This window comes from Pseudomonas imperatae, assembly GCF_057128625.1.
Map to the genome: position 1 here is coordinate 1 of NZ_JBSKHP010000008.1, position 217,836 is coordinate 217,836.

Below are 217,836 nucleotides of genomic sequence, written 5' to 3' on the forward strand. Positions count from 1 at the left end.
CGCTGTGAGGCGTTGAGCTAACCAATACTAATTGCCCGTGAGGCTTGACCATATAACACCCAAGCAATTTGCGTCGAACGACCAGATTGCGGTGTTGTGAAGATGATACGAACCGAAAGTTTGCATTTCACAAATACCATCACATACCCGATTCGCTGGAATGCTTCCCAAAGGGCATCCTGGCTACAGAATTTCTTGACGACCATAGAGCATTGGAACCACCTGATCCCATCCCGAACTCAGCAGTGAAACGATGCATCGCCGATGGTAGTGTGGGGTTTCCCCATGTGAGAGTAGGTCATCGTCAAGATTAAATTCCGAAACCCCCATCTGCGCAGGCAGGTGGGGGTTTTGTCTTTCTGGCGTGTGCAAAAAATCCCGGACGCGGCCTGCGGCCGCTGCTACGGGTGGGTTGTTATTGTGGGCCAATCGCGCAGCACTTCCCCGCGCGCTCGCAATCCTGCTGAAACACCCCCGGCCTGCTCGTCCTGCACCAGCCGTACGAACACCACCGTGCGCCCAGCCTTCATACCCCAGCCCACAAACCATCCATAGCCATGGGCTTCATCGCTCACCCCATTGGCATCGCGTGGGTACGCCATGCCCGTCTTGCCATGTATTTCCCAACCGTCAGGGCGTTCATCAATCAGCGCCAGCCGTGCAGTCATGTCCATGGCATGGCGGCTCACCGGCAACGTGCGGTTCACCAGCCGTTGCAGGAACGCGGCTTGTTCCACCGGCGAGATTTTAAGCGAGGAGCCGATCCAGGCGCGGTCCAGGCCGTTGGCTTTGCCCGGGTCGCCAGACAGGTCGGCGTTGCCGTAGCGGAACGCGCGGGTGTAGTGGCCGACCTTGGCGGCCCCCAGGGCATGAGTGATGCGCTGGGAGTACCAGACCACCGAGTATTTGATCCAGCGCGCCGGGTCGGTGGGTTGCAGCCAGTTGGCACCACCCCAGTCGGGGTCGCCGGGTTGGTAGTTGAGCAGCGGGGTGTGGGCGTCGTGCAGGTAACCGGCATCAAAGCCCATCAGGCTGATGGCGAGCTTGAAGGTGGAGGCGGGGGTGACGCGGGTGGTGCAGTCGCCGGTTTGCTCAAGGACGGCGGAGGTTTTCGCGTCGGTGACCAGGTTGCACAGGGTGCCGGCCTGGGCGGGAAGCGTGGTAAGGGCGGTGAGGATCGCCAAGGTCCGTCTGAACATGGAATTTCCGTTTCTGCTGTAGGGCGGATAAAGCAACTCTAGACTCACGTAGCCGCTGCCGCAGGCTGCGTCTAGGCCCGCCACTCCTGCTAAGGTAGGCTTTTGATCTTCACTTTCAGAGACTTTGCCGCGACGCTGCGCGAGCAGCGTACCTACCTGCTGCGCATGATCGACCTGTTCACCACCGTGCAGGCCGTGCCCTTGAGCCGTTGGTACACGTAGGCTGTCAGCGCCCGCCGTGCGGGTGCGGGGCGTCCACCAGCAATGTGGCGCCAAGCAGCCGGATACGGCTTTCGGAGTGGTAGGCGCCATCGTCGTTGTAGCGCAGGTAGGCCCGCCCGCATGCGCTGCACTGCCACACCCCGCATTGGTTGTAGGGGTAATACAGCGGCGCGATGGGCGCTTGCGCTGACCAGTAACTGGTGCCTGTGGGGTGGTATTCGTCAAGCGTGGCCTGGTCGGCGTCGAACTGCGCAAGGGTGCCTACCTGGGTGAACTGGGCTTCGCGCAAGGTCACCGGCCAGCCCTCCCACCCCACCAGGGGTTTGGCGATACAGCTACAGGGAATGGTAACGGCGGCGGTTTTCTCGGCGAGGGCGAGCAGGGCGGCGTAATCCATTACAGTCGGCATAGGCATCCTTGGCAGGGAAGAAGATTGACCGTTGTGCGCCTCTACACTGCTTGGCGCGGTGCTCGAGTGTCAAGCAAGATGCAAGTGCTGGCCTCAGCGCCCGAACCGCCGCACCCCGGCCACACAGCCAATCACGCCCACCGTCACCCCCAGCATTCCCCAGCTCACTTGCTCCCCGAGCACCGTCGCTGCCAACGCCAGGCCGAAGAACGGTTGCAGCAACTGCAGTTGCCCCACTGTCGCGATGCCACCCTGGGCCAGGCCGCGGTACCAGAACACAAAGCCGATGAACATGCTGAACAACGCCACGTAGCCCAGGCTCAGCCAGCCGGCCAGGTGCACGTTGGCGAAGCTGGGCGGCATCAGCAGCGCAGTGGCCACGGCCATGAAGGGCAGGGCCAGCACCAGCGCCCAGGAGATCACCTGCCAGCCGCCCAGGCTGCGCGACAGGGCAGCGCCCTCGGCGTAGCCCAGGCCGCAGACCAGCACCGCGCAGAGCATCAGGAGGTCGCCCAGGGGCGCGGCTGACACTCCCTGCGCCATGGCGTAGCCGACCACCAGCAGGGCACCGATCACCGAGAACAGCCAGAACGCCGGCCGCGGCCGCTCGCCGCCGCGCAGCACGGCAAACATTGCCGTGGCCATGGGCAGCAGGCCGAGGAAGACGATGGAATGGGCAGAGGTGACATGGCGCAGCGCCAGGGCCGTCAGCAGCGGGAAGCCGACCACCACGCCCAGCGCCACGATGCCCAACGAGAACAGCTGTCCACGCCCCGGGCGCCGCTCCTTGAACCACAGTAACACGGCCAGGGCCAGCAACCCCGCCAGCGTGGCGCGGGCAACGGTGAGGAACAGCGGGTCGAAATCCAGCACCGCCAGGCGCGTGGCGGGCAGCGAGCCGCTGAAGATCAGCACGCCGATGAAACCGTTGAGCCAGCCGCTGGAGGGCTTGGCGAAGGGGGCGGTGGTGCTGGTGCGTTCCATGGCGTTTCCTGAAGGGAGTGGGGATTGCAAGCGATCCATCCTAGGAGCGAAAATCAGCACAATCAAATGATTGTCATGGATACATCTGCCTATGGCCCGCGCTCGTTACAAGCAACTGGTCGACAGTTTTGCTGCTGACATTCATGCCGGCCGCCTGCTGCCGGGCACGCGCTTGCCTACCCATCGCGAGTTGGCCGGCGAGCATGGCCTGGCGCTGGTGACGGCGACGCGGGTGTACGCCGAGCTGGCGAGCATGGGCCTGGTCAGTGGCGAGACCGGCCGCGGCACCTTCGTGCGCGACACCCAGTTGCCCGCCGGCCACGGCGTGGATCAGGCGCCCGTGGCCGCCGGCATGCTCGACCTCAATTTCAATTACCCCTCCATGCCCGGCCAGGCCGACAGGCTGCGCACTGCGCTGCGCAACCTCGCCACCGCCGGCGACCTGGAGGCGCTGCTGCGTTACCAGCCCCACGCCGGCCGGCCGTTGGAGCGCGCAGCGATGGCGGGGTACCTGCAGGCCCAGGGGCTGGAGGTGAGCGCCGAACAGACGCTGATTGTCACGGGCGCCCAGCACGGCCTGGCCGTGACGGTGATGGGGCTGCTGCAGCCCGGTGACGTGGTGGCAGTGGATGCCTTGACCTACCCGGGGTTCAAGATTGTCGCCGAGGCCCATCGGGTGGAACTGGTGCCGATCCCGGTGAAAGGGCAAGGGCCTGACCTCGAGGCGCTGGATGCGTTGTGCCAGCGCCGTCGCGTGCGGGCGCTGTACTGCATGCCGACCCTGCAGAACCCGCTGGGATGGGTGATGGAAGGCGCGCAGCGTGAACAGCTGGCGGCAGTGGCGCGTCGGCATGATCTGATCGTCATCGAGGACGCTGCCTACGCCTTTCTGGTAGTGGATGCACCGCCCCCCTTGGCCACCTTCGCGCCGGAACGCACGGTCTATGTCTCGGGATTTTCCAAGAGCGTGGCCACCGGCCTGCGGGTGGGCTTCGTGGCGGCGCCGCTGCCGTGGGTGGCGGCCATCGAGCGGATGATCCGCGCCACCCACTGGAACACCCCGGGGGTGATGACGGCCATCGCCTGCCAGTGGCTGAAGGACGGCACGGTCAGCCAGTGCGAGGCCTACAAGCGCCAGGACGCACGGGGCCGGCAAGTCCTGGCAGGGCAGGTGCTCAAGGGCATGCCGCTGGTGCGCCACCCTGCGTCTTACTTCATCTGGCTGCCGCTGCCCGAGGAACTGCGCGCCGACCAGGTGGCCGTGGCGCTGTTGCGCGAGCAGGTGGCGGTGTCGACCGCCGAGCCGTTCGCCACCTCGGCGCACGTGCCCCACGCCATCCGGTTGGCGCTGGGCTCGGTGGACATGGGCGCGCTGCGCCATGCCCTGGAGCGCGTACGCCACGTGGTGGGCACTTACTAACCCCGTAGCAGCGGCCCCAGGCCGCGTCCTTGGCACCGCCTTGCCCCGGACGCGGCCTGGCGCGTATGTAGGAAGCGCACTTCAAGGGCTTCGGAAATTTCACGCTTTTGCTTGGGACTCGTCCGGCTTCCTCGCCACGGCGGGGGCTCTACAGTGGTGGCACTGTAAAAGCCACCCGAGACCAGCCCCATGACCGAACACCCAGGCCTGTATATCGAGTACCTGGACGCCGACCCCGAGACACGTGCCCTGTGCCTGCGCTACTGGCGCCTGGACGCCGACAGCGGGCGGTTCGCCGAGACCGTGGCGCGCATCTACCGCGACGAAGGCCTGAGCCAGTCCGAGCTGACGGCCGTGGTGCGGCGCCATTCCCGGGCCTGGTCCACGGTGATGAAATGCGCACGCTGCGCCGAGCCGCTGCTGTTCGCCACCCGTACCGATTTCATTTCCCGCAGCGAGGGGCGGCCGTTTCGCTGCGACGCATGCCAGGCCAGCGAACAGGAACAACTGGCCATCGCCAAGCGCCTGCGCATCGTGCAGGCGTTCGAGCAGGCCATGGCCGAGGGGCGGCCACTGTCGGCGCTGGCGCCACGCCACTGCCTGTACCTGCTGGCCTTGCTGAAGTACGCCGGCAGCGAGGACCTGTCGCACATCCGCCCCTACTGCCAGGTGCGCCAGGAACGGTTGACGCCCCAGCGCGACATGGACCGGGAGCTGATCAATGACCTGTGGCGCGCGGGGGTGATCGCCGTGGACCCGGCCTCGGACCCGGCCGCCATCGATCTGGACAAGGACCAGAACGCCCGCGTGCACTTCAATGAAGTGCGCTGGCTGCCCATCGTGCCGGGCCTTGCCGGGCCTGCGCTATACGAGGTGCTGGAGCATCACGTCCTGCACCCTGATTTCCTCCTCGCCGGGGCAACGGAGCTGCGCGCCTGCTGCGACGAACTGGCGTTGCTCGAATGCCTGGCGTTCCTGGAGATGGCCCTGGAGGAGTACCGCCTGGGCTACCGCGCCGGCGACAAGACCCGAGCCATGATCGTCACGGCGTTGCGCAGCTATACCGTGGCCCAGGTGTGCAACGTGCTGTACCGGGCAGCTCGGGATGCCGCGGCGTTCTACCAGCGTGGCGGGGTCAGCCGCGACCATGCGGCCAAGACCGTGGTGGGCAGTTTCGAGCGGCTGATGGAGAAAACCATGGCCAATGAATGGGTCGTCACGCCGTTCCGGCGCAACTTCAACCTGCCGCAGTCGGTGCTCAGCCGCCTGATCTACAACCGCATGCTGGGCACCGACGACGGCGGCTTCAGCCATAGCACCGAGGCGTTGCTGGGGCCTGCCGCCGTGGCGTCGTGATGGCCTTCAGCGCTGGCGGCTGAACAGCTTGCGCAAGAACGCCGCGACGGCCACCACGCCGATGATCACGAATTTCTTCAGCGCCAGCAGCATCAGCCCCAGCTTGGCGAACAAGCCGGCCTTGCTGGCGACGCCGCCCGCCACCAGCGAGGCCAGGCCGTAGGCGGCCAGCTTGTCGGTGGCAGGGCTGTAGTCGGCGTAGCGGTTGCCGTCGGTGAAATCGGCGAAGCCCATCACCTGGGGCAGCTCGCGCTTGATGGTCGGCAGGTCGCTCATGGCGGCCACGGCGTTGAGCTCCAGCACGCCTTTGCGCCCCAGCACGCGAATGCTGTAGTTCAGGCTGTTGACGTCGGCGTGCTCGGCCTTGAGTTCCTTGGCCCAGTAGATCTTGTGGCTCTGTTGGTCGTAGTGCGGCGGTTCGGCCCAGCCCACCAGGGTAATGCCGTCGTAGCCTTGCTCGTGGCGCGCCTTGTTGTCGTCCTCGTCCTCGGCCTGCATGTCCTTGAGCAACTGGTTGTAGTCGATCTTGGCCGCGTCATCGTCGGCGATGTGGCCGTCCTCGGTGTAGCTGACAATCACGCCCCAGCCGCCCTCGGACAGCAGGTTGGTGGCCTTCGGCACGATCATGCCCAGGGTCTTGATGCCGGGCGGGTTGCCCCAGCCGATGTTCAGCACGCGCTCGGTGTCGGCGGGGGACAGGTAATAGAAGTCGTCGTTGAGCGTCAGGGTGGCGATGTCGCCCGGCAGCTGGACGGTGCCGTGCTGGGGCTTGAGCGAAGCCAGCAATTGTTCGGCAGTCATGGCCGGGCGGGTTTGCGCGGCGGCGGGCGGCGCATCGGCGTAGGCGGGAAGTTGCACGGCGCACAGCAACGCCGCGGCCAGGAGGGGGCGCAGGTATTTCATTGTATTCCCTTACATTTTGAATCAATTTGTCGAGGATGATACAACAATCCGTAGCAGCTGCCGAAGGCTGCGTCCCGGGGACCGAGCGTGGAACTGACGCAGCCTTCGGCAGCTGCTACGGGGGGCCGGTGTAGTGCTGCACCAGTTGGTCGATCTCGCCGGACATCTTCATGCGCAGCAGGGTGCGCAATATCCGTTGCACCGGCACCGCCGGGTCGTTGCGCACGTAGCAGCCCAGCGCCTGCTCCTCGACGAAGGCCACCGGCTTGAGCTGCTGGGCCGGCGGCAATTGCCGGTTGAACCAGTCCAGGGACAGCTTGTTGGTCATGGCGTAGCGGTAGCGGCGCGCCAGCAGCTTCTGCAGGACCTGGTCCTGGCCGCGGGCGTCGTCGCGGACCAGTTGGCCGCTGGCCAGGCGCGCCTGCAGGGCGTCATAGGTGTAGCCCAGCACGGTGCCGATGGGCTGGGCGGGCAGGGTGTCGAGGTTCACGGGCTGGCTATCGTCGGCGCGGGCCACCAGGTAGTCGCGCTGGGTGATCAGCGGCAGGCTCCATATATAGTCGCCCGACAGCCCCGGCAGCCACGACTGGGCGGCGTAGCAGCGCACGTCCACGTCGCCATGCTCCATGGCAGCCTGCAGGCGCAGGCGGGCGATGACGTGGAATTCGGCGGGCGCCCCCACCTGGCGCGCCAGGCTCTGCATCATGTCGTACAGGATGCCCTGGGTGGGTGCGCCATTGGTCACTTGCACCAGGGGCATGGTCCAGCTTTCGGCGATGGAAAAGCGCAGCGGCGCGGGCGCCCCCAGGCATTGGCCGGCAATCAGCAGCAGCGCGGTCAAGGTCAGGCGCATCGGCGTCTCCATGCCGTAAAAACGCGTACAAGCCATCAGCTTAGCCACTATCTGGCCTTCGTCATGCCCGGTGACGCTTGATCGGCAAGCATTGGATGCATTTTTGCCCCTGCTCCGCTACGATTAGCGGTCTTTGGCATTCTAGTTGCGACGGTTTTCGATGAGTTATCAGGTTCTTGCCCGTAAATGGCGTCCGCGCTCCTTCCGCGAAATGGTTGGCCAGACCCATGTGCTCAAGGCTCTGATCAATGCGCTGGACAACCAGCGCCTGCACCACGCCTACCTGTTCACCGGTACCCGCGGCGTGGGCAAGACCACCATCGCCCGTATCATCGCCAAGTGCGTGAACTGCGAGACTGGCATTACCTCCACGCCATGCGGCGAATGTTCGGTGTGCCGCGAGATCGACGAGGGCCGCTTCGTCGACCTGATCGAGATCGACGCCGCCAGCCGCACCAAGGTCGAGGACACCCGCGAGCTGCTCGACAACGTGCAGTACGCCCCGAGCCGCGGGCGCTTCAAGGTCTACCTGATCGACGAAGTGCACATGCTTTCCAGCCACTCGTTCAACGCCTTGCTGAAAACGCTGGAAGAGCCGCCGCCCTACGTCAAGTTCATCCTCGCCACCACCGACCCGCAGAAGCTGCCCGCCACCATCCTGTCGCGCTGCCTGCAGTTCTCCCTGAAGAACATGACCCCGGAGCGGGTGGTCGAGCACCTCAGCCACGTACTGGGCGCCGAACAGGTGCCGTTCGAGGACGACGCCCTGTGGCTGCTGGGCCGCGCCGCCGATGGCTCCATGCGCGACGCCATGAGCCTCACCGACCAGGCCATTGCCTTCGGTGAAGGCAAGGTGCTGGCCGCTGACGTGCGTGCCATGCTCGGCACCCTGGACCACGGCCAGGTGTACGGCGTGCTGCAGGCGTTGCTCGAAGGCGACGCCCGTGCACTGCTGGAAGCCGTGCGCCACCTGGCCGAACAGGGCCCGGACTGGAACGGCGTGCTGGCGGAAATGCTCAACGTGCTGCACCGCGTGGCCGTGGCCCAGGCGTTGCCGGAGGCCGTGGACAACGGCCACGGCGACCGTGACCGCGTATTGGCGGTGGCCCAGGCGCTGCCGGCCGAGGACGTACAGTTTTATTACCAGATGGGCCTGATCGGCCGTCGTGACCTGCCGCTGGCACCGGACCCGCGCAGCGGCTTCGAGATGGTGCTGCTGCGCATGCTGGCCTTCCGCCCGGCGGATACCGGCGATGCTCCCAGGCCGGTGCTAAAGCCGGTGGGGACCAGCCAAGCCACGGCTGAGTCCCCGCAAGCCCCGGCTGCCGCGCCCACCGTGGCGGCCATTGCCGCCCCCGCACCGGCCCCTGTCGCGCCACCGCCCGCACCGGTGGTGGCGCCGCCCGCGCCTGCACCCATCGCTGAGCCACCGGCCCAGCCAGCGCCGGCCGTGGCCGATGGCGACCTGCCGTGGAACGAGCCGGCGCCCATCGAGCCGCCGCCCGCCGCCCAAGTGGAGCCGGACCCGTTGCCGGTGCCCCTGGAAGAACCCCTGCTGGACGTGGTCGCCGAACAACCGGCGCTCACGCCCATGCCGACGCCCGTGCCCGCCAGCGTGGTGCCGCCGGCTCCGGAAATGGACGTGCCGCCCATCGAGTACATGCCTGCCGGCATGGACCGCGACGACGAACCGCCGATGGACGAGGACTACTACGCGCCGGATATGGACGCCGGGGGCTACAGCTACCTGGACGAACTGGCCAGCGAGAGCGCACCCGAACCGGTGGCCGCCCCCGAGCCGCTGCCAGCCTCCAAGCCGGCCACCGGCCTGGCCCTGCAATGGCTGGAACTGTTCCCGAAACTGCCGATTTCCGGCATGACCGGCAGCATCGCCGCCAACTGCACCCTGATTGCCGTGGACGGCGATCACTGGCTGCTGCACCTGGACCCGGCCCACAGCGCGCTGTTCAACGCCACCCAGCAGCGCCGCCTGAACGAGGCGCTGAACCAGTACCACGGCCGCACCCTGACGCTGACCATGGAGCTGATCCGCCCCGAGCAGGAAACCCCGGCCCAGGCGGCGTCGCGTCGCCGCGCCGAGCGCCAGGGCGAAGCCGAGGCTTCGATCCATGGCGATCCGTTCATCCAGCAGATGATTCGCCAGTTCGGCGCGGTGGTGCGTGAGGATACTATTGAACCTGTCGACGCTTTGGTCAGCCAAAGCCAGTAACCCGTTAACCACGCGCGGTGCCTCCTGAGCGAGGCGCCGCGCGGCCAACCAAACAACCGATGAGGTGATCCCCATGATGAAAGGTGGCATGGCCGGCTTGATGAAGCAGGCGCAGCAGATGCAGGAAAAAATGGCCAAGATGCAGGAAGAACTGGCCAACGCCGAAGTGACCGGTCAATCCGGCGCCGGCCTGGTGAGCGTGGTGATGACCGGTCGTCACGACGTCAAGCGCATCAGCCTGGATGACAGCCTGATGCAGGAAGACAAGGAAGTGCTGGAAGACCTGATCGCCGCCGCCGTCAACGACGCCGTGCGCAAGATCGAAGCCAACAGCCAGGAAAAAATGGGCGGCATGACCGCTGGCATGCAACTGCCTCCAGGTTTCAAGATGCCGTTCTAAGGCACCTTGCGCTGCACCCCAATGCCAGGCCCCCGCCTGGCATTGTCATTTCAGCCCCGTAGCAGCGGCCGCCAGGCCGCGTCAGGGGGTAACGCGGTGCCCGGGACGCGGCCTTCGGCCGCTGCTACGGGGAACGTCGGGGGGCGTGGTAGGGTCTGCATCTGTATTGCCCTCTACCAAGGAGCCCTTCGATGTCACAGGACCTCACCCTCAACCAGCGCATCGTGCTGGTTTCGCGCCCCAAGGGCGCCCCCACCCCGGAAAACTTCCGCTTGGAGCGCGTGGCGCTGCCGGACCTTGAAGACGGCCAGGTGCTGCTGCGCACCCTCTATCTGTCGCTGGACCCCTACATGCGTGGGCGCATGAGCGACGCGCCGTCCTACGCCGCGCCGGTGCAGATCGACGAGGTGATGACCGGCGGCGCCGTGAGTGTGGTCGAGCAGTCGCGCCACCCCAAATACCATGTGGGCGACCAGGTGGTGGGCATGACCGGCTGGCAGAGCCACAGCATCTCCAACGGCGACGACCTCATCGTGCTGCCCGCCGGCATCCCCAACCCGTCCCTGGCCCTGGGCGTGCTGGGCATGCCCGGCATGACTGCCTACATGGGGCTGATGCACATCGGCGAGCCCAAGGCCGGTGAAACCCTGGTGGTGGCCGCAGCGTCCGGCGCCGTAGGTTCGGTGGTGGGGCAGGTGGCCAAGCTCAAGGGCTTGAAAGTGGTGGGTGTGGCCGGCGGTGCCGACAAGTGCCGCTACGTGGTGGACGAACTGGGCTTCGATGCCTGCCTGGACCACAAGTCGCCAACCTTCGCCCAGGACCTGGCCGCCACTTGCGACCAGGGCATCGACATCTATTTCGAGAACGTCGGCGGCGCGGTGTTCGACGCGGTGATGCCGCTGCTCAACCCCTGCGCGCGCATTCCGGTGTGTGGGCTGATCGCCCAGTACAACGCCACGGAACTGCCGGCTGGCCCCGACCGCCTGTCGCTGCTGCCACGGCTGCTGCTGACCAAGCGCATCCGCATGCAGGGCTTTATCGTCTTCGACGACTTCGGCGACCGCCAGGCCGAATTCACCGCAGCCATGCTGCCCTGGGTGCGCGACGGCAAGGTGCGCTTCCGCGAGGACGTGGTGGACGGCTTGGAGAATGCCCCCGAGGCATTCATCGGGCTGCTGCAAGGGCGCAACTTCGGCAAGCTGGTGGTCAAAGTGTCAGAGGCGTGAGCATTTGACGCCACCCGGAGGCGCGGGTATAAACCGCGTCTCGTTGTTTTTGTCAGGCGTTTACCCCATGAGCTTCAGCCCACTGATCCGCCAACTGATCGACGCCCTGCGCACCTTGCCAGGCGTGGGTCAGAAATCCGCCCAACGCATGGCGCTGCAACTGCTGGAGCGTGACCGCAGCGGTGGCACCCGGCTGGCCCAGGCCTTGAGCCAGGCCATGGAAGGCGTGGGCCACTGCCGCCTGTGCCGCACGCTGACAGAGCAGGACCTGTGCCCGCAATGCGCCGACCACCGCCGTGACGACACCCTGCTGTGCGTGGTGGAAGGCCCGGTGGACGTGTATGCGGTGGAGCAGACCGGCTACCGTGGCCGCTACTTCGTGCTCAAGGGCCACCTGTCACCGCTGGACGGCCTGGGCCCGGAGGCCATCGGCATTCCGCAACTGATGGCGCGCATCGAAGCGCAGGGCACCTTCACCGAGGTGATCCTGGCCACCAACCCTACGGTTGAAGGCGAGGCCACGGCCCATTACATCGCCCAGCTGCTGGCCAGCAAGGGCCTGGTGGCCTCGCGCATTGCCCACGGCGTGCCGCTGGGCGGCGAGCTGGAGATGGTCGACGGCGGCACGCTGGCGCATTCGTTTGCCGGGCGCAAGCCGATCAGTCTTTGAATTGGCGGTGCGGCGGACGCGGCCTGCGGCCGCTGCTACACAACCCGTAGCAGCGGCCGCAGGCCGCGTCTGGCATTACATGTCGGTCAACGCAAAGTTGGTCAGGCAGAACGTCGGAATACCCATGTCTTCCAGGCGCTGGGAACCCAGCAGCTCCGGCAGGTCGATGATCGCGCTGGCTTCATGCACGCGCGCGCCCATGCGGCGCACCAGGTTGGCGGCGGCGATCAGGGTGCCGCCGGTGGCGATCAGGTCGTCGAACAGAATCACCGAGTCGCCTTCGCACAGGCTGTCGGCGTGCACTTCCAGGAACGCTTCGCCGTATTCGGTCTTGTAGCCCTCGGCCAGCACGTCGGCGGGCAGCTTGCCCTGCTTGCGGAACAGGATCAGCGGCTTGTTCAGCTCGTGGGCGACGATGGAGCCGATCAGGAAGCCGCGGGCGTCCATGGCGCCGATGTGGGTGAAGTCGGCGTCGATGTAGCGGTGCACGAAGCTGTCGATCACCATGCGCAGCGCCTTGGGCGACTGGAACAGTGGGGTGATGTCACGGAAGATGACACCGGGCTTGGGGAAGTCCACGACGGGGCGGATCAGGGATTTGAAGCTGAAGGTATCGATAACCATCGTGGGAAGGTCCTGGCAGGCAAAATATGCCCGCCAGTATACCTGTTCGATCGGTCAGGTCGAAATCAGGCTTCCAGGGTGCCGCCGGCCAGGGCGCACAACTGGATGGGGTCGAGGATGTGGATCTCCTTGCCCTCGGCGGCAATCAGCTCGCTTTGCTGGAAGCGTGTGAACACCCGCGACACCGTCTCCACGGCCAGGCCCAGGTAATTGCCGATCTCGTTGCGCGACATGCTCAGGCGGAACTGGTTGGCCGAGAAGCCGCGGGCGCGGAACCGCGCCGAGAGGTTGACCAGGAACGTGGCGATCCGTTCGTCGGCGGATTTCTTCGACAGCAGCAACATCATCTGCTGGTCGTCGCGAATCTCCCGGCTCATGACGCGCATCAGCTGGCGCCGCAGCTGCGGCAATTGCACGCTCAGTTCGTCCAGGCGTTCGAAGGGTATTTCACACACCGAGGTGGTTTCCTGGGCCTGGGCGGTGACCGGGTAGGCCTCCGCGTCCATGCCCGACAGGCCCACCAGTTCGCTGGGCAGGTGGAAGCCGGTGATCTGCTCTTCGCCACCGTCGCTGAGGCTGAAGGTTTTCAGCGCGCCGGAGCGTACGGCGTACACGGAACCGAAGCGGTCGCCCTGGCGGAACAGGTATTCGCCTTTCTTCAGCGGGCGGCCACGCTTGACGATCTCGTCCAGGGCGTCCATGTCTTCCAGGTTCAACGACAGGGGCAGGCACAGGGGTGCCAGGCTGCAATCCTTGCAGTGGGCCTGAGTGACAGTACGTACTTTTACTGGCTCGGACATCAGTTCAAATCCTTTGGAAAAACACACAATGACTGTAAGGGTACGCCTTTGAAACGTATGAGACCAGCCGCGGTTTAGTCATGGAAAGCGCCTCATGTTATTTATTTCATTGTCGATACAAATGACATCACGCTATCCGCATGGAGCCTTGCGATGCTCACTTTCGACCCGCGCAACACGCCGACCACCAGTCAATGGCAGATTCATGACAGTAATCCGCAGCCCGCGGCCAGCAATGATGGCACCGAGCCTGCAGCCACGCCGGCGGTGTCCGTGACCCTGTCTGCGGTAGGGGTGAGCAAGGCCGCGAGCCAAAGTAACAATAAGGACATAGAGGAAAGCGGGTTGCCGCCGACCATCCAGCAAACCCTGAAAATGATCCGCGAATTGAAGAAGCAGTTGGCCGAGAAAATCGCCGAGCTGCAGGCCCTGGTCAACGACAAGGACTTGCCCGCACAGCAGCGCCAGGCGCGTATGGCCGCGCTGCAAAGCGCGATCAACGCCATCAACGCGGCGTTGCTGGTGGCCACCAACAGCCTGGGGCAAGCCATGAAGGACCAGAACCTGTCGCCCGAGCAGGTGATCCAGGCCGGGGCGCTGGCGGCGAGGTAAGCCGGCGGGCTCAGATGACACGGGAGAAACGCTGGCGGTTGTGCGGTTCAAGGTGTGCGTCGAACAGCATGCACAATGAGCGCACCAGCAGGCGGCCCACCGGGCGTACGGTCATGCCCGCGTCGTTCAATTCAATCAGGCCATCGGCGGCCATGGCCTGCAGTTGCGGCCAGATGTCGGCGAAGTAGCCGCGAAAATCCACGTTGAAGCGTTGTTCGATGTCGGCAAACGCCAGCTCGAAGTGGCAGATCAGCTGCTGGATCACCGCCCGCCGCAGGCGGTCATCGGCGCTGCAGCCCAGGCCGCGGGCGGTGGCCAGTTGGGCATCGGCCAGGGCCGCCTGGTATTCGTTGAGGTCGCTGCTGTTCTGGCTGTAGAGGTCGCCCACTTGGCTGATGGCTGACACGCCGAGGCCGATCAGGTCGCAATGGCCGTGGGTGGTGTAGCCCTGGAAGTTGCGCTGCAGCTGGCCTTCTTCCTGGGCGATGGCCAGGTCGTCATCGGGCAGGGCGAAATGGTCCATGCCGATGTAGCGGTAGCCGGCGCCGGTCAGCTGCTCGATGGTGCGCTGCAGCATCTGCAGTTTTACCCCCGGCGGTGGCAGCTCGACGTGGTCGATGCGCCGCTGGGGCATGAAGCGCTCGGGCAGGTGCGCGTAATTGAACACCGAGAGGCGGTCAGGCTGCAGCTGGATCACCTCGTCGACGGTGCGCCCGAAGCTCTCGACGCTCTGGCGCGGCAGGCCGTATATCAGGTCCAGGTTCACCGAGCGGTACTGCAGGGTGCGCGCGGCCTCGATGATGGCGCGGGTCTCCTCCAGGCTCTGCAGGCGGTTCACCGCGCGCTGCACCTGCGGGTCGAAGTCCTGCACGCCGATGCTGACGCGGTTGAAACCCAGCTCGCGCAGCAGGCCCATGGTCGACCAGTCGGCCTCGCGCGGGTCGATCTCGATGCCGTAGTCGCCACTATCGTCCAGGCGCAGGTTGAAGTGGCTGCGCAGGGTGGCCATCAGTTGGCGCAGTTCGTCATGGCTGAGAAAGGTCGGCGTGCCGCCGCCCAGGTGCAACTGCTGCACGGGCTGGCGCGGATCGAGGTGGCAGGCGATCAGCTGGATTTCCTGTTCCAGGCGTTGCAGGTAGGGCTGGGCGCGACCGCGGTCCTTGGTGATGACCTTGTTGCAGGCGCAGTAGTAGCAAATGTGCGCGCAGAACGGCAGGTGCACGTACAGCGACAACGGGCGCATGGCCTTGCGGCTGTCGCGCAGGGCATGCAGCAGGTCGAATGAGCCAACCTGGTTGTTGAATTGAACCGCGGTTGGGTAGGACGTGTAGCGCGGGCCTGGCTGATCGTGACGGCGGATCAGGTCAGCGTCCCAGACAAGGGTGTCGAGCATGCGGGTTCCCCGGGTTTGCGTGCATGCTCGCTAGTCTAGGGACGCCCGTGCCAACCGGTATTGACGTGCATCAAGCGCCGCTCAATGGCCCATCAGCCAGTGCTGGTGCGGGCCGGGCAGGGTCCACAGGCCAAACGCGATCACCAGCAGGCCACCGGCCGCACGCACTCCGCGCCGGCGCAGCAGCTGGCGAGTGCGCTCGGCGGCCAGGCCGGTGGCCAGCAGGACCGGCCAGGTGCCCAGGCCGAAGGCCAGCATCAACAGCGCGCTGCGGCCGGCGTTGCCCTGGCTGGCGGCCCATAGCAGGGTGCTGTACACCAGCCCGCAGGGCAGCCAACCCCATAGCCCGCCCAGCAGCAACGCCCGCGGCAGGCTGCTGACGGGCAGCAGGCGCCCGGCCACGGGCTGGATCAACCGCCACAGGCCACGGCCCAGGCGTTCGATGTGCACCAGGCCGCTCCACCAGCCGCCCAGGTACAGGCCCATGGCAACCAGCAGCAGCGCCGCCACCACCCGCAAGGCCATGGCTGCGGGGCTGGTGGCCAGCGCCCAGCCGGCCAGGCCCAGCAGCAGCCCGGCGCAGGCGTAGCTGCCGATGCGCCCCAGGTTGTAGGCCAGTAACAGGCGCAGGCGGCGGCCGCGCTGCTCGGGCGGGATGGCCAGGGTCAGGGCGCCCATCAGGCCGCCGCACATGCCCAGGCAATGGCCGCCGCCCAACAGCCCGAGGATCAGCGCCGACACCAGTTGCGGGGCCAGCTCAAGCATGGGGCGGCGCCTTGTCCTTGAGGGCGTTGTCCTTGGCGGTGTTGGCCTCGTCGACGGCGGCCTGGTGGCGTGGGTCCTGGTCGTCGAACAGGATGCTGTGGGCCGGGCCGTCGAGGTCGTCGTACTGGCCGCTGTCCACCGCCCAGAAGAACACGTAGATGGCGATGGCGACCACCACCAGTGCGGCGGGAATCATGATGTAGAGGGCGGGCATGCAAGCTCCGGTGTCGCAAGGGTGGTGGGCGTCGCCGCCGGGCGTCGGGGCGCGGGCATCCGGGCCAGGCGCAGGGCGTTGAGCACCACGGTCAGGGAGCTGGCCGACATGCCCAGTGCCGCCCAGATCGGCGTGATCAGCCCGGCGGCGGCGAAGGGCAGCATCAGGCCATTGTACAGCGCCGCCCACACCAGGTTCTGGATAATCACCCGGCGGGTGCGACGGGCCATGTGCAGGGCCTGCACCAGGGTGGCCAGGCGGTTGTTGAGCAGCACGGCGTCGGCGCAGGTGCGGGCCAGGTCCGTGGCGCTGCCCATGGCCACGCTGACATCGGCGGCGGCCAGCAGCGGCACGTCGTTGACGCCGTCGCCCACCACCAGCACCTTGCGGCCCTGGCCGCGCAGGCGCTGCAGCACGGCCAGCTTGGCGTCCGGCGCCAGGCTGCCCTGGGCCTGGTCGATGCCCAGGGCGGCGGCGACGCCGTGGACCATGGGCGAGCTGTCGCCGGACAGCAGCCAGGTCTGCCAGCCGCGGGCACGGCAGGCGTCCAGCAAGGCCTTGGCATCCTCGCGCAGGCGGTCATCGAGGCCGAACCAGGCCAGCGGCTGGCGGTCGTCGGCCAGCAGCAGCCACTGGCCGTGGTCGTCGGGTGGCATGGGGGCCGGGCTGGCGCTGAGGGCGCAGGCCCAGGCCGGGTTGCCGATGCGCAGCGGTTGACCCTCGACGCAACCCTGCAGGCCCAGGCCCGGCTCGCTGCGCACTTGCTCGGCCACCAGTCGCGCGTGACCGAAGGCACGGGCGATGGGGTGTTCTGAGCGGCTTTCCAGCGCGGCAGCCAGGGCCAGGCTATGGTCACCGTCCAGGTGCGCCAAGGGCTTGATGCTGGTGAGTTGCAGGCGGCCCTCGGTGAGCGTGCCGGTCTTGTCGAAGATTACCGTGTCGACCTGGTTCAGGCCTTCCAGCACATGCCCGCGGGTCAGCAGCAGGCCCAGGCGGTGCAGGCTGCCGGTGGCGGCGGTGAGGGCGGTGGGGGTGGCCAGCGACAGCGCGCAGGGGCAGTTGGCGACCAGCATGGCCAGCACCACCCAGAACGCGCGGTCGGCATCCAGGTGCCACCACAACAGGCCGATGGCCGCCGCGCAGCCCAGGGAAAACAACAGGAACCACTGCGCCGCGCGGTCGGCCAGCTGCGCCAGGCGCGGTTTCTGCGCCTGGGCGCGTTCCAGCAGGCGGACGATGGCCGACAGCCGGGTGTCGCTGCCCAGCGCCGTGACTTCGACGGTCAGGCTACTCTCGACGTTGAGGGTGCCGGCGGTAACGCTGTCGCCGGGCTGGCGCGGCAGCGGCAGGTATTCGCCGGTCAGCAGCGACTCGTCGACGCTGGACTGGCCGTGGAGGATGCGGCCGTCGGCAGGAATCACCGCGCCGGGCAGCACCTGCACGCGGTCGTGCAGGGCCAGTTCAGCCAGCAGGATGCGCTCGGCATGGCCTTGGCCATCCAGGCGCAGGCACGAGGGTGGCAGCAGGTTGACCAACTGCGCGGTGGCCGCCGCCGTGCGTTCGCGGGCGCGGCGCTCCAGGTAGCGGCCGGCCAGCAGGAACAGGGCGAACATGCCCACGGCGTCGAAGTACAAATCGCCGCTGCCGCTGATGGCGGTCCAGATACCCGCCAGGTAGGCGCCGCCGATGGCCAGCGACACCGACACGTCCATGGTCAGGTGGCGGGTGCGCAAGTCGCGCAGGGCGCCCTGGAAGAATGGCGCGCAGCTGTAGAAGACGATGGGCGTGGTGAGGAACATCGCCACCCAGCGCAGGATGGTGTGCAGCTGCGGGCTGAGGTCGATGTTGAATTCCGGCCAGGTGGCCATGGTCGCCATCATCGCCTGGAACCACAGCAGGCCGGCCACCCCCAGCTGGCGCAGGGCGCGGCGGTTGTCGGCGGCCAATTGCTCGGCGGCGCGGTCGGCCTGCCACGGGTGGGCGGCGTAGCCGATGTGGCGCAGCTCGGCGAGCAGTTGGCTCAAGGTGTGCTGGTCGTCCGCCCATTGCACGAACAGGCGGTGGTTGGACAGGTTCAGCCGCGCCTCGACCACGCCTGCCAGGCTGCGCAGGTGTTTTTCGATCAGCCAGCCACAGGCCGCGCAGGTGATGCCTTCGACCATCAGGGTGGTGTCGCGCAGCGGGCCCTGGGCGTGGACGAAGCCCTGCTGCACATCGGCGCGGTCGTACAGCGCCAGTTCGTCGGGCAATTGGCGGGGCAGTGCCTGGGGGTTGGCCGAGGCCTGGTCGCGGTGCTGGTAATAGCTGGCCAGGCCACCGTCGACGATGGCCTGGGCCACAGCCTGGCAGCCCGGGCAGCAGAAGTCGCGCGGCTGGCCCAGCACCGTGGCCGTGAACGGGCGGCCGGGTGGCACGGGGAGGGCGCAGTGGTAGCAGGCGGTAATCATGGTTGCATCAACGCTGCGGTGCTTCGGCGGCCTGCAGGGGCTCGTCGCCCAGGGTCAGGGGCTTGTCCGGGGTGACTTGCTCTTCCTCGAACAGGCGCCAGGTCTTGCCGCCCTGTACGCCTAGCAGCTCGACGAAACGCCGGCCCTGTACCTGGTCCACCACATGGCCCACGTAGCGGCCGTTGCCGGCGGCGTTCAGGTCGATGCGACGGTCTTTCTCCGGCTGCGTCGGCGACACCAGGTTCAGGGTGATTTGCGCTGGCTGGCTGGCGCCGCTGAGCTGCACGTCGACCTCGCCGGTGAGGCTGTCCAGGGTCACGTCGGCGCGCTGCTTGAGGTCCACCGCCAGCTGCTCGCGCTCCAGCGAGCGGGCGATGCCCTTGCCGGCCTCGTAGTAGTTGTCGGTAACCAGGTTGTCGGGGTGCTCCACGGCGATGGTCACCATGGACAGGGTGAGGGCTACCGAGCAGGCCAGCATGGCAATGAGTATCCACGGCCAGAGGTGCTTGTACCAAGGGGTGGCGGCGTCAGCCGTGGCGTTGAACATGGGGGTTCCTTAGCGTACTTGGGGGCCGATGAAACGGCTTTTGGCCTGCACATGCACCGCGCCGTCGTCGGCGTCCTTGAGGCTGAAGTACACCTCGTTGGTGCTGGAAGGCAGTTGTTCGGGGGCTACCGACAGCTCGGCGGGCAGGCTGACGATGTCGCCGGCCGCCACGCGGATTTCGTTGCGGCCCTGCAGGCGCAGGTCGGGCAGGCCGCTGGCCTCGATCACGTAGGTATGCTCGCGCTGGTCCTTGTTCATGATCTTCAGGCTGTAGACGTTCTCGATGCGCCCTTCGGCGTTCTCGCGGTACAGCACGCGGTCCTTGCTCACGTCGAAACCCACCAGCGAGCGTGTCAGGAACGCCCCGGCCAGCACGCCCATCATCACCAGCAGCACCACGGCGTAGCCGATCAGCCGTGGCCGCCACTTGTGCGTCTGCTGGCCGGACAGGTTGTGCTCGGTGGTGTAGCTGATCAGCCCGCGCGGGTAGTCCATCTTGTCCATGATGCTGTCGCAGGCGTCGATGCAGGCGGCGCAGCCGATGCACTCGATCTGCAGGCCGTCGCGAATGTCGATGCCGGTGGGGCACACCTGCACGCACATCGTGCAGTCGATGCAGTCGCCCAGGCCCTGGGCCTTGTAGTCCGCGTCCTTCTTGCGCGGGCCGCGTTTCTCGCCGCGGCGCGGGTCGTAGGAGACGATGAGGGTGTCCTTGTCGAACATCACGCTCTGGAAGCGCGCGTAGGGGCACATGTAGATGCACACCTGCTCGCGCAGCCAGCCGGCGTTGCCGTAGGTGGCCAGGGTAAAGAAGCCGACCCAGAAGTACGACCAGCCGTCGGCGTGGCCGCTGAAGAAGTCCCCGGCCAGCTCGCGGATGGGCGAGAAGTAGCCGACGAAGGTCATGCCGGTGACGAAGCCGATCAGCAGCCACAGGCCGTGCTTGGCGGCCTTGCGCCCGAACTTGCTGGCGCTCAGGGGCGCCTTGTCGAGCTTGATGCGCTGGTTGCGGTCGCCTTCAGTGACCTTCTCGCACCACATGAAGATCCACGTCCACACGCTTTGCGGGCAGGTGTAGCCGCACCACACGCGGCCGGCGAACACGGTGATGAAGAACAGCCCGAAGGCGCTGACGATGAGGATGCCCGACAACAGGATGAAGTCCTGCGGCCAGAAGGTGGCGCCGAAGATGTAGAACTTGCGCTCCGGCAGGTTCCACCACACCGCCTGGTGGCCGCCCCAGTTCAGCCACACGGTGCCGAAATACAACAGGAACAGGAACGCCCCACCCACCCGCCGCAGGTTGCGGAACACCCCGGTGAAGGCCCGGGTGTAGATCTTCTCCCGCGACGCATACAGGTCGACGCTGTCGCCTTTCGCGGCCGGCGGGGTGACATCATGTACCGGAATCTGCTTGCTCATCAGTGAGCCTCACGGTGGGGCGCGGTCTTAGATCCTGTAGCAGCGGCCGTTAGGCCGCGTCACAGGCGCCGCATAGTGCCAGGCACGGCCAGTGTGTTGCCGGACGCCACCTGACGGCAGCTGCTATGGGTTACTCCTGGGGCTTTTCGTCTCCGTGGGAAAGGCTGTACACATACGCCGCCAGCAAATGCACCTTGTCCTTGCCTTGCAGCAGTTCCTGCGCCGGCATCTGGCCCTGGCGGCCATAGCGGATGGTCTGTTGCAGCTGGGCGAAGCTTGAGCCGTAGATGAACGCCTGCGGGTGGGTGAGGTTGGGGGCGCCCATGGCCGGCGTGCCCTTGCCTTCGGGGCCGTGGCAGGCCACGCAGTTGGCGGCGAAGATTTTCTGGCCGTTGGCGGCGTCGGCCTTGGCGTCGTCGGGCAGCTTGCGGCCGTCGAGCTGGCTGATGACAAAGGCAGCGACGTCGGCCACGCCCTGTTCGCCAATCACCTCGGCCCAGGCCGGCATCACCGCGTGGCGGCCGCCCAGGATGGTGGTCTCGATGGTGGCGGGCTCGCCGCCCCAGCGCCAGTCCTCGTCCGTCAGGTTGGGGAAGCCGTAGGCGCCCTTGGCGTCGGAACCGTGGCACACCGAGCAGTTGCTGGCGAACAGGCGGCTGCCCATTTTCAGCGCCTGCGGGTCCTTGGCCACCTCTTCGATGGGCATGGCCGCGAACTTGGCGTAGATCGGCCCGAAGCGGGCGTCGGCGCGGGCCATTTCCTTTTCCCACTCGTGCACGCCGGTCCAGCCGGTCTTGCCGTCGGAAAACTGCTTCTTGGTGTCGTTGTCCAGGTACTGGTAGCCGGGCAGCAGGCCGGTCCAGCTGCCCAGGCCGGGGTACAGGCTCAGGTAGCCGAGGGCGAAGATGATGGTGCCCACGAACAGCATGAACCACCACTTGGGCAGCGGGTTGTCGTATTCCTCGATGCCGTCGAACGAGTGGCCCACGGTTTCCTCGGTGGCCTCGCTGCGCTGCCCGCGGCGGGTGGAGAACAGCAGCCAGGTCAGGGACACGATGGTGCCCAGGGTGAGGACGGTTACGTACAGACTCCAAAACGTTGTCATTGCTTGTCACTCCTGGACGCGCGCGCTTGCGCCTGGGCTTGTTCCACCTTGGCGATGGCGTCGGGATCATCGGCGAACGGCAGCAAGGTGGCTTCGTCGAAGTCCTTCTTGCGCCGCCCGCTGAACACCCACAACGCCAGGCCGATAAAGGCCACCATCACCACGACGGTGCCCAGGCCTCGGATGGTTCCGATATCCATGTGCGTCACCGTTTGCTCTTGATGAGGGTGCCAAGGCCTTGCAGGTAGGCCACCAGTGCGTCCATTTCGGTCTTGCCCTTGACGGCCGCCTCGGCGCCGGCGATGTCGGCGTCGGTGTAGGGCACGCCCAGTTCACGCAGCACTTGCATCTTCTTCGCGGTCAGGCTGGCGTCCACCTTGTGCTCCACCAGGAACGGGTAGGCCGGCATCACCGACTCGGGCACCACGTTGCGCGGGTTGTACAGGTGCGCGCGGTGCCAGTCGTCCGAGTAGCGCCCGCCCACGCGGGCCAGGTCCGGCCCGGTGCGCTTGGAGCCCCACAGGAAGGGGTGGTCCCACACGCTTTCGCCGGCCACCGAGTAGTGGCCATAGCGTTCGGTCTCGGCGCGAAACGGCCGGATCATCTGCGAATGGCAACCCACGCAGCCGTTGGCGATGAACACGTCGCGGCCTTCCAGCTCCAGGGCCGGGCGCGGCTTCATGCCTTCGATGGGCTTGTTGGTGACGTCCTGGAAAAACAGCGGGACGATCTGGGTCAGGCCGCCGATGGCCACGGCGATGACCATGAAGAAGGCCAGCAGGCCGATGTTCTTCTCGAGCACTTCATGTTTCATCAGTGAGCCCCCACGACGGCGATCTGGGTGGCCGCCTCAGCTTCTTCAGGCGTGGAGGCGCGCACGGTGCGCCACACGTTCCAGGCCATCAGCAGCATGCCGCTGGCGAAGAACGAGCCGCCCAGTGCCCGCACGATGTAGCCAGGGTGGCTGGCCTGCAGGGCCTCGACGAAGGAGTAGGTGAGCGTGCCGTCGTCGTTGATGGCGCGCCACATCAGGCCCTGGGTGATGCCGTTCACCCACATGGAGGCGATGTACAGCACGGTGCCGATGGTGGCCAGCCAGAAGTGCGCGTTGATCAGGCCGATGCTGTGCATCTGCGCGCGGCCGAACAGTTTCGGGATCATGTGGTAGACGGCGCCGATGGAGATCATCGCCACCCAGCCCAGGGCCCCGGCGTGCACGTGGCCGATGGTCCAGTCGGTGTAGTGAGACAGCGAGTTGACCGTCTTGATGGCCATCATCGGGCCTTCGAAGGTGGACATGCCGTAGAACGCCAGGGACACCACCAAAAAACGCAGGATCGGGTCGGTGCGCAGCTTATGCCAGGCGCCCGAGAGGGTCATCATGCCGTTGATCATGCCGCCCCAGCTGGGCGCCAGCAGGATGATCGACATCACCATGCCCAGCGACTGCGCCCAGTCGGGCAGGGCGGTGTAGTGCAGGTGGTGCGGGCCGGCCCAGATGTACAGGGTGATCAGCGCCCAGAAGTGCACGATGGACAGGCGGTAGGAGTAGATCGGCCGCTCGGCCTGCTTGGGCACGAAGTAATACATCATGCCCAGGAAACCGGTGGTGAGGAAAAAGCCCACGGCGTTGTGGCCGTACCACCACTGGATCATGGCGTCGGTGGCGCCGGCGTAGGCCGAGTAGGACTTGAACAGGCTGACCGGCAGCGAGATGTGGTTGACGATGTGCAGCATCGCCGTCACCAGGATGAACGCGCCGTAGAACCAGTTGCCCACGTAGATGTGCTTGGTGTTGCGCTTGACGATGGTGCCAAAGAAGGTGATCGCGTAGCAGATCCACACGATCGCCAGCAGGATGGCGATGGGCCATTCCAGCTCGGCGTATTCCTTGGTGGTGGTGTAGCCCAGTGGCAGGGTGATGATGGCGCTGACGATCACCGCCTGCCAGCCCCAGAACGTGAACGCCGCCAGGCCGTCGGAAATCAGCCGCGTCTGGCACGTGCGCTGCACCACGTAGTAGGACGTGGAAAACAGTGCGCAGCCGCCGAAGGCGAAGATCACCAGGTTAGTGTGCAGGGGGCGCAGGCGGCCGAAGGTGGTGTAGGGCAGGTCGAAGTTGAGCTGCGGCCAGACCAGTTGCGAGGCGATGAACACCCCCAGGCCCATGCCGACGATTCCCCAGACCACCGTCATGATGGCGAACTGCCGGACCACCTTGTAGTTGTACGCAGTCGGAGCGATTACTGTGCTCATAGCGGGTTATCCACGGTTCAGGTGTTGTTATTGAATTTATAAACCGGCCGCAGTATGGAGAATGCAAAGGGGTGATGCAAGAGTTGCTAGCAATCATGGCTAGCAATTCTTGTCGGTCGCTCCGACGTCCACGTGGCGGGCCTTCCAGCGTAGCTGGGGGCTTTGCCGGGGTCGCTGGCGGAGGGGTTTCTGAACATCCGGAAACATATCCGTCCAGCCCAGTTTTCAACGCTATGAGCTTAGTCGCTGTGTGGACATACCGCACGCGGGCGCTGCCGCGTGGCGGCACCGACGTGGCATCATGGCGGCCGTTATTTTTTCACGGTGGAACCAGCATGAAAGAGCCGCAGCCTTGCTGCATTGACCAGGATCAATTGGCCGCGTTGGCCCAGGCCCGGGGCTGGCTGTGGAACGCGCCACAGGGCGCGCCTGTGGCCTGCCTGATACTGGCCCACGGCGCCGGCGCGCCCATGGACAGCGGCTTCATGGCCAGCATCAGCGAGCAGCTGGCGGCCAGGGGCGTCGGCGTGTTGCGCTTCGAGTTCCCCTACATGGCCCAGCGCCGCCTGGACGGCGGCAAGCGCCCGCCCAACCCCAAGCCCAAGCTGCTGGAGTGCTGGCGCGAGGTGTACACCGAGGTGCGGCCGCTGGTGACCGGCACCCTGGCGATCGGCGGCAAGTCCATGGGTGGGCGCATGGCCAGCTTGTTGGCGGACGAGTTGGGCGCTGCGGCGCTGGTGTGCCTGGGGTATCCGTTCTATGCCGCGGGCAAACCGGAGAAACCAAGGGTTGAGCATCTGGCGGCGCTGGCGACGCAGACCCTTATCGTGCAAGGCGAACGCGACGCGCTGGGCAACCGGGCGGCCGTGGAGGGGTATGTGTTGTCAGGAAAAATCGAGCTGTGCTGGCTGGTGGCGGGGGATCATGACCTCAAGCCATTGAAGGCGTCGGGGTTCAGCCATGAGCAGCATATCGAGGCAGCGGCGCAGGCGGTCGCGCAGTTTCTACGCTGACCCGTGGCAGCGATTGTCTTGAAACGGCGTCGTCTGCATCGCGACTAAAGTCGGCTCCTACGCCGTACGTGGTAGGAGCCGGCCTTGGCCGCGATACAGGCGACGCGATCTACGAGGTACACGGGGCCCCGTAGCAGCGGCCCGAAGGCCGCGTCACAGGCACCGCGTGATTCCTGACGCGGCCTTTGGCCGCGGCTACGAGAGTTTTAGCGGTTGAAGCGTTCTACCAGCGAGTACTGGCTGTGCGCGGTGCGAGTCAGTTCTTCGCTCAGCAGGGCGGAGTTCTGCGCCTGCTCGCTGGTCTGGTCGGCCAGGTTGGCGATGGTGCTGATGTTGCGGCTGATCTCCTCGGCCACCGCGCTCTGCTCCTCGGTGGCAGCGGCGATCTGGGTGGTCATGTCAGTGATGTGCGCCACTGCCTCGCTGATACCCACCAGCGCCTGGTCGGCCTCCAGCACCCGTGTCACGCCTTCTTCGGCCTGGCGGTGGCCGGCTTCCATGGTCTGTACGGCGTTGCCGGCGGTCTGCTGCAGCTTGGCGATCAGCGCGTGGATCTGACCGGTAGACTCGCTGGTGCGCTGCGCCAGTTGGCGCACTTCGTCGGCGACCACGGCGAAGCCACGGCCCATCTCGCCGGCACGGGCGGCCTCGATGGCGGCGTTTAGCGCCAGCAGGTTGGTCTGGTCGGCGATGCCCTTGATCACGTCCACCACGCCGCCGATCTCGTCGCTGTCCTTGGCGAGCTGGGTCACGGTCTGGCCGGTCTCGCCCACCACCACCGACAGGCGCTGGATGGCTTCGCGGGTTTCGCCGGCAATGCCACGGCCCTGGCTGGTCAGCAGGTTGGCCTGCTGGGTGGCGTCGGCGGTGCGCTGCACGTGGCTGGCCACTTCCTGGGTGGTGGCGGCCATCTGGTTGACCGCGGCGGCCACCTGTTCGGTCTCCACGCGCTGGCGCTCCAGGCCCTCGGAGCTCTGGTGGGCCAGGCCGTCGGACTGCCGGGCCTGGTCGTTGAGGTGCTCGGCGGTGTCCTGCAGGCGGGTGAGGCAGGTCTTCAGGCGGGCGTCCTGGCTGAGGATGGACAGCTCCAGGCGCGCCTGGGCGCCGCGGCTGTCGGTGTACATCTGCGCGATCAGCGGGTCGGAGGTGGTCTGTTCGGCCAGGCGCAGCAGGCGCTTGATGCCCCGTTGCTGCCAGCTCAGGCCCACCAGGCCCAGCGGCACCGAGAGCAGGGCGGCCACGGCGAAGCCCCACCAGCTGCCCAGCCAGCTGCCGATCAGGAAGCCGACCTGGCTGACCAGAATGAACGGTAGCCAGTCCTGCACCACCGGCAACCAGCGGTCGCGGCGCGGCACGGCGGACTTGCCGCTGTTCAGGCGTTCGTAGAGTGATTGGGCGCGACGAATCATCTCGGCGCTGGGCTTGACCCGCACCGACTCGTAGCCCACCACCTGGTTGTTGTCGAAGATCGGTGTGACGTAGGCGTTCACCCAGTAGAAGTCGCCGTTCTTGCAGCGATTCTTGACGATGCCCATCCACGGCTGGCCCTGGCGAAGGGTGGCCCACATGTGCTCGAACACTGCCGCTGGCACGTCCGGGTGGCGCACGGTGTTGTGCGGCGCACGGATCAACTCGTCACGGGAAAAGCCACTGATCTCGACGAACGCGTCATTGCAGTAGGTGATCATTCCTTTGGCATCGGTGGTGGAAATCAGGCGCTGCTGGGCAGGAAACGTCCTTTCGCGCTGGGTGACGGGCTGGTTGTTACGCATGGCTGTGGGGTTCCGCAAGGCTTTCACAGGTTGTCGGCCGCGGCGCCACAAAATTGAAATTAAATTTCCCTGGTAGTCGCCACGGAACGTGCGACGCGCCCAATCCGTAGCAGCGGCCGCAGGCCGCGTCAGGCAGCCAGACGCCGCCTGCGGCAGCTGCTACGGGATCAAGGGGTCATGAGGCGATCAGCTGGCGCAGCACGTAGTGCAGGATGCCGCCGGCCTTGAAGTACTCCACCTCGTTGAGGGTGTCGATGCGGCACAGCACCGTCACGTTTTCCTGCTTGCCGTCCTCATGGCTGATGCGCAGGGTCAGGTCCATGTGCGGGCGCAGGTCGGCGCCGCTAAGGCCAGTGATGTCGAGGGTTTCGCGCCCGCTCAGCTTCAGGGTCTTGCGGCTCTGGCCATCCTTGAACTGCAGCGGCAACACGCCCATGCCCACCAGGTTGGAGCGGTGGATGCGCTCGAAGCTCTCGGCGATCACCGCCTTCACGCCCAGCAGGTTAGTGCCCTTGGCCGCCCAGTCGCGGCTGGAGCCGGTGCCATATTCCTGCCCGGCGATGACCACCAGCGGCGTGCCGTCGGCCTGGTAGCGCATGGCCGCGTCATAGATGGCCAGGCGCTCGCCCGTGGGGATGTAGTAGGTGTTGCCGCCTTCCTCGCCGTTGAGCATTTCGTTGCGGATGCGAATGTTGGCGAAGGTGCCGCGCATCATCACTTCATGGTTGCCGCGGCGTGAGCCGTAGGAATTGAAGTCGCGCGGCTCCACGCCTTTCTCCCGCAGGTAGCGGCCGGCGGGGCTGTCGGCCTTGATGTTGCCGGCGGGGGAGATGTGGTCGGTGGTCACCGAGTCGCCCAGCAGCGCCAGCACGCGGGCGCCCTGCACGTCGACCACCGGCTTGAGCGCACCGGTGATGTCGTCGAAGAACGGCGGGTGCTGGATGTAGGTGGAGTCGTCCTGCCACACATAGGTGGCGGCCTGGGGCACCTCGATGGCCTGCCACTGGGCGTCGCCGGCGAACACCTCGGCGTACTCCTTGTGGAACATCGCGGTGTCGACGCTGCGCACCGCGTCAGCGATTTCCTGCTGGCTGGGCCAGATGTCGCGCAGGTACACCGGCTTGCCGTCCTTGCCGGTGCCCAGGGGTTCGCTGCTGATGTCGATGCGCACGCTGCCGGCCAGGGCGTAGGCCACCACCAGCGGCGGCGAGGCCAGCCAGTTGGTCTTGACCAGTGGATGTACGCGGCCCTCGAAGTTGCGGTTGCCCGAGAGCACCGAGGCCACGGTCAGGTCGGCCTGCTGGATTGCTTTCTCGATGGGCTCGTCCAGCGGCCCGGAGTTGCCGATGCAGGTGGTGCAGCCGTAGCCCACCAGGTCGAAGCCCAGGGCGTCGAGGTACTGGGTGAGGCCGGCGGCCTTGTAGTAATCGGTCACCACTTTCGAACCAGGGGCCAGCGAGCTCTTCACCCAGGGCTTGCGCTGCAGGCCTTTTTCCACGGCCTTCTTCGCCACCAGCCCGGCGGCCATCATCACGCTGGGGTTGGAGGTGTTGGTACACGAGGTGATGGCGGCGATCACCACGGCACCGTCCTTGAGGTGGTGGGTCTGGCCCTGCCAGCTGTACTGCGCCTCGCCGGCCTGGGCAGCGTTGCCCACGGCCACGCCACCGCCGCCTTCGCTTTCCAGGCGGCCCTCGTCCTTGCTGGAAGGCTTGAGCTGCAGGCCGATGAAGTCCGAGAACGCCTGGGCCACCTTGGGCAGCGCCACCCGGTCCTGGGGCCGCTTGGGGCCGGCCAGGCTGGCTTCCACGCTGCCCATGTCCAGCGCAAGGCTGTCGGTGAACAGCGGCTCCTGGCCCGGCAGGCGCCACAGGCCCTGGGCCTTGGTGTAGGCCTCCACCAGTTTTACCGTGGCCTCGGGGCGGCCGGACAGGCGCAGGTAGTCCAGCGTGACCTCATCCACCGGGAAGAAGCCGCAGGTGGCGCCGTATTCCGGGGCCATGTTGGCGATGGTGGCGCGGTCCGCCAGGGGCAGGTCGGCCAGGCCGTCGCCGTAGAATTCGACGAATTTGCCCACTACGCCTTTCTTGCGCAGCATCTGGGTGACGGTGAGCACCAGGTCGGTGGCGGTAATGCCTTCCTTGAGCTTGCCGGTGAGCTTGAAGCCGATCACCTCGGGAATCAGCATCGACACCGGCTGGCCGAGCATGGCCGCCTCGGCCTCGATGCCGCCCACGCCCCAGCCCAGCACGCCCAGGCCGTTGATCATGGTGGTGTGCGAGTCGGTGCCTACCAGGGTATCGGGGAAGGCGTAGGTGCGGCCGTCCTCTTCCTTGGTCCACACGGTGCGGCCCAGGTACTCCAGGTTCACCTGGTGGCAGATGCCGGTGCCCGGCGGCACCACGCTGAAATTGTCGAAGGCGCTCTGGCCCCAGCGCAGGAAGGCGTAACGCTCGCCGTTGCGCTGCATTTCGATGTCGACGTTTTCGCCGAAGGCCTGGTTGTCGCCGTATTTGTCGACCATCACCGAGTGGTCGATTACCAGGTCCACCGGCGACAGCGGGTTGATGCGCTGTGGGTCGCTGCCGGCCTTGGCCACGGCGGCGCGCATGGCGGCCAGGTCGACCACCGCCGGCACGCCGGTGAAGTCCTGCATCAGCACGCGGGCAGGGCGGTACTGGATCTCGCGGTCGCTGCGGCGGTCCTTGAGCCAGGCGGCCAGGGCCTTGAGGTCGTCGCCGGTGACGGTCTTGGCGTCCTCCCAGCGCAGCAGGTTTTCCAGCAGCACTTTCAGGGACATGGGCAGTTGTTGCAGGGCACCCAGGCTCCTGGCGGCTTCGGGCAGGCTGAAATAGTGGTACTGACGGTCGTCGACCTGCAGGGTCTTGAGGGTCTTCAGGCTATCAAGCGAGGGCATGAAATCACTCCTTGGCGGCTGCCGCGAAGGTCCGCACGGCACGGACCCAGGGCATAAAGCGTAGCTAGCTATCATTACACCTGACTGTCCAGGCGTGTCGCCGGTTCCGAACTTCCTTTAGAATGCGCCGATTTCGGCAGCGCGCCAGTGGTGCGCTCGCCATGGCGGCGGCCTACTGTCGGGGCGCCGGTCCAGGAGTGGTTGATGAATACCCTGTTTATGCACTGCCGGCCGGGCTTCGAAGGCGAAGTCTGTTCCGAAATTTCCGAACTGGCCGCGTATTTCGACGTGGCTGGCTACGCCAAGGCCAAGCCGGCCAGCGCTTTCGCCGAGTTCGTCTGCCATGAACCGGCGGACCTTGAGCGGCTGATGGACGAGGTCAACTTCAGTGACCTGATCTTCCCGCGCCAGTGGGCGCGTGGCGCGTTCGTGGAACTGCCGGAAACCGACCGCATCAGCGTGCTGCTCGGTGCCTTGGGCGCGTATCCGACCTGCGGCAGCCTGTGGCTGGAAGTGCTGGATACCAACGACGGCAAGGAATTGTCGACCTTCTGTCGCAAATTCGAAGGTCCGCTGCGCAAGGCCCTGCTCAAGGCCGGCAAGCTGGTGGAAGACGACGACCTGCCGCGCCTGCTGCTGACCTTCCGCAGCGGCCGCGAGGTGTTCCTGGGCCTGGCCCCGGCGCACAATTCGGCCATGTGGCCCATGGGTATCCCGCGCCTGAAGTTCCCCCGCGAGGCGCCCAGCCGCTCGACGCTGAAGCTGGAAGAGGCCTGGCACCACTTCATCCCGCGCGACGAGTGGGACGAGCGTCTGTCGGAAGACATGACCGGGGTCGACCTGGGCGCTGCCCCCGGCGGCTGGACCTACCAGTTGGTGCGCCGCGGCATGCTGGTGACGGCCATCGACAACGGCCCCATGGCCCAGAGCCTGATGGACACCGGCCTGGTCACCCACCTGATGGCCGACGGTTTCACCTACAAGCCGCGCCCCACCGTGGACTGGATGGTGTGTGACATCGTCGAGAAGCCGGCCCGCAGCGCTTCCCTGCTGGAAACCTGGCTGGGCGAGGGCCTGTGCCGCGAGGCGGTGGTCAACCTGAAGTTGCCGATGAAGCAGCGCTACGCCGAGGTGCGCCGCTTGCTGGAGCGCATCGCCGACGGCTTCAAGGCCCGCGGTATCGAAGTGGAAATCGGCTGCAAGCAGCTGTATCACGACCGCGAGGAAGTGACCTGCCACCTGCGCCGTATCGACACCCCGACCAAGAAGGCCCCGCGCAAGGGGTGACCTGCGCCCGGGCATTGGCTGACAATGCCCGCACGTTTCTGGAGATTTGTATGTCTGAACCTGCTGAACTGGCCGTGGATGGCGTGCTCGACGCCACCGGCCTCAACTGCCCGGAACCGGTGATGATGCTGCACCAGCACGTGCGCGACCTGCCGGCCGGTGGCTTGCTGAAGGTGATCGCCACCGACCCCTCCACCCAGCGCGACATTCCCAAGTTCTGCGTGTTCCTGGGGCATGAACTGGTGGAGCGGCGTGAAGGCGAGGGCACCTACCTTTATTGGATCCGTAAGAAGCTCGATTGATGAGTGTGGGAGCTGGCTTGCCAGCGAGCTGTTGAAGCCCGAAAAGCTCGCCGGCAAGCCGGCTCCCACAATAATCACAACCGATAGAAATCCCGCGCATTGCCCCACAGCACCATCTGCGCACCATCGTCCCCCAGCATGTCCTCCACCAGCCCCAGGTCCTCGACCTGGAACGGCCGCGGCGCCCGCGTGGACGGCAGGTCGGTGCCGAACATCAGTGCGTGGGGATTGGCCGCGTAAATGGCCTGCAACGCCGGTCCCACGGGGAAATCCACCCGGCCGAAGCCGCAGGCCTTCACCCGCACGCCGCGTTCGGCCAGGCGCAACAGCGTGGGCAGGCCGTCACGGCTCAGGCCCAGGTGGTCGATGCTGACTTCCGGCAGGCGCAGCAGGCGCGCCTCCAGCGCGTGCAAATCACGGGAATCGACGTACAGCTCGGCGTGCCAGCCCAGCAGTTCATGCACGCGCTTGGCGAAGGGCTCCAGCTTGTCCAGCTGTTCGGAACCACCGCGCTTGAGGTTGAAGCGCAGGGCGCGCACGCCGTGGCGGTCAAGGTGCTGCAGCTCGGCGTCGGTGGCTGAAGCCGGCAGCTGGGTCACCCCGACATAGCCGGGCCCCAGCCGCGCGAGGGCGTCCAGCAGGTACTGCTGGTCGAACACCTGGAACGAGCCCGACACCACCGCGCCGCCACATACGCCCAGCGGCGCGACCTGGGCCTGGTAGTCGTCCACCGTGTAGGTGGGGGGCAGGTAGCCGTCATTGGCGACCAGCGGGAAGCGCGGGTCAATGATGTGGCAGTGAGCGTCGAATACCGGGCGGGTCATGGCGCGCTCCAGGGCGTGATCAGCGGGCGATGTGGCTCACGTAGGTGCCGGTGCCGTCGAGAATGTTGCGCAGGGTTTCCTCGACTTCAGCCAGGTCTACCTGGCCCTTGTCATAGTGGATCACCAGTTCGGCGTCGCCGTTCAATACGTCGGCGTCATCGGCGGCCAGTTCGAACTTCAGGGTGTGCTCGTCCAGGGTGACCTTGAAGTCGCGCACGTAGCACGGCTCTTCTTCGCCCAGGGTGAATTCCACGTCGTTGTCATCGGCCATGCGGGTGATGAGGATCATGCCGCCTTTTTCATCGTGGCAGCACACCAGCGCCATGTTGTCTTCTTCGTCGTCACAAGGGTTGACCATCAACTGGCTGGCTTGAAATTGCATGATTGTTTCCACGGTAAGAGGGCAGGCAGGGATTCTGACACTGTTTGCGTCGAATCTGAAACCTGTGTGTGCAACGCCCTGTGTAGCTCGTACGACAACTCCGGATTGACCGAATATGTCGCAGCCCTGCAAGTATCGAAGCTGTTGCACTGGGTAAGCTGGGGAGTCGGCAAGCGGTCCATTTTGGTGCAACGTCCAAGGCACCGGTTCGGCCCCTTGCCCTCGGTGCCGGCAACCTCCGGTATCGGGTTTTTCCTCCCCTCTTGCGGCGGGTTGGCTATGGTTGATCCCAGAGGGGAACACACGCGACGCTTCATTCAAAAACAAGCCCAAGCGGAGTACCACAGATGGCGTTCTTCACCGCAGCCAGCAAAGCCGACTTCCAGCAACAACTGAAAGCGGCCCTGGCGCAGCACGTTAGCGAGCAGGCCCTGCCACAAGTAGCGCTGTTCGCTGATCAGTTCTTCGGCATCATCTCATTGGACGAACTCACCCAGCGCCGCCTGAGCGACCTGGCCGGCTGTACCCTTTCGGCCTGGCGCCTGCTGGAGCGGTTCGACCACGCCCAGCCCCAGGTAAGGGTGTACAACCCCGATTACGAACGCCACGGCTGGCAATCCACCCACACCGCGGTCGAGGTGCTGCACCACGACCTGCCGTTCCTGGTGGACTCGGTGCGCACCGAGCTCAACCGTCGCGGCTACAGCATCCACACCCTGCAAACCACCGTGCTCAGCGTACGCCGCGGCGCCGATGGCAGCCTGCAGGAGCTGTTGCCCAAGGGCACCCAGGGCGAGGGCGTGCTGCAGGAATCGCTGATGTACCTGGAGATCGACCGCTGCGCCAACGCCGCCGAGCTCAAGCTGCTGGCCAAGGAGCTGGAGCAGGTGCTGGTGGAAGTGCGCGTGGCCGTGGCCGATTTCGAGCCGATGAAGGCCAAGGTCCGCGAAGTGCTGCAACTGGTGGACCAGAGCCCTTATGGGGTGGATGAAGAGGAAAAGGCCGAGGTCAAGACCTTCCTGGAATGGCTGGTGGCCAACCATTTCACCTTCCTGGGCTATGAAGAATTCGTGGTGGCCAACGACGCCGACGGCGGCCACCTGGTGTACGACGAAAGCTCGTTCCTGGGCCTGACCCGCCTGCTGCGCGCCGGCCTCAGCGCCGATGACCTGCGCATCGAAGACTACGCCGTCAACTACCTGAACGAACCGCTGCTGCTGTCCTTCGCCAAGGCCGCGCACCCCAGCCGCGTGCACCGCCCGGCTTACCCGGACTATGTCTCGGTGCGCCAGCTGGACGCCAACGGCCGGGTGATCAAGGAATGCCGCTTCATGGGCCTGTACACCTCCACGGTGTACGGTGAAAGTGTCCGGCAGATCCCGTACATTCGCCGCAAGGTCGCCGAAATCGAGCGCCGTTCGGGCTTCGATCCCAAGGCGCACCTGGGCAAGGAACTGGCCCAGGTGGTGGAAGTGCTGCCGCGCGACGACTTGTTCCAGACCCCGGTGGACGAGCTGTTCACTACGGTGATGTCCATCGTGCAGATCCAGGAGCGCAACAAGATCCGCGTGTTCCTGCGCAAGGACCCGTACGGGCGCTTCTGCTACTGCCTGGCCTACGTGCCGCGTGACGTCTACTCCACCGAGGTGCGGCAGAAGATCCAGCAGGTGCTGATGGACCGCCTCAAGGCCAGCGACTGCGAGTTCTGGACCTTCTTCTCGGAATCGGTGCTGGCGCGGGTGCAGTTGATCCTGCGCGTGGACCCGAAGAACCGCATCGACATCGACCCGCTGCAGCTGGAAAACGAAGTGGTGCAGGCCTGCCGTTCCTGGCAGGACGACTACGCCAGCCTGACCGTCGAGGCGTTCGGCGAAGCCCACGGCACCAACGTGCTGGCCGACTTCCCGAAAGGCTTCCCCGCCGGCTACCGCGAGCGCTTCGCCGCGCATTCGGCGGTGGTCGACATGCAGCACTTGCTGGCCCTGAACGACAAGCGCCCGCTGGTGATGAGCTTCTACCAGCCGCTGGCGCAGACCGGCAAGCAGCAGCTGCACTGCAAGCTGTACCACGCCGACACGCCGCTGGCGCTATCCGACGTGCTGCCGATCCTGGAAAACCTTGGCCTACGCGTGCTGGGCGAGTTCCCGTACCGCTTGCGCCACACCAACGGCCGCGAGTTCTGGATTCATGACTTCGCCTTCACCGCCGCCGAAGGCCTGGACCTGGACATCCAGCAGCTCAACGACACCCTGCAGGATGCCTTCGTGCACATCGTGCAAGGCGACGCCGAGAACGACGCCTTCAACCGCCTGGTGCTGACCGCCGGCCTGCCGTGGCGTGACGTGGCGCTGCTGCGTGCCTACGCCCGCTACCTCAAGCAGATCCGCCTGGGTTTCGACCTGGGCTACATCGCCAGCACCCTGAACAACCACACCGACATCGCCCGCGAGCTGACCCGGCTGTTCAAGACCCGCTTCTACCTGGCGCGCAAGCTCACCGGCGAAGACCTCGACGACAAGCAGCAACGCCTGGAACAAGCCATCCTCACGGCGCTGGACGACGTGCAGGTGCTCAACGAGGACCGCATCCTGCGGCGCTACCTGGACCTGATCAAGGCCACCCTGCGCACCAACTTCTACCAGCCCGACGCCAACGGCCACGCCAAGTCGTACTTCAGCTTCAAGTTCAACCCCAAGCTGATTCCCGAGCTGCCCAAGCCGGTGCCCAAGTTCGAGATCTTCGTCTACAGCCCACGCGTCGAAGGCGTGCACCTGCGTTTCGGCAACGTCGCCCGTGGCGGCCTGCGCTGGTCGGACCGCGAGGAAGACTTCCGCACCGAGGTGCTGGGCCTGGTAAAAGCCCAGCAGGTGAAGAACTCGGTGATCGTGCCCGTGGGCGCCAAGGGCGGCTTCCTGCCGCGGCGCCTGCCCCTGGGCGGCAGCCGTGACGATATCCAGGCCGAGGGCATTGCCTGCTACCGCCTGTTCATCTCGGGCCTGCTGGACATCACCGACAACCTCAAGGACGGCGGCGTGGTGCCGCCAGCCAACGTGGTGCGCCACGACGACGATGACCCCTACCTGGTGGTGGCCGCCGACAAGGGCACCGCGACCTTCTCCGACATCGCCAACGGCATCGCCATCGACTACGGCTTCTGGCTGGGCGACGCCTTCGCCTCGGGTGGTTCGGCCGGCTACGACCACAAGAAAATGGGCATCACCGCCAAGGGTGCGTGGGTGGGCGTGCAGCGCCACTTCCGCGAGCGCGGCATCAACGTGCAGCAGGACGTGACCACGGTGATCGGCATCGGCGACATGGCCGGCGACGTGTTCGGCAACGGCCTGCTGATGTCCGACAGACTGCAGCTGGTGGCCGCCTTCAACCACCTGCACATCTTCATCGACCCCAACCCGGACCCGGCCAGCAGCTTCGCCGAGCGCCAGCGCCTGTTCGACCTGCCGCGCTCGGCCTGGAGTGACTACAACACGGCGATCATGTCCGAGGGCGGCGGTATCTTCCCGCGCAGCGCCAAGAGCATCGCCATCAGCCCGCAGATGAAGCAACGCTTCGACATCCAGGCCGACAAACTGACGCCTACCGAACTGCTGAACGCCCTGCTGAAGGCTCCGGTAGACCTGCTGTGGAACGGCGGCATCGGCACCTACGTCAAGGCCAGCAGCGAGTCCCATGCCGACGTGGGCGACAAGGCCAACGACGCCCTGCGTGTGAACGGCAATGAACTGCGCTGCAAGGTGGTGGGCGAGGGCGGCAACCTGGGCATGACCCAGCTGGGCCGCGTGGAGTTCGGCCTGCTGGGCGGCGCCACCAACACCGACTTCATCGACAACGCCGGTGGCGTGGACTGCTCCGACCACGAGGTCAACATCAAGATCCTGCTCAATGAAGCGGTGCAGGCCGGCGACATGACCGAGAAGCAGCGTAACCTGCTGCTGGGCAGCATGACCGACGAGGTTGGCCACCTGGTGCTGGGCAACAACTACAAGCAGACCCAGGCCCTGTCCCTGGCCGCGCGCCGTGCCTACGAGCGCCTGGCCGAGTACAAGCGCCTGATGGCTGACCTGGAGAGCCGTGGCAAGCTGGACCGTGCCATCGAGTTCCTGCCGTCCGAGGAACAGCTGGTGGAGCGCGTGGCGAACAACCAGGGCCTGACCCGGGCCGAGCTGTCGGTGCTGATTTCCTACAGCAAGATCGACCTCAAGGAAGCCCTGCTCAAGTCCCAGGTGCCGGACGACGACTACCTGACCCGCGACATGGAAACCGCGTTCCCGCCGTCGCTGGTCAGCAAGTACGCCGAGTCCATGCGCCGCCACCGCCTGAAACGCGAGATTGTCAGCACCCAGATCGCCAACGACCTGGTCAACAACATGGGCATCACCTTCGTGCAGCGGCTGAAGGAGTCCACCGGCATGAGCCCGGCCAACGTGGCTGGTGCCTACGTGATTGTGCGCGACATCTTCCACCTGCCGCACTGGTTCCGCCAGATCGAGGCGCTGGACTACCAGGTGGCCGCCGAGGTGCAGTTGGCGCTGATGGACGAGCTGATGCGCCTGGGCCGCCGTGCCACGCGCTGGTTCCTGCGCAGCCGCCGCAACGAGCAGGACGCCGGTCGCGACGTGGCGCACTTCGGACCGCATATCGCCGCGCTGGGCCTGAAGCTGGACGAGCTGCTGGAAGGCCCTACCCGCGAGGTGTGGCAGACCCGCTACCAGGGTTACGTCGAAGCCGGCGTGCCGGAATTGCTGGCGCGGATGGTCGCAGGCACCAGCCACCTGTACACGCTGCTGCCGATCATCGAGGCCTCGGACGTCACCGGTCACAACGCCGCGGAAGTGGCCCGGGCGTTCTTCGCCGTGGGCAGTTCCCTGGACCTGAACTGGTACCTGCAGCAGATCAGCAGCCTGCCGGTGGAAAACAACTGGCAAGCCCTGGCCCGCGAGGCGTTCCGCGACGACATCGACTTCCAGCAGCGGGCGATCACCATCTCCGTGCTGCAGATGGCCGATGGCCCTGCGGACATGGACGCCCGCGTGGGGCTGTGGGCCGAGCAGCACAAGGGCATGGTGGTGCGCTGGCGCGCCATGCTTGAAGAGCTGAAGGCCGCCACCGGCACCGATTACGCCATGTATGCGGTGGCGAACCGGGAGTTGATGGATTTGGCGTTGAGCGGTACGTCCAACCCGTAAGCTTGCCTGCCTCATGAAAAAACCCGTCGCTTGCGACGGGTTTTTTTTGGCTGCACGCCCTGGGTGTGGCCAGCTGGCGGCCGCGGTGTTCCTGGACGAACGGGTTTGGGTCCAGACGCAGCCTGGCGGCAGCTGCTACGCAGATCACTTGTAGCCGCTGGCGAAGCCTGCGCTGGCCCTGGACCATAAAAAAACCCCGTCACCAGGACGGGGTTTTTCTATTGCTGGTCGGGCTTAGGCCTGAACTACCGGAATGTTCGCGCTGGCAGCAGCCTCGCGGAATTCGGCGATCTGGTCGAAGCTCAGGTAGCGGTAAACGTCGGCAGCCATGCTGTCGATGTTTTTCGCGTACTCCATGTACTCCTCGACGGTTGGCAGCTTGCCCAGGATCGAGGCAACGGCGGCCAGTTCGGCGGAGGCCAGGAACACGTTGGCGCCATCGCCCAGACGGTTCGGGAAGTTACGAGTCGAGGTCGACACCACGGTGCTGTTCGGCTCAACACGTGCCTGGTTACCCATGCACAGCGAGCAGCCCGGCATTTCCATGCGCGCGCCAGCCTTGCCGTAGATGCCGTAGTAGCCTTCCTCGGTCAGCTGGTGGGCATCCATCTTGGTCGGCGGCGACAGCCACAGGCGGGTCGGCAGTTGGCCTTTCACCTGGTCCAGCAGCTTGCCGGCAGCGCGGAAGTGACCGATGTTGGTCATGCACGAACCGATGAACACTTCGTCGATCTTCTGGCCTTGAACGGTGGACAGCAGGCGAGCGTCGTCCGGGTCGTTAGGGGCGCAGAGCACTGGCTCTTTGACGTCGGCCAGGTCGATTTCGATGATTTCGGCGTATTCGGCGTCGGCATCGGCGGCCAGCAGTTCAGGGTTGGCCAGCCAGGCTTCCATTGCCTGGGCACGACGTTCCATGGTGCGCGCATCGCCGTAGCCTTCGCTGATCATCCAGCGCAGCAGGGTGATGTTCGACTTCAGGTACTCGGCGATAGCCTTTTCCGGCAGCTTGATGGTGCAACCGGCGGCGGAACGCTCGGCCGAGGCGTCGGACAGTTCGAATGCCTGTTCAACAGTCAGCTCGTCCAGGCCTTCGATTTCCAGGATGCGACCCGAGAAGGCGTTGATCTTGCCTTTCTTCTCGACGGTCAGCAGGCCTTTCTGGATGCCGTAGTAAGGGATGGCATGTACCAGGTCACGCAGGGTGATGCCTGGTTGCAGTTTGCCCTTGAAGCGCACCAGTACCGACTCCGGCATGTCCAGCGGCATGACGCCGGTGGCAGCGGCGAAGGCGACCAGGCCCGAACCTGCAGGGAACGAGATGCCGATCGGGAAGCGGGTGTGCGAGTCACCACCGGTACCGACGGTGTCCGGCAGCAGCATGCGGTTCAGCCAGCTGTGGATGATGCCGTCGCCTGGGCGCAGGGAAACGCCGCCGCGGGTGCGGATGAAGTCCGGCAGGGTGTGGTGGGTGACCACGTCGATCGGCTTCGGATAGGCAGCGGTGTGGCAGAACGACTGCATGACCAGGTCAGCGGAGAAGCCCAGGCAGGCCAGGTCTTTCAGCTCGTCACGGGTCATCGGGCCGGTGGTGTCTTGCGAACCCACGGTGGTCATTTTCGGTTCGCAGTAGGTGCCAGGGCGCACGCCCTTGCCTACTGGCAGGCCGCAAGCCTTGCCGACCATTTTCTGTGCCAGGGTGAAGCCCTTGCCAGTGTCGACCGGCGCTTCCGGCAGCTTGAACAGGTCGGTTGGGCCCAGGCCCAGCTCGGCGCGCGCTTTTTCGGTCAGGCCACGGCCGACGATCAGCGGGATACGGCCGCCGGCGCGGACTTCGTCCAACAGCACCGGGGTTTTCATTTCGAAGGTGGTGATGACTTCGTCGGTACCGTGCTTGCAAACCTTGCCAGCGTGCGGGTACAGGTCGATCACGTCGCCCATGTTGATGTTCGAGACATCGAATTCGATCGGCAAGGCGCCGGCGTCTTCCATGGTGTTGTAGAAGATCGGGGCGATTTTCGAGCCGAAGCAGAAGCCACCAGCGCGCTTGTTCGGCACGTACGGGATGTCGTCGCCGAAGAACCACAGCACCGAGTTGGTCGCCGATTTACGCGACGAACCGGTACCCACCACGTCACCGACGTAGGCGATAGGGAAGCCTTCGCCACGCATCTGCTCGATTTGCTTCATCGGGCCGATGGAGCCTTGCACGTCCGGCACGATACCGTCGCGGGCCATTTTCAGCATGGCCAGGGCGTGCAGCGGGATGTCAGGGCGCGACCAGGCGTCGGGGGCGGGGGACAGGTCGTCGGTGTTGGTTTCGCCGGTGACCTTGAACACGCGCAGGCTGATCTTGTCGGCCAGCACCGGGCGCTTCTTGAACCACTCGCCGTCGGCCCAGGATTGCAGCACGGCCTTGGCGTGCTCGTTGCCGTTCTTGGCCTTTTCAGCCACGTCGTGGAAGGCGTCGAACATCAGCAGGGTGTGCTTGAGCTGTTCGGCGGCAACAGCGGCCAGCTCGGCGCTGTCCAGCAGCTCAACCATGGTGGCGATGTTGTAGCCGCCCTGCATGGTGCCCAGCAGCTCGACGGCACGTTTCTTGTCGACCAGCGGGGAGGTGGCTTCGCCCTTGGCGATGGCGGAGAGGAAGCCGGCCTTCACGTAGGCCGCTTCGTCCACGCCTGGTGGAACGCGGTTGGTGATCAGGTCGACAAGGACGGCTTCTTCGCCAGCCGGAGGATTCTTCAACAGCTCGACCAGGCCGGCTGTTTGTTCGGCGTTAAGCGGCTGGGGCACGATACCCTGGGCGGCACGCTCTTCGATGTGTTTGCGGTAGGCTTCAAGCACAGTTATTACCCTCATCAGTGGTCCCTGTCCGGGACGCTCATCCAGTCACTTCTGCGCCCATGCACCGCACGGCTTCTCGAGCCGATGAGCCGGGGCTGCAGAAATTCCTTGTAGAAGCTGCTTTCAAAGTTTTACGCCTCCAGAACGGGGAGCTGATGAGGGCTGGCGCCAGGTACTTGTGCCTGCAAATACCTGCGCCAACGCCGTTCTGTCGGATAACTGTGCTCGTGACGCTTTGAAAACAGCTTCTAGCGGACATTGGTGCCTAAAAAGGCAGCGTGATTCTACGGCAAAAAAACAAGAAAGGTAAGTTAAGCCCTACCACTTCAGGGGTGATCATCCTTAGACAAAGGGCTAACATGGCCGCCTGTCTTCTTTGTCAAAGCGTTGCCGGCCCATGTCCAATCAGTCCATCAAGACCCCCTGTGTAGGCCTCTGCTCCACGGTTTACGGGGATCTTGTGTGCCGCGGCTGCAAGCGTTTCCACCACGAAGTGATCCACTGGAACGGTTACGACGACGACGCCAAGCGCGCCGTGTGGCTGCGCCTGGAGCAACTGCTGGTGCAGGTGATGGTGGCCAAGCTCGAAGTCTTCGACAAGGACAAGCTGCGCCTTCAGCTGGAGCAACGCAAGATCCGTTTTGTGCCGAACCAGTCCGAATACTGCTGGGCCTACCAGTTGATCGCCCGTGGCGCGCGGGTGATCAACCAGCTGGAGGCCTACGGCATGGTCCTGCTGCCCGAATTCCGCGACTGGGAGCTGCCGGAATTGCGCGATGCCATTGATCGGGAATTCTTCCTGCTGTCGGAGGCGCATTACGAGCGCTACATAGCGCCCGGTTTTTTGCAGGACGCGTTTCCCGAGGCGTGAGGGCCTGTGGGAGCTGGCTTGCCAGCGAGCTTTGAGGGCCTCAAAAACTCGCTGGCAAGCCAGCTCCCACACAAACTAGCCGCGGGCCAATTCTTCCAGGTGCGCGATGATCTCGTCGGTCTTGAGCACCAGCACGTCACTCTCCAGCGCATCCAGCACCACCTCCGCGGTATTGCCGATCAGCGCCCCTGACACGCCGGTGCGGGCCACGGTGCCGATCACCGTCACGGCGGCGTTGAGCTTCTGCGCGGTGAAGGGAATCAGCACGTCCGCAGGCCCCTCGGCGATGTGCAGGTGGGCGTCGTCGATGTCGAATTCGGCCTGGAACGCCGCGCACTGTTCGCGGTAGCGCGCCTCGATGGTTTCCTTGAGCTGGAACGCCGGGTCCTTGGCCGACAGCATCGGCGAAGGATGAGCGGCAATCACGTGCAGGTCGCCCTTGGCCAGGCGGGCAATGTCGAAGCCATGTTCGACGATGTTCGCGTGAAGATGCCGGTGTTCGCCGTCGGCATTGCCCACGTCCACCGCCGCCAGAATCACGCCGTGGGTCCAGGGCCGCTCGCTTTTCACCATCAGCACCGCGCAGGGGCAGTGGCGCAGCAGCTTCCAGTCGCTGGGCGTCAGCAGGAAGCGCTTCAGTGCGCTTTCGTGGCGGTGCTGCTTGATCACCAGGCCGCAGCCTTCGGTCTGTTGCACCTTGATGATGGTCTTCTCCAGGTTGCCCTCCCAGGCCTGCTCGGCCGTGGCGCTGAAGCCGTCGTCGTGCAACTGGCTCTTGAGCAGGGTCAGCAGGGCGCTGTGGTCCTGGTGGTGGTCGCACATCAACAGGTGCAGGTGCGCCTGGGTGACGCCGGCGATCAGCTTGGCGCGGGTCAGCGCCTGGCTGTGGGCGTGTTCAGGGTCCAGCACCACCAACAGGCTGCGGATGGTTTGCATGACGGTTCTCCCGGGCGGGTAGGGGCAGGTAGGGTTCTACTATAGACAGCCGCCAGTCCGGCCCATTGACCTCTCTCAAGCATAGCGGCTGGCGATCTGCCGTGGGGTCCGTATAATCGCCGGCTTTTGCCCCGCCCCAGGAGTCGAGCATGCTGTCTGAAATCCATGAGTTCCTCGGTTGCAGGACGCCGCAGGCGTGGGTCGACGCAGCCCTGGTGAACCAGGAAACCATGCTGGTGGACCACAAGAACTGCGAGTTCAAGGCCGCCAGCACCGCGCTGAGCCTGATCGCCAAGTACTGCACCCACGCCGACCTGATCAACTTCATGTCGCGCCTGGCCCGTGAAGAGCTGGTGCACCATGAACAGGTGATCCGCCTGATGAAGCGCCGCAACGTCGAACTGCGGCCGCTGAACGCCGGGCGCTATGCCTCGGGCCTGCGCAAGGTGGTGCGCAGCCACGAGCCGGTGAAGCTGGTGGATACCCTGGTGGTAGGCGCGTTCATCGAGGCGCGCAGCTGCGAACGTTTCGAGGCGCTGGTGCCGCACCTGGACGAAGAGCTGGGCACCTTCTACCACGGCTTGCTGAAGAGCGAGGCGCGGCACTACCAGGGTTACCTGAAGCTGGCGCATCACTACGGTGAGGCCAAGGACATTGCCAAGACCATCGACAAGGTGCGCGAAGTCGAGGCCGACCTGATCCTCAGCCCCGACCCCGAGTTCCGCTTCCACAGCGGCGTGCCTGCCTTCGCTTGACCTTTCTGTAGCCGCTGCCGCCAGGCTGCGCTGGCCCTGATGTTCGCTGCAGTTTTTCAGTGGACTCGAAGACCAGCGCAGCCTGCGGCAGCGGCTACGCGTTTGCGCCTAAACTTTTCCTTCCGTCTGTCGTCCGAATACTAAGCAAGCTAATAAATTTATTTGACATTAGCTGCCTAGGCAGTAACATCTTGTATAAATTACTGCCTAGGCAGGCTTCTTGATGAGACATTTCACCCCGGAAAATTTCCAGCGCTGCACCATCGGCCTGCTGCTGGGCCGTGCGTCGCAGGTCAAGGATCGCATCCTGGACACCCACCTGGTGCCCGAAGGTGTGACCTCGGCGCAGTTCAAGGTGTTGATTTTCATTGACATGTACAAGGTCGATACGCCAGCGGAGCTGTGCCGCTACCTGTCTTTGGACAGTGGTTCCATGACCCGCATGCTCGACCGCCTGGAACAGAAAAACCTGATCACGCGCAAGCGCTGCGCCACGGACCGTCGGCAGATTCGCCTGGCACTGACCGCCGAGGGGCATTCCCTGGCGGAGCGCATGCCACACATTGGCGCCGATGCCATGAACGATTTGGTAGGGGTGCTGGAGCCGACCGAACTGGCGGACCTGGAACGAATCTTAACCAAAGTATTGCTGGCGGCCGGGGACACCCTCACCGCCTTGCGGGTAGGTGAAAAATGAGCGGCAAGTCCTTACGCAACCGGTTCAGCCTGGTGTTCCTGGCCATGAGCCTGGCCGGCTGTGCCAATTTCCATGGCCTGAACACCTCGGGCGTGGCCACCGATGCGAAAACCCTGCAGGCCGATGGCACGCTGAAAGGCGTGACCCTGTCGCCTGCCGCCTGGCCGAAAGCCGACTGGTGGAAGAGCCTGGGCGACGAGCAGCTGGACGGCTTGATTCGCGAAGCCCTGCGCGACAGCCCCGACATGCAGGTGGCCGCGGCCCGCGCCCACCAGGCCACGGCGGCCGCCCTGGCGGCGGACGCTGCGCGCATGCCGACGTTGGATGCCTCGGCGGGCGTGGTGCGCGAGCGCCTGCCCAAGGTGCAGGATCCGCAGGGCGTGGGTGGCCTGTACGCCACCGTGCGCGAGGCGCAACTGTCGTTCAACTACAGCTTCGACCTGTGGGGCGGCCAGCGTGACGCCTGGGAAGCCGCGCTGGGCCAGGCCCGCGCCGCCGAAGTCGACCGCCAGGCAGCCGGGCTTACCCTGGCTGCCGATGTCGCCCGCGCCTACAGTGACCTGGGCCAGGCCTACATCATGGACGACCTGGCCCAGGACGACCTCAAGCGCACCCAGCAGATGCTGAACCTGGGCCAGCGCCGCCTCAAGGCCGGCATCGACAGCGACTACCAGTTCCAGCAGACCGAGAGCCTGGCTGCCAGCTCCCAGGCTTCGGCCGAAGACGCCAAGAAGCGCCTGCAAAGCGCGCGCATCGCCCTGGCGGTGTTGCTGGGCAAGGGCCCGGACCGGGCCAACGAGATCGCCCGGCCGAAAGTGTTGCAGGCCAGCGCCGTGGCGCTGCCATCGGTGCTGCCCGCCGAACTGCTGGGCCGCCGCCCGGACCTGGTGGCCGCGCGCTGGCGCGTGGAGGCTGCGAGCAAGGACGTGGCCGCTGGCAAGACCCGCTTCTACCCCAATCTGAACCTCAGCGCCGCGGCCGGCACCCAGTCGCTGCTGGGTGATTCGCTGTTCGGCGGCGCCAGCCGCCTGTTGAGCATTTCGCCGACGGTGTCGTTGCCGATCTTCGACGGCGGCCGCCTGCGCGCCGACCTCGATGCCCGCGACGCCGACTACGACCTGGCGGTGGCGCAGTACAACAAGAGCCTGGTCAAGGCCCTTGGCGATGTCAGCGACACCATCAACCAGTTGCACGCCATCGACCTGCAGATCAAGGCCCAGGAACGCGCGGCCAGCATCGCCAAGCAGTCCTATGACACCGGCACCCTGCGTTATGGCTCCGGTATCGGCAACTACGTGGACGTGCTGACCATCGAGCAGCAACTGCTGCAGGCACAACGACAACTGGCCAGCCTCAACGCCGAACAGATCGACCTGTCGATCCAGTTGATGCAGGCCCTGGGCGGCGGCTTCTCGGGCGACAGCGTCGCCCAGGCCGCCACTCCTTCCGCACACGCAACGCAGACTGAATAAGCAAGGTATCTGTCATGGCTACTGCCTCCGCTACAAACTCGCCGGACAAGGCTCCGGCAACGGAACAACCCAACGCTGGCAACCCGCGCAAGCGTAAGGTGATGCTGTTCATTCTGCTGTTGCTGGTGATCCTCGGCGGCCTGGCTACCTGGGGCTGGTACGAGGTTTACGGCCGCTGGAACGAAAGCACCGACGACGCCTACGTAAACGGCAACGTGGTGGAAATCACCCCGCTGGTCACCGGCACCGTCACCAGCATCGGCGCCGACGACGGCGACCTGGTGCACGCCGGCCAGGTGCTGCTGGAGTTCGACCCGGCTGACGCCAAGGTCAACCTGCAAAGCGCCCAGGCTAACCTGGCCAAGGCCGTGCGCCAGGTGCGCGGGCTGTACAGCAACGTCGATGGCGCCAAGGCGCAGTTGCTGTCGCGCCAGACCGACCTGAAGAAGGCCCAGGACAACTATGACCGTCGCCGTACCCTGGCCGCCGGCGGGGCTATCTCGCAGGAAGAGCTGAGCCACGCCCGTGATGACCTCAATGCTGCCCAGGCCGCTGTCGTCAACGCCCAGCAGGGCCTGAAAAGCAACACCGCGCTGGTGGATGACACCACCGTGGCCACCCACCCTGACGTGATGGCGGCCGCCGCGCAGCTGCGCCAGGCGTACCTGGCCAACGCCCGTACCACGCTGATCGCGCCGGTCACCGGCTACGTCGCCAAGCGCACCGTGCAGCTGGGCCAACGCATCCAACCGGGCACCGCGACCATGGCCGTGATCCCGCTGGACCAGATCTGGATCGACGCCAACTTCAAGGAAACCCAGCTGAGCAAGATGCGCATCGGCCAGCCGGTGGACATCACCGCCGACCTGTACGGCAGCGACGTCAAGTTCACCGGCACCGTCGACAGCCTGGGCGCCGGCACCGGCAGCGCCTTCGCCCTGCTGCCGGCGCAGAACGCCACCGGCAACTGGATCAAGATCGTTCAGCGCGTGCCCGTGCGTATCCACCTGAACCCGGATGAGCTGAAGGACCACCCGCTGCGCATCGGCCTGTCCACCGTGGTCGACGTCAACCTGCACGACCAGAGCGGCCCGGTGCTGGCCCAGCAGCCGCCGCAGAAAGCCTCGTTCAGCACCCAGGTGTATGACCGTCAGCTGGGTGAGGCCGATGACATGATCACCCGCCTGATCCACGACAACAGCGTCGGCGCCGGCAACACCGCCCAACGCTGATTCGCCGATCCGCAGGCCCCGTGCGCTCGCGCGGGGCCTGTACGCCTCCAACTTCCAGGGATTTGCGATGAGTAACGCTTCCTTCAAGCCGCCCAGCCTGCTGCTCAGCACCATCGGCCTGTCGCTGGCGACCTTCATGCAGGTGCTCGACACCACCATCGCCAACGTGGCGCTGCCGACCATTTCCGGCAACCTGGGGGTCAGCTCCGAGCAGGGCACCTGGGTGATCACCTCGTTCGCCGTGAGCAACGCCATCGCCTTGCCGCTGACCGGCTGGCTGAGCCGTCGCTTTGGCGAGGTCAAGCTGTTCCTGTGGGCCACCATCCTGTTCGTGCTGGCCTCGTTCCTCTGTGGTATTTCCACGTCGATGCCTGAACTGGTCGGCTTCCGCGTGCTGCAAGGCGTGGTAGCGGGGCCGCTGTACCCCATGACCCAGACGCTGCTGATTGCCGTGTACCCACCGGCGAAAAGGGGGATGGCACTGGCACTGCTGGCCATGGTCACGGTGGTGGCGCCCATTGCCGGGCCGATCCTGGGCGGCTGGATTACCGACAGCTACAGCTGGCCGTGGATCTTCTTCATCAACGTGCCGATCGGTATCTTCGCCTGCCTGGTGGTGCGCCAACAGCTGGCCGCACGGCCGGTGGTCACCAGCCGCCAGCCCATGGACTACGTGGGCCTGATTGCCTTGATCATTGGGGTTGGCGCCCTGCAGATCGTGCTCGACAAGGGCAACGACGCTGACTGGTTCGAGTCCAACTTCATCATCATCGGTGCGGTGATCTCGGCCATTGCCCTGGCGTTCTTCGTTATCTGGGAGCTGACCGACGAGCACCCGGTGGTCAACCTGAAGCTGTTCAAGTACCGCAACTTCCGCTTCGGCACCATTGTGCTGATCCTGGGGTATGCGGGCTTCTTCGGCATCAACCTGATCCTGCCGCAGTGGCTGCAGACGCAGCTGGGCTACACGGCGACCTGGGCGGGGCTGGCGGTGGCACCGCTGGGTATCCTGCCGGTGCTGATGTCACCGTTCGTGGGCAAGTACGCCACCAAGTTCGACCTGCGGATCCTGGCAGGGCTGGCGTTCCTGGCCATTGGTACCAGTTGCTTCATGCGGGCCGGCTTCACCAACGAGGTGGACTTCAACCACGTGGCGCTGGTGCAGATGTTCATGGGGATCGGCGTGGCGCTGTTCTTCATGCCGACCCTGACCATTCTGCTGTCGGACCTGCCACCCAACCAGATCGCCGACGGCTCGGGCCTGGCCACCTTCCTGCGGACCCTGGGCGGCAGCTTCGCGGCCTCGCTGACCACCTGGATCTGGATTCGCCGGGCGGACCAGCACCATGCCTACCTGACGGAAAGCGTGACCGCCTACGACCCGGCCACCCAGCACACCATCCAACAGATGGGCGGCGCAGGGCTCAAGACCTACCAGCAGCTGGACGGTATCGTCGAGGCGCAGGCGTACATGCTCTCCACCGTGGATTATTTCACGCTGCTGGGCTGGATGTTCATGGGCCTGATCCTGATCGTGTGGCTGGCCAAGCCGCCGTTCGCCGCCAAGGCAGGGCCGGAGGCGGCAGGGCACTGATATCGGCGCCGGCCTTCCCGACCTTCAGGCTCTGTATGAAATGTGTGGAGCTTGCGTGAAATACTGTGGGAGCTGGCTTGCCAGCGAGCTTTTGAGGCCCGAAAAGCTCGCTGGCAAGCCAGCTCCCACACCGTTCATACAGAACCTAGAAAGGGAATGCCGCCAGCGACATGCCCTGTTCATCCACCTGCAACGCCCAGCCATCCTTGTCCCAATCCCCCAGCACAATCCGCCGCGCGGGCGCATCGCCCACGTGCAGCTTGTGGATGGCCGGGCGGTGGGTGTGGCCGTGGATCAGGGTGTTGACCTTGTACTGCGCCATGATCCGTGGCACCTCTTCAGGCGTCACGTCGACGATGTCGTTGGCCTTCATGCGCGTCTGCGCGCGACTTTCGCTGCGCAGCTTGCGCGCCAGCTTGTGGCGGGTGCGCAGGGGCAGGTGGCGCAGGATGAACAGCGTCAGCGGGTTGCGCAGGATACGGCGCATTTTCATGTAGGCTTCGTCGCGGGTGCACAGGCTGTCGCCGTGCATCAGCAGTACCGGCTCACCGTAGAAATCGACCACGCTGGGGTCTGTCAGCAGCGTGGCGCCGGCCGCCTTGCAGAAGCGCTTGCCGATCAGGAAGTCGCGGTTGCCGTGCATCAGGAAGATCTTCGTGCCGCTGTCGCTGAGTGCGCGCAGGGCCTCGCCGATCGAATGCTGGTAGGGGCTCATGCCATCGTCGCCGATCCAGGCTTCGAAAAAGTCCCCCAAGATATAAAGAGCGCTCGCCGAGCGCGCGCGCCCGGCGAGAAACTCCAGGAACGCCCGGGTAATGTCCGGGCGTTCTTCCTGCAGGTGCAGATCGGAGATCAGCAGAATCACTCAATGATCTCGGCTTTCTCGATGACCACGTCTTCTACCGGTACGTCCTGGTGGCCCGACTTGGAGCCAGTGGCCACGCCCTTGATCTTGTCGACCACGTCGTTGCCTTCGATCACTTCACCGAACACGGCGTAGCCCCAGCCTTGCACGGTCGGTGCGCTGTGGTTCAGGAAGGTGTTGTCGGCGACGTTGATGAAGAACTGCGCCGAAGCCGAATGCGGCTCCATGGTGCGGGCCATGGCAACGGTGTACTTGGTGTTGGAGAGGCCGTTGTTGGCTTCGTTCTGGATGCTTGGGCGCTTGTCTTTCTTTTCCTTCATGCCTGGCTCGAAACCGCCGCCCTGGATCATGAAGTTGCTGATGACACGGTGGAATACGGTGTTGGCGTAGTGGCCAGCGTTGACGTACTCGATGAAGTTGGCCACGGTTTTCGGGGCTTTTTCAGCGTTCAGCTGCAGCACGATGTCGCCGAAGTTGGTAGTCAGTTTTACTTTGGACATTTCAGGATTCGCTCTTCTTTAGAGAATTTGGCGGGTCGTTTATAACCCTGACGCGCAGTTTACAGGTCGCGATACGCATTTCGAGGCTGTTTTTTCGCAGACGGCCGGCGAAACCCGGCAGACTGGCCTGTCAGCGACTTGACAGCTTCGGCTATGATAAGCGCTTTGATTTAGTCGGCCTACCCATGGCCACAGGTACGTTTTCAAGGATCCTATGAGCAAGCCCACCGCCGATAACGCTCCCAATGCCGCAAACGCCAAAGGCGCGCCGGTAGTTCCCACCAATTTCCTGCGGCCGATCCTGCAGGCCGACCTGGACTCGGGCAAGCACGCCAGCATCGTCACCCGCTTCCCGCCGGAGCCCAACGGCTACCTGCACATTGGCCACGCCAAGTCGATCTGCGTGAACTTTGGCCTGGCCAAGGAGCTGGGCGGCGTCTGCCACCTGCGCTTCGACGACACCAACCCGGCCAAGGAAGACCAGGAATACATCGACGCCATCGAGCGCGACGTGAAATGGCTGGGCTTCGACTGGGCCGGCGAAGTGCGCTACGCCTCGCAATATTTCGACCAGCTGCATGACTGGGCCGTCGAGCTGATCAAGGCCGGCAAGGCCTACGTCTGCGACCTGACCCCCGAGCAGGCCCGCGAATACCGCGGCAGCCTGACCGAGCCAGGCAAGAACAGCCCGTTCCGCGAGCGTGCGGTGGAAGAGAACCTGGACCTGTTCGCGCGCATGAAGGCCGGCGAGTTCAAGGACGGCGAGCGCGTGCTGCGCGCCAAGATCGACATGGCCTCGCCGAACATGAACCTGCGCGACCCGATCCTGTACCGCATCCGTCATGCCCACCACCACCAGACCGGTGACAAATGGTGCATCTACCCCAACTATGACTTCACCCATGGCCAGTCCGACGCCATCGAAGGCATCACCCACTCCATCTGCACCCTGGAGTTCGAAGGCCATCGCCCGCTGTACGACTGGTTCCTGGACAACCTGCCGGTGCCCAGCCACCCGCGCCAGTACGAGTTCAGCCGCCTGAACCTGAGCTACACCGTGACCAGCAAGCGCAAGCTCAAGCAACTGGTCGACGAGCAGCACGTGCATGGCTGGGACGACCCGCGCATGTCCACCCTGTCGGGCTTCCGCCGTCGTGGCTACACCGCGGCATCGATTCGCAACTTCTGCGAAATGATCGGCACCAACCGTTCCGACGGCGTGGTGGACATGAACATGCTGGAATTCAGCATCCGTGACGACCTGGACCGCAACGCCCCGCGCGCCATGTGCGTGCTGCGCCCGCTGAAGGTCACCATCACCAACTACCCGGAAGGCCAGGAAGAAACCCTGGAGCTGCCACGCCACCCGAAAGAAGACATGGGCATGCGCGTGCTGCCGTTCGCCCGCGAGATCTACATCGACCGCGACGACTTCATGGAAGAGCCGCCCAAGGGCTACAAGCGCCTGGAGCCAGCCGGTGAAGTGCGCCTGCGCGGCAGCTACGTGATCCGCGCCGACGAAGCCATCAAGGACGCCGACGGCAACATCGTCGAGCTGCTGTGCAGCTACGACCCCGACACCCTGGGCAAGAACCCCGAGGGCCGCAAGGTCAAGGGCGTGATCCACTGGGTGCCGGCCGCCGCCAGCGTCGAATGCGAAGTGCGCCTGTACGATCGCCTGTTCCGCTCCCCGAGCCCGGAAAAGGCCGAGGAGGGCGCAAGCTTCCTGGACAACATCAACCCTGATTCGCTGCAAGTGCTGACTGGTTGCCGCGCGGAGCCATCGCTGGCCCACGCACAGCCGGAAGACCGCTTCCAGTTCGAGCGCGAAGGCTACTTCTGCGCCGACCTGAAAGACACCCAGCCTGGTCGTCCGGTATTCAACCGTACTGTCACCCTGCGCGACTCGTGGGGCAGCTAAGGAATCATCGTGCTATCGATCTACAACACGCTCACCAAGAGCAAGGAAGTCTTCAAGCCGCTGGACGGCAACAAGGTGCGGATGTACGTGTGCGGCATGACCGTGTACGACTTCTGCCACATTGGCCATGGCCGCAGCATGATCGCCTTCGACCTGGTGACCCGCTGGCTGCGCCATAGCGGCTACGACCTGACGTACGTGCGCAACATCACCGACATCGACGACAAGATCATCAACCGCGCGCGGGAAAACGGCGAAAGCTTCGACGCCCTCACCGAACGCATGATCGCCGCGATGCACGAGGACGAGGCGCGCCTGAACATCCTCAAGCCGGACCTGGAGCCGCGTGCCACCGACCATATCGCCGGCATGCACGCCATGATCCAGACCCTGATCGACAAGGGCTTCGCCTACGCCCCGGGCAACGGCGACGTGTACTACCGCGTCGGCAAGTTCGTGGGTTACGGCAAGCTGTCGCGCAAGAAGATCGAAGACTTGCGCATCGGTGCCCGCATCGAAGTGGACGAGGCCAAGCAGGACCCGCTGGACTTCGTGCTGTGGAAAGGCGTGAAGCCGGGCGAGCCAAGCTGGGAGTCGCCATGGGGCCCGGGCCGTCCGGGCTGGCACATCGAGTGCTCGGTGATGTCGACCTGCTGCCTGGGCGACACCTTCGACATCCACGGCGGTGGCAACGACCTGGAGTTCCCGCACCACGAGAACGAGATTGCCCAGAGCGAGGCCGCCACCGGCCAGCAGTACGCCAACGCCTGGATGCACTGCGGCATGATCCGCATCAATGGCGAGAAGATGTCCAAGTCCCTGGGCAACTACTTCACCATTCGCGATGTGCTGGCCAAGTACCACCCGGAGGTGGTGCGCTACCTGCTGGTGTCCAGCCACTACCGCAGCTCCATCAACTACTCGGAAGAGAGCCTGAAGGAGTCCAAGGGCGCGCTGGAGCGCTTCTACCATGCGCTCAAGGGCCTGCCGAGCGTGGCCGCCGCCGGTGGCGAAGAGTACGTGACGCGTTTCACCGACGCCATGAACGACGACTTCGCCACCCCGGAAGCCTGCGCGGTCCTGTTCGACCTGGTGCGCGAGATCAACCGCCTGCGCGACAGCGACCTCGACGCCGCCGCCGGCCTGGCCGCGCGCCTGCGCGAGCTGGGCAGCCTGCTGGGCGTGCTGCAGCTGGAAGCCGATGACTTCCTGCGTGCTGGTGCCGAAGGCAAGGTTGACGCCGCTGAAGTCGACGCGCTGATCGCCGCGCGCCTGGCGGCGCGTGCCGGCAAGGACTGGGCCGAGTCGGACCGCATCCGCGACCAACTGACCGCCATGGGCGTGGTGCTGGAAGACGGCAAGGGCGGCACCACCTGGCGCCTGGCCGACTAAGCGGCATGCTGTAGAAAAAAACCGGCCAATTGGCCGGTTTTTTTGTGTTCAGGTCATGGCTTGTCCTGCTGGTTGGTGAGCTGCATGACCAGCTTGCGTTCGTTGGCCAGCAGCCGCTGGTCGAGCTTCTTGATGCGCTCGCCGATCTGCTCCATGGTCTCGTCCGGGTAGCGGTCGGTGAGCGCCAGCACCTGCGCCTCGTAGTCGTTGCGCAAGCCCTGGAAGCGCTCGGCTTGGGTTTCGCGCAGGTAGTCAGTCCAGAACGATTGGTCGGCGGCAAAGTCCAGGAACGGCTGGCCCTGCTCGCCACGGCCCACTTCACTGCGGGCCAGGTTCAATTCGCCCGGGCGCAGGTCGGCCGAGCCTTCATACAGCATGCGCGACGGCGGAATCGGCAGGTCCATTTCCTGGGCGAGGTGCAAGCGGTAGGCCAGGCGCACCTCGGCTTCGTCGCGGGCGCCGGCGTTGCGCACCGCCAGGTCATCGAGGGCGTTCAGGCGGAAAAGCCGTCGCACCAGGTTTTGCAACTGCGGGCCGCGGCCCTCGCCGGTGATGGTGCGTGTGGCCTGGCGGGTGAACACCTGCACCTCCATCTGGTTGAACGCCAGGCGAATGCCGTCCGGGCAAGTGCCATGGACGGCCAGCAGTTGCAGGGGCTCTTCGGCCATGCCGTTGAGCAGCAGGCGCAGTTCATGGTCTTCGGCCGCCTGCTCCAGCACGGTCCACACGCGCCGCACCAGTTCGGGCCGGGTCCTGGTGCTACGGTAGTCGGCGGTCTGGCGCAGGCGGTTGATCAGGTTCAGCAGGTCGGTCGCAGCGGAATCGCCCTGCACGCCGTCCCAGATCTGGCGCAGTGACGCCTCCTGGTCGAGCGCGTCGTGCAGCCAGGGTTCGGCGGAGGGCGCGTCGACTTCGGTGGACAGGCCCGGGCTGTGCAGCGAATGTTGCGAAGCGCTGGACGTGGGGCCGTCCGAGCTGTGGGACTCGCTCTGAGTCAGCTCGGCGATGTCGTCGGGCAGGTCCATGTCGAAGGCGAAGGGGCGATAGTACGACTCCGACACATGGGCGCGACGCATGGTCTCGTGGCCCAGGGGGTTGCCACGTAGCTCGATGGTGGCGTGGCCGGTGTCGCGGCGATGGTTTTCCAACAGGTACTCGGGCAGTTCGATCAAGCCGTTGTCGCACAGGTTGACGCGCCCCAGATAGTCCGGGATGAGGCTGTCCAACCAGTGCGGCCAGGCGGTGATGCCCATGCGTTCCAGGCTCAGCAGGTCGAGATTGCGGTTGCGTAGCGCCGACACCTCGCTGATGGTGCCCAGAGTGTTGCCGTCGAGGCTCAGGTGCTGTAGCTCGGAAATGCCGGCGAAGAAGTCCATGGCGGCCTGGTCTATCACCAGGCCCTGGTCGACCAGGTGCAGGCTGCGCAGGGACGGCAGCTCCAGCAGTGCCGCCGGCAAGCCGGGCAGGGGGGTGGGCGCGCCATCGATGCTCAGCCGCTCCAGTTGCGGGAAGGCCCGCAGTAGCCGGTTCAGCTCGGTGGGGCTGGTCGTAGGCTCGTTAAGCTGCAGGTCCAGCACTTCTCGGTAGAAAAAGTCTGGCAGCGTGTGGGGGAATTGCGCCGCGGCCGCGCCGTTCAATTCCAGCACCGGCGCGGCATTTTCGGCGATGAGGATGCGCCAGAACTGGGTAATGGCGTGGCCCACCGAGCGGCGCGTGGCCAGGGTCGCCTCGCTGGGCGGCGCAGATGAGCTGGAGGCGTCGCGCCAGTCGGTAACAGCGCGCTGCAAAGCCCGTTGCTGGCTGATGCTGGCCTCGACGCTGGCGCGCGGTAGGTCGGTTTCAAACGTATATCGACCGTCGGGCTGTTCGCTTTCGATGGCCGTGCGCATGGTTTCGCGGTTCAGGCGGTTGTCGGTCAGCACCAGGCGGGTGCTGCGGCCAGTGCCGGTAGGGTTCTCCAGCAGGTGGTCGGGCAGGGCCAGCAAGCGGTTGCCGCGCAGGGACACCTCGCTGGCGTGATCGAGCAGCGCCGGGCTGAACAGGTCGGGCTGGAACTCGCTCCATTCATCGCTCAGGGAGTCCAGGCCGAGGTAGTCCAGGTTCAGGTTGGAAAAATCCAGTGGCTCGTAGAAGCGGTTGCCGCTCAGGTCCAGGTGCCGTAGCTGGGCAAGGCTGCGTATCTCCCGCAGGCGCGTGCTGCCAATCGGCAGGCGCAGGTTCACCAGGCGCAGTTCGGTCAGTCGCGGGTAGCGTGAGGCGATCAGCGTCGTCCAGTCGCTGAACAGGCTGTAGGGGCCCAGGGCGCCGCCTTCGTTGATGCTCACGGCGGTAACATGCTCGAACTGGGCGAAAAATCCTTCTACGGTGTCGCGGTCGCGCTGGATCGCGTCCAGCAGGGCCAGGGACGGGCGCCGTTCAACCGGGCGGACGCTAAGCAGATCGAGGTGTTGCACGCGGTCGCGGACGAAGGTTGGCAGGTCAGGGGGAAAATCGTCGAGGTACACCGCCTCAAGACGCAGGGCGTGGCCCGCCGGGGTGGCGTGCGGCAGGCTGCTGGCGCGCCAGAATTGCTGCAGCGCCTCACCGATGCGCTGGCGGCTGAGCTGGCGTGCCGGGGAAAGGTGCTGGCTGGCGGAATCCAGTGTCCATTGGTCGAGGTGCGCCTGCAGCTGGCGTTGCTCGTCGAACAGTTGGTTGAGCCGCTGGTCGATGGCTGCCCGGTCCAGCCCCTGGGCGTAGAGCCGGTCAAGGATGCCCTGGGCGTCGGTATCCAGCGCGGCTTCCAGTTCCAGCAGGCGTAGTTTGTCCAGCAGCGATTCTTCAAGCATGATGCGCGGCGTTTCGCTCACGGGCATGCCGGCGCGGCCATCGGCCAGTTCCATGGGCGACTTGGCGCCGGGCTTGTCGGGGGCCATCTGCAGCAGCTCCTGCACCTTGCGCCTTGGTGGCAAGGACGCCTCACGCACCACGCCGATGGGCGCCGGCTGGGTGGCCGACCAGCCCGGCAGCGAGGCTGCGGTGTGCTGTTGCAGCAGGGTGCTGTCCGCAGTGTTGATCGAGTCCAGGTATACCCCTTCATACGCCCTGTTCACTCGCAGCTTGGCCTGGTAGGCGCGGGCCTCGTCGGCCAGGCGTGGTGGCACGCTGGCATCGCGCATCAGCGCTTGCTCGGCCGGGTTGGCATGGGTGGCCAGTTCTTCGGCGACGGAGACCGGCAGGTCGGGGAACCGGGCCCTTATCAGCGCGGCCAGTGGGTCGGTCGTGGCCTGGGTGGCCTGGTAGCGGCGGTTGAACAGTTCGGTGCGCCGCGTTGTGGCGTTTTCCAGCAGCTGCTGGCGCAGGATGAGCCTGGCGTAGGGGCCAGGCTCAGTGCCCAGCAGTGCATGGACCTCGTCGGGGTGCAAGCTGTCGAGCACCACCTGCAGCGCGTCGAGCTCATTGTCGTGAACAAGGATGGTGGTGTCGCGGGCAGCTGTGAACTGGCGGATTACCCTGCCATCCGGGCTTTCCAGGCGCAAGGCCTTGTCTGTTGGCCAGCGAGGATGTTCAGCCAGCAGCTGCAGCAGCAACTGCGGATCGGCCGGTGGCCGCTGGGCTTCGAGCTGGGTGATGACGGTGTCCAGGTCCTGGTCGAGCTTGAAGCGTTGCAGGGTGTCCTCCAGCAGCGCTGGCGGCTGTTCAGCCTCGGCCAGGCACAGGCGCAGCGTCGCTTCGTGGGTGTCGCTGACGCGCATGATGCGCCCGGCCGTGGTGTCGGAAATGCCGTCGGTTACGGGCCCCAGCTTGCGGAACAGGTCCGGCCCCTGCCAGGTGTGTGGCGTGTCGGCCTCGCTGATCCAGCTGCCCTTGCCGTTGGTGCGCAGCGGCGGCTCATAGCCGCCTGCCTTGCCAGGGTGCGCCAGCCGGTAGGGCAGGCCATCCTCCGGGGCCTTGACGCAATAGACGCCGTCGTCGCGCTTGAGCCATTGCTTGCCCTCGTAGTTGTACAGGCCCTGGTTGTCAGGCCTTGCCGAGGCTGGCAGTTCGACCTCGTGCTGGTAAGGTGCGATGTCAGGCTTCCACAGCCGTGTGACGCCGTTGGGCAGGGGGATCTGCTTTAGCGTGCCGATGATTTTGGGCAACACGTATTGGCTGGCGATGTAGCCCGCGCCGGCGAAGGCGGCCAACATGGCGACGTTTTCCGCCACGCCCAGGAAGTGGCCAATGGCGGCTTCCTTGTCGCCTTCCAGCAGGCTCTCGAAGCCTTCAATGGTGTTCCAGCACAGCTCAACGGCGGTCATCACCAGTAGCGCTTCGCCAAGGCCGGGTACGAAGAACGCGGCCACGTTCAGGGCCATGAAGAATCTGCCCTTGAGGTAGTCGGCGTGCTCTTGCTGGCTCTTGCGGTCCTCGGCTTCGGTGGTGACCAGGTGAAACAGGGCGTCATCCTTGAGGGCGTTGACCTTGTGCCGCACCAGTTCCTCTAGCAGGAAGTCCTCGAACGCCGTGGCCCTGGCCTTGATGTCGGCATCAGGGTCGCTGCCCGCGACCCAGCGTTGGTTGGCGTTGTCCCAGGCCTTGGGGTGCAGCGCCGTGTCCAGTTGGTGAAACAGCGTGGCGCGCTCGCGGGCCGGTACGAAGCGGGCGAGAAACTGCAGGTAGCCAGGCTTGAACAGGTTGGCGCGCAGGGCGCTGACGAACGCCGGGACCGAGGGGTAGGTTTTCAGCGGGGTGAACGGGTCGTCCGGTAGGTAGGCGGTCACGCGCACCGGCTGGTCTGGCAGGGTGCTGCGCTCCCGGACCAGGATGATGCCCTTGAGCACGGTCTTGAACAGCCGCAGGGAATGGCAGCGGCTGGAACTCTTGTTGTGCGCGACCTTGATCATGTCCTCGTGGGTGGCCGGGTCGATGTCCCCCTTCATGTAGGCGATGTGGGTCTGCAGCAGCAGCGATGAGCGCTCGAACAGCTTCATCTGCGCCGTGCTGTTGGCCAGTGCACTGTCGGGGGCGTCGCCCGGACGATAGGTCCAGTTCAGCGCCACCTGGATGCGCTCCTGGTAGCGCTGGCCCAGGTCCAGTTCGCGGCACAGCTGGGCGAAGGCGTGGGCGGGAATGCCCACCGGCGTGCCGCTGATGGTGAGGTTGTCGATGCTGAAAGCCATGTAGATGTCGGCCTTGAGGTCGCCGTTGTCCATGCCGTGGCGCTCGGCGTCCTTGGCTTCGAAGTTCTGCATGGCGGCCTGCAACAGCGTGGAGGTCGCCGCGTGCATGGCCTGTTCGCGACGTGCCTTGCGGTCGGCGTTGAAGGTCGCGAGGTCGACGTCGGCTTCGTGGCCGAACTCGTAGGTCGGCGGCACGACCACGCGTTGGGCGTTGAACAGGAAGGTCTGGGTGCTATCGATGTCTTCATCGAAGCGTCGCTTGATCGCCTGCTCCAGCAGGGGGCGGGCGAAGGCCTCGGGGGATGGAATGCGCGCCATGATGGCGTTGACCTGCTCGCTGTCGTGGCGGTGCAGCCTGTGCGCCTGCTGGAATTGCGCCACAACGTCCGGCATCTCCCGCAGGGCCTTTTCGTACCAGGTCATGGGCGGCAGGGGCTTGCTCTTGATGGCGGCGTGGAGGTCCGGATGGACCTTCTCCATCCAGCCTGGCAATTGCCGCTTGAGCAGTTCGTAGTGAGGGGTGGTGCGGATATCGAACGTCGATGGGGTGTCGCGCAGCATGGTCATGGCCCTTTGGCTGGTTCAAAGGGCGGCATTGTGTTTTTCCTTGCCGGGGCAAGGGTGCTCAATAGTTATGGGTGGCGCAGGTATAAAAAAACGCCGCACCCGGTGACGGCGTGCGGCGTTTTTTCATGGCAGGGCAATCACTCAGGCATGCAGCGTTTCGCAGGCATACAGGGTGTTTTCCAGCAGGCAGGCGCGGGTCATGGGGCCCACGCCGCCCGGCACCGGGGTGATCCAGCCGGCGCGGGGCAGGGCGGTGTCGTACACCACGTCGCCGACCAGCTTGCCGTCTTCCTGGCGGTTGATGCCAACGTCGATGACGATGGCGCCTTCCTTGATCCACTCACCCTTGACCAGGCCAGGCTTGCCGGCGGCCACCACCACCAGGTCGGCACGGCCGACGTGGCCGGCCAGGTCCTTGGTGAAGCGGTGGGTGACGGTGACGGTGCAGCCGGCCAGCAGCAGCTCCATGGCCATGGGGCGGCCAACGATGTTGGACGCGCCAACCACGACCGCGTTCATGCCGTACAGGTCCTGGCCGGTGCTTTCCAGCAGGGTCATGATGCCTTTCGGGGTGCACGGGCGCAGCAGCGGAATGCGCTGGGCCAGGCGGCCGACGTTGTAGGGGTGGAAACCGTCCACGTCCTTGTCGGGGCGAATGCGCTCCAGCAGCTTGGACGCGTCCAGGTGCTCGGGCAGCGGCAGTTGCAACAGGATGCCGTCGATGTCGGCATCGTCGTTGAGGCGGTCGATCAGGCTTTCCAGTTCCAGCTGGGTGGTCTGTGCAGGCAGGTCGAACGCCTGGGACAGGAAGCCGACCTCTTCACAGTCTTTACGCTTGTGCGAGACATATACCTGGGAGGCAGGATCGCTGCCGACCAGGATCACGGCCAGGCCCGGGGTGCGCAGGCCTTGCTGGCGGCGCTCGGTGACCCGTTGGGCGATCTGCTGGCGCAGGCTGGCGGCGATCGCCTTGCCGTCGATTAGTTGTGCAGTCATGTCGCGTGGTTAACCATCGAGAGGGAAGAAAATGTGCGCGCATTCTCGCACGCCGTGCGCGATGGGCAAAGGCGCTTGGTCCGACGATTCCGCTAAGCCCTTAAATAAAATGAATTTTTTGCAGAAAAAGATTGACGACCCTACCGACCGTCTATAACATTCGTCGCACTTGTCGGGCAGAGCCTAGCACTGGTGAAGAAGGTCAGGCAGAGTTGAGTATTTAACTCCGCAGGACTGAAGCTTAAAATTTGTAGTCGTCACAGAATGCAGATTAAATAAGCGCCCGTAGCTCAGCTGGATAGAGCATCCGCCTTCTAAGCGGATGGTCGCAGGTTCGAGTCCTGCCGGGTGCGCCATTAGGCAGCTTTGGCACAAGTAGCGCAATATGGTGGGCGTAGCTCAGTTGGTAGAGCACAGGATTGTGACTCCTGTTGTCGTGGGTTCGATCCCCATCGTCCACCCCATATTTCGAAAGGCGCCTGATGAAAGTCTGGCGCCTTTGCTTTAAAAGCTTCACATGCGGACGTGGTGAAATTGGTAGACACACTGGATTTAGGTTCCAGCGGCGCAAGCTGTAAGAGTTCGAGTCTCTTCGTCCGCACCATTCAAGCTGTATCGCCCCGTTTGTAGTGGGGCACTGCAACACCGTTTTATGGTGGGCGTAGCTCAGTTGGTAGAGCACAGGATTGTGACTCCTGTTGTCGTGGGTTCGATCCCCATCGTCCACCCCATATTTCGTGAAAAAGGCGCCTGATGCGAATCAGGCGCCTTTTTTGTTTTCTGGATTTTGATTTCTTGGGCGGGTGTCTTGGCTCGGAGACATATCCGGACACGGAGATCTGCTATGCTTGGGTGTGTCAGTGGCGTACCTTTGCTGCATGATATTTATTGAAACCCCTGTTTTTACAAGGCGTGCCATTGAGCTGCTGGATCATGACGGCTACCTGCATTTGCAACTCCAACTGGTCGCCGACCCTCGCGCGGGTGATGTGATCGAAGGTGCTGGCGGGGTGCGAAAAATCCGTGTGGCAGCAAAAGGGCATGGTAAGCGCGGTGGTGGTCGGGTGATTTACTATCACTTCGTATCTGCGTCCCGAATCGCGATGCTAATGATCTACGCGAAGGGCGAGAAATCGGATTTAAGTGTGCAAGAGCGCAAGATCCTCAAGGCTGCGATCGAGCACTGGAGTCATCTATGAGCAAATTCTTTGAAGAGTTGATGGAAAGCGTCGGGCAGATGGACGAGATTCTGCGTGGCGAGCGTGATCCCGCGCGTGAATTCCAGGTGGATGCCCTTCGGGTCAGGGAAATCCGCAAGGCAACCGGTCTTTCCCAGGTAAAGTTTGCAGCGATGATAGATGTCCAGCTTGGGACGTTGCGAAACTGGGAGCAGGGGCGTCGGCAGCCAACAGGCCCGGCGAAGGCGCTGCTAAAGGCGATCTATCGTGATCCCGTGCATGTATTGAGTGCCTTGTCGGCATAGCACCGGGGCGCTCCTCCTAGTACCCCATGCTAGTGCGCTACCGGGCAGTATCCCAATAAAAAGCCCGCCTTCCATCGAAGGGCGGGCTTTTTCATTCATTCAGCGATCAACGATACCAGCCGCGGTGATAGCCGCCACCGCCATGGCCGTGGTCCGGGAAGATGATGCACCCGGAAGTGCTGAGGATGGCGACGGCTGCCAGGGCTGCCACGGTAAGTTTGGTGAGTTTGTTGAACACGGTTGTCTCCTGATGTCGGGGGTAATGCGCCCGTTCTGATGTATCAGACATCGAAATTTTGTAACTGTTTGTCTACGAACGTAAATATTTTGCAAAGATCCGCGTGCGCGATATCAGTGCGCGGTGTTTGTGGAAATGCCGTCGGTCGCATGGGCGAGGGCGCTGAAAACACCGTCCATGGCCCTGCCAGGCCCTTTGTAGACGGGCTTTTGCCGTGGTTTTGCCGTTCCTTGTTTCAAGCTGTCTTGCACAGGGTGACTTCTTGTGTTCGACCCTCTAGAATGCATGCCCTTGATTGGGGTCGGAAATGGCCGGCTAACGTCTGTGCAACGAGGAAAATCCATGCAAGTTTCTGTTGAAAACACTTCCGCTCTCGAGCGCCGCATGACCATCGGCGTGCCTGCCGAGCGCATCGAGACCGAAGTCAACAAGCGTCTGCAACAGACTGCCCGTCGCGCTAAGGTTCCAGGCTTCCGTCCTGGCAAAGTGCCGATGAGCGTGATTCGTCAGCGCTACGAAGATTCCGCACGTCAGGAAGCCCTGGGCGACCTGATCCAGGCGACTTTCTACGAAGCCGTGGTTGAGCAGAAGCTGAATCCAGCCGGTGCCCCGGCTGTAGAACCTAAAGTGTTCGAAAAGGGCAAGGACCTGGAATACATCGCTACTTTCGAAGTATTCCCAGAGTTCGCTGTCGCAGGTTTCGAGTCCATCAACGTCGAGCGCCTGAGCGCCGAAGTGGCTGATGCCGACCTGGACAAAATGCTGGAAGTGCTGCGCAAGCAGAACGTTCGCTTTGAAGCTGCCGACCGTGCCGCTGCAAACGAAGACCAGCTGAACATCGATTTCGTCGGCAAGATCGACGGCGAAGCCTTCGCCGGTGGTTCGGCCCAGGGCACCCAGCTGGTGCTGGGTTCCGGCCGCATGATCCCAGGCTTCGAAGAAGGCCTGGTGGGCGCCAAGGCGGGTGAAGAGCGCGTGCTGACCCTGACCTTCCCAGAGGACTACCAGAACCTGGACCTGGCCGGCAAGGCCGCCGAGTTCACCGTGACCGTCAACAGCGTTGCCGCACCGACCCTGCCTGAACTGAACGAAGCCTTCTTCAATCAGTTCGGCATCAAGGAAACCGGTCTGGAAGGCTTCCGCACCGAAGTTCGCAAGAACATGGAGCGCGAGCTGCGCCAGGCGATCAAGACCAAGGTGAAGAACCAGGTCATGGACGGCCTGCTGGCTGCCAACCCGATCGAGGTGCCAAAGGCCCTGCTGGAAAACGAAGTGAACCGCCTGCGCGTTCAAGCCGTTCAGCAGTTCGGTGGCAACATCAAGCCTGATCAACTGCCGGCCGAGCTGTTCGAAGAACAAGCCAAGCGCCGCGTGGTACTGGGCCTGATCGTCGCCGAAGTGGTCAAGGCCAACGAGCTGAAGCCGGACGAAGCCCGCGTACGTGAAATGATCCAGGAAATGGCCTCGGCCTACCAGGAGCCAGAGCAGGTCGTGGCGTGGTACTACAAGAACGACCAGCAACTGAACGAAGTCCGTTCGGTTGTGCTGGAAGAGCAAGTTGTGGATACTGTTCTGCAGAAAGCTAGTGTGACCGACAAAGCGGTCTCCTACGAAGAAGCAGTCAAGCCGGCCGAAGCACCACAAGCCGACTGATTCCTTCCAGCGTTGGAACACCACCATAAGCCAGCCTTCGCGCTGGCTTATGCGTATTCAAGACTTGACTATTTGGGAGTGAGTGCGAGACATGTCCCGCAATTCTTATATTCAGCACAGTTCTGACATCCAGGCCGCTGGCGGCCTGGTCCCGATGGTTGTCGAGCAATCGGCTCGTGGCGAACGCGCCTACGATATCTACTCGCGCCTGTTGAAAGAGCGAGTGATCTTCCTGATTGGCCCGGTAGAAGACTACATGGCCAACCTGGTGTGCGCGCAATTGCTGTTCCTCGAAGCCGAGAACCCGGACAAGGATATCCATCTCTACATCAACAGCCCTGGCGGCTCGGTCACTGCAGGCATGTCGATCTACGACACCATGCAGTTCATCAAGCCGGACGTGTCCACCACCTGCATCGGCCAGGCCTGCAGCATGGGCGCCTTCCTGCTGGCCGGTGGTGCCAAGGGCAAGCGTTACTGCCTGCCGAACTCGCGTGTGATGATTCACCAGCCACTGGGCGGCTTCCAGGGCCAGGCGTCGGACATCGACATTCACGCCCGCGAAATCCTCTCGATCCGTCACCGCCTGAACGAGCTGCTGGCGTTCCACACCGGCCAGACTCTCGAGCAGATCGAGCAGGACACCAATCGTGACAACTTCATGAGCGCCGACCGCGCGGCCGAGTACGGCCTGGTCGACTCCGTGATCAACAAGCGTCAGATGCCTGCCTAAGCGGAGCAAATGCCAGGTGGTTGGCACAACCAGCCACCTGTGGACTTGAAAAACCCCGCGATTGCCTTCATCTTGTGTTGCAAGCCTATCGGATTTGGATCGATCGAATGACTGACACCCGCAACGGCGAGGACAACGGCAAATTGCTCTATTGCTCCTTCTGTGGCAAAAGCCAGCATGAAGTGCGCAAATTGATTGCCGGCCCCTCGGTCTTTATCTGCGACGAGTGCGTCGACCTGTGCAACGACATCATCCGCGAGGAGGTGCAAGAAGCCCAGGCCGAGAGCAACGCGCATAAATTGCCTTCGCCCAAAGAAATCAGCGGCATCCTTGATCAGTACGTGATTGGTCAGGAACGCGCTAAAAAGGTTTTGGCGGTAGCGGTGTACAACCACTACAAGCGCCTCAATCAACGTGACAAGAAGGGTGACGACGTCGAGCTGGGCAAGAGCAACATCCTGCTCATCGGCCCGACCGGTTCGGGCAAGACGCTGCTGGCTGAAACCCTGGCGCGCCTGCTCAACGTACCCTTCACCATCGCCGACGCCACCACGCTGACCGAAGCGGGTTATGTCGGTGAAGACGTTGAGAACATTATTCAAAAGCTGTTGCAGAAATGCGACTACGATGTCGAGAAGGCCCAGATGGGCATTGTCTACATCGACGAAATCGACAAGATCTCGCGCAAATCCGACAACCCGTCCATCACCCGCGACGTGTCGGGCGAGGGCGTGCAGCAGGCACTGTTGAAGCTGATCGAGGGCACCGTTGCCTCGGTACCGCCACAAGGCGGTCGCAAGCACCCTCAGCAGGAGTTCCTGCAGGTAGACACCCGTAACATCCTGTTCATCTGCGGTGGTGCGTTCTCGGGCCTGGAAAAGGTCATCCAGAACCGTTCCACGGCTGGCGGCATCGGCTTCAACGCCGAAGTGCGCAGCAAGCAGGAAGGCAAGAAGGTGGGCGAGTCCCTGCGTGAAGTCGAGCCTGACGACCTGGTCAAGTTCGGCCTGATCCCGGAATTCGTGGGTCGTCTGCCGGTGCTGGCCACCTTGGACGAGCTCGATGAGGCTGCCCTGGTGCAGATCCTGACCGAGCCCAAGAACGCCCTCACCAAGCAATACGCCAAGCTGTTCGAGATGGAAGGCGTGGACCTGGAGTTCCGTGCCGACGCGCTGAAGTCCGTGGCCCATCGTGCGCTCGAGCGCAAGACCGGTGCCCGTGGCCTGCGTTCCATCCTGGAAGGCGTGCTGCTGGACACCATGTACGAGATCCCTTCGCAGACAGACGTCAGCAAAGTGGTGATCGACGAAAGCGTCATCGAAGGAAAGTCCAAGCCACTGTTAATCTACGAAAACAGTGAGACGCCGGCCAAGGCTGCGCCAGACGCATAAGTCGTACTGCGGCTTGAAACAGGAAGGGGCCTTCGGGCCCCTTTGCTTTTCCTGCCCCGCAGCGCTTGTTTTTTTTGGGGGCTGCCCCCACATTGACTACAAGCTCAATTCCACTGTCTACGGCCCTAGGGCCGCTGTAGAGGCGAAATCATGAAGACCACCATCGAATTGCCTCTCCTGCCATTGCGTGATGTCGTCGTGTATCCGCACATGGTGATCCCGCTGTTCGTGGGGCGCGAGAAATCCATCGAAGCCCTCGAGGCCGCGATGACGGGTGAAAAGCAGATCCTGCTGCTGGCCCAGAAGAATCCTGCCGACGATGATCCAGGCGAAGACGCCCTGTATCGCGTGGGTACCGTTGCTACCGTGCTGCAACTGCTCAAGCTGCCTGATGGCACCGTCAAGGTGCTGGTCGAGGGCGAGCAGCGCGGCACCGTCGAAAGTTTCATGGAAGTTGACGGCCATTGCCGCGCCGAAGTGCAGCTGATCGACGAAGTCGATGCCCCGGACCGCGAGTCCGAAGTGTTCGTGCGCAGCCTGCTGGCCCAGTTCGAGCAATACGTGCAGTTGGGCAAGAAAGTCCCTGCCGAAGTCCTGTCCTCGCTGAACAGTATCGATGAGCCTGGCCGCCTGGTAGACACCATGGCCGCGCACATGGCGCTGAAGATCGAGCAGAAGCAGGAAATCCTCGAGATCATCGACCTGTCCGCCCGGGTCGAACACGTGCTGGCCCTGCTGGACGCCGAAATCGACCTGCTGCAGGTCGAGAAGCGCATTCGCGGCCGCGTGAAGAAACAAATGGAGCGCAGCCAGCGCGAGTACTACCTGAATGAGCAGATGAAGGCCATTCAGAAAGAGCTCGGCGACAGCGACGAAGGCCACAACGAAGTCGAAGAGCTGAAAAAGCGCATCGACGCCGCCGGCCTGCCCAAGGATGCCCTGGCCAAGGCCACTGCCGAGCTGAACAAGCTCAAGCAGATGTCGCCGATGTCGGCCGAGGCCACCGTGGTGCGTTCCTACATCGACTGGCTGGTGCAAGTGCCGTGGAAGGCCCAGAGCAAGGTGCGCCTGGACCTGGCGCGCGCCGAGGACATTCTCGACGCCGACCACTACGGCCTGGAAGAGGTCAAGGAGCGCATCCTTGAGTACCTCGCCGTGCAGAAGCGCGTGAAGAAGATTCGTGGCCCGGTGCTGTGCCTGGTAGGCCCGCCTGGCGTGGGCAAGACCTCGCTGGCCGAGTCCATCGCCCATGCCACCAACCGCAAGTTCGTGCGCATGGCCCTGGGTGGCGTGCGTGACGAAGCCGAGATTCGTGGCCACCGCCGCACCTACATCGGCTCCATGCCTGGCCGCCTGATCCAGAAGATGACCAAGGTAGGGGTGCGCAACCCGCTGTTCCTGCTGGACGAAATCGACAAGATGGGCAGCGACATGCGTGGCGACCCGGCGTCGGCGCTGCTGGAAGTGCTCGACCCCGAGCAGAACCACAACTTCAACGACCACTACCTGGAAGTCGACTACGACCTCTCGGACGTGATGTTCCTCTGCACCTCGAACTCCATGAACATCCCGCCAGCGCTGCTGGACCGGATGGAAGTGATCCGCCTGCCGGGTTACACCGAGGACGAGAAGATCAACATCGCCACCAAGTACCTGTCGCCCAAGCAGATCACCGCCAACGGCCTGAAGAAGGGTGAGCTGGAGCTGGAAGTGGCGGCCATCCGCGACATCATCCGCTACTACACCCGCGAAGCCGGTGTGCGTGGCCTGGAGCGCCAGATCGCCAAGGTCTGCCGCAAGGTGGTCAAGGAACACGCCCGCGACAAGCATTTCTCGGTGAAAGTGACCTCCGACTCGCTCGAGCACTTCCTGGGCGTGCGCAAGTTCCGCTACGGCCTGGCCGAGCAGCAGGACCAGATCGGCCAGGTGACTGGCCTGGCGTGGACCCAGGTGGGCGGCGAACTGCTGACCATCGAAGCCGCCGTGGTACCGGGCAAGGGCCAGCTGATCAAGACCGGTTCGCTGGGTGACGTGATGGTCGAATCCATCACTGCCGCGCTGACCGTGGTGCGCAGCCGTGCCAAGAGCCTGGGCATTCCCCTGGACTTCCACGAGAAGCGCGACACCCACATCCACATGCCTGAAGGTGCCACGCCCAAGGATGGTCCAAGTGCCGGTGTCGGTATGTGCACCGCCCTGGTCTCGGCCCTGACGCAGATTCCAGTGCGTGCCGACGTGGCCATGACCGGCGAGATCACCCTGCGTGGCCAAGTGCTCGCAATCGGTGGCTTGAAGGAGAAATTGCTGGCTGCCCACCGTGGTGGGATCAAGACTGTGATCATTCCCGAAGAGAACGTGCGTGATTTGAAGGAAATTCCTGACAATATTAAGCAGGATCTTCAGATTAAACCGGTTAAATGGATTGACGAAGTGCTCCAGATTGCGCTGCAATACGCCCCGGAGCCCTTGCCCGATGTGGCTCCGGAGATAGTCGCGAAGGACGAGAAACGCGACACGGATTCCAAGGAAAGAATCAGCACGCACTAGCACGTATTTCGGCCGGGGGGCCTTCCTTGACAGCTTTTTCAGGCCCTTGTTATAAAGCGGCACTTACCGGTGTCAGCAGCCTCCCGGCACAGTTTTAGCTTTACCACATACTTAGAAACAAACTCATATAGATATAAGGGGACTTAAGAGTGAACAAGTCGGAACTGATTGATGCTATCGCCGCATCTGCTGATATCCCGAAAGCTGTAGCTGGCCGCGCGCTGGACGCAGTTATCGAATCCGTCACTGGCGCTCTGAAGGCTGGCGACTCCGTGGTACTGGTAGGTTTCGGTACTTTCTCTGTGACTGACCGCCCAGCTCGCGTTGGCCGTAACCCACAGACTGGCAAGACCCTGGAAATCGCTGCTGCCAAGAAGCCTGGCTTCAAAGCCGGCAAAGCACTGAAAGAAGCGGTAAACTAAGCCTTTCACGCCTTTGCCCGACCGGGGCGGGAAAAATTTCCGACCTGGAAGCGGAGCAGCCATTGAGCTGGTCTCAAGCCGACGCACGGCGCCGGCGCTTGCTCCGCCTGTTACGAGAAGGCGCATCCTCGGATGCGCCTTTCTTCTATCCGGATTCTACCCACTCTCCGCGGTTGCTTAATCAGTACAACCGTTTCTGGGGGACGCATGCTGCAGAATATCAGGGACAATTCACAAGGCTGGATTGCCAAGACCATCATCGGTGTCATCGTTGCCTTGATGGCACTGACCGGCTTCGATGCCATTTTCAAAGCCACCAGCCACACCGCCGACGCGGCCAAGGTCAATGGCGACGCCATCACCCAGAGCGAGCTGGCCCAGGCGGTCGAGTTGCAACGCCGCCAGCTGATGCAACAGCTGGGCAAGGATTTCGACGCCTCCATGCTCGACGAGAAGATGCTGCGTGAAGCGGCCCTCAAGGGCCTGATCGACCGCAAGCTGCTGATCCAGGGCGCTACCGATGCCAAGTTCAGCTTCTCGGAAGCCGAGCTGGACCAACTGATCCTGCAAACGCCTGAATTCCAGGTGGACGGCAAGTTCAGCGCCGATCGCTTCGATGCCGTGATCCGCCAGATGGGCTACTCGCGCCTGCAATTCCGCCAGATGATGGCCCAGGAAATGCTGGTCGGCCAACTGCGCGCCGGTGTTGCCGGCAGCAGCTTCGTCACCGACGCCCAGGTGCAGGCCTTCGCCCGCCTGGAAAAGCAGACGCGCGATTTCGCCTCGCTGACCTTCAAGGCTGACCCGTCGGCCATCAAGGTCACCGACGATGAAGTGAAGAAGCACTACGACGAGCACGCCAAGGAGTTCATGAGCCCCGACCAGGTGGTGATTGACTACATCGAGCTGAAGAAGTCGTCGTTCTTCGACAAGGTCACCGTCAAGGACGAAGACCTGCAGGCCGCCTACAAGGCCCAGACCGCCGCGCTCACCGAGCAGCGTCGTGCCGCGCACATCCTGATCGAGGTCAACGCCAAGACCACCGACGCCCAGGCCAAGGCCAAGATCGAAGAGATCCAGGCGCGCCTGGCCAAGGGTGAAGACTTCGCCAAGCTGGCCAAGGAGTTCTCCCAGGACCCGGGTTCGGCCAACAATGGCGGTGACCTGGGCTACGCCGGCAAGGGCGTCTATGACCCGGCCTTCGAGACGGCGCTGTACGCGTTGAACAAGGACCAGGTATCGGCGCCGGTGCGCAGCCAGTTCGGCTGGCACCTGATCAAGCTGTTGGGTGTGGAGGCTCCTCAGGCGCCTACCTTCGCCAGCCTGAAAGACAAGCTGACCCGTGACGCCAAGACCGCCCAGGTCGAGCAGATGTACGTGGACGCTGCGAAGAAACTGGAAGACTCCTCGTACGAAGCCTCCGACCTGGTGCAGCCAGCCGCTGACCTGGGCCTGAAGGTGCAGACCTCGGCGCCGTTTGGCCGCGAAGGTGGCAGCGAAGGCGTGACCGCCAACCGTGCCGTGGTGCAAGCCGCGTTCAGCCCGGAAGTGATGGACGAAGGCGCCAACAGCTCGGCCATCGAGCTGGACCCGGAGACCACCGTGGTGGTGCACGTGCGTGAACACCGCAAGCCGGCGCAACTGCCGCTGGAAGCCGTGTCTGACGCGATCCGCAAGCACCTGGCGCAGGTCAAGGCCAGCGAGCAGGTCAAGGCCAAGGTCGATGCCCTGGTGGCCGGCCTGCGCGACGGCAAGGTCCCGTTGGCTGCAACGCAGGAAGGCCAGGCCTGGAAAACCCAGGAAGCCGTGTCGCGTAGCCAGGAAGGTATCGATCCGACCGTGCTGCAGGACGTATTCCGCATGACCAAGCCTGTGGGCAAGGACAAGCCGGTCTACGACAGCGTCAGCCTGTCCGATGGCAGCTACGTGCTGGTCCGCCTGAACGGTGTCAACGAAGCCGCTGCCGCCACCGATGCAGAGAAAGCGCAATACCGCCGCTTCCTGGCCTCGCGTGCTGGCCAGCAGGACTTCGCGGCCTACCGCAAGGCGCTGGAAACCAAGGCGGATATCACGCGCTACTAAGCCGTGATCCCCACCTGAAAAAGGCCGCGCAAGCGGCCTTTTTCATTTCCCGGCCGCAACACCGCCTCGCCTGTACCGCCCCGTAGCAGCGGCCGCAGGCCGCGTCCCCCAGCGCCACGGTCTTCCTGGAATACCGCACAGCCCTGGACGCCGCCTGCGGCAGCTGCTACGGGAGGGTGCGCTTCAACAGGTAGGTGTCCATGATCCAGCCGTGGCGCAGCCGTGCCTGTTCGCGCGCGTGCGCGATCTGGTCGGCCACCTGGTCCAGTGGCCCAGCAATCAGGATCTCATCGGCGCTGCCCACGTAGGCGCCCCACCAGATGTACAACCCCTGGCCACGCAGGCGGTTGAACGCCTGATGGGCGTCCAGCATCACCACCTGGCTGTCACCGGCACCCAGCGCATCCCCCAGCTGCCGCCCCGGGCTGATGCGCACCGAACCACCGATCTCGTTCAGCGGCACCCGATGGGCTGCGGCCAGCGCCTGCACGGCGGTGATGCCGGGTATCACCTGGTACTCGAACACCTCGCGGCCGGCGGCCAGGATCGCCTGCAAAATCCGCAGGGTGCTGTCGTACAGGGCCGGGTCGCCCCACACCAGGATGCCCGCGCACTGGCCATCGGCGACTTCATCGGCGATCAGTTGCTCGATCAGCCGCTGCTTGTCGTCGTTCAGGCGCTGTACCGCACCCGCGTAGCTGTCGCCGTCAGGCCCGCGCGGCGGGTGGTCGGCTTCCACCATGCGCCAGGGCCGCTCGGTGGCCAGGCGCGTGCACAGGTCGCGGCGCAGGTCGTTGAGCCCGTGCTTGGCCGGGCCCTTGTCGAACAGCAGGAACACGTCGACGCGGTTCAGCGCCTTCAGCGCCTGCAAGGTCAGGTGGTCAGGGTTGCCGGCACCGATGCCGATGACCAGGACGGTTTTCATGGGCCATGCCTCAGGGCAGGTATTGAATGTGCGGGCGGCCATGGTGGGCGGAGGGGCTGACTATGCAGCGTACGCCGTAGACCTGGGCGACCCGCCCGGCGGTGAGGACCTGTTCCGGGCTGCCGCTGGCCACCACCCGGCCCTGTTGCAGCAGCACCAGGCGGTCGCAGAACATCGCGGCCAGGTTCAGGTCATGCAGGGCCATCACGCAGGTCACCGGCAGGCCCTGAATCAGTTGTAGCAGCTGCAGCTGGTGTTGGATATCCAGGTGATTGGTGGGCTCGTCCAGCAGCAGTTCGCTGGGGCCCTGGGCCAGGGCACGGGCGATCTGCGTGCGCTGGCGTTCGCCCCCCGACAGGCTGTGCCAGCTGCGCAGCCGCAGGGCGCCCAGGCCGGTGCGCGCCAGGGCCTGCTCGACGATGGCCTGGTCTTCCTGGGTCCAGGCCGACAGCGCGCCACGGTGCGGGGTGCGGCCCAGGCGCACGATGTCCTGCACGCGAATGTCCACCTCGGTGCCGGCGTGCTGTTCCACCAGCGCCACGCGCCGGGCCACGGCCTTGCGCGGCCATTGCGCCAGTGGGCGGCCGTCGAGGCTGACGCTGCCCTGGCTGGGCGTGCGCAGGCCGGCCAGCAGGCGCAGCAGGGTCGATTTGCCGGAGCCGTTGGGGCCAATCAGGCCCAGGGTGCCCTGGGCGGGCAGGTCCAGGCTGATGCCGTCGATGATCACCTGGCCGTCGACGCTCCAGCCGACGTTGTCGGCGCGCAGGCTCATGGCGCCGCCCGGTTGCGGTAGAGCAGGGCGGCGAACACCGGCGCGCCGACCAGGGCGGTGACCACGCCAATGGGCAGCACCTGGCCGGGCACGATCAACCGTGAGGCGATGTCGGCCAGCACCATGAAGTTGGCGCCGATCAGCACGCAGGCCAGCAGCAGCCGCACGTGCCGCGGGCCTACCAGCAGGCGGGCGATGTGCGGCACCACCAGGCCGACGAAACCCACGGCGCCGACGATGCTCACCAGGGTGGCGGTGATCAGCGCCGTCACTCCGAACAGCAACCAGCGCAGGCCCGCCACCGGCACGCCGAGGCTGGCGGCGGCGTCGTCGCCGAAAACGAAGGCATCCAGGGTGCGCGCGCAGTACAGGCACACCAGCAGGCCGGCGCCCACCACCGCAGCGGCCAAGCCGACGTCCGCCCAGCGCACGCCGCCCAGGCTGCCCAGCAGCCAGAACATCACGCTGCGCGCCTGTTCGGCGTTGGCCGAGGTGGAGACGATCCAGGCGGTCAGGGCGTTGAACAGCTGCGCGCCGGCCACGCCGGCCAGTATCACCTGGGCCGGGCCGCCGCGGATGCCGGTGGCCAGCAGCACCACCAGGCCGAACGCCAGCGCGGCGCCGAGGAAGGCCCCCAGGGAGATGCCAATCAAGCCGCCGCCCAGGCCCAGCAGCATCACCAGCACCGCGCCGGTGGAGGCGCCGGCGCTGATGCCCAGCACGTACGGATCGGCCAAGGCGTTGCGCAGCAGCGCCTGCAACACCGCGCCGCACAGCGACAGGCCAGCGCCGCAGCAGGCGGCCACCAGCGCGCGGCTCAGGCGGTATTCCCAGATGATGCCCTGCTGGATCCGCGGCACCTCATAGGCACCCAGCCCCAGGCCGTTGAGCAGCGCCTTGAGGGTCACGGCCAGGGGAATGTCCAGCTCACCCAGGGACACCGCCAGGGCAATCGACAGGCCCAGGCTGAACAGCGCCAGCAGGGCCAGGGCCCAGCGGCCCAGGCGGCTGCGCTCCACTGGCATCAAGGCGCCTTGCCCGTGTCGGCCAGGCCCTTGGCGATCTGCTCGATGGCGTCGACCACGCCCATGGACGGGTTCAGGGTGTTGGCGTCGACCACGATCAGGCGACCGTTGCGCACCGCCTTGAGTTCGCGGGTCACCGGGTCGTTGCGCAGGAAGGCCAGCTTCTTCTCGACGTCGTCGGCGGGGTAGAGGCGGCGCTGCATGCGCGCCAGCACGATCACGTCGGGGTCACGGGCGGCAATGCTCTCCCAGCTCACGCCGGGCCATTCCTCATCGCTGTCGATGACGTTGCGCAGGCCCAGCACCTGGGAGATATAGCCCGGCGCGCCGTGCTTGCCGGCCACCCACGGGTCGCCTTCCAGGCGCGTGCTGGAGAACCAGTACAGCACCGACAGCGGTGGGTGCGCGGTGGCGTTGGCCAGTTTCACGGCGGCCGCCACGCGCTCATGCAGGCGTGCGCTGAGGGCCTGGCCGGCAGCGGGCACGTCGAAGATGGTCGCCAGTTCGCTGATTTCCTTGTCCACCAGGGCCAGGGAATACAGCTGGCTGCGGCTGCCATCGGCGTTGGAGGTGGCGGTCACGCCCTTGCCGTCGCAGTCGCTGGGCGACACGTAGGAGGGGATACCCAGCTTCAGCAACTGCTCGGGCGTCGCCACCTCGCCTTGGGGGCCGATGTGGTAGGTGTACTGCGCCACGACGATGTCCGGCGCGGTCTTGGCCACGGCCTCGAAGCTGGGGGCGTTGTCGGCCAGGCGCGGCACCTTGGCGCCGGCGGCGGCCAGCGCCTGCGGCAGCGGCCCGAACCACACGCCGGTGCCGACCATGCGCGGGCCCAGGCCCAGGGACAGCAGAAATTCAGTGCTGGCTTGGCCGAGGCTGACCGCCCGTTGTGGTGGGGCGTCGATGCGCACGCTGTGGCCGCAGTTCTGCACGGTCAGCGGGTAGTGGCTGGCCGGCGCGGCGGCTACGGCTGAGGCGGCGGATAAACACAGGCAGGCAAAAGCAAGGCGGCGTAACAGCATGCAGCGGCTCCCGGGATGGCGCGTCCGTTGGGCGAAAGAAATGGCGTGCAGCAAGGTCTGGCTTTCGGGAGGCCCGAACACAGTGGCGCGACCGCGCCGGAGTTGCACCGGCTTCCTGCTGCACGCATTAAAAAGCCCGCAGAGGGTAAGTGGCATTGCCCAAGAGAGCAACCTGCCGTTCACCTTCCCTGGATCAAACGCTGTAGCCGCTGCCGCCAGGCTGCGCTGGCCCTGGCGTACGCTGGAGATTTTCAGCGTGGACAAGGGCCAGCGCAGCCTGCGGCAGCGGCTACGCAGTCATGCGAGGTTCAGGCGCTGGTAAACACCAGCGCCTTGAGGCCGCCTTCGGCCTCGGCGTCGGGGAATTCCGGCGGGTTTTCCAGGCGGTGCTGGAAGGTCAGCTGCGGCGCTTCCTCGGCCATGCTCTGGATCAGGAAGTCGGAGCCGATGGCCGGGTCATTGACGCAGGCCAGCACCACGCCCTGTTCGGTCAGCAGCTCGGGCAGCTTGCGCAGCACCTTGCGGTAGTCCTGGGTGAGCACGAAGCTGCCACGCTGGAACGACGGCGGGTCGATGATCACCAGGTCATAGGGGCCGCCACGCTTGACCTTGCCCCACGACTTGAACAGCTCGTGGCCCAGGAAACTCACGCGGTCCAGGTCGTGGCCGTTCAGGCGGTGGTTGTCACGGCCGCGGCTCAGGGCGGCGCGGGCCATGTCCAGGTTCACCACGTGCTCGGCGCCGCCGGCGATGGCCGTCAGCGAGAAGCCACAGGTGTAGGCGAACAGGTTCAGCACGCGCTTGCCGGCGGCCTGCTCGCGCACCCATTGGCGCCCGTAGCGCATGTCCAGGAACAGCCCGATGTTCTGCTTGCGGCCCAGGTCCAGCTGGTAGCGCAGGCCGTCCTCGTCGATGAACCATTGCTCCACCGGCTCGCCCAGCAGCCATTCGGCGGCGCTGTCGGGCAGGTAGCGGTGCTGCAGGATCAGGCTGTGCACCTGTGGGGTGGCCTGGGCCAGTGCCAGCAGCAGCGGCTTCAGCGCGGCCAGCTCGTCGGCGGCCGGTTCGCGGAACAGCGACACCAGCAGCACCCCCTGCAGCCAGTCCACGGTGATCTGCTCCAGGCCCGGCCAGCAGCGGCCGCGGCCGTGGAACAGGCGGCGGGTTTCGGCAGGCGGGTGTTGCAGGGCGGTGCTGAGGTGTTGCTGCAATAAAGCGAGGGCGTCGGCGTTCATGAAAGACTTTTGGCAGGGCATAAAGCGCCCATGGTAAACGCTGGCGCAGGGCCGTGGGAAATCCACGGCCGTGCGCGCCAGGATCACTGATGCTTGGCTTGCAGTTCCTTGGCCATTTTCAGGTGCTCCTGCAGCTTGGGCAGGGTCTGTTTGGCGAAGTCCTTGAGCTCGGCCTTGTCGGAGGATTCGACCTCTTTCTGGAACAGCTCGATGGTGTCTTCGTGGGCCTTCACCTGATTGGCGGCGTAGGCCTTGTCGAAGGACTCGTCGCGCATTTCGAGGATTTTCTTCTTCGCCTGGTCCATCAACGTGGCGTCGTCGGGCACCACCAGGTCCAGCTTGTGCGCCAGCGCCGCCAGCTTCTGGTTGGCCGCGCCGTGGTCCTTGATCATCATCTGGGCGAAGCTCTTCACGTCCGCCGAGCTGCTTTTCTGCAGCGCCAGCTTGCCAGCCTCGACTTCGGTGATGCCGCCTGCGGTGGCATCGGCGACAAAGGCGCTGGTGGCAGCGGCGAATGCGGGGCTTGCCAGCGCGCCGGTCAGGGCCAGCACAAGCGTGCCTGCTTTGAATGCGTCCATGGGAAATCTCCGTCGTTATTGTTCGGGAAGCGAGAGGGTGACGCCTCGCTCCCTACAATGGATTGCCCGGCCACCGCGTTGGTGCTTGGGCGGCGACGAACGGTCTTTCGACTATGGTCCAGCATCAATCCTGGCCATTCATGCATTAAGCTGATCGGATAAATAAAATTCGGCATGAGTGACCGGGATGAGCATCAATTTCGACCTGAACGACCTGCAGGCCTTTCGCGCAGTGGTGGAGAAGGGCAGTTTTCGCAAGGCCGCCGAGGCCATCAGCATCTCCCAGCCGGCGTTGAGCCGGCGCATCGAAAAGCTGGAAAGCGCGCTCAACGTGCGGCTGTTCGACCGCACCACCCGCCGCGTCAACCTGACCATGGTCGGCCGCGCCTTCGCCCCCAGCGCCGAACGCCTGCTCAATGACCTGGACATCGCCCTGCTGGGCATCAGCGAAGTGGCCTCCACGCGCCTGGGCAACGTCACCGTGGCCTGCGTGCCGTCGGCCGCTTATTACTTCATGCCCAAGGTGGTGGCCCGCTACCACAAGCTCTACCCGCGCATTCGCGTGAAGGTGCTCGATGCCAGCGCCAACGACGTGCAGCAGGCCGTGCTCAGCGGCGAGGCCGACCTGGGCCTGAGCTTTACCGGCAACCTGCCGCCGGAGCTGGAATTCGAACTGCTGGTGCAGGAGCACTACGTGGCCGCCTGCCGCCGCGACCACCCCCTGGCCGGGCGCAAGCAGCTGAGCTGGGAAGAGTATTTCCAGCACGACTACATCTCGGTGGACAAGACCTCCGGCAACCGCTTCGTGCTGGACCAGGCGTTGCTGCACATCCGCCCGGCGCGGCCGAGCATCTGCGAGACCCGCCATGTGACGACCATGCTCGGGCTGGTTGAGGCGGGCTTGGGGATTGCGGCGGTGCCGTCCATGGCCTTGCCGTTGGGCGAGCACCAGTGGATGACCAGCATCCCGCTGGTGGAGCCCGAGGTGTTGCGCAGCGTGGGGTTGATCCGTCGCCGGGGCCGGCTGTTGACCCCGGCGGCGCTGGAACTGGAGCAGTTGATCAGGGAGTTCAAGAAACCCCTGGAAGATCAGTGAGGCACTGAGTCCAGGCCGGTGCCGGTAACCACCGACTGCGCCTGGGCCGAAGCCATGTAGTCGAGCAGGGCCTTGGCCTCGGCCGGGTGCGCGGCGCCCACCGGGATGCCGGCGGCGAAGCGCGTCACCGACTGCAACGGCTCGGGGATCTTGCCCACGTAGGTCACGCCGGCGATGGGCAACAGCTCGCTGACCTGTTGCAGGCCCAGCTGCGGCTCGCCCTTGGCCACTTCACCGGCCACCGGAATGCGCTCGATCATCTTCGCCTTGGGCTTGAGCTGGGCTTCGATGCCCAGGCGCTTGAACAGCTGGTCCTGTACGTAGACGCCGCTGGCGCTGTCGGAATAACCCACGGACCTGGCCTGCAGCAACGCCTGCTTGAAGGCAGCGACGCTGCTGATGTCCGGCTTCGGCTCGCCGGCTTTCACCACCAGGCCAATGCGTGAGTCGGCCAGTTCCACCCGCGAGGCGGGCAGCACCTTGCCTTGCTTGATCAGGTCGTCCAGGGCGTAGCCGACCATGATCACCACGTCGGCCTGCTCACCGCGTGCCAGGCGGTTGGGGATCGCCTCGGCGGCCTTGCCCATGGACGGGCCCAGCACGGTGTTCAGCTGGTCGCCATGGGCCGCGGCGAACTGCGGGCCGAGGATCTTGTAGGCGGCAGTGAAGCCGCCGGAGGTCATCACGGTCAGGTCCTGGGCCTGGGCCAGGCCCGCGGCGGCCAGCCCCAGGGTCAGGGCGGCCAGGCTGTTGAGCAATTTCTTCATGGCCACGCCCCTCACACGGCGGCGCGCAGCTGGGCGCTGCCGCGGCGGTACAGGTACAGGGTGGCGCACAGGGCGCACAGGGCGGCGAAGCTCATCCAGTAGCCGGGTGCGGCCTTGTCGCCGCTGCTGTGGATCAGCGCGGTGGAGATGGCCGGGGTAAAGCCGCCGAACACCGCGGTGGCCAGGCTGTAGGCCAGGGAGAAACCGGCCACGCGCACTTCCACCGGCATGATTTCGGTCAGCGCCGGGATCATCGCGCCGTTGTACATGCCGTACATGAACGACAGCCACAGCAGGGTTTCCAGCATGTGTGCGAAGCTTGGTGCCTGGGCCAGGAACGACAGCGCCGGGTACGAGGTGGCAATGGCCAACACGGTCATGGCGATCAGCATCGGCTTGCGGCCGATACGGTCAGACAGCGCGCCGCCGATAGGCAGCCAGATGAAGTTCGACACACCCACCAGCAGGGTCACCATCAGCGCGTCGGCGGTGCTCAGGTTGAGCACGCTCTTGCCGAAGGTGGGCGCGTACACGGTGATCAGGTAGAAGGCGGTGGTGGTCATGGCCACCATCAGCATGCCGGCCACCACGATGGTCCAGTTGGCCACCAGGGTGTTGTACACCTCGCGCATGGCCGGGCGGTGACGGCGGGCGCTGAACTCTTCGGTCTCTTCCAGCTTGCGACGCAGCAGGAAGATGAACGGCACGATCATGCAGCCCACGGCGAACGGAATGCGCCAGCCCCAGGCGGCGATGTCGTCACCGCTCATCCACTGGTTCAGGCCGTAGCCCAGCGCGGCAGCCACGACGATGGCGACCTGCTGGCTGGCCGACTGCCAGCTGGTGTAGAAGCCTTTCTTGCCGGGGGTGGCCATTTCCGCCAGGTACACCGACACGCCGCCAAGCTCGGCGCCGGCCGAGAAGCCCTGCAGCAGGCGGCCCAGCAACACCAGGGCGGGGGCCAGCAGGCCGATGGTCTCGTAGCCGGGCACCAGCACGATCAATATCGTGCCGCTGGCCATGATCGACAGGGTCACGATCAGGCCCTTGCGGCGGCCGACGTCGTCGATATAGGCGCCAAGGATCACTGCGCCCAGCGGCCGCATCAGGAAGCCTGCGCCGAACACGGCGAAGGTCATCATCAGCGAAGCGAATTCACTGCTGGCGGGGAAGAAGGCGGCGGCGATGTGGGTGGCGTAGAACCCGAACAGGAAGAAATCGAACTGTTCGAGGAAGTTGCCCGAGGTGACACGGAATACCGCGCCGGCTTTGGCGCGAGCGGACGCGGACGCGCCCTGGGGTGAGGACTGCATGTGCATCTCCCATCATTTTTATGACACGTGCAACGGGGCACATGGGTTTTTTGTAGGGGGACGATGGTCGCGGAAATATTTTGAAATGATAACTGCATATTTCTGATGTATTGATGCGCGGATGTTATCACTCAGCGCATCAGTCGCCCGCGGCGCAGCCGTATAGGGCCGCTGCCGATGCGGTCCGGGGCCAAAGTGGCTTCGCCTTGAGTGATGCGCAAAACGTCAGCTTGGGCCAGGCACGAGGCCACCCGGCGGATGTCCGGCATCAACGCGCGCCACAGCGCCTCGTCGGCGCTGAGCACGCGGGCGACGTCGCTGGGGCAGATGGAGTCTTCGGGGGCGCGTTGGGAGAGCAGGGCGAAGATCGCCCGGGTGATCATGCTGTCGTCGATGTTCATGGGGGATGCGCGGCAGTAACGAAAACGTCTTTGTAACACCTCAGCCAACGCCGATCCATCAGGCCATGGCACGTTGCAACAAATGTAGCTGCTGCCGCAAGGCTGCGGCCCGCCGTGTGGACGGCGGGTGGTGGCCGTTGCGCGATTCCCCCCAGGCGCGCGTCCTGCCTCAGCGGTGGGCTTCGGCCACCGGGGTAGCGGCGGCCTCGGCCTGCTTGCCAAAGGCCACGAAGTAGGCCAGGCCCACGAACACCGCGCCACCCACGGCGTTGCCGAGGAACACCGCCACCAGGTTGTTGGCGCACTGGCTCCAGTCCAGGGCACCGGCGAAGATGGCCGCCGGGATCACGAACATGTTCGCCACCACGTGCTGGAAGCCGATGGCCACGAAGCCCATCACCGGGAACCACATGCCCAGGATCTTGCCGGTGACTTCCTTGCTTGCGTACGACAGCCACACCGCCAGGCACACCATCCAGTTGCAGCCGATGCCCGAGACGAATGCGTGGGTGAAGTCGGCGCTGGCCTTGGCGTTGGCAATCGCCAGGGTCTTGGCCAGGAACGGGCCTTCGGTCAGGCCCAGCACGTGGCCGAAGCAGTAGGCCACGAACAGCGCGCCCAGCAGGTTGGCCACGGTCACCAGCAGCCAGTTGCGCAGCAGCGCGGCCAGGCTGATCTTGCCGCTGAACAGGGCCATGGGCAGGGTCATCATGTTGCCGGTCAGCAGTTCGCCGCCGCCCAGGATCACCAAAATCAGGCCCAGCGGGAACACGGCGGCGCCCAGCAGGTTGCCCAGGGACGACCAGGCGCCGGGGATCATGGTGCTGACGTGGATGTCGAGCAAAAAGCCCAGGGCGATGAAGGCGCCGGCCAGGAAGCCCAGCACCAGGATCGCGGGCAGCGAGGCCTGGGCTTTCTTGGTGCCGGTTTCGATGGCCATCTCGGCGATCTGCTGGGGGGTGTTCAAGGACATGGAAGGTACTCGCGAGCCAGGTGGAAAAAGGGTGCGCTGTCTTACGCTGCGCCATCCTGGCCCTGCGACGATTTGCGACATTGATTGCCGCGAAAGCTAATGGCTCAACGCCTGCACGTCTAATCGCTTGTTTCGATAGCGCGATTGACCCTGTCGATGGGTCACGAATCCCTGTGGGAGCTGGCTTGCCAGCGAGCTGTTTGCCGCCAAAAAAACTCGCTGGCAAGCCAGCTCCCACAAGGCAGGTCAATAAACTTGTGAGCATTCGCGCCAAGCGGTATAGAATTCCTTATCCATCAAGAGATTAAACGTTCCGTACACGGGGCAGTCTATCTCGGCGATTATTCATGAAAGGCAGGCCGGATCTTGGAACAGCTAAAACGCCTTGAAAGCGGTATTGAAGGGCTCGACCTTCTGTTGAAGGGCGGGCTGGTCGCAGGTTCGTCCTACATCGTCCAGGGGCGACCGGGGTCGGGCAAGACCATCCTGGCCAACCAGCTGGGCTTCAACCACGTGCGCAATGGCGGGCGAGTATTGGTGGCCACGCTTTTGGCCGAGTCCCACGAGCGACTCTTCCAGTACCTGTCGACCCTGCGGTTCTTCGACGCCGGCCGCATCGGCAACGAGATCCAGTTCGTCAGCGCCTTCGACACCCTGGAAAACGAAGGCCTGGACGAGGTGGTCAAGCTGCTGCGCCGCGAGATCAGCCGGCAGAAGGCCACGGTGCTGATCGTCGACGGCCTGCTCAATGCGCGCTCCAAGGCCGAGTCGCAGATCGACACGAAGAAATTCATCTCCGAGCTGCAGGGCCACGCCGCCTTCGCCGGCTGCACCGTGCTGTTCCTCACCAGCTCGCGGCTGGACGATGGCAGTCCCGAGCACACCATGGTCGACGGCGTCATCGAACTGGGCGAAGAGCTGTTCGGCACCCGCTCGGTGCGCCGCATCCAGCTGCGCAAGACCCGCGGCAGCGGCGCCCTGTCGGGCCTGCACGAATGCGAGATCACCGACGACGGCCTGGTGGTGTACCCGCGCCTGGAAAGCCTCTACAGCCACCCGTCGCGCCCCGACAGCGCCGACCTGACGCGCCTTCCAAGCGGCGTGCCGGCGCTGGACAAGCTGATCGGCGGCGGCCTGCCGCGCTCGTCGGTGACCCTGGCCATGGGCCCCTCGGGCATCGGCAAGACCTCCCTGGGCATTCACTTCCTGGGCGCCGGCAGTCACGTCGAGCCGGCGTTGCATTTCGGCTTCTACGAGTCGCCGCAACGCCTGGCCATCAAGGCCAAGGCCCTGGGCTACGACTTCCAGGCCATGCAGGACGCCGGCGCGCTGTTCGTGTCCTGGCAGCCCACCACCGAAGGCCTGGTCGACGGCCTGGGCGCACGCCTGCTCAAGCAGGTGGACGAGCACCGCATCAAACGCGTGCTGATCGACAGCCTGGGCGGCATGACCCGTTGCGCCACCAACCAGGCGCGCCTCACCGAGTTTTTCAGCGCCCTGATGGGCGAGCTGCGCGCCCGCGGCGTGACGGTGTTCGTGACCTGGGAGATCCGCGGCCTGTTCGGCCCCGAGATCACGTCGCCGACGCCGGACCTGTCGAGCATCGTCGACAACATCCTGCTGCTGCGGTTCGTGGAATATGAAGCTGAACTAAAACGCTTGCTGTCCATCCTTAAAGTAAGGGACAGCGTTTATGACCCGTCGCTGTTGGAGCTGGTCATCGACGAAAGCGGCATCGATCTGAAGAAGGCGTTCAAGCATGCAGAGGCAGTGTTATCCGGAAGCGCCTCGGCGGTCAGCAAGCCTTGAAGACGCCCCGGTCGAGCTGACATGAGCACTATCCTGATCGTCGACGACGAATTCATGATTGCCAACATCCTTGAACTGGCGTTCGAGGATGAGGGCTATGAGGTCGTCAAGGCAGCCAATGGCCGCAAGGGCCTGGAAGTGCTGGAGCGCGAGCGCCCGGCGCTGGTGATCACCGACTTCATGATGCCGGTGATGGACGGTCTGGAAATGGCCCGCAAGATTCGCGAGCACGCGCTGTACAAAGACATGCCCATCCTGCTGATGAGCGGTGCCCAGGGCAGCATTGGTCGTGCTACCCCGCAACTGTTCGCCGCCGTGTTCGACAAGCCGTTCAAGATCGATGACGTGGTGGCCAAGGTCCGCGAACTGATCGGCCCGCCGGGGCATTCACCGCACTGATTCCAGCAACCCCAGCAGCCGCGCGACCATGGCCTGGCGAGTGGCGTCGTCCAGGGTCAGGGGTGGCAGCAGGCGGATGGTCTGGCCGCGGGCGATGTTGATCAGCACGCCGTGCTCACGCGCGGCCAGCTCCGCCAGGTGGCGCGCCGGGAACGCCAGGTCGATACCGATCATCAAGCCGTGGCCGCGCACCGCCAGCACCTGGGGGTGGCCCTTCAACGCCATGCGCAGTTCGTCCAGCATCAGCCGGCCCTGGCGCTCGGCGTTCGCCACCAGCCCTTCTTCCTCCATGATCTCCAGCACCGTGCACGCCACCCGGCAGGCCAGCGGGTTGCCGCCGAAGGTGCTGCCGTGGCTACCGGGGCCGAACAGCTCGGCCGCGGCGCCGGCGGCCAGGCAGGCGCCGATGGGCACGCCGTTGCCCAGGGCCTTGGCCAGGGTCATCACGTCGGGCACCACGCCTTCATGCTGGCCGGCGAACCAGCGGCCGGTGCGGCCCAGGCCGGTCTGGATCTCGTCGAGCATCAGCAGCCATTGCTGTTCATCGCACAAGGTGCGTAGGGCCGCCAGGTAGCCACCGGGCGCCACCTGCACGCCGCTTTCGCCCTGCACCGGTTCCACCAGCACGGCGGCAATGCGTTGGCCGTGGCTCTGCGCCAGGGCCTGGATGGCCAGCACGTCGCCGAACGGCACCTTGATGAAACCGTCCATCAGCGGCGCGAAGCCGGCCTGGCAGCTGGGGCTGTCGCTGGCCGACAGGGTGGCGAAGGTGCGGCCATGGAAACTGTTCTCCATCACCACCACCAGCGGCTGGCGGATGCCCTTGCGCTGGGCATGCAGCCTCGCCAGCTTCAGCGCGGTTTCGTTGGCCTCGGCGCCGGAGTTGCAGAAGAACGCCCGCTGCATGCCGGCCAGCGCCGTCAGCTGCTGCGCCAGCTGCACCTGCCAGTCGATGCGGTACAGGTTGGAGGTGTGCAGCAGCAGGCCGGCCTGCTCGCGAATCGCTTCGACGATGCGCGGGTGGCTGTGGCCCACCGAGGTGACCGCCACGCCGGCCAGGGCGTCGAGGTACTCGCGGCCCTCGCTGTCCCACAACCGGCAGCCTTCACCGCGGGTGAAACTGATGGGCAGCGGCTGGTAGTTGTTCATCAGGCTGGGGTGGTTGCCGGGCAGGGCTTGGGGGGCATTCATGGGGGCCGTCTCCTTGTAGTGGGCCAGCTCAGTATGTTTATCCAGCAAGGCGGGATAAACGGCTCTACACTGAAAGGACTTTAAAGCAGGAGTGGCTAATGGACCTGTTTCAGGCCATGGGCGTATTCGTCCAGGTGGTGGAGGGCGGCAGCATGACCGCCGCCGCCGAAGCGTGCGGCATGTCCACCACCATGGTGGGCAACCATTTGCGCGCGCTGGAGCAGCGCCTGGGCGTCAGCCTGCTGCGCCGCACCACCCGGCGCCAGAGCCTCACCGAGTTTGGCAGCGCTTACTACCAGCGTTGCCTGGACATACTCGGCCAGGTCAGCGCCGCCGAGCAGTTGGCCGAGGAGGTGCAGGCCGTGCCCCACGGCACCTTGCGGGTCAGCGCGCCGCCGACCTTCGGCGCCGAATGCCTGATGCCCTGCCTGGCGGGCTACCTGGCGGCCAACCCGGCGGTGAACCTCGACGTGGTGCTGACGGACCGGCTGGTGGACCTGGTGGAGGAGGGCTTCGACGCCGCCATTCGCCTGGGCACCCTGGAGAACTCCAGCCTGGTGGCGCGGCCGCTGCACGACTACGGCCTGACGTTGTGCGCAGCCCCAACGTACCTGGCCCGGCGCGGCGTGCCGACGACGGTGCAGGCGCTGGCCGCGCACGATTGCCTGGCGTTCGCCTACCCGGCCGGCACCGAATGGCGCTGGACGCAGAAGCACTGGCGGTTGACCGGGCCGGATGGCGAGGTGACGGTGGATGTCAGCGGGCGAATCGCCGTCAACAGCGCCCCGGCGTTGAAGCGCGCGGCGTTGTCGGGGCTGGGCATCGTGATGCTGCCCGATGCGCTGGTGCGCGAGGAACTGGACGATGGCCGGCTGCTGCCGTTGCTGGCGGACTGGCACCTGCCGGTGCGGCCGATGCACCTGGTCTACCCCCAGGAGCGCTACCGGTCGCCGAAGCTGCGCAGCTTCGTCGACTATATCGTGCAGCACATGGGGCGCGGTTAACCCTACGACGCTGAAATGCGTAGCCGCTGCCGCAGGCTGCGCTGGCCATCACCTACACTGGACATCTCCAGTGTACGTCAGGGCCAGCGCAGCCTGTCGGCAGCGGCTACGCAAGCGGTGTGGGGGTCAGACCTCCAGGCGTTTCACTTCACCCAGCAGGAACAGGTACGCCAGCGCACCCGCCAACGCCACGCCACCAATGAACCACAGCGCGCCGGTGAACGAACCGCTGCTGGAGACGATGAAGCCGATCACCAGCGGGGTGCTGATGCCCGCGATGCCAGTCACCAGGTTGAACACCCCGGCGCTCAGGCCGATGAGTTTTTTCGGGGCGATGTCGGAGATCACCGTCCAGCCCAGGCCGACCATGCCCTGGCCGAAGAAAGCGATGGACAGGATGGCGATCACCGCCTGGTCGCTTTGCACGAAGTTGGCCAACACGATGCTGCTGGCCATCAGCAGGCCGGCGATGATCGGCAGTTTGCGGCCCAGGCTGGCGTTGCCGGTACGCTGGATCAGGCGGTCGGAGAACCAGCCGCCCAGCATCACCCCGCAGCCGGCGGCAATGAACGGCAGCACGGCGAAGAAGCCCATCTTCATCCAGCCCATGTGACGCTCGGTGGACAGGTAGGTGGGGAACCAGGTCAGGAAGAACACCAGGGTGGAGTTACCGGCAAACTGGCCCAGGCAGGCGCCCCAGATCTGCCGGTAACCCAGCAGCTTGCGCAGGCTGGCCCACGAGAACGGGGTTTTCTTCTGCTCTTTCGGCGCCAGGCCACCACCGGCCTCGATGTAGTCCAGTTCCGCCTGGTTGACGCTGGTGCACTCGTGCGGCTCGCGGTAGCGCACCTTCCACACCAGGGCGAACACCAGGCCGATGATGCCGGTCAGCACGAACAGCGAGCGCCAGCCGTAGTGGGCCAGCAGCATGAACAGCAGCGGGCTGAGGAACGCCAGGCCGATGTACTCGCCCACGGTGTAGATGCTGGTGGCGCGCGCCCGTTCCTGCTGCGGGAACCAGGTGGCGACCACGCGGCTGTTGGTGGGGAAGCAGGTAGCTTCACTCACGCCCAGCAGCAGGCGCAGGCCGATCAGCGAGGCGAAGCCGCTCACCAGGCCATGCAGTAGGGTAGTCAGCGACCAGGCGCTGGCGGCGACGAAATAGGTCTTGCCGCTGCCGAAGCGGTCGAGCAGGGCGCCGCCGGGCACTTGGGCCAGCACGTAGCTCCAGGCGAAGGCGGAGAACATCACGCCCATCAGCGCCGGGTCGATGCCCAGTTCGCCGGTCATGGTCGGGGCGGCAATCCCGAGGATGCTGCGGTCCAGGTAGTTGATGATGGTACCGACCGCCAGCAAGGTCAAAATTACAAAGCGGGCACGGCTGGGGCGCACGGCAGAGGCAGCAGCGGAACGAGTCGCGGCGGCGATCGTCACTGCGCCCGAGTTGTTATCAGGCATGGGGTGATTCTCGTCTTTGTAGTTGTTGCCCGGCAGGCTATTGAAGCCGCTACCCAGGGTCAAGCCAAAATGTACGAACCGGTTCGATGATCGGCCAGTCAGCCGCTCTGCGGCGGGCTGTCGCACTATCTACCTGGAAAGGTTAAGAATTTTTCATCTGCGAAGCTACCCGCCGAAGGGCTACTGGCCGCCGTCGGGGCGGTTGGTTACCCTAGGTGCCTTGTCTTCTTGCGTCAGCACTGCCATGGCCATCGCCACCCCGCCCGACCTCAGCAACACCGAAATTCCCGTGCAGCCGCTGGCGCGCACTTACCCGCGCGGGCTGTTCGTGGAGCCTCACGAACATGTGTGGGGGCAGTTGCTGTACGCGGTCAGCGGGGTGATGTGGGTGGAAACCCCAACCGAGGCGCTGGTCGTGCCGCCGCAGCGCGCGGTGTGGCTGCCGCCCGGGGTGCCCCACGGCATTCGCGTGGTCACCGACCTGCAGATGCGCAATATCTACTTGCGCCCGGCCATTGCCGCCACCCTCGACCGCCATGTGCAGGTGCTGGAGGTGGGCAGCCTGTTGCGCGAGCTGATCCTGACCCTGGTGGGCCATGAAGCGGAGCGCCAGGGCGAGTATTACCAGGCGCTGGCGCAACTGGCGGTGCTGGAGCTGCACAAGGCCCGCCGCAGCGCCATGCGCGTGCCGCTGCCCGATTCCTCCGACCGGCGGCTGATGAACCTGTGCCAGGCGGTGATGGCCCAGCCGTCGCTGGAGGTTTCCTTCGAGCAGCACGCCGCCAGCGCCGGCGCCAGCGTGCGCACCCTGGCGCGGCTGTTCCAGGCCAGCCTGGGCATGGGCTTCGCCGAATGGCGCCGGCAGGTGCAGTTGGCCACGGCGGCAGCCGAGCTGATCCAGGGCGTGCCAGTGAGCACCATCGCCCGCACCATGGGCTATTCGCCCAGCAGCTTCAGCGACATGTTCAAACGCGCGTTAGGCGTGGCGCCTTCCCAGTTCACTTCCGGCGCCCCGTAACAGGGACTGACTTGTGGGAGCTGGCTTGCCAGCGAGCTTTTATGGCCCCAACAGCTCACTGGCAAGCCAGCTCCCACAGGTTGTAGCAGTTACCGCGGGCTGCTACGCGGGATTCGGGAGACGTTATGGCCGACAGGATGAAGCGCTTGACCGACACCCTGGCCCCGTCGGCCATAGACTGCCGGGCATCAACCCCAGGGAGTTCCACATGAAAGCGCTGCAATTCAACCGCACCGGTGATCTGGCCAACCTGAACCTCGTCGAACTGCCCACCCCGGTGCCCGTCCAGGGCCAGGTGCTGGTGCAGGTCAAGGCCGCCGGCCTGAACCCCAGCGACGTCAAGAACGTGCTCGGGCGTTTCCCCTACACCACGCTGCCCCGGGTGCCGGGCCGCGATTTCGCCGGCGTGGTCATCGAAGGCCCGCAGCACCTGCTGGGGCAGGACGTGTGGGGCACCGGCAGCGACCTGGGCTTCAAGCACGACGGCAGCCACGCCCAGTACCTCACCGTGCCCGCCGACGGCGTGGCGCTGAAACCCAAGGCCTTGAGCTTCAGCCAGGCCGCCAGCCTGGGCGTGCCCTACACCACGGCGTGGGATGCGGTGGAACGCAGCCAGGTGACCCAGGGCACGCGCTTCCTGGTGCTGGGCGCCAACGGCGCGGTCGGCACGGCGGCCATGGCCCTGGCCCGGGTGCGCGGCGCCCAGGTGCTGGCCGCCGTGCGTCGCCCGGAGCAGGCCAAGGCGCTGCAGGCCCAGGGCTATGAAGTGATTCTGCTGGACCAGGCCGAGACCCTGGCGGCCCAGGTGGAGGCGGTGTTCCCCGGAGGCGCCGAGGTGATCTTCGACACCACCGGCTTCTGGCTGCCGGCCGCGGTCGGCGCCCTGGCCACCTTCGGCCGTATCGCCATCATTGCCGCGCCGGTCAACGGCCTGGTGGAGTTCTCGGCGCTGGGCCTGTACCGCAAGGGCGGCGTGCTGGTGGGCGTCAACAGCCTGCTGTACAACTGCGCCGCCTGTGCGCGCATGCTCGAACAGTTCGGCCAGCACTTCGACAACGGCACCCTGCCGTTGCCCGTGGACCTACTGGAGGTGCCGCTGGCCGACGGCCTGGCCGCCTACGCCGACGTCAACGGCGGCAGCAGCCAGAAGGTCATTTTGCTGCCTTGAGCCGGCTGTTCCACAGGAAGGCCACCAGGCCCACCAGTGGAATCGCACACCCCACCTTGACGATCAATCCCCAGCCGCCGGCCTCGTACAGGCTGCTGGCGATCGCCGAGCCCACCGCGCCGCCGACGAAGATGCTAGTCACGTACAGTGCATTCAGGCGGGCGCGGCTGCTGGCGTCCAGGCTGTAGATGATGCGTTGGCCCAGCACCATGTTCATCTGCACGGCGAAGTCCAGCAGCACCCCGGTCAGGGCCAGGGCCACCACGGCATGGCCGGGCAGCAGCAGGGCGGTGGTGAAGCTCAGCGGTGCCAGCACCATGGCCACTAGCGAGGCGCGGCGGGTGTGGCCGGCGTCGGCCAGGCGCCCGGCGATGGGCGCGGCAATGGCGCCGATAGCCCCCACCAGGGCGAAAATGGCGATCTGGCTCTGGCTCAGGCCGTGCACCCGCGAAAGCTCCAGGGGCACTGCAGTCCAGAACAGGCTGAAGGTGGCGAACATCATGCCCTGGTACAGCGAGCGCTGGCGCAGCAGCCGATGGCGGCGCACCAGGGTGCCCAGCGAGGCCAGCAACTGGCCGTAGCTGGCGCTGTGGTCGGGTTGGCGGTGGGGGATGGTGCGCGCCATCACCAGGGTAATTGCCACCATTACCACGGCGGCGACGTAGAACACCGCGCGCCAGCCGAAGTGGTCGGCGATCACGCTGGACAGCGGCCGCGCCAGCAGGATACCCACCAGCAGGCCACCCATGATGCTGCCCACCACGCGGCCGCGCGAGCTTTCGTCGGCCATGTGCGCGGCCAGCGGAATCAGCATCTGCACCGACACCGAACTGAAGCCGATCAGCAGCGACACCACCAGGAATACACTGGGCTGCTGGCTCAGCGCCGCGCCGATCAGGCTGAGCGTGGCGAGCAGGGTGGTGGCGAGCATCAGCTTGCGGTTTTCCAGCAGGTCGGCCAGCGGCACCAGGAAGAAGATGCCGGCCGCGTAGCCGATCTGCGTCAGCGACACGATCAGGCTGGCGCCGTGGGCCGACAGGCCGATGTCCGGGGCGATCAGCTCGATGATCGGCTGCGCGTAGTAGATGTTGGCGACGATGGCGCCGCAGCAGAAGGCGAACAGCGCCACCATGGCGCGGGTCATGGTGGGGTGCTTCATGTGCACGGGCTCGGTGAGGCTGGTCATGGGGCGGGGCTCTGTCAGATGGCGTAGACGCTGCTGTTCGTGGGAGCTGGCTTGCCAGCGAGTTGTTGGGGCCATAAAAGCTCGCTGGCAAGCCAGCTCCCACAAAACGAATTTGCGTGCCAAGGCTAAGCCTATGGGAAGCCGCAGGCCAGAGCGTTTGCGTTAATAGTCACCATGCGCCAGGGCGATAAACAAAAACGACCCCTCTATAACCATTACACAGACGACGCTGGCCAGGGCCTGGGTTAGCCTGCCTCATCACAAGAATTTCATTTCCAGCGAGCAGAGGTTTGCATGGCGCGCATCATTGGCGGTCTCGCCGTTTCCCACACGCCTACCATCGGTTTTGCCGTAGACAACAACAAGCAGGAAGAAGCGGCGTGGGCGCCGATTTTCAAGGATTTCGAGCCGATCAAGGCCTGGCTCGAAGAGAAACAGCCCGATGTGTTGTTCTACATCTTCAACGACCATGTGACCTCGTTCTTCTTCGACCACTACTCGGCCTTCTGCCTGGGCGTGGACGAGCGCTACGAAGTGGCCGACGAAGGCGGTGGCAAGCGCGCCATCCCGGCCATCGGCGGCCATGCCGAGCTGTCGCGGCACATCGGCCGCAGCCTGATGGCTGATGAATTCGACATGTCGTTCTTCCGCGACAAACCCGTGGACCACGGCCTGTTCTCGCCCATGTCGGCGCTGCTGCCGTTCGACACCGAGTGGCCGGTGAAAGTAGTGCCGCTGCACGTGGGCGTGCTGCAGTTCCCCATCCCCAGCGCCAAGCGCTGCTACAAGCTGGGCCAGGCCCTGCGCCGCGCCATCGAAAGCTTCCCCGAGGACATCAAGGTCGCCGTAGTGGCCACCGGCGGCGTGTCGCACCAGGTGCACGGCGAGCGCTGCGGCTTCAACAACCCGGAATGGGACGCGCAATTCCTCGACCTGCTGGTGAACGACCCGCAGCGCCTCACCGACATCACCCTGGCCGAATACGCCGAGCTGGGCGGCATGGAAGGCTCGGAGGTGATCACCTGGCTGATCATGCGCGGCGCGCTGTCGTCCAACGTCATCAAGCGCCACGAGGGCTACTACCTGCCATCGATGACCGGCATCGCCACCCTGGTCCTGGAAAACCAGGCCCGCGAGGTGCCGGTGGACGTGCTGGCGCGCCACCGCGAGCACATCGATTATCAGCTCAAGGGCGTGGAAAACCTGCCTGGCACCTACCCCTTCACCCTCGAGCGTAGCCACAAGGGCTACCGCTTAAACCGCTTCCTGCACGGCTTGATCGTGCCGGCGTTCCGCGAGCGTTTCCTCGCCGACCCCGAGGCGCTGTTCGAGGAGGCCCGGTTGAGCGAGGAAGAGCGCGAGCTGGTGCGCCGCCGTGACTGGCTGGGGCTGCTGCAGTACGGCGTGATCTTCTTCCTGCTGGAGAAGCTGGGCGCGGTGGTGGGGGTGTCCAACCTGCACATCTACGCAGCCTTCCGTGGCCTGTCCCTGGAAGACTTCCAGAAGACCCGCAACCAGCAGGTCCTTTACTCGGTGGCCGGCAAGCGCTGAGCCACCTCGGCGCGAATCTGCTCCATCAACGCCTGGGCCGCCGGCGCGTGCAGGCCGGCGCTGCGGTAGGTGAGGCCGATGGGGCGGGCGGTGAGCGGCAGCGCCAGGTCCAGAGGCTGCAGCTCGCCGCTGTCGATCTCGTGGCCCAACTGGTGGGCTGACACCGCGGCGATCATGTCCGAGCCCAGCAGCAGGCCGCGGATGATTGCCAGGTCAGCGCTTTCCACCACCGGCAACGGCGCGGCAAAGCCCCAGGCGGCGAACTGGTTGTTCAGCAGGCCGCGGGCCGGGCTGCCGGCGCGCGGCAGCACCCAGCGCATGCTCTGCAGGTGGGCCGGGCCGATGGCCTGGCCTTGCAGCGGGTGATCGCGGCGGGCCAGCAGCACCATGGCCTCGGTCAGCAGCGCCTCGCCGTGCAGGTCGCTGGCGAAGTCCGCCGGGCGCAGGGCGCCGAAGACAAAATCCACATCCCCCGCCCGCAACTCCGACGCCAGCAGCTCGAACGGGCTTTCATTGGTGGCCACCCGCACGCCCGGGTGCTGGGCGGTCAGCGCGACGATGGCGGCTGGCAGCAGGCGGTTGCGGCCCAAGGGCAGGGCACCGACGTTGACCGTGCCCTGCAGCGAACCGCGCAGGGCGGCCAGGTCGGCGTCGATGTGGCGCAGCTCGTTCAGGGCGCGGCGCAGCGGCGCGAGGATCTCGCTGGCGGCGCGGGTGGGTTGCAGGCCGCGGGACGAGCGTTCGAACAGCAGGCAGCCGCTGCCGCCCTCCAGCACCTTCAGCGCCGCGCTCACCGCCGGCTGCGTCAGGCCGTAGAGGCTGGCCACGGTCTGCATGTGGCGGGTCTGGCACAGGGCGATGAACAGCTCCAGGCGCCGGGCGTTGAGCAGGTACAGCGGCTCGGCGGCATGGCCGGCGACGTTGCCCAGCAGCGCCGGCACGCTCTCCAGCTCCGCCAGGGTGCGCCGCGCCCGGGCCAGCACGCGCTTGCCCTGGTCGGTCAGCAGCATGCCGCTGGCGTGGCGCTCGAACAGCGGCACGTCCAGGCGCACCTCTAGGTCGCGAATGGCCCGGGTGACCACCGATTGGGCGCGAAACATCAGGGTCGAGGCGCGGGAGATACTGCCGTGTTCGGCCACGCGCACAAAGGCGCGGACCTGCAGCAGGTTGGGCAGTTCGTCGACCATGGCGCAGGTCCCGATAAATAAAAAGTATACCTAGCGTAACCGAAGGCAATATTCCCCGCCAAGGCCGGGTGACAGGATGAAGCCATTCCCAACACAGGAGCCCACCATGTCTGCCAACACCAACAAGACCGCCCTGGTGGTCAGCGCCCACTCCGCCGACTTCGTCTGGCGCGCCGGCGGTGCCATCGCCCTGCACGCCAAGCAAGGCTACGACGTGCACATCGTCTGCCTGTCGTTCGGCGAGCGTGGCGAGTCGGCGAAAATGTGGCGCAAGGGCCCGGGCATGACCGAGGAAATCGTCAAGGCCGGCCGTCGCCAGGAAGCCGAGGCCGCCGCCGAGGTGCTGGGCGCCACCGTCGAGTTCTTCGACATCGGCGACTACCCGATGCGCGCCGACACCGACACCCTGTTCCGCCTGGCGGACGTGTTCCGCCGCGTGCAGCCGGAGTTCGTGCTCAGCCACTCGCTCAAGGACCCCTACAACTACGACCACCCGCTGGCCACCCACCTGGCCCAGGAAGCGCGCATCATCGCCCAGGCCGAAGGCTACAAGCCGGGCGAGAAGATCGTCGGCGCACCGCCCGTGTACAGCTTCGAGCCGCACCAGCCCGAGCAGTGCGAGTGGAAGCCCGACGTGCTGCTGGACATCACCGAGGTGTGGGACCAGAAGTACGCCGCCATCCAGTGCATGGCCGGCCAGGAACACCTGTGGGAGTACTACACCCGCGTTGCCCTGCAACGTGGCGTGCAGGCCAAGCGCAACATCGGCATCACCGCGAAGAAAGACATCATCTACGGCGAGGGCTACCAGAGCATCTTCCCTCGCGTGACGGAGAACCTGGGATGAGCCTCGTAGGAAAGACCGGCGTCGTAGTCCGCAATATCCAGCGCGCCGACAGCGCCCTGATCGACGAGCTGCGCCAGTACGGCGTGGCCACCGTGCACGAAGCCCAGGGCCGCAAGGGCCTGCTCGCGCCGTTCATGCGCCCCATCCAGCAAGGCGTGGCCATCAGCGGCTCGGCGGTCACCGTGCTGGTGGCCCCTGGCGACAACTGGATGTTCCACGTCGCCGTGGAGCAGTGCCAGGCCGGTGACGTCCTGGTGGTGGCGCCCAGCTCGCCCTGCACCGACGGTTACTTTGGCGACCTGCTGGCCACTTCCTTGCAAGCCCGCGGTGTGCGCGGCCTGATTCTGGAAGCCGGCGTGCGCGACACCCACACCCTGCGCGACATGGGCTTCCACGTGTGGTCCAAGGCCGTGCATGCCCAGGGCACCATCAAGGAAACCCTGGGTTCGGTGAACATCCCGGTGATCTGCGCCGGCCAGCTGGTAGAGCCAGGCGACGTGGTGCTGGCCGACGACGACGGCGTGGTGGTGGTGCGTCGTGACGAGCTGCACACCGTGGTGGAAGCCGCCCGCAAGCGCGCTGACCTGGAAGAAAGCAAGCGCCTGCGCCTGGCCAGCGGCGAGCTGGGCCTGGACATCTACAACATGCGCCCACGCCTGGCCGAGAAGGGCCTGCGCTACGTGGACGACGCCAGCGAACTGGAGGACTGACACCGTGGCCCAGCGTCGAATTCCTTGCCTGATGATCCGTGGCGGCACCTCCAAGGGGGCCTACTTCCTGGCCAGCGACCTGCCTGACGACAGCGCCGCCCGCGACCGCCTGCTGCTGGCCGCCATGGGTTCGCCCGATGCCCGGCAGATCGATGGCATTGGCGGCGGCGACTCGCTGACCAGCAAGGTAGCGATCATCAAGCCTTCGACGCGGCCCGGCGTTGACGTCGACTACCTGTTTGCCCAGGTGGTGGTGGATGAACCGCGGGTGGACTACGGCCAGAACTGCGGCAACATCCTCGCCGGCGTCGGCCCCTTTGCCCTGGAGCGCGGTCTGGTCAAGGCCACTGGCGACGTCACCGCCGTGCGCATCTTCATGGAGAACACCGGCCAGACCGCCACCGCCCAGGTGCAGACCCCGGGCGGCGAAGTGGCCTACGCCGGTGACACCCGTATCGACGGCGTGCCGGGCACCTCCGCGGCCATTGTCATCGACTTCGACGACATTGCCGGCTCCAGCTGTGGCGAGCTGTTTCCCACCGGCAACGTCGTCGATACCTTCGACGGCGTGGCGGTGACCTGCATCGACAACGGCATGCCGGTGGTGCTGATCCGCGCCGCCGACCTGGGCCGCACGGGCTACGAAAGCCGCGCCGAGCTGGACGCCGACACGCCATTGAAGGCGCGCATCGAGGCCATCCGCCTGCAGGCGGGCCCAGCCATGAACCTGGGCGACGTCAGCGCGCGCACCGTGCCGAAAATGTGCCTGGTGGCGGCGCCGCAACAGGGCGGGGCCATCAGCAGCCGCAGCTTCATCCCCCACAAGTGCCATGCATCCATCGGCGTGTTTGGCGCAGTCAGCGTCGCCACGGCGTGCCTGTACCCCGGCTCAGTGGCCGATGGCCTTGGCGTGGTGCCCGAAGGCGCCCACAAGCGCCTGGCGGTGGAACATCCCACCGGCGAGTTCACCGTGGCGGTGCACACCGATAACGGCCAGGTGATCAGCTGTGGCCTGGTTCGCACGGCGCGGTTGCTGTTCGATGGCCAGGTGTGTATCGGCTGACCCCGTAGCCGCTGCCTGACGGCAGCGGCTACGGATTTGCATGATAGGCCTGCGAACTGGCGCAACCCGTTGCAGTCGGATTTACTGGTACCCTCATAGGGTCAACGTTTTTCCGACTCCAACAGGTGCCAATGGACCGCTACGCCCCCCACCAATGGCTGCCCCACGAAAAGCCGACGCTGCCCGGTTCACCGTCGACGCCGCTGCATTCCACGCCCAAGCGCCTGGCCTTCGGCGCGGTCGGGCTGCTGGTGGCCATCACCGGCGGCCTGGGCAACGCGCTGGTCACCGCCAACCTGCAATTTTTGCAGGGCGCCCTGGGCGCCACCCAGGCGGAAATGGCCTGGCTGCCGGCCGCCTACGTCATGACCAACATCTCCATGAACCTGGTGCTGGTGAAGTTCCGCCAGCAGTTTGGCCTGCGCGCGTTCACCGAAGGCTTCCTGGTGCTGTACGCCCTGGTGACCTTCGCCCACCTGTTCGTCAACGACCTCGACTCGGCCATTGCCGTGCGCGCGGCCCACGGCATGGTGGGGGCGGCGCTCAGCTCCCTGGGCCTGTATTACATGACCCAGGCCTTCCCGGCGAAATGGCGGCTCAAGGCCCTGGTGCTGGGGCTGGGCTCATCGCAGCTGGCCTTGCCCCTGGCCCGGGTGTTCTCCGAAGACCTGCTGCAGATCGCCGAATGGCGCGGGCTCTACCTGTTCGAACTGGGCCTGGCGCTGACCGCCCTGGGCTGCGTGTTCATGCTCAAGCTGCCGCCCGGCGACCGCTTCAAGACCTTCGAACCGCTGGACTTCCTCACCTTCGGCATCCTCGCCACCGGCTTTGCCCTGCTGTGCGCGGTGCTGTCCCTGGGGCGCATCGACTGGTGGCTGGCGGCGCCGTGGATCGGCTGGGCCTCGGCGGCGGCCATCGTGCTGATCTTCACCGGCCTTGCCATCGAGCATAACCGCAGCAACCCCATGCTCATGACCCGCTGGCTGGGCAGCGGCGTGGCCATCCGCCTGGCGCTGGGGGTGATCCTGATCCGCATGGTGGCTTCGGAACAATCCACCGGCGCGGTGGGCTTCCTGCAGGCGCTGAACATGAGCCAGGAGCAGATGCGCAGCCTGTATTTCGTGATGCTGGTGGGCGCGGTGGCGGGGCTGGCGGTCAGCGCCTGGACCATCCGCCCCGAGCACCTGTTCATGCCGCTGATCGTGTCCCTGGCGCTGATGGCCACCGGGTCCTACATGGATTCGTTCTCCAACAACCTCACGCGGCCCTGGAACATGTACTTCAGCCAGTTCCTGCTGGCCTTCGGCGGCACCTTCTTCGTCGGCCCGACCATGGCGCTGGGCACCCGCAACGTCATCACCAACCCGCGCAACCTGATCAGTTTCTCGGTGCTGTTCGGTATCTGCAATAACCTGGGCAGCCTGATCGGCGCGGCGCTGCTGGGTACCTACCAGATCGTGCGGGAGAAATTCCATTCCAGCGTCATCGTCGAGCAGCTCACCTTGATGGACCCGTTGGTGGTGGCCCGCGTGCAGAGCAGCGCGGCCAGCTATGCTTCCACCGTGGCCGACCCCTCGGCGCGCACCAACCTGGGCTACCGCGCGCTGTCCACCGTGGCCACCCGCGAGGCCAACATCCTCGCCTACAACGACGTGTTCATGTTCATCGCCGGCGTCGCGGTGCTGACCATGCTCTGGATCTTCATCCGCAGCCTGTGGCTGCTGACTACCACCACCCAGGCGGCCCCACCGGCGCCGCCTTCCGTACCTGCCAGCGGCGCGCCCCCTTCATGACCGAACCGACCACCACGACCACCAACGCCATCGCCTCCACCCCCGAGGGCGTGGCCCCGCCTGCCACGGCGCCACGCTCGCTGCGGGTGCGGGTGATTTCCTCGCTGATGTTCGCCAGCGTCGCCATCGTCGGCGTGCTGATCGTGCTGTACGCCTGGGAACTGCCGCCGTTCAGCAGCAAGATCGAGAGCACCGAGGATGCCCTGGTGCGCGGCCAGACCACCATCATCGGCCCGCAGCTGAGCGGCTACGTGTTCGAGGTGCCGGTGCAGGACTTCCAGTTCGTCAAGACCGGCGACCTGCTGGTGCGCCTCGACGACCGCATCTACAAGCAGAAGGTCGACCAGTCCCTGGCGCAGCTGGACCAGGCCAAGGCCTCCCTGGCCAACAACCTGCAGCAGCGGCGCAGCGCCGAAGCCACCATCGACCAGCGCCAGGCCGCCATCGGCGACAGCGACGCCCAGGCGCGCAAGAGCGCCGCCGACCTGCGCCGCAACGAAGACCTGATCAGCGACGGCTCGGTGTCGCGCAGCCAGCTCGACGTGACCCGCGCCGCCAACGCCGCGGCCATCGCCTCCCTGGCCCAGGCCAAGGCCGCGCTGGAAATCTCGAAACAGGACCTGCAGACCGTCATCGTCAACCGCGCCTCCCTCGAAGCCGCCGTCAGCAGCGCCGAAGCTGCCGTGGAACTGGCGCGTATCGACTACGCCAACACCCGCATCACCGCCCCGCGCGACGGCCAGCTGGGGCAGATCAGCGTGCGCCTGGGCGCCTACGTCAACTCCGGCGCCCAGCTCATGGCCCTGGTGCCGGACAACCTCTGGGTCATCGCCAACATGAAGGAAACCCAAATGGCCAACGTGCGCGTCGGCCAGCCCGCCACCTTCACCGTCGACGCCCTCAACCACCTGCGCCTGCGCGGCCACGTGCAACGCATCTCGCCAGCCACCGGCTCGGAATTCAGCCTGCTGCAGGCCGACAACGCCACCGGCAACTTCGTCAAGATCGCCCAGCGCATCCCGGTGCGCATCACCGTCGACAAGGACCAGCCGGAGGCGCAACGCCTGCGGCCGGGGATGTCGGTAGTGGTGAGTATTGATACCGGGTATGTGGTGGAGGGGGAGCGTGGGGTGCCGGAGGAGGGGGTTGAGGATTAAGGGCTGTCACTCTCGGCTTAAGTGTAGAAGGGGGGCTAGTGGTCGTCAGAGATCTTTCCGAATGATGGTCTTGCCAATATTTTTCAATGCGCAGCGGTACTGCTTTCGCCAGTTCGTCTGCCAGTCTGACGACGTCATGCTCGGAAGGCCGAAGGCCTCGGCGATATCGCTGTATGACATTTCCTCCGGTTGTTGCTGGCATAGCATCGGGAACGAGCAGTAGCCCCGGAATAACCTGGAAAACAGCTTGTCGATGGCGATACCTTCGTATGACTGGGCCGCCAGCTTTTCGCACCCCGCTTTATTCAAGATATAGGCGTGTGTTCCGCGGACTCGACAGCGGGCGATGCCCAGGTTCCACGTCAACCACAGTGTGCCCAGCGTGGTTCCTAGATAAAAAAGCTCAGGGTCGTTGAGTGTCAGAAAACGGTTTATACGGCTTATCTGCTTGCGGCTTACTTGTTCCAGAGTGGCGTCGTCTTCCAACAGCAACACACGATCATAGCCTCTGGCCAAGGCTATCCTGGCGCAAGCCTGGTGTGATTCGAAACAACCTCGTTCAGGGTCGGCGTCGCGCTGGGCCAGGTAGAATTCAATGGCCAGGTCGGTCCCCTCGAATTCGCTCGCCAGCAGCGTTCTTCGATCGTCCCTGTTCTCCAGGCTTATGCAAAGTACGCCATCGACGCTCAAGGATTGTAATGCTGTTTTATCGTTGTTCACTGTTGCGGACCGGACGATGACAAAAACCGAATGTTAAAAGGCTGGCCTGTTCCTTGATGCCAGCCACGTCCGATCGGGGTGTAAGGTATTTCTTGAAAATGGGTTGAAAGTGTTCTCTTTTTTTAACGTACTTGAAGGGTGATGGTTTTCAGTGTGTTGGCGAGGGGCAGGTTGGACTGTGTATCAACGGCAACCAACCTGCCCACGTTGTGGGCGGCAGGGCCGATGAAGAGGAAGAAGCGTTCGATCTCGGTGACCGGGCCTTGGCCCAGGTTGAGATTGTTCACGCTGACGTTACCTTGAGCCATGGTGTGGCCTCGCAAGTCGGTTATGGGGGAGATGAGTCAAAGGGAGCGACCGCGGTCGAGGACGGCGGCCTGTTCGGCTGTCCACAAGTCGTACGGTAAGAAGCCCCAGCGTTTGCCGAACGCTTCGAATTCGCCTTCGGGTTCCTCGCTGAGCCAGACGGCTTCGTTGAAAACCAGCAGCAGCTGCAGGTGGTGGCGCTGGTCCACCTGGGGGGAAACGGTGCAGCCGGGGATGTCCAGCTTGCGCAGTTCGGTGTCGTTGTCGTGGCGTTGCAACCAGGCGGCGACCAGGGCCATCAGGCGCAGGGGAGCGATGTCCGTGCGGTAACACTCAAGCACGGCGCGGTAGTTCAACTGGCCCATGCACATGCCTTGGCTGGAGGGCTTCCAGTTCATTTGCAGGTTGATGTGTTCCGCCCGGCTGGAGAGTTGATCAGGGGCCAGTAGCCCGCTTTCGAGCAGGTAGTTGGACAGCGCACGTAACTTTTCCATGGTGCAGCTCCGGATGGGTTCGGGTGCTGACCACGTTAGAAAAGAGCGCCGCTGGGTGACAAACACTTGGGTTTCGATGGCTTCCGATAACGCGAAAATCGAATGCCATCGGAAAAACGCCGGTGTACAAATACGCGTTCAGATGGCCGGGTCAGACCAGCCCATTCCAATGAATGGGGCGGTTGCTTTCAGTCACAGTTTGGTGAGGGGCGAGCGCGGCAAATAGCGGAAATCTGGTGAATACTGGGGGCGTGTTTTCATCGGCAATGACCAGGAGTTAAGGCAATGCAGATCCGCTGCCGCGAGTGCGAAGGACGCGCCATCATCACTACCACCAACCGTTTGAGCAATGAGTTCACACGCCTGTATTGCGCCTGCCGCACGGCCGAGTGTGGCCATAACTTCGTGATGCAGTTGAGCTACTCCCACCCGCTGCGATTGCCGTCGAGCAAGTTGGACCAGCAACTGGTGAATCAGCTTCGCGAGCTGCCGCCGGAGCGGCTGGAAGCCTTGCTGGATGCCCTACGGCAGGCGCGGTAGGGCCGTGGACGCGGCCTTCGGCAGCTGCTACGGGGAACGCGTTTCCCGCGTTATCCGGCCATGTAGCAGCGGCCAAAGGCCGCGTCCGGAACGCTGCGCTATCAACGCACCATGCACGGCTTCTTGTTATCGAACTTCCAGCCCGGAATCAGGAACTGCATGGCCACGCTGTCGTCCCGTGCGCCCAGGCCCATGCCTTTGTAGAGTTCGTGGGCCTTGGCCACGGCGTCCATGTCGATGTCCACGCCCAGGCCCGGCTTGGCCGGGACCTTGACGAAGCCGCCTTCGATCTGCAGCGGCGCCTTGGTCAGGCGCTGGCCGTCCTGCCAGATCCAGTGGGTGTCGATGGCGGTGATGTCGCCGGGGGCGGCGGCGGCCACCTGGGTGAACATGGCCAGGGAAATGTCGAAGTGGTTGTTGGAGTGCGAGCCCCAGGTCAGGCCCCATTCGTGGCACATCTGCGCCACGCGCACCGAGCCCTGCATGGTCCAGAAGTGCGGGTCGGCGAGGGGGATGTCCACCGATTGCAGCTGGATGGCGTGGCCCATTTCGCGCCAGTCGGTGGCGATCATGTTGGTGGCGGTGGGCAGGCCGGTGGCGCGGCGGAACTCGGCCATCACTTCGCGGCCCGAGTAGCCGTTTTCAGCGCCGCAGGGGTCTTCGGCGTAGGCCAGCACCTTGTGCTGGTCGCGGCACAGGGCGATGGCTTCCTTCAGCGACCAGGCGCCGTTGGGGTCCAGGGTGATGCGCGCGTCGGGGAAGCGTTCGGCCAGGGCGGTGACGGCTTCGATTTCCTCTTCGCCGCGCAGCACGCCGCCCTTGAGCTTGAAGTCGTTGAAACCGTACTTGGCCTTGGCGGCTTCGGCCAGGCGCACCACGGCTTCGGGGGTCATGGCTTTTTCGTGACGCAGGCGGCTCCACTCGTCGCTGGCGTCGGGCTCGCTGCGGTAGGCCAGGCTGGTGGCGTTGCGGTCGCCGACGTAGAACAGGTAGCCGAGCATTTTCACCGCGTCGCGCTGCTGGCCTTCACCCAACAGGGCGGCCACCGGCACTTCCAGGAATTGGCCCAGCAGGTCGAGCAGGGCGGCCTCCATGGCGGTGACGGCGTGGATGGTGATGCGCAGGTCGAAGGTCTGCAGGCCACGGCCGGCGGCGTCGCGGGCGGCGAAGGTGGTGCGCATCTGGTTGAGCACGCGCTGGTACTGGCCGATGGGCTGGCCCACCACCAGGCTGCGGGCGTCTTCCAGGGTTTCGCGGATGCGTTCGCCGCCCGGTACTTCGCCCACGCCAACGTTGCCGCTGCTGTCGGTGAGAATCACGATGTTGCGGGTGAAGTACGGGCCGTGGGCGCCGCTGAGGTTCATCAGCATGCTGTCGTGGCCGGCCACGGGGATCACTTGCAGTTGAGTGACGACGGGGGTTCGTTGAGTGCTCATGTCGGGTTCCTGTGTGCTCGGGAAATCAGTGGGCCTTGCCCAGCGCGGTGCCGTGCAGCGGCGCGCTTGGGGTGGCGGTCGGGGCTTTGGGCTGGGTGCGGGCGAAGAACACCAGCACCGCGGCCAGGATCGAGGTGGCGGTCAGGCCGTACAGGCCGCCCTGGATCGAGCCGGTGCTCTGCTCCAGCAGGCCGAAGGTGGCCGGGGCGACGAAACCGCCCAGGTTGCCCAGGGAGTTGATCAGCGCGATGACGGCGGCGGCGATGCGCACGTCCAGGTACGCCTGGGGGATGGGCCAGAACAGCGACGAGGCGGATTTGAAGCCGATGGCCGCGAAGCACACGGCGACGAAGGCAAACACCGGCCCGCCGGTGGTGGACAGGAACATGCCGGCGGCGGCGATCAGCAGCGCGGTGGCCACCCAGGCCTGCTGGAAGCGGAACTTGCCCGACAGCGCGGCGAAGCCGTACATGGCAATGATCGAGATCAGCCAGGGGATGGAGTTGAAGAAGCCCACCTGCAGGTCGCTGAGGTCACCCATTTTCTTGATGATGCTGGGCAGCCAGAAGGTGGCGGCGTAGATGGTCAGCTGGATGCAGAAGTACAGCACGCAGAAGATCAGGATCTGGCCGTCCTTGAGCAGCTTGCCGAGGGTGGGCTTGACCGCTTGCAGCGCCTCGCGGTCCTTCTGTTCCTGGTCGATGGCGGCCACCAGGCTGTCCTGCTCCTCGCGGCTCAGCCACTTGGCGTCGTGGGGCTTGGAGTCCAGCCAGAACCACACGAAAAAGCCCAGCAGCACCGAGACCATGCCTTCGATGGCGAACATCCACTGCCAGCCGTGCAGGCCCAGGCCGTCCAGTTGCAGCAGTGCGCCGGACAGCGGGCCGGAGATCAGCGAGGCCGCGGCCGAACCACTGAGGAAGATGGCGATGGCCTTGCCGCGTTCGGCGCCGGGCAGCCAGCGGGTGAAGTAGTACAGCACGCCGGGGAAGAAACCGGCTTCGGCCACGCCCAGCAACACCCGCAGGATGTAGAACTGGGTCTCGTTCTGCACGAACGCCATCATCGTGGCGACGATGCCCCAGGTGAACATGATGCGCGTCAGCCACACGCGGGCGCCGACTTTCTGCAGCAGGATGTTGGACGGTACTTCGAACAGCGCGTAGCCGATGAAGAACAGCCCGGCGCCCAGGCCATAGGCCGCGGCACCGATGCCCAGGTCGTGCTCCATGTGTGTGCGCACGAAGCCGATGTTGACCCGGTCGATGTAGTTGACGATGAACATCAGGACGAAGAGTGGGAGCACATGGCTCTTCACTTTGGCGACGGCGCGCGCCAGGAGCGGATCGCCGTCGACGACGGCAGAGGACTGCGTTGAATTGCTCACAATTCAAAATCTCCCACTGATTATTTTTATGCGGGTAGGTGACAGGGTGGCCCCTGTTGACAGTCATCGTACAAGTGCTGACGAATTGAAGCAATTGGTTTCGTGGATTGAGTTGATCTAACCAGCGCGGTCGCGGCAACGAAACCGATCTAAAACCCGCTACGCCGTAGCCGTTGCCGTCAGGCTGCGCTGGCCATTCCAGCCACTGGATATTTGCAGCGACCGACAGGGCCAGCGCAGCCTGACGGCAGCGGCTACAGCGCGTGCTTGTATGATGAGTTGATGACAGGCGGTGTGGCGCTTTGCCACACAGTGATGGCCATTTGAAATTGATCTGGATCAATTTCACCAACAAGCCCCGCTACAAGAATGGCGCACCTCCACCGAGTAGCCGCCATGACCGCTCATTTCGCCTTTCTGAACAAGCCGCTGGCCCGGGAAATAACCCTGGTGCTGGTGCTCAAGCTGGTGCTGCTGGTGGGGATCCGCCTGGTGTGGTTTGGCCCGGCGGCTGACGTCAAGGACGACGGCACGAACCTTGGCCGACACCTGTTCGGCACCCCCTCCGCCCCCCTTGAGAAGAGTCCGAAATGATTTCCGAATCAGTCGTCGACCTATCCCGGCTGCAGTTCGCGATGACCGCGCTGTATCACTTCCTGTTCGTGCCCCTGACCATCGGCATGACCTTCCTGCTGGCCATCATGGAGTCCGTCTACGTGATGACGGGCAAGCAGGTGTACAAGGACATGACCCGTTTCTGGGGCAAGCTGTTCGGCATCAACTTCGCCCTGGGTGTCACCACCGGGCTGACCATGGAGTTCCAGTTCGGCACCAACTGGGCCTATTACAGCCACTACGTGGGCGACATCTTCGGCGCGCCGCTGGCCATCGAAGGCATGATGGCGTTCTTCCTGGAGTCGACTTTCATCGGCCTGTTCTTCTTCGGCTGGGACCGCCTGAGCCGGGTGCAGCACCTGGGCGTGACCTGGCTGGTGGCGATCGGCTCGAACCTGTCGGCGCTGTGGATTCTGATCGCCAACGGCTGGATGCAGAACCCGGTGGGTGCCGAGTTCAACTTCGTCACCATGCGCATGGAGCTGGCCAGCTTCAGCCAGCTGCTGCTCAACCCGGTGGCGCAGGTGAAGTTCGTGCACACCGTGGCTTCGGGCTACGTCACCGGCTCGATCTTCGTGCTGGCGATTTCCAGCTGGTACCTGCTCAAGGGCCGCGACATCGGCTTCGCCCGGCGCTCGTTCGCCATTGCCGCGGCGTTCGGCATGGCCTCGATCCTGTCGGTGATCGTGCTGGGTGACGAGTCCGGCTACGAAATCGGCGACGTGCAGAAGACCAAGCTGGCCGCCATCGAGGCCGAGTGGGACACCGAGCCCGCGCCCGCCGCCTTCACCCTGTTCGGCCTGCCCAACCAGGCCGAGCAGCGCACCGACTACGCGGTGAAAATCCCTTACGTGATGGGCATCATCGCCACCCGTTCGGTGGACAAGCAGGTCACTGGCATCAAGGACCTGGTGGCCGAGCACGAAGGCCGCATCCGCAACGGCATGCTTGCCTACGAGGCGCTGGGACGGCTGCGCGGCGGCGACCACAGCGACCAGGCCCTGGCCGCCTTCAACGCGGTGAAAAAAGACCTGGGCTACGGCCTGCTGCTGAAGAAATACACCGACCAGGTGGTGGACGCCAGCGAGGCGCAGATCAAGCAGGCGGCCCTGGATTCCATCCCCGGTGTGGCCTCGATCTTCTGGACCTTCCGGCTGATGGTGCTCAGCGGTTTCCTGATGCTGTTGCTGTTCGTGTGTGCGTTCTGGGCCTCGGCGCGCAAGAACGAAACCCGCAAGCGCTGGCTGCTGCGCTGGGCGCTGCTGAGCCTGCCGCTGCCGTGGGTGGGCACGCAGACCGGTTGGTACGTGGCCGAGCACGGTCGCCAGCCGTGGTCGATCGGCGAGGTGCTGCCGGTGCACCTGTCGGCCTCGAGCCTGTCGGCAAGCGACGTGTGGGGTTCGCTGCTGGCGCTGGTGGCGTTCTACAGCGTGCTGCTGGTGATCGAGATGTACCTGATGATCAAGTTCGCCCGCCTGGGCCCGAGCAGCCTGCACACCGGCCGGTATCACTTTGAAAACGGCGCCGCCGCTGCACCTGCCGCCGCCCATTCGCCCGTGCTGCAAGGAGCCGTGTGATGTTCGACTATGAAAACCTCAAGCTGATCTGGTGGGTGCTGGTGGGCGTGTTGCTGATCGGCTTCGCCCTGACCGACGGCTTCGACCTGGGCGCCGCGGCGCTGATGCCCTTGGTAGGCCGCAACGACCAGGAGCGGCGGGTGGTGATCAACACCATCGCGCCGCACTGGGACGGCAACCAGGTGTGGCTGATCACCGCCGGTGGCGCGCTGTTCGCCGCCTGGCCGCTGGTGTATTCGGCGGCGTTCTCCGGGCTGTACTGGGCGCTGCTGCTGGTGCTGTTCGCGCTGTTCGTGCGGCCGGTGGGCTTCGACTACCGCAGCAAACTTGAAAACACCCGCTGGCGCCGGGGCTGGGACTGGGCGCTGTGCATTGGCGCGCTGGTGCCGTCGCTGGTGTTTGGCGTGGCGTTCGGCAACCTGTTGCTCGGCCTGCCGTTCCAGTTCGATGACAGCCTGCGCAGCAGCTACCACGGTTCGTTCTGGCAACTGCTGAGCCCCTTCGCGCTGCTGGCGGGGGTGGTCAGCCTGAGCATGCTGTGCCTGCACGGCGGCACCTGGCTGATGATGCGCACCGAGGGCGTCATGGCCCAGCGGGCGCGCAAGGTTTCGCAAGGGCTGGCCTTCGTCTACCTGGCGGCGTTCCTGGGCGCCGGTGCCTGGCTTGCGGCCGGCAATATCAACGGCCTGGTAATCAGCTCCAGCTTCGACCCCAACGTGGCGCTGAATCCCTTGGCCAAGACCGTGGCAGCGGGCAACCCCGGCTGGCTGGGCAATTACGTGACCTACCCGATCACGGCCATCACGCCGCTGCTGGGGGTGTTTGGCGGCCTGCTGGCGCTGATCGCGGCGCTGGGCGAGCGGCCGCGCATCGCCTTCCTGGGCAGCAGCCTGGCCATCGTCGGCACCCTGTGCACGGCCGGTTTCGCCCTGTTCCCGTTCGTGATGCCGTCCAGCCTGGACCCGGCGTCCAGCCTGACCGTGTGGGACGCGGTGTCGAGCCATACCACGCTGGTCATCATGCTGGTGGCGGCGTCGATCTTTGTGCCGCTGATCCTGTGCTACACGCTGTGGTGCTACGCGAAAATGTGGGGCACCGTCACCACCGCGCACATCAATGACAACCCCCACGGCCTTTACTGAGGACTGAACACATGTGGTATTTCGCCTGGATTCTGGGAGTGCTGCTGGCGTGCAGCTTCGGCATCATCAATGCGTTGTGGCTGGAGGCGTCCGGTGCGCTGGACGAGGAGGGCAGCGGTGCACGCTGAAACCCTGGGGCCGCTGCGCCGGCCCGCCAGCCGCTGGCTGTCGCTGGCACTGGTGCTGCCGTTGAGCCTGACCCTGCTGCTGCACCCGGTGCTGCTGCTCGACAGCCGCGGGCAGTACAGCCACGGCGTGCTGATGCTGATGTTGTGGGGCATTGCCGCCGGCTACGTGCACGGGGTGGGCTTCGACCCGCAGGCGCGGGCGTGGCGGCTGGTGTTCCACCCGCTGCTGGCCTGGTCACTGATGGCCCTGGCCTACGCGGCGCTACTAACCCCGTAGCAGCGGCCGCAGGCCGCGTCCCGTCCGCCATGGCCTATGGCTGATTCACCGCGTGGGGCGGACGCAGCCTGCGGCAGCTGCTACGGGGGTTCGGTGGTAAGCTTGGGGCTGACTATTTCGCGGAATGTGTTGGCATGCACGACCCAAGCAACGCCCCCACGCGCAAGCGCGCCACCAGCCTGGCCCACGACCTGGTCGAGGTGCTGAGCCAGCAGATCCTGCTGGGGCAATTCCGCCCCGGCGACAAGCTGCCGTCCGAACCGACCATCGTGCGCGAGCACGGGGTCAGCCGCACGGTGGTGCGCGAGGCTATCTCCAAGCTGCAGGCCTCGGGGCTGGTGGAAACCCGCCACGGCATCGGCACCTTCGTGCTGGAGCGCGAATCGCAACTAGGGCTGCGCCTGAGCCTGGACACCGCCGCCAGCGTGCGCGGCATTCTTGAGCTGCGCATGGGCCTGGAGGTGCAGGCCGTGGCCCTGGCGGCCGTGCGCCGCAGTGATGAACAGCTGCGGCGCATGCGCCAGGCGCTGGACGACTACCAGGCCTCGCTGGCCAACAACGACAGCTGCGTGGAAGAGGACAAGCGCTTCCACCAGATGATCGCCGAGGCCACCGGCAACACCTATTTCACCGAGATCATGCAGCACCTGGGCGACACCATGATCCCGCGCACGCGGGTCAAGGGCGATGAGCGCGGCGACGCCGACTTCGCGCGCCTGGGCTACCTGGCCAACCAGGAGCACGAGGCCATCCTCAACGCCATCCGCAAGCAGGACCCGGACGCCGCGCGGGCGGCGATGGTACTGCACCTCACCAACAGCCGCGACCGTTTTTCCGGTAACTGAGAGTCTGTGGGAGCTGGCTTGCCAGCGAGCTGTTGGAGGGCCTCAAAAGCTCGCTGGCAAGCCAGCTCCCACGCCTATTTCATTGCCAGCCGAAGCGGCGGATATAGAACCGCTTCATGGCCTGGGTCAGCGCCACGTACGCCACCAGAATCACCGGCAGGAAGGCGAAGTACAGCGGCGGCAGCGCCTGCAGCTTGAAGTAGTGCGCCAGCGGGCCCATGGGCAGGAAGATGCCGATGGCCATGATCACCCCGGTCATCACCATCAACGGCATGGCCGCGCGGCTCTGCAGGAACGGCACTTTCGGCGTGCGGATCATGTGCACCACCAGGGTCTGGGTCAGCAGGCCGACGATGAACCAGCCGGATTGGAACAGGGTCTGGTGCTCCGGGCTGTTGGCGCCGAACACGTACCACATCAGCGCAAAGGTGGTGATGTCGAACACCGAGCTGATCGGCCCGAAGAACAGCATGAAGCGGCCTACCTCGCCCGGCTGCCAGCGCTGCGGCTTCATCAGCATCTCGTCGTCGACGTTGTCGAACGGCACGGCGATCTGCGAAATGTCGTACAGCAGGTTTTGCACCAGCAGGTGCATCGGCAGCATCGGCAGGAAGGGGATGAACGCACTGGCCACCAGCACCGAGAAGACGTTGCCGAAGTTGGAGCTGGCGGTCATCTTGATGTACTTGAGCATGTTGGCGAAGGTGCGACGGCCTTCCAGCACGCCTTCTTCCAGCACCATCAGGCTCTTTTCCAGCAGGATGATGTCGGCCGCTTCCTTGGCGATGTCCACGGCGCTGTCCACCGAAATGCCGATGTCGGCAGTGCGCAGCGCCGGCGCGTCATTGATGCCGTCGCCCATGAAGCCGACCACGTGGCCGTTGGCCTTGAGCAGGCGCACGATGCGTTCCTTGTGCGCAGGCGTCAGCTTGGCGAAGACGTTGGTGGTTTCCACGGCCACCGCCAGTTGCGCGTCGGTCATGTCCTCGATGTCGTTGCCCATCAACAGGCCTTGCTGGGCCAGGCCCACCTCGCGGCAGATCTTGGCGGTGACCAGCTCGTTGTCGCCGGTCAGCACTTTCACCGCCACGCCGTGGGCGGCCAGGGCCTTGAGCGCGGGCGCGGTGCTCTCCTTGGGCGGGTCGAGGAAGGCCACGTAGCCGATCAGGGTCAGCTCGCGTTCGTCATGGATGCCATAGTTTTCCTGGGTAGGCGGGCGCTCGCTGGCGGCCACGGCCACCACGCGCAGGCCTTCGGCGTTGAGCTCGGCGGTGACCTGGCGGATGCGCGCCAGCAGGCTGTCGGACAGCGGCTCGACCTGGTCGCCGTGGCGCACCTGGTGGCACACCGAGAGAATCTCTTCCACCGCGCCCTTGCAGATCAGCACGTGGTGCTGGTCGTGCTCGGCCACCACCACCGACATGCGCCGGCGGTTGAAGTCGAACGGAATCTCGTCGACCTTGCGGAAAGCCGTGGCAACCTGCAGGTCGCGCTGCACGTCCACGTGTTCCAGCACGGCCACGTCCAGCAGGTTCTTCAGGCCGGTCTGGTAGTAGCTGTTGAGGTAGGCCATCTCCAGCACTTCATCGGACTCCTGGCCCCACACGTCGACGTGGCGGGCGAGGAAGATCTTGTCCTGGGTCAGGGTGCCGGTCTTGTCGGTGCACAGCACGTCCATGGCGCCGAAGTTCTGGATGGCGTCCAGGCGCTTGACGATGACCTTCTTGCGCGACAGGAACACCGCGCCCTTGGCCAGGGTCGAGGTGACGATCATGGGCAGCATTTCCGGGGTCAGGCCCACGGCGATGGACAGCGCGAACAGCACCGCTTCCATCCAGTCACCCTTGGTGAAGCCGTTGATGAACAGCACCAGCGGCGCCATCACCAGCATGAAGCGGATCAGCAGCCAGCTGATCTTGTTGACGCCGGTCTGGAACGCCGTTGGCGCACGGTCGGTGGCGCCGACCCGTTGCGCCAGGGCACCGAAGTAGGTGCCGTTGCCGGTGGCAACCACCACCGCGCTGGCGGCGCCGGACACCACGTTGGTGCCCATGAACAGGATGTTGTCCAGCTCCAGGGGGTTGCGCGTGGCCGGGTCGCGCAGCTGCACGAACTTCTCCACGGGCATGGATTCGCCGGTCATGGCAGCCTGGCTGACGAACAGGTCCTTGGCGCTGAGCAGGCGGCAGTCGGCGGGGATCATGTCGCCGGCGCTGAAGATCACCACGTCGCCGGGCACCAGCTGCTTGATCGGCAGTTCCACGCGCATGTGCCCGTCGGCGTTGCGGCGGCGCACGGTGGCGGTGTTGCTGACCATGGCCTTGAGCGCATCGGCGGCCTTGTTCGAGCGGGCTTCCTGCCAGAAGCGCAGCAGGGTCGAGAGCACCACCATGCTGCCGATCACCAGGGTGGCCTTCATGTCTTCGGTGATGAACGAGACGATGGCCAGCAGGGTCAGCAGCAGGTTGAAGGGGTTCTTGTAGCACTGCCACAGGTGCACGTGCCAGGCCAGCGGCTGCTCGTGCTCCACCTCGTTGAGGCCCACGCGGGCGCAGGTGTCCTGGGCCTGGGCTTCGCTGAGGCCATCGGCGTGGCTGCCCAGGCGTTCCAGCAGGGCCTGGCTGTCACCGCCCGCGGCCGCCACCAGGCTGTGGGCCAGGGTGGGGGGTATCTCGCGGCTGACGTTGGTGTCATTCAGGCTTTCGAACAACGCCAGGCGGCGGAAGTGCCGGGCGATGTGGCGAGTCCGCAGGAAGCCTGCGAAAAATTCTTTGAGCAGGGTGAAATTCATGGCGCTGCTTTCCCCAGTTGGCAGTGGGGAGACCATCGCGCAGGCACGTGCGCTGTCCTGGCTGCAACGTTGCAGGCCGGGGCAGGGGAGTCTGTGGAGAAGGGAAGGCTGCGGCGCCCCGCATGGGGGGCGCCGGCAGGATTGCCGTCTCTCGCGTCAAGGCGAGACACGGCAGGGAAGCTGCGCGTTATCTCGCCGAGAAAATGCCGGTATCGATGACCGGCCGACTACTGTCGCTCGAACAAGTGCCCACGTGGGGTCTCCGCGGTGATTGAAAACGCGCGCAGCATACGCTTGGGGTTTGCTCCCGACAATAGTGGGTGGCGATCATGAGGGAAGTTTCATATTGGCTGGCCAAACGCGCCGTACCCGCATAATTGCGTCGTCTGCATCGCGACTAAAGTCGGCTCCTACGCTGCCCGTGGTAGGAGCCGACTTTAGTCGCGATGCAGGCGACGCGGTTTTCTGTCAGGAAGACGTGTTACGCACCAAGTTCAAGTGCGAACAATTCCTGCAGCGTCTGGCGGCGGCGAATCAGCTGTACCTTGTCACCGTCCAGCAGCACCTCGGGAATCAGCGGGCGGCTGTTGTAGTTCGACGACATCGACGCGCCATAAGCGCCGGTGGTGTGGATCACCAGCAGGTCGCCGACCTCGGCGCGCGGCAGCGGGCGCGGGGCCACCAGGCCGCCTTCGTGCTGGGTGAAGACGTCGCCGGACTCGCACAGCGGGCCGGCCACCACGGTGGGGCGCAGCTCGCCGGTGCGCGGCTGGCCGTCTCGGTCCAGCAGGGTGAAGCCGTGGTAGCTGCCGTACATGGACGGGCGCATCAGGTCGTTGAAACCGGCGTCCACCAGCGCGAAATGCTGGCTGCCCATGTCCTTGATGGCGCGCACTTCGGTCACCAGGGTGCCGGACTCGGCCACCAGGAAACGCCCCGGCTCGATTTCCAGGCGCACCGGGTGGCCCAGGTGGGCGGCCACGCGCTGGCGGGCGGCGTCCCAGATGGCGGCGTAGCGCTCGGTGTCCACCGGCTGCTGGTCATCCTTGTAGGGCACCGACAGGCCGCCGCCGGCCGAAATGGCCTCCAGGTCGTGGCCCATGCCGATCACTGCGTCGGCCATGGCCGTGCACACTTCTTCCAGGTGCGCGTAGTCCACGCCCGAGCCGATGTGCATGTGCAGGCCCACCAGTTGCAGGTCGTACTGGCGCACCACGGCCAGGGCTTCGCCCAGCTGGCTGTGCCACACGCCGTGCTTGCTGTTCTCGCCGCCGGTGTTGGTCTTCTGGCTGTGGCCGTGGCCGAAGCCGGGGTTCAGGCGGATCCACACGCGGTGGCCGGGGCGCTGCTGGCCCAGTTGGCGCAGCATGTCGATGGAGCCGCAGTTGACCTCCACGTCCAGCTCGATGATGCGCGCCAGGGTGGCGCGGTCCAGCAGGTCGCAGGTGAACACCACGCCCGCCGGCTCGCCCTGGGGGCTGTAGCCGGCCAGCAGCGCACGCTCGATCTCGCCCAGCGACACCGCGTCCACCTGCACGCCCTGTTCGCGCATCAGCTTGAGGATGTGCACGTTGGAGCAGGCCTTCTGGGCGAAGCGGATCACGTCGAAGCCCTGCAGCTGGCTGATGCGCTGGCGGATGATGGCGGCGTCGTAGGTCCAGAAAGGCGTGGCGTGTTGCTGAACGAGGGGCAGGATGCGATCGAACATGGTGGTGTGGCCGTGAAGGGGAAAGGTGGCCATCATGCGCAATTATCTCTATTCAATAAAATATCTGTTTTTTCTCTGTCCATTCAGTTCTGATATGGCTTGGGTTTGATTTCGAGTCTTTGCAATGGACATATCCCTGCGTCATATCGAAGTGTTCCGCGCGGTGATGAACGCCGGCAGCGTCACCGGCGCCGCGCAGCTGCTGTTCAGCTCCCAGCCCACCGTCAGCCGCGAGCTGGCGCGGCTGGAAAGCCTGCTGGGCATGCCGTTGTTCGTGCGCGAGCGCGGCCGGCTGACGCCCACGGCCCAGGGCCTGATGCTGTTCGAGGAGGTGCAGCGCGCCTACGTCGGGCTGGAGCAGATCGCCAGCGTCGCCGAGTCGATCCGCCGGTTCGACCAGGGCCAGTTGAACATCACCTGCCTGCCGATGTTCGCCCAGGTGCTGCTGCCGGCGGCGTGCCTGGCGTTCAGCCGGCAGTACCCCGGCGTGGCGGTGAGCATCACCGCCCAGGAATCACCGGCGCTGGAAGAGTCGCTCAGCGGCCAGCGCTACGACCTGGGCCTGATCGAAAGCCGCCACCCGCCACGTGGCACCCGGGGCTTCGAACTGTTTTGCGCGGAAATGGTGGCGGTGCTGCCGGCCGGCCATGGGCTGGCGGCGAAGGCGCGCCTGGAACTGAGCGATTTCGACGGCCAAGCGTTCATCAACCTGTCCGGGCTGGACCTGTACCGCAAGATGCTCGACGAACAGTTCCGCCGCGCCAACGTGCAGCGCCACGGGGTGATCGAGACCAGCACCGCCGCCTCGGTGTGCGCCATGGTGCGCCAGGGGCTGGGGGTGGCCATCGTCAACCCGCTGACTGCCCTGGACGAGGCGGCCCGCGGCCTGGTGCTGCGGCCGCTGGCGGTGGCGGCGCCGTTCAGCGTCAGCCTGATCCAGCCCCAATACCGCCCTGCGTCAGTGCTGGTGGAGGCATTTACCGCCTGCCTGCAGACCGAGGCGGCGCGCCTGGCCGCCCTCCCGTAGCAGCAACTGTCTTGTGGGAGCTGGCTTGCCAGCGAGCTTTTATGGCCCCAACAGCTCGCTGGCAAGCCAGCTCCCACAGGATGTAGCAGCTGCCGCAGGCTGCGTCAGGCGGGCTTTACCGCGGTGCCTGTGACGCGGCCTTGCGGCCGCTGCTACGGTTCAGAGGTCGGCCAGTGCTTCACGTAGGTTCACATCCGGCGCGCTCTGTTCATCCAGGTCCAGCTGGCCTTCCAGGTCGACCAGGTGGTCCAGCGTGGCGCGGATGGCGTTGTCGCTGTTGCCCGACTGCAGGGCATCGAGGATGGCCTGGTGGTCGTCGCAGCGGCAGGAGGAGGTTTCCAGGCGTTGGTACAGCGAGACGATCAGCGAGCTGCGCACGATCAGGTTGCCGAGCATTTCACGCAGCAAACGATTGCCGCACAGGTCGGCCAGCATCAGGTGGAATTCGCTGCGCACGCGCACGGTCTCGCGGCGGTCGCCGCTGGCCGAGGCCTGGTGTTCGGCTTGCATTTGCGCGGCGATGGTGTCGGCGTTGGCGGCCAGGGCGTCGGGGGTGATGGCCTCGACGATGGCGCGCTCGATGGCGCGACGGGCGGCGAACACTTCCCGCGCTTCCTGGGCCGAAGGCTGCGAGACGATGGCGCCGCGGTTGGTCTCGATGGTGACGATGTGCTGCATGGCCAGGCGCTGCAAGGCCACCTGCACGTGGTTGCGGTTGGCCTGCAGGGTCTCGACGATCTGCGCCTCTACCAGCCGCGTGCCGGGGCGCAGGCGTTGCTGGGCGATGGCGCGCGACAGCACGTCGACGATGCGGGTGACTTCCAGCTGTTTGGCGGTGACGGTGACAGAAACCATATTTCCTCGAACGGTGAGCCCATGCAGAGCCTGCGACTGGGTGCAATGGGGGCGCATTATCCGCCAGCGGGCCGGCCTTTGAAAAGCGCGCTGGCCGACCGCCAGCAGGGAAATTTCGCCGTCAAACCATTGCAAGATGCTGCTTGCGCTTGGGGGGTGGGCAGGCCAGATCCAGCTGTTTGAGGTCTTCATCATCCAGTTGGATAGCGGCTGCCGCTGCATTCTGCCGCACATGGTCGGCATGCACGGCCTTGGGAATGGCAAGCACCCCGTCCTCGCGCAGCACCCACGCCAGGCAGGCCTGGGCCGCGGTGATGCCATGTTTGTCGGCGATGGCCTGCAACGCCGCATGGCGCAGCAGCTTGCCGCCCTGGGCGATGGGGCAGTAGGCCATGGTCGGTAGGCTGCGGGCCTGGCTCCAGGGCAGCAGGTCGAATTCGATGCCGCGGGCCTCGGGGTTGTACAGCACCTGGTTGGTGGCGCAGCGCTCGTCGTCCAGCTCTTCCAGGTCGTCGACGTCGAAATTGGACACGCCCCAGCGGCCGATCTTGCCCTGTTCGCGCAGGCGTTCGAAGGCTTCCACGGTTTCCGCCAGCGGGTACTGGCCGCGCCAGTGCAGCAGGTACAGGTCGATGTGCTCGGTGCCCAGGCGCTTGAGGCTGCGCTCGCAGGCAGCCGCCACGCCGCTGCGGCTGGCGTTGTGCGGGTACACCTTGCTGACCAGGAACACCTGCTCGCGGCGCCCGGCGATGGCTTGGCCCACGACCTGTTCGGCGCCGCCTTCGCCGTACATCTCGGCAGTGTCGATCAGGCTCATGCCCAGGTCGATGCCCAGTTGCAGGGCAGCGACCTCCTGGCGCCTGGCGCCGGGGTCTTCGCCCATGCGCCAGGTGCCCTGGCCGATGATGGAAACCGAGGTGTCTGCGAGTCGATGATGGCGCATGGCTACTCCCTGAAACATGGATGGCTTATAGTCTGACGACGCTAGCGAAATAACATTCAACACAAGGAAACGGCATGGGTCGACAGCTCGTGGTCTGCCTGGACGGCACCAACAACCGCTTCAGCCTGCAACCTACCAATATACTGCGGATGATCCGCTGCCTGTCCGATGATCCCGCCCGGGTCATGTCCTATTACGACCAGGGCGTGGGTACCTTCGGCCTGCGCGAGACGCTGTTCGAGTGGCAGAAACTGCCCTCGCGGCTGTGCGGCCTGGCGTTCGGCTGGGGGTTGAAGGAGACGGTGGGTGGCGCCTATCGCTTTCTCGCCCGGCATTATCGCGACGGCGACCAGCTCTACCTGTTCGGCTTTTCCCGGGGCGCCTACGCCGTGCGCGCGCTGGCGGCGCTGATCGACGCCGTGGGCCTGGTGCGCGGCCACGAGGCACATCTGTTCGACTATGCCTGGGCCATGTTGCAGGCGCGCAACAGCGACAAGCAGCCGGACTTCAAGCTGCAGGACGCGTTCAAGGCCACCTTTGGCCGGCCGGTGAAGGTGCACCTGCTGGGGTTGTTCGACACGGTCAAGTCCGAGGGCTGGATCTACGACCCACTGGTGCTGCCGTACACCGCCAGCAACGCCATGGTGGAGAACGTCCGTCATGCGCTGTCCATCGACGAGCGCCGTTGTTTCTTCCGCCCCAACCTGTGGCAGAAGCGCCCGGGGCAGGGCACCGACGTGCGCCAGGTGTGGTTCGCCGGGGTACACAGCGACGTGGGCGGTGGCTACGCCGTGGACGAATCGGGCCCGGCGTTGCTGGCCTTGCGCTGGATGCTCGGCGAGGCGCGGGCCCTGGGCCTGGCGCTGGACCCCGACGGCTGCGCCCGCGAGCTGCAACTGCTGGACGCCGGCGGCCCCGGGCAGTTGCACGACTCCATGACCTGGCCATGGCCGCTGGCCGAGTGGTTGCCACGCCGGGCCTGGAGCTACACGCTGCACAAGCACGTGTTCACCATCGGCAGCATGCCGCCGTTCGGCCAGCCGCGGCCGCGCTACATCGCCGAGGGCGCGGTGCTGCACCGCTCAGTCCTGCAGCGCCTGGAAAGCGGCGACTACCACCCCGTCAACCTGCCCCGCCAGTACAGCGTCGCAGAAGACCTGCCCCTGATCCCTCAAACCACCCCCACCCCGTAGCAGCAACAGTCTTGTGGGAGCTGGCTTGCCAGCGAGTTTTTCGGGCCCCAACAGCTCGCTGGCAAGCCTGCTCCCACAAATCGTTCGTCGTCATGGCGTGGGTTGGTGCTGGGCGGAAGTCTCAATCAGCACCTCCTGCAACGCCTGCGCCGCCGCCGACAGCTTGTGGTCGGCCAGGCGCATCAGGCCGATGCGCCGCTCGATGCGCGGCTCATCCAGGGCCACGCAACGCGCGCCCAGTTCCTCCATCTGTTCGATGCACAGCGACGGCACCGCGCTCACCCCCAGGCCGCTGGCAACCATGCGGCCGACGGTGCTCAGTTGGTGGCTTTCGAAGGCTACAGACAGCTTGCCATGGGTATCGGCCAGGTCCTGCTCCAGCATCAGGCGCACCGCCGAAGGGCGCTGCAGGGTCACGAAGTCCTCCTGCAACAGCTCGCTCCAGCTGAGCTTGTCACGCTGGGCCAGGGGCGAATCGGCCGCCACCACCGCGACGAAGCGGTCCAGGTAGAACGGCGTGAACACCAGCGAGCTGGTGGACTCGGGCTCGAAGCCGATGCCCAGCTCCACGCGGCGGTGGCGCACCATTTCCAGCACCTGCTCGTTGATCACGTCGTGCACGGCCACGTTCACCCGCGGGTGGCGGTCGCGGAAGGTCTTCAGCGCCGCAGGCAGGCGGTTGCCGGCGAAGGAGGGCATGGCGGCGATCGAGACCTTGCCGGTCTGCAGGGTGAAGTGCTGGCGCAGCAGTTCCTCGGCGTTGTCCCAGTCGGCCAGCAGCTGTCGTGCCAGGGGCAGCAGGGTCTCGCCCTCGGGGGTCAGGGCTACGCTGCGCGTGGTGCGGATCAACAGCGCACCGCCCAGGTCTTCCTCCAGGCCCTTGATGGTCAGGCTCAGGGCCGGCTGCGACAGGTGCAGCCGCTCGCCGGCCTGGGCGAAGCTCAAGGCCTGGGCCACGGCCAGGAACGCACGAAGCTGCTTGATGTTCATTGTTTTGCAAACTCAATCAATCCATCAGAAAAACAAAATTAACAAATAACTCCGTTGGCGAGAAGATGGGCCGAACACGCTCCTGGGCTAAGCTGGCGTTAGTCCAATAATTAAAACAAGGCGGATCGATATGGCTGGGCTCGACAAGCGAGTAGCAACCTGGGAAGAGGCCCTCGCCGGCCTCACCGACAACATGACGGTATTGTCCGGCGGCTTCGGCCTGTGCGGCATTCCCGAGAACCTGATTGCGCAGATCAAGCGCATGGGCGTGCGCGGACTGACCGTGGTGTCCAACAACTGCGGCGTCGATGGCTTTGGCCTGGGCGTGCTGCTGGAAGACCGGCAGATCCGCAAGATGATCGCCTCGTACGTGGGCGAGAACGCCCTGTTCGAACGCCAGCTGCTGGACGGCGAGCTGGAAGTGGAACTCACCCCCCAAGGCACCCTGGCGGAAAAAATGCGCGCCGGCGGTGCTGGCATCCCGGCGTTCTACACCGCCACCGGCTACGGCACCCCGGTGGCCGATGGCAAGGAAGTGCGCGAGTTCAACGGCCGCAAGTACATTCTTGAAGAGGCCATCACCGGCGACTTCGCCATCGTCAAGGGCTGGAAGGCCGACCACTTCGGCAACGTCATCTACCGCCACACCGCGCAGAACTTCAACCCGCTGGCCGCTGCCGCCGGCAAGATCACCGTGGTCGAGGTCGAGGAAATCGTCGCCCCTGGCGAGTTGCCACCCAGCCAGATCCACACCCCCGGCATCTATGTCGACCGGGTGATTCTCGGCACCTTCGAAAAACGCATCGAAAAGCGCACCGTCAAGGCCTGAGGCCCGGCCCAGAACAACAAGAGGTTTTGCACATGGCACTGACCCGCGAACAAATGGCCCAGCGTGTGGCCCGCGAACTCAAGGATGGCTACTACGTGAACCTGGGCATCGGCATTCCGACCCTGGTGGCCAACTACGTCCCCGACGACATCGACGTGATGCTGCAATCGGAGAACGGCCTGCTGGGCATGGGCGAGTTTCCTACCGAGCAAACCATAGACGCCGACATGATCAACGCCGGCAAGCAGACCGTCACCGCCCGGGCGGGTGCGTCCATTTTCAATTCGGCCGAATCCTTCGCCATGATTCGTGGCGGCCACGTCGACCTTACCGTGCTGGGCGCCTTCGAGGTGGACGTGCAGGGCAACATCGCCTCGTGGATGATCCCCGGCAAGCTGGTGAAAGGCATGGGCGGCGCCATGGACCTGGTGGCCGGCGCCGACAACATCATCGTCACCATGACCCACGCCTCCAAGGACGGCGAGTCCAAGCTGCTGCCCCAGTGCAGCTTGCCGCTGACCGGCGCGGGCTGCATTCGCAAAGTGCTGACCGACCTTGCGTACCTGGAGATCGAGAACGGCGCGTTCATCCTGCGCGAGCGCGCGCCGGGCATCAGCGTCGAGGAAATTGTCGCCAAGACTGCCGGCAAGCTGATCGTGCCGGATGATGTGATCGAGATGACGTTCTAAGCCACACCGCGCTCCCGTAGCCGCTGCCGCAGGCTGCGCTGGCCCTTGAGTTCACTGAAGACATTCAGCGAACTCAGGGGCCAGCGCAGCCTGCGGCAGCGGCTACAGTGCTTTGCAGCATCCAAAAATAAAGACAATAAAAGGTAGTACCCCATGTCCGTAGACATTGAAGAGAGCCGCTACGCGCGGTTTGCCCTGCGTTGCTCCAACTGGGCCGAGCGCTGGTTCCCCGATTCCTGGGTGTTCGCCGCCGTGGCGGTAATCGTCGTGGCCTTGGCGGCCATGGCCATGGGCGCCAAGCCCAACGACACCGCCACCGCCTTTGGCGACGGCTTCTGGAGCCTGATCCCCTTCACCATGCAGATGGCCTTCGTGGTCATCGGCGGCTACGTGGTCGCCAGTTCGCCGCCCGCAGTGAAGCTCATCGACCGCCTGGCGCGCCTGCCGAGCAATGGCCGCTCGGCGGTGGCCTGGGTGGCGCTGATTTCCATGGTCGCCTCGCTACTCAACTGGGGCCTGTCGCTGGTGTTCGGTGGGCTGCTGGTGCGCGCCCTGGCGCGCCGCACCGACCTGAAAATGGACTACCGCGCCGCCGGTGCCGCCGCCTACCTGGGCCTGGGCGCCGTGTGGGCGTTGGGGCTGTCGTCGTCGGCTGCGCAATTGCAGGCCAACCCCGCCAGCCTGCCGCCGTCGATTTTGGCCATCACCGGCGTCATTCCCTTCACCCAGACCATCTTCCTCTGGCAGTCCGGGCTGATGCTGGCCGTGCTGGTGCTGGTGTCGCTGGTCATCGCCTACGCCACCGCGCCGGGCCCCAACAGCGCCCGCGACGCCAAGGCCTGCGGCATCGACCCCAGCTTCAACCTGCCGCCCCAGGCCCAGCGCACCCGCCCCGGCGAGTGGCTGGAGCACAGCCCGGTGCTGACCTTGCTGCTGGTAGCGCTGGCGGCCGGCTGGCTGTACCACGAGTTCTCGACCAAGCCGGCGATCACCGCCATTTCCGGGATAAACACCTACAACTTCCTGTTCATCATGCTCGGCGCGCTGCTGCACTGGCGCCCGCGCAGCTTCCTCGACGCCGTGGCCCGCGCGGTGCCCACCACCACCGGCGTGCTGATCCAGTTCCCGCTGTACGGCTCTATCGCCGCCATCCTCACCACGGTAAAGGGCGGCGAAGGCCAGTCCCTGGCCCAGCACATCTCCACCTTCTTCGTGCAGATCGCCTCCCACGACACCTACGCGCTGCTGATGGGCGTGTACTCGGCGGTGCTGGGCTTCTTCATCCCCTCGGGCGGTGGCAAGTGGATCATCGAGGCGCCGTACGTGATGCAGGTGGCCAACGACCTCAAATACCACCTGGGCTGGGCCGTGCAGATCTACAACGCCGCCGAGGCGCTGCCCAACCTCATCAACCCCTTCTACATGCTGCCACTGCTGGGCGTGCTGGGCCTGAAGGCGCGCGACCTGATCGGCTTCAGCTTCGTGCAGCTGCTGGTGCATGTGCCGCTGGTGCTGGTGCTGTTGTGGGCGTTGGGGACGACGTTGCAGTATGTGCCACCGGTAATGCCCTGACAGGAGTACAGCATGCTGCCGTGCACTTCCCGATTCTGGCGTGACCCCGCGCTGCCGTTCATCGAGGCACGCGACGTGGTGGATGGCCGTGCCATCAGTCATGGCCTGCACGCCCACGACACTTTTTCCGTCGGTGCGATCACCGGCGGCACCAGCACCTACGTGAACGGCACCCATGTGCGACGGGTAGGACGGGGTGACCTGGTGCTGATGAACCCGGGCGAGGTGCATGCCTGTAACCCGGTGGATGACCGGCCATGGGCCTACCGCATGGTGTTCGTCGACGTCGTGTGGCTGGCTGCCTTGCAGGGGGCAGGTGGACTGGGGGATGGGGTGGTGTTGCAGCCTTTGGCGCAGCAGCATAGTCACGATCCACGACTGTTCGAAGGGCTCGATGGCTTGTGCGAGTCGCTGTTGAACGCCACTGTCAGTGCGCAGGCCAAGGAGGCGGCGGCGCGTGAGTGGTTTCTTGAGCTTATGCGGGTTGTTGGCACGCGCCCGCTGCAGCCCTGCGTCGCAGACCCGCTGGCGAGAGCCGCGGCATTCATCCGCGACGAGTGCGCGCGGCCGTTGAAGCTCGAAGAGATCTGCGCGACTGTGCAGCTGTCACCGTCCTACCTGATTCGGGCGTTCAAGCAACGCTACAGCATGACGCCCCACGCCTGGTTGATGGACTGCCGGTTGCAGGCGGCCCGTGCCTGCCTGCGCCAAGGTGGCGACATCGCCGAGGCCGCGCAACTGGCAGGCTTTGCCGACCAGGCCCACCTGCAGCGCTTGTTCAAGCGCCAACTGGCGGCCACCCCCGGCCATTACCGTGGTCAGCCCGCCACCAGGTAAGCGGCGCAGCCGATCAGTAAAGCCGCCAACACCCGGTTGAACAAACGCACCCCTGCCGCGTGCTGCAAGTGCCCGCGCACCAGGCTACCGGCCCAGGCCCAGCAGCCGATGGACAAAAAGCACACCACAAAATAGATCGCCGCAAACAGCCATATCTGGCCACTGTCGCCATTGGCGGCAAACGCGCCCATGCCCGCCACGCAGGCCAGCCACGCTTTGGGGTTCAGCCATTGCATCGCCGCGCCGCCCAGCAGTGACGGTGGGCGCCCCCGGCCCGCATTGCCCAGCTGGCCGTTGTCCACGGCCAGGCGCCACGCCAGGTAGAGCAGGAACAACACCCCGGCCCACTGGATGGCCCGCGTCAGGCGAGGATACCAGGCCAGCATTTCATGCAGGCCGAAGCCGCATAGCAGCAACAACAGGATGAACCCCAGGGTCGCGCCGGCGACGTGTGCCAGGCTGGCGGGCAGGCCATGCCTGGCGCCCGCATTGAGGGCAACGATATTCACCGGGCCGGGGCTGATGGATGCCGCCAGCGCGAAGCCGGCCATGGACAGGGCGAGTTGCATGGGCAGTACCTGATTGCGAGTGGATTCACCCACACCTTATGGCGCTGGCCGGGCACAGGTATTGAATGAAATTACCCTTCGCGATCAAACGCGTACGCCCGCTGCACATGGGCCACCCGCGTGATGAAGTGCTGGTACCACTGCGCCCGCCCGGTAGCGCGGGCGTCGGTGTGTTCGGCGTGCTGCTTCCACGCAAGGATGGCGGCTTCACTCTGCCAATACGACACGGTGATGCCCAGGCCGTCCTCGCCGCGCGCCGATTCCACGCCGAGGAAGCCAGGCTGGTCGCTGGCGAGGTCGACCATGCGCTGGGCTGCTTCGCCGTAGCCGGCGTCGACGTCGGTGCGGGTGGAGGTGAAAATCACCGCGTAGTAGGGCGGTTTAGGGGTGTTGGCGAACATGCTCAGGCGCTCCGGTTGGCGGCGTGCAGTAGGGCGGTCAGCAGCGGCGGCACGCGGCCTTCCAGGGCGGCGCGCTCGGGTTGGAACAGGGTGGCGACGAAGAACGGGTGGCCTTCCAGCTGCACCGCGCGCGCATCGCCGGCGGCGTCATGGGCGCAAGGGCGCAGGGGGCCTGCGAACAGCGCGTCGGCAAAGGCGGGGTTGAGGCCATAGTTGCAGTGGTAGCCTTCTTCGATGTCCAACTGCTCGTATGCCTGGGCGATCAGGCTGCCGGGCGTCAGGTGCAGGCCACCGCGTTTTTCCACCAACGAGCAGCTGAGCGGGCTGATGATGGCGCGGGCGGCGTCGGGGAAGCTTTCGCCGTGCTCGGCGTCGGCCCAGCCCAGCACGTTGCGGGCGTACTCCAGCAGCGCGTGCTGAAAGCCGGCGCAGGTGCCCAGGAAGGGGATGCGCTGTTCGCGGGCGTGGCGGATGGCGGTGAGTGCGCCTTCCAGCGAGCGGTAGGGGCTGCCGGGCATGCACCAGATGGCGTCGAAGGGCTGGTCGAGGCCGGCAGCGGTGACCTGGTCGGTGGCCAGGCAGCGCGCTTCCACGCTGATGCCCAGGGCACGGCCCGCCAGTGGCAGGGCGGCCTGGATGGCGCGGTGGGCGGTGATCGAGGCGTCGAAGTCGCCGACCAGGGCGATGTGCAGCGGGCGCGAGCGGGGCATGAGGCTGTTCCTTCAGTGGGTCCTTGCCGGTGCAAGTAGGGCCACTATAAGCTGGCACCCGCGCAATCAATATTGGCATTTCGGCAAAGTATCCGTGCATTCATGCAATATCGCCTCAGTCATCACGACCTTGACCTGATCCTTGCCCTGGTGCGTGGCCGTTCGCTGGCGCGGGCCTCACGCCTGCTGGGCGTGGACGTGTCGACGGTGTTCCGCTCGACCCGCCGGCTGGAGTCGGCGCTGGGCCAGTCGCTGTTCGAGAAAAGCCGCGGCGGCTACCTGCCCACGGCGCTGGCGGTGAGCCTCGCGGCCCAGGCCGAGCAGGCTGAACAGGCGCTGCAGGTGGCCCAAGTCAGCGTGGAGCAGGGCGGCGAGGTGGTCAGTGGCACGGTGCGCCTGACCTGCACCGACGCGGTGCTGCAGCACCTGCTGTTGCCGGCCTTGGCGACCTTCATGCCGCGCTACCCGGCGCTGGCACTGGAGCTGACCACCAGCAATGACTTCGCCAACTTGAGCCGCCGCGACGCCGACATCGCCCTGCGCCTGACCCAGGCGCCGCCCGAACACCTGGTGGGCAGCCGTCTGGGCACGGTGCAGTACCAGGTGTGTGCCAGCGCCGCCTACCTGGCCGGGCTGGCCACCCGTGACCTGGCGTTGATGAACTGGGTGGCCGCCGATGACTTCATTCCCGACCACCCCGGGGTGGCCTGGCGCCGCGAACACCTGCCCGGGGTGACGCCGCTGTACCGGGCCAGCTCCATGCTGGCGGTGGCGCAGATGGTGCGGGCGGGGATGGGGGTGGCGGTGTTGCCGCAGTTCCTCATCGGTGACCTGACGGTGCTGGGTGCACCGTTGGCGGGGCATGACAGCGCGCTGTGGATGCTGACGCGGCCTGATTGCCGGGCGTTGCGGTCGGTGGTGACGTTGTTTGGTGAACTGCGTTCGGCGATCGTTTTGGGGTGACCCCGGACGCGGCCTGCGGCCGCTGCTACGGGGGGCGTGATTACGGCATGCCGTTGGCGCCGTACAGGCGGAAGCCTTCGCGTTCCTGCAGGCGCAGGTAATAGGCTTCTACTGCTGGCAAGGCGGCCTGCTCGATGGGCGTCATTTTCCAGCGGTTTACCGACAGTCCCAGCACCACGTCCGCCAGGCTGAAATGCTCGCCGGTGACAAACGCGCCGGTGCGCGCCAATTGCGCGTCGAGAATGGCCATCACCCGGTTCCACTCGGCTGTGCCGTCAGCCAATTTTTGCGGGTCCTGATAAGCCGGATCCTGGCGAACCAGTGCGGTGAACGGGTAGCGCCAGGCCGGGTTCAGCTCCGTGGCCTGCCAGTCCATCCACTGTTCCACCCGCGCCCGCGCGCGGCGCTCCACGGGTAGCAACGGCGCGCCCTGCTTGCCGGCCAGGTAGCGGCAGATGCTGTTGGATTCCCACAGCACGAAATCGTCTTCCACCAGCACCGGCACCTGGGCGTTGGGGTTCAGCCGCAGGTAGTCGGGCGTGTGGGTGGAGGCAAAGCCGTTGCCGTAGTCTTCGCGAATGAAGCCGATACCCAGCTCGTGGCAGGTCCACAGGACCTTGCGTACGTTGATCGAGGTGTCGCGTCCCAGAATGCGAACGGGCATGTCCATGCGAAAGTCCTGTGCGGGCCGAAGGGGAATGCGGAATCTAACCCGCCGGCCCGCCGCAAGTCACGGCTTGCTGGTAGTGCCTGAAGGGCTGTCGGGCTTGGTGTTGCTGTTGCCCATGGAGCTGCCCTCGGGGTTACCGCCGATAGGTTTGATCGGCTGGCTGCCGGCGGGCATGTCGGGGCCGGCCGAGCCGTCGGTGTTGCCGTTCTGCATGCGCGTGCCGGTGCCGCTGGGCACGCCGATTTCCGCCGGCGTGGTGCCGATGGCGCCGTTGGGGTTGGCAGGGTTCACGGGGCCGGTGCTGTCATCGGCGAAGGCGCCGGCGCTGAGCAGGGTGGTCAGGGCCAGGACGGCCCAGCGTGCAGTAGTCATGAACAGTCTCCTTTTCATGAGCGGTACAGGCTTTGGGCCATTGCCGGATGAACAAGGTGCCCCACTGCCGACGGGCGGTTGACGGCGCCGGGCCAGGCGGCGTATGTTCTGGGCATGAACACCTTCCTGTCGCTGTCAGCCATGAGCATTATTATTACCGCCATTCCTCATCTGGCGGGCTAGCAGCTGCACCCAACCCGCCCTCGTGGCGGGTTTCAAGTGAACGTCACCAGGGCTCCGAGTACTGCACCGGAGACGCCCCATGAGTGACACCGATACCGCCCAGCTCGCCTACTACGCCCGCAAGACCCTGGAAGCCAAGGTCTACGACCTGGCCATCGTCACCCCGTTGCAGGTGGCGCCGGCGCTGTCCCTGCGCCTGGGCAACCAGGTCCTGCTCAAGCGTGAAGACCTGCAGCCCACCTATTCCTTCAAGATCCGCGGCGCCAGCAACAAGCTGGCGCAGCTGAGCCCGGCCGAGCGTGCCGCCGGCGTGGTCACCGCCTCGGCCGGCAACCATGCCCAGGGCGTGGCGTTGGCGGCGCGGGAGCTGGGCATCGCCGCGACCATCGTGATGCCGCAGACCACGCCGCAGCTGAAGATCGATGGCGTGCTGTCGCGCGGTGGCCACGCCGTGCTGCACGGCGCTGCGTTCCCCGAGGCCCTGGCCCATGCGCTGGAACTGGCCAAGGGCGGCATGACCTTCGTCGCGCCCTTCGACGACCCCGACGTGATCGCCGGCCAGGGCACCGTGGCCATGGAGATCCTGCGCCAGCACCCCGAGGGCCTGGACGCCATTTTCGTGCCGGTGGGCGGTGGCGGGCTGCTGGCCGGCATCGCCGCCTACGTCAAATACCTGCGGCCGCAGATCCGCGTCATCGGCGTCGAGTCAGAGGGCTCGAACTGCTTGCAGGCAGCGCTGGCGGCGGGGGAGCGGGTGGTGCTGGGCCAGGTCGATACCTTTGCCGACGGCGTGGCGGTGGCGCAGGTGGGGGCCCATTGCTACGACATCTGCCGGCGTTGGGTGGACGAGGTGATCACGGTGAGCAATGACGAACTGGGCGCGGCGATCAAGGATATCTATGACGACACGCGGTCCATCACCGAGCCATCGGGGGCGTTGGCGGTGGCGGGCATCAAGCGCTACGTGGCCACGCGCGGGGTGCGCGGGCAGGTGCTGGTGGCGATCGATTCGGGGGCGAACGTGAATTTCGATCGGCTGGGGGACTTTGCCCAGCGGGCGCTGCGTTTTGCTGAAGCCCTATAGCCGCTGCCCCAGGCAGCGGCTACAGGGTCGGGTTTACACCACCAGCGACAGCAACATGATAAAGATCAGGGCAACCACCGAGAGGATGGTTTCCATCATGCTCCAGGTCTTGAAGGTTTCAGCCACGGTCATGTTGAAGTACTGCTTCACCAGCCAGAAACCGGCGTCGTTGACGTGCGACAGGATCACCGAACCGGCACCGGCGGCCAGCACCAGCAGCTCGCGCGGCACGCCCGGGATCAGGTCCACCACCGGGGCGACGATGCCGGCGCCGGTGATGGTGGCCACGGTGGCGGAACCGGTGGCGATACGAATCACCGCCGCTACCAGCCAGGCCAGCAGGATCGGCGAGACGTGGGCCTGCACGGCCATTTCACCAATCACGTTGCCCACGCCGGTGTCCACCAGCATCTGCTTGAAGCCACCACCGGCGCCCACGATCAGGATGATCGCGGCGGTCGGTGCCAGGCTCTGGTCCAGCAGCTTCATGATCTTGGCGCGGTCGAAGCCACGGGCAAAACCGAAGGTGTAGAAGGCCAGCAGCAGGGCGGCCAGCAGGGCGGTGATCGGGTGGCCGATCAGGTCCATCCACTGGCGGAAGATGTGGTCAGCCGGCACGAACACGTCGGCGAAGGTCTTCAGCAGCATCAGGAACACCGGCAGCAGCACGGTGATCAGGGTCACGCTGAAGCTGGGCAGGTTCTCGTGCTGGGATTCCTTGGCGATCTGGTCCATCAGCTCGGTCGACGGGTTGCCCGGCACGTACTTGGAGATGAAGCTGCCGAACAGCGGGCCGGCGATGATGGCGGTCGGCAGGCCGACGATCAGGCCGTAGAAGATGGTCTTGCCGATGTCAGCCTTGAACACCCCGATGGCCAGCAGCGGGCCCGGGTGCGGCGGCACCAGGCCGTGGACCACGGACAGGCCGGCCAGCAGCGGAATGCCGATTTTCACCAGCGACACGCCGGAACGGCGGGCGACGATGAACACCAGCGGAATCAGCAGCACGAAGCCGATCTCGAAGAACAGCGGGATGCCCACCAGGAACGCCGAGCACATCATGGCCCAGTGCACGTTGCGCTTGCCGAAGGCACGGATCAACGTTTGCGCGATCTGGTCGGCGCCGCCCGAGTCGGCCATCAGCTTGCCGAGCATGGTGCCCAACGCCAGCACGATGCCGACGAAGCCAAGCACGCCGCCGAAGCCGTCCTGGAAGGATTTCATCACCTTGGCCACCGGCATGCCGGAGGTCAGGCCAAGGAAACCGGCGGCGATGGTCAGCGCCACGAACGGGTGAACCTTGAACTTGGTGATCAGCAGCACCAGGCCGATGATCGTGATCAGGGCGTCGAGCAGCAAGTAGGTGTTAGTCGGTAGACCCAGCATCGGGGTATGCCTCTTCTTGTTGTGGTCGGTGCAATTCTAGTTGGGATAGCGCTGTCTTGTGCGGGCTCATGAATCAGGCCGATTGCGACAGCGATGCGTCTTGGTTGTGCAGCCAGGCGTCGACCTTCTCTGCCAGGGTGGCGATGGGCAGCGTCGCGTCCAGGGGCAGGGTCAGCACTTCGCCCTTGGGCGATTCCAGGGTGGCGAACTGGCTGTCGATCAGGCTGGCAGGCATGAAATGGCCCGGGCGGTGGGAAACGCGGTCAGCTGCTTCCTCGCGGGTCAGTTCCAGGAACACGAAGCCCAGGTTGGGCACGGCAGCGCGCAACTTGTCACGGTAGGCCAGCTTGAGCGCCGAACAGGTCAGGATGGCGCGTTCGCCACTGGCCACGCACGCACTCATTTCCTCGCCGAGGCGGGTCAGCCAGCCGGCGCGGTCGTCGTCGTTGAGGGGGATACCAGCGGACATTTTTTCGATATTGGCGGCAGGGTGGAACACGTCACCTTCAATCAGGCGACCTCCGCTACGGTGACAGATAGCATCGCCGACGCTGCTCTTGCCGCAGCCCGCAACACCCATCACCACGATTGCGGAAAGAGGGAAAACCATCGGTATCTCCTGCAGGAACAGCGCGTGCAGGGGATCCTTGTAAGGCTACCCCGGCGGCTACTGCACCCTGATCTTATTGATATGTTTTGAGCAGCCCTTGCTCGGGGAGTTGCACACGATGAAATAATTTCATCATTGCCCTGTGCTAAAGACAGCGCTACCTTAGCCGCCACCCCTATTAATGGCAAGTCGAAAACAATAAGACCCATGACCCGCACCGGCTCTCGTACTACCGGTCGCCCGACGCTTTCCGAAGTCGCACGGCTGTCCGGCGTTTCCCCGATTACCGCTTCCCGCGCGTTGCGGGGGGTGCCCACCGTCGCCCCGGAACTGGCCATCAAGGTCCACGAAGCCGCCCTGCAACTGGGCTACGTGGCCAACCCTGCGGCCCGCGCGCTGGCGTCGGCGCAGAGCCAGTCCATCGTGGTGCTCATTCCGTCGCTGTCCAACCAGCTGTTCATCGACACCCTGGAAGCCATCCACGACGTGATGCGCCCCCGGGGCCTGGAAGTGCTGATCGGCAACTCCCACTACGACATCCATGAAGAAGAAAACCTGATCCGCAACTACCTGGCCTACCAGCCACGGGGCCTGTTGCTGACCGGTTTCGAGCGCACCGAGGCCGCGCGGCGCATGCTCGCCACCAGCGGCGTGCCCTGCGTGCACATGATGGAGCTGGACGCCACGCCCGGCATCACCTCGGTGGGCTTTTCCCAGGAGCAGGCGGGCGCCGTGGCCGCGCGCCACCTGCTCAGCCGTGGGCGCAGGCGCCTGGCCTACGTGGCCGCGCAGCTCGACCCGCGGGTGCTGCAGCGCGGCGACGGCTTCCGCCAGACCCTGCAGGCCGCCGGCTGTTTCGACCCGGCGCTGCAACTGATGGCGCCGGCGCCGTCGTCCATCGGCCTGGGCGGCGAGCTGTTCAATGACCTGCTGCGCCGCCACCCGGACGTCGACGGCATCTTCTTCTGCAACGACGACCTGGCCCAGGGCGCCATCCTCGAAGCCTCGCGCCAGGGCCTGAAGATTCCCGAGCAGGTGGCCATGGTCGGCTTCAACGACCTGCCGGCCTCGGCGCACCTGGTGCCGCGCCTTACCTCCATCCGCACCCCGCGCGCCGCCATCGGCCGCCAGGCGGCGCACCTGCTGCTGGGGCTGCTGGATGGCAAGCCGATGACCCTGCCTACCCAGGACCTGGGGTTTGAACTGGTGGTGCGCGAAAGCTGACCGTAGCAGCGGCCGCGAGGCCGCGTCCGGGGGGCGCGCACCGCTAATGGCGCTTTGCTTGCAACCCCACACTTGCTGGCTATGCTCAGCAGGTGAACCGGGAGTTGCCTTGTCAGGGAAGAAAGCACAGGGAATGTCGCGCCAGCCTTGCTTCACGCCCCCATTCCATTCGTCGTGCCCCGAAGTGCGTTGCTTCTGCATTTAACCATTGGGTTTTCAAAAGTAACCGGACGCTTGAGGTCTTCGAACCATGTTTGACTCCCACCGCAAGGCCGATGTGGCGGAAATCGCGCGCCTGACCGCCGAACTGGAGCATGCCAACGCGCGCCTGGCTGCCATCAGCCGGTCCATGGCCATGATCGAGTTCACCCCCGAGGGCCTGATCCTCGATGCCAACAGCAACTTCTGCAAGACCATGGGCTACAGCGTCGAAGAGATTCGCGGCAAGCACCACCGGCTGTTCTGCGCCGACGGCTTCCACAAGAGCGAGGAATACCAGCGCATGTGGCAGACCCTGCAGCGCGGCGAGCCCCTGAGTGGCACTTTCGAGCGGCTGGACAAGAGCGGCCGCGAGGTGTGGCTGGAGGCCAGCTACATGCCAGTGCTGGGCCCCAACCGTGAGGTGCGCAGCGTGATCAAGGTGGCGGCCGACATTTCCGACCGCGCGCACCTGGAACATGAAAGCGAAAGCAAGCTCAAGGCGATTGGCCGCTCCATGGCGGTGATCGAATTCAGCCCCGACGGCCGCGTGCTCACCGCCAACGACAATTTCCTCCAGGCCTTGCACTATTCGCTGAGCGAGGTGATCGGCCAGCACCACAGCATGTTCTGCACCCGCACCGAAGCCGAATCGCCGAACTACAAGGCGTTCTGGGCCTCGCTCAACCGCGGCGAGTATCATTCGCACCGCTTCGAACGGGTCGACAAGCACGGCCGCGTGGTCTTCCTCGAAGCGTCCTACAACCCGATCTTCGATCCCCACGGCCGCCTGTATAAAGTGGTGAAGTTCGCCAGCGACATCACCGCACAGATCAACACCCAGCAATCCGCCGCCGAAGCCGCCCACGCCACGTCGGTGCAGAACGACGCCTGCGCGCAGAAGGGCTCGAGCGTGGTACGCCAGACGGTGGACGTGATCAAGGAAATCTCCAACGACCTCAACGAGGCAGCGCGCAGCATTGATGCGGTGAACCGCCAGTCAGAGAACATCGGCAAGATCGTGCAGACTATCCGTGGCATCGCCGACCAGACCAACCTGCTGGCGCTCAACGCCGCCATCGAGGCGGCGCGCGCCGGTGAGCATGGCCGCGGCTTTGCGGTGGTGGCCGATGAAGTGCGCAGCCTGGCGGCGCGCACCAGCCAGGCCACGGTGGAGATCGTCGACGTGGTGCGGCAGAACCATGACCTGTCCCTGAGCGCGGTGGCCAGCATGCAGTCGAGCCTGAGCCGCACCGGCCTGGGCGTGGAGCTGGCCAACGAGGCGGGCGAGGTGATCCTGGAAATCCAGGAAGGCTCGCGCCACGTGGTGGACGCGATCAGCCAGATCAACTCCACCCTGCAGCTGCACTGACACCACACATTCCGTAGCCGCTGCCGCAGGCTGCGCTGGCCCTCAATGACGCTGGGGATCTCCAGTGTACTCAGGGGCCAGCGCAGCCTGGCGGCAGCGGCTACGGAGGCAGGGTGTTCAGGCGTGGGGAGGTGTCGGCCAGGCCGGCATCTCGCCGCGCACGCCTTCGTACCACTTGCCCATCTGCAGCAGCCATTCATCGGCGAAGCGTGGCCCTACCAGCTGCAGGCCCACGGGCATGCCGTGCTCGGTAAAGCCGCAGTTGATCGACAGCGCCGGCTGCTCGCCCATGTTCCACGGCAGGGTAAACACGATGTGCTCGAACGGCTGCTGCGGGTCGTTGCCCGGTGACGGCCAGTCGGCGGGGAAGGCCTCGACCTGGTTGGTGGGGCACAGCAGCAGGTCCACCTCGTCGAACACCGCAGCGGCGCGGCGGCGCATCTCGAAGGTCTGGTTGAAGCCCTGCACCGCCTGCACGGCAGTGAAGTCGGCGGCGGGGGCGGCCCACTCGCGTATATAAGGCAGCACCTTTTCGAACTGCGCGCTGCCCATGGCGCTCAGCTCGGCCCATTGCCGTGCGCGCCAGAAACGGTCCATGCCGTCCAGCAACGTACGGTCCATCAGTGGCGCCACGGTTTGCAGGCGTGCGCCGTGGGCCTGGAAGTGCTTGGCGGCGGCCTCCACCAGCGCGCAGGTGCGCGCCGACGGCGTGAAGCCCACGCCAGGGTCGAGCAGCACCCCCACGCGCAGGCCGCGCATCGACGGCGGCGCCAGTTTCCAGTCCAGCGCCTGGGGTGCCAGGCTGGTGGCGTCGCGGCTGTCGGGCAGCGACAGGTAGCGCATCAGCAGGGCGCAGTCGTCCAGGCTGCGGGTCATGGGCCCGGCGCAGCGGCCGGTGTAGTAAGGGTCGATGGGGACGCGCCCCAGGGTCGGCTTGAACCCCACCAGCCCGCACCAGCCGGCCGGCAGGCGGATCGAGCCGCCTATGTCGGTGCCCACGTGCAACGGGCCATAGCCGGCGGCCGCCGCAGCGGCGGCGCCGGAGCTGGAACCACCGGTGTTGTTGGCCAGGTTCCAGGGGTTGCGGGTGACGCCATGGAAGCTCGACAGCCCGGACGACAGCATGCCGAAGTCCGGCACCGTGGTCTTGCCCAGCACGATCGCCCCGGCTTCGCGCAGCCGCGCTGCGGGGGGCGCATCCTGGGCGGCGGGTTGCAGCACGGTGGCGGCGCTGCCCAGGGGAATGGGCTGGCCTTGGGTGGCGATCAATTCCTTGAGGGTCACCGGCACACCGTCCAGCGGCCCGCGCGGCAACCCCCGGGCCCAGCGCTCGGTGGCGCCGCGGGCCTGTTCCATCACGCCCTGCGGGTCGAAATTCCACAGCGCGTTGATGTGTGGTTCCCAGCGACCGATGTGATCCACCAGATGCTGGTAATACTCCAGCGGCGACAGCGTCTTGCTGGCGAACATGGTCAGCAGCTGCGCTGCCGGCAGATCATGCAGATCGGTCATCACCCTCACTCCCTGAACGTGGCTTTGCAGGAAGCGTAGCAGCAACTGTCTTTGTGGGAGCTGGCTTGCCAGCGAGCTTTTTGGGCCTGAACAGCTCGCTGGCAAGCCAGCTCCCACGGGCGTCGTTAGTGAGCGATGTTCTCCAGCGCCAGGTTGCGGGTCCTGGGCCCAAAGCCGCCGATGGTCAGCGTCACGATCAGCATGCTGCTGACAATGAACGCCAGCACCCCCGGCGTGCCGAAATGCTCCAGGAAAAAGCCGATCATCAGGCTGCTGAACACCGTGGACAGGCGGCTGAACGAGTAGCAGAAGCCCACGGCGCGCGCGCGAATGTGGGTGGGGAACATCTCGCTCTGGTACGAGTGGTAGCTGAAGGTCAGCCAGGCGTTGCAGAAGGTGATCATCACCCCGCAGACGATCAGCCCCACGGCGCTGGTCTGGAACGCGAACAAGGTGCCGAACAGCATGGTGCCCAGCGCCGACCCGACGATCTGCCATTTGTTCTCGAAACGGTTGGCGATGCGCACGAACAGCAGCGGCCCCAGCGGGTAGGCCAGGGTGATGACGAAGGCATAGCCCAGGCTGTGGGTGACGCTGACGCCCTGGCCCGACAGCAGCGCCGGCAGCCAGTTGCCGAAGCCGAAGAAACCGATGGCCTGGAAGATGTTGAAGACGATCAGCATCAGCGCCCGGCGGCGGTAGGGTGGCTGCCAGATGTCACGGAAATGGCCCTGGGCTTCCACCGGCACCGCTTCCAGCTGCGGCGTGGGCAGTGCCTGGCCGTGGTCGCGCTGGCAGCGCGCCTCGATAGGCGCCAGGATCGCCTCGGCCTCGTCGAAGCGCCCGTGCTGGGCCAGCCAGCGCGGCGACTCGGGCAGGCGCGAGCGCAGCCACCAGATGATCAGCGCGAACAGCGCGCTGGCCAGCACCACCCAGCGCCAGCCCGAAACCCCCAGCGGCGCCTGGGGCACCAGCCACCAGGACATCAGCGCCACGGCCGGCACCGACAGGAACTGCACGAAAAAGGCAAAGGCGAACGCCGAGCTGCGCATGCGCTTGGGCACCAGTTCGGACAGGTAGGCGTCGATGGTCACCAGCTCGATGCCCAGGCCGATGCCGACGAAGAAGCGGCAGACGATCAAGCCCAGCGCGCTGCTCTGCAGGCCCATGACCACGGTGGCCAGGGTGTACCAGACCAGCGCGAAGGTGAAGATGGCCCGGCGGCCGAAGCGGTCGGCGATGGGGCTGAGCAGGCTGGCGCCGAAGAACAGGCCGAGGAAGGTCGCGGAGGCGAACGCCGCCTGGTCGGACAGGCCGAACACGCCCTGGTTGCCGGCGGCGAAGATGCCGTCGCGGATCAGGCCGGGGCTGATGTAGGCGGTCTGGAACAGGTCATACAGCTCAAAGAACCCGCCAATCGATAGCAGCGCCACCAGCTTCCACAACGTCGCCACGGCGGGCAGGCGGTCGATGCGCGCCGAAATCAGCGCGGCGCGGTCGGGGGAGGCGTGGGTGGACATGGGCGTGAATCCAGGCGGGTGGAGCGAGGATGATACTGATTGTTGCGCGGCGATAGATTGCTAAATATGAGTCAATATGGCGAATTTATTGCGATCCCGTAGCAGCTGCCGCAGGCTGCGTCCCCTGCCCACGCATAATTTCAAGATTTGTTGCGTGGCTGGGGGGGACGCAGCCTTCGGCAGCTGCTACCTCCTGTGGGAGCTGGCTTGCCAGCGAGCTGTTGGGGCCATAAAAGCTCGCTGGCAAGCCAGCTCCCACAAGACAGTTGCTGCTACGGGTTAATCGTCGTTGTCGGCCATTTGGTTGAGGTACTTGCCGCGGTCCGGCGTGAAGGTCACCATCATGCCCGTGCGGCTGCAGGTCAGGGTGGTCTCGCGATCGGCCTGCACCTGCAGGTCCTCGCCACGCAGGCCCTGCCACTGGGCCAGGTATTTCAGCGCGCCGTATTTCTCCTTCTTCTTCAGCGCGCGGGCCACGCCGCCTTTCCAGCCCAGCACCGGCAGTTCGCCGGCGCGGCATTGCTCGGCCAGCTCGGGCATCTTCTGCGCGCGCTCACGGCCGATTTCCCAGCAGCGGATCAGTCCTTGATCGGGGCCCTGCCAGGTTTCTTCCCACGTCAACTTGGGGCGCACGGGGACGGTGATTTCACGGGAGACCAGCATTGTCGGGGCTTATCCTTGAGCACGTGGGTGTGTGGATCCAAAATATCCCAAACGATAGTCTCAGTGCCAGCCTGGATATGTATCAAATGTGATGCGAATCACCCAGCAGGGGCTGGCCGGCGAAGTTGCGCCCGCGCGCGCCCTGGGCCGAGCGTTGCACCAAGGCGGCCCAGCCGCTGTCGTCCAGGCCATAGTCGGCCAGCTCGCGGCTCACGCCCAGGCGGTCGAGCAACGCTTCCAGCTGCGTGGCGCCAGCTTCGGCCACCTGGCTGGCGTCGACGCCGAACACCCGTGCCAGGCTTTCGTCGATGTCTGCGCCGTGGCCCACCGCCCAGCGCAGCACCCGGGGCAGGCTGAACGAGCAGGCGATGCCATGGGCCGTGCCCTGTTCCAGGGTGATGGCGTAGGAAATGTTGTGCGCCAGCGCCGTGCGCGTGTTGGAAAACGCCAGGCCCGCCCAGGTCGCGGCCTGCAGCATGCGGCTGCGCAGGTGCAGGTTGTCGAGGTCGTCGGCCAGGCGCGGCAGCACCTCGATAATGGTTTTCGCCGCCGTTTCGGCGTAGTGCAGCGACAGCGGGTTGCGCTGGGTATTCCAGATGCTTTCCAGGGCGTGGGACAAGGCGTCCAGGCCCGTGGCGACGGTCAGCCCGCGCGGCAGGCTGCGGCCCAGTTGCGGGTCGCACAGGGCCACTTCCGGGTACAGCCGCTCATGGGCCAGCGACAGCTTGCGCTGGTTGGCCGGGTCCCACACGGTGGCCCAGCAGGTCACTTCGCTGCCGGTGCCGGCCGTGGTGGGGATGGCGATGATGGGCAGGGCGCTGAAGGATTGCGCACGGCCTTCCAGGTAGTCGAGGGTGCGGGCGAAGTCGCCTTCGAACGCGGCCAGGCACTTGGCGCTGTCGATCACCGAGCCACCGCCCAGGGCCACCAGCACCGGTGGTTGCTCGGCGGCGCAGCTGGCCGGGTACAGGCGCGCGGCGGCGTCGCGCAGGAAGTCGATGTCGGGGTTCTCGCGCACGTCGTCGATCACCAGCAGCGGCGCGCCGGCCTGCTGTGCCAGGCGCTGGGCCAGGCCGGCGAACAGCGGGTGGGCGTAGGTCAGCAGCACGTAGGGGCGGCCGTTGATGAACTCGGCGGTGCGCTCGAAGGCGTCGACGCCAAATTGCAGGTGCACGGGGTTACGGTAGGACCACATCGAAGGGCTCCTTGAAATAGATGAAGGTTCAGGCCAGGCGTTGGCGCGCCCAGCCGGACAGGGCGTCGATGGCGACGATGGTCACCAGCAGGATCAGAATCAGCATTGCCGAGCGCCCGTACTGGAACAGTCGCAGGGCGTCGTACAGCGCCTGGCCGATGCCGCCGGCGCCCACCAGGCCGAGCACCGAGCTCATGCGCACGTTGCGGTCGAAGATGTACAGCACGTAGCCCACGGTCTCGCGGCCAATCGACGGCCAGCCGGCGAAGAACAGCGTCTGGATGCGCCCGGCGCCGGTGGCGCGCACGCCTTCGTAGGTGCCTTCGGGCACGCGTTCCAGGCTTTCGGCGATGAATTTGGCCAGGAAGCCCAGGGTGTGCACCCCCAGCGCCAAGGTGCCGGGCAGCGGGCCGAGGCCGATGGCGGCGACGAAGAACAGCGCCAGCACCAGGTCGGGGGTGGCCCGCGACACGCTGAGCGCTTCGCGCACCAGGGTGAAACACACCCGGTTGGGCGCAAGGTTGCGGGCGGCCAGCGGCGCCAGGATGAACGCGCCGACACAGGCAATGGCCGTGCCCCACAGGGCGGTGGCCAGGGTTTGCAACAGCAGGAACAGCGAGTGCGGCAGGTCGCTGAAGTCGGGGCGGGTGTAGCGCGAGAAATACTCGGCGATGTCCTGCAGCGCGTAGCCCAGGCCGTCCACCGACAGGTCCAGGTGCATCACGCACAGCCCGGCCACCGCGAACACCGCGGCAATCAGCAGCGGCGCCGGGTTGAACGGGCGCTTGGGCAGGGCAGGCAATGGGGTCGCGTGCATGTCAGATGATCCTCTTGCGCAGGGCAGCGCTGATACGGTCCAGGGTCGATACCACCAGCAGCACGGCCAGCATGATCAGCAGCAGGCGCGGGAAGTCATACAAGCGCATGGACATCACCAGGTCGTAGCCGATGCCGCCGGCGCCGACGATGCCCAGGATGGTGGCGGCGCGGAAGTTGTGGTCGAGGATGTACATCAGCGCGCCCAGCAGGTCCGGCAGCGCCTGGGGCAGGTGGGCGAAGCTGCGCACCTGCAGCCAGCTGGCATTGTGGGCGACCAGGCCTTCCACGGCCTTGTCGTCCACCACCTCGATAGCTTCGGCGAAGAACTTGGCCATGAAGCCCACGGTCACCACCGCCAGCGCCATCACCCCCGGCAGCGGGCCCAGGCCCAGCGCGGCGACGAACACCAGCGCCCAGATCAGGTCGGGCAGGGCGCGGGTGAACGACAGCAACAGGCGCGCGGCGCGGCCCAGCCACGGCCGAGGCGTGGTGTTGCGCGCGGCGATGATTGCCAGCGGCAGGCTGACGAAGGCGGCGAGCAAGGTCGCCAGGAAGGCGATCTCGAAGGTTTCCAGCAGCTTGATGCCCAGCTGCGGCAGGTAGCTCCACTCCGGCACGGTCACCAGTTTGCCGGCGAACTCGGCGAGGTTGCCCAGCGAGTGCAGCAGCTTGAGCGGGTCCATCTCCACCAGCGGCGCGCTGGCCAGCAGCAACACCAGCAGCATTGCCACCAGGCCGATCAGGCGCCAGGGCGCGCGGCCGTCAGGCGTAGGCCAGCAGAGCCGGGACGGGCTGCGCATGGGCGTCTCCTTCACGTTGATAGATGTGCGCCAGGGCGTTGCGGTCCAGCTGCGCGGGCGGGCCGTCGAAGACGATGCTGCCTGCGTTGACGCCGATCACCCGGTCGGCGAAGCGCTTGGCCAGGTCCACCTGGTGCAGGTTGAGGATCACGGTGATGCCGTCCTCGCGGTTGATGGCGGCGAGCATGGCCATGACTTCCTCGGTGGCCAGCGGGTCGAGGCTGGCCACCGGCTCGTCGGCGAGGATGACCTTGGGCTGCTGCGCCAGGGCGCGGGCGATGCCCACCCGTTGCTGCTGGCCGCCGGACAGTTTGTCGGCGCGCTGCCAGGCGCGCTCGGTCAGGCCGACCCGGGCCAGCAGGCGCGTGGCCAGTTCCACGTCGTCGCGGCGGAACAGGTGCAGCAGGCTGCCCAGCCACGAGCGCCGGGCCAGGCGGCCGGTCAGCACGTTGGTCATCACCGACAGCCGGCCCACCAGGTTGAACTGCTGGAACACCATGGCCACGCCGCTGCGCACGTGGCGCAGGTTGCGCGGCACCACCTGCACGCCATCGAACAGAATCTCGCCGCCCTGGATGCTTTCCAGGCCATTGAGCGAGCGCAGCAGCGTCGACTTGCCGGCGCCGGACGGGCCGAGAATCACCACGAAACTGCCAGCTTCGATGTCCAGGCTGATGTCTTTCAGGGCCTGGTGGCCGTTGTCGTAGTGCTTGCACACGTGGGTCAAGCGGAAGGCCGGCATGGCGCGCTCCTGTGGCTGCATCACTTGAGCAGGGCGTCGCGGCCCAGCCCCAGCGAGGTGATCATGTCGCGGATCGGTTGGTAGTCGGCCGGCTTGGCCTCGGTGTAGCGGATGTACTTGCCGTAGCCGGTCACCTGCATGTCCTTGTGGGCGTTGTAGAAGGCCTCGCGGATCTTGGCCTTCAGCTCTGGGTCAAGGTCCTTGCGGTAGGTCAGCGGCGAGTCGGGGATGTCCATCGAGGTTTCGATGATGCGGTTGCTTTGCGGGGTGATCAGGCCTTTTTCCAGCAAGATCTTGTAGGAAATGTCATTCGCCGCGGCGGCGTCCACCGCGTGGTTCTTCACCGCCAGCTGGGCGGCGTCGTGGGAGCCGGCGTAGGTAAACTTGCCGAAGAACTGCGCCGGGGTCTGGCCGGTGCGCTGCTTGAGGATGTAGCTGGGCACCAGGTTGCCGCTGGTGGACGCAGGCTCGACGAAGGCGACGTTCTTGCCTTTGAGGTCTTCGAGCTTCTGCACCGGCGAGTCGCCCGGCACCACGAAAATGCTCTTGTAGATCGAGCGGCCATCGGGGCTCACGCCCACGGCAAAGGCCTCGGCGCCGGCTTCCTGCTCGGCGAGGATGTACGACAGCGGGCCCAGCCAGGCGATGTCCAGGCGCTTCTTGCGCATGGCTTCGATGACGCCGGCGTAGTCGGTGGCGGTGTACATCTTCACGTGCACGCCCAGCTTCTTCTCCAGGTAGGCGCGCATGGGTTCGAAGTGCTGGATCATCTCCTCGTTGTTCTCGGCCGGAATCAGGCCCATCACCAGGTCACGGGCCTGGGCCACGCTGGCGGCGCAGGTGAGGCAGGCCACGGCGGCGATTTTCTTCAGCAACGGCTTCATCGGTGCGTCTCTTTCGGTGACTGATGAGCGAATGTTGCAGAGGCGATATGACAATTGATGCATGAATTTGATAGCTATGTACGACCTAAACCATAGCCTCAGGGAATGCACTGATGATCTACGCCCAACTGCGCGCCTTCCTGGCGGCGGCGCGAACCGGCAGTTTTACCGAGGGCGCGCGGCTGCTGAAGATCACCCAGCCGTCGATTTCCAAGCAGATTCGCGAGCTGGAGGAGCGCTGCGGCGAACCGCTGTTCGACCGCACCGGCCGTCAGGTGCGCCTCACGCCGCTGGGCGTGCAGGTGATGGCCAGCGCCCGGCGCATGATGGATGCCGAGGTGGACGCGCTGCAGTTGCTCAGCGACGTGCGCGCGCTGGGTTCGGGGCATCTGCGCATTGCCGCCGTGGGGCCCTATCACCTGGTGGAAATCCTCCACGAATTCCACCGGCGCTACCCGCGGGTGCAGGTCAGCGTCGAGTTCGGCCATTCGCAGTACGTGCACGACGCCGTGGAGAACTTCGACGCCGACCTGGGCGTGCTGGCCAGCCAGCAGCCCGGCAACGGCCTGGCGCGCCTGCGCTACCGGCAGTGCCCGCTGATGCTGGCGGTGCCGGCGGACCATGTCCTGGCCAGCCGCGCCAGCGTGGCGTTGACCGAGCTTGAGGGTGAGCCGGTGATCCACCGCGAGGCGGGCTCCTCCAGCCGGCAGATCTTCGAGGCGGCGTGCCAGGCCGCGGGCGTGCAGCCGGCCAGCGTGCTGGAAATCGGCAGCCGCGAGGCCATCCGCATTGCCATCGCCAAGGGCATGGGCATCGGTTACGTGTCCCAGGACGAGGTGGTGCCCCATGAGCGCATCGTCATCGTGCCCTTTGCCGAGCAGCAGGGGCTGCTGACCAACGCCACGCTGGTGTGGCGCAAGGAGCGGGGCGCCAACACCATCATCAGCGCGTTCCTGGAGATTGCGCGGGCGATGTAACCGCCGCGGCTTTTGTGGGAGCTGGCTTGCCAGCGAGCTGTTGGCGGGCAAAAACTCGCTGGCAAGCCAGCTCCCACAAAGGCATCCACAATTTCCAGTGATATCGTTATGCATTAACGATATTTAAATTTCGGTTCTTATGCCTATAGAGTTTGGTCATCACCTACTCGTACTCAATAGCCAGAGCCGGAGCCCAGCATGTCCGCCTTATCTTTCGCCCCCCTGCCGTCCCAGACCTTCGAAGTCCGCCCCCTGCAAGGCCTGGTGGGCGCCGAGATCGTTGGCCTGGACCTGAGCCGGCCGCTCAATGACGAAGACTTCGCCCGCGTGCACCGCGCGCACCTGGACTACCACTTGGTGGTGTTCCGCGACCAGCACATCACCCCGCAGCAGCAGATCGACTTCAGCCGCCGCTTTGGCGTGTTGCAGATCCACGTGCTCAAGCAGTTCCTGCTGGCCAACCACCCGGAAATCCTCATCGTCTCCAACATCGTCGAGCACGGCCAGCCGGTCGGCCTGGGCGATGCTGGCAAGTACTGGCACTCGGACCTGTCCTACAAGGAACTGCCAAGCCTGGGCTCGATGCTGTACGCCCAGGAACTGCCCAGCGAGGGCGGCGACACCCTGTTCGCCGACATGCACCGCGCCTGGGACAGCCTGCCGCAACACCTGCAGGACGCGGTGGAAGGCAAGCAGGCGGTGCACTCGTACACCGCCCGCTATAGCGAGGGCAAGAACGCCGCCAACTGGCGCCCGACCCTGACCGCCGAGCAGCTGGCACAGGTGGTCACCGTCAGCCACCCGGTGGTGCGTACCCACCCGGAGAATGGCCGCAAGGCGCTGTTCGTCAGCGAAGGTTTCACCACCCACATCGTCGGCCTGCCCGAAGACGAAAGCCGCGACATCCTCAACCAGCTCTATGCCCACAGCGTGCGCCCGGAAAACGTCTACCGCCACCAGTGGCAACCCAACGACATGGTGTTCTGGGACAACCGTTCGCTGATCCACCTGGCTGCCGGCACCCCCGAGCACCTGCGCCGCAAGCTGCACCGCACCACTATCCAGGGCGATGCGCCGTTCTGATCCGGGAGTCACCATGAACGCTGTACTGCAAGGCCACACGGCCAGCGATGTGTTACCTGCGCAGGCAGGCCATCAGGCGACCCCTGAAGTCCTGCTGCAAGTGAGCAACGTCAGTCTCGAATACCGCACCCCCGAACGCGTGGTGCGGGCCACTCACCAAGTCAGTTTCGAAGTCGATCGCAGCGACCGCTTCGTGCTGCTCGGCCCTTCGGGCTGCGGCAAGTCGACCCTGCTCAAGGCCGTGGCCGGCTTCATCAAGCCCAGCGAGGGCGAGATTCGCCTGGGTGGCGCCACCGTCACCGAGCCGGGCCCGGACCGTATCGTGGTGTTCCAGGAGTTCGACCAGCTGCCCGCCTGGAAGACCGTGCTGGAAAACGTCATGTTCCCGCTGCTGGCCTCGCGCACCCTCAAGCGCAAGGAGGCCGAGGAGCGTGCGCGCCATTACCTGGAAAAGGTCGGCCTCAGCGCCTTCGCCAACGCCTACCCGCATACCCTGTCCGGCGGCATGAAGGCCCGCGTGGCCATCGCCCGCGCGCTGGCCATGCAGCCCAAGATCCTGCTGATGGACGAGCCCTTCGCCGCCCTCGACGCCCTGACCCGGCGCAAGATGCAGGAAGAGCTGCTGGAACTGTGGGACGAGGTGCGCTTCACGCTGCTGTTCGTCACCCACTCCATCGAGGAGGCGCTGGTGGTGGGCAACCGCATCCTGTTGCTGTCGCCGCACCCGGGCCGGGTGCGCGCCGAAATCAACAGCCATGAATACGATCTGCAGAGCCTCGGCGGCGTGGCCTTCCAGGCCAGTGCCCAGCGGATTCACCGGCTGCTGTTCGACGAGGCCCAAGGGCCGGTCGAGCAGGACCTGGGTTTCCACGACATCCGCATCGCCTACTGACACCGGAGCCTTGCCATGAGCCTGCAACCGCCTGTGCGCGCCGAATACGAAATCGAGCTGGAACCCTTCACCCAGGCCGCGCTGACCCGCGACATTTCCCTGGCCCAGCGCATCTGGCAACAGGGCTGGGTGCGCAAAACGGTGATCATGATCGCCCTGGCGCTGATCTGGGAAATTGCCGCGCGCATCCAGAACAACGACCTGCTGCTGCCCAGCTTCCTGCAGACCGCCCACGCCTTCATCGACGGCATCGCCACCGGCGAGCTGCTGGGCAAGGTGTGGATCTCCCTGACCGTGCTGATCAAGGGCTACCTGATCGGCATCGTCCTGGCGTTCGGCCTGACCACCCTGGCGGTGTCGACCCAGCTGGGCCGCGACCTGCTCAGCACCCTGACTGCCATGTTCAACCCGCTGCCGGCCATCGCGCTGCTGCCGCTGTCGCTGCTGTGGTTTGGCCTGGGTGACAACAGCCTGATCTTCGTGCTGGTGCACTCGGTGCTGTGGGCGCTGGCGCTCAACACCTATTCGGGCTTCCTGGCCGTGTCGGAAACCCAGCGCATGGCCGGCCGCAACTATGGCCTGCGTGGCCTGCGTTTCGTCTGGTACATCCTGATCCCGGCCGCGCTGCCGTCGATCCTGGCAGGCCTGAAGATTGGCTGGGCGTTCGCCTGGCGCACCCTGATCGCCGCCGAGCTGGTGTTCGGCGCCTCGTCGGGCAAGGGCGGGCTGGGCTGGTACATCTTCCAGAACCGCAACGAGCTGTACACCGACAAGGTCTTCGCCGGCCTTGCGGCGGTGATCATCATCGGCCTGCTGGTGGAAAACCTGCTGTTCAACACCTTCGAGCGCCTGACCATCAAGAAATGGGGCATGCAGCGCTGATACGCCACTCTCTCCACTAAATACGTGAGCATTCAAATGGCCAAGTTATCCCGCCTTTCCATCGCCCTGGGCCTCGTCGGTGCCGTGCTCGGCACCAGCGCCCACGCCGAAGGCAAGATCAGCATCGCCCAGCAGTTCGGCATTGGTTACCTGATTCTCGACGTGGTGCGCGACCAGCACCTGATCGAAAAGCACGGCAAGGCCGAAGGCATCGACATCACCGTGGACTGGAACAGCATCTCCGGCGCCACCGCCATGAACGAAGCGCTGCTGGCCGGCGCCCTGGACGTGGTGTCGGCCGGCGTGCCGCCGATGCTGACCATCTGGGACCGCACCAAGGGCCGCCAGAACGTCAAGGCCATCGCCTCGCTGGGCTCGATGCCCAACTACCTGCTGACCAACAACCCCAACATCAAGACCCTGAAAGACTTCACCGACAAGGACCGCATCGCCGTGCCGGCCGCAGGCGTCGGCTTCCAGTCGCGCACTCTGCAGATCGAAACCGCCAAGGTCTTCGGCGACGCCGACTTCAAGCGCTTCGACAACTACTCGGTGAGCATCCCGCACCCCGACGCCACCTCGGCGCTGATCGCCGGCAGCTCGGAAATCACCGCGCACTTCTCCAGCCCGCCGTTCCAGTACCAGGAACTGGAAAACCCGAACGTGCACAAGGTGCTCAGCTCCTACGACGTGCTGGGTGGCCAGGCGACGTTCAACGTGCTGTACACCACGCAGAAATTCCACGACGAAAACCCCAAGACCTACAAGGCGTTCTACGACGCGCTGGCTGAAGCGTCGCAGTACATCAAGGCGAACAAGGCCGAGGCGGCCAAGACCTACATCCGTGTGGAGCAGTCGAAGTTGCCGTTGGCGTTGGTGGAGAAAATCGTCAACGACCCGGAGATCGACTTCACCATCGTGCCGCAGCGTACTGGCGTGTATGCCGATAAGTTGAATGAGCTGGGGGTGTTGAAGAACAAGGCTGCCAGCTGGAAGGATTTCTTCTTTGAAGAGGCGCAGGGTGGGGCGGGTAGCTGACCCGTCAGCCACCCTGTAGCCGCTGCCGCCAGGCTGCGCTGGCTTTTGCCAACACTGGAGATCTCCGGTGAGGCATGGGGCCAGCGCAGCCTGCGGCAGCGGCTACGCTCACCGCACCAAGCGTTGCCACCAAGGCTTAACCCGCAAGCGCGGCATCGTCGGCGCAATCACCGGCATGTCCCTCAACCGTATCCACGGCTCATCCTGCCAGTGCAGCACGCTCAGGGCTTTGTTGGCCTGCGGCCATTCCAGAATGCTCAGGCTTGGTTTTTCGGCGTTGATCTCGACTTCGGCATGCAGCAATGCCGGCACCACCTGCAAGGTGATCCAGCGCCGCAGTCGGCGGTTTTCCGGGTAGTAGTGGTAAACCAGCAGGGCATAGAGCCCGGATTCGCTGACCAGCAATGTGTCTCGTTCTTCGCCGTGGCAGCGCAGGAACAAGGTGCGGTATTGGTCGGTGTCGAGTTTGCGCAGGGTGCGTTCGGTGAGGGGGTAGCCGATGAGGCGACCGATATCCTGGGCGCAGAACCAGGCTTTGGATTCGTGGATCAGGGCGTGGAGGGGGAGGTTGTTGCGGGTGAAGAGGGTAGGTTGCATCGTGCAGTTCCTCGATAGTCATTATCAGACTCCCGTCGCCAAACGGGGTGGGCAGAGCCGAGCGGGTTGGCGAACCGGCGAGGACCGGCAGACCCGAAGGTCTCCCACACGACCCTGCCCATAACGGGCGCAGCCATGCATCGGGCACAAAAAAACCGCTTTCGCGGCGTGCCCGCCTCGGTCAGGTCGCCAAACCTGAGTCGCTGAATTTGCAGCGACGAGGGGGAAGGGTAACGAGGTGAGGGGTGGGGTGCAAGGGTGAGGGTGCTGGGTGCCTGTCTTTTTGTCGAGGTGAGGCTAACGGCGCTCTTGAGATCGCGCGCCGCCCGCGCGGCGCTCGATCTCAAGGGCGCTGCAAAATCATCGCCATGCACCTGTCAGCCCTGACGCGCCCTCCGGCCAACCCCGTAGCCGCTGCCGCAGGCTGCGCTGGCCCTTGGTTACGCTGGAGATTTCCAGTGAGGCATAGGGCCAGCGCAGCCTAGCGGCAGCGGCTACGCGGTTGTATGTATCAGCACATGAATCAGGACTTGGCGGGCTGCCAACCACCCCCCAACGCAACCATCAACCCCACGCTAGCCTGCAACCTGCGCGTCTGCACATCCTGCAACTTGCGCTGCGCATCCAGCGCCGCCGTCTGCGCCGTGACCACGTCCAGGTAGTTCACCGCACCGGCTTCATAGCTGTTCATGGCCAAGGTCTGCGACTGGGTCGCCGCATCCACTGCCGCCTGCTGGTCGGCCGCTTCCTGCTTCAAGTCACGCAGTTGCGAGAGGTTGTCTTCCACCTCGCGCAGGGCTTTCAACACGCTGCCGCGGTAGTGGGCGCTGGCTTCGGCGAACTCGGCCTTGGCCTGGTTCTCGGCGCCGGTCAGGCGGCCGCCGGTGAAGATCGGCAGGTTGACCACCGGGCCAATCGCCCAGAAGCGGTTGGTGGCGCTGAGCACGTTGCCCACGCCCATGTCCTGGCCACCGAAATAGCCGCTCAGGCTGAAGTCGGGGTAGAACGCAGCCTTGGCCACGCCAATGTTGGCGTTGGCAGCGAACACCCGGCGTTCGGCGGCGGCGATGTCAGGGCGGCGTTGCAGCAAGGTGCTGGGCAGCTCGGCGGGCACGTCGGGCAGGGCCGGGAATTTGCTGATGGCCGCCAGCTGGAAGGTGGTCGCCGGCTGGCCCACCAGCTCGCCGATGGCGTGCTCGGTGAGGTTGCGCTGGTTGACCACGTCGTCCAGTTGCGCCTGGGCCTGGGCCAGTTCGCTTTGTGCGCGGGTCATGTCCAGTTCGCTGGCGATCTGGCCTTCGTAGCGGTCGCGGGTCAGGTTCAGGGCCTGGGTGTAGTCGTCCAGCGAGGCCTTGAGGATGGCCTGCTGGGCGTCCAGCCCGGCCAGGGTCAGGTACAGGTTGCTGAGCTGGCGCTGCAGGCTCTGGCGCGCCACTTCCAGGTCGTCGGCCGAGGCCTGGGCCTGGGCGTCGCCGGCGGCCACGCGGTTGCGTACCTTGCCCCAGAAGTCGAGGTCCCAGTTCAGGGTGAAGGCCGCGGTGTTGGTGTTGTACACGTTGGGCTGGTCGCTGCCGCGCAGCGGTTTGTTCTCGGACTGGCGCTGGCGCACGCTGGAGCCGGTGGCGCCGATTTCCGGGAACAGGCCGCCGTGCAACTGGCTGGCGTAGGCCTGGGCCGCATCGAAATGCGCCAGGGCCGCGGCCAGGTCAGGGTTGGCGGTGATCAGCTTGCCCTGCAGGTCGTTGAGCTGCGGGTCGTTGTACAGCGTCCACCATTGCTGCGGCACGTGGTCGGCCGGCTTGGCAGCCTGCCACGGGCCGCTGTAATGCAGCGGGATCGGTGCGTCCGGCACCTTGTAGGTCGGCGCCAGCGAGCAGCCCTGGAGCACCAGGGCCATCGCCGCTACCAGGCGGTTAAGCTTTAGGGGCATGGGTGTCTCCTGCGTCGGCCAGTTTCACCGGGTCGTTCTCGCGCAGGGAGTCCGGCGGGTTGTCGATGACCTGGTCGGTGGGGGCCAGGCCCTGGTCGATGAACAGGGTGGCGCCCAGGTCCATGCCGATGTGCACGTTGCGCAGGTGCACATGCTTCTGCGCATCGACCACGGCCACCTGGGTGCCGGCGGCGCGGAAGATCAGCGCGCTGCCGGGAATGCTCACGCCCTGGCTGCCCGCAGGCACCTTGAGGGTGACCTCGGTGTAGTCACCGGCCAGCAATTCGCCCTTGGGGTTGTCGGCGACGAACTGGGCCAGCATGGTGCCGGACTTGGCGTCCACGGCGTTGGAGTTGCCCACCAGCTGTGCATCGAACTGCTCGCCCGGGTGCTCCGGCACGGTCAGGCTCACGTGCATGCCGGTGCGCACGGCCGCGGCGTAGTTCTGCGGCACCGGCACGTAGAGGCGCAGGCGGTGGGTGTCAGCCACTTCGAAGAGGTCCGGGCCGGTGTCGGCGTCGGCCTTGATCAGCTGGCCGACGTCGGTGTTACGCGCGGTCACGGTGCCGTCGAACGGCGCACGCAGGGTCTTGTAGTTGGACAGGTCGGTGAGGCGCGCGTAGTCGGCGCGGGCCGCCTCGACGTTGGCCTTGGCGGCGTCGGCGTTGGCGACTTTCTCGTCCACTTCCTGTTGCGAGACCGAATGCGTGCTCAGCAGGTGTTGCCAGCGCGCGGCGCTGGTCTGTGCCAGTTTCTCGTCGGCCTGTTGCTGCAGCAGGTGCGCGTGGGCCTGGGCCAGTTGTTGGTCCAGGTCCGGGCTGTCGATTTCGGCCAGCACCTGGCCGGCCTTCACCGGCGTGCCGATGTCGGCTTTCCAGTCCTTCAGGTAGCCGCTGACCCGGGCGTGGATCATCGCCTGGCTCCAGGCTTCCAGGTGCGCCGGCAGCACCAGGGTGTCGCCGGTGGTGTTGTGGATCGGCTGGAACACGCTGACGATCGGCATCGACTGGGCTTCGGTCCAGCTCGCCACATTGTCATCGTGACGGGTCCGGGCGGCCAGGCCGCCGGCCACCAGCACGGCGGCCAAGGTCAGGCCGCCGACGCCGAGCACCATCAGGCGCTTGCGCGAAGGCTTCTTTGCGATGGTCGGTAGGGAATCAGACGACATGGGACGTTTCTCCAACGGGAAGCTTGGCGGTGCGGCGTCCATGCACGAGGCTGAACACCACCGGAACGAAGAGCAGGGTGGCCGTGGTGGCCAGGATCAGGCCGCCGATGACGGCGCGACCCAGTGGGGCGTTTTGTTCCTGGGAGATGGCCAGCGGCAGCATGCCGATGATCATCGCCAGGGCGGTCATGCACACCGGACGGAAGCGGGTGAAACCGGCCTCCATGGCGGCCAGCAGGGCGTCGCCGTGCACCTCCAGGCGTTCTCGACAGAAACTCACCACCAGGATGGAGTTGGCGGTGGCCACACCCATGCACAAGATGGCCCCTGTCAACGCCGGTACCGATAGCGAGGTGCCGGACAGGAACAGCATCCAGACGATGCCTGCCAGGGCAGCCGGCAGCGCGGTGATGATCACGAACGGGTCGAGCCAGGACTGGAAGTTGACCACGATCAGCAGGTAGATCAGCACCACCGCGCCGAGCAGGCCCAGGGACAGGCCGCTGAAGGCTTCATGCAGGGCGTCGATCTGGCCGTGCAGGGTGATGGTGGCGCCCTTCGGACGGTGCGGGGCGGCCAGGTCGATGGCCTTCTGGATGTCGCTGGCGACGCCGCCCAGGTCACGGCCTTGTACGTTGGCGTAGATGTCCAGGGTCGGCTGGATGTTGTAGTGGGTGACCACCGCCGGGGTGTCGACGCGGTGGATGGTGGCCAGGCCGCCGAGGATCTGCGATTGGCCGTTGGCGCCGGTCACCGGCAGGGCTTCAAGCTCTGGCATGCTGTCCAGGCGGTACTGCGGCGTTGCCGCCACGATGGAGTAGCTGATGCCGTTTTTCGGATTCAGCCAGTACAGCGGCGATACCTGCGAGCTGCCGGCCAGCGAGGCGACCATGGAGTTGGTCACGTCGCGTTCGGTGATGCCCAGGCCGTTGGCGCGTTCACGGTTCACGTCCACTTGCAGTGTCGGGTAGCCGTTGGACTGCTGGATGCGCAGGTCGGCGATGCCACGGATGTGCTTCAGCGCGCGCTGCAGTTCCAGGGCGTAGGCATGGTTGGCGTCGTTGTCCGGGCCGGAGATTTTCACGTCCAGCGGCGCCGGGGCACCGAAGTTGAGGATCTCGCTGCTGATGTCAGCCGGCAGGAACGAGAAGGTGCTGCCCGGGAAGCTTTCCGGCAATACTTCACGCAGTTTCTTCACGTAGTCGGCGGTTGGCTTGTGGCCTTCCTTCAGGGTCACGGAGATGTCGCCGTCCTGCGGGCCGGTGGTGCCGCTGGCGCTGTAGGCCATGTCGATACCGCTGAGCGGGATACCGATGTTGTCGATCACGGTGTCCAGCTCGTTGGCCGGCACCACTTGACGAATGCGCGCTTCGATACGGTCGAAGGCGGCGGCGCTTTCCTCGATACGGGTACCCACCGGCAGGCTGACGTGCAGCGACATGGCGCCGGCGTCGGTGGCCGGGAAGAAGTCTTCACCCAGGGTTGGCAGCAGCGCGAAGGACGCCAGCACGCAGACCATGAAGCCGATCAGGAAGCGCTTGCGGTTTTCCAGGGCCAGGGTGAGGACACCGTGGTAGCTGTCACGCACGTTGCTGAAGCGCTTCTCGAAGCCTTGCTGGAAGTTCAGCAGGCTTTGCACGAACGCGCCGTGCTTGGGTTTGTGCTGGTCGCCTTCGTGGTGGTTGAGCAGGGCGTTGTCCGGGTGACGGCCTTCGCCGGCCTCGACCACGTGGGGCTTGAGCAGGAACATCGCCAGGGTCGGCACCAGGGTACGCGACAGGATGAACGACGACGCCATGGCGAAGATCACCGCCAGCGCCATCGGGCGGAACAGGTAGCCGGCAATGCCTTGCAGCATGAACATCGGCACGAACACGATGCAGATACACAGCAGGGAGACGAAGGCCGGGCCGACGATCTGCTTGGCGCCGTCGAGGATGGCATCCTTCACCTGCTTGCCTTGCTCAAGGTGCCAGTTGGTGTTCTCGATGGTCACCGTGGCATCGTCCACCAGGATACCGACGGCCAGCGCCAGCCCCCCGAGCGTCATCACGTTGAGGGTCTGGCCGCTGACCGCCAGCAGGGCAATCGCCGACAGTACTGCCAGGGGAATCGAGGCGGCGATGATGATGGTCGAGCGCCAGCTGCCCAGGAACAGCAGGATCATGGCGCTGGTCAGCAGGGCGGCGATGATGCCTTCGCGGGCCACGCTGCCCACCGATTCCTTCACGAACACCGAGGCGTCGCCCAGCATCGAGGTTTTCAGCGACGGCGGCAGGGTCTCGTTGATCAACGGGAACATGTCGCGAATGCTTTGCACGATCGACAGGGTCGAGATGTTGCCGTTTTTCAGGGCCGGCATCAGCACCGCGCGACGGCCGTCCACCCGCACGATGTTGGTCTGTGGCGGCGAGCCGTCACGCACGTGGGCCACCTGGCCAACGGTGATCACGGCGCCGTCGACGGTCTTGATCGGCAGGTCGTTGAGCTGCTCGATGGCGTCCGGGCTGTTGTTCAGCAGCACGGTGTATTCATCGCTGCCCAGCTTGGCGGTACCCACCGGCACGATCTGGTTCTGCGCGGCCAGGGCGTTGCTCACGTCCTGCGCCGACAGGCCCTTGGCGGCCAGCGCCTGGGGGTCCAGGTCGAGGGTGATCTGGCGCTGCTTGCCGCCCATGGGGGTCGGCATGGCCAGGCCCGGCACGGCGGAAAGCGGCAGGCGGATGGAGTTCTGCACCAGGTCACGAATACGCGCTTCGGACAGGGTGGGGCTGGAGAACGCCATCTGCAGGATCGGCACCGTGGAGGCGCTGTAGTTGAGGATCAGCGGCGGCGTGATGCCCGGGGGCATCTGCTTGAGCACGGTTTGCGACACCGCGGTCACCTGGGCGTTGGCGGTACGGATGTCCACGCCCGGCTGGAAGAAGATCTTGACGATGCCCATGCCCGGCAGCGATTGCGACTCGATGTGCTCGATGTCGTTCACCGTGGTACTGAGCGAGCGCTCGTAGGTATAGATCACCCGGCCGGCCATGGCGTCCGGCGACAGGCCGGTGTAGGACCAGACCACGGCAATCACGGGGATGCCGATGTCGGGGAATACGTCGGTAGGGGTCCGCATCGCGGACAGGGGCCCGATGATGCAGATGAATATCGCCAACACGATAAACGTGTACGGCTTGAGCAATGCGGTCTTTACCAGCCCTAGCATGCCAGGAACCTCCAAAGGGTTTGCGTATGCTGGCAAGTCTTGCTGGAACCACCTAACACAAGCCTTTCATGAAGGTGAAAGATGTTTTAAGGCGCAACTGAAATTCGTTTCACGGTGATTCATTGGTGTTGAAAGAGGGCGGTCATCACACTTGGCATCGATCGAAAACGACCTGCCAGGGCAGGCCACTTCCAACACATTTGAGGAATACCCCATGAATGCGAAAACGCTAATGCTGGTGCCCATGCTTGGGCTGGTCGGTCTGCTCTCGGCCTGCGCCGGGCCCATGCCTGCGCCTAACCCGAACGACGCCTGGGTGGGTTTGAAAGAAGAAACCCAGAACTCGATGCTGGCCGAACAGGTTGACGGCAAGAACCTGAAAGATGGCCGTTACTTCCAGGTAAAACCGGGCGAGCACAAACTTGAAGTGCTGCTGTACGAAGAAAGCACTGCGCAACAGGACGACCAGACCTGCCGCGCCACTATTGATTACAAGGGCTTCAAGCAGGGCAAGCACTACACCTTGGTGGAGAGCAGCCTGGGTGACACCAACCTGCGGGCTGATTTGAAGAATGACCAGGGCAAGACTGTTGCTTCGACTGACAACTTCGATTGCATGTCGGGCTGAGGCTTGCGCGGTAACCAAAGGCCCTGGCGCTTAGCGTGATGGGCCTTTTTTTGTGTCCAGCCCAGACTGTCTTGTGGGAGCTGGCTTGCCAGCGAGCTTTTATGGCCCCAACAGCTCGCTGGCAAGCCAGCTCCCACAGGATGTAGCAGTCTCTGTAGCAGCGGCCGCAGGCCGCGTCATGGGCGTACAAAAAAGCCCCGGGCCAGTGGCGCGGGGCTTTTGGGTATTGCCAATCCGTTGATCTCAATCAGTACGCACATGCACCGTTTCGCGCAAGCTGTAACCGAACCCGCGCAAGGTCTGCAGGGCGTTGGGTGCGTCCAGGCGGGCCAGCTTGCGGCGCAGGTTGCAGATGTGTCGCTCGATCAGCGCGCTGCGCGAGTCATGGGCCGCGCCCCACAGCTGTTCCTCGATCAGCTCGCGGCTCACCGCGCCGGGACGCTTTGCGAGGATGGCCAGCAGCCGCTGTTCGCTCACGGTCAACGGCTGCTGGTGGGCGCCGCGGCCCAGCAGCAGGCGCGTGGTGGACAGCCACAGGCCGGCCTCGGCGTCCACCGCGGGGCTGAGGTGGTCGCGCAGCAGGGCGTGCATGCGCGCCTGCAGCTCGATGAACAGCACCGGCTTGGTCAGGCACAACTCGGCGCCGGCGCGCAGGGCCGCCACCCGTGCCGGGCCATCGTCCTCGGCCAGCAGCACCAGCACGCGTGATTTGCGCTTGCGCGTCAGGCAGCGCGCCAGCAGATCCGGCTGGGCCTGCTGCAGATCCAGCAGGATAAAACCGTAGTTGCTGTCCGCCAGGGCCCAGTCGGCTTCGTGGGGCTTGGCCTCGACGACGCGTTGGCCGCTGTCAGCAAAGCCGCGCAGCAGCTGTTCGTCTCGGGTATCGGCGATATAGAGCAGATTCATGTGGATCACACTCGCGCTTTGCTTTGACGGCAATGCAGTGCCAGGCTGGCACCGCCCTGTTGGCTGTTGCCCACTTCCAGGGTGAACCCGTGCAGGTTGACGATGGCCGCCACGATCGACAGCCCCAGGCCGAAGCCGGGTTGGGTGTTGTCGTCGTCGCAGCGGTAGAACCGTTGGAACACCGCCTCGCGTTCTTCCTTGGGAATACCGGGGCCCGAGTCCTGCACTTCAATGCAGGTGCTATCGAGTTCGTTGCGCGCGCGCAGCACCACCACGCCACCGGGCGGGGTGAACTTGATCGAGTTGCTCAGCAGGTTGCCGATGGCTTCGAACAGCAGCGCGCGGTCGCCATTGAGGCTGGGCAGTACCTGGGGCGAATCCAGCTCCAGGCGCAGCTCGCCTTCCTCTGCCAGCGGCAGGTAGAAGTCGTGCAGTTCATGCAGCAGCGGCAGCGGGTCGAACTCCACGAAGCCGGAGCGACGCTGATGGTCCTCCAGTTCGGAAATGCGCAGCAGGCCGCGGAAACGCGCCATCAGGGTGTCGGTCTCGGCGATCACGCCGTCCAGTTGCAGGGCGTGGTCGGAATCCACCCCGGCCTGCTGCTGGATGCGATACAGCTGGGCGCGCAGCCGGGTCAGCGGCGTGCGCAGGTCGTGGGCGATGTTGTCGCACACGCCCTTGACCTCCATCATCAGCCGCTCGATGCGGTCGAGCATGGCGTTGACGATGGCCGCCAGCATGTCCAGCTCGTCGCGGCGGTTGGACAGCGGCAGGCGCTGGGTCAGGTCGCCGGCGACAATGGCGTCGGCGCTGTCCTGGATCGCGCGGATACGCCGTATCGGCCGCCTGCGCAGCAGGTGCCAGCCCGCAGCGCCGGGGATGATGGTCAGCGAGATGCCCCACAACAGGGCGTGGAGAATGATCCGCGTCACCGCGAACAACGAGCCGTTGTCACGCACCAGCACCAGCCAGCGACCGTCCTGGGTGGCCATGGCCACGGCGTCGCAGCCCTGCTGGGGCAGCTTGGGGTCGTCGGAGTCGATGCAGTCATCCAGCTCGTAAATGTTGCCGTCCAGGGCCACGCCCTTGGGAATTTCCCGCAGGTCGCCGCCAACCGGGCGCAGTTGTGCGTCGAACAGCCCGTAGGCGTCGTAGGCGCGGTTGTCGAAGGTCTCGCTGGCCGACAGCGCGTCGTCCAGGGCCTGGCCGCTGAAACGCGAGAACAGGTGCTGGCGCTGCATGAGCGAATGGCGCGCCAGGCTGTTGAGGTAGTCCGACACTTCGTAATAGAGCACACCCATGAGGATGCAGCTCCAGGCCACGAAGAGAAAGCTGTACAGCGCCAGCAGGCGGCTGCTGGACGAGCGCCAGCCCTTAGAGGGGTTCGGCAATGACATAGCCGGAGCCCCGAACGGTCTTGATCAGCGCAATGGCGCCAGGCGGATCGATCTTCTTGCGCAGGCGGCCGATGTGCACGTCGATCAGGTTGGTGCCCGGGTCGAAGTGGTAGCCCCAGACTTCCTCGAAGATCATCATGCGGGTCAGGATCTGCCCAGCGTTGCGCATCAGGAATTCCAGCAGCTTGTACTCGGTGGGCAGCAGGTTCAGGGCCTGTTCGCCACGGCGCGCTTCACGGGTGATCAGGTCCAGCTCAAGGTCGGCGACCTTCAGCGTGGTGTCGACGTCGGCGACGGTGCTCTTGCGGCGCAGCAACACTTCGACGCGCGCGGCCATTTCGTCCGAGGCGAAGGGCTTGGTCAGGTAGTCGTCGCCACCGGCACGCAGGCCACGCACGCGCTCGTCCACGTCGGACAGGGCGCTGATCATCAGGATCGGCGTGGACACGCCAATGGTGCGCAAGGTGGTGACAATGGCCAGGCCATCCAGCTCGGGGAGCATGCGGTCCAGGGTGATAACGTCATAGTTGCCGCTGACGGCCTTGACCAGGCCCTCGCGGCCGTTATCGACCCAATCAACTTCAAGGCCGTGGCTGCTCAGTTCGGCCACGATTTCCTTGGCTGTCACGGCATCGTCTTCGATGGTCAAAACGCGTGTCATGGTGTTGTACCTGGGATTTCGGCTATTGAGTGGCCATTGTGCCGATTTTTACCTGTCGCCTTGCTGAAGTTTATTTCATCTGGAAGTCGGGCGGCCTGATGGCTCTAAATCAAGGGTTCCAGCGGGTGTGGGGTTTGTATCGCCGGGGTATCCCATGTGTTACACGATATTTCTAAAGCTGGGTCGGGGCCAGTCGATGACACATGAACCATCTTCCGTTAAAGGAATTTTTCCCTATGACCAGCATCAGCAGCAACATCGCGTCGGGCCTCGTGGTCACGACCACCACGAGCAAGACCGCCGCCGCCAGCACCACCAGCACCGACGATAGCACCACCACGACCAGCACCGACGGCAGCAGCACCTCGGGCACTTCCTCCACCAGTTCCACCAGCGCTGCTGGCGGCGCCTCGGGTGCGGGCGGCGGCGGTGGCAGCGGCAGCAGCAGTAGCAGCGACAGCAGCTCCAGCAGCGCTTCGGAAACCGTGACCGAGCTGCAGAAGGAAATCGCCCAGCTGCAGAAGACCCTGCAAGCCCAGGAACAGGCCGTGCAAGCAGCCCAGCAGGTCAAGGACGAAAGTGCCAAGAGCACCGCCGTGGCCAGCGCCCAGGCAGAGGTCTCGTCGACCAGCGCACAAATCGCCGCGCTGACCTCCGAGCTGGCCCAGGCCCTGACGGACGAAGGCAGCAGCACTACCGGCTCCACCGTCAACACCACCGCATGATGTTTTGGGGCCAGGACTCGTGCAGCCGCACATATGGGCTAGGCTTAGCAGAATCTGCAAAGCCTGGACTCTGGAGTGTTTCGATGCTGGCCCCAGCCAAACCGGTGAACGAAGCCGAGCGCGTGAGCACCTTGCGCGCGATGAACATCCTCGATACCGCACCCGAAGAGCGGTTCGATCGCTTGACGCGCCTGGCCCGCAGGCTGTTCGACGTGCCAATCGCGTTGGTCAGCCTGGTGGACGTCAACCGCCAATGGTTCAAGTCCTGCCAGGGCCTGAGCGCCAGCGAAACGCCGCGTGATATTTCGTTCTGCGGCCATGCGATCCTCGGCGACCAGGTGCTGATGATTCCTGACGCCACCAACGACGAACGTTTTCATGACAACCCGCTCGTGGTGGGCGATCCGCATATCCGTTTTTATGCTGGTTGCCCGCTGCGGGTGGGCAATGGCGCCAAGATCGGCACGCTGTGCCTGATTGACTCGCGCCCGCGCATCCTCGATGCCGAGGAGCGCGAGCTGTTGCGCGATTTGGCGAGCATGGCCGAGCAGGAAATCGAGGCGCTGCAGTTGGCGACCATCGATGACCTGACCCAGGTGTCCAACCGCCGTGGTTTCGAGGCCCTGGCCGAGCACGCGCTGAGCATCTGCAAGCGCATGAACACGCCAGCGTCGCTGCTGTTTTTCGATTTGAACGATTTCAAGAAGATCAACGACACCTGGGGCCACGCCGAGGGCGACCGGGCGCTGGTGGCGTTCGCCGAGACCTTGCGCGAGGTGTTGCGCGAGATGGACCTGGTGGGGCGCCTGGGCGGGGATGAGTTCGTGGCCCTGCTGATGGGCTCCAATGCCCAGGATGGCGACCTGATTGCCGAGCGGCTGAAGGAAGCGCTGGCGCGCAAGAACGCCGAGGCCCAGCGTGGCTACGACATTCGCTACAGCATCGGGCGGATCGAGTACGACCCGGCCAGGCACGATTCGATCAAGCGCTTGCTGGCCGAGGCGGATGCGGCCATGTACGCCCACAAGCAGGCCAGCCGCCGGCATTGACCCTGCACGGCAGGGTCAATGCGGCGTGGCAGGGCAGGTCAGTCGACCTGGCGGCCGTGCTTGTCGGTCTTGTAGCGCAGGGCCACGGCAGGGGCTGCGGTGCCACGGCCGGTCTCGACCCAGTTGCGCAGGCGGGTGGCGTCGGCGAAGGTGGTGAATTTACCGAAGGCATCGAGGATGACCATGGCCACCGGGCGGTTGCCCATGGTGGTCAGCAGCACCAGGCAGTGCCCGGCCTGGTTGGTGAAGCCGGTCTTGGTCAGGCGGATGTCCCAGTTGTTCTTGTTCACCAGGTGGTCGGTGTTGTGGAAGCCCAGGCTGTAGCTGGGTTTCTTGAAGAACACGGTCTTCTCGCGGGTGGTGCTCAGCTCGCGCAGGGTAGGGTAGTGCTGGGCGGCGATCAGCAACTTGCTCAGGTCGCGCGCGGTGGACGTGTTGTTGATGGACAGGCCAGTGGGCTCGGCGTAGTGGGTGTGGCTCATGCCCAGGCTGCGCGCCTTGGCGTTCATGGCGTTGATGAAGGCGCCATAGCCGCCTGGGTAGTGCTCGGCCAGGGTGGTGGCGGCACGGTTTTCCGAGGACATGAGGGCGATCAGCATCATGTCGTGACGGGTCAGCTCGCTACCCAGCTTGACGCGCGAGAACACGCCGCGCATCTCCGGGTTGTGGCTGATGTCCACGTCGATCATCTCGTTCATGTCCTGCTTGGCGTCCAGCACCACCATGGCGGTCATGAGCTTGGACACCGAGGCAATCGGCACGACGTTGTCGGCGCGGTTTTCGTAGATCACCTTGTTGGTGTCCAGGTCGATCAGCAGCGCGCTGCCCGAGGCCAGGTGCAACTGTGCGGGATCTCGTTGGGAAACAGGTTTTTCGGCAGCAACAGCGTTCGACGTGACGGCAGCAGTACCTGTCAGAACAAGCAACAGGCTGAGGATAGAAAGGGAGGTTTTCACGTGTAGCGCTCGCTAAAAAGTAGATAAGCCGTTTGTGACGGGTTGTTCTTGAAAAAACGCAGTAGTTTATGAGTATGGCTCAGCAACTGTCGATTGCCTGGCGGGCTTAAACCCCTGTAATAAAAAAATAAAAGTGATATTTCATCTTCGCTCGCCGTCCAAGGGCGGTCCGGCGGATATCTGCTTCCAAAAACGCTAAAAAACGACTCGGGAGTCGCGCAATGCTTAAGGGTTTCTTCAGCAAGGATTACAGGGCACTGCTGCTGTGGAGCAGCGTCATCGCGGTGGTCCTGCTGTTGTGTGCGTTCATTCAAAAACCGCTGGACGCCCTGGCCTGGGTGCAGGCGGTGGCGGTGGTCATCGCGCTGATGCTGGCCATCGCCGTGCCGGCGTTGCAGCGCAAGCAGGAAGCGGCCGCGCAGCACAAGCAGTGGCGCGAAGGGCAGGTGGGTTATGCCCGGCGCCTGCAGTACCTGGTGCTGGAGTTCCAGGAACTGCTCAACCAGGTGGGCGTGAGCATGGCGCACTGGCGTGCCACCGACCGGCACCGGGTGCAGGCGGTGCTGCAGGATTACCTGCACCGGCTGTTCGAGTCGCACAAGCATGACAACAACGACGACCGCATTGTCATCGCCCATGAGCTGCGCCAGGTGGTGAATGCCTTGATCGACGAGCTGGAAAGCGGCCGCTCTGATCGCGCGGTGCTGCAGGGCCTGGAAAAGCGCCTGCAGAAACTGGCCCAGCGGGCGCAGGCGAACGTGCTGATGGCTGAGCGCGCCTGAGTCCCCGGCAGGCCGCGTCCCGGCCCGATGGGGTGCCTGGGACGCGGCCTGTGGCCGCTGCTACAGGCGCCCAATTAAAAAGCCCCGCGACGCAGGCGGGGCAAGGGGGTGCGAGAGCAACGCACGGGATAAATTCGCGGTGCAGGGTCAGTGGGTCACCGCCGGGGTGGCCGGTTGCTGACCCTTGAAGCTCAAGGACAGGGCCTTGGCCTGGTCCAGCGACAACAGGGGGCCGCTGAGCGGTTCGCCGTCCTTGACCACATACCAGCAGGCCAGCAACCCCAGGTCGCGAAGGTTGGCGGGAACGGCGCTGCCGATGACTGACATGATGCTGACGGTGTTCATGGCTGACTCCTGCGAAACATGTGCCCAGCTTAGGGCGATGCAGGAGCGCTGAGAAATCACCGCTTTCAATAGTGATCATTGACTCGACACATCAGCTCACCGCAAGCGCCCCAGGGGCGAATGCGGTGGCGATGCGTGTTACCAGCCCGGACGACCGTAGTAGTAGCGTGGCGGCGGTGGCGGCGCGTAGACAGGCTGCGCGTACACGACCGGCTGCGGCGCGTAGTACACCGGTGGCGGTGGTGGAGCGACGTAGACCGGTGGCGGTGGCGCGGCGTAGACCGGCTGTTGCACCACGACTTCGCGTGGCGCCAGGGCGGAGGTCACCACGGCGCCGACTACAGCACCACCTAGAACGGCACCCAACACACCTGGACCACCGTGGCCGTAGGCCGACGCTTGGCCCGTTACGGCCAGGGCGCCGACCAGCAAGGCAATCTTGGGAAGCTGACGAATCATGACTTGTTCCTCATATTACGATTCCAGTACCCGGGACCGGATGGTTGGTCCAAGGACTGTCGCACTACTATGACAGCGAATTTGTAAGAATCTGCGACGGTGTTTGGTAAATTTTGTGTAAGGTCTGGAACCACAGTGTCCTTACATTTCAGTTACATGCCAGTGATGGAGCCTTGCAATGCCCATGATTCCCACACGCGACACCGTACTTTGCATGTCCCTGGCCGGGCGCCCGGGTACGTTCGGCGTGCGTTTCCACAACCACCTGTATGAACAGCTGGGTCTCGATTATTACTACAAGGCTTGCAGCACCAACGATCTGCCGGCAGCGGTTGGCGGTATCCGCGCCCTGGGGATCCGGGGCTGCGGGGTGTCGATGCCGTTCAAGGAGGCCGTCATCGCGCTGGTCGATGAGCTGGATGCGTCGGCGGCAGCCATTCAGTCGATCAATACCGTGGTCAATGATAACGGTCATTTGAAAGCGTACAACACTGATTACATCGCCATTCGTCAATTGATTGACCGTCATGGCCTGTCGGCCGACACCACGTTGGCCCTGCGCGGCAGCGGCGGCATGGGCAAGGCCGTGGCCTCGGCGTTCCGTGATGCCGGTTTCACCCAGGGCACCCTGGTGGCGCGCAACCCCGAAAGCGGCCCGGCGTTGGCGCGGCAGCTGGGCTACGAATGGCGCCCGGAGCTGGGCGACCTGCGCCCGCAGTTGCTGGTGAACGTGACGCCGATTGGCATGAGCGGCGGCCCGGAGGCCAACGACCTGGCGTTCCCCGCAGAAGCGGTGGAGGCGGCCAGCATCGTCTTCGACGTGGTGGCGCTGCCAGCGTTGACGCCGTTCGTGCAGCTGGGCCAGGCGCTGGGCAAACAGGTCATCACCGGCCTGGAGGTAATTGCCCTGCAGGCCCTGGAGCAGTTCGTGCTGTACACCGGCGTGCGGCCTACCGACGAGCAGGTACGCCTGGCCACCGAATACGCCCGCGGCTGATCACTCCAGCCGCGCGAGCCGCTCTTCCAGGGCGGCGATGCGCGCCTCCAGGGCTTCCATGCGTTCCAGCGTGACGCCGCTGTCATGGCTGGCGCGCTCGCTGCCGGCGCTGTGCCGCGTGGCCAGCAGCGCGTCCATGTCCACCGGGCCGCCCAGGGCGTGGGTGTAGCGGTCTTCGCGCTGGCCGGCCTGGCGTGGCAGGTGCAGGGCGTAGCCGCGCGCTACCAGACGGTCGAGCTGGTGCAGCACCTGCTCGTTGTCCTCGAAGTCGTGCATGCGGCTGCTGCGGGTCAGCAGTTCGTTGACCGTCTGCGGACCGCGCAGGAACATCAGGCCCATCAGGATCACCTGCGCCGGCACCAGCTCCAGGGCCTTGTCCAGGCGCTGTTCCCAGCGGTCGGCGCGGCTGCCCATCACCAGTCGGGTCAGGCCCTGGCCTTCCAGCTGGCGCAGGCTGTTGCCGACCTCGCCCTGGGTGAGGTTCATCACCGGCTCGCGGCTGGTTTTCTGGTTGCAGGCCAGCACCAGCGCGTTCAGCGTCAGCGGGTAGGTCTCGGGGTTGGTGGCCTGTTTCTCGATCAGCGCGCCCAGGATGCGGATTTCGCCGGCGCTCAGGGTCAGGTGTTCGGTGGGGGACGCGTTTTCGGCTGACATGGGGCGCTCCGTGGGCATGAAGGTCGGCGGAAACGCCAGTATGCAATAAAACACCGGACGCCGCGCCGGCACAGGTCTATCATTGCCGGCTCACTGCCTTTTCAAACGTTATCAGGAGCTCCCATGAGCATTTCTCTGTACGCTGCCTCCGTTCCCGTCTTCAAGCAACTGCTGCTGGCCCTGGGCGATGTGCTCAAGAAGGCCGAGGACCACGCCGCGGCCCGCAACATCGAGCCGTCGGTGCTGCTGCAGTCGCGCCTGTACCCGGACATGTTCCCGCTGGTGCGCCAGGTGCAGATCGCCGTCGATTTCGCCAAGGGCGTGTCGGCGCGCCTGGCCGGTGTCGAAGTGCCGTCGTTCCCCGACACCGAGCAGAGCTTCGCTGACCTGCAGGCGCTGCTGGCCAAGGTGCTGGGCTTCATCGACGGCCTGGCCGCCGCGCAGATCGACGGCCAGGAAGGTCGCGAGATCGTGCTGCGCCAGGGCACCCCGAAAGAGAAGAAACTGAACGGCCAGACCTACCTGCTGCACTACGGCCTGCCGCAGTTCTTCTTCCACGTCACCACTGCCTACGACATCCTGCGCCACAACGGCGTGGAAGTGGGCAAGCGCGATTTCATGGGCGCCTACTGATCGCCCAAGGCTTCACCCCCTTGCCGTAGCCGCTGCCGCCAGGCTGCGCTGGCCCCTGAGTACGCCGAAAATATGCAGCGTGTTTCAGGGCCAGCGCAGCCTCCGGCAGCGGCTACGGTGGGCTGCGTCTGTTGTTCTATATTTTGCTTCTCCGAGGTTGCAATGCTGTTCCCCATTTTGCTGTTGTCGGCTGCCGGTTTCACCGTGCTGACCACAGAGTTCGTCATCGTCGGCCTGTTGCCGGCGATCGCCCGCGACCTGCACGTCAGCGTGTCCCAGGCCGGGTTGCTGGTCACCCTGTTCGCCTTTACCGTCGCCGCCCTCGGGCCGTTCCTGACTGCGTACTGCGCACGCTTCGAGCGCAAGCGCCTGTTCGTCACCATCCTGCTGCTGTTCGCCGTGGCCAACGTCATTGCCGCCCTGGCGCCGAATATCATCGTGATGGGCATCGCCCGGCTGATCCCGGCCCTCGGGCTGCCGGTGTTCTGGGCCCTGGCCAGCGAAACCGCCGTGGACATCGTCGGCCCCGACCATGCTGGCCGCGCCATCGCCAAGATCGGTTTCGGCATCGTCTGCGCCACCGTGTTCGGCATTCCCGTGGGCACCCTGATCGGTGACGCCCTGGGTTGGCGCGCGGCGTTCTGGATCATCGCCGGCGTGGCCCTGGCCAAGGCGTTGCTGCTCACGGTGTTCCTGCCTGTCAGCGCGCCACGGGGCGAGGAGCGCTCGCTGCGCTCGCAGTTCGCCATCCTGCGCAACCCGCTGATGCAGGGCCATGTGCTGCTGTCCATCGTGGTGTTCTGCGGCATGTTCACCGCCTATACCTACCTGGCCGATATCCTCGAACGCCTGGCCGGTTTCGATGGCGCGGTGGTGGGCTGGTGCCTGATGGCGTTCGGCGCCGTGGGCCTGATCGGCAACTCCCTGGGCGGCCGCCTGGTGGACCGCCACCCGCTGATTGCCTCGATGCTGTTCTCGGCCTTCATGGTCGGTGGCCTGGTGGCTGTGGTGCCGACCATTCATTCCACCTTCGGCCTGGCCGTGGCCCTGGCCATCTGGGGCGTGACCCAGGCGGCGCTGTTCCTGGTCAGCCAGGTGCGGCTGATCAAGGCCGCGCCCCAGGCGCCGGCGTTCGCGGCATCGCTGAACATTGCCGGTGCCAACCTGGGCATTGGCCTGGGCGCCATTGTCGGTGGCCGGGTGATCGACACCCTGGGCCTGGGCAGCGTCGGTTTCGCCGCCGCCGGCTTCATGCTGCTGTCCATTGCCCTGGCGTGGCTGATGATGAGCTCGCGCCTGGCCGCACCGGCCCCTGCCGCCTGACCTCAGCCGAACAGCTCCCGGCGCGCGCCCTCGGTGATGGCGACGATGCCGGGATGGCTGACCTTGCGCTCCACTGAAATCGCATAGAACGACTCGCGCACCGCCTCGGTCTGGCCCACCAGGGTCACCCGGTGCTGCGCCTGGATTTCCTCGGCGATCACGCTGGGGCCGATGAACAGGCCGCTGCCGGATTGGCCGAAGGCCTGCATCAGGGCGCTGTCGTCGAATTCGCCGACGATGCGCGGCTGGATCAACTGTTCGCCGAACCAGCGCAGCAGGCGGCTGCGCACCATGGTCTCCTGGCCGGGAATCAACAACGGCGCGCCTTCCAGGCTGGCCGGGAAGCCGGGGCCATACTGCGCCGCCAGGGCCGGGGTGGCGAAGAAACTGATGCCCGACTCCCCCAGTTTCTGGCTGTAGCCCTTGATGTCCAGGTGCGCGGGCATGGGGCTGTCGGAGATCACCAGGTCCAGGCGCTGCACGGCCAGGTCGGCCAGCAGGCGCTCCAGCTTGTCCTCGCGGCAGGTGATGTGCACGGCCTCGGGCAGGTGCATGCTCGGTGCAATCAACCGATACACAATCGACTTGGGTACCACGTCGGCCACGCCCACGCGCAGGGGCAACACCTGCTGGCCGGCCTGGCCGCGCAGCAGGGTCTGCAATTCGTTGCCTAGCTGGAACATTTGTTCGGCGTAGGGCAGGGCTTGGCGCCCGGCGTCGGTCAGTTCGAGCTGGCGGCCCACGCGCTGGAACAATTCGATGCCGAAGGTCTGTTCCAGCAGAGTAATCTGGCCGCTGATGGTCTGCGGCGTCAGGTTCAACTGCTCGGCGGCGCGGGTGATGCTGCCGGTCTTGGCCACGGTCCAGAAATAGTGCAGTTGGCGGTAATTGAGCATGACAGTGCCGATTCGTAAAAACCGAAGTATACCGGGCGAAAATACGAATTTTTCTGAGGTGTCAAAGTTTCTAGACTGCACGCTATCCACTCAACCGCATGAGCAGCGCCCCCATGGACTATCTTCTGCAACTCGCTTCCAGCCCCACCGCCTGGATCGCCCTGGCCACCCTGGTGGTGATGGAAATCGTGCTGGGCATCGACAACCTGATCTTCATCTCGATTCTTACCAACAAGCTGCCCAAGCAGTTCCAGGCGCGGGCGCGGCGCATAGGTATCGGCATGGCGCTGGTGCTGCGCCTGGGCCTGCTGAGCACCGTGGCGTATATCGTGCAGTTGACGGAGCCGGTAATTGACCTGTTCGGCCAGGCGTTCTCGTGGAAGGACATCATCCTGATCGCCGGTGGCCTGTTCCTGCTGTGGAAGGCGACGCGCGAGATTCACCACAGCGTCGACCCCCGCGCCCAGCAGGAGGCCAGCGTGGGTGGCAAGGTGGCCATGGGCTTCGTGGGGGCGATCTGCCAGATCCTGATGCTGGACCTGGTGTTCTCCATCGACAGCATCATTACCGCTGTGGGCATGACCGAGCACTTGCCGATCATGATCATCGCCGTGATCAGCGCCGTGCTGGTGATGCTGCTGGCCGCCGAGCCCCTGGCGCGGTTCATCAACGACAATCCGACGGTGGTGATGCTGGCCCTGGGCTTCCTGATCATGATCGGCATGACGCTGATCGCCGAAGGCTTCGGCGCCCATGTGCCCAAGGGCTACGTGTACACCGCCATGACGTTCTCGGCGCTGATCGAAGGCTTGAACATGCTGGGCCGCCGCGCCCGGCAGAAGCGTGAAGCCACGGTCGTGTCATAAAGGGGCCGTAGCCGCTGCCGCCAGGCTGCGCTGGCCCTCGAATACACGAGAGATCTGCAGGGTGGATCGGGGCCAGCGCAGCCTTCGGCAGCGGCTACAGGTGTGCAGCGTCAGCGGTTGCGTGGGGTGTGGTGTCGCGTGCAGGCTTGGTTGGGGCAGGGTGCTGGTGGCGGCGCGCAATGCGCATCACACCCCATAGCATGGCGGCGGCCACCAGGATCCAGGCGCCGATCATCATGACAATGGCCATGGTCAGGCTCATGGGTGCCTCCTTGTGTGTTCGGGGTACTACAGGTGACAGTCTAGTCGGTGGCGTGTTTCAGACTATTGACCAAAGGTCGCAGCCTTGGGTTGATTGGCTCTATGGCCAGGGTGAAACCGCACGCAAACGCTATACCCCGGCCGGGCTGCGGCCTATGATCAGGGCCCCGGCCGCCCGATGGGCGGCCTTCCACCGACAGTGAGGCTAAATTTTGCAGGGACTTGCCCGATTCCACACCCCCTTGGTCAAACGCTTCGCTCCGGTGCTTTTGGCTCTGGCCATGGCCGGTTGCGCCGGCCACAAGCCGGCACCGCCCATCAAGGGCCTGCCGGATCGGGTCGAGCTGAGCAGCGTGCCGTTCTTCCGCGGCGATGCCGAGCAGGGCGCCTCCATGGCCCTGGCCAGCGCGCTGTCGCAGCAGGGCGTGATCATTACCCCTGGCCTGCTGGACAAGTCCCTGCACCTGCCGGGCGGCGAGGACAAGCTGCAGGCCTCCCTGCAGGCCACGGCCCAGGAATACGGCATGGTGGTCTACCCCCTGGCCGACGACTTGCCGGCGTTGTTTGCCCAGGTGGCGGCCGGCTACCCGGTGCTGGTGCGCTACATGGAGGGCAAGGTCTGGACCAGCCCGCGCTACGCGTTGCTGGTGGGCTATGACCGCTACAAGCAGCATGTGCTGCTGCGTTCGGGCAACGATCGGCGCAAGTTGATGGATTTCGCCCGCTTCGATTCGGCCTGGAAGAGCGCCGGGCACTGGGCGGTGCTGGTGCAGAAGCCAGGGCAGTTGCCCGCCAACGTCGATCGCCAGCGCTGGCTCAAGGCTGCCCATGACCTGGGCCAGGCCGGCCAGGAACAGGCCGCGGCCCAGGCCACGCGTACCCTCGGCGCGCAGTAACGAAAACGGCACCCCAGGGTGCCGTTTTTTCATTGCCGAGCTTACACGCCCAAGCGGTCACGCAGGCTGTAGTACCAGGCGCCCAGCGCGGTCAGCGGGGTGCGCAGCAGTTGGCCGCCGGGGAAGGGGTAGTGCGGCAGGTCGGCGAACGCGTCGAAGCGCTCGGCCTGGCCACGCAGCGCCTCGGCCAGCACCTTGCCGGCCAGGTGCGTGTAGGTCACGCCGTGGCCGCTGCAGCCCTGGGAGTAATAGATGTTGTCGCCCAGGCGGCCCACTTGCGGCAGGCGCGACAGGGTCAGCAGGAAGTTGCCAGTCCAGGCGTAGTCGATCTTCACGTCCTTGAGCTGCGGGAAGGCCTTGAGCATCTTCGGCCGGATGATGGCCTCGATGTTCGCCGGGTCACGGGCGCCGTACACCACGCCGCCGCCGAAAATCAGGCGCTTGTCGGCGGTCAGGCGGTAGTAGTCCAGCAGGTAGTTGCAGTCCTCGACGCAATAGTCCTGGGGCAGCAGGGTCTTGGCCAGTTCGTCGCTCAGCGGTTCGGTGGTGATCACCTGGGTGCCGCACGGCATCGACTTGGACGCCAGCTCCGGCACCAGGTTGCCCAGGTAGGCGTTGCCGGCGACGATGACGAACTTGGCGCGCACGCGGCCGTTGGGGGTGTGCACCACCGGGTTGGCGCCGCGCTCGATTTTCACCGCCGGCGACTGTTCATAGATGGTACCGCCCAGGGATTCCACGGCCGCAGCCTCGCCCAGCGCCAGGTTCAGCGGGTGAATGTGGCCGCCGCTCATGTCCAGCATGCCGCCAATGTATTGGTCGCACGCCACCACTTCACGGATGCGGCGCTGGTCCATCAGTTCCAACTGGGTGTGGCCGAAGCGCTCCCACAGGCGCTTCTGCGATTCCAGGTGGCCCATCTGCTTGCTAGTGAGGGCGGCGAACACGCCACCGTCCTTCAGGTCGCACTGGATGTTGTACTTGGCCACGCGCTCGCGGATGATGCGCCCGCCCTCGAAGGCCATCTGGCCCAGCAGTTGCGCCTGCTTGGGGCCCACGGTGCGTTCGATGACGTCGATGTCGCGGCTGTAGCTGTTGACGATCTGCCCGCCGTTGCGGCCCGACGCGCCAAAACCGACGCGGGCGGCCTCCAGCACGGTGACCTTGAAGCCGTTCTCTAAAAGAAACAGTGCGCTGGACAGGCCGGTGTAGCCAGCGCCGATGATGCACACGTCAGTTTGCACTTCATCCTGCAAGGACGGGCGTGAAGGCGCGGCATTGGCTGATGCGGCGTAGTAGGACTGTGGATAGGGGGTGTTCGCCATTGCTGCAACCTCTGTTTTATATTTTTGACGTGTTGGCGAATCGTACCTGAGATGAAATCCGGATTCCAGCGCTAACTTGCAAGCGTGTTTTGAGCAAAAATTTCGGTTATTCAGTAAGTTAGCTCAAAAAGGCGTTGACAGCCCCCGGCAAATCCGTAGAATACCGCCTCACAGCAGGCACGTAGCTCAGTTGGTTAGAGCACCACCTTGACATGGTGGGGGTCGTTGGTTCGAGTCCAATCGCGCCTACCAAACAAAATCCGCTCTGCTGGGCGGTGTGAAAAAGGCGATCCGAAAGGGTCGCCTTTTTTGTTGCGCGCAGAAAATGTTGCGGCTGCCAATGGGTCGCCTGAGCATCCGCGCCGTCGTGATGGTAGAGTCCCGCCCCAGACCAATCATGAGGGAACACTATGCGTAAGCTGTTGAGCGCGATGCTGCTGGTTTCATTGGGCGGCTGCATGTCGGCGAACATGGACCAGGTGCGCAGCGAAGGCGCCTACCGCGCGTTCACGTCGCAGAAGCCGGCAAAGGACGTGGCCCAGTGCATCGAATATTCCTGGCAGGACGAAGTGTTGTCCGGCGCCGCCGCCGACTCCCACACCGAGCCTGCCAAGGATGGCAGCCTGACCGTGATGGTGGATTCGAAGAACTTCGCCGACGTGCGCCAGGCGGGCGCCGGCAGCTCGGTGACCTACTTCGCCGAACGCGGCGTGCCCTTGTCGCAGCAGCGGTTGGCGGCGTTGAGTACCTGCCTGTAACGCCTGTATGCACGTCCGTACGCACGCCTTCCATGGGTGATGTAGGACGCTTCTGATTTGGATTCCTTGGGTTGTTGTGCTCGCAGCGGGTACTCATACTCGCTGTACCGGCATCAACGGGTGCCGGCTCGCCCAAGGGTTTTCCAAGGAGTGCAATCATGCCAGGCAAGAAGCCTTCTCTATTTTCGATTGCCGTGGCGCCAGCGCGTCTAAGCAGTGTAACGCTCGTCGCCGCCGTGGCCGGGAGCGCAACCATTGCCAATGCGCTGGTCCCGGGCACTGCCAGCATGCTGGTAGGGGCGCTGGTGGGGCTGCTGTTTGGCTTGTTCGCGGTCCGAGCGGGCTGAGTGGCGGCGATGGCTACCGAGTTCGATTGATCCCCTGCGCCGCTTTCATGAAATCGCTCCCTTCGCCCCCTCGACCGCTTGTCGGCTATCGCCGCCCCGGCCTATAGTCAGGCAAGGTCTGGCATGGAATGCGCTGCCCTGTGCTGCGGCGCTGCTAGAATCATGGGTGTAGTCCCCTCGTGGAGGTCTCATCATGCGCACGCTTTCTGTTGTGATGGTCGCCCTGGCGCTGGCCGGTTGTGGCGACAGCGCCGTACAGGACGCCCACAAGGCCGTGGCCTATAAATTGATGGACCCGGGGTCGGCGCAGTTTCGTGAAGACCGCGAGCTGGCAGATGGCAGCGTCTGCGGCGAGGTCAATGGCAAGAATAGCTACGGCGCCTACTCGGGCTACGGGCATTACCTGGCGCGCAAGGGCGCGGGTGGCTTTGAGGTAGTGCTGGACCCACAGGCCACCAACGCCGACGCCGCCCAGGTGTGCGGTTACCCGTTGGCTGCGCTGCCAGCGCCGGCACCCGCACCTGCCCAGGCGCCAGCCGCGCCCGTGGCGGCTGCCAAGGGGCCGAATGAAATAGCCGGGGTGAAGTGGTCGGTGAAGGTGGCTTCCACCAGCGCCGAATCCGCTGCGGCCATGAGCAAAAAGCTGGCGGGCTACGGCTATGCACCGTACGTGGCGCGGGAGGACAACGTCAGTCGCGTCTACGTGGGGCCGTTCGACAGCAAGTCCGATGCCACCCGCAAACTCGACCAATTGCGCCGTGACCACAAGCTGCGCGGCGTGCTGGTGCGCTACCGCGGGGTAGGCGACCTGCCCGCGCCCGCCGTGGTGCACGGCTAGGGTCTGTATGAAATGTGTTCCAGCGAAGGCCAGGCAAGGCGAAAATAGGCGAGGAAGCGGAGTTTACGGGTTGTAAATGAGCATTCCGAGCCTGTTTTCAACGCAGCATGGGCGAGCTGGGATGCATTTCGTACAGAGCCTAGTCGACGCTGTTGATGCCCTCATCGACATAGCTGTCGGACTCGTCCGGCAGCACCTCGCTGGTGTCCACCTCTTCCTCGCCCTCGTCCAGGTCGTTCAGCGGTGCTTCGTCGCCGTGGTCGAATTCAGGTTCGTTGTCCATTTGGGGCCTCCAGCTGCTTCGGGGGTTCAGGGCTCGATGTCGTTGAACGAGCAGTACTCTTCCCAGCTCATGCCCAAGGCTTCGGCCACTTCCCGGTGCACTTCCAGGCGCATGGCCTTTAGCTCCTCCGGGCTTTGCGCGATCAGTTCCAGGGTCAGCTCCCAAGGCTCGATGCCCTGTTCCTCGGCCTGGTCGTCGAACGCCCATTGCAGCTGCTGCTGTTGTTCCTCGGGGCTCAGGGCCTTGGTTTCTTCCAGCAGGTGCGGGTTGGCAGCGGCGAATTTGTCCAGGGCAAGCTGGGTGCGGTCTTTGGCAATCATGGTGGTCTCTGTAAGGCGGTAAAGGCTTGTCTTGGGCAGCAAAAGGGGTTCAAGGGGCGGCGGCGTTCAGCGCGGCCGCCAGCAGTATCAGGGCGAACACCAGCAGCAGTAGCAGCATTACTAACTTCATCGCTTGTCCTGCGCGCGGCGCTTCGAAAGAATCACGTTCATATTACAGCGTAACGTCATGGCACGGTTCCGCGCGGCTGGGCGGGCCTCTGCGCGACGATCGGTGGTAAAATCGGCCGATCATATTCGGGAGGTGGGCGTGTGCGCAAATTGATCGTGGTAGGTGCGGTGCTGATGCTGGCCGGTTGTGGCAGCGCGGTGGAAGAGTCGGCCAAGGCCGTGCTGCTGCACCTGGACAATCCCAAGACGGCGCGTTTCACCAACGTGCGCACCACCGCCAAGGGCGATGTCTGCGGCCAGGTGCGGCAGAAGAACGCCGCCGGCCAGTTCGAAGGCTATCGCAACTACGCGGCCATCAAGACTGAAGATGGCTTTACCGCCATCATCGACGAAGACGGCAACAACCCCAAGGTGCGCGAAGTGTGCGGTGAAGCCCAGGAAGTGACGGCCAATGCCGAGCCTGGCGCCGCTGCCGCCCAGGCCGCCCACGGCTGGGAAGTGCAGGTCGTCGATGGCGCCAACATGGGCGCCCTCAGCGACATGACCGCGCGCCTGATCGAGAACGGCTTCATCGCCAGCGTCACCCAGCGTGACGGCAAGCAACTGGTGTACCTGGGGCCGTTCCAGACCAAGGAAGAGGCCGAGCAGAAGCGTGCGCAACTGCTGGCGTCCCAAGGTATCAAGTCAGTGGTGGTGGAGCACCAGGCGAACTGACTGGTCGCGGTGGCCGAGGGTCCCGTACACTCGGGCGTCAAAGACAAGGAGTGCAGCCCGTGAACGGATCGCCTGACGATATAAGCCTGGAAGCAGCCACCCAGCAGCACGCCCAGGGCCTGGCCCACCTGTACGGTGACCCGGCCGTGGCCCGGCAGGTGCTGCAATTGCCTTGGTCTACTGCTGAAATGTGGAGCAAGCGCCTGGCGGCCGGAGCCGACAATGAGCGCCGCGTGGCGCTGGTGGCGGTCGACCAGGGCCAGGTGGTGGGGCATTGCGGCCTGTGGCAGAACGAACGGGTGCGCCTTGCCCATGGCGGCTCACTGGCGATCGGCGTGGCGCCGCGCTGGCAGGGCAGGGGCGTAGGCAGCCGGTTGCTGGCGGCCACGCTGGAAGTGGCGGACAACTGGATGGCGCTGCGCCGGGTGGAATTGACGGTGTACATCGACAACGCGCCGGCGCTGGCGCTGTATCGCAAGTTCGGTTTCGAGGTGGAGGGCGAGTTGCGCGACTATGCGGTGCGTGATGGCCGCCTGGTCAACGTCTACACCATGGCGCGCCTGCGTGGATAACACTCATTTTCCCTGTGGGAGCGGGTTCTACCCGCGAAGAATGCGCCGCAGTGAGTCAGGCATACAGCGCTGTGCTTTTCGCGGGTAGAACCCGCTCCCACAAAGATTGTGTAGCGGGTGCTGGGGTCAGCGGTGCGGGCGGGCCATTTCGTGGCGTACGCAGCCCTGGTAGTAGGTCTGCTTCACCGCGGTGGGCCGTAGGCGCGAACGGCTGTGGTAGGTCTGCTCGGTGATGCCAAGGGCCATCTTGCGCATCCAGGGCTGGCTGTAGCGATGCTGCTGCACCTTGCGCCGCGCGCTGTACAGGGTCACCCCCGACAGCTTCCACTGCTGCGCCTGGCGCGCAGCCTCTGCACCCCACTGGCACATACTGCGGTCATGGCGGCTCAGGTCGCGGGCCATCGCGCTGCCTGCGGCAGTCGTCAGCACCACGGCCAACATGGCTAGAATCACACGTCTCATCAATAACCTCGTCTGAATGTCAAAGCGGCGCCCGCATCAGCGGCAGTTGCCGGCGATGTGGTAATGGGCGGCCAGGGCTGCGGCCTCGCTGTCGAATTCCACCCGGTTCTTGGCGGCGATCGAGCCGTATGACGGGCAGTCCGGGCGGTGGTAGGTCATGGATGTGCGGTTGCCACGCACGGCGCCGGCGGCAGTGCTGGCGGCACTGGCCACCTGCTGGGTCGCAGCCGGAGCCGCAGGCTTGGCAGCGGCGAACGGCGCGGCCTTGCCCGCTGCCTTGCCGCCCATCACCACGTCCATGAAGATTGGCGCGTGGTCGGACACGCTGGAACGGCCCTTGGCGTTGGTCATCTTCAGGTAGGCCGGGTAGTCGAACACCTTCACGCTCTTGACGTTGATGGTGCTTTCGTTGGCCACGAAAATGTTGTCATACAGGTTGGAGAACTGGCCGTCGGTGGTCGCCAGGGTGCTGGCGCCCTGCAGCATCAACGGGCGCGCGCTGGTGCGCAGGCCGGCCCAGGCGGTGGAGGTGGGCGGGGTATTGAAGTCGCCCATCAGCATGATGTTGGTGTTGCCGTCATACACGCTCTTCAGCCAGTCCCAGTAGTCGCCCAGCACGGCGATTTCCTTGGTGCGGTCGGCCACGGTCTTGCCGTAGTGGATGTGCACGGTGGCGGCGACGAAGGTGGTGTTGTCCTTCAGGTTGCGGAAGCGCGCCGAGTAGGGCTCGCGCTCGAAGTGGTCGCCCTTGTCGAGGTAGGTCACGGCGCCGTCTTCGTAGGAGACAGCGTCGTCACGCCAGACGAAGCCGTACATCTCCTTGTAGGAGCTGCGCCCGGTAAGGTGGGAGGCCATGGCCGACCATTTCTTCCCGGTGGCCTGTTCCAGGGCTTTCTGCAGGGCGGTCAAGCCGTCCTCGTTCATCAATTCCTGTACCGCGAGAAAGTCGACGTTCTGTGCCACTTTGGCAATGCTGGTGAAGTCCTTGCCGGGGCGCACGCTGAGGTGCTCCAGGTTCCAGGTGCCGATGCGCACATCGGCAAAGGCCTGCCCGCAGACAAGCATCAACGCCAGCAGCGCCGTGGTTAATTTCCTGAACATGCATGATTCCAATCAAAAACGAGGGGAGGGGCAGGCCATGGGGGCGGCCCGCCACTGTAAGAAGCGAGGCGAAGCGGGCTCAGTCTTCCTTGGGCACGACCCAGAAAATCTGTACGCCGCCGTCGTCACGCCAGGCGAGGGTGACGTTGTCGTTCTCGCCGATCTCCTCCAGCAGCTGCGCCCAGTCCTCGGGCGATTCGTGGTCCAGCTTGAAAATCAGCGCCGACTTGGCCTTTTGCGCGGTAGGCGCGTTGATGATTTTCGAGATGCGCAGACCCAGCTGTTGGTAGCTGTCGAGCGGGGAAGGGGCTGAAGATGAGTTGGCCACGAAGCATTCCTTATTTTGCTGTACGTGCATACAGTATTTCACTGTGGGCAATTTCGCAACGGGTCTACTGAAGAAGCGCGCTTCTGACCGCGAATTTCATGATTTGCTGCGCGGCCAGGAAATTTTTCTGTTTATTCGCGGCTCTCATGCAGTAGGAAGCGCCCCTTCATGCCCCAGGAGACGTCAGATGAATACCCGGAACCTGATCTTCGCCAGCGTGCTGGTGGCCACTGCCAGCCTCGCCGGTTGCTCCACGCGGACGGTAGTCACCTTGCAGAACGGCACCCAGTACATCACCCGCGCCAAGCCGGACACCAAGAGCGCCGACGGTTTCTACGAGTTCACCGACGTCTCCGGCAAGCACGTGCGCGTACGCGCCGATGAGGTGGCCACGGTCAAGCCCGAAGACTGATGGCCCTACCTGCGCTATGCTGTGACTCCGGGTGGTTTAGCCGCCCGTAGGACCTTCCCCACGCCTGTGACCCACCTCGCAGGCGCCGCAAAATTAGCCGCGCGACCCGTTGACAAAGTGGCGCGGCGTTCGCATAGTTCACTCACGCAAACGTTTGCGTTGAGGGATCCTGGCTTTATCCTTTCAGCACGATCTCTGCGCATATCCGCTGCAAACAATAATCATAAGATCGGAGTGACCCATGAAATTGCCATTCGCTGGACGTTTCCTCGCCGTCTCCCTCCTGGCCGCCGTCTGCGCTGCCGCGCCCCTGTCCCAGGCCATTGCCGACACCACCAAGCCGAAAGTGGCGCTGGTGATGAAGTCCCTTGCCAACGAATTCTTCCTGACCATGGAAGACGGCGCCAAGGACTACCAGAAGGCCCATGCCGCCGACTTCGACCTGATCTCCAACGGCATCAAGGACGAATCCGACACCGCCAACCAGATCCGTATCGTCGAGCAGATGATCGTTTCCAAGGTCGACGCGCTGGTCATCGCCCCGGCTGACTCGAAGGCCCTGGTGCCGGTGATCAAGAAGGCCATGGACGCCGGCATCACGGTGATCAACATCGACAACCAGCTGGACCCTGCCGTGCTCAAGAGCAAGGACATCAGCGTGCCGTTCGTGGGCCCCGACAACCGCAAGGGCGCGCGCCTGGTGGGTGAGTACCTGGCCAAGCAGCTGAAGGCCGGCGACCAGGTGGGCATCATCGAAGGCGTGCCGACCACCACCAACGCCCAGCAGCGCACCGCCGGCTTCAAGGACGCCATGGACGCCGCGCAGATGAAGATCGTCTCGGTGCAGTCGGGCAACTGGGAAATCGACAAGGCCAACGCCGTGGCGTCGGCCATGCTCAGCGAATACCCGGACCTCAAGGCCCTGCTGGCCGGCAACGACAGCATGGCCCTGGGCGCGGTGTCTGCCGTGCGCGCCGCCGGCAAGGCCGGCAAGGTGCAGGTGGTGGGCTACGACAACATCAACGCCATCAAGCCAATGCTCAAGGACGGTCGCGTGCTGGCCACGGCCGACCAGTTCGCCGCCAAGCAGGCGGTGTTCGGCATCCAGGCCGCGTTGAAGATGATCAAGCACGAGCCCGTGGATGGCGCCGCCAATGGCGTGATCGAAACCCCGGTAGAGCTGGTCACCAAGCCCTGATTCCCTGCACTGCCGCGCCCGCGCTTCCGGTAACGGGAGGCGGGCGCCTGGAGAATTCCTATGTCAGCTGCTGCCCCGAACGTCGTACTCTCGGTCAGTGGTATCGGTAAGACCTACGCCCAGCCCGTGCTCTCTGGCATCGACCTGAGCCTGGTGCGTGGCGAGGTACTGGCGCTGACCGGCGAGAACGGCGCCGGCAAAAGTACCTTGTCGAAGATCATTGGTGGCCTGGAAGTGGCCACCGTGGGTGAAATGCAGTACCAGGGCCAGCCCTATCAGCCCGGCAGCCGCGCGGCCGCCGAGGCGTTGGGCGTGCGCATGGTGATGCAGGAGCTGAACCTGCTGCCGACGCTGTCGGTGGCGGAGAACCTGTTCCTCGACAACCTGCCCAGCCGTGCCGGCTGGATCAGCCGCAAGCGCTTGCGCGAAGCGGCGCTGGCAGCCATGGCCCAAGTGGGCCTGGAGGCCATCGACCCGGACACCCTGGTGGGCGAGTTGGGCATTGGCCACCAGCAGATGGTGGAAATTGCCCGCAACCTGATCGGCGATTGCCACGTGCTGATCCTCGATGAACCGACCGCCATGCTCACCTCGCGCGAAGTGGAAATGCTCTTCGAGCAGATCACCCGCCTGCAGGCCCGCGGCGTGGCCATCGTCTACATCTCCCACCGCCTGGAAGAGCTGGCGCGGGTGGCCCAGCGCATCGCCGTGCTGCGCGACGGCCAGCTGGTGTGCGTGGACGAGATGAGCCAGTACAACAGTGAGCAACTGGTCAACCTGATGGTCGGCCGCGAGCTGGGCGAGCACATCGACCTGGGCGCGCGCAGCATCGGCGAGCCGGTGCTGGCGGTGAAAAACCTCAGCCGCGCGGACAAGGTCAAGGACGTGTCCTTCGAGGTACGCCGCGGGGAGATCTTCGGCATTTCCGGCTTGATTGGCGCCGGCCGCACCGAGCTGCTGCGGCTGATTTTCGGCGCCGACGCCGCCGACAGCGGCCACGTCGAGGTGGGCGCGCCGCTGCGCAAGGCCGCCATCGGCTCGCCAGCCGACGCGGTGGCCCACGGCATTGCGTTGATCACCGAGGACCGCAAGGGCGAAGGCCTGCTGCTGCCGCAGTCGATCAGCGCCAACATCGCCCTGGGCAACATGCCGGCGATTTCCGCCGGCGGCGTGGTCAACGGCGGCGCCGAGCGCGAACTGGCCCAGCGCCAGATCGCCGCCATGCGCATTCGCAGTTCCAGCCCGGACCAACTGGTGTCGCAGCTGTCGGGCGGCAACCAGCAGAAGGTGGTGATCGGCCGCTGGCTGGAGCGCGACTGCTCGGTGCTGCTGTTCGACGAGCCTACCCGTGGCATCGACGTGGGCGCCAAGTTCGACATCTACGCGCTGCTGGGCGAACTGACGCGCCAGGGCAAGGCGCTGGTGGTGGTGTCCAGCGACCTGCGCGAGCTGATGCTGATCTGCGACCGCATCGGCGTGCTCTCGGCTGGGCGCCTGATCGACACCTTCGAGCGCGACCACTGGACCCAGGACCAACTGCTGGCGGCAGCCTTTGCCGGCTATCAAAAACGAGACGCGCTGGTCAGCGATACAGCGCCCAGGAACCTTGCATGAAAACTCCCGTACTGCCCCAGGCCTCGCCTGCGGCCAAGCGCAGCGGCACCTACTTCGGCCTGGGCACCTACCTGGGCCTGGCCGGCGCGCTGCTGGCCATGATCGTGCTGTTCTCGCTGCTCAGCGATCACTTCCTGTCCTACAACACCTTCAGCACCCTGGCCAACCAGATCCCCGACCTGATGGTGCTGGCCGTGGGCATGACCTTCGTGCTGATCATCGGCGGCATCGACCTGTCGGTGGGCTCGGTGCTGGCGCTGGCGGCCTCGGCGGTCAGCGTGGCCATTCTCGGCTGGGGCTGGAGCGTGCTGCCGGCCGCCGTGCTGGGCATGGGCTGCGCGGCGCTGGCCGGCACCATCACCGGCTCCATCACCGTGGCCTGGCGCATTCCCTCGTTCATCGTGTCCCTGGGCGTGCTGGAGATGGCCCGCGGCGTGGCCTACCAGATGACCGACTCGCGCACCGCCTACATCGGTGATGCCTTCGCCTGGTTATCCGACCCCGTCGCGCTGGGCATCTCGCCGTCGTTCATCATCGCCCTGCTGGTGATCGTCCTCGCCCAGGCGGTGCTGACCCGCACGGTGTTTGGCCGCTACCTGATCGGCATCGGCACCAACGAGGAGGCCGTGCGCCTGGCGGGCATCAACCCCAAGCCGTACAAAATCCTGGTGTTCTCGCTGATGGGCCTGCTGGCCGGCCTGGCCGCGCTGTTCCAGATCTCGCGCCTGGAGGCGGCCGATCCCAACGCCGGTTCCGGCCTGGAGCTGCAGGTGATCGCCGCCGTGGTGATCGGCGGCACCAGCCTGATGGGCGGCCGCGGCTCGGTCATCAGCACCTTTTTCGGCGTGCTGATTATTTCAGTGTTGGCCGCGGGCCTGGCGCAGATCGGCGCCACCGAGCCGACCAAGCGCATCATTACCGGTGCTGTCATCGTGGTGGCGGTGGTGCTCGACACCTACCGTAGCCAGCGTGCCCGGAAGCGGAGTTGAGTCATGGCAACCATTAAAGACGTGGCCGCATTGGCGGGCATTTCCTACACCACCGTGTCCCATGTGCTGAACAAGACGCGGCCGGTCAGCGAGCCGGTGCGGCTCAAGGTCGAGGCCGCCATCGCCCAGCTGGACTACGTGCCCAGCGCCGTGGCGCGTTCGCTGAAGGCGCGCAGCACGGCCACCATCGGCCTGCTGGTGCCTAACAGCATCAACCCGTACTTCGCCGAGCTAGCGCGCGGTATCGAGGACTTCTGCGAGCGCAACGGCTACTGCGTGATCCTGTGCAACTCCGACGACGACCCGAAGAAGCAGCGCAGTTATTTGCGCGTGTTGCTGGAGAAGCGCGTCGACGGCTTGATCGTCGCCTCGGTGGGCGAGGACAGCGACCTGCTCAGCAGCCTTGCCACGGTGCGCACGCCCATGGTGATCGTCGACCGCAGCCTGGATGGCGTGGCCGCAGACCTGGTGCGCATCGACCACGAGCTGGGCGGCTACCTGGCCACCCGGCACCTGCTGGAGCTGGGGCACCGCGACATCGCCTGCATCAATGGCCCGGCGGACACCAGCGTGGCGCAGATGCGCCTGGCGGGCTTCCGGCGGGCGCTGGCCGAGTTCAGCGTCGACAGCCAGCCGCTACGGGTGCTGGAGAGCGACTTCAGCGGCCCCGGTGGCTACCAGGCGGCCGGCCAGCTGCTGGATGGCCCGCAGCGGCCGACGGCGATTTTCGCCGCCAACGACATGATCGGCATGGGCGTGCTGCGTGCGGCCGCCGAGCGCAATATCCGCGTGCCGGGCGAGCTGTCGGTGATTGGCTTCGATGACATCCAATTGTGCCGTTACGTGTACCCGGCGCTGACCACCGTGGGCCAGTCGATTCGCCAGCTCGGCGAGCAGGCGGCCGAGCGCCTGTTGCTGCGCGTGGCCGGCAAGGCCGGGGAGGGCGTGAGCCAGCAGATCGTCGCGCCGAGCATCGTGTTGCGCGAATCCACCGCGCCGCGTTCGGACCTTTTCAATGAATACCGCTGAAACAGAGTGCAGGCACATGCAAGCGAAAGTTGTGGTAGTAGGCAGTTTGAACATGGACCTGGTGACCCGCGCCCCGCGGTTGCCGCAGCCGGGTGAAACCGTGGTGGGCAGCGGCTTCGCCACGGTGCCGGGCGGCAAGGGCGCCAACCAGGCAGTGGCTGCGGCGCGCCTGGGGGCGCCCACGGCGATGGTCGGCTGCGTGGGCGACGATGCCTACGGCGTGCAGCTGCGCCAGGCGTTGCTGGACGAGGGCATCGACTGCCAGGCAGTGGATGCGGTGCCTGACGTCAGCAGTGGCGTGGCGCTGATCGTGGTGGATGACGCCAGCCAGAACGCCATCGTCATCGTCGCCGGCGGCAATGGCGAGGTCACCCCGCAACGGGTGTCGGCCGCCGATGCGCTGTTGCAGCAGGCCGAGGTGATCGTCTGCCAGCTGGAGGTGCCGGCACCGACCGTAGCGTTCGCGCTCAAGCGCGGTCGCGAGCTGGGCAAGACCGTGATCCTCAACCCGGCGCCGGTCAGCGCGCCGCTGCCGGCCGACTGGTTCGCGCACATCGACTACCTGATCCCCAACGAAAGCGAGGCGCTGGCGCTGACCGGTATTACGGTGGATTCCGTTGCCAGTGCGCAGCAGGCGGCCACCTGGCTGCTGGCCCGAGGTGCGCGCAAGGTAATCATTACCCTGGGTGCCCAGGGTTCGCTGTTCGCCGATGGCAGCGGCTTCGAGCATTTCGCCGCGCCCACGGTGCAGGCGGTGGACACCACGGCGGCGGGCGATACCTTCGTCGGCGCCTTTGCCGCAGCGCTGTCGCGCGGTGAAAGCGAGCGTGCGGCCATTGCCTTTGGCCAGGTGGCCGCCGCTTTGTCCGTCACCCGAGCGGGCGCACAGCCGTCGATTCCGACCCAGGCAGACGTGGCGGGGTTCGCGCGCCCATGAAGAAGACACCTTTGCTCAACATCGCCCTGTCGCGGCTGATCGCCTCACTGGGGCACGGTGACCTGGTGGTGATCGGTGACGCCGGCTTGCCGGTGCCCGCGGGCGTGGAGCTGATCGACCTGGCGCTGACGCCCGGCGTGCCGGACTTCGTCTCGACCCTGAAGGTGATCCTCAGCGAAATGCAGGTGGAAAGCCACGTGCTGGCGCGCGAGGTTCTGGGCGCGCAGCCACCGGCGCTAGGGGTGTTGCAGCAGTTGGACGGGGAGGGCGCCCTGGGTGAACGGCAGTTGCTAAGCCATGAAGAGTTCAAGCAACTGACCCGCCAGGCCCGCGCGGTGGTGCGTACCGGTGAGTGCCAGCCGTACAGCAACATCATTCTGGTAGCGGGCGTTACCTTTTAACTCCGGCGGGGCGCGGGACGCGGCCTGCGGCCGCTGCTACACCGATCACCGTAGCAGCTGCCGCAGGCTGCGTCCGGCTGCTGCGCGGTATGCCGGGGGATGCGCGGTGTGTTCGGACGCGGCCTACGGCCGCTGCTACGAACGATGCAGACGACGCCGCTTCAAGACAGTTGCTACTACAGGGCTGCTAGGGCGATGTGTTTGCTGAACACCTGCTCGATGAACGACTGCGCCGCCGACGTGCCCAGTTCCTTGACCAGCAGGTCGATGGCAATGATCGCCAGTTCCTCCGGGGTGCCCGGGCTGTAGGAGCATTGGCCCTGGGGCCACCTGGCTTTGATGTCGGCGTCTAGGGTTACGTTGGCCATGGTGCGTGAATTACCTGAGCAGGGGGAATGGCATCAGCGGGGCCGTTTCCCTGGCCGCTGAGCCCCGTTGCGGCAAATGGCCTGCACGGGGAGCCCAAGTAAACCATCTGCGGCAGTGTTTGGCACTCCTACTTAGGCATAAAGCGCGGATCGTGCCAAAATCAGGCTTATTTGCCTGGCTGGATACCCCTGTGCACATCGATTTGAATGACCCGAACGCCTTCACCCTCGACGCCGTGCGCCAGCTGATCGCCGCGGGCGACGACCATGTCCACAACCAGTTGCGGGTTCGCCGTGACGGTCGCGCCTGGCTGTCCACCGTGGTCGGTGGCCAGGACATCGAGGGCCTGTGTTTTCGCCTGGAAACCTGGGCGGCCGGCTCCGGCTACGTGGGCGAGGTAGCGGCCTGTGACGACGTGTGGGTGCAGCAGATCTTCAATGCCTTGAAACAGAATTGGCCTAACCCGCCCTTCGACTACATCGACGTCTATTAACATTTAGACACGATTGCGCTGCGCCAGCCCCGGACGGCTGGGGCAGACTGCGTGTCATGCAACCCTTGCGCGCGCGCGTTGTCGCACAGGGGCTGTTCTATTTTCTCAAAGGAGGCTTCATGTCCTGCATGCGTGCATCATGGTTGACCCTGCTGGCGGCAATGGCCCTGGCGGGCTGTGCATCGTCCGGCGGTGGTTCGGGCGACAGTGGTTCGGCGAGTGGCTCGCCGGCGGTAGCAAACGACGGCCGCTGCAACGCCGAAGGCGCACAGTTCGCCGTGGGCAAGCCGGCTACCCCGCAATTGCTGGAGCAGGCGCGCACCCGCTCGGGCTCGCAGATCGCCCGTATCCTCAAGCCCAATGACGTGATGACCCTGGAATACCGCTCCGACCGCCTGAACCTCAACGCCGATGGCAGCGGCACCGTGACCCGCGTCAACTGCGGCTGACCGCCTGGCGGCAAATCGCAGGCACAAAAAAACCCGTCACCAGGACGGGTTTTTTTTAGCTCGGGAGATTACTCGCCGCGAACTTGAGCAGCTTGCATGCCCTTTTGGCCTTTCTCAGCCACGAACGAAACGGTCTGGCCTTCTTTCAGGCTTTTGAAACCGTCGGATTCGATAGCTTTGAAGTGTACGAACAGGTCGTCACCGCCACCTTGAGGAGTGATGAAGCCGAAGCCTTTCTCATCGTTGAACCATTTTACGGTGCCGGTTTGGCGATTAGACATGGTGTATCTCCAAGAAACATATTAAGTAGTGCTGTGCTGCTCAGGCCAACTGGGCACACCGGGCTATCATAGTCTAATTGTTCGACCGAATAGCTCTTTAGATGCGCATTTGTCTCAGCTATTTTTTCGTCCCTGACCCGCAAAACCCGCCATACCCTTGAATTCATTGGGTTTGGCGGAAAAAAGCGGGCTAAAAAAAAGCCGAAAAAAAACACAGATTTCACCCATGCAGGGCCCATTTTCGGGCCCTGTGGGTCATGCAGCAGCACGCAAGGCGGAAAAACGGGTCATTTTTTGCTGCGGCAGCTGGCAGCGGCGTCCATCATTTTCTTCTGCAGCTGGGCGTCCACGCCGTTGTCCGAGTTGGCAACCTGCTTGAGTTCATCGGTGCTCAGCTTGCTGGTGATGGCCTTGTCGCTGCACGCGCAGGCGGCCTTGGCCTTGTCGGCCGTGGTGTGCTCGCCGGCGGATTTCTCGCACTGCGACACGAACTGGCTCTCCGCCCCCGCAGGCCACTCGCCGGCGCTGGCCAGCTGGGGCAGGGTGATCGCGGCGCAGGCGGCCAGGGAAAGGAAAAGCGATTGAAGACGCATACCGTAATGCTCCTTGGGTTCAGGTTGACTCGAAGTATGGCTTGCCCTGCATCAGAGTGAAGGCGAGCGATCAAGTTCCTGCAAGCCTGCCGGTTTCGACCACTCATCGGTAGTTTTATATGCTAGAGTGATCGGCCTCGACAGGTGCGGGTTGCTCCTTTGGCAACCGCAATGCCGAGTTACCATTTTTACTATTCCAGTCACTCTGGTTCGGTCCTGGTTGGCCTAGCGGCTCCTGCCACTGTGAGGCAGGCATACCGCCGAATCTTGTACTGGCTCATCCCAACCCACGTGACCTTTGGTAGGGGTCACCACTAGGAGAGGAGGCGCCATGCCCATCATTACTCTTCCCGACGGCAGTCAACGTTCGTTCGATCACGCGGTTTCGGTCGCCGAAGTCGCCGCATCCATCGGTGCGGGCCTTGCCAAGGCCACCGTCGCCGGCAAGGTCGACGGCAACCTGGTCGACGCCTGCGACCTGATCGAACACGACGCCACCCTGCAGATCATCACCCCCAAGGATGCAGAGGGGCTGGAAATCATTCGCCACTCGTGCGCGCACCTGGTGGGCCACGCGGTCAAGCAGCTGTACCCGACCGCCAAGATGGTCATCGGCCCGGTCATCGACGAAGGCTTCTACTACGACATCGCCTACGAGCGTCCTTTCACGCCTGACGACATGGCTGCCATCGAGCAGCGCATGCAGCAGCTGATCGACACCGAGTACGACGTCATCAAGAAAGTCACGCCGCGTGCCGAAGTCATCGACGTGTTCACCGCCCGTGGCGAAGACTACAAGCTGCGCCTGGTCGAGGACATGCCCGACACCCAGAGCATGGGCCTGTACTACCACGAAGAATACGTCGACATGTGCCGCGGCCCGCACGTGCCGAACACCCGTTTCCTCAAGTCGTTCAAACTGACCAAGCTGTCGGGCGCCTACTGGCGTGGCGATGCCAAGAACGAACAGCTGCAGCGCGTGTACGGTACCGCCTGGGCTGACAAGAAGCAGCTGGCCGCCTACATCCAGCGCATCGAGGAAGCGGAAAAGCGCGACCACCGCAAGATCGGCAAGCGCCTGAACCTGTTCCACCTCCAGGAAGAAGCGCCGGGCATGGTGTTCTGGCACCCGAACGGCTGGACCCTGTACCAGGTGCTCGAGCAGTACATGCGCAAGGTGCAGCGTGACAACGGCTACCTGGAGATCAAGACTCCACAGGTCGTTGACCGCAGCCTGTGGGAAAAGTCTGGCCACTGGGCCAACTACGCCGAAAACATGTTCACCACCGAGTCGGAAAACCGCGACTACGCCATCAAGCCGATGAACTGCCCATGCCACGTGCAGGTGTTCAACCAGGGCCTGAAGAGCTACCGCGAGCTGCCGATGCGCCTGGCCGAGTTCGGTGCCTGCCACCGCAACGAGCCTTCGGGCGCCCTGCACGGCATCATGCGCGTGCGCGGCTTCGTCCAGGACGATGCGCACATCTTCTGCACCGAAGAGCAGATGCAGTCCGAATCGGCCGCGTTCATCAAGCTGACCATGGACGTGTACAGCGACTTCGGCTTCAAGGATATCCAGCTCAAGCTCTCCACTCGTCCAGAAAAGCGTGTAGGCAGCGACGAATTGTGGGATCGTGCTGAGTCCGCCCTGGCCGCCGCGCTGGACGCTGCTGGCCTGCCGTACGACCTGCAGCCGGGCGAGGGTGCGTTCTACGGTCCGAAAATCGAGTTCTCCCTGAAGGATTGCCTGGGTCGCGTCTGGCAGTGCGGTACGCTGCAGCTGGACTTCAACCTGCCAATCCGCCTGGGCGCCGAGTACGTGTCCGAGGACAACGGTCGCAAGCATCCGGTCATGCTGCACCGTGCAATCCTGGGTTCGTTCGAGCGTTTCGTCGGTATCCTGATCGAGCACTACGAAGGTGCGTTCCCGGCCTGGCTGGCGCCAACCCAGGCAGTGATCATGAACATCACTGATAAACAAGCCGATTTTGTGCAATCCGTGGAAAAAAATCTGACGGAAAGCGGGTTCCGTGCCAAGTCTGACTTGAGAAATGAAAAGATCGGCTTTAAAATCCGCGAGCATACGTTGCTCAAGGTTCCTTATCTCCTGGTTATCGGGGACAAGGAAGTCGAAACGCAAACTGTCGCTGTGCGTACCCGTGAAGGTGCAGACCTGGGCTCCATGCCCGTCGCCCAGTTCACCGAGTTCCTCGCACAAGCGGTTTCCCGGCGTGGTCGCCAAGATTCGGAGTAATTATTATTAAGCGTGAAATGAGACAAGATAAACGAGCTGCACCGAAAGCCCCGATCAACGAGAATATCTCGGCACGCGAGGTTCGGTTAATTGGCGCTGACGGCGAGCAGGTTGGCATCGTCTCGATTGATGAAGCGCTTCGTATCGCTGAAGAAGCGAAGCTGGATCTGGTAGAAATTTCTGCCGACGCAGTGCCTCCGGTTTGCCGAGTCATGGACTACGGCAAATCGATCTTCGAGAAGAAGAAGCAGATTGCTGCGGCGAAGAAGAACCAGAAGCAGATCCAGGTAAAAGAAATCAAGTTTCGTCCAGGGACGGAGGAAGGGGATTACCAGGTAAAACTACGCAACCTGGTACGTTTCCTTAGTGATGGGGACAGGGCCAAGATTTCGTTGAGATTTCGCGGCCGTGAGATGGCACACCAGGAGCTGGGGATGGAGCTGCTCAAGCGCGTCGAACAAGACCTGCTGGAGTACGGTTCCGTCGAGCAGCATCCTAAGATGGAAGGACGCCAGCTGATCATGGTCATCGCCCCCAAGAAAAAGAAATAACCACCAGGGCACGGCAGGCCTTGCGGTTATGTTTATCAACTGAATGCGGAGTATCCGAACATGCCAAAGATGAAAACCAAGAGTGGTGCAGCTAAGCGGTTCCTGAAAACCGCTAACGGCATCAAGCACAAGCACGCTTTCAAGAGCCACATCCTGACCAAAATGTCGACTAAGCGTAAGCGTCAACTGCGCGGCAGCAGCCTGCTGCACGCATCGGACGTTGCAAAAGTCGAGCGCATGCTGCGCCTTCGTTAATTTTCGGTCAAAGATAGAGGAAGTTACTCATGGCTCGTGTAAAGCGTGGCGTCATTGCCCGTAAGCGTCACAAAAAGATTCTGAAACTGGCTAAAGGCTACTACGGCGCGCGTTCGCGCGTATTCCGTGTTGCCAAGCAAGCGGTCATCAAGGCAGGCCAATACGCCTACCGCGACCGTCGTCAGAAGAAGCGTCAGTTCCGCGCTCTGTGGATCGCCCGTATCAACGCTGGTGCTCGTGTAAACGGTCTGTCCTACAGCCGTTTCATCGCTGGCCTGAAAAAAGCGTCCATCGAGATCGACCGTAAGGTTCTGGCTGATCTGGCAGTGAACGAAAAAGCGGCGTTTGCTGCGATTGTCGAGAAAGCTAAAGCCACTCTGGCCTAAGTACCCACGACAATCACCCGGGGCCGTTTTCCACGGCTTCGGGTGTTAAACGTCATAAACAGGGGAAGAGCCTTTAAGCTCTTCCCCTGTTTTGTATCTGGAGTCTGTACATGGAAAACCTGGATGCGCTGGTCTCTCAAGCTCTGGAGGCCGTGCAAAACGCTGAAGATATCAATGCCCTGGAGCAGATCCGGGTTCACTTCCTTGGCAAGAAGGGCGAACTGACTCAGGTGATGAAGACCCTGGGCAACCTGCCTGCCGATGAGCGCCCGAAAGTCGGCGCGCTGATCAACGTCGCCAAGGAGCGTGTTACAGAAGTCCTCAACGCACGCAAGGCCGGTTTCGAAGAAGCCGAGCTGAGTGCCAAGCTCGCTGCCGAGCAGATCGACGTGACCCTGCCGGGCCGCGGCCAGGCCTCTGGCGGCCTGCACCCGATCACTCGCACCCTTGAGCGGATCGAGCAGTTCTTCACCCACATCGGCTACGGCATCGCCGAAGGCCCTGAGGTGGAAGACGACTACCACAACTTCGAGGCGCTCAACATCCCAGGCCACCACCCGGCCCGGTCGATGCACGACACCTTCTATTTCAATGCGAACATGCTGCTGCGCACCCACACCTCGCCGGTGCAGGTCCGCTCCATGGAATCTTCGCAGCCTCCGATTCGCATCGTCTGCCCAGGCCGGGTATACCGCAGCGACTCGGATATCACCCACTCGCCGATGTTCCATCAGGTCGAGGGCTTGCTGATCGACCGCGACATCAACTTCGCGGACCTGAAAGGCACCATCGAGGAATTCCTGCGGGTGTTCTTCGAGAAAGAATTGGCCGTGCGCTTCCGTCCGTCCTACTTCCCGTTCACCGAGCCTTCGGCTGAAGTCGACATCCAGTGCGTGATGTGCAGCGGCAAAGGCTGCCGTGTGTGCAAGCAGACTGGCTGGCTGGAAGTGATGGGCTGCGGCATGGTGCACCCGAACGTGCTGCGCATGTCTGGCATCGACCCTGAAGAATTCCAGGGCTTCGCCTTCGGCATGGGCGCCGAGCGCCTCGCCATGCTGCGTTATGGCGTCAATGACTTGCGCCTGTTCTTCGACAACGACTTGCGCTTCCTCGCGCAATTTCGCTAAACGAATTATTAGGAGAGCAGGATGAAATTCAGTGAACAATGGCTGCGTGGCTGGGTAAGCCCGCAGGTCGGCCGCGATGAGCTGGTGGCCCGTCTGTCCATGGCCGGTCTGGAAGTGGACAGCGTCACCCCCGCGGCTGGCGAATTCACCGGCGTGATCGTCGGCGAAGTGCTGAGCACCGAGCAACACCCCGATGCCGACAAGCTGCGCGTCTGCCAGGTCAGCAACGGCACCGAGACCTTCCAGGTCGTCTGCGGCGCGCCGAACGTGCGCCCGGGCCTGAAGATCCCGTTCGCCACCCTGGGCGCCCAGCTGCCTGGCGACTTCAAGATCAAGAAGGCCAAGCTGCGTGGCGTCGAGTCCAACGGCATGCTCTGCTCGCAGTCCGAACTGCAAGTGGGCGAGGGCAACGACGGCCTGATGGAACTGCCGGCCGACGCGCCGGTGGGTGAAGACTTCCGCGTATACCTGGGCCTGGACGACGCCAGCATCGAGGTCGACCTGACCCCGAACCGCGGCGACTGCCTGTCCCTGGCCGGCCTGGCCCGTGAAGTGGGCGCGCTGTACGCCGCTCCTGTCGCACGTCCGGTGGTGCCTGCCGTGGCCGCGGTCAACGACGAAGTGCGCCCGGTGGAAGTGCTGGCGCCTGCCGCCTGCCCACGCTACCTGGGCCGCGTCATCCGCAACGTCGACCTGTCCAAGCCGACCCCGCTGTGGATGGTGGAACGCCTGCGCCGCAGCGACGTGCGCAGCATCGACGCTGCCGTCGACATCACCAACTACGTGATGATCGAGCTGGGCCAGCCGCTGCACGCCTTCGACCTGGCTGAAATCAACGGCGGCATTCGCGTGCGCATGGCCGAGGAGGGCGAGAAGCTCGTCCTGCTGGACGGCCAGGAAGTCACCCTGCGCGCCGACACCCTGGTCATTGCCGACCATAGCCGTGCCCTGGCCATCGCCGGTGTCATGGGTGGCGAGCACAGCGGTGTGACCGCCAAGACTCGCGACATCTTCCTGGAAAGCGCGTTCTTCGACCAGATCGCCGTCGCTGGCAAGGCCCGTTCCTACGGCCTGCACACCGATGCCTCGCACCGCTACGAGCGTGGCGTGGACTTCAACCTGGCCCGCGAAGCCATGGAGCGCGCCACTGGCCTGCTGCTGGAAATCACCGGTGGCGAGCCTGGCCCGATCATCGAGACCGTCAGCCAGCAACACCTGCCGAACATCGCGCCGATCACCCTGCGTGCCGAGCGCGTCAGCCAGATGCTGGGCATGGACATGCCGGCCGCGCAGATCGAAAGCCTGATCGCCGCCCTGGGCCTGGGCATCGTTGCCGAAGGTGAAGGCCAATGGCGCGTAGAAGTGCCAAGCCATCGCTTCGACATCAGCCTGGAAGTGGACCTGATCGAAGAACTGGCGCGCCTGTACGGCTACAACCACCTGCCGGTTCGCTACCCGCAAGCCCGCCTGGCCCCGCAAGCCAAGGCCGAAGCCCGTGGCGAGCTGCCGGAGCTGCGTCGCCTGCTGGTTGCCCGTGGCTACCAGGAAGCGATCACCTACAGCTTCATCGATCCGAAGTGGTTCGAGCTGTTCAACCCAGGCGTCGAGCCGCTGCTGCTGGCCAACCCGATCTCCAACGACATGGCTGCCATGCGCAGTTCGTTGCTGCCGGGCCTGGTCAAGGCGCTGCAACACAACCTCAATCGCCAGCAGACCCGCGTGCGACTGTTCGAAAGCGGCCTGCGCTTCGTTGGCCAGCTGGACGGCCTGAAGCAGGAGCCCATGCTGGCCGGCCTGATTTGCGGCACCCGCCTGCCGGAAGGCTGGGCGCAAGGCCGTGACACCGTGGACTTCTTCGACGCCAAGGCGGACGTGGAAGCGGTGCTGGGCTTCGCCGGCGCGCTGGCGCAGTTCAGCTTCGAGCCAGGCAAGCACCCGGCGCTGCACCCAGGCCAGACCGCGCGCATCGTGCGTGAAGGTCGCGAAGTGGGCTACCTCGGCGCCCTGCACCCAGAGCTGGTAAAAGCCCTGGGCCTGGACCGCGCGGTGTTCGTCTTCGAGCTGGTGCTGGCGGAAGTGGCCGAAGGCAAGTTGCCGAAGTTCTCGGAACTGTCCCGGTTCCCTGAAGTGCGTCGCGACCTGGCCTTGGTGGCGGATCTTGAAGTGCCTTCTAGCGCGATCATGCAGGTTATTCGTGAAAATGCAGGGGAATGGCTCACGGACCTCAGCCTTTTTGACGTCTACCAAGGTAAAGGTATTGATCCCAATAGAAAAAGCCTTGCAGTTGGCTTGACCTGGCAGCATCCATCGCGCACTCTTAATGACGATGAGGTGAATTCCACGACGCAAGCTATCCTCACCTCGCTCGAACAAAGGTTGAATGCCACGTTAAGGAAGTAGCGCATGGGGGCTCTGACGAAAGCTGAGATGGCCGAGCGTCTTTACGAAGAGCTGGGCCTGAACAAACGGGAGGCCAAGGAATTGGTCGAACTGTTTTTCGAGGAAATCAGGCACGCTCTGGAAGACAACGAGCAGGTCAAACTGTCCGGTTTCGGCAACTTTGACCTGCGCGACAAGCGCCAGCGGCCTGGCCGCAACCCGAAAACCGGTGAGGAAATCCCGATCACGGCTCGCCGTGTGGTCACCTTTCGTCCAGGGCAGAAGTTGAAGGCCCGAGTTGAGGCATATGCTGGAACCAAGTCATAACGACGAGCTTCCGCCGATTCCTGGCAAACGCTACTTCACCATTGGTGAGGTCAGTGAACTTTGCGCCGTAAAACCCCACGTACTGCGGTACTGGGAGCAGGAGTTTCCTCAGCTCAACCCGGTCAAGCGCCGCGGAAACCGCCGGTATTATCAGCGCCAGGACGTGCTGATGATCCGGCAGATCCGCGCCCTGCTCTACGACCAAGGCTTCACCATTGGCGGCGCGCGTTTGCGCCTGTCCAGCGACGAAGCCAAGGACGACACCACCCAGTACAAGCAGCTGATTCGTCAGATGATCTCGGAACTGGAAGACGTGTTGGTCGTACTGAAAAAGTAACAAATCGGGTCGAGAAAATACTTCCACTTTTCAAAAGCTTGCGGTATATTCTTGATCGTTCCCTTCAACAAGGAACAGCTCTAAAGCAACAGGTTTCACGCCTAGTCGGGGCGTAGCGCAGTCCGGTAGCGCACTAGCATGGGGTGCTAGGGGTCGAGTGTTCGAATCACTCCGTCCCGACCATATAATTCAATGACTTAGCCACCTTCGGGTGGCTTTGTTGTTTCTGCCATAGTGACTTTCCGAGTGACCCTGGCATTGTTCTTCATCCCTGCCTCCTTTTTAGAATCGTCAGCGCTGGTGCGCGCGAGTCGGTTGCTGATACCTTATTTGCCGCTTCTATGAGCTGGTCCAGTTCTGCTGCCGAGTAGTGACTGGTGATGCTCCCGTTCTTGTGGCCGAGCAAAGCCTTCCGATCCTCCTCAGTCACGCCTGCTGCACGTAGCCTTCTGCCAAAGGTGTGCTTCAGGTCGTGAATGCGGATCCTGGCAAAGCCATCATGGGCCGGCCGCAAGAATTTCTCCTGCCACTTCTTCGCCGCGCGGATCCGAGCCTTCTTCCAGGCTGAATCGTTCATGCGGTGCACAGTCGATTCCTTGCCCTCGCCATCCGGCTTGCCAAACGGAAACACGAACAGCGGGTGTTTGCCGCGCTGTTTCTCGATCACCGACTTGGCAACGTCGTTCATCACCACCAGGCGCTCGTCCCGATTCTTCACGCCGGCCCGCGCGCTCCTGCCTCCAAAGCTCGCCGGGATCAGGAACACGCTTGTTCCCAGTTCCGGCACCGCAATCTCCCAATCCCACTGAAGTTTGCACACCTCCTGCTCCCTGCAACCCGTGTTGACCTTGAACATCGCCATGGTCTGCAGGTGAGCCGGCAGCTCCGCGAACAGAATCGACTGCTCTTCCCAGGACAGAGGGTAGGGCTTGCGACTGCTCGTCTTCTCGTCCAGCAAGGAGATCATCGGCACCACGTCAAGCCATGGCCGCCGCTCATCATCCCGCCACTTCCTGGCGCATAGGTTCAGCACCCTGATCACGCGTTGCAGCGCGATATTCACCGTCCTGTTCGTGACCGGCCGCCCGACATCAGGCTTGAGCTTCGACCTGATGTAGGGCGCCAAGGCGTCGTCATCGATGTGTGTGATCGGCATATCCCCAATGAAGGGGTCGAGCTGCTCCATATAGGTTGCCGAAATGTGGATGGAGGCCTGGTCCTTGACCTCCAGCAGGAAGCGGGTCGCCGCCTCCCGCCAGGTCCTGACCGTGCGCACGCCGTAAATCTTCTGCTGCCGGCGTTTTTCCAAAAGGTGAATCAGGTACTGCTCCGCTTCGGACCGGTCACAAGTGCCAGTGCTTTCCTGAATTCGCTCACCTCGGTATTTCTTGTCGATTTTCCAGATGCCGTTCGGCATTTGCTGGAGCCCCGTAATTGCTTTTTGGGCCATGGCGCATCTCCTGTGGATCCGCCCTGGCGCTCGCTGCGAGGCGGATTGTTGTCCTGATTGGCGGCTTTTTCAATCGCCTTGGCCGTGATGTAGGCATCGGCCCACTCGTCCAGCTCATGCCGGTCGAAGGCAACTCCCTGTTTTCCGATGGGAAATTCCCGTACGTGGGGCCGGACGGTCTTGTTGAATTCATCCCGGCACATGCCCAGGTATCCCGGGGCGTCGCCGAAGCGAATGAACCGCGGCTGAATGCTGGTGGCCTTGGCCGCTGTGGCGTTTGCCATGGGTATGCTCCATCCGCCCTATGGCGGCAGAAGGGGTTAGGGCTTGGCCGGAAAGAACTCGGTGTCGTACTCGACTTGGGTCACCAGCTCTACGGAGATGTGCGGGACCTCGCGCTCGAAACGTATGGTTCCGTATGGATGCTCCAGAAAGCGCTTCGCCTCCTCAACGAACTGGTCTTGGAAGATTCGCACCAGGTGGGCAGCTGCCGCGTCGTAGCGGTCCTCCTGATAGTTGGCAACGCATAGGCCGCCGCGGCACACGCGCCATACCGCCCGCTTAGCTCCATCCTCTGCGGCCTTGACCATATCCCGGGCCTGGTCTCGGGCGTAACGCAGCTGATCGACCGTCAGCGTCTTCAGCCATTCATCTGTGCCAACTCGCAGGGTATGGCCGTGGTCGCATTTTATTTCAGGCATGATTGATCCTTCCCGCCGAACCCCGGCAGGCAGTAGAGAGTGGGTGAGGAAGTTACCTGAGGCGGTCGAAGAAGTTACCGCCCCGACGCTTGAAGCTGGAGCGGGCGAGGCGGCTGGCGTGCGAACCCGCTTGGTACAGGCTGACGTGCTCTTTCTGATAGCCGACGTACAGCACCTCGTCGCCGTCGGCGCTGCTAAGCACGATCATTGCGGCCAGGGGCTCGTGCTCGACCTCGTTGCCTTCGATGTGCTGGGCGATCGCCCTGAACCAGTCGGCGAGCTTTTTCCGCTCCGCCTGGTTGGCGTTGACCTGGGCGTTGTGCTGTCGGCGGCTGGCCGGGAATTTAAAAATCTCGGCGCTCATGCCGCCTCCTTGGCCCGCTGCCACCAATGCCAGGCCCGGGACATGTAGCGATCCAGGTAGCTGCCATTGGTGAGGCGCTGGCTCTGGCACCATGAGATGAGGCAGTTATTGTCCTCGGCGTAGGCCTGTTCGAACTTATCGCGGTCGGTCATGAAGCCAACTCCTTGGGAACCTCAATGGTGTTCCCGAGCTTGAATGCGACGACGGCGCGAAAGATGGCGATCGTTCGCGTATCGCCAACTCGTCGGTCGCATGGGTCGCGGGTCACGCAGGACACCCATGGGTAGCTGTGCCCAGGCTCGACCCACACGTTGTATTTGGCTGCCAGCGCCTCGCCGCGGCGGTCGTCAGCTTCCGTGCAGAACGGGAACATCAGCTGGCCGGCCGACGGGTCATCAATTGAGTCGAGGGCCCAAGCAAGCGCGGTGCCCGAGAGGTTGTCGACGTGCACCTTAATCAGCTCGGGCATTGCATCACCCTCACGCCGGCGTCCTCGATGGCCTTCTTACACGCGTCTCGCATCTGGACGGCCGAGTGGTACTCGTCCATGAAGCTGTCGTCGATGGCGTCCTCTGGCTCTTCCGGGGACTCCGGAGCGGCCGGCAGCCGAACGACTGGAGGCTTGCGTGACGCCAGCCCAATCAGATACTCCAGCGCTCCTTTCTCCTGAGCAGGGTTGAAGCCCAGTTCAGAGGCTGCAGCCTTGATCTGGCCTGAGGCGTTGAAGGATGCGCGCTGGACGGTTCGCAGGTTTTGGAGTTCGTTCAGCAGGGCCAGGATGGCAGCAGGACTGGCGGACTCGACAAGTCGACCGTAGGCCTCGTTCACAGCCTTAAACTCCGGGAATGAGCTGTTACGGCGCACCTCGAACACAGTGCCGGCCGTATTGCGTAGATACCAGGTCCCGCTGTAGTCCACCAGGCGCAGCGGATCGTTCTGCGGGCACGCCTCAGCAAGGCGCTTCAGTTCGGTGTAGTCGATCATGGCTTCATACCCAGTTCGAAAGTTCTTCGCGGACAGCATCCTCTGGCGACCACTCAGCCGGGTCGTCACCGTACTCCAGCAACGAATCGTGCAGCACCGTGGCTGCCTCCCAGGATGGATAGCGCGCCAGGCGCCAGAACCAATACACAGCGCGGGCTTTCCAGATAAGGCTTTTCATCGGCAATACCTCGCCACACCGCTACAGCGGCTGGCTTGAAAGTGAAAGAAATCTGAGGGGAAAGGGCGGGACTGAAGATTTTCCAGTCCGGCTCAAGATTTTCTGAGCGGCGCGGCTTCAGTGATTCCTGGGTTGAGGCGCTTGAACTCGTCGAGGCAGGCGTTCCAGATCGCCGCTTCGCGATCATCGTCAACGGCGGTCATGATGACGGTTCAGGCTTTCGCTCCGGAAGCACCACCGGCGCCTGAGCGGCTGGCTGACTCGCAAATACGTTTCGCGTCGGGTAGCCAGCAGCTTCAGTGTTAAGTCGGTGATCCTTGATCCGATCGTCACCGTTCCACCACTTGCCGTCCTGAAGGAACTGCCACCCAACCGGCTCAGGCGGGCACACCGGAATCGGGTCTGGCGGTTTAATCGCGCGGATGCCTTCCGCCAAGTTCAGCCACTCCTCTACCGTCTCTTCGCCATTCCCGGAAAATTCCGTGCACCCAGTATCGTGGTCATAGCTACCGTGCTCATCGACGTATTCGTTCATGCGGCGCTCGATCAGCTTGGCCGCCGCTTCGATGCCATCTGCGAAGCTTGCGGCTGCTGCCTCGGCCTGATGCACCGGGCAAGGCCACCGCAGCGAGCCGTCGCCGGAGGGGCAGGTGCAGCGGGCGAGTGCAGGTTCTGGCAGCAGCGGCACCAGGTTCGTATCGTTCCAGCCTGCCGGCGCATCACTGGGCACCCAATCGCGCTTGTGGCCGAACACCAGCCAGGAACCATCGGCCTTCCTGTAGAACTGGCCGCTGATGGTGTGCGTGGCGCCAGGTGGCGGGCAGTTGGGGCAGTTCCAGTGGTGGTCTGCCGCAGACTCAACGTTACGGCACGGCTCGCAGTACCCGCCCAGGCCGCACTGGCCGCCGTCCTTGGTGCAGGTGTTCGGCTGGGCCAGCAGGGCGCGCAGTTCTTCTACTGAGGCCAGCCTGTCATTCTCCAAGGCGTCCCACATAGGTCTGCCGGTGTAGTCCTTTGTTGCGCGCTCCAGCAGCTCACGCGGAACGCTGATTTGGTCTTTGCTCATACTGCGACCTCTCTTACCTTGAATTCCCCGTGATCGCAGTGAAAAGTCTCGGGGTCATTCAACCATGAGCAGACGTCTTCAGCCTCGGCGCGAGAAGCGAACCGGAAGGCCTCATGCTCACCGTTGAACTGGCTGACCGAGCCAGCAATGTGCGTGACGTACATTAGGTAATCCTTGCGGTCTTCAAAGATGATGAATTTCGAGCTCACGATCCCACCTCCGGGCTGTCCTTGGTCAGTTGGCTTGATGCTGCATAGATCAAGCTTCGAACCTTCGCGGGATCGAGAATATCGTTGGTGAATTTGAGCGCTGCAGCCAATGCCTCTTCGCATGCATCAATCCGCTGATCCGCCGCGTTCAGGCGCTGCTGGAGGGCGGCCTCGCGGGCCTGGCCCCGCTTTAGGCCAAGCGCGTAGCTCGCATCCTGGAAGGCCATCACCTGCTCGTTGCTGGGCTCGTCCACGGCAATGAATTCCGCGTGGAGCCGATCGATTTCATCCTGGTCATCTGGGTGGTAGTTCATCTATCTGTCCTCTGCGCCTGCCGCAGCAGGCTGGGATAGGGGTGAAGAGTACTTTTGTACTCTTCATTTCTTTTTGTAGGTCTTGGTCAGATCGCTATTCACCGTGTTGCCTCGCCTGAGGATCAGGTTGGCCAACGCGGCGCGGTCTTTCTGGCTATGACTGGCCTGGCTGAGCAGGCCGAAGTAGCTGTTTGCGGTCTCGCGCAGATCCTCGGCCGGGGCCGCAGCCGTGCGTTTCATGGCCTGAGCCACGGATCGCTTGCGGGTGGTTCGCCGCCAGGGCTTGATGACGTGCCCGACGAAGTCCACGCCGCGGTCGACTGGCTGCAGGATGGTCTTGGTCGGGTTCAGCTTGGCGCCCAGCTTCGGAAGGAAGGCTTCGACGTCTGCCAGCCAGGCATTCAACTGTTGTGGTGATTCGTGCAGCAGTACGAAGTCATCGACGTACCGGACGTAATGCTTCACGCCAAGGCGGTGCTTGCAGAACTGGTCCAGGGCGTCCAGGTAGACGTTGGCGAAGAACTGCGATGACAGGTTGCCGATGGGCAGCCCTAGGTCCTCTGGCTGGGCGGCCAGGCGCTTGTGCTGCGGCACCCGAGCGAAGAGGTGGCGCGGGCTGCGCACCTCGTAATCCCAGCGCGGGTCATGCATCAGGATCTGCTCGGCCAGGGCCAGCCACCATGGTTCATCGATCTTGGCGGCCAGCTGCTGGCGCAGCACCTGCTTATCGATGGCGACGAAGAAGTTCGCCAGGTCGCATTTCAGGTAGAAGACCGGCTTCGACCAGTTCTGGCTGGCGCTTCTGATCTTCGACTCAAGCCGGGTAGCGGCGTACAGCGTGCCGCGTCCCGGAATGCATGCGCAACTGTCCGCTATGAAGCTGGCGTAGAAGCGCGGTGCCACATGGTTGTACAGCAGGTGGTGGACGATGCGGTCCCTGAAGTCCGCAGCCCAGACCTCTCGGGCCTTGGGCCGTGTCACCACGAAACAAATGGATCGGCCTGGCCGGTAAGTTCCGGCAATCAGGTCGTCGTGCAGCCCGATCAGGTTCCGCTCCAGGTTCGCTTCGAATGCCAGCGCGCTTTTGCTGTTGCGCTTGGAGCGCCGGCAGTCGTAGTAGGCCTGGACCAGATCGCTGAACGGATAGGGGTTCGAATCTGCGGACGGGGCGGACGCGGAGCTCGTTGTTCTTGTCGTTGTTGTTCTGATTGCCATCATCGAAGTTCATGTTGAATGCGTTGTTGGCGGAGCGCTGCGACCTGTCGTGCTATCTACGTCGCCGCACCGAAGGCCGAAGCCGATCAGCACGGAAACTGCGCGAGACCTACGCGGACGCTTTAGACCGGCGGTATCTCTGATGCGCATGGCGGTGGCCACTGGGCCAGCGGCACGACCAGATTCAAAGTCGCACAGACCAGAAAGCCTTGGCTTTCAGGTAGCGGGCGCGGCGGAGTATCGCTTCCAGGCGTTTGCCTGCTTACCGACAGACGCTGTCAGCTCGATGGCCTTGGCGTGCTGCGGGATGCTGATGAAGCGTTTTTCTTTGAACAGCCTGAGCAGAAACTCAAGCACTTGGACTCGCTCGACCAGGGCTGACAGGTGAAGCACCTTGTCCCGTGCAGCGTTGGCCCGCGCGATCAGCACCATGATCTCGATGCATTCGTCGCGCACCTTGGCGCCGAGCCCCACCTTGAAGTCCCGAGGGATATTCCGTGTCAGGTCGGTTGCCAGGCTGAGAAGGTCAAAAGCGTCCTTGTGGATTCGCAAATCCGTATGCATTGCCATGCGGCGGTATCTCCTTGAAGGGCGGCCGGCCGCGAGCGGCCGGATCAAATAAGGAAATTAATCAATAACTACGCTGCGGACGGGGCGGACGCGGAGCTCGACGCCCTTGACGCCGAGGTTGTACTGACCGCCATCACCGAAGTGCATGGAGAATGCGAAGTTGGCGGAGCGCTGCGAAGACGACCAGTACCAGGTGTCGCGGAAGGCTTCGTCGCCATCCTCCTTGAAGGCCTCAACGCTGGTCTGTGTCGGGGATTCCTTGGAGTACATAAGGCCAACTGGCTCACTGTTCGGGTTATCGCCGTCGCGGCCGTACGCCCAGTTGGCTTCGGTGGTTGGCTTCAGGTGACGGTATTGCAGCTCCTGGGCATCGCGCGCTGGGATCGCCCAGTCGGTGAAGCCATCGATATCCAGGGCCAGCACCTTCTGCGCGAGGTCGCTGCCAGAGGCGGCCATGGCTTCTGTGTTCGCGCGGCTGTCGGTGAAGCTGTCGGCGCCCTCGATTTTCGCGCCGTACTCGCCCCAGGCGCCGACCAGCTCGGCAGACGCCGGTGCGGTGACTATTGCGTAGCGCTTGGCATCCTGCAGCAGGACGCCGGTGAAGAATCCGCCTTCAAAGGCCTCGCCAATGGCTGGGAGCTGAGCTTGCCGGGCTGCTTTCGCGGTTATGGTCATATGCTTTTACCTTTTCGTGGGCAACAAAAAAGGCGCCGTTGCGCCTGCTTTTGAATGAATGAAGGATTAAATAAACAATCTGCGGACGGGGCGGACGCGGAGCTCGTTGTTCTTGGCGCTGCTGAGCTGAAGGCCATCAGCGAAGTGCATGATGAATGCGGTGTCGGCGGAGCGCTGCGAAGATGACCAGTACCAGGTGTCTTTGGCGAACACCTCAGGGCAGGTCAGCCAGCAGTGGTACAGCTCAGCAGCGGCTGGCAGGTAGAAGTCGGCATGACCTTCAGCTTGGTGCTCCTGTGCTGCGACTGCTGCCGGGTGACCTCCTTCCTCGATCAGTGTCAGGGTGTTCGCCAAGCCATCGGTCTTGCTGGTCGCCTTCGACTCCTTCTCTCGACCTCCCCAGGCGTGCTTGCCGACGTCCTTGGATGCAACGATCAGATAGTGCGCCGGCAGATCGCCGCGGGCAGCGACCAGGCCACCGTTGATGCCGCCCTGGCCAGGCCATTCGGCGCCGATTGCAGGAACGGTGGATGGTTCTGGCGAAACGGGAGCGGTGTTGGCCGGCGGCAGCACCTGAGCGAACACGCTGGCCATGGCCAGTTGTGCAAGGGCCGAGGCGGGCATCTTGATGGTCGACTGACCGTGTTTCAGGGTGATCATTTCGGGCTTCATTAGTCATCCTCGAGTGATTGGTCGCTGCACAGTCGCAGCGCTTTGTTTCGGTGGTGGTCGAGCAGGCGCGCCACTTTCGGCGACACCGTGATTTCGTGGCGCGGCGGTTCCAGCAACGGCAGCGCGCCGCCCGGGCCCAGCGCATGCAGGTGATGAATCATCAGCGTCATCGCCTCGCCCTGTTCCTCGATCCCGGCCCACTTCATCAGCTCAGCCAGGGCCTGCTTGGTGCCAGGGCGCACCTTCAGCCTCAGATCCACTTCCTGTAGCGCTGCTGCCTTGGCGTGGCGGCGTTCGTCACGCTGCTGCTGAGTCAGTGCCATGCTGATCTCCATTTCTCACGAAGGTGGTGCCAGGGCCGTACTCCATCAGGTCGCAGACCCGGTTGATGATGCGTAGCGCGGCGTCGAATACCTCGGCGTCGTCCGGCTCGCGGGCCATGCGCCGCATGTTCGGCTGGTGCTCCAGACACACCTTGTCCACCAAGCGGTGGGCCAGCGCGCGGAGTTCGTCGGCGCTGTCGTGGAAGCGCAGACTCAGCGCAAACGCCAAAGCCACATCCTCAGGCCGGTACTGGCCGCCGCTCCGGGTGTTGTAGAGCTTCTTCACCGACTTCATCCACGGCGGAAGGGTCACGACTCCAGACTTCGCTTTTTCCATTTTCGGGCTCCCTCAGGCCGCTGGGCGGCAACTTGACTTGCATCTGGCGCCGCCGCTGCTGCGCTCTGGTTCTGGGTTTCAAATTCAATTCCATGTCCATGTCGTTCCAGCCCGCAGTCCACCAGGCCCACTTGCGGGTCAGGTAGCCGAACGGGCAGGCGCATTTGCTGGTGTGGTTCTGGCGGCCAGATCGACCCTCGTAGTACACGGGGTCGATGTCCTCGCGCCTGTTCACGCCTTCACCTTCTTGTTCCGCTGGCCCAAGGGCACCTTGGGGAAGTTGATGGCGTACTCGCTGAGCAGGCGGTGGAATTTCTCGTAGCTCATGCCGATCTGGTTGCGGGCCTGGGCCCTATTGAGGCCCACATCCCTCAGCGCACAGATGCGTTCCACCAGGGCCTTATCGCCATCCTTGTAGGAAGGGTTGGTGGTGTACCCGCGCTTGAACTTGAAGCCGCCCCGGGCCGCCATGCGCTCCAGGTCCTTCACGCTCAGGTGGAAGGCGTGCGCCGCCTCGGTGATGGTCATGGATTCGGCGCTGGCCGACACCTTGGACTCCAGGGAGGGGCAGAGCGCAATGCTCTTGCCGCCCTGAGTGCGCCCGTTGAAAGCGGTGTCGATGTCGGCGCTGCGGCTATCGACCGGCAGCACCTGGACGACCTTGGCTTCGTTCTGCGCCATCAGTTCGGCAAGCCAGGCGCGGTCGGCGTCCTTTGCGCGGACGCTGTTGAGTTCGAGACTGATCATGCGGCCACCTGCTCCAGGGTTACCCCGGGCATGCTGAATTCGGCGCCTTTCGCCTCCACGATGGCGTCGAGGGCGCCCCAGTTGACGGTCAGCACTGCGATAGGCGCCTGGCCGGCGGCTACCGCTTGCACCAATGCTTCCAAGTCGGTTACCCGCGCTTCGAGTTTTGGTGGTTTTGGTGCGACCTTCGGCGACGGCGCAACCTGGCGCACTGGCGAGGCAGCCGGCTTGACCGGGTCCGTTACGGCGGCCGGTGCAGGCTTCGCGGCCGCTGCTGCCGCTGCGGCAGCAAGCTTCGCTGCTTCTTCCTGGCGAATTGCCTCGCGCTGCTGTTCCAGCCGCGCTTCTTCAGCCTTCTGGTGCTCGCCGATGCGAACTTTGATCAGAGCGCCAAGGTCGTCATTGGCCTTCATGACCAGTTGCTGGACGTCGTTGAACAAGAACAGGTGATCTTTCGCCAGCGTGTCCAAGCTCTGCAGATTGGCGCGGATGCTGTCGCCAATCTGGCTGGCCTCGATCTTGGCGCGGGCCAGTTCAGTGTCTGCTGCGTCGCGCAGGCCTTTGATGCCCTTCTTACCCTTGATGACGCCGGCGAAGTCAGCCGGCACTGCTGGCATGCGTACCTTGCCGGCAAACGAGGCGTTGATCTTCTCGATGTGCTCGTGCAGGGCCTTTGCCGCGGTAATCACGATCTCGTCGCGGATGGCGACCTTGCGAGCCTTGACCAGCTTCTCGAGCTCAAGGCGCTTGGCTCGGACTTGCTCGCTGATCTGGTCGATGGTGCGGAACAGCAGGTCAATCGACTCAGTTTGGCTGAGCGCATGCTGCTTTGCGGCAGCCAGCCGCGATTCTGCTTCCCCGCACCATTTGACCGTCTTGTCCGCGTCAGCGAAGTGCTGGTCGGTCTGTAGATCGGTGTTGATGGCGCCGATTACGGCCAGGGAGTGCGCCTTGAACTGCTCGAGATTGCTGGCGGTAACCATGCCGGTCACTTCAATGCGCAGGGCTGGCAGGCTTTCCGGTGCAGTGCCGACGACCTCTGCAACGACCTCGACGACCTGGTGGTTGGCCAGATCCAGTTCGAACTGCTTCCACCCCTCGATCAGTTGCTCGACGCGGCCCGGAACAGCTCGGTATTCCATGTGAACGAAGTTTTCTGGGGTACCGTCCGAGCAGACGAAGATCACACGCTCTGCCGCACCGACCAGCAATTGCTGCTCGAGCTGCCAGTAGTAGTGGGGTTCCAGCTCGCCGGCGCGCACTTGGGCGACTAGGCCTTCATTCCACAGCTTGTGCTCGAACAGCGTTTCGCCAAGCATCGTCGCGCCGTCCATGGAGGCCAGCAGGCTGCCTTCGGTGGCCACGATAGGGAACAGGTCTTCGCCAATGAGCGCCTCGGCCAGCGGGCGAGCCAGCGCTTCGGTGGCGTGGCCACGGTCGAAGATTCGCTGCTGCTGGGTGGTGACATCCGGCACTATTCCGGTTTTCTTGGCATTCAGCAGCTCAGTGCGCGACTGGTACTTCGAAGCACCCATCATGGCCGGAGCCTCCGAAGCGGTGTTGTAGTTGGCGCGTAGGGCGTGCCATTCGGCCGAGCCCTGGGTCACGTTGTGAATTTTCATGCGGCTTCCCCTTCAATGGGCTTGAGCTGGTTGATTGCGTCGATCTGCTCAGCTGTGAGCGAATACTTGCTGCTGATAGTGGCGATGAGGTGCTCAGGCGAAGACCGTCCGGCCTCAACCGCAACCCGCCATTTCGGGATATTTTCCTGCAGCTTTGCGTCCGGGTAGGCCTCCAGTGGCTCGGGCGCCGGCGCGGGATCTGGCTGGCGCTGCGCCTGCACCTCGCGCGGGCCCTCGTCGAAGACCTTGCCTTCCATCTCGTCGGCGGTAGGCGCCGATCCGACTTCGGGGAACGCCTTACGCAGCGCCTGGGCTTCGGCGCATTTCGCCAGCTGGGCGTAGGAGCGCTTCTTCCACATGGCATTGGGCGCTGCAGTGTCCTTGCTGGACGTGGCGTAGTTCTCCAGCCACCGCTCGTTGGCGGTGTATTCGGCGACCAGGCCGTTGCTCATCTGGCGCTTCACGGTCACCCGACACCACTCGGGGTAAGTGACCTCGACGCCGCCCAGGGTCGCGGTGATTGGGGGGCCATACTCAGGCTCGCTGATGCCGGCGTACTGGCCGGTGCGTGCCGCCTGGATGCGATACAGGCCAACGCCAGGCATAACGGTGTCCACCATCTTCCCGGCTGCCTTGCTCCAGATTGGAACGATGTGCACCGGCTTCAGCATCGGGTCTAGCTGAGCGGCCTTGCAGTAGGCCAGCACCATCACGACCGAGTTGTGCGCGGCGCCAGGGTAGAGGCTGCCGCTGAGCACTTGGATCAGAGTTTCTTCGGATACGGCCGGCAGATGCTCGGCCTGCTTCATTAATGCGCTCACGACAAATCCTCGCGCTCCATGCGGGGCGCTGCGATAGATAGGGGAAGGGGGTTACTTGACGTTGTAGGCGTAGCAGAACCAGAGGAGGGCGATCATGGCTCTTGCTCCTGCGCGGCCCGCTTGGCCTCGCGATGCTGAATGGCGCACTGGGCGTGCTGGGTTCGCCAGCCGCCTTGGTGCCGCTCGAAGTGGCCCGCGCCGGCGGCCACATGGCCGTGGCACCGGTAGCAGGTGCCGGGGTACTTATTGCGCATTTCGCTGCTCCTTGCTGTAGCGGTGAACCCACAAGCCTTGATGCTCGCGGTACGACTTGACTGGCCAGCCGATGAAGCCCAGGCGCTCGGCGCGCTTGATCACGTCAGCAGGGTCGGTGCCGGCCACTTCTTCGAGCTGCTCGTCGATCAGCGTTTTCACGGGTGCAGTGCTCATGCCGCCTCCTTGCGCCGCTGGCAGATCCGCCGCAGACGCGCGCTGTAGTAGTGGAATTCTTCAAGGGTGATGAGAGGCTCAAAGGCCTGCATCGCGTTGATGATGATTTTCTCGACGTGGGCCTCGTAGAAGCGCGGGGCGTCCGGGCGCTCAAGATCATCCAGCGCCTGCGAGATTTGTACGTGCACGCTGGCCGGGCTGTTCATGCGTCCCAGTCCTCTGCCATCTGCTCCAGCGCCAGATCGAACCAGGGCTCAACCAGCTCCAGAGCTACTTCGTGCGGAGTTGTCGAGCCCATTAGGCTCTGCGCGAACGTCTTGGCCGGCGCGCCTGCGATCCCTGCGAGCACTAGTCGCGCAAAGAAAGGCTCTTCGTCCTGAACGTCAATTCGGCGCTGATTTAGCAGGGCCTCGACCTTTTCCAGGAAATCTTCCTGGCTGATCACCTTCGTCTGCCGACGAGTGCGAATTACTACGTCACTGCCCAGCACAAGCTGCTCTGCAGCGTTATGCGACCAGTTGTCTGCGGCCTCTTCACGGTCCGAATTATCCGCTGGGCATGCGCTGTCCCAGCGAGCTTGTGCTGCTGCAAGTGCGTTCATGGTCGCCTCCAGGGCGTGGACCGCATTGGTCAGATACCAGGCACGGGTGACCAAACCCAGCCGTGAGACTGGCCTGGCACCTGCCGATGCGGTCTTGAAAAGGGAAGGGGTGATGCAGAAGGCCGGGCGCTACTCCGGCTTTGGAACGTTCATGCTCTGTGTAATGGCCGCAGCGCGTTCGGTATCGCCCGATTACTCGGCAAGGCTGCAGTACGTCCGAATCCAGGGGCCTGTTTCCGGCTAAATAGGAGCCGTCACCTACCCACCTTGGTTCCAATCTCCAAGGAGCGATCCCCATCGAGTCATGTCGTTGGTAGCGTGTCTGATTTCCACGCCGCTTCTGCATCGGGGTGTGATCTGAACGCTGGGAAGGGTCTTGCACCCTCAACTCCCGTGCACTGGGCTTTACTTTTAAGCTACCCGGCTCATACCCATTCACGGTGCCCCGCTACTGAATATGCAGATCACACTCCGATGCAGCCTCTTTCGAGGTGATCGGGCGGGCCTTTCCCGCTCGGTCGGTCTATCCCGCTCACTGTCACCGTCATTTCTGGTCGTGTGGGCTAGACCTCCCACGCCTTCCACCAGGGCTCATACGGTTTTGCGTTGCTAAGGTGCAGATGACCGGAGCTGATCCCGGCATGACTATTAGCGGCCTTAGTGACACCGGGGTTTCACCGGGGCGAAGGTTTCAGCCGCTTATTCTTGGACTCGCCGTGGCCACCTGGGCGCTTACTCACTCTACCGGCCACGATTCCCGCGATCCCTCAGGTCTTACACTTGCGCATCAGCCTGCGCATTCATCTGCATCGGTTCTGCGCCTTCACCATCTAGTGGCACCGGAGGCAATCCCTACCCGGAATCAAGGCGCAGACCGATGGGCACTCTTGCGAATGCCTACGGAGTCAGTGGAAGTCCACGGCGCCGTTGTCGGCCGCCAGCTCGAAAGCCTTCTGCCACTGCTGGTATTTCTCCCAGAAGTAGCCGCCGATCGCCTCAGCCTTTGCTGCGAACTCGGCGTAATCCTTGGCCAGCTTGGCGCTGACAACCGGCCCGATGGTGCCCTCGCAGTCGCTGAAGTTGATCTGCTCAGCGAAAGGCCCCTGCGCACCGTTCCAGCAGGCCACGCAATGGCTGAAAGCCGCGCTTCCGTTCCTGAAGTAGGAGCCTTGCTCGTAGCCAGCAAGCTTGGCCAGTTCGTCGCGCCACCCGTTATAGGTGCCGTACCCGGTGCTTAGATCGGTGCTCTCACCCTCCGACCTGTAGGCCATTCCCTCCTTCAGGCCTTCGAAACGACCGGGGAAATCCTGATTGTCGTAAAAGGTGGTGAGGCCGTCCCAGTCCACCAGGCAACCGTCCTCGTCCCGCTTAGCATCTGGTACTTCGACCAGCTTGCTGTACGCCATCACGTCCAATCCCATCGTCTTGCCCTCCAGGGCGGTTGATTTCCCGTCAGCCCCTCGCGAGAAGGGCTGCCAGTGAAATCTGGTCTTGCTGGCCGGTGTTACTCGCCACCTCCGGCTGGGCTGAACGCAACATCCGTTCGTTTCCGCCCCATGCGCGTCGCCGCGGTTTCCCCACCTGGCCGGCGTCACACATTTCGTGATCGATGATCTTCCGGCTGGCTTGCATGGTTTGGCGTCCTCCCATGTGGGGAGTCCGGCAGCTTCCAGAGGCTGCATGGGCGGCGGTTTAGCTCAATCTCCACCCAGGTAAGGGCCTGGGTACGTCGCGGGGGTCACGTCAGGTTGTGTAAAGAGCGGTTCGATCTGCTTTCGCGTTTCGATGGGTGAACATTACGCCCTGTAATATTCATCGTCAATACTCATCGTAATAAAAATTTTCGAAGGCGTAATAAATTACGGCTTTGCCGCCGAACGGCAGCCGAGGGAGGGGAATCGCGGGTACAAAAAAGCCCGCGCTTGGCGGGCTTCAGTTATTTGCGTTTGGGTGATCGCCGGACCGTGGACCACCAGAAGACCCGGCCGAGCATCTTCACTTCGTCCCGGTACTGCTCAGCAGTCATGATCTCGTCAGGGAACTCATCAGTGTTCTCGCTGCGAACCCGAACCGCGCCACCTGGCAGGCGGTACAGGTATTTCACCCTGAGCATCCCGCCATGATTGAAGGCGTAGATCTCCCCATCGATGATGATGGTGTCGGACAGGTCAAAACCAATCGCTGCGCCGTTGAGTATCAGCTTCTCCATGCTGGTGCCGCGAATCCTGGCTACGGCCGCGCTGGCGCAATCCACCCCAGCGGCACGCAGCGTTGCGTTACTGAATCGCAACGTCCTGTCAGCTACCTCTACCACTTCCGTCATACCGTCTCCGCCGGCAAATTCGACCTCGGCGTAGTAAGGCACTTCGCAATCATCTTCGTCTAGTGGGTCGCCCTCATCCCAGGCAACCATTTCACCGAGATACTCAGCGTTCGCCTCGACTCTGGCGGCCTGGACTGGCGCAGGACCGGGGTTGATCGTCATGGGTGGCAGGCCCAGGAACTTCAGCACAGAGGCGATCACCTCAAGCGATGGCTCGCGGCGGCCACTCATCCAGTGTGCGACCGCGCCCTGAGTGACCCCAAGGTGCTCGGCCAGGTTCTCCTGGGTGATCTTGCGTTCTTTCATCCTGGCCTTGGCCAGCTCGTTCCATTTATTCATCAGCACATCATTACGCCCTGTATGCCTTCCTTCCAGTAACAGCCCGTAATGTCCGCTTGCGCAATATCATTACTGATCGTAATATCTTCGCAAGAGTACGGAGAACCCCTATGTCCAACATGAAGACGATTCGCGAAAAGGTCGGCGTCACCCAGGCGGCCTTGGCCCAGACGGTAGGCCTGACCCAAGGCGCTATCGCCCATTACGAGAACGACCGCCGCAAGCCAGGCCTGGAGGAATGCCGGCGCATTGTCGCCGCGCTCAATTCCAGCGGGGCGGGCGTGACTCTGGACGACGTTTTCCCACCTGCCAAATCAGCAGCCTAACAACCTCGACAGCCACTAGGAGCAACGCCCCATGTACCAGGACCCCAGCCAAAAACGCGACATCCCCGTGAAGGTCCGTTTCGAGCCCGTGCTCGACCGGATCCTTCGCAAGGCGGCCAACAAGTCTCGCCGTCAGCACGCGACGTACCTCTACGAACTCATTGAGTGGGCAGTTGCCAACGGCGCCGTCGAGGAGCTGATGCAGGACGACCAACAAAATATCGCGGGCTGAAGCCCCTCTGGAGGGCCGAATGCTTTTCGATAGGAAGCAGTTATCCGAAGAGACCAATCGCCAGATCGATCGGCTCATGCGGGCGAAGGGATGGAGCTTCGAAAGGGCTCTGAACGAACTGGGGATCCACGGCGTGGCCAGCGGCGCAACTTCTGCCGTAGGCCGACACAAAGCCCGTGTGTTCCAGTTGGTGGCCCCAAAAAGGGCCTCTGAGAGGGACTCAGGCAGCCCCTGAAAAGGGCCTTCAAGAGGGCCTCTTACAGGGACTCTGAAAGGGCCTCAAAACTCTGGAACTCAAATTCCAGGCACAAAAAAGCCGGGATTGCGGCCCGGCTCATTGCTACATCTAAGTGGAGTTCATTATGCATACCACGCACCATCTGATCAATACCCCGCCGCCCGCGCCACGAAATGGCAGCTACGAAAATGTGGCGCGCGTCATTTCCATGACCAGCCTGGAGTTGGTCGACTTCATCAACTCGCAACGCGAAGAGGGCGAAGCCGTCCTTGATCACGCCGACCTGATGAAGAAGGTGCCGAAGGTCCTCAAAAAAGATGCCGGAAGATTTTCCGACATCTACCTGGACACGATGAATCGGCGCCAGAAGTGCTATCGGCTCCCCAAGCGCGAGGCCTGCCTGGTCGCAATGTCATACAGCTATGAGCTACAGGCCAAGGTCTTTGACCGGATGACGGCGCTGGAGGAGGGGATGCGGGCTCAATTCGTCCCAAACAGCTCCAAGATCGTCGGCGAGCTGGCCATCCTGGAATGCTTCGACCGCCTGCTGAAGCCGGCCAACTCCGCGAAGATGCTGATGCTCAGCAAGATCGCCGAGAACAATGGCCTGGACCCGAAATTCCTCCCAGGCTACGCCGTGGATGCCGCGCCGGACGGCACCGGCGGCTCCAGCATGGCCACCAAGTCGCTCACAGCGTTGCTGAAGGATACGGGCCTCAATGGGTCCGCCATCGCCTTCAACCGCCGCCTTGAGGCCGCTGGCTTCATCAAGGTCATGACCCGCAAGAACTCCAGGCACGAAACCGTGGCGTTCTGGTGCGTGACTGAAAAGGGCCTCCAGTACGGAAAGAACCTGACCAACCCCCAATCCCCCCGCGAGACGCAGCCGCACTGGTACGTGGATCGTTTTGCTGAGCTTGCCGAGCTTGTCGGCAAAGGACGTCCATGATGGCTCGCATCCGCACCGTAAAGCCGGAGTTCTGGTCGAGCGAGCAGGTCATGTCCTGCCGCCCGCTGGCACGCCTGCTGTTCATCGGCCTCTGGAACTTCTGCGATGACGGGGGCAATCACCCCCTGGCGCCGCGCACTATCAAGGCCCTGGTCTTTCCTGGCGACGATATCACCGCCGAGGAGGTTAGCGAGTTGCTCGGGGAGCTTGAGGGTGCCCACCTGACCAGCAGCTACTCCTCTGGCGGCAAACTTTTCGTCCACGTGATGGGCTGGAAGCACCAGAAGATCGAGAAAAAGAACTTCAAATATCCCCCATTCCCGACCGAATTCGACGACGAGTCGGAGAGCGGTCGTCGACAATTCGTCGAGGAGTCGTCGACTGATCGTCGACCGGTAGACCCCGGAAGGGAAGGGAAGGGAATAGGAGAACACAACACACTACGCGCGCACGGGGAAAATTCCGCTGACCCAAAGGCGCCCAGTGAGATGACCCTGGAGTGGACCCCTGACAACCGCCTGCTGACAGCCTTCGCCAAGCGCATGGGCGTCCCCGTGACCCTGTTCACCCATGAGGCGATCGGCGGGTTCGTTTGCCACTACGCGGCCTCTGGGCGCTTCGAGACGCAGCAGGCCTGGGTGAGCCTGCTGGTGAAGTGGATCAAGCGCGACATGGCCAGCGGCGCCGCGGCATCGAACGTCAAGCCGTTCCCTGTTCGCCAGGCCAACGGCCCGGACTTCAACGACACCACATGGGCTGACGACCTGGGGGTGCTGTGATGAAGCCGGTCAACGAGCTGATGAAAACCATGGGCAACCTGCCCGCCGTGGAAGTCGCGCCGCTGCGGGTCGACTCAGGCACGGCGGATGTGGTCAACGCGCTGTTCAAGGAGCTGCAGGCCATTTTCCCGGCGTGGCGCCAGGCATGGCCGGACGACGAAGCCCTGAAGGCTGCCAAGCGCAGTTGGATCAAGGCCTTCATGGCCCAGGGCATTACCCAAATCGAGCAGATCCGCTTCGGCATCGAGAAGTGCCGCAAGCTCCAGAAGCCTTTCGCGCCGAGCGTGGGTGAGTTCATCGCCATGTGCCAGCCGACCCCGGACGACTTCGGCATGCCTGCGGCCCCGGATGCCTGGCTTGAGGCGCTGCTGGGCACCTACAGCCACGAAGCGGTGCGCCTGGCGGCCCGAGAAACTGGGCTGTTCGACCTGCGCGCCGCACGGCAGGAGGACAAGGGCCTGCGCGCCCGGTTCGAACGCAGCTACGAAATCATCCTGCGCCGCGCCATCGCCGGGCAGGCGCTGGACGGCAAGGTACTGACCGGCATCGGTCACGACAGCCAGAAGACTGAGCTGGATCTGGCCAACGAGCAGGCCGAGCGCCAGGCCCAGGCCAGGATCGTGCAGCAGGGTATCCCAGCGAACGGCGCCGCCGCCCGGGCGCAGTTGCTGGCCCGCATGAAGATCAAGCGCCAACCGAACGGGGAGGGCCGGCCATGACCGATTACACCGAACTGAAGCGTCTGGCAGAGGATGTGGGTAGTGATTTATGGCACGCGGCGCACGCTCGTTCTGGTGGACGAGGGTGGGAAGTTGTCCAGGGTGTTGATCAGGTTGCAGATGGGATGTCTGAGGCACGGGCTCGCTTCATCGCAGCCGCCAACCCTGCCGCCATCCTGGCCCTAATCGCGGAGAACGAGACCCTGACGGTAAACCTCGATCTCCAGCATGTAATGGCCGAAAACTCTGGTTATGAGATCGACCAGCTCAAGGCCGAGGTCGAGGCGCTGCGCCAGGATGCCGGGCGGTACCGGTGGCTGCGAGATGGCGCTGGCTACTGCGACACACGCGACATACCTGGTATGGCGCCCGCGCGCATGGATGCCTTCATCGACGCCGCCATGAGCAAGGAGACCGGCCAATGAGCATTGCCATTCGTATTTTCGGCGCCCTTGTCTTGGCTGGTCCGCTGTGCCCAGAAACCAGAACGCACTGGTCGATGGCTGCGTACTCACAGCCAGCCAGCGCGAATTCTGCTTGGGGGCGACCATGACTGACCACTCCCTACGCACCGAATCCGACCGCCGCCGGCTCATGAGCTTCATCGAGCACGTGGACCTGAGCAAGCCGCGCAAGGTCTCCATAAGCGAGACCCGCAACAAGCGCAGCGAAGCCCAGAACCGCCTGCTGTGGATGTGGAACGGCCTTATCCAGAACCACCTGCGCGACTCCTACGGCCAGTTTGCCAGCAGCGAAGAGTGGCACGAGATCCTGGTGGCCAAGCTCTGGCCGTCCGAGGTCCGCCGCGTGGAGCTGCCAGACGGCGCCGCGTTCAAGGTCGGCCGGGCCAAGACCCGCAAGTTCACTACGGTGCAGATGACCATCTACCTCGAACTGCTGGACGCCTACTGCGCCGAGCACCTGCAGCTCCTGTTGCCCCACCCAGACGACTTGATGATGGCCATCTACGGCGAGCGCCGGAGGACAGCAGCATGAACATTCGTAAATTCCTTCCAGCGCTCAAGCGCGCCCTGGTCCGTTTCGAGACCTTCGGCTGCCTGGCCTACACCTCGACCTGGACGCCTGCGGATCTGCATCAGGGGGTGTTGCTGTGAGTCATCAATTCAAGCCGGGGGATCTGGCGCTGATCGTCAGCGTGCGGGTGGTGGTGGAGTTCATTGGGGTTGTAGTTGAACTGCATCAGCGGGTGGCGCCAGGGGATATCTACATGGGGCCAGGCGAAACGCGCGGGAATGTAAACACGTCCCATAGCCACTCTTGGGTGTGCCTTTCTGACCGCTTCGATTTTGAGTCTGGATCTGATTACGGGGGAAAGGGCTGGGCGCAGATCTGTGAGCAACACCTCATGCCCCTGCGCGGCGACTTCACCCCCGAGCAGCAGAAAGCCAAGGAGGCCGAGCCATGCCTCTGACCCGGAAGGAGCCGAAGCCCAAGACCTGCATCAACCAGGCGTGCGGGGCCTCGTTCGTCCCGGACCGGCGCCGCCTGGGGCAGAAGGTGTGCAGCCCGGCCTGTGGCCTGGCAACCAAGGACGTGAGCATGCCGAAGGCCCGCAAGGCCATCGCCGACCGCGAGCGCCGCGAGATCAAGGAGCGCAAGGAGAAGCTCAAGAGCCGCAGCGACTTCGTGCAGGAAGCCGAAAAGGCCGTCCGGGATTACCGGCGCACCTTTGAACTGTCGATTGGCAGCGGGTGCATCAGTTGCGGTGCGACTCAGCATGAGGTCCAGGACGCCCAAGGCTGGAAGACCGGCGGGGCCTGGGATGGTGGTCATTTCCTCGGCAAGGGCGCCCGGCCAGAGCTGCGCCTGGAGCCGACCAACATCTGGCTGCAGTGCAAAGGGTGCAATGCCGGGTCGTCCAAGTACGCGCGCAAGGGCCAAAGCGTTTCGCAGGGCTTCCGTGAGGGCCTGATCGAGCGCATCGGCCTAGTGGCTGTTGAGGCCCTGGAGGCCGACCACGAACCGCGCAAGCACACCATCGACGAGCTCAAGGCCATCACCGCCGAGTACCGGGCCAAGCTCCGCGACCTGAAGAAGGAGGCCGCATGAACAACTTCACTGACCTGGTAGACCTGTTCCGCATCGTGGTGATGGTCGCTGTCTTCGCCTGGTTCTGCCTGGAGCGCCCAACCAATGGCTGAGCTAGCCCTTGTCGTGATGTGCGCGGCCATCTGTGGCCTGTTCTGCGTAAACCTGAGGCTGCATCAGCGGCTGAAGGATCGGAAGTGAATTTTGCAATGGGGGATGGGGAATGATGAAACTGAACAGCGCACGCCTGGCTTGGGCTCCGGTTTGCGGATTCGAGAGCACTCACGAAGTGTCGACTGATGGCCAGGTGCGCCGGCTGGCCTGCGTATTCGTGAACAAGCATGGACACCAGAAAGTTGCTCCGGCTCGCCTTCTAAAGCCAACGATTAAGAGCAATGGCTACTACCACCTGACCCTTTGGGTCGAAGGCGCTCAGAAAACCCTTCACCTGCACCGCATTGTGCTCGAAGCGTTTGTTGGGCCGTGCCCTGACGGGATGGAGGGCCTACACAGGAACGACGTGAAGTCTGACAACCGACTGGAGAATCTTCGTTGGGGTTCTCATGTGGAGAATTGCGGCGATCGCTCCCGGAATGGCAAGTGCCAGTTCGCATTGACATACGAGGAGGCAGAGCAAATTCGATATTGTCGCGGTCGGCTTCGGCAGGTCGATGTTGCTGAGCTTTTCGGTATTTCGCAGGCCACGGTGAGCGCCATTCAGCTTGGCAAGATCTGGTACACCGACCGGAGGGTGGCGGCATGATGAAGCTCAATTCTGCCAGGGCCTGCTGGCATGACGCTTACTACACCCCATGGGACAGCCAGGGCGCCCACGTAGAACAGATCGGCCTGCTGGGATGTTCCGTGCAGAAGACCGAGAAGATGGTGAACAGCCGGCACGCGATGCACCAATCGATATCGGCGCGCATCCAGCACGCCATTGCCACGCTGCCCGGCCACCTGCAGGCCTTCGGCAACTTCATGTACAGCCCGATGGCCAGCATCGACGAGAAGGAGGAGGCGGAGGAGCTGGTGTTCCTGGGGGCGTACAACGCCGGCCCGAAGATGATGGCCAAGAAGTTCGAGCGGGCGCGGCACGTTGCCATTGCCGTCCTGTTCCGGTACCGCCGCATGCACCAGGGTGGCCAGAGCGAAGGACTGGACCCGCTGCCGACCCCTGAGGCGTTCCGGGGATGGCTGTTGCAAGAGCATGGGGTGAAGCTGGCCTCCGAGAACTGGGCCAGGGACTGGGAGCCCTTTGTTGTCGCCTGCTTCAATGCATGCAATGATCTGGACAAGGCGGCACTGGTCCCGGTATCCCGGTGCATCAACGAGATGAAGGAGGCGGCATGAGTGGGGTTCGGGACGAATTTGAGGAATGGTTCCTGTCCGTAAGCCATGAGCCATACGGCTGGCTTGATCACAACGGTCTGGAGCGAACAATAGCCGATGGTTACTCCGACTCATACGTCCAGGGTTGCTGGGTCGGCTGGCAAGCTAGGGGGGAGGGCGAGAACACCGCCGCGTCTTCTTTCACCCCAGTTGAGGCTGACAAGGCTGATAAATTGCGTATTTACACCGTTACCGAGCCACTAAAACCACAAGAGGCTGATAGTCCTGAGCCGCGAATTACACACCTCGAATGTAAGTTTGAAATAAAGTCAGAATAAACCCTTGACCATTTGTTCGGCTGAAGGCATCATTTCGCCATATTAGAGTTTTGCCTCTGGCAAAAACCTCTCACCAGAACCCCGCCATCGTGCGGGGTTTTGTCGTTTTCAGCCCCTCCACACCCATTGCTCCGAGCTGGGAGTGCTGCAGGGGCTGTTTGCTTTTGCGTGGTGGAGAAGTGGCCTATCTCGCCGGCCTCATAAGCCGGAGATCGCTCGTTCGAATCGAGCCCTCGCAACCAGCCAACCAACGCCAAGTGCCCGCAGCCGCGGTCCTTCCCATACCTGGAGCTCTCCCATGATGATGCGATACCTCAAGTACTGCGCCTTGGCACTGTGTGCCTGTTTCGGCATGTCCGCTTTCGCCGACGGCCTGCGCGTGGAACAACCGGCGTTCACCGTGGCCCGCGTGCTGGCCTCCATCGGTGATTTCTACAGCACCTCGGCTGCCCGCCTGGAGCTGACCCTGGCACAGTGGCGAACGGGTGGCGAAAGAACCGATGAAGCCCTGAAGTCGAACCTGCGCGCATCCAGCAACCACTTCGTGATGGCCTCGGCCAAGCCGTTGCCCGAGAGCTACGGCCTCGCACCCTGCTGACTGCGCCTGGAATAGAAAAAGCCCGGACCAAGTGCCGGGCTTTTTGTCTCCATCTGAAAGCCGCCCTGGTGGCCGTTTTCAAATGCAGATACTGGCCCTCATTAGGGCCTCAAATTTCCCTCGTTGCTCCTTGCGACACCTTGGCCGTCTCCCCGCGGCCCTTTTATTCGGATGGACCTGGCCTATGACTGACCCATCGCGCACCAACGAAGGCGCCGTCTCCAGGTTCTTTTCCCCAATTGCCCAGAACGTCATGGGCTGGGCCTTGACTGGGATTCTGGGGTACTGCGGATTGATCCTGAACTCGATCAGCAATCAACTCAGCACCTACCAGACCAATCAGGCCGTGATGGTTCAGCGCGTGGATGGCATCGACCGCCGCCTCGACTCCAACGAGAAGCTGACTGACTCCAATCGTATGACGCTTCAAGGCGTTGTGTATCAGGTGAACACCCTGAACGAAAGCCTGAAGTCCTACATCGTGAGCGGACGGCCCAAGTGAAACGCCTGCTGATCGTCCTCCTGCTTGCCGGGTGCACCCAGAAGCCGACGATCACCCCCAAACCAGTCGAAACCCACACGACGGTTTACCGCATAACCAGCCATTCGTGTGACGCCCCACCCGAATCCAAACGCCTGCGCGATGCGCTCAACGACGCCGCCAGGTGGAAGAAATATGCCGAAAGCCTCGAAAAACTGCCCTCCGCGAAGGTCACGCCCAATGAAGCTCATCCCTGAATGGCGCAAGTGCTGGCGAATGAGCAGCGTGCAGATCGCTGCCGCCGGCGCCGTGCTCAATGCCGCGGCTGCCGCCTGGTCGGTGTTCCAGGGCGCGGTGAACCCTCTTGTGTTCGCCTGCGTGAACATGGGCCTGAGCTGCGCTGTGGCCGTTGCCCGCGTGGTTCAGCAATCGAAGCTGCAAGGGCCGCCGCCGGGAGATCACCCATGAGCATCAAAACCGTAATCACATCCATCCGCGCCTGGTTCTCCGGGCTTTTCACGAAAGAGGCCAAGACCATGACCCTGACCGCTACCTCCACCACTCTGACCGTGGGCACCACTGCACAGCTGACCGCCAGCGAAGCATCCACCTACGCCTCCAGCGACAGCACCGTTCTGACCGTGGATGCCAACGGCCTGGTTACCGCCATCGCTGCAGGCAGTGCCACCATCACCGCAACCTCGATCACCGACGCGACCGTCACCTCCGCTCTGGACTTCACTGTAGAGGCTGAAGCTCTGAAGGCTTCCGCTCCGGTCGCTGACGAGCCTTCGGCGCTCGAGAAGCTGGAAGACCTGATCGAGAAGTTCGGCCTGGAAACCGTCACCGAGATCAAGGCAGGCATCGCCTTCCTGAAGTCGCTGGCCTGATTCGCCGCCCGGCACCGCGCCGGGCGTTTCTTTTCCGTACCAAGGACATGAGCAATGAAGGTCGGCGTTGGGGTTATCACCATGGGTGTGCGCCCGATTCAAGATTACAAGCTGGCTCCTGACTCGTTCCTGCACGTTTACACCGACATTGACCGCAAGGGCCCAGCCCATGCGCGCAATCAGGTGCTCAAAGCCCTGAGCGATGACGGGTGCGACGTTTTTTTTGTGTTCGACGATGACTGCTACCCGACCCGGACTGGCTGGGAGGCGTACTTTATCGAGCAGCACCGTAAGACGGGAATCCACCTTTTCGGGCTGCCGGACATCTTCAATGCCGGGATGAATGGCGCTGATGGGGAAGTGATCTACTGGAACGGCATGCTGGTCCAGTTCGCCATGTACACCCGCAAGCTGCTGGAAGAGGTCGGCTTCTACAACACCCGCTACACCCGTTACGGGCATGAGGACACCGGTTACACGTTTCGGGCGCTGCGCTCGGGCCTGGCCGGGAACAAGTCGGGGTTCCCGTCCCCGATCAGGACGCTGGGGTTCATCCACTCCCAGGACGTCTACGGGGATAGCTCTCTGCAGAACCTGACCCAGGAAGAGAAGGGCGCCTACATCAAGGTCAATGAGCCGATCCTCCAGGCAGAGCTCGACGGCGAGCAGATTTATTACCCCTTTGATCAGGATGGCCAATGAACGCTTCGATCAACCCGGTGGCCCGCCGCGGCAACCTCATGCTGGACATTCGCCCGCACACCTCATGCGACTTCCACCGGATCATCATGCCCTACGGCCAGCTCAAGGCTGAGCCAAAGGCTCCGGTGTTCGTATTCAACCGCCAACCATCCCACGGCATTCACTCGCTGATGGCGATGAAGAAGGCGGGCATCAAGATCATTTGCGATATCGACGACCACTTCGACGTCGGTCCGAAGCACGTGATGTACGAGATGTTCAAGAAGCACAACGTGGCTGAGGTCATCAAGCAGTCACTGCAGCTCGCCGACCTCGTGACGTGCACCAACGATGCGCTTGCCCAGGCGGTGAAGCCATATGCCAAGCGGGTGGAGGTGCTTCCCAACGCGCTGCCGTTCGACCAGGGCCAGTTCACCCTGTCTCAGGACACGATGAGCGACCGCGCCATGGTCTACGTCGCGGGCACCACGCACCGGCACGATATGGCCTTATTCGCAGGCCACATCGACGAGCGCGCCCTGACCATCGCCGGGCATAACCCTGAGCGGGAGGAGTGGCGCAAGATCGAGGCGCTATTCGGTCCAGAGGTCAGCTACAAGCCTGAGACCCCGATCGACAGCTACATGAGCCTGTACGACGGTCATGCCATCGCGCTGGCCCCTCTGGTGGATACCGAGTTCAACCGGTGCAAGTCAAACCTCAAGGTGCTTGAGGCCGGAGCCAAGGGCATCCCTATCGTGGTATCGGACGTTCACCCGTACCTGAACCATACGGACTATGGGGTGGTGGACTTCGCATCTGACAGTCACGACTGGCGCGAGTGCACCGATCGCCTGATGCACGACGAAGGCTACCGCGCCGAACGTGGCCAGCAGCTTGCGGAGCACGTGCGCGAGCACTACCACCTGGACAAAATCAACGAGGTCCGCCGGCAGATTGTCGAGGGGATCGTGTAGGAGGGTGTCATGCGCAAGCCAATGCCTCCCGACCTGCTGGTCGATCTGGCTGAGCTGAGCATGCTCGGGACTCGCCTACAGCCCGCACCGGAAGTTCTGGAATGGGTGCAATCCCAAGTCCTAAGCGAGGAAGGGGACCTCCACAACCCTGATCATGCGCACCTGGTCGATGGGTCTATCCGCTTCATGTGGGCATCCGCCTGTTTCGAGAAGCAGGGTCGCACCGTGCTTGGCCAGGCTGAACAAGTCGCCTTCCGCGCCGGCGGGTGGCAGAAGGCCCGGCAAGAGCAACAGATGCTGGACTGGTTCGGCGAGATACCGGACTTCCTGATCACCCTTGCCGCCGATTACTGCTCCCAGTGCTCGGACGCTGAGTTCTGCGCGCTGGTCGAACACGAGCTGTATCACATCGCGCAGAAGGTCGATCAGCACGGGCAGCCGAAGTTCACCCAAGACGGCTTGCCAAGCCTCACCCTGCGTGGCCACGACGTTGAAGAGTTCGTCGGCGTGGTACGGCGTTACGGGGCGGGAGAGGGTGTGCAGCAGCTGATAGACGCTGCGAGCAAGCCGCCTGAGGTGGCACATATCAACATCGCGAGGGCCTGCGGCACCTGTTTGCTCAAGTCGGCCTGACATTGACTGCGCATTGACGCTGTGAGGCCCTATGGCTGTATTACGTGACGAGGTCAAAGCATTCATCGTGCAGGCGCTTGCCTGCTTCGACACGCCAAGCCAAGTTGTCTCGGCGGTCAAGGAGCAATTCGGCATCGAGACGACCCGCCAGCAGTGCGAGTTGTACAACCCAACCAAGCACGCTGGTCGTTCGCTGGCCGCCAAATGGGTGACGCTGTTCGAGGATACCCGCAAGCGATTCCGCGAGGAGACTGCGGACATCCCGATAGCCAACCGTGCATACCGCCTGCGCATGCTGGACCGGATGGCCTCGCGCGCCGAGACCGTGAAGAACATGGCCCTTGCAGCGCAGTTGCTCGAGCAGGCCGCCAAGGAAGTGGGCAATGCCTACACCAACAAGCAGCAGCTTGAGCACACAGGCAAGGACGGCGCGCCTATCCAGGTGGCTTACACCTCGGATGACTACCACGCAGCCCGGCAGGCCCTGCAGGAGCGAATGAACCAGAAGGCCTGAGCATGAGCGCGATCCTCGAATGGGAAGACCTTGAGTTCCCTGAGCGCGTGGCGATTGCCGATATGTCGCTCGATTCGTTCCTCTCGTTCACCCGTATCTGGTTCGAGCTGATCCAAGGCGACCGGCTGCTGGTCAACTGGCATCACGAGTACATGGCCCAGGCTATTGACGACCTGATCGCCGGCACGCTGCAGCCGCGCAACCTGATCATCAACATCCCGCCAGGCGGCACCAAGACAGAGTTCTTCTCCGTCCACCTTCCCGCGTACGTGAACACCCTGGTGCGCGATGGAAAGCTAAAGCGCTTCCGCAACCTGAACGTCTCGTACGCCGACACCCTGGTGAAGCGCAACTCTCGCCGAACCCGCGACATCATCGCCAGCGAGCCCTATCAGGCCCTCTGGCCGTGCTCCTTTGGGGTCAATCAGGCGGAAGAGTGGGAGATTGTCGACGACAAGGGCCGCTCCATTGGGCAGACCGTGTCGAAATCGGCCGGCGGCCAGATCACTGGCGGCCGGGGTGGCTACTTCGGCCCTCTGTTCTCCGGCTGCATCCTGCTGGATGACTTCAACAAACCGGTGGATATGTTCAGCGAGACGAAGCGCAACAGCGCCAATCTCATGCTGACCAACACCATCCGCTCCCGGCGCGGCGACAAGTCCAAGGACAATGCCACCCCGGTGGTGAGCATCCAGCAGCGCCTGCACACCGATGACGCCACTGGATTCATGATGTCCGGCGGCATGGGCCTGGACTTCTCGCACATCTGGATTCCGGCCCTGATCGATCAGGCGTACCTAGACAGCCTGCCCGAGCCCTGGCGCACCAAGTGCTGGAACACGATCAAGGACACCGACTCGGTTGAGGTGGGCGGTGTGCGCTACTGGTCATACTGGCCAGAGATGGAGCACGTAGGCGACCTGGTCGCGCTATGGGAGCGGGACAACTACACGTTCACCTCCCAGTACCAGCAGAAGCCCGCGCTGCTCACTGGCGGCATCTTCAACACGGACTGGTTCGGCACCTACACTCGGGCACCGCACCTGCAGTACCGTGCGATCTACGTGGACACCAACAGCGGCAAGGTCAACGACTACAACGACTACACCGTGTTCACCCTGGTAGGCATGGGGGTAGACGGCAACCTCTACATCCTCGACGTGGAGCGCGGCAAGTGGGACCCTGAAGACCTGCTCCAGAAGGCCATCGAGCTGTGGGACCGCTGGAAGCCCTACGACCGGCGCCGCCCAATGCCGATCCGGCACATGGGCATCGAGGACAAGCAGGCCGGCCAGGGACTGATCACCACGCTCAAGAAGCGCAAGGAGATCCCCATACAGGAGATCCCCCGGGGCGAAGGGCAGAACAAGCTGGTGCGCGCGCTCAACGTGGTGCCTCAGATCAAGACCGGCAAGGTGTTCATCCCGGCCACCTACGACGAGCAGGGGGAGCGAATCTCGCACGCCCTGTACGCCGATGGGTCCGTTGCTGGTTCCACCGCTTGGGTGCCCACCGCGCTTGCCGAGTTCGCGACCTTCAGCGCCGACGACAGCCACGACAACGACGACATCGTCGATACCTGGATGGATGCCATCAGTGATAACCTCATTGAGGGCGGCAATCTGGACTATCAATCATGGCTGTGAAACCGAAGAGCTTCAGGATCACCATTGAGCTGTACGAGGACGCAAACCCGGACGTGGCCCTGCACACCACGCAGTGGAGTTACCCGTGCCACGGCCTGTTCGGGTCTGACGACTTTCCGCGCCGCATGGCCGGAGACCGCATGATCGAGTTCAAGCAGAAATGCTTCCTCGGTGGCTACCTCGACGACTTCAACCGGCGGCCCAAGCCGGACTGGAAACCAGATTCAT

228 protein-coding genes, 7 tRNA genes, 1 rRNA gene, 4 pseudogenes and 1 riboswitch (1 of these 241 only partly in view) are annotated in these 217,836 nt (G+C 64.4%); of the genes and pseudogenes, 125 read left to right on the forward strand and 115 right to left on the reverse strand.

Annotation, left to right across the window (positions count from 1 at the left end; translation table 11 throughout):
- Window positions 1-194 precede the first annotated feature (194 nt).
- A 5S ribosomal RNA gene (gene rrf / locus ACWKWX_RS11730) occupies window positions 195-310 on the forward strand.
- A 91-nt stretch (window positions 311-401) separates the two neighbouring features.
- Here rrf and blaOXA read toward each other — a convergent pair.
- The 3 genes from blaOXA to ACWKWX_RS11745 all read right to left on the reverse strand — a co-directional run bounded on the left by blaOXA (window position 402) and on the right by ACWKWX_RS11745 (window position 2,814).
- A complete protein-coding gene (blaOXA, locus tag ACWKWX_RS11735; RefSeq protein WP_483827808.1) occupies window positions 402-1,199 on the reverse strand; it encodes a class D beta-lactamase in 798 nt (265 codons plus the stop codon).
- A gap of 226 nt (window positions 1,200-1,425) precedes the next feature.
- Window positions 1,426-1,830: a hypothetical protein gene (locus tag ACWKWX_RS11740; RefSeq protein WP_473003854.1), complete on the reverse strand. Its 405-nt coding sequence runs from the start codon at window positions 1,828-1,830 to the stop codon at window positions 1,426-1,428.
- Window positions 1,831-1,923: 93 nt separating this feature from the next.
- A complete protein-coding gene (locus ACWKWX_RS11745; protein ID WP_483827809.1) occupies window positions 1,924-2,814 on the reverse strand; it encodes a DMT family transporter in 891 nt (296 codons plus the stop codon).
- Window positions 2,815-2,905: 91 nt separating this feature from the next.
- Between ACWKWX_RS11745 and ACWKWX_RS11750 the strand changes: the two genes are divergently transcribed.
- The gene (locus ACWKWX_RS11750) at window positions 2,906-4,234 is read left to right on the forward strand and encodes an aminotransferase-like domain-containing protein (protein WP_483827810.1); all 1,329 of its coding nucleotides are present in this window, start codon (window positions 2,906-2,908) and stop codon (window positions 4,232-4,234) included.
- 189 nt (window positions 4,235-4,423) lie between these two features.
- The gene (locus tag ACWKWX_RS11755) at window positions 4,424-5,590 is read left to right on the forward strand and encodes a hypothetical protein (RefSeq protein WP_483827811.1); all 1,167 of its coding nucleotides are present in this window, start codon (window positions 4,424-4,426) and stop codon (window positions 5,588-5,590) included.
- A 6-nt stretch (window positions 5,591-5,596) separates the two neighbouring features.
- On the opposite strand, the gene ACWKWX_RS11760 is transcribed toward ACWKWX_RS11755, so the two are convergent.
- Both ACWKWX_RS11760 and ACWKWX_RS11765 read right to left on the reverse strand, forming a co-directional pair.
- Window positions 5,597-6,493 (reverse strand): DUF2167 domain-containing protein, encoded by an 897-nt coding sequence (locus ACWKWX_RS11760; protein WP_483827812.1) that lies wholly within the window; start codon window positions 6,491-6,493, stop codon window positions 5,597-5,599.
- Between the two features lie 115 nt (window positions 6,494-6,608).
- On the reverse strand, window positions 6,609-7,346 hold the full coding sequence (locus ACWKWX_RS11765; RefSeq protein ID WP_483827813.1) for a substrate-binding periplasmic protein: 738 nt from the start codon (window positions 7,344-7,346) through the stop codon (window positions 6,609-6,611).
- A gap of 160 nt (window positions 7,347-7,506) precedes the next feature.
- Between ACWKWX_RS11765 and dnaX the strand changes: the two genes are divergently transcribed.
- The 4 genes from dnaX (at window position 7,507) to recR (ending at window position 11,872) form a co-directional block, all read left to right on the forward strand.
- A complete protein-coding gene (gene dnaX / locus ACWKWX_RS11770) occupies window positions 7,507-9,576 on the forward strand; it encodes a DNA polymerase III subunit gamma/tau (RefSeq protein WP_483827814.1) in 2,070 nt (689 codons plus the stop codon).
- 73 nt (window positions 9,577-9,649) lie between these two features.
- Complete coding sequence (locus tag ACWKWX_RS11775) at window positions 9,650-9,976, forward strand: YbaB/EbfC family nucleoid-associated protein (RefSeq protein ID WP_027981427.1); 327 nt, start codon at window positions 9,650-9,652, stop codon at window positions 9,974-9,976.
- A 191-nt stretch (window positions 9,977-10,167) separates the two neighbouring features.
- Window positions 10,168-11,202, forward strand: a complete 1,035-nt coding sequence (locus ACWKWX_RS11780; protein ID WP_473003846.1) for an NADP-dependent oxidoreductase — start codon at window positions 10,168-10,170, stop codon at window positions 11,200-11,202.
- Window positions 11,203-11,269: 67 nt separating this feature from the next.
- A complete protein-coding gene (recR, locus tag ACWKWX_RS11785; protein ID WP_416425874.1) occupies window positions 11,270-11,872 on the forward strand; it encodes a recombination mediator RecR in 603 nt (200 codons plus the stop codon).
- Between the two features lie 75 nt (window positions 11,873-11,947).
- Here recR and ACWKWX_RS11790 read toward each other — a convergent pair whose 3' ends face one another.
- Together ACWKWX_RS11790 and fnr are read right to left on the reverse strand one after the other, a co-directional pair.
- On the reverse strand, window positions 11,948-12,496 hold the full coding sequence (locus ACWKWX_RS11790) for an adenine phosphoribosyltransferase (RefSeq protein WP_416425873.1): 549 nt from the start codon (window positions 12,494-12,496) through the stop codon (window positions 11,948-11,950).
- 65 nt (window positions 12,497-12,561) lie between these two features.
- On the reverse strand, window positions 12,562-13,296 hold the full coding sequence (fnr, locus tag ACWKWX_RS11795; RefSeq protein WP_416425871.1) for a fumarate/nitrate reduction transcriptional regulator Fnr: 735 nt from the start codon (window positions 13,294-13,296) through the stop codon (window positions 12,562-12,564).
- A 153-nt stretch (window positions 13,297-13,449) separates the two neighbouring features.
- Here fnr and ACWKWX_RS11800 point away from each other — a divergent pair, with 153 nt between their 5' ends.
- The gene (locus ACWKWX_RS11800; RefSeq protein WP_483827815.1) at window positions 13,450-13,908 is read left to right on the forward strand and encodes a hypothetical protein; all 459 of its coding nucleotides are present in this window, start codon (window positions 13,450-13,452) and stop codon (window positions 13,906-13,908) included.
- A 10-nt stretch (window positions 13,909-13,918) separates the two neighbouring features.
- Here the strand turns inward: ACWKWX_RS11800 and hemN are convergent, their stop codons facing one another.
- From hemN to ccoN, 10 genes are all read right to left on the reverse strand, one after another.
- Window positions 13,919-15,301, reverse strand: a complete 1,383-nt coding sequence (gene hemN / locus ACWKWX_RS11805) for an oxygen-independent coproporphyrinogen III oxidase (protein ID WP_416425868.1) — start codon at window positions 15,299-15,301, stop codon at window positions 13,919-13,921.
- 81 nt (window positions 15,302-15,382) lie between these two features.
- Window positions 15,383-16,066 carry a sulfite exporter TauE/SafE family protein gene (locus tag ACWKWX_RS11810; protein ID WP_416425867.1) on the reverse strand — a complete coding sequence of 228 codons (684 nt, stop codon included), beginning with the start codon at window positions 16,064-16,066 and terminating at the stop codon, window positions 15,383-15,385.
- Window positions 16,059-16,280: a cbb3-type cytochrome oxidase assembly protein CcoS gene (ccoS, locus tag ACWKWX_RS11815; protein WP_416425866.1), complete on the reverse strand. Its 222-nt coding sequence runs from the start codon at window positions 16,278-16,280 to the stop codon at window positions 16,059-16,061. The genes ACWKWX_RS11810 and ccoS overlap by 8 nt, the downstream gene beginning before the upstream one ends.
- Window positions 16,259-18,727: a heavy metal translocating P-type ATPase gene (locus ACWKWX_RS11820; protein WP_483827816.1), complete on the reverse strand. Its 2,469-nt coding sequence runs from the start codon at window positions 18,725-18,727 to the stop codon at window positions 16,259-16,261. Before ACWKWX_RS11820 ends, ccoS begins: the two co-directional genes overlap by 22 nt.
- 7 nt (window positions 18,728-18,734) lie before the next feature.
- A complete protein-coding gene (locus ACWKWX_RS11825) occupies window positions 18,735-19,274 on the reverse strand; it encodes a FixH family protein (protein ID WP_473003833.1) in 540 nt (179 codons plus the stop codon).
- 9 nt (window positions 19,275-19,283) lie between these two features.
- Window positions 19,284-20,696 carry a cytochrome c oxidase accessory protein CcoG gene (gene ccoG, locus ACWKWX_RS11830; RefSeq protein ID WP_483827817.1) on the reverse strand — a complete coding sequence of 471 codons (1,413 nt, stop codon included), beginning with the start codon at window positions 20,694-20,696 and terminating at the stop codon, window positions 19,284-19,286.
- Between the two features lie 130 nt (window positions 20,697-20,826).
- Complete coding sequence (ccoP, locus tag ACWKWX_RS11835; protein WP_416425860.1) at window positions 20,827-21,801, reverse strand: cytochrome-c oxidase, cbb3-type subunit III; 975 nt, start codon at window positions 21,799-21,801, stop codon at window positions 20,827-20,829.
- The gene (locus tag ACWKWX_RS11840; RefSeq protein WP_416425859.1) at window positions 21,798-22,001 is read right to left on the reverse strand and encodes a cbb3-type cytochrome oxidase subunit 3; all 204 of its coding nucleotides are present in this window, start codon (window positions 21,999-22,001) and stop codon (window positions 21,798-21,800) included. The genes ccoP and ACWKWX_RS11840 overlap by 4 nt, the downstream gene beginning before the upstream one ends.
- Window positions 22,002-22,006: 5 nt before the next feature.
- The gene (gene ccoO, locus ACWKWX_RS11845; RefSeq protein ID WP_475507252.1) at window positions 22,007-22,615 is read right to left on the reverse strand and encodes a cytochrome-c oxidase, cbb3-type subunit II; all 609 of its coding nucleotides are present in this window, start codon (window positions 22,613-22,615) and stop codon (window positions 22,007-22,009) included.
- Window positions 22,615-24,057, reverse strand: coding sequence for a cytochrome-c oxidase, cbb3-type subunit I (gene ccoN / locus ACWKWX_RS11850; protein WP_476301058.1), 1,443 nt, complete (start codon window positions 24,055-24,057; stop codon window positions 22,615-22,617). Before ccoN ends, ccoO begins: the two co-directional genes overlap by 1 nt.
- A 335-nt stretch (window positions 24,058-24,392) precedes the next feature.
- Between ccoN and ACWKWX_RS11855 the strand changes: the two genes are divergently transcribed.
- A complete protein-coding gene (locus ACWKWX_RS11855) occupies window positions 24,393-25,070 on the forward strand; it encodes an alpha/beta family hydrolase (protein WP_483827818.1) in 678 nt (225 codons plus the stop codon).
- Between the two features lie 206 nt (window positions 25,071-25,276).
- On the opposite strand, the gene ACWKWX_RS11860 is transcribed toward ACWKWX_RS11855, so the two are convergent.
- Together ACWKWX_RS11860 and acnA are read right to left on the reverse strand one after the other, a co-directional pair.
- Window positions 25,277-26,842, reverse strand: a complete 1,566-nt coding sequence (locus ACWKWX_RS11860) for a methyl-accepting chemotaxis protein (RefSeq protein WP_483827819.1) — start codon at window positions 26,840-26,842, stop codon at window positions 25,277-25,279.
- Between the two features lie 175 nt (window positions 26,843-27,017).
- Window positions 27,018-29,759, reverse strand: a complete 2,742-nt coding sequence (gene acnA, locus ACWKWX_RS11865) for an aconitate hydratase AcnA (protein WP_483827820.1) — start codon at window positions 29,757-29,759, stop codon at window positions 27,018-27,020.
- Window positions 29,760-29,963: 204 nt separating this feature from the next.
- Between acnA and rlmM the strand changes: the two genes are divergently transcribed.
- Together rlmM and tusA are read left to right on the forward strand one after the other, a co-directional pair.
- Window positions 29,964-31,046, forward strand: coding sequence for a 23S rRNA (cytidine(2498)-2'-O)-methyltransferase RlmM (rlmM, locus tag ACWKWX_RS11870; RefSeq protein WP_483827821.1), 1,083 nt, complete (start codon window positions 29,964-29,966; stop codon window positions 31,044-31,046).
- Window positions 31,047-31,096: 50 nt separating this feature from the next.
- Window positions 31,097-31,348 carry a sulfurtransferase TusA gene (tusA, locus tag ACWKWX_RS11875; RefSeq protein WP_416425851.1) on the forward strand — a complete coding sequence of 84 codons (252 nt, stop codon included), beginning with the start codon at window positions 31,097-31,099 and terminating at the stop codon, window positions 31,346-31,348.
- A gap of 74 nt (window positions 31,349-31,422) precedes the next feature.
- Here tusA and ACWKWX_RS11880 read toward each other — a convergent pair whose 3' ends face one another.
- Window positions 31,423-32,172, reverse strand: coding sequence for an amidohydrolase family protein (locus ACWKWX_RS11880; RefSeq protein WP_483827822.1), 750 nt, complete (start codon window positions 32,170-32,172; stop codon window positions 31,423-31,425).
- A 19-nt stretch (window positions 32,173-32,191) separates the two neighbouring features.
- Complete coding sequence (locus tag ACWKWX_RS11885; RefSeq protein ID WP_416425849.1) at window positions 32,192-32,554, reverse strand: hypothetical protein; 363 nt, start codon at window positions 32,552-32,554, stop codon at window positions 32,192-32,194.
- A gap of 347 nt (window positions 32,555-32,901) precedes the next feature.
- Between ACWKWX_RS11885 and ACWKWX_RS11890 the strand changes: the two genes are divergently transcribed.
- Window positions 32,902-37,758, forward strand: a complete 4,857-nt coding sequence (locus ACWKWX_RS11890) for an NAD-glutamate dehydrogenase (protein WP_483827823.1) — start codon at window positions 32,902-32,904, stop codon at window positions 37,756-37,758.
- Between the two features lie 234 nt (window positions 37,759-37,992).
- Here the strand turns inward: ACWKWX_RS11890 and acnB are convergent, their stop codons facing one another.
- On the reverse strand, window positions 37,993-40,602 hold the full coding sequence (acnB, locus tag ACWKWX_RS11895; RefSeq protein WP_483827951.1) for a bifunctional aconitate hydratase 2/2-methylisocitrate dehydratase: 2,610 nt from the start codon (window positions 40,600-40,602) through the stop codon (window positions 37,993-37,995).
- 397 nt (window positions 40,603-40,999) lie between these two features.
- Between acnB and ACWKWX_RS11900 the strand changes: the two genes are divergently transcribed.
- Window positions 41,000-41,473 (forward strand): DUF1289 domain-containing protein, encoded by a 474-nt coding sequence (locus ACWKWX_RS11900; RefSeq protein ID WP_416425845.1) that lies wholly within the window; start codon window positions 41,000-41,002, stop codon window positions 41,471-41,473.
- A 75-nt stretch (window positions 41,474-41,548) separates the two neighbouring features.
- Here ACWKWX_RS11900 and ACWKWX_RS11905 read toward each other — a convergent pair whose 3' ends face one another.
- Entirely contained in the window at window positions 41,549-42,409 is an 861-nt protein-coding gene (locus tag ACWKWX_RS11905) for a universal stress protein (protein WP_416425844.1), read from the reverse strand.
- A 149-nt stretch (window positions 42,410-42,558) separates the two neighbouring features.
- On the opposite strand from ACWKWX_RS11905, the gene ACWKWX_RS11910 reads away from it, so the two are divergent.
- From ACWKWX_RS11910 to ACWKWX_RS11930, 5 genes are all read left to right on the forward strand, one after another.
- Window positions 42,559-43,164: a MiaE family protein gene (locus ACWKWX_RS11910; RefSeq protein ID WP_416425843.1), complete on the forward strand. Its 606-nt coding sequence runs from the start codon at window positions 42,559-42,561 to the stop codon at window positions 43,162-43,164.
- Between the two features lie 223 nt (window positions 43,165-43,387).
- Entirely contained in the window at window positions 43,388-43,861 is a 474-nt protein-coding gene (locus tag ACWKWX_RS11915; RefSeq protein ID WP_416425842.1) for a MarR family winged helix-turn-helix transcriptional regulator, read from the forward strand.
- Complete coding sequence (locus ACWKWX_RS11920) at window positions 43,858-45,333, forward strand: efflux transporter outer membrane subunit (protein WP_416425841.1); 1,476 nt, start codon at window positions 43,858-43,860, stop codon at window positions 45,331-45,333. Before ACWKWX_RS11915 ends, ACWKWX_RS11920 begins: the two co-directional genes overlap by 4 nt.
- 14 nt (window positions 45,334-45,347) lie before the next feature.
- Window positions 45,348-46,565 (forward strand): HlyD family secretion protein, encoded by a 1,218-nt coding sequence (locus tag ACWKWX_RS11925; RefSeq protein WP_416425839.1) that lies wholly within the window; start codon window positions 45,348-45,350, stop codon window positions 46,563-46,565.
- Window positions 46,566-46,632: 67 nt separating this feature from the next.
- A complete protein-coding gene (locus ACWKWX_RS11930) occupies window positions 46,633-48,159 on the forward strand; it encodes a DHA2 family efflux MFS transporter permease subunit (RefSeq protein ID WP_416425838.1) in 1,527 nt (508 codons plus the stop codon).
- Window positions 48,160-48,304: 145 nt separating this feature from the next.
- On the opposite strand, the gene lpxH is transcribed toward ACWKWX_RS11930, so the two are convergent.
- Together lpxH and ACWKWX_RS11940 are read right to left on the reverse strand one after the other, a co-directional pair.
- Entirely contained in the window at window positions 48,305-49,024 is a 720-nt protein-coding gene (lpxH, locus tag ACWKWX_RS11935) for a UDP-2,3-diacylglucosamine diphosphatase (RefSeq protein ID WP_416425837.1), read from the reverse strand.
- Entirely contained in the window at window positions 49,021-49,524 is a 504-nt protein-coding gene (locus ACWKWX_RS11940; RefSeq protein WP_416425836.1) for a peptidylprolyl isomerase, read from the reverse strand. The genes lpxH and ACWKWX_RS11940 overlap by 4 nt, the downstream gene beginning before the upstream one ends.
- 214 nt (window positions 49,525-49,738) lie before the next feature.
- Here ACWKWX_RS11940 and ACWKWX_RS11945 point away from each other — a divergent pair, with 214 nt between their 5' ends.
- Together ACWKWX_RS11945 and cysS are read left to right on the forward strand one after the other, a co-directional pair.
- Window positions 49,739-51,445 carry a glutamine--tRNA ligase/YqeY domain fusion protein gene (locus ACWKWX_RS11945; RefSeq protein ID WP_473003810.1) on the forward strand — a complete coding sequence of 569 codons (1,707 nt, stop codon included), beginning with the start codon at window positions 49,739-49,741 and terminating at the stop codon, window positions 51,443-51,445.
- A 9-nt stretch (window positions 51,446-51,454) separates the two neighbouring features.
- Window positions 51,455-52,837, forward strand: coding sequence for a cysteine--tRNA ligase (gene cysS / locus ACWKWX_RS11950; protein WP_416425834.1), 1,383 nt, complete (start codon window positions 51,455-51,457; stop codon window positions 52,835-52,837).
- 53 nt (window positions 52,838-52,890) lie between these two features.
- On the opposite strand, the gene ACWKWX_RS11955 is transcribed toward cysS, so the two are convergent.
- Window positions 52,891-58,539: an NEL-type E3 ubiquitin ligase domain-containing protein gene (locus tag ACWKWX_RS11955; protein ID WP_483827824.1), complete on the reverse strand. Its 5,649-nt coding sequence runs from the start codon at window positions 58,537-58,539 to the stop codon at window positions 52,891-52,893.
- Between the two features lie 147 nt (window positions 58,540-58,686).
- The gene (gene folD, locus ACWKWX_RS11960) at window positions 58,687-59,541 is read right to left on the reverse strand and encodes a bifunctional methylenetetrahydrofolate dehydrogenase/methenyltetrahydrofolate cyclohydrolase FolD (RefSeq protein ID WP_416425830.1); all 855 of its coding nucleotides are present in this window, start codon (window positions 59,539-59,541) and stop codon (window positions 58,687-58,689) included.
- Window positions 59,542-59,820: 279 nt separating this feature from the next.
- On the opposite strand from folD, the gene ACWKWX_RS11965 reads away from it, so the two are divergent.
- The 6 genes from ACWKWX_RS11965 to ACWKWX_RS11990 all read left to right on the forward strand — a co-directional run bounded on the left by ACWKWX_RS11965 (window position 59,821) and on the right by ACWKWX_RS11990 (window position 61,024).
- Window positions 59,821-59,897 (forward strand) — tRNA-Arg (locus tag ACWKWX_RS11965).
- Between the two features lie 32 nt (window positions 59,898-59,929).
- Window positions 59,930-60,005, forward strand: a tRNA-His gene (locus ACWKWX_RS11970).
- Between the two features lie 55 nt (window positions 60,006-60,060).
- A tRNA-Leu gene (locus tag ACWKWX_RS11975) sits at window positions 60,061-60,145 on the forward strand.
- Window positions 60,146-60,196: 51 nt separating this feature from the next.
- Window positions 60,197-60,272: transfer RNA gene (locus ACWKWX_RS11980), tRNA-His, on the forward strand.
- A gap of 147 nt (window positions 60,273-60,419) precedes the next feature.
- Window positions 60,420-60,740, forward strand: coding sequence for a type II toxin-antitoxin system RelE/ParE family toxin (locus ACWKWX_RS11985; RefSeq protein ID WP_483827825.1), 321 nt, complete (start codon window positions 60,420-60,422; stop codon window positions 60,738-60,740).
- Window positions 60,737-61,024 carry a helix-turn-helix domain-containing protein gene (locus ACWKWX_RS11990; protein WP_483827826.1) on the forward strand — a complete coding sequence of 96 codons (288 nt, stop codon included), beginning with the start codon at window positions 60,737-60,739 and terminating at the stop codon, window positions 61,022-61,024. Before ACWKWX_RS11985 ends, ACWKWX_RS11990 begins: the two co-directional genes overlap by 4 nt.
- 106 nt (window positions 61,025-61,130) lie before the next feature.
- Here ACWKWX_RS11990 and ACWKWX_RS11995 read toward each other — a convergent pair whose 3' ends face one another.
- Window positions 61,131-61,262, reverse strand: coding sequence for a hypothetical protein (locus tag ACWKWX_RS11995; RefSeq protein ID WP_416425829.1), 132 nt, complete (start codon window positions 61,260-61,262; stop codon window positions 61,131-61,133).
- A gap of 342 nt (window positions 61,263-61,604) precedes the next feature.
- On the opposite strand from ACWKWX_RS11995, the gene tig reads away from it, so the two are divergent.
- The 6 genes from tig to ACWKWX_RS12025 all read left to right on the forward strand — a co-directional run bounded on the left by tig (window position 61,605) and on the right by ACWKWX_RS12025 (window position 70,090).
- On the forward strand, window positions 61,605-62,915 hold the full coding sequence (tig, locus tag ACWKWX_RS12000) for a trigger factor (RefSeq protein ID WP_416425828.1): 1,311 nt from the start codon (window positions 61,605-61,607) through the stop codon (window positions 62,913-62,915).
- A gap of 91 nt (window positions 62,916-63,006) precedes the next feature.
- Window positions 63,007-63,648 (forward strand): ATP-dependent Clp endopeptidase proteolytic subunit ClpP, encoded by a 642-nt coding sequence (clpP, locus tag ACWKWX_RS12005; protein ID WP_416425826.1) that lies wholly within the window; start codon window positions 63,007-63,009, stop codon window positions 63,646-63,648.
- 107 nt (window positions 63,649-63,755) lie between these two features.
- Window positions 63,756-65,039: an ATP-dependent Clp protease ATP-binding subunit ClpX gene (gene clpX / locus ACWKWX_RS12010; protein ID WP_416425824.1), complete on the forward strand. Its 1,284-nt coding sequence runs from the start codon at window positions 63,756-63,758 to the stop codon at window positions 65,037-65,039.
- A 150-nt stretch (window positions 65,040-65,189) separates the two neighbouring features.
- Entirely contained in the window at window positions 65,190-67,586 is a 2,397-nt protein-coding gene (gene lon / locus ACWKWX_RS12015) for an endopeptidase La (protein WP_416425823.1), read from the forward strand.
- A 149-nt stretch (window positions 67,587-67,735) separates the two neighbouring features.
- Window positions 67,736-68,008, forward strand: a complete 273-nt coding sequence (locus ACWKWX_RS12020) for an HU family DNA-binding protein (protein ID WP_166359462.1) — start codon at window positions 67,736-67,738, stop codon at window positions 68,006-68,008.
- A gap of 207 nt (window positions 68,009-68,215) precedes the next feature.
- Window positions 68,216-70,090, forward strand: coding sequence for a SurA N-terminal domain-containing protein (locus ACWKWX_RS12025; RefSeq protein WP_483827827.1), 1,875 nt, complete (start codon window positions 68,216-68,218; stop codon window positions 70,088-70,090).
- Window positions 70,091-70,256: 166 nt separating this feature from the next.
- Here ACWKWX_RS12025 and cobF read toward each other — a convergent pair whose 3' ends face one another.
- The 6 genes from cobF to ACWKWX_RS12055 all read right to left on the reverse strand — a co-directional run bounded on the left by cobF (window position 70,257) and on the right by ACWKWX_RS12055 (window position 75,647).
- Complete coding sequence (gene cobF, locus ACWKWX_RS12030; protein WP_483827828.1) at window positions 70,257-71,015, reverse strand: precorrin-6A synthase (deacetylating); 759 nt, start codon at window positions 71,013-71,015, stop codon at window positions 70,257-70,259.
- A 10-nt stretch (window positions 71,016-71,025) separates the two neighbouring features.
- On the reverse strand, window positions 71,026-71,787 hold the full coding sequence (locus tag ACWKWX_RS12035; RefSeq protein ID WP_483827829.1) for an ABC transporter ATP-binding protein: 762 nt from the start codon (window positions 71,785-71,787) through the stop codon (window positions 71,026-71,028).
- On the reverse strand, window positions 71,784-72,812 hold the full coding sequence (locus ACWKWX_RS12040; RefSeq protein WP_483827830.1) for a FecCD family ABC transporter permease: 1,029 nt from the start codon (window positions 72,810-72,812) through the stop codon (window positions 71,784-71,786). Before ACWKWX_RS12040 ends, ACWKWX_RS12035 begins: the two co-directional genes overlap by 4 nt.
- Window positions 72,812-73,834, reverse strand: a complete 1,023-nt coding sequence (locus ACWKWX_RS12045) for an ABC transporter substrate-binding protein (RefSeq protein WP_483827831.1) — start codon at window positions 73,832-73,834, stop codon at window positions 72,812-72,814. The genes ACWKWX_RS12040 and ACWKWX_RS12045 overlap by 1 nt, the downstream gene beginning before the upstream one ends.
- Before the next feature lies 1 nt (window position 73,835).
- Window positions 73,836-73,976: riboswitch (adenosylcobalamin (AdoCbl) riboswitch) on the reverse strand.
- 166 nt (window positions 73,977-74,142) lie between these two features.
- The gene (locus ACWKWX_RS12050) at window positions 74,143-75,069 is read right to left on the reverse strand and encodes a class I SAM-dependent methyltransferase (RefSeq protein ID WP_473003791.1); all 927 of its coding nucleotides are present in this window, start codon (window positions 75,067-75,069) and stop codon (window positions 74,143-74,145) included.
- 83 nt (window positions 75,070-75,152) lie between these two features.
- Window positions 75,153-75,647, reverse strand: coding sequence for a DUF4142 domain-containing protein (locus ACWKWX_RS12055; protein WP_416425809.1), 495 nt, complete (start codon window positions 75,645-75,647; stop codon window positions 75,153-75,155).
- Window positions 75,648-75,834: 187 nt separating this feature from the next.
- Between ACWKWX_RS12055 and ACWKWX_RS12060 the strand changes: the two genes are divergently transcribed.
- Entirely contained in the window at window positions 75,835-76,743 is a 909-nt protein-coding gene (locus ACWKWX_RS12060) for a LysR family transcriptional regulator (protein WP_416425808.1), read from the forward strand.
- Here ACWKWX_RS12060 and ACWKWX_RS12065 read toward each other — a convergent pair.
- From ACWKWX_RS12065 to ACWKWX_RS12080, 4 genes are all read right to left on the reverse strand, one after another.
- Entirely contained in the window at window positions 76,737-77,510 is a 774-nt protein-coding gene (locus ACWKWX_RS12065) for a substrate-binding domain-containing protein (RefSeq protein WP_416425807.1), read from the reverse strand. The genes ACWKWX_RS12060 and ACWKWX_RS12065 overlap by 7 nt on opposite strands.
- Before the next feature lie 11 nt (window positions 77,511-77,521).
- Window positions 77,522-78,823, reverse strand: a complete 1,302-nt coding sequence (gene tcuC, locus ACWKWX_RS12070; RefSeq protein ID WP_416425806.1) for an MFS transporter — start codon at window positions 78,821-78,823, stop codon at window positions 77,522-77,524.
- A gap of 131 nt (window positions 78,824-78,954) precedes the next feature.
- On the reverse strand, window positions 78,955-79,224 hold the full coding sequence (locus ACWKWX_RS12075) for a DUF3253 domain-containing protein (RefSeq protein WP_416425804.1): 270 nt from the start codon (window positions 79,222-79,224) through the stop codon (window positions 78,955-78,957).
- 169 nt (window positions 79,225-79,393) lie between these two features.
- Window positions 79,394-80,197: a formate/nitrite transporter family protein gene (locus ACWKWX_RS12080; protein ID WP_473003782.1), complete on the reverse strand. Its 804-nt coding sequence runs from the start codon at window positions 80,195-80,197 to the stop codon at window positions 79,394-79,396.
- Between the two features lie 363 nt (window positions 80,198-80,560).
- Here ACWKWX_RS12080 and ACWKWX_RS12085 point away from each other — a divergent pair, with 363 nt between their 5' ends.
- Window positions 80,561-82,006: an ATPase domain-containing protein gene (locus ACWKWX_RS12085; protein ID WP_416427437.1), complete on the forward strand. Its 1,446-nt coding sequence runs from the start codon at window positions 80,561-80,563 to the stop codon at window positions 82,004-82,006.
- Between the two features lie 21 nt (window positions 82,007-82,027).
- A complete protein-coding gene (locus ACWKWX_RS12090; RefSeq protein WP_416425800.1) occupies window positions 82,028-82,405 on the forward strand; it encodes a response regulator in 378 nt (125 codons plus the stop codon).
- Here the strand turns inward: ACWKWX_RS12090 and ACWKWX_RS12095 are convergent.
- Window positions 82,394-83,596: an acetylornithine/succinylornithine family transaminase gene (locus tag ACWKWX_RS12095; protein ID WP_483827832.1), complete on the reverse strand. Its 1,203-nt coding sequence runs from the start codon at window positions 83,594-83,596 to the stop codon at window positions 82,394-82,396. The two genes, ACWKWX_RS12090 and ACWKWX_RS12095, sit on opposite strands and share 12 nt — an antisense overlap.
- 98 nt (window positions 83,597-83,694) lie before the next feature.
- Here ACWKWX_RS12095 and ACWKWX_RS12100 point away from each other — a divergent pair, with 98 nt between their 5' ends.
- A complete protein-coding gene (locus ACWKWX_RS12100; protein ID WP_483827833.1) occupies window positions 83,695-84,600 on the forward strand; it encodes a LysR family transcriptional regulator in 906 nt (301 codons plus the stop codon).
- A 126-nt stretch (window positions 84,601-84,726) separates the two neighbouring features.
- Here the strand turns inward: ACWKWX_RS12100 and ACWKWX_RS12105 are convergent, their stop codons facing one another.
- The gene (locus ACWKWX_RS12105) at window positions 84,727-85,992 is read right to left on the reverse strand and encodes an MFS transporter (protein WP_483827952.1); all 1,266 of its coding nucleotides are present in this window, start codon (window positions 85,990-85,992) and stop codon (window positions 84,727-84,729) included.
- Window positions 85,993-86,302: 310 nt separating this feature from the next.
- Here ACWKWX_RS12105 and ACWKWX_RS12110 point away from each other — a divergent pair, with 310 nt between their 5' ends.
- Together ACWKWX_RS12110 and ACWKWX_RS12115 are read left to right on the forward strand one after the other, a co-directional pair.
- Complete coding sequence (locus ACWKWX_RS12110) at window positions 86,303-87,076, forward strand: AraC family transcriptional regulator (protein WP_416427435.1); 774 nt, start codon at window positions 86,303-86,305, stop codon at window positions 87,074-87,076.
- 208 nt (window positions 87,077-87,284) lie between these two features.
- Window positions 87,285-88,244, forward strand: coding sequence for a quinone oxidoreductase family protein (locus ACWKWX_RS12115; protein WP_483827834.1), 960 nt, complete (start codon window positions 87,285-87,287; stop codon window positions 88,242-88,244).
- Here ACWKWX_RS12115 and ACWKWX_RS12120 read toward each other — a convergent pair.
- Entirely contained in the window at window positions 88,228-89,430 is a 1,203-nt protein-coding gene (locus tag ACWKWX_RS12120; RefSeq protein WP_483827835.1) for an MFS transporter, read from the reverse strand. The genes ACWKWX_RS12115 and ACWKWX_RS12120 overlap by 17 nt on opposite strands.
- Window positions 89,431-89,724: 294 nt before the next feature.
- Here ACWKWX_RS12120 and ACWKWX_RS12125 point away from each other — a divergent pair, with 294 nt between their 5' ends.
- Window positions 89,725-90,981: a gallate dioxygenase gene (locus ACWKWX_RS12125; RefSeq protein ID WP_483827836.1), complete on the forward strand. Its 1,257-nt coding sequence runs from the start codon at window positions 89,725-89,727 to the stop codon at window positions 90,979-90,981.
- Here the strand turns inward: ACWKWX_RS12125 and ACWKWX_RS12130 are convergent.
- Entirely contained in the window at window positions 90,957-92,168 is a 1,212-nt protein-coding gene (locus ACWKWX_RS12130; protein WP_473003767.1) for a LysR family transcriptional regulator, read from the reverse strand. The genes ACWKWX_RS12125 and ACWKWX_RS12130 overlap by 25 nt on opposite strands.
- Before the next feature lie 106 nt (window positions 92,169-92,274).
- Between ACWKWX_RS12130 and galB the strand changes: the two genes are divergently transcribed.
- From galB to ACWKWX_RS12155, 5 genes are all read left to right on the forward strand, one after another.
- Window positions 92,275-93,015 (forward strand): 4-oxalmesaconate hydratase, encoded by a 741-nt coding sequence (gene galB / locus ACWKWX_RS12135; RefSeq protein ID WP_416425788.1) that lies wholly within the window; start codon window positions 92,275-92,277, stop codon window positions 93,013-93,015.
- Window positions 93,012-93,725 (forward strand): 4-carboxy-4-hydroxy-2-oxoadipate aldolase/oxaloacetate decarboxylase, encoded by a 714-nt coding sequence (locus tag ACWKWX_RS12140; protein ID WP_483827837.1) that lies wholly within the window; start codon window positions 93,012-93,014, stop codon window positions 93,723-93,725. The genes galB and ACWKWX_RS12140 overlap by 4 nt, the downstream gene beginning before the upstream one ends.
- A gap of 4 nt (window positions 93,726-93,729) precedes the next feature.
- Window positions 93,730-94,788 carry a 4-oxalomesaconate tautomerase gene (locus tag ACWKWX_RS12145; RefSeq protein ID WP_483827838.1) on the forward strand — a complete coding sequence of 353 codons (1,059 nt, stop codon included), beginning with the start codon at window positions 93,730-93,732 and terminating at the stop codon, window positions 94,786-94,788.
- A gap of 131 nt (window positions 94,789-94,919) precedes the next feature.
- Window positions 94,920-96,581: an MFS transporter gene (locus tag ACWKWX_RS12150; protein WP_416425784.1), complete on the forward strand. Its 1,662-nt coding sequence runs from the start codon at window positions 94,920-94,922 to the stop codon at window positions 96,579-96,581.
- The gene (locus ACWKWX_RS12155; protein ID WP_416425782.1) at window positions 96,578-97,738 is read left to right on the forward strand and encodes an HlyD family secretion protein; all 1,161 of its coding nucleotides are present in this window, start codon (window positions 96,578-96,580) and stop codon (window positions 97,736-97,738) included. The genes ACWKWX_RS12150 and ACWKWX_RS12155 overlap by 4 nt, the downstream gene beginning before the upstream one ends.
- A 45-nt stretch (window positions 97,739-97,783) precedes the next feature.
- Here the strand turns inward: ACWKWX_RS12155 and ACWKWX_RS12160 are convergent, their stop codons facing one another.
- The 3 genes and pseudogenes from ACWKWX_RS12160 to ACWKWX_RS12170 all read right to left on the reverse strand — a co-directional run bounded on the left by ACWKWX_RS12160 (window position 97,784) and on the right by ACWKWX_RS12170 (window position 99,258).
- A complete protein-coding gene (locus ACWKWX_RS12160; protein ID WP_483827839.1) occupies window positions 97,784-98,458 on the reverse strand; it encodes a glycosyltransferase family 25 protein in 675 nt (224 codons plus the stop codon).
- A 125-nt stretch (window positions 98,459-98,583) separates the two neighbouring features.
- A pseudogene (locus tag ACWKWX_RS12165) lies at window positions 98,584-98,766 on the reverse strand (DUF2586 family protein); the annotation flags it as partial.
- Between the two features lie 36 nt (window positions 98,767-98,802).
- The gene (locus tag ACWKWX_RS12170) at window positions 98,803-99,258 is read right to left on the reverse strand and encodes a phage tail protein (protein WP_483827840.1); all 456 of its coding nucleotides are present in this window, start codon (window positions 99,256-99,258) and stop codon (window positions 98,803-98,805) included.
- A gap of 285 nt (window positions 99,259-99,543) precedes the next feature.
- Between ACWKWX_RS12170 and ACWKWX_RS12175 the strand changes: the two genes are divergently transcribed.
- Window positions 99,544-99,798: an ogr/Delta-like zinc finger family protein gene (locus tag ACWKWX_RS12175; RefSeq protein ID WP_416425760.1), complete on the forward strand. Its 255-nt coding sequence runs from the start codon at window positions 99,544-99,546 to the stop codon at window positions 99,796-99,798.
- Between the two features lie 101 nt (window positions 99,799-99,899).
- Here the strand turns inward: ACWKWX_RS12175 and gudD are convergent, their stop codons facing one another.
- Together gudD and ACWKWX_RS12185 are read right to left on the reverse strand one after the other, a co-directional pair.
- Window positions 99,900-101,234, reverse strand: coding sequence for a glucarate dehydratase (gene gudD, locus ACWKWX_RS12180; RefSeq protein WP_483827841.1), 1,335 nt, complete (start codon window positions 101,232-101,234; stop codon window positions 99,900-99,902).
- Window positions 101,235-101,259: 25 nt separating this feature from the next.
- Window positions 101,260-102,540: an MFS transporter gene (locus ACWKWX_RS12185; RefSeq protein WP_483827842.1), complete on the reverse strand. Its 1,281-nt coding sequence runs from the start codon at window positions 102,538-102,540 to the stop codon at window positions 101,260-101,262.
- Between the two features lie 477 nt (window positions 102,541-103,017).
- On the opposite strand from ACWKWX_RS12185, the gene cydP reads away from it, so the two are divergent.
- The 6 genes from cydP (at window position 103,018) to ACWKWX_RS12215 (ending at window position 107,205) form a co-directional block, all read left to right on the forward strand.
- Complete coding sequence (gene cydP, locus ACWKWX_RS12190; RefSeq protein ID WP_416425757.1) at window positions 103,018-103,215, forward strand: cytochrome oxidase putative small subunit CydP; 198 nt, start codon at window positions 103,018-103,020, stop codon at window positions 103,213-103,215.
- Window positions 103,212-104,813: a cytochrome ubiquinol oxidase subunit I gene (locus ACWKWX_RS12195; protein WP_476300327.1), complete on the forward strand. Its 1,602-nt coding sequence runs from the start codon at window positions 103,212-103,214 to the stop codon at window positions 104,811-104,813. Before cydP ends, ACWKWX_RS12195 begins: the two co-directional genes overlap by 4 nt.
- Window positions 104,813-105,955 carry a cytochrome d ubiquinol oxidase subunit II gene (gene cydB / locus ACWKWX_RS12200; RefSeq protein ID WP_483827843.1) on the forward strand — a complete coding sequence of 381 codons (1,143 nt, stop codon included), beginning with the start codon at window positions 104,813-104,815 and terminating at the stop codon, window positions 105,953-105,955. Before ACWKWX_RS12195 ends, cydB begins: the two co-directional genes overlap by 1 nt.
- Window positions 105,956-105,966: 11 nt before the next feature.
- A complete protein-coding gene (gene cydX, locus ACWKWX_RS12205; protein ID WP_416425753.1) occupies window positions 105,967-106,083 on the forward strand; it encodes a cytochrome bd-I oxidase subunit CydX in 117 nt (38 codons plus the stop codon).
- Window positions 106,073-106,360: a cyd operon YbgE family protein gene (locus tag ACWKWX_RS12210; RefSeq protein WP_416425752.1), complete on the forward strand. Its 288-nt coding sequence runs from the start codon at window positions 106,073-106,075 to the stop codon at window positions 106,358-106,360. Before cydX ends, ACWKWX_RS12210 begins: the two co-directional genes overlap by 11 nt.
- A gap of 134 nt (window positions 106,361-106,494) precedes the next feature.
- The gene (locus tag ACWKWX_RS12215; protein ID WP_483827844.1) at window positions 106,495-107,205 is read left to right on the forward strand and encodes a FadR/GntR family transcriptional regulator; all 711 of its coding nucleotides are present in this window, start codon (window positions 106,495-106,497) and stop codon (window positions 107,203-107,205) included.
- A 79-nt stretch (window positions 107,206-107,284) separates the two neighbouring features.
- Here ACWKWX_RS12215 and mgtA read toward each other — a convergent pair whose 3' ends face one another.
- On the reverse strand, window positions 107,285-109,996 hold the full coding sequence (gene mgtA, locus ACWKWX_RS12220) for a magnesium-translocating P-type ATPase (RefSeq protein ID WP_483827845.1): 2,712 nt from the start codon (window positions 109,994-109,996) through the stop codon (window positions 107,285-107,287).
- 481 nt (window positions 109,997-110,477) lie between these two features.
- Window positions 110,478-111,704, reverse strand: coding sequence for a diaminopimelate decarboxylase (gene lysA / locus ACWKWX_RS12225; RefSeq protein WP_483827846.1), 1,227 nt, complete (start codon window positions 111,702-111,704; stop codon window positions 110,478-110,480).
- Between the two features lie 124 nt (window positions 111,705-111,828).
- Here lysA and ACWKWX_RS12230 point away from each other — a divergent pair, with 124 nt between their 5' ends.
- The gene (locus ACWKWX_RS12230) at window positions 111,829-112,731 is read left to right on the forward strand and encodes a LysR family transcriptional regulator (RefSeq protein WP_416425745.1); all 903 of its coding nucleotides are present in this window, start codon (window positions 111,829-111,831) and stop codon (window positions 112,729-112,731) included.
- A 159-nt stretch (window positions 112,732-112,890) separates the two neighbouring features.
- On the opposite strand, the gene ACWKWX_RS12235 is transcribed toward ACWKWX_RS12230, so the two are convergent.
- On the reverse strand, window positions 112,891-113,586 hold the full coding sequence (locus ACWKWX_RS12235) for a GntR family transcriptional regulator (protein WP_416425744.1): 696 nt from the start codon (window positions 113,584-113,586) through the stop codon (window positions 112,891-112,893).
- 121 nt (window positions 113,587-113,707) lie between these two features.
- Window positions 113,708-114,529 carry an aldo/keto reductase gene (locus ACWKWX_RS12240; RefSeq protein ID WP_483827847.1) on the reverse strand — a complete coding sequence of 274 codons (822 nt, stop codon included), beginning with the start codon at window positions 114,527-114,529 and terminating at the stop codon, window positions 113,708-113,710.
- A gap of 74 nt (window positions 114,530-114,603) precedes the next feature.
- On the opposite strand from ACWKWX_RS12240, the gene ACWKWX_RS12245 reads away from it, so the two are divergent.
- Window positions 114,604-115,722, forward strand: a complete 1,119-nt coding sequence (locus ACWKWX_RS12245; RefSeq protein WP_416425742.1) for a T6SS phospholipase effector Tle1-like catalytic domain-containing protein — start codon at window positions 114,604-114,606, stop codon at window positions 115,720-115,722.
- Window positions 115,723-115,812: 90 nt separating this feature from the next.
- On the opposite strand, the gene ACWKWX_RS12250 is transcribed toward ACWKWX_RS12245, so the two are convergent.
- Window positions 115,813-116,712, reverse strand: coding sequence for a LysR family transcriptional regulator (locus ACWKWX_RS12250; RefSeq protein WP_483827848.1), 900 nt, complete (start codon window positions 116,710-116,712; stop codon window positions 115,813-115,815).
- Between the two features lie 130 nt (window positions 116,713-116,842).
- Between ACWKWX_RS12250 and ACWKWX_RS12255 the strand changes: the two genes are divergently transcribed.
- From ACWKWX_RS12255 to ACWKWX_RS12270, 4 genes are all read left to right on the forward strand, one after another.
- Entirely contained in the window at window positions 116,843-117,541 is a 699-nt protein-coding gene (locus ACWKWX_RS12255; RefSeq protein ID WP_473003740.1) for a CoA transferase subunit A, read from the forward strand.
- Between the two features lie 32 nt (window positions 117,542-117,573).
- On the forward strand, window positions 117,574-118,230 hold the full coding sequence (locus ACWKWX_RS12260) for a CoA transferase subunit B (RefSeq protein ID WP_483827849.1): 657 nt from the start codon (window positions 117,574-117,576) through the stop codon (window positions 118,228-118,230).
- Between the two features lie 153 nt (window positions 118,231-118,383).
- Window positions 118,384-119,802 (forward strand): short-chain fatty acid transporter, encoded by a 1,419-nt coding sequence (locus ACWKWX_RS12265; RefSeq protein WP_483827850.1) that lies wholly within the window; start codon window positions 118,384-118,386, stop codon window positions 119,800-119,802.
- Window positions 119,803-119,814: 12 nt separating this feature from the next.
- On the forward strand, window positions 119,815-120,639 hold the full coding sequence (locus ACWKWX_RS12270; protein ID WP_483827851.1) for an AraC family transcriptional regulator: 825 nt from the start codon (window positions 119,815-119,817) through the stop codon (window positions 120,637-120,639).
- On the opposite strand, the gene ACWKWX_RS12275 is transcribed toward ACWKWX_RS12270, so the two are convergent.
- The 3 genes from ACWKWX_RS12275 to ACWKWX_RS12285 form a co-directional block, all read right to left on the reverse strand.
- Complete coding sequence (locus tag ACWKWX_RS12275) at window positions 120,621-121,208, reverse strand: LysE family translocator (RefSeq protein ID WP_483827852.1); 588 nt, start codon at window positions 121,206-121,208, stop codon at window positions 120,621-120,623. The genes ACWKWX_RS12270 and ACWKWX_RS12275 overlap by 19 nt on opposite strands.
- Window positions 121,209-121,279: 71 nt before the next feature.
- Complete coding sequence (locus tag ACWKWX_RS12280) at window positions 121,280-121,609, reverse strand: antibiotic biosynthesis monooxygenase family protein (protein ID WP_483827853.1); 330 nt, start codon at window positions 121,607-121,609, stop codon at window positions 121,280-121,282.
- A 2-nt stretch (window positions 121,610-121,611) separates the two neighbouring features.
- Window positions 121,612-122,319 (reverse strand): CTP synthase C-terminal region-related (seleno)protein, encoded by a 708-nt coding sequence (locus ACWKWX_RS12285; RefSeq protein ID WP_483827854.1) that lies wholly within the window; start codon window positions 122,317-122,319, stop codon window positions 121,612-121,614.
- Window positions 122,320-122,421: 102 nt separating this feature from the next.
- Between ACWKWX_RS12285 and ACWKWX_RS12290 the strand changes: the two genes are divergently transcribed.
- Window positions 122,422-123,282 carry a LysR family transcriptional regulator gene (locus tag ACWKWX_RS12290; protein ID WP_473003734.1) on the forward strand — a complete coding sequence of 287 codons (861 nt, stop codon included), beginning with the start codon at window positions 122,422-122,424 and terminating at the stop codon, window positions 123,280-123,282.
- Between the two features lie 40 nt (window positions 123,283-123,322).
- Here ACWKWX_RS12290 and ACWKWX_RS12295 read toward each other — a convergent pair whose 3' ends face one another.
- Both ACWKWX_RS12295 and ACWKWX_RS12300 read right to left on the reverse strand, forming a co-directional pair.
- Window positions 123,323-123,952 carry a glutathione S-transferase family protein gene (locus ACWKWX_RS12295; protein WP_483827855.1) on the reverse strand — a complete coding sequence of 210 codons (630 nt, stop codon included), beginning with the start codon at window positions 123,950-123,952 and terminating at the stop codon, window positions 123,323-123,325.
- A 60-nt stretch (window positions 123,953-124,012) separates the two neighbouring features.
- The gene (locus tag ACWKWX_RS12300; protein WP_483827856.1) at window positions 124,013-124,324 is read right to left on the reverse strand and encodes a hypothetical protein; all 312 of its coding nucleotides are present in this window, start codon (window positions 124,322-124,324) and stop codon (window positions 124,013-124,015) included.
- A 262-nt stretch (window positions 124,325-124,586) separates the two neighbouring features.
- On the opposite strand from ACWKWX_RS12300, the pseudogene ilvA reads away from it, so the two are divergent.
- Window positions 124,587-125,567 (forward strand): annotated as a pseudogene (gene ilvA / locus ACWKWX_RS12305) (threonine ammonia-lyase, biosynthetic); the annotation flags it as partial.
- A 57-nt stretch (window positions 125,568-125,624) separates the two neighbouring features.
- Here the strand turns inward: ilvA and ACWKWX_RS12310 are convergent.
- Together ACWKWX_RS12310 and ACWKWX_RS12315 are read right to left on the reverse strand one after the other, a co-directional pair.
- A complete protein-coding gene (locus tag ACWKWX_RS12310) occupies window positions 125,625-126,977 on the reverse strand; it encodes a GntP family permease (RefSeq protein ID WP_416425732.1) in 1,353 nt (450 codons plus the stop codon).
- Between the two features lie 73 nt (window positions 126,978-127,050).
- On the reverse strand, window positions 127,051-127,587 hold the full coding sequence (locus ACWKWX_RS12315; RefSeq protein WP_416425731.1) for a gluconokinase: 537 nt from the start codon (window positions 127,585-127,587) through the stop codon (window positions 127,051-127,053).
- A 207-nt stretch (window positions 127,588-127,794) separates the two neighbouring features.
- On the opposite strand from ACWKWX_RS12315, the gene gntR reads away from it, so the two are divergent.
- The 3 genes and pseudogenes from gntR to ACWKWX_RS12330 all read left to right on the forward strand — a co-directional run.
- Window positions 127,795-128,811 carry an HTH-type transcriptional regulator GntR gene (gene gntR, locus ACWKWX_RS12320; protein ID WP_483827857.1) on the forward strand — a complete coding sequence of 339 codons (1,017 nt, stop codon included), beginning with the start codon at window positions 127,795-127,797 and terminating at the stop codon, window positions 128,809-128,811.
- Between the two features lie 250 nt (window positions 128,812-129,061).
- Window positions 129,062-129,844, forward strand: a pseudogene (locus ACWKWX_RS12325) (PAS domain-containing protein); the annotation flags it as partial.
- 174 nt (window positions 129,845-130,018) lie between these two features.
- Window positions 130,019-130,381 (forward strand): annotated as a pseudogene (locus tag ACWKWX_RS12330) (methyl-accepting chemotaxis protein); the annotation flags it as partial.
- A 117-nt stretch (window positions 130,382-130,498) separates the two neighbouring features.
- Here the strand turns inward: ACWKWX_RS12330 and ACWKWX_RS12335 are convergent.
- The 8 genes from ACWKWX_RS12335 to phnD form a co-directional block, all read right to left on the reverse strand.
- Window positions 130,499-131,893, reverse strand: a complete 1,395-nt coding sequence (locus ACWKWX_RS12335) for an amidase (RefSeq protein WP_483827858.1) — start codon at window positions 131,891-131,893, stop codon at window positions 130,499-130,501.
- 125 nt (window positions 131,894-132,018) lie between these two features.
- A complete protein-coding gene (locus ACWKWX_RS12340) occupies window positions 132,019-133,413 on the reverse strand; it encodes an MFS transporter (protein WP_483827859.1) in 1,395 nt (464 codons plus the stop codon).
- Between the two features lie 279 nt (window positions 133,414-133,692).
- Window positions 133,693-134,076: a hypothetical protein gene (locus ACWKWX_RS12345; protein WP_416425727.1), complete on the reverse strand. Its 384-nt coding sequence runs from the start codon at window positions 134,074-134,076 to the stop codon at window positions 133,693-133,695.
- Window positions 134,077-134,158: 82 nt separating this feature from the next.
- Complete coding sequence (locus ACWKWX_RS12350; RefSeq protein WP_483827860.1) at window positions 134,159-135,271, reverse strand: phosphonoacetaldehyde reductase; 1,113 nt, start codon at window positions 135,269-135,271, stop codon at window positions 134,159-134,161.
- A gap of 28 nt (window positions 135,272-135,299) precedes the next feature.
- Window positions 135,300-136,088, reverse strand: a complete 789-nt coding sequence (phnE, locus tag ACWKWX_RS12355; RefSeq protein ID WP_483827861.1) for a phosphonate ABC transporter, permease protein PhnE — start codon at window positions 136,086-136,088, stop codon at window positions 135,300-135,302.
- Window position 136,089: 1 nt separating this feature from the next.
- The gene (gene phnE / locus ACWKWX_RS12360; RefSeq protein WP_416425724.1) at window positions 136,090-136,890 is read right to left on the reverse strand and encodes a phosphonate ABC transporter, permease protein PhnE; all 801 of its coding nucleotides are present in this window, start codon (window positions 136,888-136,890) and stop codon (window positions 136,090-136,092) included.
- Window positions 136,853-137,653, reverse strand: coding sequence for a phosphonate ABC transporter ATP-binding protein (gene phnC / locus ACWKWX_RS12365; protein ID WP_476297643.1), 801 nt, complete (start codon window positions 137,651-137,653; stop codon window positions 136,853-136,855). Before phnC ends, phnE (ACWKWX_RS12360) begins: the two co-directional genes overlap by 38 nt.
- Window positions 137,653-138,516: a phosphonate ABC transporter substrate-binding protein gene (phnD, locus tag ACWKWX_RS12370; protein WP_483827862.1), complete on the reverse strand. Its 864-nt coding sequence runs from the start codon at window positions 138,514-138,516 to the stop codon at window positions 137,653-137,655. Before phnD ends, phnC begins: the two co-directional genes overlap by 1 nt.
- A gap of 113 nt (window positions 138,517-138,629) precedes the next feature.
- Here phnD and ACWKWX_RS12375 point away from each other — a divergent pair, with 113 nt between their 5' ends.
- The 5 genes from ACWKWX_RS12375 to ACWKWX_RS12395 all read left to right on the forward strand — a co-directional run bounded on the left by ACWKWX_RS12375 (window position 138,630) and on the right by ACWKWX_RS12395 (window position 143,388).
- The gene (locus ACWKWX_RS12375) at window positions 138,630-139,493 is read left to right on the forward strand and encodes a LysR substrate-binding domain-containing protein (protein WP_483827863.1); all 864 of its coding nucleotides are present in this window, start codon (window positions 138,630-138,632) and stop codon (window positions 139,491-139,493) included.
- Window positions 139,494-139,691: 198 nt separating this feature from the next.
- Window positions 139,692-140,576, forward strand: a complete 885-nt coding sequence (locus ACWKWX_RS12380; protein WP_483827864.1) for a TauD/TfdA dioxygenase family protein — start codon at window positions 139,692-139,694, stop codon at window positions 140,574-140,576.
- Between the two features lie 13 nt (window positions 140,577-140,589).
- A complete protein-coding gene (locus tag ACWKWX_RS12385; protein ID WP_416425720.1) occupies window positions 140,590-141,468 on the forward strand; it encodes an ABC transporter ATP-binding protein in 879 nt (292 codons plus the stop codon).
- A 15-nt stretch (window positions 141,469-141,483) separates the two neighbouring features.
- Window positions 141,484-142,350 carry an ABC transporter permease gene (locus ACWKWX_RS12390; protein WP_483827865.1) on the forward strand — a complete coding sequence of 289 codons (867 nt, stop codon included), beginning with the start codon at window positions 141,484-141,486 and terminating at the stop codon, window positions 142,348-142,350.
- A gap of 36 nt (window positions 142,351-142,386) precedes the next feature.
- Window positions 142,387-143,388 (forward strand): ABC transporter substrate-binding protein, encoded by a 1,002-nt coding sequence (locus ACWKWX_RS12395; protein WP_473003709.1) that lies wholly within the window; start codon window positions 142,387-142,389, stop codon window positions 143,386-143,388.
- A 108-nt stretch (window positions 143,389-143,496) separates the two neighbouring features.
- On the opposite strand, the gene ACWKWX_RS12400 is transcribed toward ACWKWX_RS12395, so the two are convergent.
- From ACWKWX_RS12400 to ACWKWX_RS12415, 4 genes are all read right to left on the reverse strand, one after another.
- A complete protein-coding gene (locus ACWKWX_RS12400) occupies window positions 143,497-143,985 on the reverse strand; it encodes a BRO-N domain-containing protein (protein WP_483827866.1) in 489 nt (162 codons plus the stop codon).
- Window positions 143,986-144,508: 523 nt separating this feature from the next.
- The gene (locus ACWKWX_RS12405) at window positions 144,509-145,915 is read right to left on the reverse strand and encodes an efflux transporter outer membrane subunit (RefSeq protein ID WP_473003702.1); all 1,407 of its coding nucleotides are present in this window, start codon (window positions 145,913-145,915) and stop codon (window positions 144,509-144,511) included.
- Entirely contained in the window at window positions 145,899-147,083 is a 1,185-nt protein-coding gene (locus ACWKWX_RS12410; RefSeq protein ID WP_416425711.1) for an efflux RND transporter periplasmic adaptor subunit, read from the reverse strand. Before ACWKWX_RS12410 ends, ACWKWX_RS12405 begins: the two co-directional genes overlap by 17 nt.
- A complete protein-coding gene (locus ACWKWX_RS12415) occupies window positions 147,073-150,294 on the reverse strand; it encodes an efflux RND transporter permease subunit (protein WP_483827867.1) in 3,222 nt (1,073 codons plus the stop codon). The genes ACWKWX_RS12410 and ACWKWX_RS12415 overlap by 11 nt, the downstream gene beginning before the upstream one ends.
- 214 nt (window positions 150,295-150,508) lie before the next feature.
- Between ACWKWX_RS12415 and ACWKWX_RS12420 the strand changes: the two genes are divergently transcribed.
- On the forward strand, window positions 150,509-150,922 hold the full coding sequence (locus ACWKWX_RS12420; RefSeq protein ID WP_416425707.1) for a PA0061/PA0062 family lipoprotein: 414 nt from the start codon (window positions 150,509-150,511) through the stop codon (window positions 150,920-150,922).
- A gap of 243 nt (window positions 150,923-151,165) precedes the next feature.
- Here ACWKWX_RS12420 and ACWKWX_RS12425 read toward each other — a convergent pair whose 3' ends face one another.
- From ACWKWX_RS12425 to ACWKWX_RS12435, 3 genes are read right to left on the reverse strand one after another with little or no spacing between them, the layout of a single operon-like run.
- Window positions 151,166-151,828 carry a response regulator transcription factor gene (locus tag ACWKWX_RS12425; RefSeq protein ID WP_473003698.1) on the reverse strand — a complete coding sequence of 221 codons (663 nt, stop codon included), beginning with the start codon at window positions 151,826-151,828 and terminating at the stop codon, window positions 151,166-151,168.
- A 5-nt stretch (window positions 151,829-151,833) separates the two neighbouring features.
- Window positions 151,834-153,225, reverse strand: coding sequence for a sensor histidine kinase (locus ACWKWX_RS12430; RefSeq protein WP_416425703.1), 1,392 nt, complete (start codon window positions 153,223-153,225; stop codon window positions 151,834-151,836).
- Complete coding sequence (locus ACWKWX_RS12435; RefSeq protein ID WP_027981497.1) at window positions 153,203-153,886, reverse strand: response regulator transcription factor; 684 nt, start codon at window positions 153,884-153,886, stop codon at window positions 153,203-153,205. The genes ACWKWX_RS12430 and ACWKWX_RS12435 overlap by 23 nt, the downstream gene beginning before the upstream one ends.
- Window positions 153,887-154,122: 236 nt before the next feature.
- On the opposite strand from ACWKWX_RS12435, the gene ACWKWX_RS12440 reads away from it, so the two are divergent.
- Together ACWKWX_RS12440 and ACWKWX_RS12445 are read left to right on the forward strand one after the other, a co-directional pair.
- Complete coding sequence (locus ACWKWX_RS12440) at window positions 154,123-154,611, forward strand: hypothetical protein (protein ID WP_483827868.1); 489 nt, start codon at window positions 154,123-154,125, stop codon at window positions 154,609-154,611.
- A gap of 83 nt (window positions 154,612-154,694) precedes the next feature.
- The gene (locus tag ACWKWX_RS12445; protein WP_483827869.1) at window positions 154,695-155,660 is read left to right on the forward strand and encodes a sensor domain-containing diguanylate cyclase; all 966 of its coding nucleotides are present in this window, start codon (window positions 154,695-154,697) and stop codon (window positions 155,658-155,660) included.
- A gap of 38 nt (window positions 155,661-155,698) precedes the next feature.
- Here ACWKWX_RS12445 and pbpG read toward each other — a convergent pair whose 3' ends face one another.
- Window positions 155,699-156,616, reverse strand: coding sequence for a D-alanyl-D-alanine endopeptidase (pbpG, locus tag ACWKWX_RS12450; RefSeq protein ID WP_416425699.1), 918 nt, complete (start codon window positions 156,614-156,616; stop codon window positions 155,699-155,701).
- A 221-nt stretch (window positions 156,617-156,837) separates the two neighbouring features.
- Here pbpG and ACWKWX_RS12455 point away from each other — a divergent pair, with 221 nt between their 5' ends.
- Window positions 156,838-157,398 (forward strand): hypothetical protein, encoded by a 561-nt coding sequence (locus ACWKWX_RS12455; protein ID WP_473003692.1) that lies wholly within the window; start codon window positions 156,838-156,840, stop codon window positions 157,396-157,398.
- A gap of 147 nt (window positions 157,399-157,545) precedes the next feature.
- Here ACWKWX_RS12455 and ACWKWX_RS12460 read toward each other — a convergent pair whose 3' ends face one another.
- Both ACWKWX_RS12460 and ACWKWX_RS12465 read right to left on the reverse strand, forming a co-directional pair.
- Window positions 157,546-157,743 (reverse strand): hypothetical protein, encoded by a 198-nt coding sequence (locus ACWKWX_RS12460; RefSeq protein ID WP_473003691.1) that lies wholly within the window; start codon window positions 157,741-157,743, stop codon window positions 157,546-157,548.
- A gap of 138 nt (window positions 157,744-157,881) precedes the next feature.
- On the reverse strand, window positions 157,882-158,202 hold the full coding sequence (locus ACWKWX_RS12465) for a hypothetical protein (protein WP_416425694.1): 321 nt from the start codon (window positions 158,200-158,202) through the stop codon (window positions 157,882-157,884).
- A 178-nt stretch (window positions 158,203-158,380) separates the two neighbouring features.
- On the opposite strand from ACWKWX_RS12465, the gene ACWKWX_RS12470 reads away from it, so the two are divergent.
- A complete protein-coding gene (locus tag ACWKWX_RS12470) occupies window positions 158,381-159,199 on the forward strand; it encodes a shikimate 5-dehydrogenase (protein ID WP_483827870.1) in 819 nt (272 codons plus the stop codon).
- Here the strand turns inward: ACWKWX_RS12470 and ACWKWX_RS12475 are convergent, their stop codons facing one another.
- Window positions 159,200-159,853 (reverse strand): YceH family protein, encoded by a 654-nt coding sequence (locus ACWKWX_RS12475; protein WP_473003689.1) that lies wholly within the window; start codon window positions 159,851-159,853, stop codon window positions 159,200-159,202.
- Window positions 159,854-159,976: 123 nt separating this feature from the next.
- Between ACWKWX_RS12475 and ACWKWX_RS12480 the strand changes: the two genes are divergently transcribed.
- Both ACWKWX_RS12480 and ACWKWX_RS12485 read left to right on the forward strand, forming a co-directional pair.
- Window positions 159,977-160,486 carry a DUF1993 domain-containing protein gene (locus ACWKWX_RS12480; protein ID WP_473003686.1) on the forward strand — a complete coding sequence of 170 codons (510 nt, stop codon included), beginning with the start codon at window positions 159,977-159,979 and terminating at the stop codon, window positions 160,484-160,486.
- A gap of 162 nt (window positions 160,487-160,648) precedes the next feature.
- The gene (locus ACWKWX_RS12485) at window positions 160,649-161,809 is read left to right on the forward strand and encodes an MFS transporter (RefSeq protein ID WP_473003684.1); all 1,161 of its coding nucleotides are present in this window, start codon (window positions 160,649-160,651) and stop codon (window positions 161,807-161,809) included.
- A gap of 2 nt (window positions 161,810-161,811) precedes the next feature.
- Here the strand turns inward: ACWKWX_RS12485 and nhaR are convergent, their stop codons facing one another.
- Complete coding sequence (gene nhaR, locus ACWKWX_RS12490; RefSeq protein WP_476297461.1) at window positions 161,812-162,705, reverse strand: transcriptional activator NhaR; 894 nt, start codon at window positions 162,703-162,705, stop codon at window positions 161,812-161,814.
- 113 nt (window positions 162,706-162,818) lie between these two features.
- On the opposite strand from nhaR, the gene ACWKWX_RS12495 reads away from it, so the two are divergent.
- Window positions 162,819-163,571 carry a TerC family protein gene (locus ACWKWX_RS12495; RefSeq protein WP_483827871.1) on the forward strand — a complete coding sequence of 251 codons (753 nt, stop codon included), beginning with the start codon at window positions 162,819-162,821 and terminating at the stop codon, window positions 163,569-163,571.
- A gap of 94 nt (window positions 163,572-163,665) precedes the next feature.
- Here ACWKWX_RS12495 and ACWKWX_RS12500 read toward each other — a convergent pair whose 3' ends face one another.
- A complete protein-coding gene (locus ACWKWX_RS12500) occupies window positions 163,666-163,833 on the reverse strand; it encodes a hypothetical protein (protein WP_473003680.1) in 168 nt (55 codons plus the stop codon).
- A 280-nt stretch (window positions 163,834-164,113) separates the two neighbouring features.
- On the opposite strand from ACWKWX_RS12500, the gene ACWKWX_RS12505 reads away from it, so the two are divergent.
- Entirely contained in the window at window positions 164,114-164,728 is a 615-nt protein-coding gene (locus ACWKWX_RS12505) for a peptidase C39 family protein (protein WP_483827953.1), read from the forward strand.
- A 41-nt stretch (window positions 164,729-164,769) separates the two neighbouring features.
- Here the strand turns inward: ACWKWX_RS12505 and ACWKWX_RS12510 are convergent, their stop codons facing one another.
- Window positions 164,770-166,053: an NAD(P)/FAD-dependent oxidoreductase gene (locus tag ACWKWX_RS12510; RefSeq protein WP_416425682.1), complete on the reverse strand. Its 1,284-nt coding sequence runs from the start codon at window positions 166,051-166,053 to the stop codon at window positions 164,770-164,772.
- 175 nt (window positions 166,054-166,228) lie between these two features.
- Between ACWKWX_RS12510 and ACWKWX_RS12515 the strand changes: the two genes are divergently transcribed.
- From ACWKWX_RS12515 to ACWKWX_RS12530, 4 genes are all read left to right on the forward strand, one after another.
- Window positions 166,229-166,305, forward strand: a tRNA-Val gene (locus ACWKWX_RS12515).
- Between the two features lie 158 nt (window positions 166,306-166,463).
- A complete protein-coding gene (locus ACWKWX_RS12520; RefSeq protein ID WP_416425680.1) occupies window positions 166,464-166,811 on the forward strand; it encodes a hypothetical protein in 348 nt (115 codons plus the stop codon).
- Between the two features lie 158 nt (window positions 166,812-166,969).
- Complete coding sequence (locus ACWKWX_RS12525) at window positions 166,970-167,158, forward strand: hypothetical protein (protein WP_416425678.1); 189 nt, start codon at window positions 166,970-166,972, stop codon at window positions 167,156-167,158.
- Window positions 167,159-167,351: 193 nt separating this feature from the next.
- On the forward strand, window positions 167,352-167,996 hold the full coding sequence (locus ACWKWX_RS12530) for an SPOR domain-containing protein (protein ID WP_473003676.1): 645 nt from the start codon (window positions 167,352-167,354) through the stop codon (window positions 167,994-167,996).
- Between the two features lie 139 nt (window positions 167,997-168,135).
- Here ACWKWX_RS12530 and ACWKWX_RS12535 read toward each other — a convergent pair whose 3' ends face one another.
- Window positions 168,136-168,279: a hypothetical protein gene (locus ACWKWX_RS12535; protein ID WP_416425672.1), complete on the reverse strand. Its 144-nt coding sequence runs from the start codon at window positions 168,277-168,279 to the stop codon at window positions 168,136-168,138.
- Window positions 168,280-168,305: 26 nt separating this feature from the next.
- A complete protein-coding gene (locus ACWKWX_RS12540) occupies window positions 168,306-168,599 on the reverse strand; it encodes a DUF6388 family protein (protein ID WP_416425671.1) in 294 nt (97 codons plus the stop codon).
- Between the two features lie 270 nt (window positions 168,600-168,869).
- On the opposite strand from ACWKWX_RS12540, the gene ACWKWX_RS12545 reads away from it, so the two are divergent.
- Together ACWKWX_RS12545 and ACWKWX_RS12550 are read left to right on the forward strand one after the other, a co-directional pair.
- Complete coding sequence (locus ACWKWX_RS12545) at window positions 168,870-169,442, forward strand: SPOR domain-containing protein (protein ID WP_416425669.1); 573 nt, start codon at window positions 168,870-168,872, stop codon at window positions 169,440-169,442.
- A gap of 59 nt (window positions 169,443-169,501) precedes the next feature.
- Window positions 169,502-170,014 carry a GNAT family N-acetyltransferase gene (locus ACWKWX_RS12550; protein ID WP_483827872.1) on the forward strand — a complete coding sequence of 171 codons (513 nt, stop codon included), beginning with the start codon at window positions 169,502-169,504 and terminating at the stop codon, window positions 170,012-170,014.
- 126 nt (window positions 170,015-170,140) lie between these two features.
- On the opposite strand, the gene ACWKWX_RS12555 is transcribed toward ACWKWX_RS12550, so the two are convergent.
- The 3 genes from ACWKWX_RS12555 to ACWKWX_RS12565 all read right to left on the reverse strand — a co-directional run bounded on the left by ACWKWX_RS12555 (window position 170,141) and on the right by ACWKWX_RS12565 (window position 171,956).
- A complete protein-coding gene (locus ACWKWX_RS12555) occupies window positions 170,141-170,476 on the reverse strand; it encodes a hypothetical protein (RefSeq protein WP_416425666.1) in 336 nt (111 codons plus the stop codon).
- A gap of 36 nt (window positions 170,477-170,512) precedes the next feature.
- Window positions 170,513-171,577: an endonuclease/exonuclease/phosphatase family protein gene (locus ACWKWX_RS12560; RefSeq protein ID WP_416425665.1), complete on the reverse strand. Its 1,065-nt coding sequence runs from the start codon at window positions 171,575-171,577 to the stop codon at window positions 170,513-170,515.
- Window positions 171,578-171,656: 79 nt separating this feature from the next.
- Window positions 171,657-171,956 (reverse strand): DUF1654 domain-containing protein, encoded by a 300-nt coding sequence (locus ACWKWX_RS12565; protein ID WP_416425663.1) that lies wholly within the window; start codon window positions 171,954-171,956, stop codon window positions 171,657-171,659.
- Between the two features lie 136 nt (window positions 171,957-172,092).
- Here ACWKWX_RS12565 and ACWKWX_RS12570 point away from each other — a divergent pair, with 136 nt between their 5' ends.
- The 7 genes from ACWKWX_RS12570 (at window position 172,093) to rbsD (ending at window position 178,485) form a co-directional block, all read left to right on the forward strand.
- Window positions 172,093-172,317 (forward strand): YgdI/YgdR family lipoprotein, encoded by a 225-nt coding sequence (locus ACWKWX_RS12570; protein ID WP_483827873.1) that lies wholly within the window; start codon window positions 172,093-172,095, stop codon window positions 172,315-172,317.
- Between the two features lie 241 nt (window positions 172,318-172,558).
- Entirely contained in the window at window positions 172,559-173,515 is a 957-nt protein-coding gene (locus ACWKWX_RS12575) for a sugar ABC transporter substrate-binding protein (protein WP_416425661.1), read from the forward strand.
- Window positions 173,516-173,575: 60 nt separating this feature from the next.
- Complete coding sequence (locus ACWKWX_RS12580; RefSeq protein ID WP_416425659.1) at window positions 173,576-175,129, forward strand: sugar ABC transporter ATP-binding protein; 1,554 nt, start codon at window positions 173,576-173,578, stop codon at window positions 175,127-175,129.
- Complete coding sequence (locus ACWKWX_RS12585) at window positions 175,126-176,118, forward strand: ABC transporter permease (protein WP_416425658.1); 993 nt, start codon at window positions 175,126-175,128, stop codon at window positions 176,116-176,118. The genes ACWKWX_RS12580 and ACWKWX_RS12585 overlap by 4 nt, the downstream gene beginning before the upstream one ends.
- A 3-nt stretch (window positions 176,119-176,121) precedes the next feature.
- Window positions 176,122-177,147, forward strand: coding sequence for a LacI family DNA-binding transcriptional regulator (locus tag ACWKWX_RS12590; protein WP_416425657.1), 1,026 nt, complete (start codon window positions 176,122-176,124; stop codon window positions 177,145-177,147).
- A gap of 16 nt (window positions 177,148-177,163) precedes the next feature.
- Window positions 177,164-178,084, forward strand: a complete 921-nt coding sequence (gene rbsK, locus ACWKWX_RS12595; RefSeq protein ID WP_483827874.1) for a ribokinase — start codon at window positions 177,164-177,166, stop codon at window positions 178,082-178,084.
- A complete protein-coding gene (gene rbsD / locus ACWKWX_RS12600; RefSeq protein ID WP_473003664.1) occupies window positions 178,081-178,485 on the forward strand; it encodes a D-ribose pyranase in 405 nt (134 codons plus the stop codon). The genes rbsK and rbsD overlap by 4 nt, the downstream gene beginning before the upstream one ends.
- A gap of 176 nt (window positions 178,486-178,661) precedes the next feature.
- Here the strand turns inward: rbsD and ACWKWX_RS12605 are convergent, their stop codons facing one another.
- Complete coding sequence (locus ACWKWX_RS12605; protein ID WP_416425654.1) at window positions 178,662-178,853, reverse strand: hypothetical protein; 192 nt, start codon at window positions 178,851-178,853, stop codon at window positions 178,662-178,664.
- Between the two features lie 191 nt (window positions 178,854-179,044).
- On the opposite strand from ACWKWX_RS12605, the gene ACWKWX_RS12610 reads away from it, so the two are divergent.
- Both ACWKWX_RS12610 and ACWKWX_RS12615 read left to right on the forward strand, forming a co-directional pair.
- Window positions 179,045-179,347, forward strand: a complete 303-nt coding sequence (locus tag ACWKWX_RS12610; protein WP_416425652.1) for a hypothetical protein — start codon at window positions 179,045-179,047, stop codon at window positions 179,345-179,347.
- Window positions 179,348-179,466: 119 nt separating this feature from the next.
- Window positions 179,467-179,796 carry an I78 family peptidase inhibitor gene (locus ACWKWX_RS12615; RefSeq protein WP_416425651.1) on the forward strand — a complete coding sequence of 110 codons (330 nt, stop codon included), beginning with the start codon at window positions 179,467-179,469 and terminating at the stop codon, window positions 179,794-179,796.
- Window positions 179,797-179,864: 68 nt separating this feature from the next.
- Here the strand turns inward: ACWKWX_RS12615 and ACWKWX_RS12620 are convergent, their stop codons facing one another.
- The gene (locus ACWKWX_RS12620) at window positions 179,865-180,077 is read right to left on the reverse strand and encodes a cold-shock protein (protein ID WP_003234260.1); all 213 of its coding nucleotides are present in this window, start codon (window positions 180,075-180,077) and stop codon (window positions 179,865-179,867) included.
- Between the two features lie 287 nt (window positions 180,078-180,364).
- Window positions 180,365-180,670: a hypothetical protein gene (locus tag ACWKWX_RS12625; protein WP_483827875.1), complete on the reverse strand. Its 306-nt coding sequence runs from the start codon at window positions 180,668-180,670 to the stop codon at window positions 180,365-180,367.
- 331 nt (window positions 180,671-181,001) lie between these two features.
- Between ACWKWX_RS12625 and thrS the strand changes: the two genes are divergently transcribed.
- The 9 genes from thrS to ACWKWX_RS12670 all read left to right on the forward strand — a co-directional run bounded on the left by thrS (window position 181,002) and on the right by ACWKWX_RS12670 (window position 188,469).
- Complete coding sequence (gene thrS, locus ACWKWX_RS12630) at window positions 181,002-182,924, forward strand: threonine--tRNA ligase (RefSeq protein WP_416425649.1); 1,923 nt, start codon at window positions 181,002-181,004, stop codon at window positions 182,922-182,924.
- Window positions 182,924-183,475, forward strand: coding sequence for a translation initiation factor IF-3 (gene infC, locus ACWKWX_RS12635; RefSeq protein WP_176572446.1), 552 nt, complete (start codon window positions 182,924-182,926; stop codon window positions 183,473-183,475). The genes thrS and infC overlap by 1 nt, the downstream gene beginning before the upstream one ends.
- A gap of 60 nt (window positions 183,476-183,535) precedes the next feature.
- Window positions 183,536-183,730 (forward strand): 50S ribosomal protein L35, encoded by a 195-nt coding sequence (gene rpmI / locus ACWKWX_RS12640; protein ID WP_027620572.1) that lies wholly within the window; start codon window positions 183,536-183,538, stop codon window positions 183,728-183,730.
- A gap of 29 nt (window positions 183,731-183,759) precedes the next feature.
- A complete protein-coding gene (gene rplT, locus ACWKWX_RS12645) occupies window positions 183,760-184,116 on the forward strand; it encodes a 50S ribosomal protein L20 (RefSeq protein ID WP_002553161.1) in 357 nt (118 codons plus the stop codon).
- A 110-nt stretch (window positions 184,117-184,226) separates the two neighbouring features.
- Window positions 184,227-185,243 carry a phenylalanine--tRNA ligase subunit alpha gene (gene pheS / locus ACWKWX_RS12650; RefSeq protein ID WP_416425648.1) on the forward strand — a complete coding sequence of 339 codons (1,017 nt, stop codon included), beginning with the start codon at window positions 184,227-184,229 and terminating at the stop codon, window positions 185,241-185,243.
- Window positions 185,244-185,264: 21 nt separating this feature from the next.
- On the forward strand, window positions 185,265-187,643 hold the full coding sequence (gene pheT / locus ACWKWX_RS12655; protein ID WP_416425647.1) for a phenylalanine--tRNA ligase subunit beta: 2,379 nt from the start codon (window positions 185,265-185,267) through the stop codon (window positions 187,641-187,643).
- A gap of 3 nt (window positions 187,644-187,646) precedes the next feature.
- Window positions 187,647-187,949, forward strand: a complete 303-nt coding sequence (ihfA, locus tag ACWKWX_RS12660; RefSeq protein WP_002553164.1) for an integration host factor subunit alpha — start codon at window positions 187,647-187,649, stop codon at window positions 187,947-187,949.
- Window positions 187,930-188,286 (forward strand): MerR family transcriptional regulator, encoded by a 357-nt coding sequence (locus ACWKWX_RS12665; protein ID WP_158155781.1) that lies wholly within the window; start codon window positions 187,930-187,932, stop codon window positions 188,284-188,286. Before ihfA ends, ACWKWX_RS12665 begins: the two co-directional genes overlap by 20 nt.
- A gap of 106 nt (window positions 188,287-188,392) precedes the next feature.
- Window positions 188,393-188,469, forward strand: a tRNA-Pro gene (locus ACWKWX_RS12670).
- Window positions 188,470-188,551: 82 nt separating this feature from the next.
- On the opposite strand, the gene ACWKWX_RS12675 is transcribed toward ACWKWX_RS12670, so the two are convergent.
- From ACWKWX_RS12675 to ACWKWX_RS12800, 26 genes are all read right to left on the reverse strand, one after another.
- A complete protein-coding gene (locus tag ACWKWX_RS12675) occupies window positions 188,552-189,703 on the reverse strand; it encodes a tyrosine-type recombinase/integrase (protein ID WP_483827954.1) in 1,152 nt (383 codons plus the stop codon).
- Window positions 189,604-190,020, reverse strand: a complete 417-nt coding sequence (locus tag ACWKWX_RS12680) for a hypothetical protein (RefSeq protein ID WP_483827876.1) — start codon at window positions 190,018-190,020, stop codon at window positions 189,604-189,606. The genes ACWKWX_RS12675 and ACWKWX_RS12680 overlap by 100 nt, the downstream gene beginning before the upstream one ends.
- Before the next feature lie 36 nt (window positions 190,021-190,056).
- On the reverse strand, window positions 190,057-190,437 hold the full coding sequence (locus ACWKWX_RS12685) for a hypothetical protein (protein ID WP_483827877.1): 381 nt from the start codon (window positions 190,435-190,437) through the stop codon (window positions 190,057-190,059).
- 52 nt (window positions 190,438-190,489) lie between these two features.
- Complete coding sequence (locus ACWKWX_RS12690) at window positions 190,490-190,801, reverse strand: hypothetical protein (RefSeq protein WP_483827878.1); 312 nt, start codon at window positions 190,799-190,801, stop codon at window positions 190,490-190,492.
- Complete coding sequence (locus tag ACWKWX_RS12695) at window positions 190,798-190,953, reverse strand: hypothetical protein (RefSeq protein ID WP_483827879.1); 156 nt, start codon at window positions 190,951-190,953, stop codon at window positions 190,798-190,800. Before ACWKWX_RS12695 ends, ACWKWX_RS12690 begins: the two co-directional genes overlap by 4 nt.
- Window positions 190,950-191,270 carry a hypothetical protein gene (locus ACWKWX_RS12700; protein ID WP_483827880.1) on the reverse strand — a complete coding sequence of 107 codons (321 nt, stop codon included), beginning with the start codon at window positions 191,268-191,270 and terminating at the stop codon, window positions 190,950-190,952. The genes ACWKWX_RS12695 and ACWKWX_RS12700 overlap by 4 nt, the downstream gene beginning before the upstream one ends.
- Window positions 191,258-191,785, reverse strand: coding sequence for a hypothetical protein (locus ACWKWX_RS12705; RefSeq protein WP_483827881.1), 528 nt, complete (start codon window positions 191,783-191,785; stop codon window positions 191,258-191,260). The genes ACWKWX_RS12700 and ACWKWX_RS12705 overlap by 13 nt, the downstream gene beginning before the upstream one ends.
- Before the next feature lie 4 nt (window positions 191,786-191,789).
- The gene (locus tag ACWKWX_RS12710) at window positions 191,790-191,963 is read right to left on the reverse strand and encodes a hypothetical protein (RefSeq protein ID WP_483827882.1); all 174 of its coding nucleotides are present in this window, start codon (window positions 191,961-191,963) and stop codon (window positions 191,790-191,792) included.
- Between the two features lie 199 nt (window positions 191,964-192,162).
- Window positions 192,163-193,029: a hypothetical protein gene (locus ACWKWX_RS12715; protein WP_483827883.1), complete on the reverse strand. Its 867-nt coding sequence runs from the start codon at window positions 193,027-193,029 to the stop codon at window positions 192,163-192,165.
- A complete protein-coding gene (locus tag ACWKWX_RS12720) occupies window positions 193,026-193,238 on the reverse strand; it encodes a hypothetical protein (protein ID WP_483827884.1) in 213 nt (70 codons plus the stop codon). Before ACWKWX_RS12720 ends, ACWKWX_RS12715 begins: the two co-directional genes overlap by 4 nt.
- The gene (locus ACWKWX_RS12725) at window positions 193,235-193,552 is read right to left on the reverse strand and encodes a hypothetical protein (RefSeq protein ID WP_483827885.1); all 318 of its coding nucleotides are present in this window, start codon (window positions 193,550-193,552) and stop codon (window positions 193,235-193,237) included. The genes ACWKWX_RS12720 and ACWKWX_RS12725 overlap by 4 nt, the downstream gene beginning before the upstream one ends.
- A gap of 63 nt (window positions 193,553-193,615) precedes the next feature.
- Window positions 193,616-194,770 carry an RNA-directed DNA polymerase gene (locus tag ACWKWX_RS12730; RefSeq protein WP_483827886.1) on the reverse strand — a complete coding sequence of 385 codons (1,155 nt, stop codon included), beginning with the start codon at window positions 194,768-194,770 and terminating at the stop codon, window positions 193,616-193,618.
- A 213-nt stretch (window positions 194,771-194,983) separates the two neighbouring features.
- Complete coding sequence (locus tag ACWKWX_RS12735) at window positions 194,984-195,337, reverse strand: four helix bundle protein (protein ID WP_008369864.1); 354 nt, start codon at window positions 195,335-195,337, stop codon at window positions 194,984-194,986.
- 57 nt (window positions 195,338-195,394) lie between these two features.
- Window positions 195,395-196,012 (reverse strand): Lcl C-terminal domain-containing protein, encoded by a 618-nt coding sequence (locus ACWKWX_RS12740; protein ID WP_483827887.1) that lies wholly within the window; start codon window positions 196,010-196,012, stop codon window positions 195,395-195,397.
- A 66-nt stretch (window positions 196,013-196,078) separates the two neighbouring features.
- Window positions 196,079-196,684, reverse strand: coding sequence for an Lcl C-terminal domain-containing protein (locus ACWKWX_RS12745; protein ID WP_483827888.1), 606 nt, complete (start codon window positions 196,682-196,684; stop codon window positions 196,079-196,081).
- A complete protein-coding gene (locus ACWKWX_RS12750) occupies window positions 196,684-197,007 on the reverse strand; it encodes a hypothetical protein (protein ID WP_483827889.1) in 324 nt (107 codons plus the stop codon). The genes ACWKWX_RS12745 and ACWKWX_RS12750 overlap by 1 nt, the downstream gene beginning before the upstream one ends.
- Complete coding sequence (locus ACWKWX_RS12755) at window positions 196,982-197,344, reverse strand: DUF7740 domain-containing protein (RefSeq protein WP_483827890.1); 363 nt, start codon at window positions 197,342-197,344, stop codon at window positions 196,982-196,984. Before ACWKWX_RS12755 ends, ACWKWX_RS12750 begins: the two co-directional genes overlap by 26 nt.
- A gap of 231 nt (window positions 197,345-197,575) precedes the next feature.
- Entirely contained in the window at window positions 197,576-198,091 is a 516-nt protein-coding gene (locus tag ACWKWX_RS12760; RefSeq protein WP_483827891.1) for a hypothetical protein, read from the reverse strand.
- Window positions 198,088-199,713 carry a YqaJ viral recombinase family protein gene (locus ACWKWX_RS12765; RefSeq protein WP_483827892.1) on the reverse strand — a complete coding sequence of 542 codons (1,626 nt, stop codon included), beginning with the start codon at window positions 199,711-199,713 and terminating at the stop codon, window positions 198,088-198,090. The genes ACWKWX_RS12760 and ACWKWX_RS12765 overlap by 4 nt, the downstream gene beginning before the upstream one ends.
- Window positions 199,710-200,522 carry a phage recombination protein Bet gene (gene bet, locus ACWKWX_RS12770; RefSeq protein WP_483827955.1) on the reverse strand — a complete coding sequence of 271 codons (813 nt, stop codon included), beginning with the start codon at window positions 200,520-200,522 and terminating at the stop codon, window positions 199,710-199,712. The genes ACWKWX_RS12765 and bet overlap by 4 nt, the downstream gene beginning before the upstream one ends.
- Before the next feature lie 104 nt (window positions 200,523-200,626).
- Complete coding sequence (locus ACWKWX_RS12775) at window positions 200,627-200,788, reverse strand: hypothetical protein (protein ID WP_483827893.1); 162 nt, start codon at window positions 200,786-200,788, stop codon at window positions 200,627-200,629.
- Complete coding sequence (locus ACWKWX_RS12780; protein WP_416425626.1) at window positions 200,778-200,963, reverse strand: hypothetical protein; 186 nt, start codon at window positions 200,961-200,963, stop codon at window positions 200,778-200,780. Before ACWKWX_RS12780 ends, ACWKWX_RS12775 begins: the two co-directional genes overlap by 11 nt.
- A complete protein-coding gene (locus ACWKWX_RS12785) occupies window positions 200,960-201,169 on the reverse strand; it encodes a hypothetical protein (RefSeq protein WP_483827894.1) in 210 nt (69 codons plus the stop codon). Before ACWKWX_RS12785 ends, ACWKWX_RS12780 begins: the two co-directional genes overlap by 4 nt.
- The gene (locus ACWKWX_RS12790; protein ID WP_483827895.1) at window positions 201,166-201,564 is read right to left on the reverse strand and encodes a hypothetical protein; all 399 of its coding nucleotides are present in this window, start codon (window positions 201,562-201,564) and stop codon (window positions 201,166-201,168) included. Before ACWKWX_RS12790 ends, ACWKWX_RS12785 begins: the two co-directional genes overlap by 4 nt.
- Before the next feature lie 905 nt (window positions 201,565-202,469).
- Window positions 202,470-202,970, reverse strand: a complete 501-nt coding sequence (locus ACWKWX_RS12795) for a hypothetical protein (RefSeq protein ID WP_483827896.1) — start codon at window positions 202,968-202,970, stop codon at window positions 202,470-202,472.
- A 530-nt stretch (window positions 202,971-203,500) separates the two neighbouring features.
- Window positions 203,501-204,226: a LexA family transcriptional regulator gene (locus ACWKWX_RS12800; RefSeq protein WP_483827897.1), complete on the reverse strand. Its 726-nt coding sequence runs from the start codon at window positions 204,224-204,226 to the stop codon at window positions 203,501-203,503.
- A gap of 110 nt (window positions 204,227-204,336) precedes the next feature.
- On the opposite strand from ACWKWX_RS12800, the gene ACWKWX_RS12805 reads away from it, so the two are divergent.
- From ACWKWX_RS12805 to ACWKWX_RS12925, 25 genes are all read left to right on the forward strand, one after another.
- The gene (locus ACWKWX_RS12805) at window positions 204,337-204,552 is read left to right on the forward strand and encodes a helix-turn-helix transcriptional regulator (RefSeq protein WP_483827898.1); all 216 of its coding nucleotides are present in this window, start codon (window positions 204,337-204,339) and stop codon (window positions 204,550-204,552) included.
- Window positions 204,553-204,583: 31 nt separating this feature from the next.
- Window positions 204,584-204,784, forward strand: a complete 201-nt coding sequence (locus tag ACWKWX_RS12810) for a hypothetical protein (protein WP_268143322.1) — start codon at window positions 204,584-204,586, stop codon at window positions 204,782-204,784.
- A 362-nt stretch (window positions 204,785-205,146) separates the two neighbouring features.
- Window positions 205,147-205,971 (forward strand): Rha family transcriptional regulator, encoded by an 825-nt coding sequence (locus tag ACWKWX_RS12815; RefSeq protein ID WP_483827899.1) that lies wholly within the window; start codon window positions 205,147-205,149, stop codon window positions 205,969-205,971.
- Window positions 205,968-206,750, forward strand: coding sequence for a DnaT-like ssDNA-binding domain-containing protein (locus ACWKWX_RS12820; protein WP_483827900.1), 783 nt, complete (start codon window positions 205,968-205,970; stop codon window positions 206,748-206,750). Before ACWKWX_RS12815 ends, ACWKWX_RS12820 begins: the two co-directional genes overlap by 4 nt.
- The gene (locus ACWKWX_RS12825) at window positions 206,750-207,469 is read left to right on the forward strand and encodes a replication protein P (protein ID WP_483827901.1); all 720 of its coding nucleotides are present in this window, start codon (window positions 206,750-206,752) and stop codon (window positions 207,467-207,469) included. Before ACWKWX_RS12820 ends, ACWKWX_RS12825 begins: the two co-directional genes overlap by 1 nt.
- Window positions 207,466-207,894 (forward strand): hypothetical protein, encoded by a 429-nt coding sequence (locus ACWKWX_RS12830; protein WP_483827902.1) that lies wholly within the window; start codon window positions 207,466-207,468, stop codon window positions 207,892-207,894. The genes ACWKWX_RS12825 and ACWKWX_RS12830 overlap by 4 nt, the downstream gene beginning before the upstream one ends.
- A 124-nt stretch (window positions 207,895-208,018) precedes the next feature.
- On the forward strand, window positions 208,019-208,465 hold the full coding sequence (locus ACWKWX_RS12835) for a recombination protein NinB (RefSeq protein ID WP_483827903.1): 447 nt from the start codon (window positions 208,019-208,021) through the stop codon (window positions 208,463-208,465).
- Window positions 208,462-208,584 (forward strand): hypothetical protein, encoded by a 123-nt coding sequence (locus tag ACWKWX_RS12840; protein WP_483827904.1) that lies wholly within the window; start codon window positions 208,462-208,464, stop codon window positions 208,582-208,584. The genes ACWKWX_RS12835 and ACWKWX_RS12840 overlap by 4 nt, the downstream gene beginning before the upstream one ends.
- On the forward strand, window positions 208,581-208,901 hold the full coding sequence (locus tag ACWKWX_RS12845) for a hypothetical protein (RefSeq protein ID WP_483827905.1): 321 nt from the start codon (window positions 208,581-208,583) through the stop codon (window positions 208,899-208,901). The genes ACWKWX_RS12840 and ACWKWX_RS12845 overlap by 4 nt, the downstream gene beginning before the upstream one ends.
- A complete protein-coding gene (locus ACWKWX_RS12850) occupies window positions 208,892-209,539 on the forward strand; it encodes a recombination protein NinG (protein ID WP_483827906.1) in 648 nt (215 codons plus the stop codon). The genes ACWKWX_RS12845 and ACWKWX_RS12850 overlap by 10 nt, the downstream gene beginning before the upstream one ends.
- A 202-nt stretch (window positions 209,540-209,741) precedes the next feature.
- Window positions 209,742-210,281, forward strand: coding sequence for an NUMOD4 motif-containing HNH endonuclease (locus ACWKWX_RS12855; RefSeq protein WP_483827907.1), 540 nt, complete (start codon window positions 209,742-209,744; stop codon window positions 210,279-210,281).
- Window positions 210,278-210,871 carry a hypothetical protein gene (locus tag ACWKWX_RS12860; protein ID WP_483827908.1) on the forward strand — a complete coding sequence of 198 codons (594 nt, stop codon included), beginning with the start codon at window positions 210,278-210,280 and terminating at the stop codon, window positions 210,869-210,871. Before ACWKWX_RS12855 ends, ACWKWX_RS12860 begins: the two co-directional genes overlap by 4 nt.
- Window positions 210,868-211,188: a hypothetical protein gene (locus tag ACWKWX_RS12865; protein WP_483827909.1), complete on the forward strand. Its 321-nt coding sequence runs from the start codon at window positions 210,868-210,870 to the stop codon at window positions 211,186-211,188. Before ACWKWX_RS12860 ends, ACWKWX_RS12865 begins: the two co-directional genes overlap by 4 nt.
- A gap of 165 nt (window positions 211,189-211,353) precedes the next feature.
- Window positions 211,354-211,430 (forward strand) — tRNA-Met (locus ACWKWX_RS12870).
- Window positions 211,431-211,486: 56 nt separating this feature from the next.
- Complete coding sequence (locus ACWKWX_RS12875) at window positions 211,487-211,786, forward strand: hypothetical protein (RefSeq protein ID WP_483827910.1); 300 nt, start codon at window positions 211,487-211,489, stop codon at window positions 211,784-211,786.
- A 184-nt stretch (window positions 211,787-211,970) separates the two neighbouring features.
- Window positions 211,971-212,288: a hypothetical protein gene (locus tag ACWKWX_RS12880; RefSeq protein ID WP_483827911.1), complete on the forward strand. Its 318-nt coding sequence runs from the start codon at window positions 211,971-211,973 to the stop codon at window positions 212,286-212,288.
- Window positions 212,285-212,524, forward strand: a complete 240-nt coding sequence (locus ACWKWX_RS12885) for a hypothetical protein (protein ID WP_483827912.1) — start codon at window positions 212,285-212,287, stop codon at window positions 212,522-212,524. The genes ACWKWX_RS12880 and ACWKWX_RS12885 overlap by 4 nt, the downstream gene beginning before the upstream one ends.
- Window positions 212,508-212,735 (forward strand): DUF7940 domain-containing protein, encoded by a 228-nt coding sequence (locus ACWKWX_RS12890; RefSeq protein ID WP_483827913.1) that lies wholly within the window; start codon window positions 212,508-212,510, stop codon window positions 212,733-212,735. Before ACWKWX_RS12885 ends, ACWKWX_RS12890 begins: the two co-directional genes overlap by 17 nt.
- Window positions 212,732-213,157, forward strand: coding sequence for an Ig-like domain-containing protein (locus ACWKWX_RS12895; protein ID WP_483827914.1), 426 nt, complete (start codon window positions 212,732-212,734; stop codon window positions 213,155-213,157). The genes ACWKWX_RS12890 and ACWKWX_RS12895 overlap by 4 nt, the downstream gene beginning before the upstream one ends.
- A gap of 54 nt (window positions 213,158-213,211) precedes the next feature.
- A complete protein-coding gene (locus ACWKWX_RS12900) occupies window positions 213,212-213,859 on the forward strand; it encodes a hypothetical protein (RefSeq protein WP_483827915.1) in 648 nt (215 codons plus the stop codon).
- The gene (locus ACWKWX_RS12905) at window positions 213,856-214,815 is read left to right on the forward strand and encodes a glycosyltransferase family protein (RefSeq protein ID WP_483827916.1); all 960 of its coding nucleotides are present in this window, start codon (window positions 213,856-213,858) and stop codon (window positions 214,813-214,815) included. Before ACWKWX_RS12900 ends, ACWKWX_RS12905 begins: the two co-directional genes overlap by 4 nt.
- Before the next feature lie 9 nt (window positions 214,816-214,824).
- Complete coding sequence (locus ACWKWX_RS12910; RefSeq protein ID WP_483827917.1) at window positions 214,825-215,448, forward strand: putative metallopeptidase; 624 nt, start codon at window positions 214,825-214,827, stop codon at window positions 215,446-215,448.
- A gap of 31 nt (window positions 215,449-215,479) precedes the next feature.
- On the forward strand, window positions 215,480-215,962 hold the full coding sequence (locus tag ACWKWX_RS12915) for a DUF2280 domain-containing protein (protein WP_483827918.1): 483 nt from the start codon (window positions 215,480-215,482) through the stop codon (window positions 215,960-215,962).
- Between the two features lie 2 nt (window positions 215,963-215,964).
- Window positions 215,965-217,608 carry a phage terminase large subunit gene (terL, locus tag ACWKWX_RS12920; protein WP_483827919.1) on the forward strand — a complete coding sequence of 548 codons (1,644 nt, stop codon included), beginning with the start codon at window positions 215,965-215,967 and terminating at the stop codon, window positions 217,606-217,608.
- Window positions 217,599-217,836 carry the 5' portion of a hypothetical protein gene (locus ACWKWX_RS12925; protein ID WP_483827920.1) on the forward strand. It continues 2 nt past the right edge of the window, so 238 of the gene's 240 nt are visible here — the first part of the coding sequence; its start codon is at window positions 217,599-217,601; the stop codon is cut by the window's right edge — 1 of its three bases falls inside, at window position 217,836. Before terL ends, ACWKWX_RS12925 begins: the two co-directional genes overlap by 10 nt.

Bases quoted from the DNA above. Each gene is read 5' to 3' on its own strand.
- ACWKWX_RS12400 (WP_483827866.1), bottom strand. From the start codon at position 143,985: ATGCAACCTACCCTCTTCACCCGCAACAACCTCCCCCTCCACGCCCTG.
- lon (WP_416425823.1), top strand. From the start codon at position 65,190: ATGAAGACCACCATCGAATTGCCTCTCCTGCCATTGCGTGATGTCGTC.
- ACWKWX_RS12575 (WP_416425661.1), top strand. From the start codon at position 172,559: ATGAAATTGCCATTCGCTGGACGTTTCCTCGCCGTCTCCCTCCTGGCC.
- ACWKWX_RS12235 (WP_416425744.1), bottom strand. From the start codon at position 113,586: ATGGTTTCTGTCACCGTCACCGCCAAACAGCTGGAAGTCACCCGCATC.
- clpX (WP_416425824.1), top strand. From the start codon at position 63,756: ATGACTGACACCCGCAACGGCGAGGACAACGGCAAATTGCTCTATTGC.
- ACWKWX_RS12270 (WP_483827851.1), top strand. From the start codon at position 119,815: ATGCTGCCGTGCACTTCCCGATTCTGGCGTGACCCCGCGCTGCCGTTC.
- ACWKWX_RS12415 (WP_483827867.1), bottom strand. From the start codon at position 150,294: ATGCTAGGGCTGGTAAAGACCGCATTGCTCAAGCCGTACACGTTTATC.
- ACWKWX_RS12555 (WP_416425666.1), bottom strand. From the start codon at position 170,476: ATGAGACGTGTGATTCTAGCCATGTTGGCCGTGGTGCTGACGACTGCC.
- ccoN (WP_476301058.1), bottom strand. From the start codon at position 24,057: ATGAGCACAGTAATCGCTCCGACTGCGTACAACTACAAGGTGGTCCGG.
- ACWKWX_RS11905 (WP_416425844.1), bottom strand. From the start codon at position 42,409: ATGCAAACCATCCGCAGCCTGTTGGTGGTGCTGGACCCTGAACACGCC.
- cydX (WP_416425753.1), top strand. From the start codon at position 105,967: ATGTGGTATTTCGCCTGGATTCTGGGAGTGCTGCTGGCGTGCAGCTTC.
- ACWKWX_RS12525 (WP_416425678.1), top strand. From the start codon at position 166,970: ATGCCAGGCAAGAAGCCTTCTCTATTTTCGATTGCCGTGGCGCCAGCG.
- ACWKWX_RS12570 (WP_483827873.1), top strand. From the start codon at position 172,093: ATGAATACCCGGAACCTGATCTTCGCCAGCGTGCTGGTGGCCACTGCC.
- ACWKWX_RS12315 (WP_416425731.1), bottom strand. From the start codon at position 127,587: ATGGTTTTCCCTCTTTCCGCAATCGTGGTGATGGGTGTTGCGGGCTGC.
- ACWKWX_RS12440 (WP_483827868.1), top strand. From the start codon at position 154,123: ATGACCAGCATCAGCAGCAACATCGCGTCGGGCCTCGTGGTCACGACC.
- ACWKWX_RS12125 (WP_483827836.1), top strand. From the start codon at position 89,725: ATGGCGCGCATCATTGGCGGTCTCGCCGTTTCCCACACGCCTACCATC.
- ACWKWX_RS12410 (WP_416425711.1), bottom strand. From the start codon at position 147,083: ATGTCGTCTGATTCCCTACCGACCATCGCAAAGAAGCCTTCGCGCAAG.
- ACWKWX_RS12880 (WP_483827911.1), top strand. From the start codon at position 211,971: ATGACTGACCCATCGCGCACCAACGAAGGCGCCGTCTCCAGGTTCTTT.
- ACWKWX_RS12215 (WP_483827844.1), top strand. From the start codon at position 106,495: ATGCACGACCCAAGCAACGCCCCCACGCGCAAGCGCGCCACCAGCCTG.
- ACWKWX_RS12390 (WP_483827865.1), top strand. From the start codon at position 141,484: ATGAGCCTGCAACCGCCTGTGCGCGCCGAATACGAAATCGAGCTGGAA.
- ACWKWX_RS11990 (WP_483827826.1), top strand. From the start codon at position 60,737: ATGAGCAAATTCTTTGAAGAGTTGATGGAAAGCGTCGGGCAGATGGAC.
- ACWKWX_RS12420 (WP_416425707.1), top strand. From the start codon at position 150,509: ATGAATGCGAAAACGCTAATGCTGGTGCCCATGCTTGGGCTGGTCGGT.
- ccoO (WP_475507252.1), bottom strand. From the start codon at position 22,615: ATGAAACATGAAGTGCTCGAGAAGAACATCGGCCTGCTGGCCTTCTTC.
- ACWKWX_RS12465 (WP_416425694.1), bottom strand. From the start codon at position 158,202: ATGATTCGTCAGCTTCCCAAGATTGCCTTGCTGGTCGGCGCCCTGGCC.
- ACWKWX_RS11765 (WP_483827813.1), bottom strand. From the start codon at position 7,346: ATGCGCCTGACCTTGACCGCGCTGCTGCTGATTGCCGGCCAATGCCTG.
- rlmM (WP_483827821.1), top strand. From the start codon at position 29,964: ATGAATACCCTGTTTATGCACTGCCGGCCGGGCTTCGAAGGCGAAGTC.
- ACWKWX_RS12470 (WP_483827870.1), top strand. From the start codon at position 158,381: ATGCCCATGATTCCCACACGCGACACCGTACTTTGCATGTCCCTGGCC.
- cydP (WP_416425757.1), top strand. From the start codon at position 103,018: ATGACCGCTCATTTCGCCTTTCTGAACAAGCCGCTGGCCCGGGAAATA.
- ACWKWX_RS12340 (WP_483827859.1), bottom strand. From the start codon at position 133,413: ATGTCCACCCACGCCTCCCCCGACCGCGCCGCGCTGATTTCGGCGCGC.
- ACWKWX_RS11920 (WP_416425841.1), top strand. From the start codon at position 43,858: ATGAGCGGCAAGTCCTTACGCAACCGGTTCAGCCTGGTGTTCCTGGCC.
- phnC (WP_476297643.1), bottom strand. From the start codon at position 137,653: ATGCAGCCACAGGAGCGCGCCATGCCGGCCTTCCGCTTGACCCACGTG.
- ACWKWX_RS12590 (WP_416425657.1), top strand. From the start codon at position 176,122: ATGGCAACCATTAAAGACGTGGCCGCATTGGCGGGCATTTCCTACACC.
- ACWKWX_RS12495 (WP_483827871.1), top strand. From the start codon at position 162,819: ATGGACTATCTTCTGCAACTCGCTTCCAGCCCCACCGCCTGGATCGCC.
- cydB (WP_483827843.1), top strand. From the start codon at position 104,813: ATGTTCGACTATGAAAACCTCAAGCTGATCTGGTGGGTGCTGGTGGGC.
- ACWKWX_RS12500 (WP_473003680.1), bottom strand. From the start codon at position 163,833: ATGAGCCTGACCATGGCCATTGTCATGATGATCGGCGCCTGGATCCTG.
- ACWKWX_RS12535 (WP_416425672.1), bottom strand. From the start codon at position 168,279: ATGGACAACGAACCTGAATTCGACCACGGCGACGAAGCACCGCTGAAC.
- mgtA (WP_483827845.1), bottom strand. From the start codon at position 109,996: ATGAATTTCACCCTGCTCAAAGAATTTTTCGCAGGCTTCCTGCGGACT.
- ACWKWX_RS11810 (WP_416425867.1), bottom strand. From the start codon at position 16,066: ATGCTTGAGCTGGCCCCGCAACTGGTGTCGGCGCTGATCCTCGGGCTG.
- ACWKWX_RS12455 (WP_473003692.1), top strand. From the start codon at position 156,838: ATGCTTAAGGGTTTCTTCAGCAAGGATTACAGGGCACTGCTGCTGTGG.
- ihfA (WP_002553164.1), top strand. From the start codon at position 187,647: ATGGGGGCTCTGACGAAAGCTGAGATGGCCGAGCGTCTTTACGAAGAG.
- ACWKWX_RS12140 (WP_483827837.1), top strand. From the start codon at position 93,012: ATGAGCCTCGTAGGAAAGACCGGCGTCGTAGTCCGCAATATCCAGCGC.
- ACWKWX_RS12760 (WP_483827891.1), bottom strand. From the start codon at position 198,091: ATGATCAGTCTCGAACTCAACAGCGTCCGCGCAAAGGACGCCGACCGC.
- ACWKWX_RS12425 (WP_473003698.1), bottom strand. From the start codon at position 151,828: ATGAATCTGCTCTATATCGCCGATACCCGAGACGAACAGCTGCTGCGC.
- ACWKWX_RS12715 (WP_483827883.1), bottom strand. From the start codon at position 193,029: ATGAGCAAAGACCAAATCAGCGTTCCGCGTGAGCTGCTGGAGCGCGCA.
- ACWKWX_RS12690 (WP_483827878.1), bottom strand. From the start codon at position 190,801: ATGAGCGCCGAGATTTTTAAATTCCCGGCCAGCCGCCGACAGCACAAC.
- ACWKWX_RS11955 (WP_483827824.1), bottom strand. From the start codon at position 58,539: ATGCTGCGCGACACCCCATCGACGTTCGATATCCGCACCACCCCTCAC.
- ACWKWX_RS12075 (WP_416425804.1), bottom strand. From the start codon at position 79,224: ATGAACATCGACGACAGCATGATCACCCGGGCGATCTTCGCCCTGCTC.
- ACWKWX_RS11930 (WP_416425838.1), top strand. From the start codon at position 46,633: ATGAGTAACGCTTCCTTCAAGCCGCCCAGCCTGCTGCTCAGCACCATC.
- ACWKWX_RS11750 (WP_483827810.1), top strand. From the start codon at position 2,906: ATGGCCCGCGCTCGTTACAAGCAACTGGTCGACAGTTTTGCTGCTGAC.
- blaOXA (WP_483827808.1), bottom strand. From the start codon at position 1,199: ATGTTCAGACGGACCTTGGCGATCCTCACCGCCCTTACCACGCTTCCC.
- ACWKWX_RS12345 (WP_416425727.1), bottom strand. From the start codon at position 134,076: ATGCTGGTCTCCCGTGAAATCACCGTCCCCGTGCGCCCCAAGTTGACG.
- ACWKWX_RS12615 (WP_416425651.1), top strand. From the start codon at position 179,467: ATGTCCTGCATGCGTGCATCATGGTTGACCCTGCTGGCGGCAATGGCC.
- ACWKWX_RS12295 (WP_483827855.1), bottom strand. From the start codon at position 123,952: ATGGACATGCCCGTTCGCATTCTGGGACGCGACACCTCGATCAACGTA.
- ACWKWX_RS12405 (WP_473003702.1), bottom strand. From the start codon at position 145,915: ATGCCCCTAAAGCTTAACCGCCTGGTAGCGGCGATGGCCCTGGTGCTC.
- ACWKWX_RS12335 (WP_483827858.1), bottom strand. From the start codon at position 131,893: ATGACCGATCTGCATGATCTGCCGGCAGCGCAGCTGCTGACCATGTTC.
- pheS (WP_416425648.1), top strand. From the start codon at position 184,227: ATGGAAAACCTGGATGCGCTGGTCTCTCAAGCTCTGGAGGCCGTGCAA.
- bet (WP_483827955.1), bottom strand. From the start codon at position 200,522: ATGAAGCAGGCCGAGCATCTGCCGGCCGTATCCGAAGAAACTCTGATC.
- ACWKWX_RS12505 (WP_483827953.1), top strand. From the start codon at position 164,114: ATGGCCGGTTGCGCCGGCCACAAGCCGGCACCGCCCATCAAGGGCCTG.
- gntR (WP_483827857.1), top strand. From the start codon at position 127,795: ATGACCCGCACCGGCTCTCGTACTACCGGTCGCCCGACGCTTTCCGAA.
- tcuC (WP_416425806.1), bottom strand. From the start codon at position 78,823: ATGCAGTCCTCACCCCAGGGCGCGTCCGCGTCCGCTCGCGCCAAAGCC.
- ACWKWX_RS12285 (WP_483827854.1), bottom strand. From the start codon at position 122,319: ATGCCCCGCTCGCGCCCGCTGCACATCGCCCTGGTCGGCGACTTCGAC.
- ACWKWX_RS11860 (WP_483827819.1), bottom strand. From the start codon at position 26,842: ATGCGTAACAACCAGCCCGTCACCCAGCGCGAAAGGACGTTTCCTGCC.
- ACWKWX_RS12780 (WP_416425626.1), bottom strand. From the start codon at position 200,963: ATGAGCACTGCACCCGTGAAAACGCTGATCGACGAGCAGCTCGAAGAA.
- ACWKWX_RS12100 (WP_483827833.1), top strand. From the start codon at position 83,695: ATGGACCTGTTTCAGGCCATGGGCGTATTCGTCCAGGTGGTGGAGGGC.
- ACWKWX_RS12290 (WP_473003734.1), top strand. From the start codon at position 122,422: ATGCAATATCGCCTCAGTCATCACGACCTTGACCTGATCCTTGCCCTG.
- ACWKWX_RS12260 (WP_483827849.1), top strand. From the start codon at position 117,574: ATGGCACTGACCCGCGAACAAATGGCCCAGCGTGTGGCCCGCGAACTC.
- ACWKWX_RS11855 (WP_483827818.1), top strand. From the start codon at position 24,393: ATGAAAGAGCCGCAGCCTTGCTGCATTGACCAGGATCAATTGGCCGCG.
- ACWKWX_RS12800 (WP_483827897.1), bottom strand. From the start codon at position 204,226: ATGAATAAATGGAACGAGCTGGCCAAGGCCAGGATGAAAGAACGCAAG.
- ACWKWX_RS11760 (WP_483827812.1), bottom strand. From the start codon at position 6,493: ATGAAATACCTGCGCCCCCTCCTGGCCGCGGCGTTGCTGTGCGCCGTG.
- ACWKWX_RS12835 (WP_483827903.1), top strand. From the start codon at position 208,019: ATGACTGACCACTCCCTACGCACCGAATCCGACCGCCGCCGGCTCATG.
- terL (WP_483827919.1), top strand. From the start codon at position 215,965: ATGAGCGCGATCCTCGAATGGGAAGACCTTGAGTTCCCTGAGCGCGTG.
- ACWKWX_RS12815 (WP_483827899.1), top strand. From the start codon at position 205,147: ATGCATACCACGCACCATCTGATCAATACCCCGCCGCCCGCGCCACGA.
- ACWKWX_RS12745 (WP_483827888.1), bottom strand. From the start codon at position 196,684: ATGAAGCCCGAAATGATCACCCTGAAACACGGTCAGTCGACCATCAAG.
- ACWKWX_RS11915 (WP_416425842.1), top strand. From the start codon at position 43,388: ATGAGACATTTCACCCCGGAAAATTTCCAGCGCTGCACCATCGGCCTG.
- ACWKWX_RS12855 (WP_483827907.1), top strand. From the start codon at position 209,742: ATGATGAAACTGAACAGCGCACGCCTGGCTTGGGCTCCGGTTTGCGGA.
- rbsK (WP_483827874.1), top strand. From the start codon at position 177,164: ATGCAAGCGAAAGTTGTGGTAGTAGGCAGTTTGAACATGGACCTGGTG.
- hemN (WP_416425868.1), bottom strand. From the start codon at position 15,301: ATGCTCGACACCCTTGTCTGGGACGCTGACCTGATCCGCCGTCACGAT.
- ACWKWX_RS12775 (WP_483827893.1), bottom strand. From the start codon at position 200,788: ATGCGCAATAAGTACCCCGGCACCTGCTACCGGTGCCACGGCCATGTG.
- ACWKWX_RS12395 (WP_473003709.1), top strand. From the start codon at position 142,387: ATGGCCAAGTTATCCCGCCTTTCCATCGCCCTGGGCCTCGTCGGTGCC.
- ACWKWX_RS11890 (WP_483827823.1), top strand. From the start codon at position 32,902: ATGGCGTTCTTCACCGCAGCCAGCAAAGCCGACTTCCAGCAACAACTG.
- ACWKWX_RS12680 (WP_483827876.1), bottom strand. From the start codon at position 190,020: ATGGCAAACGCCACAGCGGCCAAGGCCACCAGCATTCAGCCGCGGTTC.
- ACWKWX_RS12310 (WP_416425732.1), bottom strand. From the start codon at position 126,977: ATGCTGGGTCTACCGACTAACACCTACTTGCTGCTCGACGCCCTGATC.
- ACWKWX_RS11940 (WP_416425836.1), bottom strand. From the start codon at position 49,524: ATGTCCAAAGTAAAACTGACTACCAACTTCGGCGACATCGTGCTGCAG.
- ACWKWX_RS12520 (WP_416425680.1), top strand. From the start codon at position 166,464: ATGCGTAAGCTGTTGAGCGCGATGCTGCTGGTTTCATTGGGCGGCTGC.
- clpP (WP_416425826.1), top strand. From the start codon at position 63,007: ATGTCCCGCAATTCTTATATTCAGCACAGTTCTGACATCCAGGCCGCT.
- ACWKWX_RS12810 (WP_268143322.1), top strand. From the start codon at position 204,584: ATGTACCAGGACCCCAGCCAAAAACGCGACATCCCCGTGAAGGTCCGT.
- ccoS (WP_416425866.1), bottom strand. From the start codon at position 16,280: ATGCCCGCCCTCTACATCATGATTCCCGCCGCACTGGTGGTGGTCGCC.
- ACWKWX_RS12580 (WP_416425659.1), top strand. From the start codon at position 173,576: ATGTCAGCTGCTGCCCCGAACGTCGTACTCTCGGTCAGTGGTATCGGT.
- ACWKWX_RS12150 (WP_416425784.1), top strand. From the start codon at position 94,920: ATGGACCGCTACGCCCCCCACCAATGGCTGCCCCACGAAAAGCCGACG.
- ACWKWX_RS12850 (WP_483827906.1), top strand. From the start codon at position 208,892: ATGCCTCTGACCCGGAAGGAGCCGAAGCCCAAGACCTGCATCAACCAG.
- ACWKWX_RS11825 (WP_473003833.1), bottom strand. From the start codon at position 19,274: ATGTTCAACGCCACGGCTGACGCCGCCACCCCTTGGTACAAGCACCTC.
- ACWKWX_RS12710 (WP_483827882.1), bottom strand. From the start codon at position 191,963: ATGAAAAGCCTTATCTGGAAAGCCCGCGCTGTGTATTGGTTCTGGCGC.
- ACWKWX_RS12060 (WP_416425808.1), top strand. From the start codon at position 75,835: ATGAGCATCAATTTCGACCTGAACGACCTGCAGGCCTTTCGCGCAGTG.
- ACWKWX_RS12755 (WP_483827890.1), bottom strand. From the start codon at position 197,344: ATGGAAAAAGCGAAGTCTGGAGTCGTGACCCTTCCGCCGTGGATGAAG.
- ACWKWX_RS12035 (WP_483827829.1), bottom strand. From the start codon at position 71,787: ATGAGCCTGCGCGCCGACAACGTCGGCTGGAGCGTCGACGGCCAGGTG.
- ACWKWX_RS12620 (WP_003234260.1), bottom strand. From the start codon at position 180,077: ATGTCTAATCGCCAAACCGGCACCGTAAAATGGTTCAACGATGAGAAA.
- ACWKWX_RS11745 (WP_483827809.1), bottom strand. From the start codon at position 2,814: ATGGAACGCACCAGCACCACCGCCCCCTTCGCCAAGCCCTCCAGCGGC.
- ACWKWX_RS12095 (WP_483827832.1), bottom strand. From the start codon at position 83,596: ATGAATGCCCCCCAAGCCCTGCCCGGCAACCACCCCAGCCTGATGAAC.
- ACWKWX_RS12055 (WP_416425809.1), bottom strand. From the start codon at position 75,647: ATGGACGCATTCAAAGCAGGCACGCTTGTGCTGGCCCTGACCGGCGCG.
- ACWKWX_RS12040 (WP_483827830.1), bottom strand. From the start codon at position 72,812: ATGCCAGTGGAGCGCAGCCGCCTGGGCCGCTGGGCCCTGGCCCTGCTG.
- ACWKWX_RS12435 (WP_027981497.1), bottom strand. From the start codon at position 153,886: ATGACACGCGTTTTGACCATCGAAGACGATGCCGTGACAGCCAAGGAA.
- ACWKWX_RS12675 (WP_483827954.1), bottom strand. From the start codon at position 189,703: ATGCCGAACGGCATCTGGAAAATCGACAAGAAATACCGAGGTGAGCGA.
- ACWKWX_RS12725 (WP_483827885.1), bottom strand. From the start codon at position 193,552: ATGAACTACCACCCAGATGACCAGGATGAAATCGATCGGCTCCACGCG.
- ACWKWX_RS12785 (WP_483827894.1), bottom strand. From the start codon at position 201,169: ATGAACAGCCCGGCCAGCGTGCACGTACAAATCTCGCAGGCGCTGGAT.
- ACWKWX_RS12750 (WP_483827889.1), bottom strand. From the start codon at position 197,007: ATGGCACTGACTCAGCAGCAGCGTGACGAACGCCGCCACGCCAAGGCA.
- ACWKWX_RS12280 (WP_483827853.1), bottom strand. From the start codon at position 121,609: ATGTTCGCCAACACCCCTAAACCGCCCTACTACGCGGTGATTTTCACC.
- ACWKWX_RS12860 (WP_483827908.1), top strand. From the start codon at position 210,278: ATGATGAAGCTCAATTCTGCCAGGGCCTGCTGGCATGACGCTTACTAC.
- ACWKWX_RS12265 (WP_483827850.1), top strand. From the start codon at position 118,384: ATGTCCGTAGACATTGAAGAGAGCCGCTACGCGCGGTTTGCCCTGCGT.
- phnD (WP_483827862.1), bottom strand. From the start codon at position 138,516: ATGAAGCCGTTGCTGAAGAAAATCGCCGCCGTGGCCTGCCTCACCTGC.
- ACWKWX_RS12805 (WP_483827898.1), top strand. From the start codon at position 204,337: ATGTCCAACATGAAGACGATTCGCGAAAAGGTCGGCGTCACCCAGGCG.
- ACWKWX_RS12895 (WP_483827914.1), top strand. From the start codon at position 212,732: ATGAGCATCAAAACCGTAATCACATCCATCCGCGCCTGGTTCTCCGGG.
- ACWKWX_RS12110 (WP_416427435.1), top strand. From the start codon at position 86,303: ATGGCCATCGCCACCCCGCCCGACCTCAGCAACACCGAAATTCCCGTG.
- ACWKWX_RS12250 (WP_483827848.1), bottom strand. From the start codon at position 116,712: ATGAACATCAAGCAGCTTCGTGCGTTCCTGGCCGTGGCCCAGGCCTTG.
- ACWKWX_RS12765 (WP_483827892.1), bottom strand. From the start codon at position 199,713: ATGAAAATTCACAACGTGACCCAGGGCTCGGCCGAATGGCACGCCCTA.
- ACWKWX_RS12560 (WP_416425665.1), bottom strand. From the start codon at position 171,577: ATGTTCAGGAAATTAACCACGGCGCTGCTGGCGTTGATGCTTGTCTGC.
- ACWKWX_RS12865 (WP_483827909.1), top strand. From the start codon at position 210,868: ATGAGTGGGGTTCGGGACGAATTTGAGGAATGGTTCCTGTCCGTAAGC.
- ACWKWX_RS11790 (WP_416425873.1), bottom strand. From the start codon at position 12,496: ATGGTTATCGATACCTTCAGCTTCAAATCCCTGATCCGCCCCGTCGTG.
- phnE (WP_483827861.1), bottom strand. From the start codon at position 136,088: ATGCACGCGACCCCATTGCCTGCCCTGCCCAAGCGCCCGTTCAACCCG.
- ACWKWX_RS12430 (WP_416425703.1), bottom strand. From the start codon at position 153,225: ATGTCATTGCCGAACCCCTCTAAGGGCTGGCGCTCGTCCAGCAGCCGC.
- ACWKWX_RS12090 (WP_416425800.1), top strand. From the start codon at position 82,028: ATGAGCACTATCCTGATCGTCGACGACGAATTCATGATTGCCAACATC.
- ACWKWX_RS11840 (WP_416425859.1), bottom strand. From the start codon at position 22,001: ATGGATATCGGAACCATCCGAGGCCTGGGCACCGTCGTGGTGATGGTG.
- ccoP (WP_416425860.1), bottom strand. From the start codon at position 21,801: ATGACAACGTTTTGGAGTCTGTACGTAACCGTCCTCACCCTGGGCACC.
- ACWKWX_RS12120 (WP_483827835.1), bottom strand. From the start codon at position 89,430: ATGACCAGCCTCACCGAGCCCGTGCACATGAAGCACCCCACCATGACC.
- ACWKWX_RS12350 (WP_483827860.1), bottom strand. From the start codon at position 135,271: ATGTGGTCCTACCGTAACCCCGTGCACCTGCAATTTGGCGTCGACGCC.
- ACWKWX_RS12685 (WP_483827877.1), bottom strand. From the start codon at position 190,437: ATGCCTGAAATAAAATGCGACCACGGCCATACCCTGCGAGTTGGCACA.
- ACWKWX_RS12480 (WP_473003686.1), top strand. From the start codon at position 159,977: ATGAGCATTTCTCTGTACGCTGCCTCCGTTCCCGTCTTCAAGCAACTG.
- ACWKWX_RS11985 (WP_483827825.1), top strand. From the start codon at position 60,420: ATGATATTTATTGAAACCCCTGTTTTTACAAGGCGTGCCATTGAGCTG.
- ACWKWX_RS12735 (WP_008369864.1), bottom strand. From the start codon at position 195,337: ATGGCAATGCATACGGATTTGCGAATCCACAAGGACGCTTTTGACCTT.
- ACWKWX_RS12475 (WP_473003689.1), bottom strand. From the start codon at position 159,853: ATGTCAGCCGAAAACGCGTCCCCCACCGAACACCTGACCCTGAGCGCC.
- lysA (WP_483827846.1), bottom strand. From the start codon at position 111,704: ATGTTCGATCGCATCCTGCCCCTCGTTCAGCAACACGCCACGCCTTTC.
- ACWKWX_RS12485 (WP_473003684.1), top strand. From the start codon at position 160,649: ATGCTGTTCCCCATTTTGCTGTTGTCGGCTGCCGGTTTCACCGTGCTG.
- rpmI (WP_027620572.1), top strand. From the start codon at position 183,536: ATGCCAAAGATGAAAACCAAGAGTGGTGCAGCTAAGCGGTTCCTGAAA.
- ACWKWX_RS12050 (WP_473003791.1), bottom strand. From the start codon at position 75,069: ATGAACGCCGACGCCCTCGCTTTATTGCAGCAACACCTCAGCACCGCC.
- ACWKWX_RS11925 (WP_416425839.1), top strand. From the start codon at position 45,348: ATGGCTACTGCCTCCGCTACAAACTCGCCGGACAAGGCTCCGGCAACG.
- ACWKWX_RS12695 (WP_483827879.1), bottom strand. From the start codon at position 190,953: ATGACCGACCGCGATAAGTTCGAACAGGCCTACGCCGAGGACAATAAC.
- fnr (WP_416425871.1), bottom strand. From the start codon at position 13,296: ATGTCCGAGCCAGTAAAAGTACGTACTGTCACTCAGGCCCACTGCAAG.
- thrS (WP_416425649.1), top strand. From the start codon at position 181,002: ATGCCCATCATTACTCTTCCCGACGGCAGTCAACGTTCGTTCGATCAC.
- ACWKWX_RS12445 (WP_483827869.1), top strand. From the start codon at position 154,695: ATGCTGGCCCCAGCCAAACCGGTGAACGAAGCCGAGCGCGTGAGCACC.
- ACWKWX_RS12460 (WP_473003691.1), bottom strand. From the start codon at position 157,743: ATGAACACCGTCAGCATCATGTCAGTCATCGGCAGCGCCGTTCCCGCC.
- ACWKWX_RS12825 (WP_483827901.1), top strand. From the start codon at position 206,750: ATGAAGCCGGTCAACGAGCTGATGAAAACCATGGGCAACCTGCCCGCC.
- ACWKWX_RS12910 (WP_483827917.1), top strand. From the start codon at position 214,825: ATGCGCAAGCCAATGCCTCCCGACCTGCTGGTCGATCTGGCTGAGCTG.
- ACWKWX_RS12375 (WP_483827863.1), top strand. From the start codon at position 138,630: ATGATCTACGCCCAACTGCGCGCCTTCCTGGCGGCGGCGCGAACCGGC.
- ACWKWX_RS12130 (WP_473003767.1), bottom strand. From the start codon at position 92,168: ATGGTCGACGAACTGCCCAACCTGCTGCAGGTCCGCGCCTTTGTGCGC.
- ACWKWX_RS11910 (WP_416425843.1), top strand. From the start codon at position 42,559: ATGCTGTCTGAAATCCATGAGTTCCTCGGTTGCAGGACGCCGCAGGCG.
- ACWKWX_RS12065 (WP_416425807.1), bottom strand. From the start codon at position 77,510: ATGAAGAAATTGCTCAACAGCCTGGCCGCCCTGACCCTGGGGCTGGCC.
- ACWKWX_RS12915 (WP_483827918.1), top strand. From the start codon at position 215,480: ATGGCTGTATTACGTGACGAGGTCAAAGCATTCATCGTGCAGGCGCTT.
- ACWKWX_RS12155 (WP_416425782.1), top strand. From the start codon at position 96,578: ATGACCGAACCGACCACCACGACCACCAACGCCATCGCCTCCACCCCC.
- ACWKWX_RS12585 (WP_416425658.1), top strand. From the start codon at position 175,126: ATGAAAACTCCCGTACTGCCCCAGGCCTCGCCTGCGGCCAAGCGCAGC.
- ACWKWX_RS12170 (WP_483827840.1), bottom strand. From the start codon at position 99,258: ATGGAAAAGTTACGTGCGCTGTCCAACTACCTGCTCGAAAGCGGGCTA.
- ACWKWX_RS12080 (WP_473003782.1), bottom strand. From the start codon at position 80,197: ATGTCCTTGAACACCCCCCAGCAGATCGCCGAGATGGCCATCGAAACC.
- ACWKWX_RS12900 (WP_483827915.1), top strand. From the start codon at position 213,212: ATGAAGGTCGGCGTTGGGGTTATCACCATGGGTGTGCGCCCGATTCAA.
- ACWKWX_RS11800 (WP_483827815.1), top strand. From the start codon at position 13,450: ATGCTCACTTTCGACCCGCGCAACACGCCGACCACCAGTCAATGGCAG.
- ACWKWX_RS12175 (WP_416425760.1), top strand. From the start codon at position 99,544: ATGCAGATCCGCTGCCGCGAGTGCGAAGGACGCGCCATCATCACTACC.
- ACWKWX_RS12840 (WP_483827904.1), top strand. From the start codon at position 208,462: ATGAACATTCGTAAATTCCTTCCAGCGCTCAAGCGCGCCCTGGTCCGT.
- ACWKWX_RS12195 (WP_476300327.1), top strand. From the start codon at position 103,212: ATGATTTCCGAATCAGTCGTCGACCTATCCCGGCTGCAGTTCGCGATG.
- nhaR (WP_476297461.1), bottom strand. From the start codon at position 162,705: ATGCTCAATTACCGCCAACTGCACTATTTCTGGACCGTGGCCAAGACC.
- ACWKWX_RS12045 (WP_483827831.1), bottom strand. From the start codon at position 73,834: ATGCTGTTACGCCGCCTTGCTTTTGCCTGCCTGTGTTTATCCGCCGCC.
- ACWKWX_RS12905 (WP_483827916.1), top strand. From the start codon at position 213,856: ATGAACGCTTCGATCAACCCGGTGGCCCGCCGCGGCAACCTCATGCTG.
- ACWKWX_RS12540 (WP_416425671.1), bottom strand. From the start codon at position 168,599: ATGATTGCCAAAGACCGCACCCAGCTTGCCCTGGACAAATTCGCCGCT.
- ACWKWX_RS12025 (WP_483827827.1), top strand. From the start codon at position 68,216: ATGCTGCAGAATATCAGGGACAATTCACAAGGCTGGATTGCCAAGACC.
- ACWKWX_RS12230 (WP_416425745.1), top strand. From the start codon at position 111,829: ATGGACATATCCCTGCGTCATATCGAAGTGTTCCGCGCGGTGATGAAC.
- ACWKWX_RS11885 (WP_416425849.1), bottom strand. From the start codon at position 32,554: ATGCAATTTCAAGCCAGCCAGTTGATGGTCAACCCTTGTGACGACGAA.
- recR (WP_416425874.1), top strand. From the start codon at position 11,270: ATGAGCTTCAGCCCACTGATCCGCCAACTGATCGACGCCCTGCGCACC.
- ACWKWX_RS12240 (WP_483827847.1), bottom strand. From the start codon at position 114,529: ATGCGCCATCATCGACTCGCAGACACCTCGGTTTCCATCATCGGCCAG.
- ccoG (WP_483827817.1), bottom strand. From the start codon at position 20,696: ATGAGCAAGCAGATTCCGGTACATGATGTCACCCCGCCGGCCGCGAAA.
- ACWKWX_RS11755 (WP_483827811.1), top strand. From the start codon at position 4,424: ATGACCGAACACCCAGGCCTGTATATCGAGTACCTGGACGCCGACCCC.
- ACWKWX_RS11780 (WP_473003846.1), top strand. From the start codon at position 10,168: ATGTCACAGGACCTCACCCTCAACCAGCGCATCGTGCTGGTTTCGCGC.
- ACWKWX_RS12625 (WP_483827875.1), bottom strand. From the start codon at position 180,670: ATGCGTCTTCAATCGCTTTTCCTTTCCCTGGCCGCCTGCGCCGCGATC.
- ACWKWX_RS12300 (WP_483827856.1), bottom strand. From the start codon at position 124,324: ATGACTACTGCACGCTGGGCCGTCCTGGCCCTGACCACCCTGCTCAGC.
- ACWKWX_RS12820 (WP_483827900.1), top strand. From the start codon at position 205,968: ATGATGGCTCGCATCCGCACCGTAAAGCCGGAGTTCTGGTCGAGCGAG.
- ACWKWX_RS12385 (WP_416425720.1), top strand. From the start codon at position 140,590: ATGAACGCTGTACTGCAAGGCCACACGGCCAGCGATGTGTTACCTGCG.
- ACWKWX_RS12275 (WP_483827852.1), bottom strand. From the start codon at position 121,208: ATGCAACTCGCCCTGTCCATGGCCGGCTTCGCGCTGGCGGCATCCATC.
- ACWKWX_RS12380 (WP_483827864.1), top strand. From the start codon at position 139,692: ATGTCCGCCTTATCTTTCGCCCCCCTGCCGTCCCAGACCTTCGAAGTC.
- ACWKWX_RS12705 (WP_483827881.1), bottom strand. From the start codon at position 191,785: ATGATCGACTACACCGAACTGAAGCGCCTTGCTGAGGCGTGCCCGCAG.
- rbsD (WP_473003664.1), top strand. From the start codon at position 178,081: ATGAAGAAGACACCTTTGCTCAACATCGCCCTGTCGCGGCTGATCGCC.
- ACWKWX_RS12890 (WP_483827913.1), top strand. From the start codon at position 212,508: ATGAAGCTCATCCCTGAATGGCGCAAGTGCTGGCGAATGAGCAGCGTG.
- rplT (WP_002553161.1), top strand. From the start codon at position 183,760: ATGGCTCGTGTAAAGCGTGGCGTCATTGCCCGTAAGCGTCACAAAAAG.
- pheT (WP_416425647.1), top strand. From the start codon at position 185,265: ATGAAATTCAGTGAACAATGGCTGCGTGGCTGGGTAAGCCCGCAGGTC.
- ACWKWX_RS12115 (WP_483827834.1), top strand. From the start codon at position 87,285: ATGAAAGCGCTGCAATTCAACCGCACCGGTGATCTGGCCAACCTGAAC.
- ACWKWX_RS11820 (WP_483827816.1), bottom strand. From the start codon at position 18,727: ATGATTACCGCCTGCTACCACTGCGCCCTCCCCGTGCCACCCGGCCGC.
- gudD (WP_483827841.1), bottom strand. From the start codon at position 101,234: ATGAGCACTCAACGAACCCCCGTCGTCACTCAACTGCAAGTGATCCCC.
- ACWKWX_RS12665 (WP_158155781.1), top strand. From the start codon at position 187,930: ATGCTGGAACCAAGTCATAACGACGAGCTTCCGCCGATTCCTGGCAAA.
- ACWKWX_RS12245 (WP_416425742.1), top strand. From the start codon at position 114,604: ATGGGTCGACAGCTCGTGGTCTGCCTGGACGGCACCAACAACCGCTTC.
- ACWKWX_RS11775 (WP_027981427.1), top strand. From the start codon at position 9,650: ATGATGAAAGGTGGCATGGCCGGCTTGATGAAGCAGGCGCAGCAGATG.
- acnA (WP_483827820.1), bottom strand. From the start codon at position 29,759: ATGCCCTCGCTTGATAGCCTGAAGACCCTCAAGACCCTGCAGGTCGAC.
- tig (WP_416425828.1), top strand. From the start codon at position 61,605: ATGCAAGTTTCTGTTGAAAACACTTCCGCTCTCGAGCGCCGCATGACC.
- galB (WP_416425788.1), top strand. From the start codon at position 92,275: ATGTCTGCCAACACCAACAAGACCGCCCTGGTGGTCAGCGCCCACTCC.
- ACWKWX_RS11900 (WP_416425845.1), top strand. From the start codon at position 41,000: ATGTCCAATCAGTCCATCAAGACCCCCTGTGTAGGCCTCTGCTCCACG.
- ACWKWX_RS12510 (WP_416425682.1), bottom strand. From the start codon at position 166,053: ATGGCGAACACCCCCTATCCACAGTCCTACTACGCCGCATCAGCCAAT.
- ACWKWX_RS12700 (WP_483827880.1), bottom strand. From the start codon at position 191,270: ATGCCCGAGCTGATTAAGGTGCACGTCGACAACCTCTCGGGCACCGCG.
- ACWKWX_RS12830 (WP_483827902.1), top strand. From the start codon at position 207,466: ATGACCGATTACACCGAACTGAAGCGTCTGGCAGAGGATGTGGGTAGT.
- ACWKWX_RS11880 (WP_483827822.1), bottom strand. From the start codon at position 32,172: ATGACCCGCCCGGTATTCGACGCTCACTGCCACATCATTGACCCGCGC.
- folD (WP_416425830.1), bottom strand. From the start codon at position 59,541: ATGACTGCACAACTAATCGACGGCAAGGCGATCGCCGCCAGCCTGCGC.
- cobF (WP_483827828.1), bottom strand. From the start codon at position 71,015: ATGAAAACCGTCCTGGTCATCGGCATCGGTGCCGGCAACCCTGACCAC.
- ACWKWX_RS12730 (WP_483827886.1), bottom strand. From the start codon at position 194,770: ATGATGGCAATCAGAACAACAACGACAAGAACAACGAGCTCCGCGTCC.
- ACWKWX_RS12795 (WP_483827896.1), bottom strand. From the start codon at position 202,970: ATGGCGTACAGCAAGCTGGTCGAAGTACCAGATGCTAAGCGGGACGAG.
- phnE (WP_416425724.1), bottom strand. From the start codon at position 136,890: ATGCGCAGCCCGTCCCGGCTCTGCTGGCCTACGCCTGACGGCCGCGCG.
- ACWKWX_RS12255 (WP_473003740.1), top strand. From the start codon at position 116,843: ATGGCTGGGCTCGACAAGCGAGTAGCAACCTGGGAAGAGGCCCTCGCC.
- ACWKWX_RS12605 (WP_416425654.1), bottom strand. From the start codon at position 178,853: ATGGCCAACGTAACCCTAGACGCCGACATCAAAGCCAGGTGGCCCCAG.
- ACWKWX_RS12530 (WP_473003676.1), top strand. From the start codon at position 167,352: ATGCGCACGCTTTCTGTTGTGATGGTCGCCCTGGCGCTGGCCGGTTGT.
- ACWKWX_RS12740 (WP_483827887.1), bottom strand. From the start codon at position 196,012: ATGACCATAACCGCGAAAGCAGCCCGGCAAGCTCAGCTCCCAGCCATT.
- ACWKWX_RS11740 (WP_473003854.1), bottom strand. From the start codon at position 1,830: ATGCCGACTGTAATGGATTACGCCGCCCTGCTCGCCCTCGCCGAGAAA.
- ACWKWX_RS12790 (WP_483827895.1), bottom strand. From the start codon at position 201,564: ATGAACGCACTTGCAGCAGCACAAGCTCGCTGGGACAGCGCATGCCCA.
- ACWKWX_RS12875 (WP_483827910.1), top strand. From the start codon at position 211,487: ATGATGATGCGATACCTCAAGTACTGCGCCTTGGCACTGTGTGCCTGT.
- ACWKWX_RS11945 (WP_473003810.1), top strand. From the start codon at position 49,739: ATGAGCAAGCCCACCGCCGATAACGCTCCCAATGCCGCAAACGCCAAA.
- dnaX (WP_483827814.1), top strand. From the start codon at position 7,507: ATGAGTTATCAGGTTCTTGCCCGTAAATGGCGTCCGCGCTCCTTCCGC.
- tusA (WP_416425851.1), top strand. From the start codon at position 31,097: ATGTCTGAACCTGCTGAACTGGCCGTGGATGGCGTGCTCGACGCCACC.